General features: G+C 70.2%; 203 protein-coding genes, 1 tRNA gene, 3 pseudogenes and 2 riboswitches (2 of these 209 only partly in view). Of the genes and pseudogenes, 107 read left to right on the top strand and 100 right to left on the bottom strand.

The window, feature by feature from the left end:
- The 5 genes from KZC50_RS01545 to KZC50_RS01525 all read left to right on the top strand — a co-directional run.
- Positions 1-9: the 3' portion of a LysR family transcriptional regulator substrate-binding protein gene (locus KZC50_RS01545; protein ID WP_310890375.1), read on the top strand. It extends 609 nt beyond the left edge of the window; the window shows 9 of its 618 coding nt (coding positions 610-618); the start codon falls outside the window, past its left edge; the stop codon is at positions 7-9.
- A gap of 157 nt (positions 10-166) precedes the next feature.
- Positions 167-934 carry an SDR family NAD(P)-dependent oxidoreductase gene (locus KZC50_RS01540; RefSeq protein WP_310890374.1) on the top strand — a complete coding sequence of 256 codons (768 nt, stop codon included), beginning with the start codon at positions 167-169 and terminating at the stop codon, positions 932-934.
- Between the two features lie 345 nt (positions 935-1,279).
- Positions 1,280-2,569 (top strand): ABC transporter substrate-binding protein, encoded by a 1,290-nt coding sequence (locus KZC50_RS01535; protein ID WP_310890373.1) that lies wholly within the window; start codon positions 1,280-1,282, stop codon positions 2,567-2,569.
- A gap of 2 nt (positions 2,570-2,571) precedes the next feature.
- The gene (locus KZC50_RS01530; RefSeq protein ID WP_310890372.1) at positions 2,572-3,564 is read left to right on the top strand and encodes a carbohydrate ABC transporter permease; all 993 of its coding nucleotides are present in this window, start codon (positions 2,572-2,574) and stop codon (positions 3,562-3,564) included.
- On the top strand, positions 3,561-4,397 hold the full coding sequence (locus tag KZC50_RS01525) for a carbohydrate ABC transporter permease (RefSeq protein WP_310890371.1): 837 nt from the start codon (positions 3,561-3,563) through the stop codon (positions 4,395-4,397). The genes KZC50_RS01530 and KZC50_RS01525 overlap by 4 nt, the downstream gene beginning before the upstream one ends.
- Positions 4,398-4,406: 9 nt before the next feature.
- Here the strand turns inward: KZC50_RS01525 and KZC50_RS01520 are convergent, their stop codons facing one another.
- The 10 genes from KZC50_RS01520 to KZC50_RS01475 all read right to left on the bottom strand — a co-directional run bounded on the left by KZC50_RS01520 (position 4,407) and on the right by KZC50_RS01475 (position 14,266).
- Positions 4,407-4,607: a UTRA domain-containing protein gene (locus KZC50_RS01520; RefSeq protein ID WP_343823608.1), complete on the bottom strand. Its 201-nt coding sequence runs from the start codon at positions 4,605-4,607 to the stop codon at positions 4,407-4,409.
- 90 nt (positions 4,608-4,697) lie between these two features.
- Positions 4,698-6,065 (bottom strand): L-serine ammonia-lyase, encoded by a 1,368-nt coding sequence (locus tag KZC50_RS01515; RefSeq protein ID WP_310890370.1) that lies wholly within the window; start codon positions 6,063-6,065, stop codon positions 4,698-4,700.
- 105 nt (positions 6,066-6,170) lie between these two features.
- A complete protein-coding gene (locus tag KZC50_RS01510) occupies positions 6,171-6,971 on the bottom strand; it encodes a GntR family transcriptional regulator (RefSeq protein ID WP_310890369.1) in 801 nt (266 codons plus the stop codon).
- Between the two features lie 51 nt (positions 6,972-7,022).
- Positions 7,023-7,898: an IclR family transcriptional regulator gene (locus KZC50_RS01505; protein WP_310890368.1), complete on the bottom strand. Its 876-nt coding sequence runs from the start codon at positions 7,896-7,898 to the stop codon at positions 7,023-7,025.
- Between the two features lie 64 nt (positions 7,899-7,962).
- The gene (locus KZC50_RS01500) at positions 7,963-9,405 is read right to left on the bottom strand and encodes an aldehyde dehydrogenase family protein (protein ID WP_310890367.1); all 1,443 of its coding nucleotides are present in this window, start codon (positions 9,403-9,405) and stop codon (positions 7,963-7,965) included.
- Positions 9,402-10,292 (bottom strand): dihydrodipicolinate synthase family protein, encoded by an 891-nt coding sequence (locus tag KZC50_RS01495; protein ID WP_310890366.1) that lies wholly within the window; start codon positions 10,290-10,292, stop codon positions 9,402-9,404. The genes KZC50_RS01500 and KZC50_RS01495 overlap by 4 nt, the downstream gene beginning before the upstream one ends.
- Positions 10,289-11,182, bottom strand: a complete 894-nt coding sequence (locus KZC50_RS01490) for an NAD(P)-dependent oxidoreductase (RefSeq protein ID WP_310890365.1) — start codon at positions 11,180-11,182, stop codon at positions 10,289-10,291. The genes KZC50_RS01495 and KZC50_RS01490 overlap by 4 nt, the downstream gene beginning before the upstream one ends.
- Positions 11,179-11,688: a flavin reductase family protein gene (locus KZC50_RS01485; RefSeq protein WP_310890364.1), complete on the bottom strand. Its 510-nt coding sequence runs from the start codon at positions 11,686-11,688 to the stop codon at positions 11,179-11,181. Before KZC50_RS01485 ends, KZC50_RS01490 begins: the two co-directional genes overlap by 4 nt.
- Positions 11,689-11,708: 20 nt before the next feature.
- Positions 11,709-13,109 (bottom strand): amidase, encoded by a 1,401-nt coding sequence (locus tag KZC50_RS01480; RefSeq protein ID WP_310890363.1) that lies wholly within the window; start codon positions 13,107-13,109, stop codon positions 11,709-11,711.
- Between the two features lie 2 nt (positions 13,110-13,111).
- Positions 13,112-14,266, bottom strand: coding sequence for an LLM class flavin-dependent oxidoreductase (locus KZC50_RS01475; RefSeq protein ID WP_310890362.1), 1,155 nt, complete (start codon positions 14,264-14,266; stop codon positions 13,112-13,114).
- 272 nt (positions 14,267-14,538) lie between these two features.
- Between KZC50_RS01475 and KZC50_RS01470 the strand changes: the two genes are divergently transcribed.
- From KZC50_RS01470 to KZC50_RS01385, 18 genes are all read left to right on the top strand, one after another.
- On the top strand, positions 14,539-15,366 hold the full coding sequence (locus KZC50_RS01470) for a class I fructose-bisphosphate aldolase (protein WP_310890361.1): 828 nt from the start codon (positions 14,539-14,541) through the stop codon (positions 15,364-15,366).
- 169 nt (positions 15,367-15,535) lie between these two features.
- On the top strand, positions 15,536-16,957 hold the full coding sequence (locus KZC50_RS01465; RefSeq protein ID WP_310890360.1) for an extracellular solute-binding protein: 1,422 nt from the start codon (positions 15,536-15,538) through the stop codon (positions 16,955-16,957).
- Between the two features lie 13 nt (positions 16,958-16,970).
- A complete protein-coding gene (locus KZC50_RS01460) occupies positions 16,971-17,960 on the top strand; it encodes a carbohydrate ABC transporter permease (RefSeq protein ID WP_310890359.1) in 990 nt (329 codons plus the stop codon).
- The gene (locus KZC50_RS01455) at positions 17,957-18,802 is read left to right on the top strand and encodes a carbohydrate ABC transporter permease (protein WP_310890358.1); all 846 of its coding nucleotides are present in this window, start codon (positions 17,957-17,959) and stop codon (positions 18,800-18,802) included. Before KZC50_RS01460 ends, KZC50_RS01455 begins: the two co-directional genes overlap by 4 nt.
- 46 nt (positions 18,803-18,848) lie before the next feature.
- A complete protein-coding gene (locus KZC50_RS01450; RefSeq protein WP_310890357.1) occupies positions 18,849-19,874 on the top strand; it encodes an alcohol dehydrogenase catalytic domain-containing protein in 1,026 nt (341 codons plus the stop codon).
- A 1-nt stretch (position 19,875) separates the two neighbouring features.
- Entirely contained in the window at positions 19,876-21,345 is a 1,470-nt protein-coding gene (locus KZC50_RS01445; protein ID WP_310890356.1) for an FGGY-family carbohydrate kinase, read from the top strand.
- Positions 21,342-22,649, top strand: coding sequence for a M20/M25/M40 family metallo-hydrolase (locus tag KZC50_RS01440; RefSeq protein WP_310890355.1), 1,308 nt, complete (start codon positions 21,342-21,344; stop codon positions 22,647-22,649). The genes KZC50_RS01445 and KZC50_RS01440 overlap by 4 nt, the downstream gene beginning before the upstream one ends.
- Positions 22,650-22,674: 25 nt before the next feature.
- A complete protein-coding gene (gene tatA / locus KZC50_RS01435; protein ID WP_310890354.1) occupies positions 22,675-22,929 on the top strand; it encodes a twin-arginine translocase TatA/TatE family subunit in 255 nt (84 codons plus the stop codon).
- A gap of 56 nt (positions 22,930-22,985) precedes the next feature.
- On the top strand, positions 22,986-23,726 hold the full coding sequence (gene tatC, locus KZC50_RS01430; protein WP_310890353.1) for a twin-arginine translocase subunit TatC: 741 nt from the start codon (positions 22,986-22,988) through the stop codon (positions 23,724-23,726).
- 3 nt (positions 23,727-23,729) lie between these two features.
- On the top strand, positions 23,730-24,176 hold the full coding sequence (locus tag KZC50_RS01425) for a twin-arginine translocase TatA/TatE family subunit (protein WP_310890352.1): 447 nt from the start codon (positions 23,730-23,732) through the stop codon (positions 24,174-24,176).
- Between the two features lie 330 nt (positions 24,177-24,506).
- The gene (locus tag KZC50_RS01420; RefSeq protein WP_310890351.1) at positions 24,507-25,580 is read left to right on the top strand and encodes a LacI family DNA-binding transcriptional regulator; all 1,074 of its coding nucleotides are present in this window, start codon (positions 24,507-24,509) and stop codon (positions 25,578-25,580) included.
- The gene (gene fabG / locus KZC50_RS01415; protein WP_310890350.1) at positions 25,580-26,311 is read left to right on the top strand and encodes a 3-oxoacyl-ACP reductase FabG; all 732 of its coding nucleotides are present in this window, start codon (positions 25,580-25,582) and stop codon (positions 26,309-26,311) included. The genes KZC50_RS01420 and fabG overlap by 1 nt, the downstream gene beginning before the upstream one ends.
- Positions 26,308-27,789 carry a CoA-transferase gene (locus KZC50_RS01410; protein ID WP_310890349.1) on the top strand — a complete coding sequence of 494 codons (1,482 nt, stop codon included), beginning with the start codon at positions 26,308-26,310 and terminating at the stop codon, positions 27,787-27,789. The genes fabG and KZC50_RS01410 overlap by 4 nt, the downstream gene beginning before the upstream one ends.
- Positions 27,786-28,967, top strand: a complete 1,182-nt coding sequence (locus KZC50_RS01405) for a thiolase family protein (RefSeq protein WP_310890348.1) — start codon at positions 27,786-27,788, stop codon at positions 28,965-28,967. The genes KZC50_RS01410 and KZC50_RS01405 overlap by 4 nt, the downstream gene beginning before the upstream one ends.
- Positions 28,964-30,256 (top strand): enolase C-terminal domain-like protein, encoded by a 1,293-nt coding sequence (locus KZC50_RS01400; protein WP_310890347.1) that lies wholly within the window; start codon positions 28,964-28,966, stop codon positions 30,254-30,256. The genes KZC50_RS01405 and KZC50_RS01400 overlap by 4 nt, the downstream gene beginning before the upstream one ends.
- Positions 30,246-31,439 (top strand): fumarylacetoacetate hydrolase family protein, encoded by a 1,194-nt coding sequence (locus tag KZC50_RS01395; RefSeq protein ID WP_310890346.1) that lies wholly within the window; start codon positions 30,246-30,248, stop codon positions 31,437-31,439. The genes KZC50_RS01400 and KZC50_RS01395 overlap by 11 nt, the downstream gene beginning before the upstream one ends.
- A complete protein-coding gene (locus KZC50_RS01390) occupies positions 31,436-32,854 on the top strand; it encodes an aldehyde dehydrogenase (NADP(+)) (protein ID WP_310890345.1) in 1,419 nt (472 codons plus the stop codon). The genes KZC50_RS01395 and KZC50_RS01390 overlap by 4 nt, the downstream gene beginning before the upstream one ends.
- A 46-nt stretch (positions 32,855-32,900) precedes the next feature.
- Positions 32,901-33,896, top strand: coding sequence for a glycerate kinase (locus KZC50_RS01385; protein WP_310890344.1), 996 nt, complete (start codon positions 32,901-32,903; stop codon positions 33,894-33,896).
- Here KZC50_RS01385 and KZC50_RS01380 read toward each other — a convergent pair.
- Together KZC50_RS01380 and KZC50_RS01375 are read right to left on the bottom strand one after the other, a co-directional pair.
- Positions 33,893-35,119, bottom strand: coding sequence for an MFS transporter (locus KZC50_RS01380; protein ID WP_310890343.1), 1,227 nt, complete (start codon positions 35,117-35,119; stop codon positions 33,893-33,895). The two genes, KZC50_RS01385 and KZC50_RS01380, sit on opposite strands and share 4 nt — an antisense overlap.
- A gap of 450 nt (positions 35,120-35,569) precedes the next feature.
- Positions 35,570-36,605, bottom strand: a pseudogene (locus KZC50_RS01375) (IS1380 family transposase); the annotation flags it as partial.
- 40 nt (positions 36,606-36,645) lie between these two features.
- On the opposite strand from KZC50_RS01375, the pseudogene KZC50_RS01370 reads away from it, so the two are divergent.
- The 5 genes and pseudogenes from KZC50_RS01370 to KZC50_RS01350 form a co-directional block, all read left to right on the top strand.
- Positions 36,646-37,086 (top strand): annotated as a pseudogene (locus KZC50_RS01370) (universal stress protein); the annotation flags it as partial.
- 134 nt (positions 37,087-37,220) lie between these two features.
- Positions 37,221-37,457 (top strand): hypothetical protein, encoded by a 237-nt coding sequence (locus KZC50_RS01365; RefSeq protein ID WP_310890342.1) that lies wholly within the window; start codon positions 37,221-37,223, stop codon positions 37,455-37,457.
- Between the two features lie 60 nt (positions 37,458-37,517).
- Complete coding sequence (locus KZC50_RS01360; protein WP_310890341.1) at positions 37,518-37,661, top strand: hypothetical protein; 144 nt, start codon at positions 37,518-37,520, stop codon at positions 37,659-37,661.
- 35 nt (positions 37,662-37,696) lie between these two features.
- Entirely contained in the window at positions 37,697-39,067 is a 1,371-nt protein-coding gene (locus KZC50_RS01355) for an O-antigen ligase family protein (RefSeq protein ID WP_310890340.1), read from the top strand.
- 159 nt (positions 39,068-39,226) lie between these two features.
- The gene (locus KZC50_RS01350) at positions 39,227-40,255 is read left to right on the top strand and encodes a hypothetical protein (RefSeq protein ID WP_310890339.1); all 1,029 of its coding nucleotides are present in this window, start codon (positions 39,227-39,229) and stop codon (positions 40,253-40,255) included.
- Positions 40,256-41,257: 1,002 nt separating this feature from the next.
- Here KZC50_RS01350 and KZC50_RS01345 read toward each other — a convergent pair.
- The 18 genes and pseudogenes from KZC50_RS01345 to KZC50_RS01265 all read right to left on the bottom strand — a co-directional run bounded on the left by KZC50_RS01345 (position 41,258) and on the right by KZC50_RS01265 (position 61,152).
- Positions 41,258-42,504, bottom strand: a protein-coding gene (locus KZC50_RS01345) for an IS3 family transposase (RefSeq protein WP_310890338.1) whose coding sequence is annotated in 2 segments (ribosomal slippage) — positions 41,258-42,189 and positions 42,189-42,504 — 1,248 coding nt in all. Because the reading frame shifts where the segments join, the coding sequence is not laid out codon by codon here.
- A gap of 70 nt (positions 42,505-42,574) precedes the next feature.
- Complete coding sequence (locus tag KZC50_RS01340; protein ID WP_310890337.1) at positions 42,575-42,859, bottom strand: Dabb family protein; 285 nt, start codon at positions 42,857-42,859, stop codon at positions 42,575-42,577.
- Between the two features lie 24 nt (positions 42,860-42,883).
- On the bottom strand, positions 42,884-43,867 hold the full coding sequence (locus tag KZC50_RS01335; protein WP_310890336.1) for a GDP-L-fucose synthase family protein: 984 nt from the start codon (positions 43,865-43,867) through the stop codon (positions 42,884-42,886).
- Positions 43,864-44,910 (bottom strand): GDP-mannose 4,6-dehydratase, encoded by a 1,047-nt coding sequence (gene gmd / locus KZC50_RS01330; RefSeq protein WP_310890335.1) that lies wholly within the window; start codon positions 44,908-44,910, stop codon positions 43,864-43,866. The genes KZC50_RS01335 and gmd overlap by 4 nt, the downstream gene beginning before the upstream one ends.
- Complete coding sequence (locus KZC50_RS01325) at positions 44,903-45,391, bottom strand: LbetaH domain-containing protein (RefSeq protein ID WP_310890334.1); 489 nt, start codon at positions 45,389-45,391, stop codon at positions 44,903-44,905. The genes gmd and KZC50_RS01325 overlap by 8 nt, the downstream gene beginning before the upstream one ends.
- A 510-nt stretch (positions 45,392-45,901) precedes the next feature.
- Positions 45,902-46,330, bottom strand: a pseudogene (locus KZC50_RS15650) (glycosyltransferase family A protein); the annotation flags it as partial.
- Entirely contained in the window at positions 46,323-47,336 is a 1,014-nt protein-coding gene (locus KZC50_RS01320; RefSeq protein ID WP_310890333.1) for a glycosyltransferase family 4 protein, read from the bottom strand. The gene KZC50_RS01320 and the pseudogene KZC50_RS15650, both read right to left, overlap by 8 nt.
- A 73-nt stretch (positions 47,337-47,409) precedes the next feature.
- Positions 47,410-48,162 (bottom strand): WecB/TagA/CpsF family glycosyltransferase, encoded by a 753-nt coding sequence (locus tag KZC50_RS01315; RefSeq protein ID WP_310890332.1) that lies wholly within the window; start codon positions 48,160-48,162, stop codon positions 47,410-47,412.
- 8 nt (positions 48,163-48,170) lie between these two features.
- Entirely contained in the window at positions 48,171-49,292 is a 1,122-nt protein-coding gene (locus tag KZC50_RS01310; RefSeq protein WP_310890331.1) for a polysaccharide pyruvyl transferase family protein, read from the bottom strand.
- Complete coding sequence (locus tag KZC50_RS01305) at positions 49,289-50,326, bottom strand: nitroreductase family protein (RefSeq protein ID WP_310890330.1); 1,038 nt, start codon at positions 50,324-50,326, stop codon at positions 49,289-49,291. The genes KZC50_RS01310 and KZC50_RS01305 overlap by 4 nt, the downstream gene beginning before the upstream one ends.
- A 3-nt stretch (positions 50,327-50,329) precedes the next feature.
- Positions 50,330-51,622 carry a flippase gene (locus KZC50_RS01300; protein WP_310890329.1) on the bottom strand — a complete coding sequence of 431 codons (1,293 nt, stop codon included), beginning with the start codon at positions 51,620-51,622 and terminating at the stop codon, positions 50,330-50,332.
- 106 nt (positions 51,623-51,728) lie between these two features.
- The gene (locus KZC50_RS01295) at positions 51,729-53,423 is read right to left on the bottom strand and encodes a sugar transferase (protein ID WP_310890328.1); all 1,695 of its coding nucleotides are present in this window, start codon (positions 53,421-53,423) and stop codon (positions 51,729-51,731) included.
- Positions 53,420-54,316, bottom strand: coding sequence for a hypothetical protein (locus KZC50_RS01290; RefSeq protein ID WP_310890327.1), 897 nt, complete (start codon positions 54,314-54,316; stop codon positions 53,420-53,422). The genes KZC50_RS01295 and KZC50_RS01290 overlap by 4 nt, the downstream gene beginning before the upstream one ends.
- A gap of 9 nt (positions 54,317-54,325) precedes the next feature.
- The gene (locus KZC50_RS01285) at positions 54,326-55,876 is read right to left on the bottom strand and encodes a tyrosine-protein kinase domain-containing protein (RefSeq protein ID WP_310891510.1); all 1,551 of its coding nucleotides are present in this window, start codon (positions 55,874-55,876) and stop codon (positions 54,326-54,328) included.
- 110 nt (positions 55,877-55,986) lie between these two features.
- Positions 55,987-56,823: a DUF6671 family protein gene (locus KZC50_RS01280; RefSeq protein WP_310890326.1), complete on the bottom strand. Its 837-nt coding sequence runs from the start codon at positions 56,821-56,823 to the stop codon at positions 55,987-55,989.
- Positions 56,820-57,137, bottom strand: coding sequence for a P-II family nitrogen regulator (locus KZC50_RS01275; RefSeq protein ID WP_053548601.1), 318 nt, complete (start codon positions 57,135-57,137; stop codon positions 56,820-56,822). Before KZC50_RS01275 ends, KZC50_RS01280 begins: the two co-directional genes overlap by 4 nt.
- Entirely contained in the window at positions 57,137-59,632 is a 2,496-nt protein-coding gene (locus KZC50_RS01270) for a DUF2309 domain-containing protein (protein WP_310890325.1), read from the bottom strand. Before KZC50_RS01270 ends, KZC50_RS01275 begins: the two co-directional genes overlap by 1 nt.
- Positions 59,629-61,152, bottom strand: coding sequence for a proton-conducting transporter transmembrane domain-containing protein (locus tag KZC50_RS01265; protein WP_310890324.1), 1,524 nt, complete (start codon positions 61,150-61,152; stop codon positions 59,629-59,631). The genes KZC50_RS01270 and KZC50_RS01265 overlap by 4 nt, the downstream gene beginning before the upstream one ends.
- A 106-nt stretch (positions 61,153-61,258) precedes the next feature.
- Between KZC50_RS01265 and KZC50_RS01260 the strand changes: the two genes are divergently transcribed.
- On the top strand, positions 61,259-61,561 hold the full coding sequence (locus KZC50_RS01260) for a helix-turn-helix transcriptional regulator (RefSeq protein WP_310890323.1): 303 nt from the start codon (positions 61,259-61,261) through the stop codon (positions 61,559-61,561).
- A gap of 143 nt (positions 61,562-61,704) precedes the next feature.
- A complete protein-coding gene (locus KZC50_RS01255; protein ID WP_310890322.1) occupies positions 61,705-62,733 on the top strand; it encodes a TerC family protein in 1,029 nt (342 codons plus the stop codon).
- A 77-nt stretch (positions 62,734-62,810) separates the two neighbouring features.
- Here the strand turns inward: KZC50_RS01255 and KZC50_RS01250 are convergent, their stop codons facing one another.
- From KZC50_RS01250 to KZC50_RS01220, 7 genes are all read right to left on the bottom strand, one after another.
- The gene (locus tag KZC50_RS01250) at positions 62,811-63,914 is read right to left on the bottom strand and encodes a Fic family protein (protein WP_310890321.1); all 1,104 of its coding nucleotides are present in this window, start codon (positions 63,912-63,914) and stop codon (positions 62,811-62,813) included.
- A gap of 176 nt (positions 63,915-64,090) precedes the next feature.
- Positions 64,091-65,455 carry a sensor domain-containing protein gene (locus KZC50_RS01245; RefSeq protein WP_310890320.1) on the bottom strand — a complete coding sequence of 455 codons (1,365 nt, stop codon included), beginning with the start codon at positions 65,453-65,455 and terminating at the stop codon, positions 64,091-64,093.
- On the bottom strand, positions 65,452-66,288 hold the full coding sequence (locus KZC50_RS01240; protein WP_310890319.1) for an alpha/beta fold hydrolase: 837 nt from the start codon (positions 66,286-66,288) through the stop codon (positions 65,452-65,454). The genes KZC50_RS01245 and KZC50_RS01240 overlap by 4 nt, the downstream gene beginning before the upstream one ends.
- A 95-nt stretch (positions 66,289-66,383) precedes the next feature.
- Entirely contained in the window at positions 66,384-67,133 is a 750-nt protein-coding gene (locus KZC50_RS01235) for an EAL domain-containing protein (protein ID WP_310890318.1), read from the bottom strand.
- Between the two features lie 214 nt (positions 67,134-67,347).
- Positions 67,348-67,611 carry a GlsB/YeaQ/YmgE family stress response membrane protein gene (locus KZC50_RS01230; RefSeq protein ID WP_301134916.1) on the bottom strand — a complete coding sequence of 88 codons (264 nt, stop codon included), beginning with the start codon at positions 67,609-67,611 and terminating at the stop codon, positions 67,348-67,350.
- A 226-nt stretch (positions 67,612-67,837) separates the two neighbouring features.
- The gene (locus KZC50_RS01225) at positions 67,838-68,179 is read right to left on the bottom strand and encodes a hypothetical protein (protein WP_310890317.1); all 342 of its coding nucleotides are present in this window, start codon (positions 68,177-68,179) and stop codon (positions 67,838-67,840) included.
- Positions 68,180-68,319: 140 nt separating this feature from the next.
- Positions 68,320-68,919, bottom strand: a complete 600-nt coding sequence (locus KZC50_RS01220; RefSeq protein ID WP_310890316.1) for an arsenate reductase/protein-tyrosine-phosphatase family protein — start codon at positions 68,917-68,919, stop codon at positions 68,320-68,322.
- Positions 68,920-68,952: 33 nt separating this feature from the next.
- On the opposite strand from KZC50_RS01220, the gene KZC50_RS01215 reads away from it, so the two are divergent.
- The 3 genes from KZC50_RS01215 to KZC50_RS01205 all read left to right on the top strand — a co-directional run bounded on the left by KZC50_RS01215 (position 68,953) and on the right by KZC50_RS01205 (position 71,951).
- Positions 68,953-69,759, top strand: a complete 807-nt coding sequence (locus KZC50_RS01215; protein ID WP_310890315.1) for a CPBP family intramembrane glutamic endopeptidase — start codon at positions 68,953-68,955, stop codon at positions 69,757-69,759.
- A gap of 155 nt (positions 69,760-69,914) precedes the next feature.
- Positions 69,915-70,466 (top strand): hypothetical protein, encoded by a 552-nt coding sequence (locus KZC50_RS01210; protein WP_310890314.1) that lies wholly within the window; start codon positions 69,915-69,917, stop codon positions 70,464-70,466.
- A 174-nt stretch (positions 70,467-70,640) separates the two neighbouring features.
- Positions 70,641-71,951 carry a hypothetical protein gene (locus tag KZC50_RS01205; protein ID WP_310890313.1) on the top strand — a complete coding sequence of 437 codons (1,311 nt, stop codon included), beginning with the start codon at positions 70,641-70,643 and terminating at the stop codon, positions 71,949-71,951.
- Between the two features lie 34 nt (positions 71,952-71,985).
- On the opposite strand, the gene KZC50_RS01200 is transcribed toward KZC50_RS01205, so the two are convergent.
- Positions 71,986-73,254, bottom strand: a complete 1,269-nt coding sequence (locus tag KZC50_RS01200; protein WP_310890312.1) for a wax ester/triacylglycerol synthase domain-containing protein — start codon at positions 73,252-73,254, stop codon at positions 71,986-71,988.
- 176 nt (positions 73,255-73,430) lie between these two features.
- Between KZC50_RS01200 and KZC50_RS01195 the strand changes: the two genes are divergently transcribed.
- The 4 genes from KZC50_RS01195 to KZC50_RS01180 are packed head-to-tail and all read left to right on the top strand — an operon-like array spanning position 73,431 to position 78,552.
- A complete protein-coding gene (locus KZC50_RS01195) occupies positions 73,431-75,167 on the top strand; it encodes a fatty acyl-AMP ligase (RefSeq protein WP_310890311.1) in 1,737 nt (578 codons plus the stop codon).
- Positions 75,164-76,867 (top strand): acyl-CoA dehydrogenase family protein, encoded by a 1,704-nt coding sequence (locus KZC50_RS01190; RefSeq protein WP_310890310.1) that lies wholly within the window; start codon positions 75,164-75,166, stop codon positions 76,865-76,867. The genes KZC50_RS01195 and KZC50_RS01190 overlap by 4 nt, the downstream gene beginning before the upstream one ends.
- Positions 76,868-76,875: 8 nt before the next feature.
- Complete coding sequence (locus tag KZC50_RS01185) at positions 76,876-78,255, top strand: acyl-CoA dehydrogenase family protein (RefSeq protein ID WP_310890309.1); 1,380 nt, start codon at positions 76,876-76,878, stop codon at positions 78,253-78,255.
- 42 nt (positions 78,256-78,297) lie between these two features.
- Positions 78,298-78,552 carry an acyl carrier protein gene (locus tag KZC50_RS01180; RefSeq protein WP_310890308.1) on the top strand — a complete coding sequence of 85 codons (255 nt, stop codon included), beginning with the start codon at positions 78,298-78,300 and terminating at the stop codon, positions 78,550-78,552.
- Between the two features lie 90 nt (positions 78,553-78,642).
- Here the strand turns inward: KZC50_RS01180 and KZC50_RS01175 are convergent, their stop codons facing one another.
- The 9 genes from KZC50_RS01175 to KZC50_RS01135 all read right to left on the bottom strand — a co-directional run bounded on the left by KZC50_RS01175 (position 78,643) and on the right by KZC50_RS01135 (position 87,012).
- The gene (locus tag KZC50_RS01175) at positions 78,643-79,398 is read right to left on the bottom strand and encodes a hypothetical protein (RefSeq protein ID WP_310890307.1); all 756 of its coding nucleotides are present in this window, start codon (positions 79,396-79,398) and stop codon (positions 78,643-78,645) included.
- 160 nt (positions 79,399-79,558) lie between these two features.
- Entirely contained in the window at positions 79,559-80,551 is a 993-nt protein-coding gene (locus KZC50_RS01170) for a glycosyltransferase (protein ID WP_310890306.1), read from the bottom strand.
- The gene (locus KZC50_RS01165) at positions 80,548-81,870 is read right to left on the bottom strand and encodes a wax ester/triacylglycerol synthase domain-containing protein (protein WP_310890305.1); all 1,323 of its coding nucleotides are present in this window, start codon (positions 81,868-81,870) and stop codon (positions 80,548-80,550) included. The genes KZC50_RS01170 and KZC50_RS01165 overlap by 4 nt, the downstream gene beginning before the upstream one ends.
- Entirely contained in the window at positions 81,867-82,472 is a 606-nt protein-coding gene (locus KZC50_RS01160; RefSeq protein ID WP_310890304.1) for a 4'-phosphopantetheinyl transferase family protein, read from the bottom strand. The genes KZC50_RS01165 and KZC50_RS01160 overlap by 4 nt, the downstream gene beginning before the upstream one ends.
- Positions 82,469-82,747 carry an acyl carrier protein gene (locus tag KZC50_RS01155; protein WP_310890303.1) on the bottom strand — a complete coding sequence of 93 codons (279 nt, stop codon included), beginning with the start codon at positions 82,745-82,747 and terminating at the stop codon, positions 82,469-82,471. The genes KZC50_RS01160 and KZC50_RS01155 overlap by 4 nt, the downstream gene beginning before the upstream one ends.
- Before the next feature lie 23 nt (positions 82,748-82,770).
- Positions 82,771-84,504, bottom strand: coding sequence for a fatty acyl-AMP ligase (locus KZC50_RS01150; protein ID WP_310890302.1), 1,734 nt, complete (start codon positions 84,502-84,504; stop codon positions 82,771-82,773).
- On the bottom strand, positions 84,501-85,508 hold the full coding sequence (locus KZC50_RS01145) for a glycosyltransferase family 2 protein (RefSeq protein ID WP_310890301.1): 1,008 nt from the start codon (positions 85,506-85,508) through the stop codon (positions 84,501-84,503). The genes KZC50_RS01150 and KZC50_RS01145 overlap by 4 nt, the downstream gene beginning before the upstream one ends.
- A complete protein-coding gene (locus KZC50_RS01140; protein WP_310890300.1) occupies positions 85,505-86,056 on the bottom strand; it encodes an acyltransferase in 552 nt (183 codons plus the stop codon). Before KZC50_RS01140 ends, KZC50_RS01145 begins: the two co-directional genes overlap by 4 nt.
- Positions 86,053-87,012, bottom strand: coding sequence for a glycosyltransferase family 2 protein (locus KZC50_RS01135; protein WP_310890299.1), 960 nt, complete (start codon positions 87,010-87,012; stop codon positions 86,053-86,055). Before KZC50_RS01135 ends, KZC50_RS01140 begins: the two co-directional genes overlap by 4 nt.
- A 250-nt stretch (positions 87,013-87,262) precedes the next feature.
- On the opposite strand from KZC50_RS01135, the gene KZC50_RS01130 reads away from it, so the two are divergent.
- The 4 genes from KZC50_RS01130 to KZC50_RS01115 are packed head-to-tail and all read left to right on the top strand — an operon-like array spanning position 87,263 to position 92,306.
- Entirely contained in the window at positions 87,263-88,243 is a 981-nt protein-coding gene (locus KZC50_RS01130) for a hypothetical protein (protein WP_310890298.1), read from the top strand.
- Between the two features lie 6 nt (positions 88,244-88,249).
- Positions 88,250-89,788: an O-antigen ligase family protein gene (locus tag KZC50_RS01125; RefSeq protein WP_310890297.1), complete on the top strand. Its 1,539-nt coding sequence runs from the start codon at positions 88,250-88,252 to the stop codon at positions 89,786-89,788.
- Positions 89,785-90,639: a glycosyltransferase gene (locus KZC50_RS01120; RefSeq protein ID WP_310890296.1), complete on the top strand. Its 855-nt coding sequence runs from the start codon at positions 89,785-89,787 to the stop codon at positions 90,637-90,639. Before KZC50_RS01125 ends, KZC50_RS01120 begins: the two co-directional genes overlap by 4 nt.
- Positions 90,636-92,306 carry a lipopolysaccharide biosynthesis protein gene (locus KZC50_RS01115; protein WP_310890295.1) on the top strand — a complete coding sequence of 557 codons (1,671 nt, stop codon included), beginning with the start codon at positions 90,636-90,638 and terminating at the stop codon, positions 92,304-92,306. Before KZC50_RS01120 ends, KZC50_RS01115 begins: the two co-directional genes overlap by 4 nt.
- A 13-nt stretch (positions 92,307-92,319) precedes the next feature.
- On the opposite strand, the gene KZC50_RS01110 is transcribed toward KZC50_RS01115, so the two are convergent.
- The 7 genes from KZC50_RS01110 to KZC50_RS01080 all read right to left on the bottom strand — a co-directional run bounded on the left by KZC50_RS01110 (position 92,320) and on the right by KZC50_RS01080 (position 100,119).
- Entirely contained in the window at positions 92,320-93,567 is a 1,248-nt protein-coding gene (locus KZC50_RS01110; RefSeq protein WP_310890294.1) for a hypothetical protein, read from the bottom strand.
- Positions 93,537-94,427 carry a glycosyltransferase gene (locus tag KZC50_RS01105; RefSeq protein ID WP_310890293.1) on the bottom strand — a complete coding sequence of 297 codons (891 nt, stop codon included), beginning with the start codon at positions 94,425-94,427 and terminating at the stop codon, positions 93,537-93,539. Before KZC50_RS01105 ends, KZC50_RS01110 begins: the two co-directional genes overlap by 31 nt.
- Positions 94,428-94,590: 163 nt before the next feature.
- A complete protein-coding gene (locus KZC50_RS01100) occupies positions 94,591-95,778 on the bottom strand; it encodes a glycosyltransferase (protein WP_310890292.1) in 1,188 nt (395 codons plus the stop codon).
- Complete coding sequence (locus KZC50_RS01095; RefSeq protein ID WP_310890291.1) at positions 95,775-96,332, bottom strand: acyltransferase; 558 nt, start codon at positions 96,330-96,332, stop codon at positions 95,775-95,777. Before KZC50_RS01095 ends, KZC50_RS01100 begins: the two co-directional genes overlap by 4 nt.
- A complete protein-coding gene (locus KZC50_RS01090; protein WP_310890290.1) occupies positions 96,329-97,477 on the bottom strand; it encodes a glycosyltransferase in 1,149 nt (382 codons plus the stop codon). The genes KZC50_RS01095 and KZC50_RS01090 overlap by 4 nt, the downstream gene beginning before the upstream one ends.
- A 134-nt stretch (positions 97,478-97,611) precedes the next feature.
- Complete coding sequence (locus KZC50_RS01085) at positions 97,612-98,631, bottom strand: alpha/beta hydrolase family protein (protein WP_310890289.1); 1,020 nt, start codon at positions 98,629-98,631, stop codon at positions 97,612-97,614.
- Positions 98,632-98,712: 81 nt separating this feature from the next.
- Positions 98,713-100,119, bottom strand: a complete 1,407-nt coding sequence (locus KZC50_RS01080; RefSeq protein ID WP_310890288.1) for a tyrosine-protein kinase domain-containing protein — start codon at positions 100,117-100,119, stop codon at positions 98,713-98,715.
- Between the two features lie 43 nt (positions 100,120-100,162).
- Here KZC50_RS01080 and KZC50_RS01075 point away from each other — a divergent pair, with 43 nt between their 5' ends.
- Positions 100,163-101,560 (top strand): nucleoside/nucleotide kinase family protein, encoded by a 1,398-nt coding sequence (locus KZC50_RS01075; RefSeq protein WP_310890287.1) that lies wholly within the window; start codon positions 100,163-100,165, stop codon positions 101,558-101,560.
- On the opposite strand, the gene KZC50_RS01070 is transcribed toward KZC50_RS01075, so the two are convergent.
- Complete coding sequence (locus KZC50_RS01070; RefSeq protein ID WP_310890286.1) at positions 101,557-102,477, bottom strand: nucleotidyltransferase family protein; 921 nt, start codon at positions 102,475-102,477, stop codon at positions 101,557-101,559. The two genes, KZC50_RS01075 and KZC50_RS01070, sit on opposite strands and share 4 nt — an antisense overlap.
- A 182-nt stretch (positions 102,478-102,659) precedes the next feature.
- On the opposite strand from KZC50_RS01070, the gene KZC50_RS01065 reads away from it, so the two are divergent.
- Both KZC50_RS01065 and KZC50_RS01060 read left to right on the top strand, forming a co-directional pair.
- The gene (locus KZC50_RS01065) at positions 102,660-104,273 is read left to right on the top strand and encodes a hypothetical protein (RefSeq protein WP_310890285.1); all 1,614 of its coding nucleotides are present in this window, start codon (positions 102,660-102,662) and stop codon (positions 104,271-104,273) included.
- A 288-nt stretch (positions 104,274-104,561) separates the two neighbouring features.
- Positions 104,562-105,074 (top strand): DUF6328 family protein, encoded by a 513-nt coding sequence (locus tag KZC50_RS01060; RefSeq protein WP_310890284.1) that lies wholly within the window; start codon positions 104,562-104,564, stop codon positions 105,072-105,074.
- Positions 105,075-105,186: 112 nt separating this feature from the next.
- Here the strand turns inward: KZC50_RS01060 and KZC50_RS01055 are convergent, their stop codons facing one another.
- Complete coding sequence (locus tag KZC50_RS01055; protein WP_310890283.1) at positions 105,187-105,366, bottom strand: hypothetical protein; 180 nt, start codon at positions 105,364-105,366, stop codon at positions 105,187-105,189.
- Between the two features lie 443 nt (positions 105,367-105,809).
- A riboswitch (TPP riboswitch) is annotated at positions 105,810-105,901 on the top strand.
- Between KZC50_RS01055 and thiM the strand changes: the two genes are divergently transcribed.
- The 7 genes from thiM (at position 105,893) to KZC50_RS01020 (ending at position 114,486) form a co-directional block, all read left to right on the top strand.
- Positions 105,893-106,747 (top strand): hydroxyethylthiazole kinase, encoded by an 855-nt coding sequence (thiM, locus tag KZC50_RS01050; RefSeq protein ID WP_310890282.1) that lies wholly within the window; start codon positions 105,893-105,895, stop codon positions 106,745-106,747. It overlaps the preceding riboswitch by 9 nt.
- Entirely contained in the window at positions 106,744-107,415 is a 672-nt protein-coding gene (thiE, locus tag KZC50_RS01045) for a thiamine phosphate synthase (RefSeq protein WP_310890281.1), read from the top strand. The genes thiM and thiE overlap by 4 nt, the downstream gene beginning before the upstream one ends.
- On the top strand, positions 107,412-108,986 hold the full coding sequence (locus tag KZC50_RS01040) for a bifunctional hydroxymethylpyrimidine kinase/phosphomethylpyrimidine kinase (RefSeq protein WP_310890280.1): 1,575 nt from the start codon (positions 107,412-107,414) through the stop codon (positions 108,984-108,986). The genes thiE and KZC50_RS01040 overlap by 4 nt, the downstream gene beginning before the upstream one ends.
- 199 nt (positions 108,987-109,185) lie before the next feature.
- Positions 109,186-109,743 (top strand): hypothetical protein, encoded by a 558-nt coding sequence (locus KZC50_RS01035; protein ID WP_310890279.1) that lies wholly within the window; start codon positions 109,186-109,188, stop codon positions 109,741-109,743.
- Between the two features lie 52 nt (positions 109,744-109,795).
- Positions 109,796-110,500 (top strand): CPBP family glutamic-type intramembrane protease, encoded by a 705-nt coding sequence (locus tag KZC50_RS01030; protein WP_310890278.1) that lies wholly within the window; start codon positions 109,796-109,798, stop codon positions 110,498-110,500.
- A gap of 1,008 nt (positions 110,501-111,508) precedes the next feature.
- Positions 111,509-112,900, top strand: a complete 1,392-nt coding sequence (locus KZC50_RS01025) for a DUF2254 domain-containing protein (RefSeq protein WP_310890277.1) — start codon at positions 111,509-111,511, stop codon at positions 112,898-112,900.
- A 359-nt stretch (positions 112,901-113,259) separates the two neighbouring features.
- Positions 113,260-114,486, top strand: a complete 1,227-nt coding sequence (locus KZC50_RS01020) for a hypothetical protein (protein ID WP_310890276.1) — start codon at positions 113,260-113,262, stop codon at positions 114,484-114,486.
- On the opposite strand, the gene KZC50_RS01015 is transcribed toward KZC50_RS01020, so the two are convergent.
- A complete protein-coding gene (locus KZC50_RS01015; protein WP_310890275.1) occupies positions 114,465-115,484 on the bottom strand; it encodes a serine hydrolase domain-containing protein in 1,020 nt (339 codons plus the stop codon). The genes KZC50_RS01020 and KZC50_RS01015 overlap by 22 nt on opposite strands.
- Before the next feature lie 386 nt (positions 115,485-115,870).
- Between KZC50_RS01015 and rplM the strand changes: the two genes are divergently transcribed.
- From rplM to glmM, 3 genes are read left to right on the top strand one after another with little or no spacing between them, the layout of a single operon-like run.
- Positions 115,871-116,317 carry a 50S ribosomal protein L13 gene (gene rplM, locus KZC50_RS01010; protein WP_053548557.1) on the top strand — a complete coding sequence of 149 codons (447 nt, stop codon included), beginning with the start codon at positions 115,871-115,873 and terminating at the stop codon, positions 116,315-116,317.
- 25 nt (positions 116,318-116,342) lie between these two features.
- Positions 116,343-116,816: a 30S ribosomal protein S9 gene (gene rpsI / locus KZC50_RS01005; protein ID WP_064319293.1), complete on the top strand. Its 474-nt coding sequence runs from the start codon at positions 116,343-116,345 to the stop codon at positions 116,814-116,816.
- A 14-nt stretch (positions 116,817-116,830) separates the two neighbouring features.
- The gene (gene glmM / locus KZC50_RS01000) at positions 116,831-118,192 is read left to right on the top strand and encodes a phosphoglucosamine mutase (RefSeq protein ID WP_310890274.1); all 1,362 of its coding nucleotides are present in this window, start codon (positions 116,831-116,833) and stop codon (positions 118,190-118,192) included.
- Between the two features lie 103 nt (positions 118,193-118,295).
- Here the strand turns inward: glmM and KZC50_RS00995 are convergent, their stop codons facing one another.
- The 4 genes from KZC50_RS00995 to KZC50_RS00980 all read right to left on the bottom strand — a co-directional run bounded on the left by KZC50_RS00995 (position 118,296) and on the right by KZC50_RS00980 (position 122,244).
- Complete coding sequence (locus KZC50_RS00995) at positions 118,296-119,174, bottom strand: TetR/AcrR family transcriptional regulator (RefSeq protein ID WP_310890273.1); 879 nt, start codon at positions 119,172-119,174, stop codon at positions 118,296-118,298.
- A 309-nt stretch (positions 119,175-119,483) separates the two neighbouring features.
- On the bottom strand, positions 119,484-120,005 hold the full coding sequence (locus tag KZC50_RS00990; RefSeq protein WP_301134881.1) for a hypothetical protein: 522 nt from the start codon (positions 120,003-120,005) through the stop codon (positions 119,484-119,486).
- Positions 120,006-120,332: 327 nt separating this feature from the next.
- On the bottom strand, positions 120,333-121,106 hold the full coding sequence (locus tag KZC50_RS00985) for a hypothetical protein (protein WP_310890272.1): 774 nt from the start codon (positions 121,104-121,106) through the stop codon (positions 120,333-120,335).
- Positions 121,107-121,302: 196 nt separating this feature from the next.
- Positions 121,303-122,244 carry a Ppx/GppA phosphatase family protein gene (locus tag KZC50_RS00980; protein ID WP_310890271.1) on the bottom strand — a complete coding sequence of 314 codons (942 nt, stop codon included), beginning with the start codon at positions 122,242-122,244 and terminating at the stop codon, positions 121,303-121,305.
- Between the two features lie 111 nt (positions 122,245-122,355).
- On the opposite strand from KZC50_RS00980, the gene coaA reads away from it, so the two are divergent.
- From coaA to KZC50_RS00930, 10 genes are all read left to right on the top strand, one after another.
- Complete coding sequence (coaA, locus tag KZC50_RS00975) at positions 122,356-123,318, top strand: type I pantothenate kinase (RefSeq protein ID WP_375294558.1); 963 nt, start codon at positions 122,356-122,358, stop codon at positions 123,316-123,318.
- A 165-nt stretch (positions 123,319-123,483) separates the two neighbouring features.
- Positions 123,484-125,337: a glutamine--fructose-6-phosphate transaminase (isomerizing) gene (gene glmS, locus KZC50_RS00970; protein ID WP_310890269.1), complete on the top strand. Its 1,854-nt coding sequence runs from the start codon at positions 123,484-123,486 to the stop codon at positions 125,335-125,337.
- A 337-nt stretch (positions 125,338-125,674) separates the two neighbouring features.
- Complete coding sequence (locus KZC50_RS00965) at positions 125,675-130,966, top strand: metallophosphoesterase (RefSeq protein ID WP_310890268.1); 5,292 nt, start codon at positions 125,675-125,677, stop codon at positions 130,964-130,966.
- A gap of 216 nt (positions 130,967-131,182) precedes the next feature.
- Entirely contained in the window at positions 131,183-131,569 is a 387-nt protein-coding gene (locus KZC50_RS00960) for a holo-ACP synthase (protein WP_310890267.1), read from the top strand.
- Entirely contained in the window at positions 131,566-132,690 is a 1,125-nt protein-coding gene (alr, locus tag KZC50_RS00955; protein ID WP_310890266.1) for an alanine racemase, read from the top strand. Before KZC50_RS00960 ends, alr begins: the two co-directional genes overlap by 4 nt.
- Before the next feature lie 41 nt (positions 132,691-132,731).
- Positions 132,732-133,232, top strand: coding sequence for a tRNA (adenosine(37)-N6)-threonylcarbamoyltransferase complex ATPase subunit type 1 TsaE (gene tsaE / locus KZC50_RS00950; protein WP_301134870.1), 501 nt, complete (start codon positions 132,732-132,734; stop codon positions 133,230-133,232).
- A gap of 50 nt (positions 133,233-133,282) precedes the next feature.
- A complete protein-coding gene (gene tsaB, locus KZC50_RS00945; protein ID WP_310890265.1) occupies positions 133,283-133,954 on the top strand; it encodes a tRNA (adenosine(37)-N6)-threonylcarbamoyltransferase complex dimerization subunit type 1 TsaB in 672 nt (223 codons plus the stop codon).
- Positions 133,951-134,460 carry a ribosomal protein S18-alanine N-acetyltransferase gene (gene rimI, locus KZC50_RS00940; RefSeq protein WP_310890264.1) on the top strand — a complete coding sequence of 170 codons (510 nt, stop codon included), beginning with the start codon at positions 133,951-133,953 and terminating at the stop codon, positions 134,458-134,460. The genes tsaB and rimI overlap by 4 nt, the downstream gene beginning before the upstream one ends.
- Positions 134,457-135,587 carry a tRNA (adenosine(37)-N6)-threonylcarbamoyltransferase complex transferase subunit TsaD gene (gene tsaD / locus KZC50_RS00935; protein ID WP_310890263.1) on the top strand — a complete coding sequence of 377 codons (1,131 nt, stop codon included), beginning with the start codon at positions 134,457-134,459 and terminating at the stop codon, positions 135,585-135,587. The genes rimI and tsaD overlap by 4 nt, the downstream gene beginning before the upstream one ends.
- Entirely contained in the window at positions 135,584-136,264 is a 681-nt protein-coding gene (locus KZC50_RS00930; protein ID WP_310890262.1) for a hypothetical protein, read from the top strand. The genes tsaD and KZC50_RS00930 overlap by 4 nt, the downstream gene beginning before the upstream one ends.
- A gap of 138 nt (positions 136,265-136,402) precedes the next feature.
- Here the strand turns inward: KZC50_RS00930 and KZC50_RS00925 are convergent, their stop codons facing one another.
- Entirely contained in the window at positions 136,403-137,608 is a 1,206-nt protein-coding gene (locus tag KZC50_RS00925; protein WP_310890261.1) for a THUMP-like domain-containing protein, read from the bottom strand.
- Between the two features lie 198 nt (positions 137,609-137,806).
- Here KZC50_RS00925 and KZC50_RS00920 point away from each other — a divergent pair, with 198 nt between their 5' ends.
- The 4 genes from KZC50_RS00920 to KZC50_RS00905 all read left to right on the top strand — a co-directional run bounded on the left by KZC50_RS00920 (position 137,807) and on the right by KZC50_RS00905 (position 142,604).
- The gene (locus KZC50_RS00920; protein ID WP_310890260.1) at positions 137,807-138,817 is read left to right on the top strand and encodes a hypothetical protein; all 1,011 of its coding nucleotides are present in this window, start codon (positions 137,807-137,809) and stop codon (positions 138,815-138,817) included.
- A gap of 117 nt (positions 138,818-138,934) precedes the next feature.
- The gene (locus KZC50_RS00915) at positions 138,935-139,171 is read left to right on the top strand and encodes a hypothetical protein (protein ID WP_301134856.1); all 237 of its coding nucleotides are present in this window, start codon (positions 138,935-138,937) and stop codon (positions 139,169-139,171) included.
- Entirely contained in the window at positions 139,168-141,087 is a 1,920-nt protein-coding gene (locus tag KZC50_RS00910) for a dynamin family protein (protein WP_310890259.1), read from the top strand. The genes KZC50_RS00915 and KZC50_RS00910 overlap by 4 nt, the downstream gene beginning before the upstream one ends.
- On the top strand, positions 141,084-142,604 hold the full coding sequence (locus tag KZC50_RS00905; protein ID WP_301134852.1) for a dynamin family protein: 1,521 nt from the start codon (positions 141,084-141,086) through the stop codon (positions 142,602-142,604). Before KZC50_RS00910 ends, KZC50_RS00905 begins: the two co-directional genes overlap by 4 nt.
- On the opposite strand, the gene KZC50_RS00900 is transcribed toward KZC50_RS00905, so the two are convergent.
- From KZC50_RS00900 to KZC50_RS00885, 4 genes are all read right to left on the bottom strand, one after another.
- Positions 142,536-143,057, bottom strand: a complete 522-nt coding sequence (locus tag KZC50_RS00900; RefSeq protein WP_310890258.1) for a hypothetical protein — start codon at positions 143,055-143,057, stop codon at positions 142,536-142,538. The two genes, KZC50_RS00905 and KZC50_RS00900, sit on opposite strands and share 69 nt — an antisense overlap.
- 190 nt (positions 143,058-143,247) lie before the next feature.
- Complete coding sequence (locus tag KZC50_RS00895) at positions 143,248-144,054, bottom strand: IniB N-terminal domain-containing protein (protein WP_310890257.1); 807 nt, start codon at positions 144,052-144,054, stop codon at positions 143,248-143,250.
- A gap of 27 nt (positions 144,055-144,081) precedes the next feature.
- Positions 144,082-146,700, bottom strand: a complete 2,619-nt coding sequence (locus KZC50_RS00890; protein ID WP_310890256.1) for a LuxR C-terminal-related transcriptional regulator — start codon at positions 146,698-146,700, stop codon at positions 144,082-144,084.
- A gap of 10 nt (positions 146,701-146,710) precedes the next feature.
- Positions 146,711-148,489, bottom strand: a complete 1,779-nt coding sequence (locus KZC50_RS00885; RefSeq protein ID WP_310890255.1) for an Hsp70 family protein — start codon at positions 148,487-148,489, stop codon at positions 146,711-146,713.
- 480 nt (positions 148,490-148,969) lie between these two features.
- Between KZC50_RS00885 and groES the strand changes: the two genes are divergently transcribed.
- Positions 148,970-149,266, top strand: a complete 297-nt coding sequence (gene groES / locus KZC50_RS00880) for a co-chaperone GroES (protein ID WP_053548534.1) — start codon at positions 148,970-148,972, stop codon at positions 149,264-149,266.
- A gap of 153 nt (positions 149,267-149,419) precedes the next feature.
- Here the strand turns inward: groES and KZC50_RS00875 are convergent, their stop codons facing one another.
- The 4 genes from KZC50_RS00875 to speB are packed head-to-tail and all read right to left on the bottom strand — an operon-like array spanning position 149,420 to position 152,892.
- A complete protein-coding gene (locus KZC50_RS00875; RefSeq protein ID WP_310890254.1) occupies positions 149,420-150,055 on the bottom strand; it encodes a cyclase family protein in 636 nt (211 codons plus the stop codon).
- On the bottom strand, positions 150,048-151,472 hold the full coding sequence (locus tag KZC50_RS00870; protein WP_310890253.1) for a purine-cytosine permease family protein: 1,425 nt from the start codon (positions 151,470-151,472) through the stop codon (positions 150,048-150,050). Before KZC50_RS00870 ends, KZC50_RS00875 begins: the two co-directional genes overlap by 8 nt.
- 41 nt (positions 151,473-151,513) lie before the next feature.
- Complete coding sequence (locus tag KZC50_RS00865) at positions 151,514-151,921, bottom strand: YybH family protein (protein WP_310890252.1); 408 nt, start codon at positions 151,919-151,921, stop codon at positions 151,514-151,516.
- Positions 151,918-152,892 carry an agmatinase gene (speB, locus tag KZC50_RS00860; protein WP_053548530.1) on the bottom strand — a complete coding sequence of 325 codons (975 nt, stop codon included), beginning with the start codon at positions 152,890-152,892 and terminating at the stop codon, positions 151,918-151,920. The genes KZC50_RS00865 and speB overlap by 4 nt, the downstream gene beginning before the upstream one ends.
- Positions 152,893-152,979: 87 nt before the next feature.
- On the opposite strand from speB, the gene KZC50_RS00855 reads away from it, so the two are divergent.
- Complete coding sequence (locus tag KZC50_RS00855) at positions 152,980-153,564, top strand: helix-turn-helix domain-containing protein (RefSeq protein WP_053548529.1); 585 nt, start codon at positions 152,980-152,982, stop codon at positions 153,562-153,564.
- 25 nt (positions 153,565-153,589) lie between these two features.
- The gene (gene rarD / locus KZC50_RS00850) at positions 153,590-154,555 is read left to right on the top strand and encodes an EamA family transporter RarD (RefSeq protein ID WP_310890251.1); all 966 of its coding nucleotides are present in this window, start codon (positions 153,590-153,592) and stop codon (positions 154,553-154,555) included.
- A 40-nt stretch (positions 154,556-154,595) separates the two neighbouring features.
- Here the strand turns inward: rarD and KZC50_RS00845 are convergent, their stop codons facing one another.
- From KZC50_RS00845 to KZC50_RS00835, 3 genes are all read right to left on the bottom strand, one after another.
- Entirely contained in the window at positions 154,596-154,910 is a 315-nt protein-coding gene (locus KZC50_RS00845; protein ID WP_053548527.1) for a metal-sensitive transcriptional regulator, read from the bottom strand.
- The gene (locus KZC50_RS00840; protein ID WP_310891509.1) at positions 154,907-157,204 is read right to left on the bottom strand and encodes a heavy metal translocating P-type ATPase; all 2,298 of its coding nucleotides are present in this window, start codon (positions 157,202-157,204) and stop codon (positions 154,907-154,909) included. The genes KZC50_RS00845 and KZC50_RS00840 overlap by 4 nt, the downstream gene beginning before the upstream one ends.
- A gap of 62 nt (positions 157,205-157,266) precedes the next feature.
- Positions 157,267-157,482 (bottom strand): heavy-metal-associated domain-containing protein, encoded by a 216-nt coding sequence (locus KZC50_RS00835; RefSeq protein WP_310890250.1) that lies wholly within the window; start codon positions 157,480-157,482, stop codon positions 157,267-157,269.
- 237 nt (positions 157,483-157,719) lie between these two features.
- Here KZC50_RS00835 and KZC50_RS00830 point away from each other — a divergent pair, with 237 nt between their 5' ends.
- A complete protein-coding gene (locus KZC50_RS00830; RefSeq protein ID WP_301135593.1) occupies positions 157,720-159,003 on the top strand; it encodes an ABC transporter substrate-binding protein in 1,284 nt (427 codons plus the stop codon).
- Between the two features lie 77 nt (positions 159,004-159,080).
- Here KZC50_RS00830 and KZC50_RS00825 read toward each other — a convergent pair whose 3' ends face one another.
- From KZC50_RS00825 to KZC50_RS00810, 4 genes are all read right to left on the bottom strand, one after another.
- Positions 159,081-159,863 (bottom strand): ABC transporter ATP-binding protein, encoded by a 783-nt coding sequence (locus KZC50_RS00825; RefSeq protein WP_310890249.1) that lies wholly within the window; start codon positions 159,861-159,863, stop codon positions 159,081-159,083.
- Positions 159,860-160,735, bottom strand: a complete 876-nt coding sequence (locus KZC50_RS00820; RefSeq protein ID WP_310891508.1) for an ABC transporter ATP-binding protein — start codon at positions 160,733-160,735, stop codon at positions 159,860-159,862. Before KZC50_RS00820 ends, KZC50_RS00825 begins: the two co-directional genes overlap by 4 nt.
- Before the next feature lie 97 nt (positions 160,736-160,832).
- Positions 160,833-161,810 (bottom strand): branched-chain amino acid ABC transporter permease, encoded by a 978-nt coding sequence (locus KZC50_RS00815; protein WP_053548522.1) that lies wholly within the window; start codon positions 161,808-161,810, stop codon positions 160,833-160,835.
- 9 nt (positions 161,811-161,819) lie between these two features.
- Entirely contained in the window at positions 161,820-163,181 is a 1,362-nt protein-coding gene (locus tag KZC50_RS00810) for an ABC transporter permease subunit (RefSeq protein WP_375294557.1), read from the bottom strand.
- Positions 163,182-163,516: 335 nt separating this feature from the next.
- Between KZC50_RS00810 and guaB the strand changes: the two genes are divergently transcribed.
- The 11 genes from guaB to KZC50_RS00755 all read left to right on the top strand — a co-directional run bounded on the left by guaB (position 163,517) and on the right by KZC50_RS00755 (position 180,251).
- The gene (gene guaB / locus KZC50_RS00805; RefSeq protein ID WP_301135589.1) at positions 163,517-165,019 is read left to right on the top strand and encodes an IMP dehydrogenase; all 1,503 of its coding nucleotides are present in this window, start codon (positions 163,517-163,519) and stop codon (positions 165,017-165,019) included.
- A 37-nt stretch (positions 165,020-165,056) separates the two neighbouring features.
- Positions 165,057-165,707: a TMEM175 family protein gene (locus tag KZC50_RS00800; protein WP_310890248.1), complete on the top strand. Its 651-nt coding sequence runs from the start codon at positions 165,057-165,059 to the stop codon at positions 165,705-165,707.
- Between the two features lie 16 nt (positions 165,708-165,723).
- Entirely contained in the window at positions 165,724-166,842 is a 1,119-nt protein-coding gene (locus KZC50_RS00795; RefSeq protein ID WP_310891507.1) for a GuaB3 family IMP dehydrogenase-related protein, read from the top strand.
- Positions 166,839-167,768 carry an SURF1 family protein gene (locus KZC50_RS00790; RefSeq protein WP_310890247.1) on the top strand — a complete coding sequence of 310 codons (930 nt, stop codon included), beginning with the start codon at positions 166,839-166,841 and terminating at the stop codon, positions 167,766-167,768. The genes KZC50_RS00795 and KZC50_RS00790 overlap by 4 nt, the downstream gene beginning before the upstream one ends.
- Positions 167,769-168,133: 365 nt before the next feature.
- Positions 168,134-169,879, top strand: a complete 1,746-nt coding sequence (locus tag KZC50_RS00785; protein ID WP_310890246.1) for a purple acid phosphatase family protein — start codon at positions 168,134-168,136, stop codon at positions 169,877-169,879.
- 3 nt (positions 169,880-169,882) lie between these two features.
- On the top strand, positions 169,883-173,191 hold the full coding sequence (locus KZC50_RS00780) for a metallophosphoesterase (RefSeq protein WP_310890245.1): 3,309 nt from the start codon (positions 169,883-169,885) through the stop codon (positions 173,189-173,191).
- A gap of 406 nt (positions 173,192-173,597) precedes the next feature.
- On the top strand, positions 173,598-174,128 hold the full coding sequence (locus KZC50_RS00775) for a DUF3817 domain-containing protein (RefSeq protein ID WP_301133663.1): 531 nt from the start codon (positions 173,598-173,600) through the stop codon (positions 174,126-174,128).
- Positions 174,125-175,705: a glutamine-hydrolyzing GMP synthase gene (gene guaA / locus KZC50_RS00770; RefSeq protein ID WP_301133665.1), complete on the top strand. Its 1,581-nt coding sequence runs from the start codon at positions 174,125-174,127 to the stop codon at positions 175,703-175,705. Before KZC50_RS00775 ends, guaA begins: the two co-directional genes overlap by 4 nt.
- Positions 175,702-177,162: a glycosyltransferase gene (locus KZC50_RS00765; RefSeq protein WP_310890244.1), complete on the top strand. Its 1,461-nt coding sequence runs from the start codon at positions 175,702-175,704 to the stop codon at positions 177,160-177,162. Before guaA ends, KZC50_RS00765 begins: the two co-directional genes overlap by 4 nt.
- 87 nt (positions 177,163-177,249) lie before the next feature.
- Positions 177,250-178,809, top strand: a complete 1,560-nt coding sequence (gene crtI / locus KZC50_RS00760) for a phytoene desaturase family protein (RefSeq protein WP_310890243.1) — start codon at positions 177,250-177,252, stop codon at positions 178,807-178,809.
- Entirely contained in the window at positions 178,806-180,251 is a 1,446-nt protein-coding gene (locus tag KZC50_RS00755) for a carotenoid oxygenase family protein (protein WP_310890242.1), read from the top strand. Before crtI ends, KZC50_RS00755 begins: the two co-directional genes overlap by 4 nt.
- Before the next feature lie 22 nt (positions 180,252-180,273).
- Here the strand turns inward: KZC50_RS00755 and KZC50_RS00750 are convergent, their stop codons facing one another.
- Together KZC50_RS00750 and KZC50_RS00745 are read right to left on the bottom strand one after the other, a co-directional pair.
- Positions 180,274-182,253 (bottom strand): alpha/beta hydrolase, encoded by a 1,980-nt coding sequence (locus tag KZC50_RS00750; protein ID WP_310890241.1) that lies wholly within the window; start codon positions 182,251-182,253, stop codon positions 180,274-180,276.
- A gap of 110 nt (positions 182,254-182,363) precedes the next feature.
- Positions 182,364-183,290 (bottom strand): Bax inhibitor-1/YccA family protein, encoded by a 927-nt coding sequence (locus KZC50_RS00745; RefSeq protein ID WP_053548509.1) that lies wholly within the window; start codon positions 183,288-183,290, stop codon positions 182,364-182,366.
- Positions 183,291-183,425: 135 nt separating this feature from the next.
- On the opposite strand from KZC50_RS00745, the gene KZC50_RS00740 reads away from it, so the two are divergent.
- From KZC50_RS00740 to KZC50_RS00720, 5 genes are read left to right on the top strand one after another with little or no spacing between them, the layout of a single operon-like run.
- Positions 183,426-184,472 (top strand): glycerophosphodiester phosphodiesterase family protein, encoded by a 1,047-nt coding sequence (locus tag KZC50_RS00740; protein WP_310890240.1) that lies wholly within the window; start codon positions 183,426-183,428, stop codon positions 184,470-184,472.
- A 4-nt stretch (positions 184,473-184,476) separates the two neighbouring features.
- Entirely contained in the window at positions 184,477-185,508 is a 1,032-nt protein-coding gene (locus KZC50_RS00735; RefSeq protein ID WP_310890239.1) for an ABC transporter ATP-binding protein, read from the top strand.
- A complete protein-coding gene (locus KZC50_RS00730; RefSeq protein WP_310890238.1) occupies positions 185,505-186,608 on the top strand; it encodes an ABC transporter permease in 1,104 nt (367 codons plus the stop codon). Before KZC50_RS00735 ends, KZC50_RS00730 begins: the two co-directional genes overlap by 4 nt.
- Positions 186,609-186,624: 16 nt before the next feature.
- Positions 186,625-187,140 (top strand): metallophosphoesterase family protein, encoded by a 516-nt coding sequence (locus KZC50_RS00725; protein ID WP_310890237.1) that lies wholly within the window; start codon positions 186,625-186,627, stop codon positions 187,138-187,140.
- A complete protein-coding gene (locus KZC50_RS00720) occupies positions 187,137-187,433 on the top strand; it encodes a biopolymer transporter Tol (RefSeq protein WP_310890236.1) in 297 nt (98 codons plus the stop codon). Before KZC50_RS00725 ends, KZC50_RS00720 begins: the two co-directional genes overlap by 4 nt.
- Positions 187,434-187,440: 7 nt before the next feature.
- Here KZC50_RS00720 and KZC50_RS00715 read toward each other — a convergent pair whose 3' ends face one another.
- The 3 genes from KZC50_RS00715 to KZC50_RS00705 all read right to left on the bottom strand — a co-directional run bounded on the left by KZC50_RS00715 (position 187,441) and on the right by KZC50_RS00705 (position 188,534).
- The gene (locus tag KZC50_RS00715; protein WP_310890235.1) at positions 187,441-187,830 is read right to left on the bottom strand and encodes an SdpI family protein; all 390 of its coding nucleotides are present in this window, start codon (positions 187,828-187,830) and stop codon (positions 187,441-187,443) included.
- A gap of 45 nt (positions 187,831-187,875) precedes the next feature.
- Positions 187,876-187,948 (bottom strand) — tRNA-Met (locus KZC50_RS00710).
- Between the two features lie 109 nt (positions 187,949-188,057).
- The gene (locus KZC50_RS00705; RefSeq protein ID WP_310890234.1) at positions 188,058-188,534 is read right to left on the bottom strand and encodes a heme-degrading domain-containing protein; all 477 of its coding nucleotides are present in this window, start codon (positions 188,532-188,534) and stop codon (positions 188,058-188,060) included.
- Positions 188,535-188,622: 88 nt separating this feature from the next.
- Between KZC50_RS00705 and KZC50_RS00700 the strand changes: the two genes are divergently transcribed.
- Complete coding sequence (locus KZC50_RS00700; protein WP_310890233.1) at positions 188,623-189,582, top strand: hypothetical protein; 960 nt, start codon at positions 188,623-188,625, stop codon at positions 189,580-189,582.
- Positions 189,583-189,609: 27 nt separating this feature from the next.
- On the opposite strand, the gene KZC50_RS00695 is transcribed toward KZC50_RS00700, so the two are convergent.
- From KZC50_RS00695 to KZC50_RS00680, 4 genes are read right to left on the bottom strand one after another with little or no spacing between them, the layout of a single operon-like run.
- Positions 189,610-190,017 carry a YccF domain-containing protein gene (locus KZC50_RS00695; RefSeq protein WP_053548498.1) on the bottom strand — a complete coding sequence of 136 codons (408 nt, stop codon included), beginning with the start codon at positions 190,015-190,017 and terminating at the stop codon, positions 189,610-189,612.
- 51 nt (positions 190,018-190,068) lie between these two features.
- Positions 190,069-190,554, bottom strand: a complete 486-nt coding sequence (locus KZC50_RS00690; protein ID WP_310890232.1) for a hypothetical protein — start codon at positions 190,552-190,554, stop codon at positions 190,069-190,071.
- Positions 190,555-190,558: 4 nt separating this feature from the next.
- On the bottom strand, positions 190,559-192,286 hold the full coding sequence (locus tag KZC50_RS00685) for a hypothetical protein (RefSeq protein WP_310890231.1): 1,728 nt from the start codon (positions 192,284-192,286) through the stop codon (positions 190,559-190,561).
- On the bottom strand, positions 192,283-192,522 hold the full coding sequence (locus KZC50_RS00680) for a hypothetical protein (RefSeq protein ID WP_310890230.1): 240 nt from the start codon (positions 192,520-192,522) through the stop codon (positions 192,283-192,285). The genes KZC50_RS00685 and KZC50_RS00680 overlap by 4 nt, the downstream gene beginning before the upstream one ends.
- 118 nt (positions 192,523-192,640) lie before the next feature.
- On the opposite strand from KZC50_RS00680, the gene KZC50_RS00675 reads away from it, so the two are divergent.
- From KZC50_RS00675 to ligD, 3 genes are all read left to right on the top strand, one after another.
- The gene (locus tag KZC50_RS00675) at positions 192,641-195,148 is read left to right on the top strand and encodes an ATP-dependent helicase (protein WP_310890229.1); all 2,508 of its coding nucleotides are present in this window, start codon (positions 192,641-192,643) and stop codon (positions 195,146-195,148) included.
- 77 nt (positions 195,149-195,225) lie between these two features.
- On the top strand, positions 195,226-196,341 hold the full coding sequence (locus KZC50_RS00670; RefSeq protein WP_310890228.1) for an SseB family protein: 1,116 nt from the start codon (positions 195,226-195,228) through the stop codon (positions 196,339-196,341).
- Between the two features lie 78 nt (positions 196,342-196,419).
- Positions 196,420-197,448 carry a non-homologous end-joining DNA ligase gene (gene ligD, locus KZC50_RS00665; protein ID WP_310890227.1) on the top strand — a complete coding sequence of 343 codons (1,029 nt, stop codon included), beginning with the start codon at positions 196,420-196,422 and terminating at the stop codon, positions 197,446-197,448.
- Positions 197,449-197,477: 29 nt separating this feature from the next.
- On the opposite strand, the gene KZC50_RS00660 is transcribed toward ligD, so the two are convergent.
- The 5 genes from KZC50_RS00660 to KZC50_RS00640 form a co-directional block, all read right to left on the bottom strand.
- Positions 197,478-198,521: an ATP-dependent DNA ligase gene (locus tag KZC50_RS00660; protein ID WP_310890226.1), complete on the bottom strand. Its 1,044-nt coding sequence runs from the start codon at positions 198,519-198,521 to the stop codon at positions 197,478-197,480.
- Positions 198,522-198,577: 56 nt separating this feature from the next.
- Positions 198,578-199,729 (bottom strand): AI-2E family transporter, encoded by a 1,152-nt coding sequence (locus KZC50_RS00655; RefSeq protein WP_310890225.1) that lies wholly within the window; start codon positions 199,727-199,729, stop codon positions 198,578-198,580.
- Positions 199,730-199,819: 90 nt separating this feature from the next.
- Complete coding sequence (locus KZC50_RS00650; protein WP_310890224.1) at positions 199,820-200,122, bottom strand: GNAT family N-acetyltransferase; 303 nt, start codon at positions 200,120-200,122, stop codon at positions 199,820-199,822.
- A 34-nt stretch (positions 200,123-200,156) separates the two neighbouring features.
- Positions 200,157-201,392, bottom strand: a complete 1,236-nt coding sequence (locus tag KZC50_RS00645) for an acyl-CoA dehydrogenase family protein (RefSeq protein WP_310890223.1) — start codon at positions 201,390-201,392, stop codon at positions 200,157-200,159.
- A 258-nt stretch (positions 201,393-201,650) separates the two neighbouring features.
- Positions 201,651-202,322 carry a TetR family transcriptional regulator gene (locus KZC50_RS00640; RefSeq protein WP_375294556.1) on the bottom strand — a complete coding sequence of 224 codons (672 nt, stop codon included), beginning with the start codon at positions 202,320-202,322 and terminating at the stop codon, positions 201,651-201,653.
- Positions 202,323-202,475: 153 nt separating this feature from the next.
- Here KZC50_RS00640 and sucC point away from each other — a divergent pair, with 153 nt between their 5' ends.
- The 12 genes from sucC to KZC50_RS00580 all read left to right on the top strand — a co-directional run bounded on the left by sucC (position 202,476) and on the right by KZC50_RS00580 (position 217,057).
- Complete coding sequence (gene sucC, locus KZC50_RS00635) at positions 202,476-203,642, top strand: ADP-forming succinate--CoA ligase subunit beta (protein WP_310890222.1); 1,167 nt, start codon at positions 202,476-202,478, stop codon at positions 203,640-203,642.
- A gap of 25 nt (positions 203,643-203,667) precedes the next feature.
- Complete coding sequence (gene sucD / locus KZC50_RS00630) at positions 203,668-204,570, top strand: succinate--CoA ligase subunit alpha (protein WP_236968147.1); 903 nt, start codon at positions 203,668-203,670, stop codon at positions 204,568-204,570.
- Between the two features lie 99 nt (positions 204,571-204,669).
- The gene (locus KZC50_RS00625) at positions 204,670-205,110 is read left to right on the top strand and encodes a nitroreductase family deazaflavin-dependent oxidoreductase (RefSeq protein WP_310890221.1); all 441 of its coding nucleotides are present in this window, start codon (positions 204,670-204,672) and stop codon (positions 205,108-205,110) included.
- Between the two features lie 56 nt (positions 205,111-205,166).
- Positions 205,167-205,775, top strand: a complete 609-nt coding sequence (locus KZC50_RS00620; protein ID WP_310890220.1) for a hypothetical protein — start codon at positions 205,167-205,169, stop codon at positions 205,773-205,775.
- Entirely contained in the window at positions 205,772-207,349 is a 1,578-nt protein-coding gene (locus KZC50_RS00615) for a polysaccharide deacetylase family protein (protein ID WP_310890219.1), read from the top strand. The genes KZC50_RS00620 and KZC50_RS00615 overlap by 4 nt, the downstream gene beginning before the upstream one ends.
- Before the next feature lie 31 nt (positions 207,350-207,380).
- Positions 207,381-208,742, top strand: coding sequence for a cell division protein PerM (locus KZC50_RS00610; protein ID WP_310890218.1), 1,362 nt, complete (start codon positions 207,381-207,383; stop codon positions 208,740-208,742).
- 9 nt (positions 208,743-208,751) lie between these two features.
- Positions 208,752-209,354 (top strand): phosphoribosylglycinamide formyltransferase, encoded by a 603-nt coding sequence (gene purN / locus KZC50_RS00605; RefSeq protein ID WP_301133714.1) that lies wholly within the window; start codon positions 208,752-208,754, stop codon positions 209,352-209,354.
- A gap of 30 nt (positions 209,355-209,384) precedes the next feature.
- The gene (gene purH, locus KZC50_RS00600) at positions 209,385-210,989 is read left to right on the top strand and encodes a bifunctional phosphoribosylaminoimidazolecarboxamide formyltransferase/IMP cyclohydrolase (protein ID WP_310890217.1); all 1,605 of its coding nucleotides are present in this window, start codon (positions 209,385-209,387) and stop codon (positions 210,987-210,989) included.
- An 85-nt stretch (positions 210,990-211,074) separates the two neighbouring features.
- Positions 211,075-212,646, top strand: a complete 1,572-nt coding sequence (locus KZC50_RS00595; RefSeq protein ID WP_310891505.1) for a DNA-3-methyladenine glycosylase 2 family protein — start codon at positions 211,075-211,077, stop codon at positions 212,644-212,646.
- Positions 212,643-213,170 (top strand): methylated-DNA--[protein]-cysteine S-methyltransferase, encoded by a 528-nt coding sequence (locus KZC50_RS00590; RefSeq protein ID WP_053548480.1) that lies wholly within the window; start codon positions 212,643-212,645, stop codon positions 213,168-213,170. Before KZC50_RS00595 ends, KZC50_RS00590 begins: the two co-directional genes overlap by 4 nt.
- 276 nt (positions 213,171-213,446) lie before the next feature.
- Positions 213,447-215,243 (top strand): ABC transporter ATP-binding protein, encoded by a 1,797-nt coding sequence (locus tag KZC50_RS00585; protein ID WP_292705933.1) that lies wholly within the window; start codon positions 213,447-213,449, stop codon positions 215,241-215,243.
- On the top strand, positions 215,240-217,057 hold the full coding sequence (locus KZC50_RS00580; protein ID WP_236968154.1) for an ABC transporter ATP-binding protein: 1,818 nt from the start codon (positions 215,240-215,242) through the stop codon (positions 217,055-217,057). Before KZC50_RS00585 ends, KZC50_RS00580 begins: the two co-directional genes overlap by 4 nt.
- A gap of 239 nt (positions 217,058-217,296) precedes the next feature.
- Here KZC50_RS00580 and KZC50_RS00575 read toward each other — a convergent pair whose 3' ends face one another.
- Positions 217,297-217,749, bottom strand: coding sequence for a GNAT family N-acetyltransferase (locus KZC50_RS00575; protein ID WP_053548477.1), 453 nt, complete (start codon positions 217,747-217,749; stop codon positions 217,297-217,299).
- A 153-nt stretch (positions 217,750-217,902) separates the two neighbouring features.
- On the opposite strand from KZC50_RS00575, the gene KZC50_RS00570 reads away from it, so the two are divergent.
- The gene (locus tag KZC50_RS00570) at positions 217,903-220,122 is read left to right on the top strand and encodes an NADP-dependent isocitrate dehydrogenase (protein WP_310890216.1); all 2,220 of its coding nucleotides are present in this window, start codon (positions 217,903-217,905) and stop codon (positions 220,120-220,122) included.
- A gap of 84 nt (positions 220,123-220,206) precedes the next feature.
- Here the strand turns inward: KZC50_RS00570 and KZC50_RS00565 are convergent, their stop codons facing one another.
- The 5 genes from KZC50_RS00565 to KZC50_RS00545 all read right to left on the bottom strand — a co-directional run bounded on the left by KZC50_RS00565 (position 220,207) and on the right by KZC50_RS00545 (position 225,835).
- On the bottom strand, positions 220,207-221,175 hold the full coding sequence (locus KZC50_RS00565) for an acetylxylan esterase (RefSeq protein ID WP_310890215.1): 969 nt from the start codon (positions 221,173-221,175) through the stop codon (positions 220,207-220,209).
- A 16-nt stretch (positions 221,176-221,191) separates the two neighbouring features.
- Positions 221,192-222,691, bottom strand: coding sequence for a L,D-transpeptidase family protein (locus tag KZC50_RS00560; RefSeq protein WP_310890214.1), 1,500 nt, complete (start codon positions 222,689-222,691; stop codon positions 221,192-221,194).
- Between the two features lie 66 nt (positions 222,692-222,757).
- Positions 222,758-224,179, bottom strand: coding sequence for an FAD-binding oxidoreductase (locus tag KZC50_RS00555; protein WP_310890213.1), 1,422 nt, complete (start codon positions 224,177-224,179; stop codon positions 222,758-222,760).
- Entirely contained in the window at positions 224,176-224,652 is a 477-nt protein-coding gene (locus tag KZC50_RS00550) for a YrdB family protein (RefSeq protein WP_310890212.1), read from the bottom strand. Before KZC50_RS00550 ends, KZC50_RS00555 begins: the two co-directional genes overlap by 4 nt.
- Positions 224,653-224,662: 10 nt before the next feature.
- Positions 224,663-225,835: an N-acetylglucosamine-6-phosphate deacetylase gene (locus KZC50_RS00545; protein ID WP_375294579.1), complete on the bottom strand. Its 1,173-nt coding sequence runs from the start codon at positions 225,833-225,835 to the stop codon at positions 224,663-224,665.
- Between the two features lie 73 nt (positions 225,836-225,908).
- Positions 225,909-225,991, top strand: a riboswitch (ZMP/ZTP riboswitch).
- Between the two features lie 59 nt (positions 225,992-226,050).
- Between KZC50_RS00545 and glyA the strand changes: the two genes are divergently transcribed.
- The gene (gene glyA, locus KZC50_RS00540) at positions 226,051-227,325 is read left to right on the top strand and encodes a serine hydroxymethyltransferase (RefSeq protein ID WP_236968160.1); all 1,275 of its coding nucleotides are present in this window, start codon (positions 226,051-226,053) and stop codon (positions 227,323-227,325) included.
- Positions 227,322-228,215, top strand: coding sequence for a bifunctional methylenetetrahydrofolate dehydrogenase/methenyltetrahydrofolate cyclohydrolase (locus KZC50_RS00535; protein ID WP_053548473.1), 894 nt, complete (start codon positions 227,322-227,324; stop codon positions 228,213-228,215). Before glyA ends, KZC50_RS00535 begins: the two co-directional genes overlap by 4 nt.
- A gap of 59 nt (positions 228,216-228,274) precedes the next feature.
- Here the strand turns inward: KZC50_RS00535 and KZC50_RS00530 are convergent, their stop codons facing one another.
- The 3 genes in view from KZC50_RS00530 to KZC50_RS00520 are tightly spaced (each overlapping or abutting the next) and all read right to left on the bottom strand, a layout consistent with a single transcriptional unit that may run on beyond the window.
- On the bottom strand, positions 228,275-229,009 hold the full coding sequence (locus tag KZC50_RS00530; protein ID WP_310890210.1) for an amino acid ABC transporter ATP-binding protein: 735 nt from the start codon (positions 229,007-229,009) through the stop codon (positions 228,275-228,277).
- On the bottom strand, positions 229,006-229,848 hold the full coding sequence (locus KZC50_RS00525; RefSeq protein ID WP_310890209.1) for an amino acid ABC transporter permease: 843 nt from the start codon (positions 229,846-229,848) through the stop codon (positions 229,006-229,008). The genes KZC50_RS00530 and KZC50_RS00525 overlap by 4 nt, the downstream gene beginning before the upstream one ends.
- Positions 229,845-230,686 carry the 3' portion of an ABC transporter substrate-binding protein gene (locus tag KZC50_RS00520; protein WP_310890208.1) on the bottom strand. The gene runs 13 nt beyond the window's last position, so 842 of the gene's 855 nt are visible here — the last part of the coding sequence; the start codon falls outside the window, past its right edge; it ends in the stop codon at positions 229,845-229,847. The genes KZC50_RS00525 and KZC50_RS00520 overlap by 4 nt, the downstream gene beginning before the upstream one ends.

The raw sequence follows: 230,686 nt of genomic DNA, 5'->3' as shown, positions 1-230,686 counted from the left end.
GGACGGTGACGACGGCGCGAATCATACACCGATCTTCCCTGCACCGAGCCGCGTCTGCGGCCGCCGGCGCCTCCCCGGTTGCCGATGCGGCAACCGCCGTGCGGACGCGCGCGCCCATGCCACAGCCTGATCGGATGAATACCGCCATCGACGAGGTGAGCAGAGGATGAGCGACAGCGAGAACGGCATCGGCGGTGCCGGGCTGACGGGACGCACCGCGTTCGTCGCGGGCGGGGCCAGCGGTATCGGCCTGGCCGTGGCCCACGCGTTGGCGGCCCGCGGAGCGACCGTCACGATCGGAGGCCGCAACGTCGCGGCGGGCGAGGCGGCTGCGGCGGCCTTCGGCGGGCGCTTCACCCCGCTGGATGTGCTGCGGCCGGAGTCGGTGCAGCGCGCCGTCGCCGCGGCGGCGACGGGAGGCCGCCTCGACATCGCCGTCAACTGCGCCGGCGTCGTCGAGACGGGCGCGGCCGAATCGATGAGCGACGAGTCCTGGAGCCGGGTGATGGAGACGAACGTCACGGGTGTCTTCAACGCCTGTCGCGCCGAAGCGGTGCTCATGCTGGAGGTTGGCGCGGGAGCGATCGTGAACGTCGCCTCCATGTCGGCACGGATCGTCAACCGCCCGCAGAACATCTCCGCCTACAACGCCTCGAAGGCCGCAGTCGTCCAGTTGACGCGGTCGATGGCCGCGGAGTGGGGACCCCGCGGTCTGCGGGTCAACTCCGTCTCGCCGGGGTACACCGCCACCCCGATGACGGCGAAGGGCCGTGGGCAGACCGAGCAGGCCGGGGCGTGGCTCGCCCACATCCCGCTCGGCCGGTTCGCAGAGCCGCATGAGATCGCCGGTCCCGTCGCCTTCCTGGTCTCGGACGACGCCTCCTATGTCGTCGGGCACGACCTCGTGATCGATGGCGGCTACACGACGATCTGACCTCGGCCGCATCCCGATCGCTGCGACGGGGCGGCCGCAGAACCCAATGCCGGACCGTGCGCGCGACCTCGCGCGCACGGTCCGGCGTTCGTCGTCCGAGGGCCCCGAATCCCCCCGGTGTGCCGCCCGCGAGGGCGGAGTCTACACACGCGCCACGTCCGTCACGACCGGAACGCGGGTCATCAGACCGAGAGTTGCTGATACTTCAACGCCGCTCCAGACCTGTCCTCCCGTGAAACAAGCGGCTGCTATAAACGCCCACATCGACATGGACGTCGCCCCGGATCTCACCCTGATCCGAGATGAAGCAACACCACCGTGCTACACACCGATCAGGAGATGCTCATGCGTAGAATCCCCCAGACCCTCGCTCTCGCGGCCATCGCCGCCTCCGTCGTGGGGCTGTCCGCCTGCAGCGGAGGAAGCGCCGGCGGCTCGGCGCAGTCCATCAACGTGTACCTCGCTCAGATCCCCTGGAGCGACGAGCTCGAGTCGCTCGTGCCCGAGTTCGAGGCCGAGACCGGCATCGACGTGAACCTCACCGTGCTCGGCGACACCCAGCTGGCCCAGCAGTACCAGGTGATGTTCAACTCCGGCTCCGCGGAGGCCGATGTGTCGATGGTCATGTCGTCGGTGGAGTTCCCCCGCTACGTCGACAGCGGCTGGCTCGCCGACATCTCCGACGACGTCACCGGCGCCGCCGACTGGGACTGGGAGGACTTCAGCGAGCCCGCCCGGCGCTCGGTGACAGACGGCGAGGGTGCCGTGCGTGCCGTGCCGCTGGTGTCGGAGCACTTCATCCTGATGTACCGCAAGGACCTGCTCGAGCAGGCCGGGATCGCGGTGCCGACCACCTTCGCCGAGCTGGAGGAGGCCGCCGCGAAGCTCAACGACCCCGCTGCCGGGGTCTACGGCTATGCGACCCGCGCCAACGGCTCGGCGGGTGTCCCCGGCGCCGCGAGCTTCGTGTTCGGTTCGGGCGGCGACTGGACGGACTCCTCGGGCGAGGCGTCGCTGGACAGCGACGCCACCGTGGACGGCATCTCGGTGTACGGGCGACTGCTGCACGACTCGGGGGCTCCGGGGGCGCTGAACATGGGCTGGTCCGAGGCGGTCGCCCTGTTCAACCAGGGCAAGGTCGCCTTCCTCGGCGAGGCCGACACGCTCTTCCCGAACGTGCTGGACCCCGAGGCGTCGCGGGTCGCCGACAACGTCGGTTTTGCGGCGTTCCCGGCCGGGCCCGCCGGACACCGGGTCGCCAGCTACACGCCCTGGTCGCTCAGCATCCCGCAGTCCTCGAAGAAGGCGGACCTCGGCTGGCAGTTCATCGAATGGGCCACGTCGGCCGAGATGGGCAAGACGATGCTCGCCGCAGGGCAGCCCGTGACGCGTGAGTCGGCGTGGGCCGACCCCGAGGCCTCCGCGGCCTTCCCGGCCGACGTCGCCGCACTCGTGCGCGGCGATTCCGGCATCGACTACGTCGGCTACGCCTCGCCGCAGGTCGTGAACATCTCCAAGTCGCGCGACATCGTCGGCACGGTGCTGGCCACCGCGATCTCGGGAGGGGATGTCGAGTCCGCGGCACGGTCGGCGGATGAGGAGCTCGCCGCGCTCATCGAGTCCGAGAAGGAGTGACCGTGGCCGCGCCCTCGACGCTCGAGCGCGAGCCGACCATCCCGCGCGCGCAGGCCCCGGCGCCCCCGCCGCCGGTCCGCCGCAGCCGCGTACTCTCGGCGCGCCGACTGCCCTTCGTGTTCGCAACCCCCGCCGTCCTGCTCGTCGCCGTCATGCTGGTGGTGCCGCTGGTGTACACGATCGTGCTGAGCACCACCAGCGCGGAGGGGTCGCTGAATCGTCCGATGGACTTCATCGGGCTGCAGAACTACTGGACCGCGCTGACGGACTCGGGCCGCTTCTGGCCCGCCGTCATGCGCACCGCGGTCTTCACGATCGCCGCGGTCGTGATCGAGCTCGTGCTGGGGCTGGGCATCGCCCTGCTCCTGCAGAAGCCGTTCCGGGGTCGTGGCGCCGTGCGGCTGCTCATCCTCCTGCCGCTGGTGGCCACGCCCGTGGCGGTCAGCATGATGTGGCTGCTGATCTTCGAGCCCTCGATCGGCTTCGCCAATCAGCTGCTCGGGTGGCTCGGCATCCCCGCTCAGGGCTTCCTGTCCGATCCCGCCCAGAGCATGCCCGTGCTGATCTTCATCGACGCCTGGCAGTGGACGCCGATGATCGCGCTGATCCTCATGGCGGGGCTGACCACGGTGCCGGAGGAGCCGGTCGAGGCCGCGATGATGGACGGCGCAAACGCCTGGCAGCGGTTCTTCCACGTGGTGCTCCCGATCATCTGGCCCACCGTGCTAGTGGCTGTGCTGCTGCGATCAATCGATGCGCTCAAGACGTTCGACCTGATCTACGCGCTGAAGGGGCCGGGCGGCGGCCCCTTCCACGAGGCCGAGACACTGAACATCCTCGTGTACACGCTCACCTTCGCGTTCGGCGAGTTCGGCTACGCCTCGGCGGTGCTGATGCTGTTCTTCATCCTCGTCGTCGCGTTCTGCGCGGTGCTGGTGTTGAGTCGACGCCGCGGCGATCTTCCGCGTGCGTCGAAGGGAAAGCGAATCCGATGACCATCGTCGCCGGCCACGGTGCACGTAACCGCACCCGCACCACGCTCCGCGGGATCGCCATCACGGTGGTGATCGTCGCCCTGGCGTTCCCCGTCATCTGGATGGTGCTGGCATCGCTGAAGAACGCGCTGTCGATCGGGGATCCGAGCCAGACCTTCGTATTCACCCCGACGCTGGACAACTACATCACCCTCATCGAGCAGAACGACTTCCTTCTCTACATCCTCAACAGCGCGATCGTGGCGATCGCCGCGACCGCGCTGGCGCTGCTGGTGGGGCTGCCGGCCGCGTACGCGATAGCGCGGCATTCGATGGGCCGGACGAACATGCTTATCCTCGCCGCGCGCATCATCCCGTGGATCTCGCTGCTCGTGCCGTGGTACTTCCTGTTCGCGCAGGTGGGGTTCGTCGGGACGTACTGGGCGCTGATCATCGCGCACCTGTTCGTGACCCTGCCGCTGGTGGTCTGGATCATGACCGGGTTCTTCGAGACCCTGCCCTCGGAGTTGGAGGAGGCGGCCCAGGTGGACGGCCTCTCGCCCGCGGGCGCCTTCTGGCGCATCGCGGTCCCGCTGGCACGGCCCGGCATCGCCACCGCCGCCCTGCTGGGCTTCATCTTCTCCTGGAACAACTTCCTGTTCTCGCTGGTGCTGGGCGGCAACGACACGCGCACCCTGCCCGTGGCGCTGTTCAACTTCATCGCCTACGCCAGCGTCGACTGGGGCGGGCTGATGGCCGCATCGGTCGTGACGATGATCCCGGTCGCGGTGCTCGCGGTGCTCGCGCAGCGGCACATCGTGGCCGGACTCACCGCAGGGGCCACGAAGGGCTGACGGGCCGGGTCAGCGCGAGATCGCGAACCGATAGTCGTAACGGTCGCCGCGGTAGACGCTGACGGCGAACTCGACCAGGCGCCCCTTCCGATCGCTCCCCTGCCGGCGCACCACGAGGGCGGGGGAGCGACGGGGGACGCCGAGGAGGTCTGCGTCGTCGTCGGACACGGGTTCACTGGAGACGAGCTGCTGGGCCTTCTCGATCACCACCCGATAGTGCGCGGCCGCCGCACCTACGCGCTCAAGCCGGCCTGGCAGCGGCGGGACTGACTGCCGCGGTGGCGCGCGCGGGTCAGCTCCTCAGCACTCGACGACGTTGACCGCGAGACCGCCCAGGGACGTCTCCTTGTACTTGACCATCATGTCGGCGCCGGTGTCCTTCATCGTCTTGATGGCCTGATCAAGCGAGACCCGGTGGACGCCGTTGCCGCGCAGAGCCATGCGCGCGGCGTTGATCGCCTTGACGCTGGCGACGGCGTTGCGTTCGATGCACGGGACCTGCACCAGGCCGCCGACGGGGTCGCACGTGAGTCCGAGGTTGTGCTCGATCGCGATCTCGGCGGCGTTCTCCACCTGCGCGGGCGTCCCGCCGAGCACCTCGGCCAGTCCCGCCGCCGCCATCGAACAGGCCGAACCGACCTCCCCCTGGCAGCCGACCTCGGCACCGGCGATCGACGCGTTGGCCTTGAAGAGGGTGCCGACGGCGGCCGCAGCGAGGAGGAAGCGCACCACGCCCGCGGCATCCGCTCCGGGGATGAACATCATGTAGTAGCCGAGCACGGCCGGGATGATGCCGGCCGCGCCGTTGGTGGGGGCGGTCACGACACGCCCGCCGGCGGCGTTCTCCTCGTTCACGGCCATCGCGAAGAGATTCACCCACTCCATCGCGTGCAGCTCGTCCTTGTTGGGCGTCTCGGTGAGCGAGCGGTGCAGCCCGGGGGCACGGCGCCACACGCCCAGGCCTCCCGGCAGCTGCGAGCCGTCGGGGGCGGCGATCCCGCGGTCGATGCACTCGCGCATGGCCTGCCAGATCGCGCCGATCCGCTCGTCGATCTCCGGGCCGTGCGGGCGGGCGAGCTCGTTGCGCCGCATCAGCTCGCTCATCGAGATGCCCTCCCGGGCGCAGATCTCCAGCACGTCCGCGGCCGACCGGAACGGATGCGGCACTGCGGTGTCGTCCGCGGCGGTCGCCGGATCCTCGCCCTCCTCGGTGATGAACCCTCCGCCGATCGAGAAGTACGTCCGCTCGCGCACCAGCGCGCCCGCGCCGTCGAAGGCGCGCAGCACCATCGCGTTGGGGTGGGACTCGTGGGTGGTCCGCAGGTGCAGCGTGAGGTCACCGGTGAGGGAGAAGGGGATCTCGTGGGTCCCGGCCAGGCTCAGTATCCCCGTGTCGGCCACCGTGTCGTAGAGGCCGGCTTGCGCGTCGGGGCGGATGCTCTCGGGCCGCTCGCCGAGCAGGCCGAACACGACGGCGCGGTCGCTGCCGTGGCCCTTGCCGGTGGCGCCCAGCGATCCCAGCAGGTCGGCGGTGACGCGCGTGACCCGGGGCAGGTCGCCGGCGCTGTCGAGATCGTAGACGAATCGGCGCGCGGCACGCATCGGGCCCACCGTGTGAGAGGAGGAGGGTCCGATGCCGATAGAGAAGAGGTCGAGTGCGCTGATCATGTTTCACGTCGCAAGGGGACGACTCGAATCTAAGCGACCCATGAGAGCGGCCATCGCGCGGTGACTGTATGCGCAACGACGGAGCGGGCGATGGGCGGCGGGGGATCAGCCTCGGGAATCGCGCACCGTCACGGCGTACTTGTGCTGATCGGTGCGCACCCAGGAGCGCGAGTACTCGATGCAGTCGTGCTCGTGGGTGTAGCTGAACTCCTCGTGGCACAGCACCGGTGTGCCTGGGGCGACGCCCAACAACTGGGCCACTTCGGCGGGCGCCAGTTCGGCGCTGAAAAAGCGCTCCGCCCAGGTGAACTCGACGCCGAAGCTGTAGCGCAGGGTGGCGTGCAGCGAACCCGCGGCCAGCGAGTCGTCCGTGAGCTGAGCCGCCTCGGGGACGAGGTCGAGGTTGATCAGTGTGTCGGTGACCGACGCGGGCCCGTCGAACAGGGTGCGCAGACGCCGGATGTGCATGACGCGATGGGCGGAGAAGGCCTCGAGTGAGCGGTGCTCGTCCACCAGACGCCGCTCCAGCAGCGTGTTCTGGAACTCGATACCCCGCTCGATGAGACGCTCACCGGTGGACAGGAGGCGCGCGGTGCTGCTGTCGTCCTGAGGGAGCCTCGCGCGCACGGACACGAAGGTGCCGATGCCCTGGGCGCGCTCGATCAGCCCCTCGGCCAGGAGCGTGGCCATCGCCGTCCGCACCGTTCCGCGCGCCACCTCGAACTGGCGCGCGAGGTCGCCCTCGGGCGGTATCCGATAGCCGTTGGGCAGCATGCCGGCGAGGATCAGCTGACGGAAGTGGGTGGCGATCTGCGCGTGCAGCGGCAGCGCGCTGTTGCGCGAGACGATGTCCTGCGCGTCGACGACGGCGTCATGATCGCGCGCGAGGCCGGCGGTTGTGCTCACGTGAACCCTCCCCGTGCCATCATGCACGTCAGACTATCGCGCCCGGGACCCTCAATCACCGAGGAACTCGGGGAAAGTCTCGCCGTCGAGGCTGCGCGAGGAGAGCGGGAACATGTCGGTGGGCATCTCCGGCCATCCGCTGAAGGGCAGCGGAGCCATCGTCGTCGAGTGGGTCTCGGTCGCGTGGATGCGACGCGCCAGATTGGATGCCGCGGCCATCAGCAGTTGCGCGGTCGCCTCCGCCACGTCGCGGCTGCTCAGGCCCTCCGAGGCCACGCCCAGCGCGCCGATCACCGCCTCGTTGCGGGTGTCCCACACGGGCACGGCGACGCCGCTCTCGTCGGCGCGACGCCACGAGTAGCCCACGCGCCGGTCGAGCTCGATCTGACCTGCGAGCTGATCGGCGTGGCCGACGCCGATCCGGCGCATCTCCGCGGCCACCTGCTTGATCTCGGTGGGCGGGGATCCGTACAGCAGCGCCCGCCCGGCCTCGCTGACGCCCAGGGGGAACGTGGTCCCGATGCTGTGCACGCGCGGGCGGGCGCGCACGGGCTGATCCGACCACAGCGTCATCGCGTCCATGTCGCTGCGCACGGACAGATACGAGCGGGCCTGCGTCATCCGCACGATCTCGCGCACGACGGTCGCGGCCGCGCGGAGGACATCCTGATTGACCGACCGCGCTCCGAGGGGGTAGACCTTCGAGCCCGGCGCGAACGTGCGGCCGTCGGCGCTGCGCTCGACGAACCCCAGATCCACCAGCACCCGCAGCGTGCGGGAGACGACGGACTTGTCCAGCGAGAGCGTGTCGGCGATCTCCTTGTTGGTCCACATCGACGCCGAGGGGTTCGAGCTGCGCAGCAGCTCGAGGATCTGCAGCCCGCGGCGCAGGGTGGTCAGATCGGTGGCCGGTGCGGTCTCCTCCACGAGAACCTCCTCCCTGGAATCGGCGGGGCTCGGGCGCCCGATCGCCCGAGCCCCGGGTCCGCGGTCAGAACGAGGCGTCGAACGGCTTGTCCTGCTCGGTGTACCAGCGCACCTGCGTGTACTCCTCGACGTTGGACAGACCGCCCACGGCGCCGCCGTTGCCCGACGAGCCGTGGCCGCCCATGGGCGTGACGGCGGTGTCGGTGATCGTAATGGAGTTGATGTGCACCATACCGGCGCGCAGCTGTAGCGCCAGACGACGTGCGCGCGCGAGGTCGCTGCCGAACACGGCGGCCGACAGCCCGTACTCACCGGAGTTGGCGCGGGTCACGGCCTCCTCGTCGGATGAGAACGTGCTCACCACGGCCACCGGACCGAAGATCTCCTCGGAGAAGGCGGGCATGTCTGGCGTCACACCGGTCAGCACGGTCGGCGGGTAGTACTGGCCCTGCGCCGTGCCCCCGGTCAGCACGGTCGCCCCCATCGCGACTGAGCGGTCGACGATATCGGCGACGCGGTCGATCTGCGCCTGGTTGATTATCGGGCCCATCGTGGTCTCGGGGTCGGAGGTGGCCCCGAGTCGCAGAGTCGCCGCCTGAGAAACGAGCGCGGTGGCGTAGGCGTCGGCCACGGACTCGTGCACGATGTGGCGGCCCGTGCTCATACAGATTTGGCCCTGATGGGTGAACGACCCCGCGGCACCGGCCTCGGCGGCGCTGTCGATGTCGACCGAGTCCAGCACGATCATCGGATTGTTGCCGCCGAGCTCGAGACTGACGCGCTTGAGGAGAGAGCCGGCCAGGGCTCCGACCTTGCGTCCGGCAGCCGTGGAGCCGGTGAAGGAGATCATGTCCACGTCGGGGTTGGAGACCAGCGCCTCGCCGACGACGGGCCCGCCGGGCACCGACTGCAGCAGTCCGGCCGGCAGCCCCGCCTTGAGGAACAGCGAGACGAGCATGTCTCCGCCGGAGATCGGCGTCTGAGTGTCCGGCTTGAGCACGACCGCGTTGCCCAGCACCAGTGCCGGAGCGATGACGCGCATCGCGAGGGCCACCGGGAAATTCCACGGGGTGATGAGGCCGACCACTCCGACCGGGATGCGGCGGCTGTAACTGAGCGAGCCGAGCGGGCTGGGGTACACCTCGCCGTCGGGGATGGAGGCCAGGGCACGGCCGGCACGCAACTCGTTTACGCTGCCGTCGATCTCGACGCGGGCTTTGCCGAAGACGCTGCCCGTCTCGCGGGCGATGCCCACCTGCAGCTCGTCGGCGTGCTCGAGCAGAAGCGCCTCCGCACGCGCGAGCACCTCGGCGCGCTCGGCGATCGGGGTTGAGGCCCATCCGCGCTGCTCCTTGCGTGCGGTGCGGGCGGCGGTGCGGACGTCGTTGACGCTGGCGAGCGTGACCTCGGCCAGAACGGTGCCTTCACCGGCGACGCGCAGCGTGACGGCGTCGCCCGTTCGGGAGGGGGAGCCAAGCCCGAAGGTCATCGTGTCGACGAAGCTCATGCGAGGGCTCCCGCCAGCTGTGCGGTGCGCAGGCGGCTCTTCGCGAGGATCTCGGCGATCGCCGCTCGGGTGCCCTCGTCGGCGACGGGAAGCAGCGGCAGGCGCACGGCATCAGACCATCCGGCGTGCTGGCGCATCGCCTCGGTGAGGAAGGACGGAACGCCTTCCGGGCTCGCGATCATGGACGCCTCCCACGCGATGACCAGTTCTTCGGCGAGCGGGTCGCTCGCCTCGCCTGCCAGTCTCGCAGAGATGTAGGCGACCGCGGCCGAGGGGTCGACGTTGGCCAGCGAGGTCGTCACGGTCGAGGCACCGACCTCGGCGAAATCGCAGCCCACCTGCTCGCCGACGCCCCACCACAGCAGGCGGTCGCCCCAACGGGTGATCCGCTCCGCTGTCTCGGGGATCCCGTAGAACTCCTCCTTGACGCCGGCGAAGCCCTCGATGTCGGTCATCGTGCCGATGAGCTCGTCGGTGGCCGGATAGCTGGGTGCGCTGTAGATGATCACCGGCAGGCCCGACTCGCCCGCGATCGCGCGGATGTGCTCGGCGTAGCCGCGGTAGGACGGGTTGGCGTAGTAGATCGGATTGGCGACGATGAGGCCCACGCCGCTGGCGGCGGCCGCACGGCCGAGGGCCGCGGCGGTGCGGGTGTCGTGGCCAATGCCGGCGACGACCGGAGCGCGTCCGGCCGCTCCTTCGACCGCCGCCTCCATGCACGCGGTCGCCTCGGCGAGGTCGAGCGCGTAGAACTCGCCCATCCCGCCGAGCACGGCGGGATGCACGCCGTGCTCGGCGAGCGAAGAGGAGAGGTCGCGCAGCTGCGCGCGGTCGATTGTGTCGTCGGAGGCGAAAGGGGCGGGCATGAAGCCGACGATGTCAGTCATGGCAGGTCCTTGCGGGTCGAGGTCGGGTGTGCGGTGTCAATGAGATGGCGGGCGAGCGCCTGGGTGCCGGACTGGGTGCCGAGCGCCTCGCCGGTGGCGCGGAACTGATCGGCGATCCCGGCCACGACGGTAGCCGACAGTCCCGCGGAGGTCAGCAGGGGCGCCAGCAGCGAGATGTCCTTCACCATGTGCGAAATGGCGAACCCGGTGCTCAGATCGTTGGCCTGCAGCAGCGGCCATTCCAGCCGCAGGAGTCGGCCGTCCGCCGCGCCGCCGGTCAGGGCGGAGAACATCAGCTCGGTGTCGATCCCGGAGCGCTCGGTGAGGGCGTAGGCCAGGCACAGCCCGTAGGTGTTGGCGGTGACCACGACCTGATTCACCAGCTTCGCCTGCTGGCCGGCGCCCGGCGCACCGCACGCGATGATGGTCCCGAGCGTCTCCAGCGCCGGGGCGGCGGCGGCGACCGCGTCGGGATCTCCGCCGGTGAAGATCGTCAAAGCGCCGTTCGCGGCGCCGTTGACACCGCCCGAGACGGGGCAGTCCAGCACGGGCACGCCGTGGTCGGCGCCAGCCGCATGCAGTTCGAGGGCGGTGTCGGCGCCAACGGTGGACATGTCCACCGCAACCGCGCCCGTCTTCATGTGCGCCAGCAGCCCCTCGGCGCCGGTCCACACGTCTCGCACCTCCTGCGGGCCGGGCACCATCGATACGACCAGGTCGGACTCGTGGACGGAGCGCTGCAGGTCGTCGGTCAACGAGATCCCGGCGTCTTTCAGCGTGGCCTTCTTCTGCGGCGAGGATGCACGGCCGAAGACGATGTGGCCGGCCGCGGCGAGTCTGCTCGCCATCGGCAGTCCCATGGCGCCGAAGCCGACCCATGTGATGATCACGGAGCGTCCACCGTGGGCGTGAAGCCGGTCAGGGCGCTGCGGTGGAACAGCAGCGCGGAGTGCTCGTCGCGCACCTGCACCGAACGGATGCGCAGCAGCGCCAGAAAGTGGTCGCCGGCAGGCGTCTCGCTCTCGATGTCGACTTCGAGCACGAGGGGCGTCTCGTCGATGAAGAGGGCGTCGCCGTGTCCGAGGCTGGTGGTCACGCCGTCGAAGCGCGACACGGCAGGCCCGGCGAGCTTGCGTGCGGCCAGGGAGTGGGTGGAGCTAAGGATGCTGACGCCCAGGGTGCGCGCCTCCCGCAGCTTCGGCCAGGTCGACGAGCTGTTGGCGATGAACACGCCGCCCAGCGGGGGCTCGAGCGAAACCGGGGCGAAGGTGCTCGCCGCCATGCCCACGGCGACGCCGTCGATCTCGGCGGCGATGGCTACCACTCCGCTAGGGAACTGGGCGAAGGCGTCGCGCAGGGCACGGCCGCTGAGTTCGACGCTGTGGGTTTCGACCATGATTGTCATCTTCCTTGTCCTCATCTCTTCGTCGCGGCCTGAGCGGGGAGCGCAGGGCGGGTGAACTGCAGGATCTCTTCGAAACGTGCGGCGGCATCGATGCACGCGAAGTCGTGGAGGGGGGCGGCGGTGATGTGCAGGCCGACGGGGAGGCCCTTGCTCCAACCGCACGGCACCGAGATCGCCGGCCACCCGGTGAGGTTTCCCAGGAGCACGTCCATCCAGCGGCCGCCGGGGCCGCGCTCGGTGGGCACGCCGTTGATGGCAGGGTGCTCGTCGTCCCAGCGCCAGGCCGTCAGCGGCATGGTGGGCATCAGCAGCAGCTCGTAGTCCTCGAACAGCGCCGCCGCGGCGCCGTACAGCTTCGTGCGCGACTCCTGCGCGCGCATCAGGTCGTCGGCGGTCACCGCCGCGCCCGCGCGGATCTGCTCGAGGTGCGACGCGTCGAACAGCTCGGGTTCGCGCTCGGCACGCGCGCCGAGCAGTCGCCACTCCCGAGCCACCATCGGGATGTTCCCGTCGGCGATCGGGTCGTCCCACTCGATCCGGCCTCGGCGTATGTCAACGCCCGCCTCGACGAGGGCGTCGATCGCCTCGTCCATCACCCGGCGGACGTCGACGTCGACATCCTGGCCGAACATGGTCTCGACGTAGAGCGCCCGAGGTGCCTTCGCGGCAGGCAGAGCGCGCCACGAGCCGGCGGGGGAGAGCGGGTCGCGCAGATCCTGCCCCGACAGCGCGTCCATCAAGAATGCGATGTCTGCGACGTCGTTGGCGAGGAAGCCGTGGTGTCCCCGCGCAGCCCACAGGTCGGGGGCGGGAATGCGGGGGAGGCGGCCGAAGGAGGGCTTGAAACCCACGACGCCCACCATGCTGGCCGGGAACCGCACCGAGCCGCCGGCATCCGTGCCGTGCGCCACCGGAGCAACGCCCGCGGCCACGAGGGCCGCTGATCCGCCGCTGGATCCGCCCGGCGTGCGGGTGGTGTCCCACGGGTTCGTGGTCGCGCCGACGATGAGATTCTCGGTGACGTCCTTGTGCCCAAACGCCGATGTGTTGGTCTTGGCGTAAAGAATCGCACCGGCGGCTCGCGCTCGTGCTGCGAACGAGCCGTCCGTGCGGGGGGCGTCGGGAGCGAGGGGGAAGGAGAGGCCGAACGTGGTGGGCAGGTCGGCCGTGCGCTCCAGGTCCTTCAGCGGAAGCGGAAGCCCGTGGAGCGCTCCGCGCTCCTCCGGCGGCCGCTCCTGGAGGGAGCGCGCGGTATCCCGGGCGGTGTCCAGGTCGATCGCGAGGAACGGATTGAGCTCGGTGGCCACCCCCGACACCCTGCGGGCGAGGTCGTCGATGACCTCTACGGGCGAGAGTTCGCCCGTAGAGGTCGCGGCGACGAGCGCCCGCGCGGAGAGGTCGAGGGCGGACATGATCAGCTGACCGAGGCGACCGTGCTGGTGGCGAGGGTGCGTGCCGGACGCGGGTTGCGCGCGGTCTCCTTCTCCACGACCGGGAGGACCTCCTCGCCGAGTAGGCGGATGCACTCGAGGAGCTCGTCGTGCTTCGCGTAGTCGAGGTGGAAGATGATCTCGTCGATGTCGTACTCCTCGTGCACGCGCAGCAGCTTGTCGATCGCGAGCTGCGGGCTTCCGACGATCATCGACGTCAGGTCGAGGAGGCCGTCGAAGTTGTCGTAGAACTCGCCGGTCGTGTCCATGCCGGAGTCCGTGCCGTAGGTCAGCTGGTGGTTGAGGATGTCTTGCTTCATCGCGCGGTTGGCGTACTCGACGATGCCGAACTCAACCTGCTCGCGGGCGAGCTTGTCGGTCTTCGCCACGTGCGTGGGCACCTGCAGCGAGATGTGGTGCAGCGGCTGCGCGTACTCGAACGGCGTGCCGGTTTCCCACGCCTCGTTGTAGGCGTTGACGCGGTCGTGCACCTGCGCCCAGCGCAGCCAATGCATGCCGCCCAGGTAGCCGAGCTGGTGCTTTCCGGCCAGGGCCGCAGATCCTGGGCTCACCGCGGCGAGCGAGACGCGCGGGTGCGGACGCTGCGCCGGGATCGGGTGCACCCGGATGTCCTCGAACTCCCAGAAGTCGCCCTTGTAGGAGAACTCCTCGCCCGACCAGGCGCGGAAGATGATGTCTAGGGACTCCATCGTGCGGGCGTTGGTCTCGGCGTGGGGGATCTGGAACGCGGAGGCGGTCTTCGGGGTGTTGCCGCGACCGACGGCGAAATCCAGGCGTCCCTCGGACAGCACGTCTATCGTCGCCCAACGCTCCGCGATCGCGAGCGGGTGGTGCAGCGACAGGATGGCCGCCGACGGCAGCATCCGCAGGTCCGTGGTCGCCGCCACCCACGGGAGGATGACATCGAGTGCGCCGGTGGAGTTGGTGGGGAACTTGAAGTGCTGCTCCGACACAGCGAACGAGGTGAAGCCGTACTTGTCTGCCTGCTGAGCCTCGGTCACGAGCTGGCGCACGCGCTCGAACGGGTCGGCGTCCCTTCGGACGTAGCCCTGCTCGATGATCCCGTACTTCATCTGGTCCTCCCTCGGGTGGTCGCCGACCGGTGCCGTGCGATGCAAGAAAGATCCCTTCGTGTCGGTGACGAGACAAGCAGAGTTTCCATATTTGCAACTTAATCGAAGTGCGTTATGCGGGCGCCACGAAGGGCGGCTCGTGCGGATGAGCGGCGTGTTTCCGGGCAATTTACAGTCCGTTTCGACCATGTAACAGATTTCGCGAGTGTCTATTTAAGGGTCTTCACACGATCGGTTGGCCGATTCGGCTGGACAGAAAGGGCTAAAAATGTCCATAGTTGTTCAGTTCCCGGACGGGAAGCACGCCAAGGAGGACAATGAGCGGCATCGCAGTTCGTATCAACCAGTTACGCAATTCCGAGTACGGGACGTCCGCGGTGGTTGCGTTCGATCATGGGTTCAACGGAATGGTCCCCGGGGGCGAAGACGCGCGCGGCATCATCGAGGCGCTCGCTGTCTCCGACATCGACGGGATCCTCATCGGACCCGGTCTCCTGCGCCAGCTCTCCCCGCTGCTGGCCCACCCCGGTGCGCCGCGTGTCATCGCCACCCTCGACGGCGGCACCTTCGGAGCCCTCCCCGGCGTCGACCACCCCCTCACCCACGCCCGTCGCGCAGTCTCCCCCGAGTGGGTTCTACGTCACGGAGCGGTCGCGGCGAAAATGATCCTGCCGCTCGGCCTCGGCGACACCGAGGCGCTCGCCGAGGCGACATCGCTGCTTGGTCGCACGGCGGCGGAGTGCGAGGAGCTCGGTCTGCCCTTCATGATCGAGCCCGCTTTCTGGGGCGCGCACCTCGAGAAGGTTGACGACGAGATGATCCGTCATGCGGCTCGTCAGGCTACCGAGTTGGGCGCCACGATCCTCAAGCTGCCCGCCCCGTCCCGCCCCGAGATCCTCAGCGAGATCATCAGCCACACGGGTCTACCCGTCTGGGTGCTCGGAGGCGCCCCGCAGTCCGGAGGCGGAATCGGCTCGGCGATCGTCGAGTGGATGGACGCGGGAGCACTGGGCGTGGCCATCGGCCGCAACATTTGGAGCCGGCCGAACATGGTTGCAGCCGTGGAGGGTCTCAAGGCCGCGGTGCATCATCGTGATGCGGCCCGCGCCGAGGAGCTATTCCACTCCGCAGACCTCCCGGGCTGACACACAGCCCGCGGATCCGCGTCGTTACGGCGACGCACACCGATCTATACCCGACGCGACGCGAAACCGAACGAACGACCCGAAACCGAAGAAACCGAACGAACGACCCGAAACCGAAGAAACCGCACCTCATCTCCCAATCACTCCACCAACTCCGAAGGAGTCAAAGATGTCTCAACAGAATCGCCCGTTGGTCCAGCTGTCATCCGTCGTCACCAGTCGTCGCGCCGTGCTTCAGAGCGCGCTCGTCGTCGGCGGCGCGGCCGCCATCGCGCCCACCCTTGCCGCCTGCGCGCCGTCGGGTTCCGGCGGTGGAGGCAAGACGACGATCACCATCGCGAACGTCGCCAACCCGCTGACGACCACTCTCGAGCAGTACACCAAGAGCGTGTTCGAGAAGGCGAACCCCGACGTCTCGATCAACTTCCTGACGCTGCCCGAGACGGAGCTGCGCCAGCGCGTCACGCGCGACGTGTCCACCAACGCCGGCGAGTTCGACGCCGTCGTCATCGGCCCGTACGAGGTCGCGGTGTGGTCGAAGAACGGCTGGCTCGAGCCGCTCGAGGAGATGGCCTCCGCCGACTCCTCGTACGACCTCGACGATCTCGTGCCGATGACGCGGTCGTACCTGTCGGCCGACGACAAGCTCTACGGTGCGCCGATCTACGGCGAGTCCGCGTGCCTGATGTACCGCAAGGATCTCACCGACTCGATGGGCATCGTCGTGCCGGACGCACCGACGTGGACCGAGGTGCTCGCCCTCGCCCGCCAGCTCAACGGCCAGTCGATCGACGGCAAGACGCTGACCGGCACCACGATGCGCGGCATCGCCGGAGAGATTCTCACCCCGCTCCTGCCGATGGTGTCAACCTACGGGGGTCGCATCCTCGCGCCGGACTGGGCTCCGACGCTCCTGGAGGAGCCGACGCTCACTGCCATCGTCGACTACGTGACCCTGCTGCAGGAGACCGGCCAGCCCGGTGTCGCCACGGCAGGGTACACGGAGGCGCTCGCGTCGATGAGCCAGGGCCAGTCGGCCATGTGGATCGACTCGACGGTGGCCGGTGCCACCCTCGAGGACCCGTCGCAAAGCTCGGTCGCAGGCAAGCTCGGCTACGCGCTGGCTCCGCACGCGGAAACGAACTTCGGCGGCAACTTCTGGTCGTGGGCGCTGTCGATCCTGTCCTCGTCGAAGCAAAAGGAGGCCACGTGGCGCTACATCTCGTGGGCGACGTCGCTGGACTACCTCAAACTCGTCGCCGACGACACCGGCTGGAACACCGTTCCTCCCGGAACCCGCAAGTCGCTGTACGAGATCCCGGAGTACGTCGCCGCGACCCCGAACGCTGACATCACGCTGAAGTCGTTCGACCTCGGCAGCGCGCCCGAGTCCGAAATCATCCTGAAGCCCACTGCGCCGGGTCGCCCGGTCTCGTACTTCGACCACCCGAACTGGTGGGACTTCAACCTGCAGATGACCGCGCCCCTGACCGCGGCCGTTGCCGACGGCTCGTCGGCGCAAGCTGCAGCCGAAGCCGCTCAAGCAGCGGCAGAAAGCGCCATGAAGCAGAGCGGTCTGTGGAACGGCTGAGCACCCATCTCGCATGACTCTCTCGACAACCACTGTTATCCAACAGAAGTCCCGTCGCGCCGGAGGGGCGGCGAGCAAAGCTCGTCGCTCCTCCCGGCGGCAGCCGGACATCCAGCCCGATGAGGTGCCACTGCGCAAGCATCCGCTACGGGTCTTCATCATCGTCGCCATCTCATTCATGGTGATCATCACGCAGGTGCCGTTCCTGATCACGATCTGGTACAGCCTGCAGCGATGGAACCTCACGCAGCCGGGCAACCGCGCCTTCGTCGGTTTCGAGAACTACGCGACGGTGTTCACCATCGGCTCCTTCGGGCCTGCCATCGTCAACTCCGTCGTGATCACGCTGGTCGCGCTGGCCATCGTGCTCATCGGCGGTCTCGCCCTGGCCGCTATGGTCAACGGCAAATTCCCCTCGCGCGGCGCCGCGCGGACGCTGCTGTTCATCCCCTTCCTCGTCCCGGCCGCGGCCTCGGCGCTGATGTGGAAGAACTCGATGCTGCACCCGACGTTCGGCCTCATCAACGGCATCCTGGGCTTCTTCGGGGTGGCGCCGATCGACTGGACCAGTCAGCAGCCGCTCCTGTCTGTCATCGTCGTCTCGGCGTGGCAGTGGGTCCCCTTCGCGATGGTCATCCTCCTGGCGGGCCTGCAGAGCCAGGACGAGTCCGTGCTCGAGGCGGCGCGCCTGGACGGTGCCAACCGCGGTCAGGTCTTCCGCTACATCACGCTTCCGCACTTGCGCCCCTACATCGAGATCGCCGGCCTGCTCAGCGCGATCTTCATCTCGCAGCTGATCGACCCGATCGTGCTGATGACTCAGGGCGGACCCGGCAACGCGACGACCACGATCCCCTATCTCCTGTACAACACCGCGTTCCGTGGATTCGACGTGGGGCTGTCGTCGGCGATGGGTGTGCTCATCGTGATCGTGACGATCCCGATCGCCCTCGTCGTCCTTCGATTGTTCACACGATCCTTCCAGTCCGGAGGTGGCCGATGACCGCTCTGACATCCGCCCGCCGCAGCGGCAGGCACCCGCTGCGAACGACCCTGCACGTCGTGGCCGTCTGGGTCGTCGTGCTCGTGGTAACGGCCCCGTTCCTGTGGACCGTGCTCAACAGCTTCAAGACCGAGCAGGACGCGGTGCAGTCCCCGCCCGCGCTGTTCTTCGTGCCGACGCTGCAGAACTACGCCGACGTGATTCAGGATGACTTCGCGGGGTACCTCACGAACTCGGTGGTGATCACGCTGATCACCACCATCGCGACGATCGCGATTTCGTTCCCGCTGGCGTTCGCCCTCGCCGTCAAGCCCATCCGCGGATGGCGCGACGTGCTGTTCTTCCTTCTCTCGACGCGGCTCATGCCCATCGGCGGCATCGTGGTGCCGCTGTACATCGTGGCGCTCACGCTCGGGCTGCTGGACACGCACGTGCTGCTGATCGTGCTGTACACCGGGATGAACGTGCCGATCGCGGTGTGGCTGCTGCGGGCGTATCTGCTGGAGATCTCGCCGTCGGTCCTCGAGGCTGCGCGCATCGACGGAGCCGGAACGGGCACCGAGATGTTCCGCATCGCGCTGCCGATGGTCGCCCCGAGCCTGGCGGCCACCGCCGCGCTGGTGGCGATCTTCGCGTGGAACGAATTCTTCCTCGCCGTCAGCCTCACCTCGGTGGACGCGGGAACCCTCCCCGTCTACCTCTCCGGCTTCCAGTCCAACCGCGGTCTCTTCCTGGCGAAGCTGTCCGCGATCAGCGTCCTGGCATCCGTCCCCACGATCATCATCGGCTGGATGGCTCAGCGGCGACTCATCCACGGATTCGAACTCGGCACCGATCGCTGATCAGGCGACGGCAGCAAACCCAAGAGAGGCAAGAATGCTCCAGACCGTGCTCCCCCAACCCCTCGAGCTCGAACTGAAGGAGGTTGGCGTGCCGTCCCCCGCGTCCGGCGAGCTCGTCGTCCGCGTGCGCGCCGTGACCCTGTGCGGGTCGGATGTGCGCGTCTGGAAGGGCGAGAAGACCGGAGGCGTGGCCTGGCCCGCTACCATCGGCCACGAACTCGCCGGCGAGATCGCCGCCGTCGGCGACGGCGTGACCGGCTACGCCGCGGGCGACCGCGTGTCGCTGGCTCCGTGGTTCACCTGCGGTGTGTGCGAGTACTGCCTGACCGGTGAGACCAACCTGTGCGACAACATGGAGGTCTTCGGTTACGGCATCTCCGGCGCGCTCGCCGAGTACACGGTGATTCCCGCCCTGGGCGTGGCCAACGGACAGGTCGTGAAGACCACCGACGCCCTGGCCCCCGAGATCAGCGCGCTCGCCGAGCCTCTGGCCTGCGTCTACCACGGCCACTCACGCTCGCGCATCCAAGACGGCTCGACCGTGCTCATCGTCGGCGGCGGCCCGATCGGCCTGCTGCACCTGGAGCTGGCGGTGCTGGCCGGAGCGGGCACGATCATCGTCTCCGAGCCGAGCGCCTCGCGCCGCGAGTTCGCCCGTCGCCATGGCGCGCACGTGACGGTCGACCCGATCAACGAGTCGCTGGCCGAGGCGGTGGCCGCGGCCACCGGCGGCATCGGCGTGGACTCGACGATCATCTGCATCGGTCACGGCGGCCTCGTCGCCGAGGCGATCGAGGTTACGCGCAAGGGCGGTCTGGTCAACCTGTTCGCCGGCTTCGGGGGCGATGGCACCGGCACCATCCCGCTGAACACGATTCACTACCGCCAGCAGGACGTGATCGGCAACTCCGGCGCGACCCTGGAGGACTACCGATACGCCGTGGAGCTCATCGAGTCGGGCCGGATCGACCTCAGCGATTACATCACCGACCGCTTCCCGCTCAACGAGCTGGACGCGGCGCTCGATCGCGCGATCTCCGGAGACGCCATCAAGGTCGCGGTGATCTGCTGACATGGCCGCCAACGCTCAGGCGCCGCTGATCCTCGGGATCGATATCGGCACGTCCGGCACCAGGGTCGCCCTCGCGACCGCGAACGGTCGGCCGCTGCGCGACGCCTCGGCGACCCACGGCACCGCCCACCCCGCTCCGGGGCAGTCTGAACACGACGCGGACACGACCTGGTGGGAGCCGATCACGCGGCTTGTGCGCGAGGTCGTGGGCGATGCGGCGGACCGGGTGGTGTCGGTGAGCGTGAGCGGCCTCGGGCCGTGCGTCCTCGTCGTCGACGAGGACGCACGGCCGCTGCGGCCGGCAATCCTATACGGAGTCGACACGCGCAGCACTCGGCAGATCGAGACGATGCGCGCCGAGCTCGCACACGACGCGGTGCGCCGCGACCGCCTCACGACACAGTCGGTGGGCCCCAAGCTGCTGTGGATCCAGGAGCACGAGCCCGAGATCTGGGAGCGGGTGCGCCGGGTGTTCACCGCGCACAACTACATCGCCCACCGACTCGGCGGCGGCTACGTCCTGGACCGCGTGTCGGCGAGCTGGTGGGATCCGCTGGCCGAACCGGACGGATCGGCCTGGCGCACCAAGGACGTGCGGCGATGGATGCCCGACCTCGAGCTTCCGGCGATCGTCGAGCCCGACGCGCTGATCGGCCGGATCAGCGCGGCAGCCGCCGAGGCCACCGGCCTGCGCATCGGCACGGCCATCCACGCCGGGACCACCGACTACGCCGCGCACGTGATCGGCAGCGGCGTCAGCCGGCCGGGGGAGTGCCTGGTCGTCTTCGGGACCACCCTGTCGGTCAACCTCATCACCGACGCCGCGGTGATCGGGGCCGGCATCGGCAGCGCGCCCGGGGTGGTGGCCGGCACCTGGTACACCGGCGGGGTCACCGCCGCCGCGGGCGCACTCCTGACCTGGGTGACCGCGCTGACCGGCTCCTCCCACGCCGAGCTGACCGCCCTAGCCGATCGCGTCGGGCCCGGGAGCGATGGCGTCATCGTGCTCCCCTACTTCTCCGGCGAGCGCTCGCCCGTTGAGGACCCGCACCTGCGCGGTGCGGTCCTGGGCCTGGATCTCGCCCACTCCGCAGGCCATGTTTACCGCGCTGCGCTGGAGGCGGTGGCCTTCAGTCTCCGCCACATCCTCGACACGGTCGGACGGCGACCCGAGCGCATCGTCGCCGCCGGGGGCGGCTCGGCCAACCCGATCCTGATGCAGACCGTTGCAGACGTTACCGGCATCCCCGTCGTGATCGCCGACGACGGCAGTGCCGCGTACGGCTCCTGCGTGCTCGCGGGCGCCGCGGTGCGCGCGCCGTCCGGCGAGGGGGCCGTGCGCCGGCCCGACGATCGCGCCGCCGCGGTGCTGGCGGAGTGCTACCGCACTTATCTCGACGCCGCAGGCGCCATGGCCCCGATCTCGCATCACATCACCGCGCTGAGCGCCCACCGGGCGGGGCGCGCATGAGCGCCGCACCGGGGCCCGCGGCCGAGGCGGTCCAGATCGCCGCCGACCTCATCCGATTCGACACCAGCAACTACGGTGACGGGCGCGGCCCCGGCGAGCGCGCCGCCGCGGGGCACGTGGCCGCGCTGCTGCGCGAGGTGGGTATCGAGCCCGTGCTCTTCGAGTCGGCGCCCGGGCGCACCAGCGTCGTCGCGCACTGGGGTGACCGCACCTCGAACCGGGGCGGTCTGCTTCTGCACGGCCACCTCGACGTCGTCCCGGCCGAAGCCGCCGACTGGCGGTTCGATCCGTTCGGCGGGGTGATCGACGACGGCTTCCTGTACGGTCGCGGCGCCGTCGACATGAAGGACTTCCTCGGGATGATGCTGTCCGTCGTGCGCGACCGCGCACGCACGGGACGGATCCCCGACCGGCCGATCACCCTCGCCTTCACCGCCGACGAGGAGGCCGGCGGGAAGTTCGGCGCGCACTGGCTCGTCGACGAGCATTCCTCACTGTTCGACGGCTGCACGGAGGCCGTCGGCGAGATCGGCGGGTTCTCCACGTTCGTCGCGGACCGCCGGCTCTACCTGATCGAGTCGGGGGAGAAGGGCATCGCCTGGGTGCACTTCGAGAGCGAGGGAACCGCCGGTCACGGGTCGATGCGGCAGCCCGACAACGCCGTCGAGCACCTGGTCAAGGCGCTCGGTCGCGTCGCGGCCACCCGCTGGCCTGCCGATCCGGGGCCCACCATGCAGGCGCTGCTGCACACCGTCCGTGAGCTCAGCGGCGTCGACAATGACGACCCCGATGTGATCCTCGCGGAGACCGGTCCCACGGCCCGCATGCTCTCGGCCGCTATCCGCAACAACACGAACGTCACGATGCTCGACGCCGGGTACAAGCACAACGTTGTGCCCGGGTCGGCGGCGGCTGCGGTGGACGGGCGGTTCCTCCCCGGTCAGCAGGAGCAGTTCCTCGAGGAGCTGGATCGGCTGGCCGGAGAAGAGGCCACGGTTACGGTGCGCCGTACCTTCATTGATCGAGCGGTCGAGTATCCCTTCGAGGGACGGGCTGTGGACGCGATGCGCGAGGCGCTGCGCATCCACGACCCCGAAGCCGCCGTCGCCCCCTACCTGGTCTCCGGCGGCTCCGACGCGAAAGCCTGGGACCGCCTGGGAATCCGCTGCTACGGCTTCGTGCCGCTCCCGTCCCCGCCCTCCGAGGACTTCACGGCGTTGTTCCACGGGGTCGACGAACGGGTGTCGGTCGCCGCTCTCGAAGCCGGGAGTCTCATCTTCGACACCTTCCTCGATCTGTGCTGATCGACCCAACGAAAGGAAAGAGAACATGTTCGCAAACATGACCGGATGGCACCTGCTCATCGTTCTGGCCGTGATCCTCCTGCTGTTCGGTGCGTCCCGTCTGCCCGCCCTGGCGAAGTCCATGGGGCAGTCCGCGAAGCTTTTCAAGCGCGAGATCCGGAGCGATGAGGACGTCGTCATCGTCGACAGTGCGGCCGGCGATGAGTCCGCGACTAAGCGGGCCGCAGAGCCGTCCGTGGGCGAGTCCGTCATCCGACCCGCCGGACACCTCGGCGACTAATACTCACCACCTCGGAAAGAACGGATATGGCAACGTCGCCGCGCGCGCGGGCAAAGATGCCTCTCTCGCACCACGTACGCGAGCTCCGCCGCCGCGGTACCGTCGCGGCGGCATCGGTCCTCGTGGCCGCCGTGGTGGCGTTCGTCTTCTCGGACGCGATCATCGGCGTGCTCTCGGCACCCCTGAACGACCTGGCCGAACGTCAGGAGGCGATCGTCTCGCTCAACTTCGACAGCGTCACAGCGGCCTTCGACATGCGCATGCGCATCGCCCTGGCTGTGGGACTGATCGCGTCGATGCCCGTCTGGGTCTCGCAGCTGTTTCTGTTCGTCTGGCCCGGTCTGCGTGGCCGCGAACGCCGGTACGGACTGTGGTTCACCGCGGTGTCGATCCCGTTGTTCGTGGCAGGGATGGCCGTGGGGCTGTCGATCGCGCCGCACGCCGTCGAGCTAATGGCAGGCTTCGTGCCCGGCGGATCTGCCCAGCTGCTCACCGCCGCGACCTACTTCGACTTCTACCTCAAGCTGCTACTGGCGGTGGGAGTGGCGTTCCTGCTGCCGGTGCTACTGGTGCTACTGAACGTCCTGGGGGTGGTGACCGGCCGCAGCATCCTGCGCGGGTGGCGCGTTGCGATCGTGGTGATCACCGTGTTCGCGGCGCTCGCCACGCCGGCCGCGGACATCGTGTCGATGCTGATGCTGGGCGGCATCCTCGTGCTGTTGTTCCTGGGGGCGGCCGGTCTCTCGATCCTGTTCGACCGGCGGGCGTCGCGACGCGCCGTCCTCTTAGAGGGGTGAGCCATGTTCTTCGGTCTGACCATCGAGAAAGTCATTTTGATCGCCGTCGTGGGTGGTCTGCTGATCGGTCCGGAGCGGCTTCCGGGCCTGGCCGCACAGCTGGCGGCCCTGGTCAAACGCGTTCGCGAGTTCGGCCAGAGCGCCCAGGGGCGCTTGAAGGAGCAGATGGGGGAGGAGTTCGACGAGGTCGACTGGAAGCGCCTCGACCCTCGCCAGTATGATCCCCGCCGCATCATCCGCGACGCACTAATCGAACCCGTCCTCACTCCCGGCGGCAAGACACCGTCGGAGGCTGCGCTGGCCGCGGCACGGCGCCCCGCAGCCCCCGCCGCTGCCGTCTCGCCGGCTGGGGCGTACGACACCGAGAACGGGCGACCGTCCTCGGTGGATGCTCCGGCCGCCCCTGGTTCGGCGACCGCGCCCCTTCCGCGTCCGGACCAGAGCTCGTGACCGCGCCCGTCCGCGCTCCCGCAGCGGGGAGCCTCCTAGACACAGAAGCCGGCGGCCTGATCGTACTCGAGCGGACCCGCCGCTCCGCTCGAAGGGAAGAGTTCGTGACAACTGGGGGTTCCGCGCTGAGGATACCCGTGTCGCTGTCGTCGGCCGTCGTGGACAGATTCTCCGTCGAAGCCGCGGTTCATGCCCTGCAGGTGGCGAACGTAGCGTGATGATGCAGAGCGGGACCTGGAACCGCGGACGAGGATCGCGCGGGTGGCGTATCCGCAATGGCGCAGTGCTTAACGTTGCTGAACTCCGACTCGCGTTTCTAGCGTTCCCAACATGACCTCCGCCACAACGCCGGACACCGACACGGGGAGCCCCGTCGCGGGTCGTCGTGTCGTCGTGTCGGCAAGGGAAGTGGCGCGCGAGGCTGGGGTGAGCACGGCCACCGTGTCGTATGTCTTCAACGCCCGCGGGGGAGTCTCTCAAGCCACCCGCGATCACGTACGCGCGGTGGCCGAGCGACTTGGCTACGACCGACCGGTGCCCGCACGCGAGCGGCGCAGCCTCGACGTGCTCGGGCTCGCCCTCTCCAACGTCGCCAACCCGTTCTACCCAGAGCTGTCGGTCGCCTTCTGCGCAGCCGCCGCCAGGCGCGGATTCGGCGTCTTCCTCGCGCACACCGGGGACGACGACGACTCCGCCTCGAGGACCATCCGCTCGATGATCGAGCGGGGCGTCGACGGTATCGCAATCGCGGTGGCACGTTCCGACAGTGCGAAGGCCGTGCGCGACATGCGGCGCGCGCGGCTACCGTTCGTGCAGATCTCGCGCGCCTACACCGGCATCAGCTCGGACTTCGTCGGCATCGACGATCTCGCCGCCGCCCGTCAGATCGCCGCGCATGCTCTCGGTCATCGTCGTGGGCCGATCGCGACAGTAGTGGGTCCGCACACCTCCAGTGCGTCTGCTGATCGAGAGAGCGGCTTTGTAGCCGAGGCTCGTGCGGCAGGCACGGATCTGCCGGCGGAATACCGCGTCAGCGTCCCGCTGACGCTCGAAGGCGGACGCGCCGCTGCGGCGCACTTGCTCGCCCTGCCAGTCCCGCCGAAGTTCGTCCTCTGCGGCAGCGACGTGCTGGCGCTCGGAGTGATGACGCATGCGCAGTCGCGAGGGCTTGATGTGCCGAGAGACATCGCGGTCACCGGATTCGACGGCATCGAAGTGTGCGCCACCGAAATGATCCGACTTACCGGCGTCGTTCAGCCGCACGTCGATATGGCGCGTAGCGCCGTCGACCTCCTGATCGACAGGATCTCGGGTCGTCGCAGCGCGTTGAGCTGTGTGCGCATCCCCCATGCGCTGAGCATCGGACGGACATGTGGATGTCCCAGAGAGGAACGAGAGCACTGATGACTGACGTGGAGCAAAAGACAGCGCTGGTGACAGGCGCCGGACGTGGGATCGGGCGTGGGATCTGCGAGACGCTCGCGAAGAAGGGCTACCGGATTCTGGCGGCCGATGTAGACCTGGATGCGGCGACCACCACGGCCGCTGTCCTTGGTGAAGGACACCGGGCGCTAGAGCTGAACGTCTCAGACAGCGCGTCAGTGGACCGCGCCTTCGAGGAAGCCGTCGCACGCTTCGGTCACATCGACGTCGTGGTCAACAACGCCGGCATCAACCGGGACGCGATGGCCCACAAGATGACCGACGAGCAATGGCAGATCGTGCTGGACGTGGACCTGAGCGGCGTGTTCTACGTCAGCCGCGCCGCCGCGCGTCACATGCGCGAGCGCAAGAGCGGTCGCCTGGTGAACATCTCCTCCGCCTCGTGGGAGGGCAACGTCGGCCAAGCTAACTACGCCGCCGCCAAGGCCGGCGTGCTGGGCCTGACCTTCACCCTCGCTCGGGAGCTGGCCCGCGCCGGCGTGACCGTCAACGCCATCTGCCCCGGCTTCATCGACACCGAGATGACCCGCGGCATCCCGGCCGACATCCACCAGGCGCAGCTGGACAAGATCCCGATGGGTCGCACCGGCGCACCCAGTGACGTTGGCGCCGCCGTGGCGTTCTTCGCCAGCGACGACGCCAGCTATATCACCGGTCAGGTGCTCGAGGTGGGCGGCGGGTACCGCATATGACCCCCCGCGAGGTCACCGCCCGCGACGCCGCCGGCCTCATCGCTGACGGCGCCACGGTGGGCCTGGACGGCTTCACCATGATGGGCGTCGCCGACGAGATCTACGCCGCCATCGCCGACTCCTACGTCGAGACCGGATCGCCGCGGGCGCTCACCGTCGTCCACCCGGCCGGACAGTCCAACCGTGAGCACGGCCTGGAGCGCTTCGCAGTCCCCGGTCTGCTCGCCCGCATCGTCGGACCGCACTGGGGACTCGCGCCCGGTCTCGGCGCCTTGATTAACGACGACGGCGTCGAGGGGGTGTGCCTGCCGCAGGGGCAGCTCTCTGGGTTGCTGCGCGCCATCGCCGCCGGACGCCCTGGGAACCTCAGCAAGGTGGGTCTGGGCACGTTCGTGGATCCGCGCATCGAGGGAGGTCGCGTCAACGCCTCCGCTCGCGCGAGTATCGACGCGAGCCAATACGTGCAGCTGCTGGAGATCAATGGGGCTCCGACGCTGCTGTACTGCTCGTTCCCCCTCGACGTCGCGGTGCTGCGGGGATCGCGGATGGACGCATCGGGCAACCTTGCGCAGGAGGATGAGGCCGCCGGCCTGGACGCTCTCTCGCTCGCGCAGGCCGCGCGCAACTCGGGAGGCATCGTCATCGCCCAGGTGCGTGATCGGGTCGCCGACGGACAGATCGCCCCACGTGACGTCACGGTGCCCGCCAACCTCATCGACTACGTCGTCCAGGTCTCCGACGCGGACCGCTACCAGCGGCCGACCGACTCGCCGGACCTGAAGGCCGAGCTGGTCGGCGGAGTCATCTCGGACGAGGCGCTCACCGCGGTGTTCGCCACCCGGGCCGTCGCCGAGGACCGCATGAAGATCGGTCGCCGGGGCGCCGCGCTGGTGCGGCCGGGCGACGTGGTCAACGTCGGCACCGGGATCCCCGGCGACACCATCGGCGTCGCACTGGCCGAGACGTCGATGCTGACGCAAGTGACCATGTCCATCGAGTCCGGTGTCTACGGCGGCGTACCGCTGGGCGGCACCGATTTCGGGGCGGCGTTGCATCCCCAGGCCATCGTCGGGCACGCCGCACAGTTCGATTTCTACACTGGCGGCGGCGTAGATATCGCCTTCATGGGCGCCGGCCAGGTGAGCATGAGCGGCGACGTGAACGTCTCCAAGCTTGGCGGCCGGTTGATCGGATGCGGCGGGTTCATCGACATCCTCAGCGGAGCGCGCCGGATCTGCTTCCTGATGTCGTCGCGCGGACGTCACCGCAAGTTCGTCGACGCCGTGGATCACCTCACCTTCAACGGCCAGGCCGCCCTCGCCGACGGCAAAGAGGTGTTCCTTGCCACCGAGGACTATCTGCTGGGCCTCACTTCGGACGGATGGCGGGTAATCGCCGCCGAGAGCGACGAGGACACTGCCGCCGCCCTCCGTTCCATCGGACTCGACAACCGCACACCAGAGGGAGCAGCATCATGACCGACGCGATCGTCCTCGTTGACGGGGCACGCACCCCGGTCGGCAGCTTCGGAGGCGCCTTCGCCTCCGTGCCCGCCCACACCCTCGGAGCGCTCGCGGTGAGCGCGGCTGTCGGGCGAGCCGGCGTCGACATCTCCGAGGTCGACGAGTTCGTCCTTGGCTGCGTTGGCCAGGTCGGCCCCGACGCCTTCATTGCCCGGCGGGTCGCCCTCGCGGCGGGTGCGGCCGAATCCTCGACCGCGTTCGCCGTCAACCGGCTCTGCGGCTCCGGCCTGCAGGCGATCGCCACCGCGGCGGACGAGCTGAACCGCGGCGACTCCGACATCGTGGTGGCCGGCGGAGTGGAGAACATGACCCGCCAGCCGTTCCTGGACTACGCGGCGCGCGACGGCTACCGACTCGGCCACCGCCAGCAGATCGACGGGACCCTGTCGCTGGTCACCGATCCGTGGGGGGACTACCCCATGGGGCGCACGGCCGAGAACGTCGCCGAACGGTACGGCATCTCGCGGGCGGAGCAGGATGCCTTTGCCGCGGAGAGTCAGCGCAAGGCCCGCGCCGCGATGGAGTCGGGCGCCGTCGCCGGAGAGATCGTGCCGGTCGAGGTCGCCCAGCGGCGCCAGACGGCGACCGTCGACACCGACGAGCACCCGCGCGAGACCAACCTGGAGGCGCTCTCGCGGCTGCGGGCCGCGTTCTCCGAGCAGGGTACCGTCACGGCCGGCAACTCGTCGGGCATCAACGACGGTGCCGCCGCGATCGTGATGATGCGCGCCTCCACGGCTGCGGAGCGCGGCCTGTCCGTGCTCGGCGAGCTCGTCGCCTTCTCGAAGGTGGGCCTGGCGCCCGAGGTCATGGGGTACGCGCCGGTCGCGGCGATCGCCCGCGTCCTGGAACGTGCCGGACTGGGGGTCTCCGACATCGACTGGGTCGAGCTGAACGAGGCGTTCGCGGCCCAGGCCGTCGCGGTGCAGCGCGACGCCGGCCTGATCGCCGATCGCGTGAACCCGCTCGGCGGCGCAATCGCGTGGGGCCACCCCGTCGGCGCGACCGGCTCGATCCTCGCTCTGCGGGCGCTGCACGGTCTGCGCCGCACCGGCGGCGAGCATGCGATGGTGTCGATGTGCATCGGCGGCGGTCAGGGCGTCGCGGCCGTGTTCCGCCGGAGCCAGGCATGACCCGGGTCGTCGGATTCGACACCGTCGACATCCGCTTCCCCACCTCGGAAGCCCTCGACGGCTCCGACGCGATGAACCCCGACCCGGATTACTCCGCGGCCTATCTCGTGCTGCGCGCGGATGCCGCCGACGGCATCGAGGGACACGCGTTCGTGTTCACGATCGGCCGGGGCAACGACCTGCAGACCGCGGCGGTGGACCTGGTCGCCCAGCAGCTCGTCGGGCGCGAGTTGGAGCCGCTCCTGGAGCGGATGGGCGACACGTGGCGTGAACTCGTCGGCGACTCGCAGCTGCGCTGGCTGGGGCCGGAGAAGGGTGTCATCCACATGGCCATCGGCGCGGTCGTCAACGCGCTGTGGGACATCAAGGCCAAGCGGGCCGGGATGCCGCTGTGGCAGCTCCTGTCGCGGATGACGCCGCAGGAGCTGGTCGAGCTGGTGGACTTCCGCTACCTGGGTGACGCGCTCACCCCCGATGATGCATTCGAGATCCTCGAGCGCGCCGCGCCCGGGCGGGCCGAGCGCGAAGCGAGCCTGCTGGACGAGGGCTTTCCCGCGTACACGACCTCTCCGGGCTGGCTCGGCTACAGCGATGAGAAGCTCGAGCGTCTGTGCCGCGAGGCGCTGGACGAGGGATTCGAGCTGATCAAGCTCAAGGTCGGCGCCAGCCTGGCGGACGACCGGCGCCGGCTGGGCATCGCCCGTGCGGTGTGCGGGCCGGACTTCCCGATCGCGATCGACGCGAATCAGCGCTGGGAAGCGCAGGAGGCGATCGACTGGGTCGGTGCGCTGGCCGAATTCGATCCGTACTGGATCGAGGAGCCGACGTTCCCCGACGACGTGGTCGCCCACGCGCGGATCGCCCGCGGCATCGCTCCGATCCGGGTGGCGACGGGCGAGCATTCCCCGAACCGCATGAATTTCAAACAGCTGCTCCAGCTGGATGCTATCTCGGTGATGCAGATCGACTCCACGCGCGTCGCCGGTGTCAACGAGAACGTGGCGAACCTGCTTCTGGCTGCGAAGTTCGGTGTTCCGGTGTGCCCACACGCCGGCGGTGTGGGGCTGTGCGAGGCCGTGCAGCACCTGTCGATGTTTGACTTCGTCGCCGTCGCGGCCACGCGCGAGGACCGCCGGATCGAGTTCGTCGACCATCTGCACGAGCACTTCGCCGACCCGGTGCGCATCCGCGACGGCCGCTATCTGGCCCCGACGCTGCCCGGCGCGGGGATGCAGATGCGCGCGGCTTCCCGTGACGCCTACCGCTGGCGCTCCGACGATGCGCGCTGACGGCACCGATGCGGGGGTGCTGCCCCGGGATGCCGGTGCGGCCCGCCTCGTCGGACGCATATGGGATCCGCAGATCGCCGGCCCTCGCGTGGTCGCCGTGTGCGGCGACGGCGTCGTGGACCTGTCGGCCGAGACGCGCACCGCGTCGGAGCTGATGGAGCGCGAGGACGCGATCGCGGTGATCGATGCCGTCGCTGCGCACCCGCCGCGGTGGTCGCTGGCCGAGCTTGCCGGCGCCGCGCATCGTGAGGACGTGGCGCACCTGCTCGCCCCGATCGACCTCCAAGTGGTCAAGGCGTGCGGTGTGACGTTCGTGGACAGCATGATCGAGCGCGTCATCGAGGAGCGCGTCGGCGGTGATCCGGAGCGGGCGGGGGCGGTGCGCACGCGGGTGCTCGATGCCCTCGGCGGCACGCTGGCCAGCGTGCGCCCCGGTTCGCCGGAGGCGGCCCGCGCGAAGGACGTGCTGCGGGAGCAGGGACTGTGGTCGCAGTACCTCGAGGTGGGCATCGGGCCCGACCCGGAGGTGTTCACCAAGGCCCCTGTGCTTTCGTCCGTGGGCTATGGCGCCCATGTCGGCGTGCCGCGGGCCTCCTCGTGGAACAACCCCGAGCCCGAGCTGGTGCTCGTGGTCGCCTCGACCGGGCGGATCGTCGGTGCGACCCTCGGCAACGACGTCAACCTCCGCGACGTGGAGGGGCGCTCGGCTTTGCTGCTGGGGAAGGCCAAGGACAACAACGCCTCCAGTGCCATCGGGCCGTTCGTGCGGATGCTCGACGACGGGTTCGCGCTGGACGCGCTGCGGGATGCGGAGATCACTCTGCGCATCGACGGCGAGGACGGCTTCGCGCTGCAGGCCGCCAGCCCCTTGAGCCGCATCAGCCGGACGTTCGAGGAGCTCGTGGCGGCCACTGTCGGAGCGCACCACCAGTACCCCGACGGCTTCGCGCTGTACACCGGCACGATGTTCGCCCCCACCACCGACCGCGACGAGCCCGGTGCCGGATTCACCCACCACCCGGGCGACGTAGTCGAGATCTCCAGCCCCCGCCTCGGCACCCTGCGCACCACCGTGGGCATCGCCGAGGAGCTTCCCCCGTGGACATTCGGACTGACCCGGATGCTGCGCCACCTGGACGCGCAGCGCACGCCCCTCCTCACCCCCTTAGGAGCAGACGCATGACCGTCCTCACCCCCACCTCGGACGCCGAGGTAATCGACGTGGTCAGCCGAGCCGCCGAGGCGTTCCCGGTCTGGTCCCGCCTGGAGCGCGAGCAGCGGGCGGTCGTGCTGGAGGACATCGCCGCCGAGCTGGAGGGCGCCCGCGACGAGCTCGTGCGCATCGCCGGCGAGGAGACCCACCTGGCGGAGGGCAGACTCAACGGCGAGCTGACGCGCACGACGTTCCAGCTGCGGCTGTTCGGCGAGGTGCTGCGCGATGGCGGATATCTTGGCGTGCGGCTCGACCCGGCCGATCCCGAGTGGCCCATGGGTGCGCCGCGGCCCGACCTGCGTCGTACGGCGCGACCGCTCGGACCGGTCGTCGTCTACGCGGCGAGCAACTTCCCCTTCGCCTTCAGCGTGGCCGGCGGCGACACCGCCTCGGCGCTCGCGGCCGGGTGCACCGTCGTCGTCAAGGCCCACACCGGGCATCCGGCCCTCTCCGCGCTGACCGGCGACCTGGTCCGTCGCGTGATCGCGAGCCACGGGCTCCCGGGCGGGGTGTTCTCGGTGGTGTTCGGCACGCAGGCCGGCGTGGCGGTGCTGCAGGACGCCCGCATCAAGGCGGGAGCCTTCACCGGGTCGATCGCCGGCGGTCGGGCCCTGTTCGACATCGCCGTCTCGAGACCCGAGCCCATCCCGTTCTACGGGGAGCTGGGCAGCGTGAACCCGGTGTTCGTCACCGCCGCCGCTGCCGAAGCCCGCGCCGAGTCGATCGCCGCCGGCTTCATCGGCTCGATGACCGGTTCGGCGGGTCAGCTGTGCACCAAACCCGGCGTGCTGGTCGTGCCGGAGGACTCCGCGATCCGCGGGATGCTCGCCGCGGCTGACCTCGGGCCGGCGCAGCCGCTGCTGAACCCGCGGATCCAGAGTGGCTACGTGGCGGCGGTCCAGACGCTGCGGGCCCATCCCGGCGTCGAGGTGCTCGCTGGCTCCGCCGACGCCCTCGCCGACCCGCCGGCGCCCTCGCTGCACGGCACCGACATCGACTCCGTGCTGGCGGACTCGGAGCGGCTGATGGCCGAGTCGTTCGGTCCGAGCGCGCTCGTGGTGACCTATCGCGACCGCGCGCAGCTGCTGGAGCTCGCACGCGTCATGGACGGCCAGCTGACGGCGACGATCATCGGCGAGGCGGATGAGGAGGACCTCGAGCCCCTCGTGGAGTCCCTGGCGTCCCGCGCGGGGCGGGTGCTGTGGAATCAGTGGCCCACGGGCGTGTCGGTGACCTTCGCACAGCAGCACGGCGGACCGTACCCCGCGACCACTGCGGCGGGCACGACCTCGGTGGGCACCTCGGCCATCGAGCGGTTCGTGCGCCCCGTGGCCTATCAGGGCTTCCCGGCGCACCTCCTGCCGGCGGAGCTGCGCGATGCGTGAGGGGATGGCGCCGGCAGCCGCAGCAGGCGAAGGGCGCCCTCGTCGCGTGGTGATCGCCCCGGACTCGTTCAAGGGCACCATCGACGCGGGCCCCGCGGCCGAGGCGCTCCGGGACGGCTGGCTGAACGAGCGTACCGGCGACGAGGTGATCGTGTGCCCGCAGGCCGACGGCGGCGAGGGCACCCTCACGGCGATCGGGCGCTGCGTGCCCGGAGCGATCGTGCACGTCGTCGAGGGCGTCACCGGCCCCGACGGGACGCCGCGCCGCGGCGAGTGGCTGGAGCTGCCGGGCGGGGTGGGCGTGGTGGAGATGGCGCAGATGAGCGGCCTGCCGCTGATGGGCGAACTCGATCCGATGGGGGCCACCTCTCGCGGTCTCGGCGAGGTGATGGCGGCGGCGCTGGATAGCGGCATCCGTCGACTGATCGTCGGGATCGGCGGTTCCGCGTCCACCGACGCCGGACTTCCCGTGCGCGACGCGCTCGGATCGCGCCGCCCGCCGGTCGACGGCGCAGTCGTGCTGACCGACGTGACGGCACCGCTGCTGGGACCGCACGGCGCCGCCGCGGTGTTCGCGCCGCAGAAGGGCGCCGATGCGGCACAGGTCGCCCTGCTGGAGGAGCGCCTCGCCGACGCCGCGGCCCTGCTCGGCGGCGACCCGGGCGAACCGGGTACCGGCGCGGCCGGCGGGGTGGGGTTCGCCCTGCACCGCTGGGGTGCCGTCCTGACCGGCGGTGCCGCGCATGTCGCTGCGCTCACGGGGCTGACCGACCTCGTCGTGGAGGCCGATCTCGTGATCACCGGCGAGGGGCGGTACGACAGCCAGTCGCTGGGCGGCAAGGTGGTCGGCCATGTGATCGAGCTGGGTCGGGCGTCGGGCACGCCCGTCGCCGTGGTGGCCGGTGCCGCGGGCGCCGAGCCGGCGGGGTGGTACGCCACCCTCACGGATCTCGCCGGATCGGGCGAGGCCGCGATGGCTGACCCCGCCCGCTGGCTGGGCGTGGCCGGCCGGGGTGCGGCACGCGCGCTCGCCGCGGACTAGTCTCCGCGGACCGGGCGACGGTCGCCGCGGTCTTCGACGGTGGTGGGGCGTCCGAGCACGATCCCGGCGGGGATTACGGCGACGAGGATGACGGCGAGGAAGAGCAGCGGCACCACCCACCCGTCGGACAGCTCGTGCAGCGCGCCGAAGCCGAAGGTCATTGCCGCAGCGGTCGCATAGCCGCATCCCTGCACGAAGATGCTCAGCCCCTCCGCCCCGGCCGCGGTGCGCGCCCTCATGCTCATCAACGTCAGCGCCAGCGGGAACATCACCCCGGCGAGGGCCCACAGCAGCACCCACAGGACGGGCGAGAACGCCGGCGCCAGGAGGATGCCCGCCAGACCTGCGCCGCCGGTCATGGCCGCCAGGAGGCACATCAGCCGGACCGCCGCGGGCCGCCGGGCCAGGGCGGGTGCGAGCAGCGAGAGCGGCAGCCCGATCGCTGCGTACAGGGCCAGGAGTCCCGCCGCGGCATCGGCATCCACTCCGGCCGTCTCGGCCAGCACCGTCGGCAGCCAGGTGAAGGCGGTGTAGGCGAAGATCGCCGCCACGGTGAAGATCGTCAGCAGCGCCCACGCCACCGGGTGACGCCACATCCGCAGCGCGGCGGCGGTGACCCCGCGGGTGGATCGTGCGCCGCCGCGCGTGCGGCTCTGCACGGCCAGCACCGCCCACGGCACGATCGCCAACGCGGCGAAGACGGCCCAGATCGCCAGCGAGAACCGCCATCCCAGCTGCGCGGCGAGCGGTCCGCCCACCAGCGGCGGTGCCAGGGTCGCGCACGCCATCACTGTCGTGTACGTGGCCGTCGCCGCGGCGATGCGGTTCGGGAAGTACTCCTTGACTAGGGGCGGCAGAGCGATGTTGCTGATCCCGACCGCCACGAACAGTCCGATCGTCGCCACCAGCAGGCCGACGCTGTCGGTGACGAAGCCGCGCGCCACCAGGCTCGCCGTCGCGAGGACCATCGCGCCGACCACGAGCCGCTCCGGACGCACGTGGTTGCTCATCACCGTCGAGAACAGCCCGGCCAGCGCGAAGCACGCCGGCGGGATGGCCGCGAGCACCGCGAGGAACGTGTTGGAGAGGGCGAAGTCCTCGCGGATGAGCTCGACCAGGGGCGAGACGGCGGCCACGCCGCTGCGCATCGTCACGGCCAGGAGCACGACGCCGGAGATCGCCAGTGCCCGTCGGTCGAAGAGGGCAACGAGGCGATGGGGCACGGGCCGATGCTAGGTGCGCGCGACGGCGCGCTTGAATCGAGTTGTCGGGGTGGTCACCGGGGATGCGCCGGCGCGTACGTACGAGTTCCAGACGCCGTCGACATTCGTGTCCAATCACCGTGCGCCAGGTCTCCTCCGTCGTCTTCAGTGGCTCCGCGCCGATCGAGACGCCGGGTGTTGTTGAGCAGCCCGGTGACCGGCCCCAGCTCGGCGGGCCGTTGCGGCGCACGCCCGCCCCACGTGCGCCGCCGATCGCGCGGTCACGGTGACCGCGGCCGTCGGTGGTGGCCGACTCGGTTACCGGTGGGGTGGGGTTGTCGCGCGTCAGACTTGGGTGGGCCGGGTCGGTGTGATCGGCGTGTGGTGAAGTGTCGAGGGCAGGGCTGAGCTCCGGGCGTCGCGTCCCGGTCGTCCACTGGCTCCTCGGTCGTGCCGCGGTAGCGGCGGTGGTCAGGGGGTCGCGGCGGGTGGGGGCGCGTGCGTGATCGTGAACAGTCGGTGGAAGGCGTTCTGTCAGGGCCAGGCCTCGGGCAGGTGCAGCGTGATCCGGCGTGCGGAGCGCGTCAGCCGTGCCGGGACGTGGATGAGGGTGCGGCGGATCGTCGCGGTCGTCGCTCTGGCAAGGCGTCCCGCGTGGTCGGCGATCACGCCGACGGTGCGGGTGAGGTTGAACGCGATGACGGCGAGGACGAGCCAGGCGCTGTTCGCGGCGAATGCCCCTGACGGCAGGTGCGCGAGCGGGCCGTTCTTGAGATCGGCGTGGACTTGCTCGATGATCGCGTGACCGCGGTGGGTCTTGTCCGCGGCGACGGTGTCCATGTCGTCCTTGTCGGTAGTGGCGAAGAACGCGTGGTGCCGAAAGGTGTCGAACAGCGTCGGCGCGTCGATGTTCTTCGGGTTGAGGTCGGGGATGCGCCGGACGATCAACCTGCCGGCGATCTGCTCGGACTTCTTCCTGGACCGGAACGCGGTGAACGGGATCTCTGCGACTTCCGCTTTGGAGATCCATTGCCCGGTGGTCTCGTCGCGGATCGCGTCGGTGTATTCGATTGTGGTCCACGCATCCTCGGTGATCGTGGTGATCGCGGCCTTCACGGCGGGGTCCATCCGGACGGTGACCGACACGTCTGCGCCCGGAGTCCGCGCGCAGCAACGGGCGCTCCCCGGCGCGGGCGCGGCGCAGGGTCGCGAGGGCATCGCCGACGATCCTCGCCGCGCCCTTCGGGGAGCCAGTCCTCCCCTGCCGCAGCCGCTGGCTGAGGATCACCGGAGCGGACGCGCTCGTGGAGGCCGTGGCGAGGAGGGCATTCAGTCCGCGGACTCCGGAGTATCCGAACCCGGCGCCCCGCTTCTGATACCCGTGGACCTCGATGATGGTGTCGTCCAGATCGACCATCACCCGCTCACCAACGCGGGTCTGCAGGAGCGGAGCCTGAGAGGTCAGGCCCTGCAGGACCCGGGAGGCGACGGCGTCGAGCTGGCGGACCGACCTCGCCCGGGAGGGACGCTCCGGTGTCGTCGTCGGAGTCGACGGCTCCGACGTCTCCCACCGCGCCCTCGCGTTCGCCGCCGACGAGGCCACGCGCCTAGGTGAACCGCTGACGGTGGTGTCGACCTGGTTGCCGGTTCCTGCCTCCCTTGACGTCAACCTGGCCTACGACCCGATGCCCTATGACCTCCAGGCTCCGACCGAGGCCCTCGCGCAGACGCTCATCGACGAGGCGCGTACGCGCTATCCGAACCTCGAGGTGCGTCTCCACGTCGTCGAGGGAGACGCCGCCACCGAGATCACCGCCGCTTCGACCTCCGCGCTGCTGACGGTGGTCGGCACGCACGGCCGCAGCGGCCTCGCCCGCCTCTTCCTCGGCTCGACCAGCACCGCAGTCCTCGAGAACGCGACAGCAGTCACCGTCGCGGTCCGCTGGCATCGCCCTCTCCGGCGATCGAAACCATCTCGAGCAGTTTAAGGTCATGGCTACGGTCTCGCCCGGCCGTCGTCGTCTCCGTACGCGCGCGCGGCGGAGGGACGCTCCGGTGTCGTCGTCGGAGTCGACGGCTCCGACGTCTTCCACCGCGCCCTCCCATTCGCCGCCGCGAGGCGATGCGTCTTGGTGAACCGCTGACGGCCGTGTCGACGTGGGTGCCGGCGCCGACCTCCATGGACGTGAATCTCGCGTACGTCCCGATGCCCTACGGCCTGCAGGCTCCGACCAAGGCCCACGCGCAGACCACCGTCGATGAGGTCCACGCGCGCCACCCTGACCCCGACGTACGCACGCTGGTCAACCAAGGAGACGCCGCCGGGCGTGAGGAACGAACTGGTGACAGGTCAACTTGACACTGATTCGTTCCTCACGCCCCTGGTCAGCGCCTAGGGTTCCGCGTTGGAGGATCGAACGTGTCGTTCTTCGTCGACGGTGAGCTGCGCGTTTCCGATGTCGACGAAAAGGCGTCCTTCACGGCCGGCGAATATGTCGGACTCGGCTCGGCAGGCTCCTGCCTGGACGCGGTGATCGACAACGTCGTCATCCGTCCCGTGTGATCGATCCGAAACAGGCGGCTGGTAGCCTCCCGTACATGGCAGATGCGCGTGTGCGGGAGGCCACCGCGCCCCGTCTGATCGTCGGAACAATCGTCGTCGCGTTCGTTCTCGCGTTCTCCCGGTGGGGCACGAACATCGGGATCAGTCCGCTGTTCATCAGCGACGCGCTTATCGCCCTGTCGGTAGTGCACCTATGGGTCAGCCGCGGTTTTAGGGGCCCGCTCAGCACGGACTCGCGAGCGCGCGGTGTGACGCCGCTGTTCGTTGTGTTCTTCGCCTTCATCGGCACCCGCGTCCTGCTTTCCCTCGGACAGGCCAATATGTTGGACTGGCTCAGAGACTCCATCCCATTCCTGTACGCGATCCTCGCGTTTCTCGCCGCATATGGGCTGCGAACTTCGACATCGGTCACACGCGCCGCGACTGCAAGGGTCCTTCGCTGGGCGCTCACCATCCACCTTCTCTGGGTCGCTTGCGTTGCGCTCACAGACAACAGCGGCGGATTCGACGTACTCGGCCCGCTTTCCGCAGCCCCGGTCCTCCAAGTGCGTCCCGACATCGACGTCGCGATCATCGGCGTCGCGGCGGGAGCATGCTTCCGGCAGGTGCTTCTCGGTCGCCGCCGGTTCTGGAACCTTGCAGGAATGACGCTCGCCCTGCTAGTGGTCTTCACCACGACCGGAACCCGCGCTGGGCAGATCTCGCTCGTGATCTGCCTCGCCGCGGCATTCGCCTTCACCTACGCCGCTTCCCGCCAAGCTCAGGGCCGCCGCCTGGCAATGGCGTTCTTGGTGCCAGCGCTACTGGCGGCGACGCTCATCGTTCTCCCAACCACCTCCGCCGGTGAGCGCCTAATTGCGACTGTCGCTCCCCAGCTAAGTGCAAACACCGACGGCCAGCTCAACGCGCAAGGAACGCAGCGTGCTCGCGAGATGACGTGGGACATGGTCATCACGTGGACTAACGAGCAGCCGGCCCGGGCACTCTTCGGTTCCGGGTTTGGCAATGACTTCCTGCAGGAGTCTGGCACGAAAGCGTTCCTCGAGGGCACGACGTACACGAATGTGAGAAGCCCCCACAACTGGTTTGTCGGGATCTACGCCCGACTAGGGATCATCGGACTCGCTCTCGCGGTGCTTTGGGTCGGCCAGCTCATGCTTATCATGTGGCAGACGCGACAGAAGGTGGGAGCAGACGACCTCCTCGCCGTGGCCTCGCTCACCGTACTCGCCATCATCCCTGTCGCGACGCTAGGCGTGGTCCTCGAAGCCCCGTTCGGAGCCATCCCGTTCTTCTGGGCGGCGGGTCTAATCATGGCGTCCCGAGCCAGGCTGGACTCGCTCAGTTCGAAATTGCCAGTCACGCGGTCTCGTCTTACGAGGCGCGCGGCCGCCCGAATCACCTAGCCTGTAAGCCGTCACAGGGCCCAACCACCTCTCTAAGTGTGGGTAGTCTTTCGGATCGTGACTGATTCTGGGGGTCGCGGTCCGGCGGTGCGCCGACGCGCTGAGTATGTCGATCGCGCGCGAGGCGCCGTGATTGCGATAGTGCTCTTCTCGCACGCGATGAACGCGTTCGACGGGTGGGAGACCGAGGCGCCGGATGGGTTTTGGGGGATTCTTGCCCTGATCATCCGTGTTGGCACTCCAACGTTCTTCGTCATATTCGGAGTCGCCATCGAGCTCGTGCACGTGCAGCGCTGGCAGGCGGGGGGCGGAAAGCAGGTTCGCCGGGCGCTTACCAAGCGCGCAGCCCAGTGCTACCTCGCTTTCGCGCTCGTCGCGGTAGCCGCGGTCATCGGCGGGGAACTGCCGATCGCCGAACTTGTTCCGGGGCTGCTCCTATTGCGTGAGGTACCCAACGGGACCGTACTGTCCTTCTACGCGTTTGCCTGCCTCGCGTGCCTTGTGCTCGTGCCGCTTCGACTGAAGATCGGTGCCGTGGGCGTGCTCATCGTCTGCATAGCCTGGTGGCCGATTGAGGCGATGATTGACGCGACCGTTGATTCAAGCGGGTCCTATTTTCTTCCCAGGGTCCTCGGTATCGGCGAGGGCGCCGGCCCATCCATGTTCCACGGCTTGGCACTGGTCGCAGGTGGAATGGTTATCGGTCAGGTCGTCCGGGCGATGCTCAACAGCAGGTTGAGCATTCGCCAGCTCGCGCCTGCCGCTGCGGTTGTTGGAGTCGCTGTAGTCGGCGCGGCCATCGTCCTGGTGCAGTTTGGCCTCGCCGAGACTGTGCGACGTTGGCTCGACATCTCGGAGTTCCGACAGACGAACCACTGGGCATACTTCGTCCTGGGATTTGTGGCCGCGGTTCTTGTCCTAGCGATCACCTACCTCGTTGTCGAGCGGTTCGGAATCACGCGAAATCGCCCTCCTGGGCCTTTCGGTAGCTCGTCGCTGCTCGCGTTCGGCGGCGGGAACGTGGCGCTGAATCTCATCATCGGGCTTGGATTTGTCGCGCCGAACGCGCCGATCGCGCTAGCGGTCTCGTGCGCGTTCGTTGGAGCGGTCTGGGTGACCGTTAAGGTCGGCCGCATCGTCAAGGCGCGGCGTCGTGAGAGACAGCTTGTGGGGTCCCAGACGGTTTAGAAGGTTCTCAGCCGACGGGCCAAGCCCGCACTGCCCGGCCTTCAGCTGTCGGGGCGATCCAGATGTTGACGCCTCCGATCGCCATCGAAACAACGCCGATCCAAGCCGCGGAACGAACCCTGTCCTTGACGCTACGCCCCCCTGCGAAAAGCATCGAGCATCCCTCGAACGGCGTATCTTTCGGTGCCATGCGACTAGAAGAGCGCGTCCTCTGTCGAGGCAACATGATGCTCGATGGAGCAGAAGCGGGGTGCCCCATCGCCTTGCTGACCCACGGGTCGACGATCTCGGGGCAGCGGACACCGGCAACAATGGTCGTGTTGCCGTACGCGCACAGCTGTGGGCGATCTCGCCGCTCACGGATCCAATGCGCCATCCGGTCGATGAAGGTCTCCGCTATGCGCATGATCGTAGCTGACCGCCGCTGTAGGTGGGAGCGGTTGAGCAAGACAGGACGATGCCCACCTTCGTGCTCGGATCGCAGATTCGTCTCCGCTTCGACGTGGACTCCACCACACGTACATACTCGGCGTACACGGCGGTCGACGGGACCGACCTCACCGACGCTGCGGCGAGGACGCTGGCGGAGACCGAGACGGTCGGTTCAGGAACGACGGGGTGCCTTCTCGCATCTACCCGGTCGCGCTCCTGCGCCCGGGTGGCTACCTGCGGTCGTTGGTCCTGCTCGATGGCGCGGGCGCGACTCTGGCCCCTGCGGATTTCACCGCGGAGGATGGCGGCGCTGGCTGGACCCTGCTCGGCGGCGCAACGGTGACCAGCCCAATGCCAAGCTCGCGTTGGACCATGCGGTGACCTGTCCGACCACTCTGTGTGTGATGTGGTCGGGCCCCGCCTGGTTCACGTGCGTTCGGAGCCTGACCGGAGCATGCCCCCTGAGAATCGATCCTGCAATGAGCAGGTTACGGGGCGGTCACAGTGCACGAAGCGCCCGCGATAGTTGCAGGGCCTTGACCCGCGATCGTGGACACGGTGTCGTTTCGGTTATGCCGCTTCCGCGAGGGTAGCGGACGTGGTCGCGGTGTAGGCGGTCTCGTAGCTGTTCGGGGTGATCTGGCCGAGCGCGGAGTGGCGTCGGCGGGTGTTGTAGCGGTTCGCCCACCGGAACACGGCCCGGTAGGCGGTGGCCTGGTCGGGGAACGCTGGCCGGCCCTCGAGGAGCTCCCGCTTGAGCGTCGCGTTCACGCTCTCCGCCAGTGAGTTGTCGGCGCTCGATCCCACCGCACCCATGGACTGGGTCACCTTGAGCTGCTCGCAGAGGGCGGCGTAGGCCTTCGAGGCGTAGACCGAGCCTTGGTCGCTGTGGAACACGGTGCCGGCCAGCGATCCGCGGTTCCGGGCCGCCGCACGCAGGGCGTCCTCGACGAGCTCCGTGCGCATATGGTCGGCGACCTGCCAACCCGCGAGCTTCCGCGACCCGAGGTCGATGCAGGTCGCGAGGTAGAGGTTGCTGCCGTCCGCGATCGGGAGGTAGGTGATGTCTCCGACATACCGGCGGTTCGGCTCCCCGATGGAGAAGTCCCGCCCGATCAGGTCGGGGTACTTGCGTCCGGTCTGGTCCGGGATCGTGGTCTTCACCCGTCGCCGCAACCGGATCCCCGCAAGCGCGTGTTCCCGCATCACCCGCGCGACCCGCTTGTGATTCACCCGTCCGGCGACGGGGACGCCATCGTTGAGGTCAGCCGTGATCCGCGGTGCCCCGTAGGCGCGGTCACCACCCTGCGCCGGGTCCTGCAGCACCCGGATCCGCGCCGCCAGCACCGCATCCTCCGCCGCCCTCGCCGCCCTCCCCGGGGCCGCCGCGAGCCAGGCGTAGAACGACGACCTCGCGATCTCGACGACCTCGCACAACCGCTTCACGCCATAGGCGTCCTTGTGGTCCTCGACGAACTGGAAGCGGTTCACCAGTTCGTCTCCCCGGCGAAATACTTCGCCGCCTGACGGAGGATGTCCCGCTCTGTCTCCAGCTTCAGCTTCTCCGCCTGCGATTCGGCCAGCTCCGCCTCCAGGCGCGCGATCCGCGACGCCTGAGACTCGGCCCGCCCCGCCGCCGGCATCGGCCCCGTCCCGGCGGTCGTGGTCCCGGAGCCGAACTTCTCGACCCACTCCCGCAGCGCACCCCGGGTGATCCCCAGATCCGCCGCGATGCCCTTCAACGTCGCGCCCGGCGTGGACTCATACAAGTCCACCGCCCGCTGCCGGAACTCGTCCGTGTAGTTCTTCCTTGCCATCCCTTGGATTCTCGCTTCCCCAGCGCTGTGCTGGAATCAGCGTGTCCAAGATCAGGGGTCAAGCGCCGCATCACGCACAATAATCCCCGACCCACCAGTCCGAGATACGGGCCATCTCCGACGCAATCTCCGTGTGCCGCGCATCCGCCCGAAAGGCATCAAACGCAAGCGCATCGACGAACGTCGCGTCTTCGATGATGACTCGCCCCTTGCGTGCATCGAGGGACTGCTCGACTCGCCAGGACAGGATGCCGGGCAGAACGTCGAGTGACCGAAGCCGGCTGATGGCTTCGGTCACTCGGGCGTCGTCGACGTCGTCGTGAACTCGGAAGAGCACGATATGCCGATAGGTCACGCGTGTCTGCTTAGAACCGTGCGACTACTGCCGCAGCGCGTCCGCGTGGTCGCGGTACCAGGAGACGGTTCGCTCCAACCCCTCCTGGAGGGAGATCTGAGCGGTCCACCCCGCCTCGGCGAGCTGGGACACGTCGAGGAGCTTCTGCGGTGTCCCGTCGGGTTTGGTGGTGTCCCATTCGGTGGCACCCTCGAACCCGACGACGGATGCGATGGTGTCGGCGATTTCGCGGATGGTGACGTCGGACCCGGTGCCGACGTTGACCTGTGCGGGGCCGTCGTAGTGCTCCATCAAGTGGAGGCATGCGTCTGCCATATCGTCGGCGTGGAGGAATTCTCGACGCGGTGTGCCCGTGCCCCAGTTCGTCACCGACGCTGCCCCCGAGGAGGCCGCCTCGTCGTACCGGCGAATCAGCGCAGGCAGGACGTGTGAGCCCTTGGGGGAGAAGTTGTCGTTCGGCCCGTAGAGGTTCGTCGGCATGGCCGAGATCCACGGCAGGCCGTATTGCCGGCGCACCGCTTGCGTGTGCAGGATGCCGGCGATCTTGGCGATCGCGTACGCGTCGTTCGTCGGCTCGAGGTGCCCGGTCAACAATGAGTCTTCGCGGATGGGTTGTTCGGCGAACTTCGGGTAGATGCAGGACGACCCGAGGAACAGCACCCGCTCCACATCGTTCGCGACCGCGGCGTCCAGCACGTTCGTCTGGATGCGCATGTTGTCGCTCAAGAAGTCGACGGGGTAGGTGGAGTTCGCGAGGATCCCGCCGACTTTCGCTGCGGCCAGCACCACGTACTTGGGTTTGATCTCGCCCATGTACGCGAACACCGCGTCCCGGTTCTTCAGGTCCAGCTCCGCGGAGGGTTTCCCCACGACCCGCTCGAACCCGGCAGACTCCAGCCGGCGGACGATCGCGGACCCCACGAGTCCCCGGTGGCCGGCGACGTAGAACGTCGCGTCCCGGTCGAGTTCCCCCGGGGTGTAGTCCACACCGTCGGTGGCGGTGGTCATCGCGCCGCCACCGTGTCCGCGGTACCCCAGGAAGCGAGCTTGACGGTGTCGATCCACTCCGGGCCCTTCTCCAGGGCTTCGATGTCGGCATCGACCATCAGCTTGGCGAGTTCCTTCCCATCGATCGTGGGAACCCACCCGAGCTTGTCGGCGGCCTTGGCCGGGTCGCCGATGAGCGCGTCGACCTCGGTGGGACGCAGGTAGCGTTCGTCGAACTTGACGTACTCCTGCCATTCCAACCCGACCTGCCCGAACGAGGTTTCCAGGAAGTCGCGGATCGTGTAGCCGACACCGGTGGCGAGGACGAAGTCTTCGGGTTCGTCGACCTGCAGCATCCGCCACATGCCCTCGACGTACTCCGCGGCGTACCCCCAGTCACGGATCGAGTCGAGGTTTCCGAGGTAGATGTCCTTCTGCACACCCGCCTTGATGCGTGCCACTGCACGGGTGATCTTGCGGGTCACGAACGTCTCCCCGCGACGGGGGGATTCGTGGTTGAACAGGATCCCGTTGACGGCGAACATGTCGTACGCCTCGCGGTAGTTCTTCGTGATCCAGTACGAGTACAGCTTTGCGACCCCGTACGGGGAGCGGGGGTAGAACGGGGTCTCCTCATTCTGCGGTGGAGGGGTCGCCCCGTACAGCTCAGAGGTGGAAGCCTGGTAGAACCGCGTCTTGATCCCGGACAGCCGCACCGCCTCAAGGAGACGGATCGTGCCGGTACCCGTGGTATCTGCGGTGTGCTCGGGCTCATCGAACGACACCCGCACGTGCGACTGCGCGGCCAGGTTGTACACCTCATCCGGGTTGATCTCACTCATCAACGTCACCATGCGGGCGCCATCGGAGAGGTCCCCATAGTGCAAGAAGAGCTTGGCGTCCGGCTCGTGCGGGTCGACGTAGAGGTGGTCGATGCGGTGAGTGTTGAACGTAGACGCCCGGCGGATCAGTCCGTGGACCTCGTACCCCTTTTTGAGGAGGAGTTCGGCGAGGTAGGAACCGTCCTGACCCGTGATTCCGGTAATGAGTGCGCGTTTAGTCATTATTTGCTCCGTTCTGGTCGCGTGAGACATTTCGTCCCGCGCCGTGGTTGTTGAGCGCGCGTAGGGATCGCGCGGGGTTCCCGGCTACTACATCGCCAGCTGGCACGGACTTGACGACAACGGCGCCCGCGCCGATTGTGGCACCTGCGCCGATCTCGATGTCTCCCAAGAGAATCGCACCGGCGCCGATGGAAACTCTGTCTCCAATGATCGGACAGCGGCCGCCCGGCACTTGATGTCCGATCGTCACTCCGTTGCGAATCTGCACGTCCCTGCCAATTTTCGCCTGATCATTGACGACAATTCCGAAGCCATGAAAGATCGAAAGCCCCGGGCCCACTTTCGTCCGTGGGCGCAGTTCGAGCCCGAGGAGACCTTCGGTGGTCACCCGATAGAGAACCTCGAGCGGGGCTGCCACAATGCGGCGCACCGGTGAGTTGCCCATGGCCGCCTGGCTCAGCCTAAAGAACAACAGAATCATTCGTGCCTTCGGGTCTCGAGGATTAGCAGTCCAATCCCTCGCGATTGTGCTCAGTAAAGGCACAGACCTCGGAGCGAGGGATGTGCGCCGGCCTGCGCGATCGAGGACCTTCTTGACGAAGAATTGGGGTTCGGACCAGACGGCGCGTGCGGTTAGTGAAGCCCAATGGGTAAAGTGTCGACGCGGGGCGAATTCTGACGACTGCCGCATATAGACCATTCTTTTTATGGCTTGCGGAGATCTGGGCTCGACCTGCACACTGGCGAAGCGCGCGTAATGCAGCCTGATGGCGTCGGCGTCCCGGATACTTGACTCCGGACTCCTGCTCGACTTTCCCCCTACCCACTCATAGCGACACGAATCGGCGTCGTGCATAACGATGTTCCCGAGAAGAGATGCGCGAATCAGGAACTCGTAGTCCTCCGCGAATCGCGGCCACAATCCTGCAGGGCTGTCATCCAACACAGCGCGCAGAGTCGATCTCCGCCAGACAAAGGCCCCGGGAGGGCCAGGCGCGTGACCGCGTCGCAACAGCGAGTCAGTCGTCACCCGCTCGGGCCACAACGAAAGACGCCGCTCCAAGCCGCCACGGCCGACGCCAACTGTGCGCCCGCCAGCGAGCACACAGTCGTTGTGCTCAACCAGCACATCTACCGAAGCTTTAACCCCCTCAGGAAGGAGTCGGTCGTCCGCATCCAAGAGCGCGACGTATTCGAACCGCGCAGACTGTGCCCCTGCTCTCCGAGCCGCTGCCGCGCCCTGATTTGTCTGGCTGATGACATATGCACCCTCGCTGGTCGCGATTTCGCTGGTCTTGTCGGAGGACCCATCGTCTACCACAATTACCTGCCTGGCTCCGGCGCGGACGGCGCTCCTGACGGCTCCTGCAATCGTTGACTGCGCATTAAACGCAGGGATGATAACTGTCAGATCAAGCACACGACATCCTCAATTCCTTCTCCCAAGCGTTTCGGTACGCGTCTCGACTGAATCTCTCCTGGTACAACCGTCGAGCGCTTTCTGACATGGCTGCAAGGCGTTTCGAGTCGTGCAGGAGTCCCTGAACGGCGTCCTGAAGTCGGCTCACATCCCCCGCGGGCACGAGCAGGCCGTTCTCTCCATGCCGTATAAGGTCGGCGATCCCTCCGACGTCATATGCAACGACGGGAACCCCTCCTGACAGAGCTTCAAGTATGGTGAGCGGCTGGGCTTCAAATCGATACGTACTTGGAAACACGAGCATCGACGCTGACGCGAACAGGTCAACTTTCTCCGCGCCGTAAACCCCGCCAATCACTTCTGCGTTAGGTGGTGCCTTCGACGTCAGATCTGAAAGTTGCACTTGTGACACCGGCCTCCCGGCCGCAACAAACCGAGTATCGGACTCCTTCTCGAATCTGCGGGCCAGCTCCAAGAAGTCTTCAATCCCCTTTTCTGGAATCAGGTTTGAAAAGTAGACAACGCGATTGTCTCGATGCATGGAAGCGGGGTCGAGTGCCTCGGGCGCGGTGTTCGGTATAGAAACTAGGCGAGTCTTCTCGGGGAGGAACCGGAGTACATCTTGATGCAACGAATCGCCGAGGCAGACAACTGCGGTATTGTCGTGAAAGAGATTCTTGACGGCGCGAAACCAAAAGCGGGATCGCGAGGCGAGCATCGTGTATCCGTTGGTATGAATGTATGAAACCACTGCAATTCTCCGACGCCGCAGTACAACGCCCAATAGACAATCGACAAGAAAAGAACCTGTGCGATTGGTTACAAAGAAGATGCAGGCATCGGCGCTTCGAGCCAGGCCGTGTACGCGCTTGGCCAGTCCGAACGCCGAGAGAATCTTCTTCACCGACATCCGACCAATCTCGCCGACCTCGGTGCTAAAGCGTCGGTCAGCGAGGAGAACAGTCGCGCCACTTTCTTCGAGGACCCCGATGAGGGTCTGGGTCATTAGCGTTGATCCATGGACCGGAGGTGGCAGCTGGCTGATGACGAGCACGCGCAGCCCTCTCAGCCCCTGTGAGTCAGTCCTCACGACGTCCCCAACGGATCGCGGCCAGCAGGAAGCGGGAGTTGCCGAAGAGATACCTACGCCACAAGCGCCTCGGTTCGAGATAGAGCCGATGGGCCCATTCCAAACCGACCGATCGAACCCATTGTGGTGAGGGCTTGAGAGTCCCCGCTGCGAAGTCGAAGGCCGCCCCTACTGCAACCGCTGCGACGGGAAGCTCTGCCGCAAGTTCGCGCGCAACCACATCCTGCTTAGGGGTGCCAAGGCCTACCCACACAATGTTCGCGCCCGAGGCCCGGATTCTTTCAATCTGGTCGGCTCTCTCGCGCTCGCTAAGGGCACGGAACGGTGGGCTCTCGATGCCGACTATCTTTGCGTGCGGGTATGCGGCTCTAACGTTTCGTTCGAGAGCGGTCAGCACCTCGCTCGTCGAGCCCAAGAAGTAGCTTCTAGCGCCAGATTTCTGGGTAGCGGCCAGGGTGTCGAGCATAAGTTGCGGGCCACGTACTTGGTGCAAGCGGGGGCGATCGCGGCGGAGCGCAGATACGGCGCCGACGGGTTTACCATCTGGAAAATTCACAGCGCCTGCGGTCAGCGTTTCGCGGTACTCAGCGCTCTTGTCGGCGAGGGCCACCGTGTAGGCGTTCGCCAGGTGAATGTGGATGCCCGACTTGAGCTTGAGGGAGGTTTCGGCGACCCACTGGGCTGCCTGTTGAGGGGTAGCTACTGAGAAAGGTACTCCGCCGACGGGCTGTGTGTGGTTCAAGTGAAGTGTCATTGCATTCCTGACGTCGCGTGGTCAACTTCTTCCCACATGCGCTCGATTCGATTGACCAATAGGGGCTTGTTGGCGCGAAGCGAGGCGTTGTATGAGTCACTCTCAATCAGTCCCGCGAGCAAATCGACCGAATCAGTGGGCGCATAGGGATCTGCTAGGCCGTCGGAAACCCCGAAATCTTCCAAAAGTTCGCCATACTTGTGCGACCAGGAATGTGCCACAGCGGGCACCCCCTGCGCGAGGGCGCTGACAATCGCATGGTAGCGACCCGCAATAACGCCGTGGCACGTCCCGATGAACTGCTTCGCGGCGAGACCGTTCTCGGGCTTCCTCTCCCGTACCTGTGGCACGAGTTTACGTATCTCATTCACGAGGATGGGATCACCGTGTGCTGAATGGGCGAGAAGCACCGGCTCAAGCCCGATCCCCGAAATCCCTCTCGCTATGGACGCCAGCGATTGAACGTAGCGCTCGCGCGCGCTCGGGTCCTTGGCTCGTGCCGGGATGTTGACATTAGGTACGATCGCCACATGATCCGTCTTTGACGTCGCGGCATTCGTTTCGAGCGCGATAGTTATGTCGGGTGCAAGCCGCACTCTTGAATCGTCATCGAGGAGTTCCTTGATGTACTCGAGAGAGACCCGATCCCGCGCGTAGATGAGTTCCGCACGGTCGAGGATGAGTCGGGAGCTGGTTGCCACCTCCGTTTTCTCGAAAGGGCCGAATGCCTGCGGCAGCATCACTATTGGGCGTTGCCTCTTCGCGAGGTACTCGAACCCCTGTCCATCCCGAGAGATCGAGCTGGAGCTCCACTGGTCCCCTAGGAAGAATCCGGAAGCGTCGAAAAGCGCATCAACGTGTCGCTCCGAATAATTGTTCATTGCACGCGCGAGCGAGCGGGGCGCAGCATTCCATCCGAGTGATCGGAGCGCCCCGAACCGGGGTACCTCCAAGAAGTTCCCGATCTGCCATTCGTGCCTGACGGTGTGAGACACCTTGCGCCGGTCGGCTATTACCGTCCAGTGGTCGCTCAGATGGCCAGAGGCAGCGCGAAGTAGAAGTTCCGCGCCTCCGTTGTGGGAACCTACTCCGCGGACCAGTGCGATGTTTGCCTTCATTCTCCGAGCCTTTCAAAGGTGCGTGCGCGCGGAAGGGGAAACTTTGGTGAAATTGGCGCCAGCCCGGTCGGGTCGCCATAGCCGTAGGCAATCAACATGACGACGCGTTCGTGACGGCGCAGTCCGATCAGGTCCGTGAGCTTCTTCTCGGGGGCGGTGATGTCCGGCCAGTTGATGCAGCAGGTCGCCACGCCTTGGCTTTGCATGGCGAGCAAGAAGGACATTGCCGCAAGGCTGCTGTCGATGTAAATAAGGTGGCGGTCACGCTCCTCGACGTAGGCAGCGAGATCGCCCACCACGACCACGATCGACTGCAAATTGTGCACATACCCGGCGGTCCCGCCCGCGATCGTGGCGATAGTGCGAGCATCATCGGGCGAGTCAAAGACCCGGAATCGGTAAGGGACGCGATTGCAGGCTGTCGGCGCCTCCATCGCGACTTCGATCGCGCGATCGACGATCTCGCGATCGACACTTGCATCGGTGTACCAGCGAACTGAGCGCCGGCTTGCGGCAAGTTGTGCGAGGTCCCTGTACGCAACGCTTCGTGTCGGTTCCCCTAAGGGAGCGGGTCCTCCGTATGGCGCTTCTGACGAGACATCGAGCTGCGCGTAGCGGCGTTGTGCGTCAGCAATGGCGCGGCTGGAGCTAGTCGACGTCGCGACGAAGTACGCGTCGAGTACGTCTCGCGCCCAAGCAATGGTGACGTTGTCTAGGGCTCCGGCGTCGATAGCTCGAGACAATCGATCTATCGTCATCCCGATGTAAGCGACGGCGAACGTGTCTCTTCGCGGTCGCATCGTCAGGCCCTTTTCAATCATGTGGATGCGGCGGCGCAACTCGAAGATTTCCGAACCGACTCTGGTGCGTTTCCGATGTTCCTTGATGCCAGCAAACACAGCCGCTGTCTCGCGGTCGAAGGACCGACTCATGAATCGATAGTGAAGCCGGCCACTCCCGGCCGAATAGGTCGCCTCCCGGAGGCTGTCTCGCATCACTTTCAGGTTTTGACGTAGCTTTCCTCGGATGAGCATGGATTAGCTCTTGCCTCTCAGTCGGGAAGTGAAATGGAGTAGCGGCACCAGAGGTGCGCGGGTCATCGTGAGGGCGATCCCGAAGGTGGGCCGCGAGAAAAAGCAGAAAAGGTACGATGCCGCACTGTAGGACGCGACCGTCGCCCACGCGGCACCGTCGATTCCGTACGTTGGGATCAGGGCAAGGTTTAACGTGACTGCGAGCGTTGCGCCGATAGCGTGACGAAGGAATGAGATCCAGAGAAGGCCCTCGGCTACGATCCATTTGCTCAAAACTGCGGCCATGAACACAAAGGGACACGCTAAAACGTGTATTTGAAGGACTCGGGCGGACTGGGCGTAATCGGGGCCAAACAGCAGCGATACGATCCAGTCTGCGCTGAACCATATTGCTACTGCAACGCTGACGCCAAGGTAAAAGGCTCCGGAGAATCCTACCTCGAGCGCTCTGCGGTACTCAGCTGTCTTGTTGTGGTTCTTCAGGTCGAGCAGGCTGGGAAATGTCGCGGACATGTAGGCAGTAGGGATCACATACAAGAGCTCGCTCAGTCGCGCGGCGGCGGAGTAGAGCGCAACGCTGATGGACCCTGAGAGGGTTTGCAATATCACCACGTCTGCACGCAGGTTGACTTGGTTTGCAATCCCAGAGAGTGACAGCGGCGCAGAGTGCTTAGCCATAGTTCGGGTGTAGTCCACCTCCGGCCAGCTGAATGGATTCGGGCCGTAAGCACGTGAGTAGGCCAGCAGAATCGTAAGTCCCGCGATCAGCTGTTCAAGCACGAACAGGCCGATGAAGAGCTCGAGCGAGGGCCATGTGAAGATGGCGATCATTCTGATTGCAAAGAAACCGATGCCGACGAGGCTGCGAATCAGAGCCGGCGTTTTGGTTCTCAGATCAGCTTGAAAGACCAACTCTGGTGCATCGACCACGCGTGCGAGCACTGCGAGGCAAGCAAACGCCGCGGGGAGTGCTACTCCGCCTCCCACGAACGCGGAGGAATAAATCACAAAAAGGGCGTAGACGACGAGAGCTATCGCTTCACGAATAAAGAAGACTGCGCCGAGCACGATCCTGCGGTCGTGCTTTTGGCCTCGGAGTTCGCGAACCGCGAGCGCCTGCATACCGCCGGTCATAATTGACACGCCTAGTGCTGCGAGTGTTGTGGCGTAGGAGAAGATGCCAAACTCTGACACCGGGAGAACCCTGATCAAGGCAATGCTGAAAATGCCAGACAGGCCGACGGTGATGAGCTGTTGCGAAACGGCCCACAAGCCGTTGGATCGTGCGCTAGTCATTCGTCCGTCTTCTCGAATGCGGGTCGAACGCGATGCCCGCAGACTGCCTGTGACATATCTGTTTTCCTGCCCCGTTCACTGCGAAGTCTTCGGGTGAGTTGGGCTTCTAATGTGCAGACTCACCTGGGGCGAGGGCGGCTTTCGCTGTCTTGGCCAGGATGGTCAGGTCCCCGACCATCGTCCAGTTCTCTACGTACGAAAGATCCAGTCGGACTGTGTCCTCCCACGACAGAGTCGACCGGCCGCTGACCTGCCAGAGGCCTGTGATGCCTGGCTTGACCAGGAAACGCCGGTGCACGTGTGATGCGTACTGCTCCACTTCTTTCGGAAGCGGAGGTCGGGGGCCGACAAGTGACATCGATCCTCCGAGGACGTTGAATAGCTGGGGCAACTCATCCAGGCTGTAGCGACGCATGATTCGGCCGATAGGCGTGACGCGCGGGTCGTTCTTCATCTTGAACATGACCTCGTTGCCCGAGTCGATACCCTGCTTTTCGCGCTCGCGCTGGAGTTTCTCAAGTAGCTCTTCGGCGTTCGTCACCATGGAGCGGAACTTCAGCATGGTGAATTCTTTGCCGCCGCGGCCGATGCGCGTCTGCCGGAACAGCACGGGGCCCTCGGACGAGAGTCGAATGCTGATCGCGAGGAAGGCGAGGAGGGGGCTCAGGAGAATCACACCGACCACCGTCGCGCAGCAGTCCAGCATCCGCTTCAGGAAGAGCTGGCCCTTGCTGAAACGAGGCGTCTCGACGTGAATGAGAGGGAGGCCGGCGACCGGTCGCGTGTGAAGACGCGGGCCCGCAATGTCGATGATGCTGGGCGCGAGGACGAGGTGCTGGCGCCCCGCCTGTAGGCCCCACGAGATCTGCTTGACCTTGTCCGGAGGCAGCTCGTCGGTGCTGGTCACGGCGACAGTGTCGGCGCCAGTCAGTTCCATTGCGCGATCGACCGCGTTGACGCTCCCCATCATGGGAATAGACGTCCCGGGGACGACGTCGCCCACAGTCCCGCTCGGCGTGCAGGCGCCTACGACGGTGTAGCCGGCGCGCGGAGCGCGCTGGAGTTCGCGCGCGACCTGGGTTACCGAATCGACGGATCCGACCAGGATCATTCTCGCGGAGTAGTTCCCGCGCATGCGCTGCGCGATGAGCCACTGGCGCCAGAGCCACCGGGTGAGCAGCAGCGCGACGATGCCGAGGGGAAGCGCGATCAGGAGGTAGCCCCGCGCCACGTCTACGCGGGCGAGGAACGCGATGATCGCGATCGCGCCGAAGAGCCGCAAGCTCGAATCGACAACGCGGACGTATTCCGCGTTGCCGGTTCCCACGGTGCGATGGCTTCGTGAATCGACGAGTGCCAGAACCCACATCCAGGCAAGAACTAGGCCACCCGAGAACAACCAGTAAGAGAACTCGGTGATGCGAGAGTCGGCGCGGATCGCCACTTCGACGTTGCCGAAGCCGAACCACAGCAGCTGCGACCCGTATACGGCCCACACGAGGACGAACAGGTCGCTGAACCAGAGGATACGGCTGTAGGTGCGGCGCCAACCGGCGGCGTCGCCGCGCGCGCTGAGAGGCGGTGCGGCGATGGCCGGTGCAGGAATCGAATCTTCGCTCGTGGTGCTCGAAGCGGACGTTGCTTCGGCGACGCGTGTGTCAGACGTCACCCGCACCTGCCTTTCTGGCTCCCAGCCTTCTTGCAGGTTACTACGCGCGCTGTTACCGCTCTGTTGCGTGACGACGTCGGTTACGCGACGTTCCCGACTGTTCACTTCCCCGATGCCCCCCGGCTCGCTCATGGCGCTGCAACCTCGCTCACGGTTTCGCCCGACCACGCTCGTACTGCCCCGCCGTCACGCGTGAGCGCCAGCGGCGCGGACGGATCGGCCTCGGGCAGGCAACCCACCAGCGCCGTGGTGTCGGCGACCTCGGTGATGGCGACGCCGGGGCACGCGGCATCCGTGTGCGCGACCAGGAGCGACGGGGGAGTGGCAGCGAGCGCGGTCGCCCCCGCGACCTCGACCGGCTGCCAGGCTCCGTCAGTCCAGCGGTGGGCGGTGCCGTCGCAGATCAGGGCGACGACGTCGCCGCTCGCGCGAAGGCCCGTGGGGTTCGCGCACGGGGCGTCGGTGGTCTGGCCGCCTCCGATGTGGACGACGGCGGGGTCGACCGGGTCGATGTAGCGGATCGCGGGGAGGACGTCGGGGTACGAGTCCCAGTAAGTGCCCTGCGTGTACGTGCGAAGCGCCTGCGTCTCGCACGCCTCACCCATCGCGCTGACCATCTCGGCCTCGGTGCCGGCGAGCGAGTCGAGGCTCGCGATCTGGCCGATGGCACGGTAGCGGGGGGTGACGTCGGTCCAGGTGGCACCGGCATCCGTCGAGCGTTCGATGAGCGGCTCGGTGGTGCCGCACGATCCGGCGGTCGCGCGCCACCACGCTCCGTCACCGATCGCGAAGAAGCGCTCCTCAGAGCGCGCGATCGCCTCGGCGGTCTGCGTCACCTCGGGTGTCGGCTCGGTCGTCTCGACGCCGAGGTCGAACGTCGGAGCAGGCTCCGCCGAGAGATCGGAGAGGTCGGGATTCGCATGCTGGTAGGCCGCGACCGCGAGTACGCCGACACCGACCGCGAGGACGCCGGTCAGCGCGATGGCAAGCCATCGCGCTGACGAGGGAGTAGCTGGGGAGCGCACGCCGTCGGGTCAGGAGCGTTCGGAACGCAGCGCCGGTGTCGGCGGTGCGGCATCCGTCATCTGCGGGGGAGTGTCGCCGAAGCCGAGCTGTGCGGCCATGGCGGGGTCGTTCTGCACCGGCGCGGCGGCGCGCTGGCCGCGGCGGGCCTGCTTCGGGCCCTTCGCGGGCTTCGGTGCCTTGGCCTTCTTCGCGGGCTCCTGCATGTAGCCATAGCCGTAGCCATACCCGTAGCCGTAGGCGTACGAGTCGGGACCGCGGGTGGGGACCATCGACATGACGATGCCGGCGACCTTCGCATCGACCGTCTCGAGGGCGTCGATCGCGCCGCCGAGCTGGTGGCGGGTCGGGCGGCCGGACGACACGACGAGGATCGCGCCGCTGGTCGCCTTAGCGAGGATCGCGGCATCCGTCACGGGAAGAAGCGGGGGAGCATCGCAGATGACGACGTCGAAGTCGCGCTCGAGAACCTCGAGCAGCGTGTGCATCTGGGGTGACCCGAGCAGCTCGCTCGGGTTCGGCGGGATTTTGCCGGCGGGGAGGACGAAGAGGCTCCGCTGACCCCACGGGAGCATGACGTCGCCCACGCGGGTGCGACCGATCAGCACGTCGGTGAGGCCCGCGCCGCCCTCGATGCCGAGGTACTCGGCGACCTTGGGCTTGCGGAGGTCGGTGTCGAGCAAGGCCACGCGCTTGCCGGCATCGGCCAGGGCGATGGCGAGGTTGATCGCGGTCGTCGACTTGCCTTCGCTCGGGAGGCTCGAGGTGACCACGAACGACGCGCGGCCGCCCATGTCGAGGAACTGCAGGTTCGTGCGCAGCGCGCGGAACGACTCGGCCCGTGGGCTGAGCGGGTCGGCGTGCACGATGAGCGGGCGTTCCTTGGCCTTCGGGTCGTACGCGATCGCGCCGATCATCGGCCGGTCGGTGACCAGCTCGACGTCGCGGGGCGAACGGACCTTGGTGTCGAGCACCGCGCGGAGCACGGCGACGCCGACGCCGAGGGCGAGGCCCACAAGGGCGCCGAGGGCGATGTTCAGGGGAACGTTCGGGCTCGAGGGGCTGAGCGGCGGGATCGCGTCTTTCACCCGCGTGAGGCGGACCGGGCTGGTGTCGGTGCCGTTCGGGGTCTCGATCGCCTCGACCGCGGAGGTGAGGCTCGCCGCCATCGCGTTGGCGATGTTCGCCGCGAGGATCGGGTCGGCGTTCTCGACCGTGATCGTAATCAGAGTGGTGTTCAGGGGGCTGGAAGCCGACACCATTCCGGCGAGGCCGCCAGCAGTGGTGCCGAGGCCGAGCTCGGCAATGACGGGGTTCATCACGAGCGGGGTCGACACCAGATTGGTATAGGTGGCGACGCGACCCTGCGTGAAGTTCGAACCTTGCTGCAACTCGCCAATTGAGGTGCCGGCCTGCGACGACACGAAGACGGTGCTCTGCGCCTCGTACATCGGGGTGCGGGTGAGCGAATAACCGGCTGCTGCGCCGACGCCGAGAACGGTCGCCAGGACGATGATCAGCCAGTTCTTGCGCAGGATGCGTATGTAATCCGTGAGCTCCATGCCCACCTCTCGTGTTGCGTCTGTGGTCACAGCCCCAGTCCGCACATCCTCTCACAGCTCATGTTTCGCTCAGGAGTCGCGCATATGGCGCCGGAGGAAACGCGCGAGCGTCAGGGGTTGCAGCCGTCGCACCACCGGGGCTCGGCGAGCGGTGGGGTGCGGGGCACGAGGTGGGTCGCGTCGCAGGAGGCGCAGCCGTGGACGTCGGCGATCGGGAGTTCTGTGGGCTCGCCGCAGCCCTGGCACGGGAGCCCGCGGCGCACGTCGGTGCGGCCGTACCCGGGCGCCGCGCACGCGGGGCAGGGGGTCGCGAGGCGCTCGGCCATCCGGACGCAGAGGCGGCGGATCACGTCGGAGCGTGCGGGGGAGCGGTGCGCGCGGTAGTCGGGAGTGATCGTGAGCGACGCGCCCTCGCGCGCGAGGCGGTCGACATGCTCGGCGAGCGCGGTGGGCGTCCGCAGGTCCTTCGCCACCTCCGTCCCCTGCGCGCGGTCGGCGTGCACCATGACGCCCTGCCGCGGGAAGCCCATCGTCTCCGCGAACGCGACGGCACGCTCGCCGGTCGTGACGTCGCGAGCGGGCGGGAGGTCGACCGGCCCGGTGAACACCTCGACGAGCTCGATCCGCCGCACGTCGTCGACGAACACCAGGAGCTCCTGGTGTCGGGTCAGCCATCCGAAGTCGGAACGGAAGCTCCCCTCGCTCGCGAGTGCGGCGCTCGCGTTGCTCCTGGCGAGCGCGAGCCGTGCCTTCGCGCGGGCGGTGTCGAGCGGGCTCCGCGTGCGCGGAACCTCGCCGGAGAAGCTGCCGAAGGCGTCGGTGTCGAGCCCGGCGGGCGCGAGGACCCGCGCGCCGAGCACGTCGTGGAACGCCTCGCGGGCCAGGCGCTCCTTGCCGTGCATGGTCGCGAAGGCGACGACCTCACCGAGGTACGGCGACGCCGTCACTGGAAGTACTCGGGCCTGCTCACGAAGGTCTCGGTGACGAACATCACCCCGCTCCGGGTGGTGAGAAGCTCCTTCGCCGCGCCGATGAGGTCGTCCGCGCGCTCGGGCGGGAGGACGGTGATCAACATCGTCAGGGTGTCGTAGTCGTTGAACAGCAGCGCCCCGGAGTGCGGGCCGTGGTGGCCGAGACCCGACACTCCGGACACCGCCGTGTACCCCGTCGCACCCGACGCGGTGATCAGCGAGCGGATGGGGGCGGCATCCTTTCCGGGCACGACGATCTCGACTTTGATCATCTTGGTGAGTCCGTGCATCACGGGGTCTCCGTTCTCGTGAGGGTGGGGGGCGCGGCGGGCGTCGGGGTGGGGGTCGTGGTGGGCGTCGGAGCCCAGCCGAGGGCGGTGTAGGTCCACCAGGGGTCGGCGGACGAGGAGCGCGCGGTGAGGCTGATCCACTCGTTGTCGAACAGGTCGCGGAGCACCTGGTTACCCGACACGATCGCCGATATCCGGTCGATCGGGGCCTGGACGATGACGCTCAGACGGAGGGGCTCGTGCAGCAGCTCGTCGCCCACGGCGACGGACTGGCGGGGGAGCCCGCGCTGCAGGTCGCCGCTGTGCCCGGCGAGCACACCGATGCCGCCGATGGCGTTGTGGATCGTCTTCGTGCCGGCACCCAGGATGTCGGGGTTCAGAGTCGAGAAGTAGTACTGGTGGTTGATCCACTGGGCCACCACGACCGGCGCGGTGAGGATTGTCTCGAGTCCCGCACCCTCCGGGTCGAGGGCGGCCTCGTACGAGTGCAGGAACACCCGCCGGCGCAGGTTCGCGCCGCGGGACATCTCGCGCGGGCCGATGATCATCGCCGCGTTCCCAGCGAGACCGAGCTCGGGATACACCTCCGCCCAGTCGTGGGCGCGCGCCCGGAGCTTCGCGAGCGAGTCCATCGGGTCGGCGCCGGGGAGATCGACGGCGCGCTCGCGGACGAGGCCGTCGGCCGCGGCATCCGCCCGGGCGGTGAATTGGGCGACGAGTGGCGCGTGCGAGTCGGGGATGAGGTGCGGGTCGAGGATCGTGACCCGATCGGCGACGGTGTCGTGGAGCGCCGCGACGAAGCGGGTGCCCGCGGGGATCTCGAGGCCCCGCGCGGCGAGGATCGCGCGCACGTCGGGGTCGTTGAAGATCTCGGCCGCCGCCCGGGCGTTCACCGCCCCGGGGTTGCCGCCGCATGCGCCGCAGTCGAGAGCCGCCTGGTACAGGTTGTTCGTGCTCACCGAGCCGTGTCCGGCGAGGACGACCAGCGGCGCGAACCGGCCGAGTCCCATCATCCGCAGCCCCGCCTCGGCGAGCGTCGCGCGCTCTTCGACGGAGAACGCCGACGCGATCGTGACGCGGGAGTCGACCGGTGGGGCGATGCGGTCCCGCCACCGGCGCGTGAGCGTGTGGTGCAGCGACGGAGCGAGGGTGCGGACGACCGACGACACCCCGAACAGGAACCCCGTCGCCTCCGCGAGCGCGAACGGTGTGGCCGTGGCGTTCTCGGTCACGTGCAGCGAGTGGGATGCGGCATCCAGCGCCCGGAGTCCGCGCGTGCGGGCGCGCGCCCGGTCGGGGTCCGCGGGAGCCTCGGTGACGGCGTGCTTCGGCTGGAGCAGCGCCGGGAGCGAGTCGATCGAGCCGCGGCCCTCGTAGGTCGCGAAGCGGATGGGGACGCCGAAGAACCCGGCGAACCCGAACGTCTCGACGCCGGCATCCGTCTCGAGGTGCCGCCGGAGTCCCTCCGACCGCGGGTCGATGCACAGCACCACCTGCGTGTGCGGGGCGGCGGGCGCGAGGGGGTGCGGGGTCAGCGACGCGAGGAGGTCGCGCCGGTAGTGCCCCTCGTACGCCGCCTGCCATGTGAACGGGTGGTCGTCGAGCGGATGCAGCGCGAGGAGCCGCGCGAGCGTCGCGACGTCGGCGGGTGTCGCCCCGGGGGCGAGCGTGTCGGCGAGGCGCACGGCGCGGGCGAGAACCTCGGCGCCGGGAGTCGGCGTGGGCTCGGTGGTGGCGGCGTCGGGGTCGGGCCGTTCGGTGGCCGGCGGGAGGTCGAGGAGGAGGCGGACGGTGAGCCGCACCGCGAGGTACTCGGTGAGGTCGATGTCGCCGTCGTGCTCGCCGCGCCACTTGAGGTATCCCGTCCACCCGGGGAGGGCGGCGAGCTCCGCCGTCAGCAGCGCGACGCGGTCGGCGTCGCGCGTGCCCCACGCGGTGAAGCATGCGGCGATCGCCGCCGAGGCCTGCTCGGGGGCATCCCGCAGCCGACGACGCGCGGGCCGCGACATCCGCGGGTCGTGGGTCGCGAGCGCGCGCCACGCGGCGTAGAAGCCCCGGTCGCGCTCGGGGAGCTGCCACTGCGGGTCGGGGTCGAGGAAGGCGGCAAGCCACGGGACGACGAGGTCGGCGACCGGGTCGGTCGGGGTCGCGGGCGCCGGCGTGGTAGGGACGTCGGCGTGGAGCATGTCCTCGATCAGGACGTCGTCGGGCGAAAGATGGGCGAGGGCGCCGGTGAACGGGGGCACCTCCCGCAGCTCTGCCCCGCGTGCCCGGAGGGCCAGGACGAGGCCGTCCCGCGTGATGCGTCCGGAGGCGAACGCGGCGCGGTACGACTCCGTGGGGAGGGTGAGGTGCGTGCCGGGCGCCGCGGCGTGATCGAACCGCGTCGCCTCGTAGGGCGCGAGCGGGTTCGTGGCGATGAACGAGGCGATGGGCCAACCGGCGACGGTGTCGCGGGCGGCCTGGGCCACCTGCGCGTGGATGAGCAGGGTCATCGTGCGACCTCCTTCGTGAGTGGCGGGGTGCGCGGGCGGGTCGCGCCGCCCGGGTCGGGGGTGGGGACGGTGGATGCGGCGAGGGCGCGGGCGTACACCGCGGAGGAGAGGGCCGGGGCGAACCGCGGTGAGCGACTCATCAGCTCGATGGCGATGAGGAGCACCGCGGGGATGACGAGCAGCCACGGCGACGGCGCCTGCGTCCCGGACGGGGTGGGGATCAGCTGCTCGAACCATCCGACGGCGGCGATGTACGACAGACCGAGGGCCGCCACGACCACGGCCGCCGCGGCGACGGTGCGCAGCGACATCCGTCGCCGGAGTCCCGCGGCGACCGCGACGATCGCGGTGCACGCGAGGAAGGCGAGCAGGGCGAGGCTCACCGGGGTCGTCGCGGGAGCGATCAGCGCCTTACCCGCCACCAGCACGCCGATCGTCAGCGCGGAGCCGATGAGGACGGCCGCGGTGGTGGTCTTCGCGGATGCGGGGGACGGGGCCGGCCACGCGCGCTTCTCGGCACCCGCGGCCACACCGGTGCCGGCGGAGAGGAACAGGGTCGACTTGTACAGACCGTGCGCGACGAGGTGGAACACCGCCGCGGCGAACGCGCCGAGCCCGACGGCCATCATCATGAAGCCCATCTGCCCCGCGGTGGAGTGGACCAGCCGCCCCTTCACGTCGGTCTTCACCAGCCGCACCACCGTGGCGTAGACGAGCGTCGCCGCGCCGGCGACGAAGACCACCGCCATCGCCACCGCCGCCGGGGCGACCAGAGGTGAGAAGCGGATGAGGAGGGTCGCGCCGGCGTTCACCACCCCGGCGTGCAGGAGAGCGGAGACGGGCGTCGGCGCCGACAGCGTCGCCGGCAGCCACCGGTGGAAGGGCATCTGCGCCGACCGACCGAGAGCGGCGACGACCACGAGGAGCGCGAGGATCACCGCGGTGGCGTCCGGAAGGGCGGCCGCGACGGTGGCGAGGTCGTCGAGGCGGGCGTCGCCTCCCGCGGCGATCACGAGCACGACGGCCGCGATCACGAGCGGGGCATCGGCGATCGCGAAGCTCCACGCCGCGCGCCGCACGCCCTGGCGCGCTTGCGGGAGTGAGCGGTAGGTGGCGAGCAGCAGCACGAGGGTGATACCCGCGGCGACCCAGGCGAGGGTGAAGACCACGACCGTCTGCGCCGTGACGAGCACCGCGGTGCTGCCGGTCAGCGCCCCGGCCCACACGGCGAACCACCGCTGCCGCAGGTCGCCCCGGAGGAAGCGCAGGGCATACGCCTGGATGAGGGCGCTCAGGCCCAGCACAAGGATCAGCATCACGTGGGCGAGCGCATCGGCCGGCCCCGCGGGGGAGGTGAGGCCGAGGGCGGCGGCGAGCCCGGCCGCGACGGCGGCGAGCGTTCCGACGCCGGCGGCCCACGCGGCGGCACGTGCCCCGAGGTCGGCCGGGCGAAGGGCGGCGGCCAGGATCGCGCCCACCCAGGGGGTGGCCAGCGCGACGACGATCAGCACCAGTTCCATCAGACGCCTTTCATGACCGGATACTCAAAACACGAAAAACATAGCAGGTTTCATTAGTCATGTTTTCACCATCCGGTCTCGGAGGGCGCGCGGGTAGTCTGAGCGGATGGCGCAGTGGACCTTCCTGACCAACCACGCGCACGTGCTGCTGTGCGTGGCGGCGAATCCGGAGATCCTCCTGAAAGACGTCGCCGCCCTCGTCGGGATCACCGAGCGGGCCGCGCTCCGCATCGTCGGCGAACTCGAGGCCGAGGGTTACCTCGCACGCGAGCGCATCGGCCGCCGCAACGTCTACCGCCTCAACCCGGACCGACCGCTCCGGCATCCGCTCGATAAGGGGCACCACATCGGCGAGCTCCTCGAGGCATTCGCCGGCAACCCCGCCGAGGATTCCGAGCATCCGGCTTGACACACGACACCGATGTCGTGTTATCTATCCCGCAGAAGGGGAGTAATCCTCGCTCCGCATCGTCATTACGGTCCCTCGGTGGGACCCGGTGCGCAGGGCCGAACGGCCGATGAGACCTTCGCAATCATGCGGAGGTCTTTGTCATGTCTGTTCCGTTGTGGGCGTGGTTCGCCGTCCTCGGAGTCATCCTCGCCATGCTGGTCGTCGACCTCGTCGCGCACCGCAAAGCCCACGTCATCGGCGTGCGGGAAGCGGCGATCTGGTCGGTCGTGTGGGTCACCCTCGGCGTCGCCTTCGGCGTGGTGATCTGGTCGATCTGGGGTGCCGAGTTCGGCCAGCAGTACTTCGCCGGCTACCTCATCGAGAAGTCGCTCGCAGTCGACAACGTCTTCGTCTGGGCGATCATCTTCGCCGCCTTCGCCGTGCCCCGTGAGTTCCAGCACCGGGTGCTCTTCCTCGGCGTCCTCGGCGCCCTCGTCTTCCGCGGCATCTTCATCGCCGCCGGCGCCGCGCTCATCGAGAACTTCTCCTGGGTGCTCTACGTCTTCGCCGCCTTCCTCATCTACACGGGGTGGCGGATGTTCCGCTCGCGGAACGAGCACGTCCACCCCGAGAAGTCGCGGGTGCTGAAGCTCTTCCGTCGGTTCTTGCCGATGACGGATGCCTACCACGGGCAGAAGTTCCTCATCCGCAAGGCTGGCGTGGTCGTGGCGACCCCGCTGCTGGCGGTCCTCGTGCTCGTCGAGATCACCGACATCGTCTTCGCGGTCGACTCCATCCCGGCGATCTTCGCCGTGACCTCCGAGCCGTTCCTCGTCTTCACCGCGAACGCGTTCGCGATCCTCGGACTCCGCGCGATGTACTTCCTCCTCGCCGACCTCATCCACCGGTTCGTGTACCTGAAGGTCGGTCTGTCGTTCGTGCTGATCTGGGTGGGCATCAAGATGCTGCTCCTGGACGTGCTCTACATCCCCACCACCGTCAGCCTCGCCGTCGTCGCGACGATCATCACGGTCTCGATCGTGGTGAGCCTCCGCGCCACCCGCGGACAGGGGCGACGCGCCATCGAGACGGAGGCGGCCGGTGCCTTCCGCATCGCCACCCCGGAGGAGGAGGCCGAGGCCGAGCCGGTGTTCCGCCGCCGCCCGGTCCGCGGGTCTACGCGGCGCTGACGGTGACGCGGTCCTTGCCGGCGCGCGTGCGGGAAGGACGGTGGTGGCTGCTCGAGGGAGCAGTCACCGCCGGCCTGTCACCGGGGCTGCATCGCGGCGGCGATGCGCGCGTCGAGATCGTCGAGCTCGGCCATGAGATCGACGGCCGCCCAAACGCGGTCCCGCTTGCGTCCGGTGATCTCCTGGACAACCCCCACTCCTTCCAGGCGATCGAGGGCGGAGTAGAGCCGAGGCGATACCGGGCCCGCGATGCGTTCGATCTCGGCGACGCCCATCACCGGGTTGTCGAAGAAAGCGGGAATCAGCCGGGCCGCCATCGATCCCCGCCGGGCATCGGCCTGCACCTCCCACCGCCCGGGGAGGCGTGCGATCCTCTGCATCGACACGCGCCCCTCCTCTGCCGCGACGACCGTCGAGCGGAGCATCAGCTCGATCAGTGGCCGCACGCTCCCGCGTCGGTAGCTCCCGAGCGCGTCGAAGTACTCGTCGCGTCGGGCGAGCAGGCCGCTGGCCACGGGCACCACCGTCCGCGCGGTGATGCCCCGTCGCCGGAGTATCGCACCGATCAGGGCGCGACCCGTTCGACCGTTGCCGTCCCCGAAGGGATGGATCGACTCGAACTGCGCGTGCGCGATCGTCGCCTGCGCGAGCGTCGGCAGATCGTCCCTGTTCGCGAACGCGAGCAGGTCGTCGAGCAGCGCGGGCACGCGCGCGTGATCGGGGGGGACGTAGAGCGCGGTGAGAGGGCTGTGGTCGCTGCCACCGATCCAGTTCTGGCTGTCTCGCAGCTTTCCCGCGTAGGGCCCTTCGCTCGGGTCATCCCGCATCAGCGCCTCGTGGGCGCGGAGGATGTCGTCGCGAGTGATTGCGCCGTGGGTGCCCGCTGCCGCGATCATCGACGAGAGGGCGGAGCTGGCGGCGACCATGCTGACCGCCGACGAATTCGACTTCTGGCCGGCCAGGGCGCGCGCGAAGTCCTCGACAGTCGCCGAGACGCGCTCGATCCGGGAGGAGGCGACCGACTCGCTGCGGATCATGAATCGCGCCATGGCTGCCGGCTGACTCGCGGCCTCGCCGTCCATGGCGCCGAGAGCCACGAGGGCGCGCTCGCTCAGTCGTGTGAGGTCGGCGGGGACGGTGTAGTCGAGCTCGGCGATGAACGGCGGAACGGAGGTTGTCACCTCGGTGAGGGTGCGGTCCTCGCGACTTCCTCCACGGCGCTCCTGGCGCCAGGGAACGACGTCATGACCGTGCGAGGGCCAATCATTCGTTTCGGCGCCGTAGCCCGTCATGTCGGCTCCATTGTTTCCCTTTACAGGATACAAGTGGAAATAGCGCGACAGATAGTTCTGGTTTGCTACGCGGCGCTGACGGTCACGCGGTCCTTGCCGGCCCGCTTCGCGTCGTACATCGCGGCATCCGCGCGGACGAGCAGTTGCGCTCCGGTCTCGGGCGCGTCGATGTCGGGGTCGAAGAGTGACAGGCCCACGCTGACGGATGCCGAGATGACACCGTTCGGCACCTCGATGGGCTTCCGGCAGACGGCGAGGATCCGCTCGGCGATCGCTTCGGCCGCGATCGCGTCGGTGCCCGGGCAGAGCGCGACGAACTCGTCGCCGCCGATGCGGCCCACCACGTCGCCGGCGCGGACACCCTCGCGCAGACGCGTGGCGAGCTCGATCAGGACCATGTCGCCGGTGGCGTGCCCGAACGAGTCGTTGATGCTCTTGAAATCGTCGATGTCGAGGAACAGCACCGCGAGCGGAACGCCCGCCGTCGTCGCAGTGACCAGGGCCTCGTCGAGCGTGAGCTGCAGCAGCTGGCGGTTCGCGACGCCGGTGAGCTGGTCGTGGAGGGCCAGCACCGCGAGGCGACGCTGCAGGCGCACGCGCTGCAGCGTCTGCGAAGCCTGACGCCCCAGCGCCTGCTGCAAGTCGAAGAAGTGCGCGTCGAAATCGGAGCGGGTGGCGAAGAAGCACACGAGCACGCCCAGGCGCTCGCCCTCCGCCGACAGCGGCATGACGCTGAGGCTCGACAGGTCCTCCTCGCGCAGCGCGCGGGCGACGTCGGGAAACAGCGCGTCATCGTCGTGGACGACGGTAACGAGGGTGGTCTCGCGGAGCTCCCGGACGGGCGCGACCTTGCCCTCGAGGGGGTTGGCGCCGGCGACCAGCGCCAGCTCGCCGGCGTCGTCGAGGAGGAACACCCCGGTCTCGCGGGCCGCGAACGCCTCGCGCGCGACGGCCGCGAAGGTCAGCGCGACGTCCTCGTCGGTGGCGCTCACCCCGAACGCCGTCGACACCTCCTGCAGGATCCGCACGCGCTGCGCGGACTCCTCGGCGATCCGGCGGGCGGTGACGAGCTCGCGCTCGTACTGCACGCGCCCGGTCGCGTTGAGGATCGCGAAACGGATCAGCGCGGCATCCTCGTCCCGGGCGGCGTTCACGAGCACGGGGAGGTCCGCGCCGGCCGTCGTGCGGATGGTCAGCGACACCTCATCCACCGCACCCTGGAGGTGCAGGAGCTGGCGGTGCCGGGTCTCGAAGAACATCTGCCCGCCGCGGTCGAGCAACAGGGTGAACGGCTGGCCGATCAGCTGGGTGCGCTCGTGCCCGGTCCACCGGAGCAGGGTCTCGTTGACGTCGACGATGGTTCCGTCGAGGTGGGTCGAGAGCAGGCCGCAGGGTGCCTGGTCGTACCACGCGGCATCCGTCGTGCTCATGTCATGAACTCCCGGATGCTGCGGACCACCTGGTCGGGGGCGGAGAGGACCGGCACGTGACCGGTCGTGTCCAGTTCAACGTACCGGCTCGCGGGGATCGATTCGTGGACATAGCGGCCGACGGCTGGCGGCGCGATGGCGTCTTGCCGAGTCTGCAGCACGAGGGTCGGGACCGACACACGATCGAGGTCATCGCGGTTGTCGGAGGTGAAGGTCACGCGCGCGAAGTGGGCGGCGATCTTCGGGTCGACGCGGCAGAAGCTGTCGGTGAGCCGGTCGCCGAGCGCCGGGCGGTCGGGCGTGCCCATGATCATCGGCGCGGTCTGCCGCGACCAGTCGAGGTGGTTCGCCTCGAGCGATTCCAGGAGCGCGGTGATGTCGTGCGGTTCGAACCCGCCCTGGTAGGAGTCGTCGTTGAGATAGCACGGTGAGGGGCTCACGAGGACGAGTCGGCGAAACCGCTCGGGCGCGCGGTTGGCGGCGAGAACGCCGATGATCGACCCGACGGAGTGGCCGACGAAGGTGACGTCGGTCACATCGAGGGCCTCGAGGATCTCGACGACGTCGGCGGCGTAGCCCTCGAGGGAGTTGTACTTCACCCGGTCGTACGCGTTCCAGTCGGAGCTGCCGGCGCCGACGTGGTCGAAGACGACGACCCGGTGGTCGGCCTCGAACTGCGGGGCGACGAGATTCCACGTCTCCTGGCTGCAGCCGAACCCGTGCGCGAACACGATGGTCGGGCCGGTCATGTCGCCGCTGACGGTGACATTGTTGCGGAGAAGGGGATCGCCGCTGGGCGCTGCGGAGGTGAAGTCGACTTCGGTGATGGTCATGACGATCGTCTCTCTACCCAACTCGGAGAGACGCACGCTGCGTCCGACGGGTCACGTGGGATTCACTGTACGCGGTGCCACCTGACCGTCGCGTGTCAGGACGCGGCGATCATCCGGGCCATCTCGTCGTGCGGGACGGGCCGGCTCCACAGATACCCCTGTCCGCGGTCGCAGCCGAGCTGCCGCACGCGGTGCAGCTGCGCGGTCGTCTCGACACCCTCGGCGACGGTGCGGAGCTCGGCGTCGCGGGCGAAGGCGACGGCCTTCGCGATCTGCGCCGTGGTCTCGGGGGAGTCGTCGCCGGTCAGGTGGCGATCGATCTTCAGCTCGGTCGCGTGCAGGCGGCGAGCCTGGGCGAGCGAGGCGTGACCGGCACCGAAGTCGTCGATGGCGATGCCGACACCGTGGCTCCGCAGGCGATCGAGGCGGGCGACCAGCGGCGGGACGTTGCCGAGGTCGCGGCCCTCGGTGATCTCCACCGTCAGTCGCTTCGCGGGGTGCCGGGCGCGGGACAGGGCGGCTTCGAGCCAGGAGGTGAACTCGGCATCCTGCAGCTGTACCGGAGAGACGTTCACCGAGATGTCGATGCGCCACTCGCCGATCGCGGTGAGGGCGTGCTCGGTCATGCACTGCCCGATCTCGTCGATGATGCCCGTCTCTTCGGCGAGCGGGATGAAGTCATTCGGTCGGATGAGGCCCCACTCCGGGTGATCCCAGCGGCACAGCACCTCCGCGCCCACCAGACGGTACGTGCGGAGGTCGTACTGCGGCTGGAACCACGGCACCATCTCGCCACGGTCGACCGCGCCCTGGAGGGCGTCGGACATCTCGGCGGTTCGCGTCATGGTGAGTTCAACCTCAAGCTCGGCCTCGGCCGCGCAGGGGTGCGGGTGCGGAAGCTTCGGAGAACAGAATCGCAGTCTGCGCGGGTCGGTGTTGCGTCTTGACGCGGGGGCATCCAGGAGGTAGGTGGACGGTACCGGGGACGCGAAAACCGCGCGCGGGCGGCATCCGTTCGGATATCGCCCCCGCGCGGCGCGGCATGACTGCGGGTGTGTGTCAGGCCTTCTTGCGGCCGAAGATGAGGCCGTAGATCAGCAGGACGATGATCGATCCACCGATCGCGAGCGCCCAGGTGGAGAGCGAGAAGAACTCGTTCAGGTTGACCCCGAAGATGAGCCCGCCGAGCCATCCGCCGAGGAGGGCTCCGACGACGCCGAGGATCAGCGTGATGAACCAGCCGCCGCCCTGCTTGCCCGGGAGGATGAGCTTGGCGATCGCGCCGGCGAGAAGTCCGAGGATGAGGAATCCGATGAATCCCATGGTGGTGCCGATCTGATGCCCGCCGGGACGTCGGTGGGAAGACCCACGACACCCGTGAACGCGGCCGCCGGGCCGAGGAGCAGCGCGGGCTGACCGAGGACGCTCAGGACGATCTCGGTGCCGACGTAGACGAGCGCGAGGATCACCACGATCACCGCGACGATCATCGCGACCGTACGGGGCGAGTGGGTCTCGCGGCGCACGACCCGTCGGAGGACGGGACTGCTCATCGGACTCTCCTTCTGATGGGGGTGACGGCGCCGGTGATGGTGACGTCGACCCGGACGACGTTGCGGCCGAGGATCTCGGCGAGGCGATGCGCGACATCCGTCTGCACGTCCGCCGCCCGGTCGAGGACCGGGCCGGCGGCGGCGATCGCAGCGGTGTCGTCGAGCGGCGGGACCGGGAACGGGGACCGCAGCTGCACCCCGAGGGCTCCGCGGGAGCCGCTCACGGTGGCGCTGACCTGATCCCGGTCCACGCCGATGATCGATGCGGCAACCGCCTCGGTGACCTTCTGAGTCACCCGGTCACGGACGACGATCCGGCCCGGGGCGGCCCCGCTCATGACGACCGGCGTCCGGTCAGGGCATCGGTCAGTCCGCGGACATCGACCTTGCCGGAGGCGAAGCGTCCGACCAGCGCGCCGACTCCCATGAACAGGGCCTCGATGTTTTTCGGGAGCAGATTTTTCCCCGCCGGGGCGGGTCAGGCGGGGGCGACGGCCAGGCGGACGGCGCGGACGACCTCGGCGACCGCGGGCGTCAGCTGCTGGGCGGACAGCTGGTAGGTCTGCCACGACCGGCGGTACGGGTCGACGACGTCGTCGTCGGCGGGGTCGGCGAGCGGCTCGGCCACCCCGCGGTACGACGCGACGGCCGCGGCCATCGCGCGCACCCGCGCCCGGGGATCCGGCCCGGCCTCGTCGGCGGCGGCGCGGATGTCGTCGTCGTTCGCCGCGGCGGCCAGGCGCGCGAACTCGCGCACGGTGAACGAGTGACGGAGCCGTCCGGGTGCGTACTCGGCGAGGGTGCGGCGGTGCTCGCGCGTCATCGCGAGGAGCAGATCGGGCTCGCCCGCCATCGGCTCGGTCAGGTAGCGGGCCCGGTGGGCGGTCGCGGAATCGAGGGGGATTCCGGCATCCGTCGCCAGCTGCACGGCCTCGGGGGTCATGGTCGCGCCGGCGGCTCCGCGGGTGCCGGCGCTCGAGACGCGCCCGCCGAGCGGGGCGAGCTGCGCGTCGAGCAGGAGCTGCGCGAGGGGCGAGCGGCAGATGTTGCCGGTGCACACCGTGAGGATCTCGAACATGGCGGGGTCTCCGGGGCAGGGTAGCGTGGGCGCGTGCCGGACCAGACTAGCGAGGCGACCGAGACCGACACCGCCGTGGATGCGGGCATCGACGCGGAGACGGATGCCGGGGCCTCGCGCTCGCGGCGACGTCGTGTGCGTCGCAACGACTGGCGGCAGGGCGGATCGAGCGTCGCGCGCTGGCGCGAAAGCCTTCTCGCGATCGCGCTCTTCTCGCTCGGCGCGGGCCTGCTCGGCTCGGCCGCGATCGGGGTCGTCCTTCCCGGCGCCGCCGTGCTCGCTGCGGTCGTGCTGTGGATCGCGCTCGCCGTCCCGATCGTGTGGGGCTTCGCGCGGTCGCGTCCGGCGGGGCTGCTGCGCTTCCGCGCCGTCGACCTCCTGTTCGGCGTCGTCCTCGGCGTGCTGATCCGGTTCATCCAGGGCGGCGTCGCCGCGAGCGGGGGAGACACCGCATTCCCCTCCTATGCCGTGTTCGACGGGCAGCTGCCCTCGACCTGGCTGATCGTCGACGGCTTCGGCGCGGTGCTCATCGCCCCGGTGCTCGAGGAGTTCTTCTTCCACGGCGTGCTGCTCGTCGCCCTCTACACCGTGCTCCGACGCCCGGTCGGGAAGCTCGCCGCCGGCATCGGCGCGCTGCTCGTCACGACGGGGGCGTTCGTGCTCGTCCACGGTCTTGCCGGAACCCTCGGCGTCGACGCGATCGTCGGCCTCGTGCTCGTCGCCGGCGTCGGCGGCGCCCTCGTGCTCCTCACCGGCCGCATCTGGGCTGCGGTGCTCCTGCACATCACCTACAACGCCGTCTTCGTCGCGCTGGCGCTGGTCGGCACGCTCTTCGGCTGAGAGTTCCCCGGCATCGGGTGTTGTTTACCGACATGTAACACAGGCGGCATACAGCTTTCGCTAAGGTTGGGCGTGGGCCGCCGTTGTCCCGACCGTACTGATTATCGAAGTACACCTCCCCAGCAATCAGCACTCTCGAGACTCAGAGGAGTCCCATGCTCAAGAAGACAGCCGCCGCTCTTGCGGTCGCCGGCGTCATCGCGCTCGGCTCCGCAACCCCGGCATTCGCCTACCCCGTCGCCCCGGCCCCCGGGTGCACGGTCTCGCCCGCCGCGTTCACCGCGGGCGTCCCCTCCACCATCGCCTGCGTCGGCCTTCCCACCGGCCCCACCGTCTTCTCGGTCACCGGCCCCGGGGTCGTCCCCGGCGTTCTGGCCTCCGTCGCCTCGGCGTCGGCATCCGGTTCCACGTCGGTCACCAAGACCGCCGGCGAAGACGGTGCCGTGTCGGCCGCCTTCACCCCGCCGCAGACCGCCGCGTACACGATCACGGTCGTCGACGCCGAGGGCGCGACCGTTGCTTCCGAGACCCTTCCGGCCGCGTCCGGCACGGGCACCGGTGGCTCGGCCTCGGGTGGCGGCCTGGCCGTCACCGGTGGCGTCTTCTCGGCCGAGATGGCGTGGCTGGGCATCGGCATCATCGGCGTCGGCGGGATCGCGGTCACCGCGGCTGTGGCCCGACGCCGCGCAGGATCCGTCCAGAGCTGACGTCGTATTTCACTGAAGGACGCCCCGGGATCATCCCGGGGCGTCCTTTGTTTCGCCGCATTTCCGTCCAAAGAAAATGTCCGTCACATCTGTCACGCAGATATACGTGTGCCCTACCATGCACACAAGCAACACCATCCGTATTGGGTTCCTCCCCCGACGCAAGGCGGCATGATGCACTCCTCCCCCCACCCCTCGTCTCCCTCCCCGACACCGTCCCGCGGTATCGACCGGCGATCGATCCTCCGCCTCGGCGCGTGGTCGGTCCCCGCCATGCTGCTCGCCAGCGCGGCTCCGACGGCCGCCGTGGCGGCTCCTCTGCGCGGTCCCGCTCAAGCCTCCGCGATCGCGCCGTTCGGCCAGGCATGGAGCTCCGCCGGCCCCGACGGAACCCACTGGCCCCTGAACACCCCGCGGCCGACGGACGCGTTCGACCGCGTCTACCGCGTCGCGGCGAACTGGGACGCCATCGGCGCCGCGATGTACCAGGCCGCCCGACTGCCCGTCACCAGCAAGGTGAAGATCGAGGTCGCCCCCGGTGTCCTCGGCGATGGATGGGGCGCCGGCTCCAGCGCCGGCGGTCCCATGGTCGAAGTGCCCGCGGGCCGTACCTCCAACATCCTCATCGTCCCCGCCCAGGGGTGGGGGAGTGTCACCGCCGCCGGTGACGCGCGCACCAGCAGCGGCTACTCCATCGTCGGCCTACGGAAGACGACGTTCGCCGGCTTCGACTTCTCCAACAAGATCGTCCTCCTGCGCAACTGCCAGGACGTCGCCTTCGCGTGGTCGACGTTCAGCTCGCTGAACATCACCGCCAACACCGCCGGCGCCGCCGGGAGCATCCGCGAGGTGCGCAACGTCGAGTTGGTGGAGTGCGTCATCCCCGACGCGCTGAACTTCTCCTCCAGCGACACCGAAGACCGCATGGCCTTCCGGGTCGGTGACAACCGCCCGATCTCGGGTGTCCGGATGATCGGCTGCTACGTCGCCCCGTCCTACAAGGCAGCGGGGAGCTCGGCGCACGCCGACTCGCTGCAGACCAGCGGCAGTGGAACGATCTCGAACCTCGTCTTCGAGGACTCGGTCTTCTTCCAGTCCAGCTCGCAGATCCTGCAGTTCGCCAACACCAGCGGGGTCACGCTCGATCACTCGCTGTTCGTCGGCGGCCTGCGCGGCACCGGGCGCTACCCGCTCGCGCCGGACCGCCACGTCATGGTGGGGCAGAACACTCTGTGGGGGAGCGCGAGCAACGTCGTCGCCACCGACACCCTCGTGCTCGGCTCTGCGAGCTCGTCATGGCGCTTCACGGCGGTCGAGGACACCCTGATCGCCAACCGCACCTCGCCCCCGGGGGCCTTCACCCTTGATACGACGTCCTACGGCACGCAGGCCACCGTGCTCCCCGACGACGTGCTCGACGCGCTCGCACCGTACCCGACCCCCGGCCGGCTACACGCTGTCTGGTCGTCGCTGGCGGTGGCCTGACCGGTCACGCTTGGGGGGTCCAGGAGCCGGCGGCTCAGCCCGCCAGCTCCTGGACGAGCCGGTCGACGGTTCGCTCGACGTCGGAGCTCCGCGGCGCGGTCGCGGTGACGGTGATCTTGTCCGCATACAGGATCGCGAACATCGACAGTTCGTCGTCGGGGAGGGCCGCGGGCAGCACGATGAGGTCCTCGACCCGTGCTCCGTTGAGATACCGGGGCCGTGACAGCCACGGCACGAGGGTGGCGTACCCGATCTCGCGCGCGGGTGAGTCCTCGGCGGGACGCACGGCTCCGCCATCCTCCTTGGCCGCCTCCAGCTGACCGCGCACATCGACGGCGACGTCCGCGATCGGATGCGTGGGAACAGATCGGATGAGCACGTCGCTGATGCGGTTCCGGCTCTCCTCGGTACGGCGGCGCAGCACGGGCACGCGCACCTGCACGAGGTCGCTCCCCGCGGCGACGCGCAGCACGGACGCGACGATCATCTCGTTCATGGACGCGTTCGCCGCCCGCGCGTGGTCCTGCACGACGCCCGCAGCGATCGTCCGGAAGGCGGAATGCGTGGCCGGCGGCCGGTGGCCACGACTCCGGTTCCGCACGGGGCGGAGGATGCGCGCGGCGGTGCGCCGCACACGCCGGAGCAGAGGCCGGCGGGCCCACGCCCGCAGCGCGCTGCCGAGGTCGTCGTGCTCCGCCCGCCACTGTGCCAGGGCCTGGAGGGCGAGCCCCCCGCCGACGCGCGGCGCGCGCGCCTCCGCGAACGGATCGGCCGCAGGCTTGGGTGCGGCATTGGGCTTGCTCACGGTGAGAGCGGAGAGGAAGGTCAGGGTGCGCAGGGCATCGCCGCCGGAATGGTGCATCAACAGCCCCATCGCCACCCGGCCGTCCGCGAGCGTCGTGAACGTCACGCGCCACAACGGACGGGCGAGCGTCAGCGGACCGGCATCCCATCCGATGAGCCGGGGGAGCGTGGTCGTAGAGAGAGGGATGTCACCCTCGTCGAAGCGGACATGGTGCGTCACGTCGAACGACGCATCCGGCACCCAGGCGGGCGGCGTCAGTCCGAGCGGGCTGCGCATCAGGCGCAGCCGCGCGTAAGGGATGCCGCGCGTCGCATCCTCGATCCAGCGCACGATGCGTGCGCGGTCCAGGCTCCCTTCTGCATCGCGCAGAGGAGCGCCGTCGAGGATCGCAACGCCCTGCATGTGCATCGCGTCGAACGTCGCCGTGGTCGCGACGTACCCCTCTTCCCAGATCCGCATGAACTCGGCATGGGCGCGGGCGCGCGTGTGTGCGGTCATTGGTCCCCCTCTGACTGTCCCCGACCCTTCCACGATCGTATTGCGGCTGTGTAAACATTCGACATCGGCCTTCGTGGTGCATGGGCCCGCCCCGTAGAATCGGGTCGCAGTCGCCACCGTCGCTCGGCTGATCCCGGCGGCCACCGGCTGCCACGCTCGCTTCCTGGGGGGAAACGATGGTGAGTACGACGTATCTCGACGCCATGCGGGCCACCGCGCGTCGCGCGGGCAACGAGCGGGGAATCCGCTTCTACTCCGACGAGACGACATCCGTGCGCTGGGGGTATGCCGAGCTTGATGAGCGTGCGCGCGCCCGCGCCGCCGCTCTGACCGATCTCGGCTACGGCCCCGGCGACGTCGCGGTGCTCGCCTTCGACCCGGGCATGGGCTTCATCGAATCCGTCTGGGCGGCGATCTACGCGGGCATGACCATCGCGCCGGTCCCGGTGACCGCCGGCCGGAACATCGAAGCGGTGGCCGCCCGTCTCGCCGCGATCACCGCGGACGCCGGAAGCCGACTCGTGCTCACGGAGTCGTCCGTGCGCGCGGTGGTCGATGCCGCCGAGATGCCGGGGGTCGAGATTCGGCTGCTCGAGGGGCCGGACCTGTCTCTCGTCGACGCGTGGGTGCCGCCGCGGATCGACGGGGATTCCGTCGTCCTCCTGCAGTACACCTCCGGTTCCACCGGTGCGCCCAAGGGTGTCACCGTCACGCACGCCAACCTCGTCGCCAACGAGGAGGCGATCGCCGCTGCGGTCGTCGACGACGAGAACTCGGTCTGGGTGGGATGGCTTCCGCACTACCACGACATGGGGCTGATCGGCCTGCTGCTCCGCCCGATCTACGGCGGCGCCGACGCGGTCCTCACCTCGCCGTCGAGGTTCCTGCGCCGTCCGCTGTTCTGGCTTCGGCTCATCACGCGTCACCGGGGCACATTCACCGTGGCACCCGACTTCGCCTACCGGCTGTGCACCCAGGTCGTCACCGACGAGCAACTCGCCGAGCTCGACCTGTCGTCGCTGACGCACGTCGTCACCGGGGCCGAGCCGATCAAGGTCGACACCACCCGCGACTTCTCGGCGCGGTTCGCCGCGGCGGGATTCGACAGCCGGGCCTTCATCCCCGCCTACGGCATGGCCGAGACCACCCTCATCATCTCCGCCGCGGCGGGAGACGGCATCCACTCGATCTCGGCAGACGCCGGAGCGCTCGAGAGCGGCGATCTGCTCCCTGCCGTCGATGCCCGCTCGGTCGACCTGGTGCTCTGCGGTCCGCCTGTCCCCGGATCGACAGTGGCCGTCGTCGACCCCGTGTCGCACGAATGGCAGCCCGACGGGCGTGTCGGCGAGATCTGGGTGCATGGTCCGAGTGTCGCCCGGGGGTACTGGAACAGGCCCCTCGAGACAGCCGAGACGTTCGGCGTCCGGATCGTCGGTGACGACCTGCCCTACCTCCGTACCGGCGACCTCGGGGCCATCGTCGACGGGCAGATCGTCATCACGGGCCGGCAGAAGGACCTCATCATCTCCCACGGACGCAACATCTACCCGCAGGACGTCGAGGCCACCGCATCCCGCGAGGTCGGCACCGACCCCGGGTGTCTGAGCGCCGCGTTCGCCCTCGAGGGGCAGGCGTCGGAGGTCGGGATCGCCGTGGAAGTGGATCCGCGTACCCTGTCCTCCGCCGACCTGCCGGCGATGAGCACCGACGTGCGACGCGCCATCGCCCGGGACTTCGGGCTCCCGAGCATCGGGATCGCGCTCGTGCGGAAGGGACTGCTTCCCCGCACGACGAGCGGGAAGATCCAGCGCGGGCGCGTGCGAGCCGCCCTCCTCACGGGTGAGATCACCGTGGCACACACCGACGGGCTGACGATCGACCGGCGCGATGACGTCGACGCGCCGGTCGGATGAACACGCCGACCTCCTTCGCTTGGCAGACCGCCGAGCAGCTCGACCGCTTCCTCGGCGACCCGCACGATGCCGGTGCGCGGATGCCGGACGCGCAGACGCTCGCCGACGACGATGCCCGGCGCTTTCCTGACGCCGCTGCGGCGGCATTGAACGACTGGGGCCTGCACCGCTTCTACATCCCCACCGCCGTCGGCGGCGACTTCGATGATGCGCTGCGTACGCTCCTGCTGATGCGGCAGGTCTCCCGACGCGATGTGACCGCCGCCGTGGGCCACGGGAAGACGCTCCTCGGAGCGGTCTGCGCGTGGACGGCGGCCGATCGCTCCGCCGAGCGGATGGCGGCGATCGTCTCGGCCGGCGATCCGGTGTCATGGGGCTTGACCGAGGAAGGGCGCGGCAGCGACATCGGCCGCTCCGCCACCACCGCGCGAATCGGCTCTGACTCCATCGCCGTGGACGGGCACAAGTGGCCGATCGGGAACGCGACCCGTGGCCGGGCGATCACCGTTCTGGCGCGTACGGCCGAGCGCTCCGGGCCGCGGTCTCTCTCGCTGGTCCTCGTCGACAAACAGGAGGTCGACGGCGCGACGCTGTCGTACCGCCCGCGTCGGCCGTTGCACGGCATCCGTGGGGCCGACATCAGCGGCATCGACTTCCACGGCACGCGGGTCGACCCCGATGGCCTGGTGGGTCCTGAGGGGCACGGCCTCGAGCTGGTCCTCAAGAGCCTTCAGCTGACCCGGACCCTGTGCGCCGCGCTCTCCCTCGGCGCGGGGGATCACGCGCTTCGCCTCGTCTTGGAGGGCTCGCATGGAGGCGGCGGCATCGCGCGACGAGACCCGGAGGCGGTGGCGACGGCCGTCGCCGATCAGCTCCTGGCCGAGGTCGTCGGATTCGTCGGTGCACGCACGATCCAGACGGCACCCGAAGAGATGGGGCTCGTCAGCGCCTTCGTGAAATACCTCGTTCCGGATGCCGTCGACTCCTCGGTCCGCGAGATCGGGGGCGCGCTCGGAGCGGAGGCCCACCTCACCACGGGGCGGACGGCGCACTTCCAGAAGATCGCCCGCGACGCCCGGGTCGTGGCGATCTTCGACGGCAACTCCGTGGTCAACCTCAACGTCATCGCGGGCGAATTCTCGAGCATCGTGCGGGCCGCCGACGACCCTGCACCCGATCCGGGTGACGTCAGCGCCGCGCTCGCCTTCGATGTTCGACCCACCGGACTCGATCTGACGCGTCTACGCCTCGTCACGCGTCGAGGCTCGACGCTTCTCGCCGCGCTCCCGGGGCTCGCCTCGGAGCTCGACCACGACCTGACGCCCCCCGACATCCGCGCTGCGGTCAACGCCCTGGCTGCGGCCTTCGACGACATGATCGCCGAGGCTCGCGGAGCCGAGCGTGCGTCCCGCCCTCCCGTGGAGCAGTTCGCGCTGGCGGAGAGGTTCGCCTTCGCCTTCGCGGGGGCGGCTGCGCTCGCCGTACATCGCGCCGCACGCGCGCGGATGGACACACCTCTGTGGGACGACGACCTCTGGCTTCGCGCGGTGCTCCATCGCGTGTGCCGTCGGTTGGGTGTGTCCCCACCCGAGCAGCGGTCGTATGCGAGACAGCTCGCGGCGACCAGCGAGGCGCTCATCCAATCAGGGCAGACGGTCTCCCTCCTGCCGCGGTGGTGGAACGATCGGGGAACGACATGAACCCCGGCGTGTCGACAGCCACCGTCCTCGAGAGCCTCCTCGGGGACCCGTTCGACGACGGCCTGCTGCCCTTCGCCCAGACGGTGTCCGACGAAGAGCGCTCCCGCCTCCGCGGGGAGGCCGGAGACGCCCTCCGTGCGACCGGCCTGGTCGCCTCCCTCCTCCTGCCGCGTTCTGTCGGGGGGAGCTGCGAGACGATGCGCGCCGCGGTGGCGGAGGGTCGTGCGCTCTTCCGACGTGACCCGGCATCCGGACTCGAGCTCGTCACCGCACCCCTCGCGCTCCACGCGACCGCCGTCGACGCCTCCGATCCCGTCGCCGCGGAGGCCTTCGGTGTGCTCCTGTCGGGCGGTGGCGCCGCCGCGACGCTCGCCGAAAGTCGGCAGCCTCCACGCGTGCGCGGCGGGCTCCTCCGGGGGCGGACGCCGCTGCTCGTCGCGCCGGAGACGGCGGCGAGCTGGTACATCCCGTCGGTCGGCCATGACGGCGCTGAGTTGCTGGCGATCTGCCCCGCCCAGGAGTCGCTCGTGCTCGATCCGCCGACAGGTACCGTCGGTCTCCGAGGCACCCGGTTCGCCACCGCCACCGCCCTGGATGCTCCGGTCCTCGCCCTTCCCCACGGCCCGCAGGGCCGGGAGCGAGCGCGCGCGGTGCTGGCGGCGATGGCCATCGCGACCCTCGACACGTCCTTGCGTCTCGCTGTTCGCTACGCCGCTGGACGGGAACTCTACGGCGGCACGGTCCTCGACATCCCCCATGCGCGGGGCCTCATCGCCGAGGTGCACACCGACCTCCTCATCGCCGACGCGTTGGCGGATTCGGCGCTGGAGGCGATGGATGCCGGAGAACCGGATGCCGCGAAGGAATCGGCGGTGGTCGCACTCGTCCCGCGCCTTCTGACGGATGCGATGCGCTCTCTGTCCGTGCTGTTCGGGTCGACCTTCTATGCGCGGGTCGCACCGTACGCGGTCTTCGAGACGCTGCTCCGCGATGTCGATGCGCTGGCACTCGCGGGGCTGGGCAGGCATCCCTCGGACACCTCCGTGGCAACGCTCGCTGCCGTGGAGGTGCACTCGGATGACGGGGCACTCGGCCCAGCGCGGGAGGCGCTCGGGATGGAAGGCCGCACGGGCGGAGGCGAGGTCGCGTCGGCGCTCGAGGCTGCCACGATCCTGGCGTGGGACGCGTGCGACCGACGACACGCCTCCGGCGAAGCCGCCGCATCCTCGACGTGGCTGGAGGCGGCCTCGATCCGGCTCCGCCGACGTCTCCGCGGCCACGGGGCCGTGCTGTCCGACGCGATGATCGAGGGTGCCATCACCGACGTCGTCGCGAGTGCGGATCAACAGCGCTCGATGACCTTCGACCGTGTGCCGGTGTTCGGCTGACCGACGGCACACAGACCAGACCGACCGAATGAGGAGAAGAAGATGACGATCATCTCGACAGAAGACGATGTGCAGGCGTGGGTCGCCTCCCGGATCGTCGCGTACGGGAAGCGACCGGATCTCGCGTTCACGGTCGACACCGAGTTCACCGAGATCGGGATCGACTCCGTCTACGCGCTCACCCTGTGCGGCGACATCGAGGATCAGTACGGACTCGAGCTCGACCCCGAGATCATGTGGGACTACCCCACGATCCGTGACCTCTCGACGCATCTGCGCGAACTCGGCGCCCACTGAGGGCCGATCCGGTGCCGTAGCCACCTGCGATAACGACGACGATGCCCGTCGCCCCCGGAGGGGCGACGGGCATCGTCGTTGTATCAGGCGTTACTGCGATGCCGAGTGGCGGCCGGCGCGCTGGCGGATGACCAGGGTCGCTCCGGCGGCGATGGCGGCGAGGGCCACGAGGCCGCCGATGCCCCAGGCGAACTCGCCACCGGTGACGGCGAGTCCCCCGTTGGCGGGCGCGGGCACGGGCGTGTCGGTCGGCGCCGGTGTAACCGTGTCGGTCGGCACCGGGGTCGGCGTCACGGTGTCGGTCGGGGTCGGCGTGGGCGTCGGCTCGGGAGTCGGCGTCACGGTCGGCGTCGGCGTCGGAGTCGGCGTGGGCGTCACGGTCGGCGTCGGAGTCGGCGTCGGGGTGACGTCGCAGCCGATGACGGTGACGCGCGGGTCCGGAACGGTGATCGTGCCGGACGACCAGTGCGGCGTGTCGATGGACTCGCCGAACCCGACGATGACCGAGGACGCGGGCAGGTTGGCGCAGCTGCATCCGTGCATGCGGTCGTACCAGGTGTGGGTCTCACCCGGAGCGAACTCGCGCGGCCCGAAGATCTCGTAGCTGCCGTCCGGGTGCGTGAGCTTGGCGCCGCCCCAGGCGGTGATGCCCGAGGTGTTCGTCGCCGTGATCGCGACGTCGGCGTGTCCGCCGGACGAGAGATCCACGGTGATGGATACGGAGCCGCTGTAGGGCGACGAGGCGGCGACGGCGGCGGTGACGCCCCCGGCGGCGCTGACGGCCACGACTGCGGCTACGAGGGCGAGGGCCCATCGTCGGAAAATGGGCGTGCGCGAGCGCTTCATAAAGTCCCCCCAGACTTCATCGGTTTACGAAAGTGAGGTTGTTGCAAAGGGAGTAACGGGTCGGCGGTCGAGACCTGTCCCGGAGATTCTGATCAGCCTACCCGGGATGAGGCTTTCCTGCGTAAACGTTGTGTTTCGCGTCTGAAGTGACTAGAAGTGACTAGACGTTCGTGGGGAACGCGGTGGCTGTCAGTCGGTACCCCCGCATGATCAGCGCTCGGCGGAGCACCCGCGCCACGCCGTCCTGGACTCTCCACGCGTGCATCCGGCCGGCGACCCGGTATAGCGCGACGAGCGCCGCTTCGACGACACCGCGATCGTCGCGGGCGGCGATCGCACGCTGAACGCGGGCGAGGGCGCGGTTATACGTCGGAGAGATCTCCACGAGTGGCGTCAGCTGCGGAGGGCGGCGACCCCATCGGTGCTCGAGAGTCGAGACCGCTCCGCCGCGCGCCAGGCACTCCGCGAGAAAGGCGTCGACGCCGCGATCGTGGTGGTGGCGCGCCGCAGCTCGTCGATCGAACGTCGCCTGGGCGCCCAGCATCTGCAGGCGGATACCGAGATCGAGGTCCTCGTTGTACTCCAGACGCACAGAGGGTCTCAGTTCCTCCGCACGCTGATACAGCCCCCGCGGGAGGCTGACGTTGCCACCCCACAGCGACGCCAGGATCAGGTCGGAGTCGCCGGCATCCCACACCCGTGCCTGGGCTTCGTAATCGCGGGCGTACAGGAAAGTCGGCGCGTCGTCGGCGCCCCGCCGAGCGGGCAACGCGACCGGCATATAGCCCTGGAGTACCCGATCGCCCAGCGGGGCGTGGAACCGGCGGTGGGCGTCGAGGAGCCCCGTCTCAGGCTCCACGTCGTCGTCCACGGCCATGACGATGTCCGCGTGCGCGCGGTTCAGACCCTCGATGCGCGCTCGAGCGAGCCCCACGTTCGCCGGAAGCTCCGCGACCGTGACCCTCTCCGAGGCGAGGATCCCCGACAGCGATCCTTCCCAGCCGGGATGCGGTCCGTCCAGGATCACGATGACCTGATCGGCCCCCTGGCGGAGATACTCCTCGACGAGGGGCGAGACGCGGTCGATCCGACGATACGAGGGGAGGACGACGGACACCGAGCGGGGAACCGCATCTTCCTGCGGGACGGTCACGACTTCCCCGGGTCGGCTGTGCCCGTGAGCAGCTCGAACATCCGCCCGACGGTCTTCTCGACGTCGCGAGACGTGGACATGTTCGCTCCGATGAAGAGGGAACCGTTGTACATGATGCCGGCCGCGGCGAGATGATCCCGGCCGAGGGAGGCCGGGAAGGGGACCATGGCGAGCACCTCCGCGCCGCAGAAGTAGCGCGGGCGTGAGACCCAGGGCAGGAGCGTGCTGTATCCGATCGGGAATCCCGGGACGGTGTCGTGGTCGAATGCGGACTCCCGGTCGGCGACCTGCGCGTGGATCGACGCCACCGTCGCCGCGAGGTCGGCATCGGCATTCCCCGTCACCGCCATGTCGCGGACGTGATTGCGGATGTGCGGCTCTTTGTCGTTGTGGAAGGACACGGGGAACCGCAACCGCACGACGCGCTCCGGCCCGTCCCACGCACCGACGATCGCCGAGGCGAGCAGGTCGCTGAGCGTCCCGCCCATCTCTCGCGCGCGCCGGCCCGCCGCCGCGGCATCCAGCTGGCGCCACGCGGAATGCCGGGGCGGGAGCGCGGCCTCTCGAGCGGCGGCACCGCCGGCATGGAATCGCACGGGCATCAGAGTGCGAGCCGCGACTCGGCGCAGGCGGCGTGCGAAGGGCTTCGTCCGGTAGGCGCGCCACGCGGCCGGCAGCGTGCGCTCGGGAAGACGGTTCCACCACTGCCGCAACGCGAGGAGCGGCAGCTCTGCCCGTCGGGCGGCTCGGACGCCGGCGAAGGGGTCGACCGGCACAGGCAGCGACTCCTCGCGCTTCCGACCGATGACCGACATGATCTTCATGCCCGACATGCCGTCGACCATCGCGTGGTGCATCATCGTCCCGACGGCCACTCGGCCATCCGTCAGATCGGTGATCCGCAAGCGCCACAGCGGGTGGTCGATGGGCATCAGGCCGTCATCGGCGCCGGCGAGTCGTCGCACGTCCGCGGTCGCGGCATCCGCCGGCTCGTCGGCGAACACGATGTGACGCGACAGGTCGAATCGCTCGTCGGGAACCCACGCGGGGGGAGTCAGCCCCAACAGCGGGCGTTGCAGGCGCAACCGGAAGTGCGCGGTGCTGGCCATGGTGGCCGCCACGAAAGCGACGATGCGCTCGCGGTCGAGTGATCCGTCCGCGCGACGCAACGTCTCGCCGTCGACGACGAACATCCCGGGCGTGTGCATGTTCTCGTACGAGATGTGGTTGGAAACGTACCCCTCCTCCCAGATCTGCATGAACTCGGCATGCGGTCCGCGGGTCTTCGCCGGCGCGGCGATGCGTTCGGTGGTGGTCATGACGTCTCCAGAGTGAGGTGTCGGGTTGTGGGGTGCGGGTGGTCGTCGATGACAGCCAGGCAGGCTTCGACAGGACGCCCGCGCCACGTCGGCGGCGCGGGGACCGCCAGCGTCCGGAAGTCGGACGCGAGCCCCTCGCCGGTCGCTTTCGCCACCGCTTCCTTCGCGGTCCACAGGCGGGCGAGGTGTGTACGCGCGTCCTCGGGCCTCAGCCGGGGAAGCTCCTCCGCTTCTGCCGGTGTCAGCATGCGGCGGCGAAGTGCGATCGAATCGAAGGCCGTGAACGGCGCCGCCTCGACATCCGCTCCCACCCGGACACCGCGCGCCACCGCCACGAGCACGGCATCGCCGCTGTGCGAGATCGAGAAGTCGACGCTCTCGGAGCCGACGAGTCGTGGTTTGGCGGCCACGCTTTCGCGGTGCAGCCCCCGCCAGGGGAGACCCTCCCGCGAGCGGACGAGGTGCTCCACCCACGCGTACGCCACGCGCCTCGGCTCACCGTCGACGCGACCGAAGCGCCACCATACGTCCGTGCCGAGGACGGACCACCGTCCCTCGGTCACCGAAGCGACCGAGGGACGGTGGCCGGAGACGAAGGTCACGTCGCGGTCACGCGCGTGTGCAGAGCCTCGGCGACGCCTCGCAGGTCGGAGTGGTCGGCGAAGAACGCCGGGTCGATCTCCACCCCGTAGGTGTCCTCGATGTCACCGCACAGGGTCATGACGTAGATCGAGTCCAATCCGAGCTCTTTCAACGGTGCATCGAGGGTCACCGACTCGGCATCGACCTGGTCGTAGAAGCGGACTCGGTCAACGAGCCAGTCGCCGAGGTCGGACGGGCTGGGGGCGGAGGCGGCAATGGTTTCGGGCGTTGACATGACAGATCTTTCGGGTCAGACGATCAGTGGGTGTGGGTGGCGAGGACGGGGCGGAAGCCACTGCTGTGCAGGACGTCCAGCGACCCCTCCTCGATGAGCACGCGGGTCGGCCGGCGACGAACCTTTCCGGTGGCTGTGCGGGGGAGCTTCCCGGTGTCGACGAATGCGACCGCGACGGACGGGAGGGAGTACGCCGTGCCGAGCTCGTCTCGGACGGCGTTCGCGAGATCGGCGAGGTCCGTCGCGGGCGGCGCCGTCTCGGGGTCGAGCTCGAGGACGATCCCCACCGCCGAGGGGTGGCCTTCGAGCTCGAAGGACGACCCGATGCCGACGGCGGCGTGCAGCCGCTGGGCGCGCGCCTCGAGGTCCTGCGGGTAGATGTTGCGCCCGCGGATGATGATCATCTCCTTGAGGCGGCCGGTGACGTACAGCTCGCCGTCGAGGATCGCCGCGAGGTCCCCGGTTCGCATGTGGGCACCGTCGTGGCCGGCGAGCTCGTGACCGAAGGTCTCGGCGGTGGCATCGGGACGGCGGAAGTATCCCGGGGAGACCATGTCGGAGGCCACCCAGATCTCGCCGATCGTGCCGTCGGGGACGGGCTCGAACGTGTCGGGATCGACGATGACGACGCTGGTCCGGCTGCTCGGACGGCCGCACGAGACCATCTCGACACTGCCCTCGCCGTCCGCGGGGACGAGTTCGCCGTCCTCGAGGCGGGCGGAGTCGAAGCGTCGAAGCACCAGCTCGTCGCCGGGGAACTTGGCGCTGATGAGCATCGCTTCCGTCATCCCCATCACCGGGGCGATCGAGGCGGGGTTCAGGCCCGTCGTCGCGAATCGCGAGAGGAAGGCATTGACGGTCTCCGAGCGCACCGGCTCGCTTCCGGAGAAGAGCACCTCGAGGCTCGACAGATCCAGCTCTTCGATCTGATCCGCGGTGGCCAGCTGCGTGACCAGCGCGAAGGCGAAGTTGCCCGCGACGCTGACGGTGCCGCGGTGCTTGCTGATCAGCTGCAGCCAGAAGACGGGGCGACGCTGGAACTGGGCGGTCGCGGTGATCACCGCCTGAGCGCCGAGCGTCGCGGGATTCAGGACCTGGAGCATCAGGCCCATGATGTGGTGCAGCGGGGACCAACCGACGAGCACCGAATCCTCGTCCATTCCGAACAGCTCGCCGCATGCCCAGATTGTCGCGAGGAACGTGCCGTGCGTTCCGATCACGCCCTTCGGATCTCCGGTCGAGCCGGAGGTGAAGAGCAGGAACGCCAGCGAGTCGGCCGTCAGCTCCGGCTCGATCCATCCGTCGGCGTTCCCCTCGGAGACGAGATCCTCGAACAGGTAGGCGGCGACCTCGACACCGGGCAGGTCGCCGCCGATCGCCTCGGCGACAGACGCCTCGGTGATCATCACGGTCGCCTCGGCGGAGCGGGCGATCCCGGCGATCCGCTCGCCCATCGTTCCGGTCGCGCCGTAGCCGGCGACCGGGGCGGGCACCAGCGCCAGTCCGGCATAGAGGACGCCGTACGCGGCATCCGCCCAGTTCAAACCGGGCTGCAGCGCGACCACGGCGGTCTCCCCGGGGCGGTGGCCGGCGCGCTGGAGGCGTTCGGCGATCGCGCGGGCGCGGCGGTCGAGCTCGGCGTATCCCCGGTAGGTGGACAGCTCGGGGGTGTCGTAGAAGCGGAGGCCGTGGTCGTCGCCGATGCGCTCAGCTGTTTGACGCAACGCTGCGACCAGGTTCGGGATGTCGGTGGTCATGATTTTCCCCCCAGTGGGATGTCGGTTGTTCGGGTCGTGGGTTCTGCCGGCGCGTCGCCGAAGAGAGCGGGTCGAGAAGCGGGATATCCCGTACGCCAGGCGCGGCGGTGCCCCCACACCACCTGCCAGGTGGTGCCCCGGCGTCCGCGGGCGCCCGCCGGGAGCGCCCGCACGGCGGTGCCCACCTGGAGGAGGGCGATGCCGATCGCGGCGGCAGCGGGATGCCAGCGTCGCCGCAGGACGGTCGCCTTGCCGGCCATCACCATGCTCATCTTCCGACCGCTCGAGGCAGTGGATCCCCCGACGGCGTGAATGATCGTGGCCGAAGGAACGATGACGGGTCGCATCCCGTGTTCCCAGGCCCGGGCCGAGAAGTCGGCGTCCTCGCCGTAGAGGAAATACGTCTCATCCATCCCGCCGAGCAGGGTCCAGTCCTCGCGGCTGATCAGCAGCAGGCATCCCGTGATGATCGGCACCTCGCGGACGGAGTCCCGCTGCCACGACCCGAGCGATTCCGGGTCGAAGATCCGGGACCGCTTGAAGGCGGTCGACAGGCCCGTGGCGAAGCACGCGAGCGACCAGAGGGACATCGCACCCCAGCACGAGCTCGGGTCCGTCGACCCGTCGGGACGCACCGTCCGCCCCCCGTAGACGCGGTGCTCGGGGTGAGCCCGGGCGTAGGCCAGCAGCGCGTCGATCGCCCCGTCGAGGACGACGGTGTCGGGGTTGAGCAGCAGCACCCAGGGCGCCGTCGTGTGAGCGACGCCCCGGTTCACTCCGGCCGCGAAGCCGAGGTTCTCGCCCGCGTCCACGACCGCGATCTCGGGAAACCGCGCCCTCAGGGTCTCGACGCTGCCGTCGCGGGAGCCGTTGTCGACGACGACGATCTCCGTCGGTGTCCGGGTCATCGCGAGCACACTGGCGATGCTCGCCGCGGTCTCGTCGGCGGTGTTGTAGTTCACGATCACGACGGCGATCTGCGGAACGATCTCATCGGCGGTCACGGAGTGCGCTCCGTCTCGGCGAGGAGAGGGTCGCGCCACGCGATCACCCGCGCGGGGATGCCGCCGACGATCGCCCCCGCGGGCACATCCTTGGTCACCACGGCGCCCGCGGCCACGATCGCTCCGTCGCCGATGGTGACGCCGGCGAGCACGACCGTGTTCGCTCCGAGCCACACATCGCTGCCGATCGTGATGTCCTCCTCGATCTTCCGCTGGTCCATGACGAACTCACCGGGTTCGGTGGCGTAGTTCGAGGCCGTGATCGTCACATGCGGGGCGAGGAGGCATTTCTCGCCGAACACGATCCGCCCGGTGCTGTTTCCCGCCCAGATGATGCTGTGCTCGCCGATGTGTGTTCCCGCGCCGATGGTGATGCGCTCCGCGTTGCGGAAGGACACGTTGGGCGCGAAGCTGACGTCGGCACCGCGCTGGAGACGCGAGACCTGCTGCACGTGCGAGTAGGCGGCGAAATGCAGAAGTCGGAATGCCTGCACGTAGGTTCGAGGATTCAGGAACGAGCGTGCGGCGCCCGAGAGTCGACCGCTCATCCGATGATCCCTTCCGATTCGGCCGAAACGGGCGCCGGCGGGCGCTCGTCGCGGAAATTCTGGCCATCCAGAGGTATGCGGCGCGCTTCAGAGAAGCCCCGGGCGAGTCCGCGCAGGAACGCCAGTTGACCGGTGCGGGTGCGGGTGTCGCGTGACCGCCGCACCAGACGGGAGATCCCTCGACGGGCGACGCGGAACGTGAGCGAGCGACCGGCCGCGGGGTCCATGCGCCGCCACTTCGCGCACATCGCGCCCAACCCCAGGCCGTAATTCGTGTTCAGCCGGACGTAGTCGTCGTCCTCTCGCGTGAACACGTGGGTCACGATCGATCGCGGGACGCGAGCCACCGTCCCCCCGGAGCGGAGCAGCCGGCAGAGCATGTCCATGTCCTCCGCTCCACCGAAGCGGCGGCCGGCACCCAGGATCGGGTCGAACCCTCCCGCCGTCACGGCCGGGCCGCGCCGCACGGCCATCAAGGCGCCGTGCCCGGCATCCAGGCCGTCGAGGATGCGAGTCAACGTCGTCGCCTCCTCCGTCACGGGAGTCGACGGCGCCGAGTGCGCGTCGCGCAGACGTCCGGTCGCCGCGTGGACCTGCGGGTCGGCGAAAGGGACGACGAGCTCGGCAAGGAAGTCGGGAGCGACCTCGCAGTCGTCATCGGTGTACGCCACCACGTCGCATTCGGTCGCCCGGAGCCCGATGTTCCGGGCGATGGAGAGGCCGGGGATGTCGGAGCGGAGGTAGCGCACCCCCGCGCGTTCGGCGACGGCGCGTGTCCGGTCATCGCGGGATGCCGAATCGACCACGATGATCTCCGTGTCGTCGGGAACGCCGCGCTGCACTGCCGCGAGGGCCCGCTCCAGCATCTCGGGCCGGTCGCGTGAGCAGATCACGACGGCCGCGGTCGCGGGGCGCCCGCCCCGCGGGGTCGCGTCGCCATCGGTGCGCAGCGGCATGCTCGAGCCTCCCCCAGGTACGTGAGCAGGATGTCATGCGTCCCCCGACGCATCTCCCCGCCACTAGAGTTGCGGTACCCGCTCGTTCGTGCAACTCGGGAATCGTCCTGAGGACTCGTCTTTCGACTTTGTTTACACGAACGCAACAATGCGGTGAAACAGTAATCAGTGCGGCTCAACATGGCGTCGCGCCGGTATGAGCCTGGGGGATGGCTCATGCGCGTATACATCTTCGGGGGGAGAAGTACCCATGGAACAGCCCACTTACGTCCGACGACTTCTGAATCAGAAGGTCCTTTTGATCATCGGGGCCGTCGTCTCCATCGCCTGCGGCCTGCTCGCGGGCTTCACCGTGGTGGACGGTCAGATCCAGTCACGCGTGGTGAAGACCTTCACCGCAGCGTCCACCGTGCTGCTCACCACGACTGATCCGGACATCCTCCAGACGGAGATCCCCGGCGTGACCGAGACGATCCCTACGGACGGCAGCGGCCAGCCGCAGGAGATCGTGGTCCGGGAGCCCACGCCTCTCAACCTCAGCGAGAGCGCGATCATCCTGGCCTATCTCGCTTCTTCGGACGAGGTGATGGACGTCGTCTCCGCCAGCATCGGCGGGTTCGAAGACGGTGACGCCGTGACCGCCGTCCGACGCACCACCCAGCCCGCCGGAGACGAGCGGTTCGGTGGGCGGCTGACGCTGCCGATCATCGACATCACCGGCGTCTCGACCTCTGCCGACCGCGCTGAACTGATCGCCGCGGAGGCGACGATCGCGTTCAACGACCTCGTCGTGGCCCGGCAGGACGAGTGGGAAGTCCCCGAGAACATCCGCCTCACCCTCGACGAACTCAATGCGCCCACGGCGGACGAGGGCGAAGGAAGCAACCCGGCGATCCCGGTGATCGTGGTCACCGCCGGTGTGTTCCTGCTGTTCATCGCCCTGGCGCTGTTGATCGAGGCCGTCCGTGACCGCCGCCGCAGGGCGGCAGACGACGAGGACGACGACGACGCGACCGAGGGAGCACGTCGTACGCCCGCTCCGGATGCCGGCGCCGATGACGACACCGACGAGGCGCCCGCGCGACGTCGGGACGCCGTCCCCGTCGGAACGGAACGATCCGGGGCGCGTCAGACGCGGAGACGCGGACGGGCACCGGGAGCTTCCGATGACGGCGCCGACGACATCGCCGCCCTCATCGGGGGCGACGCCTCCGCGAACGACCGCGCGTAGGCCCTCATGAGCGTGCCCACGCGCACGACGGCTCCACCTTCCGGCGGCGCCCGCAGATCGTCGACCGTCATCGACGTCCTGCTGGGGCTTCTGGTGGGGGCCATCGCCATCGCGGCGGTCGTCTTCGGAGAGCCGGTCGTCATCGGCGGAGTTCTGCTGGTCGTCTGCGGTCTTGCGGTGTTCCGACGCCAGTTCTTCAACTGGACGACCATGCTGTTCCTGCTGGCCGGGGTCATCCTGTTCATCCCGATCCGGCGGTACGCCCTGCCCATCGAGGTCGGGTTCGCCCTGGAGCCGTACCGCGTCCTGATCTCCGGTCTGATCGTGGCGATGGGAGTCGCGCTGCTCGCGCGGCGAGGAAAGGGATTCGCCCCGAATCTGTGGGGCTGGCCGGTGGCGATCTTCCTGTGGACGATGTTCGCCTCGCTGATGATCAACTCGGTGGTGCTCACCGAAAGCGGCGCGATCCTGGGTGGGTTCGCGAACATCTTCCAGCTCGGCTTCCTGCTCTCGGTGATCTTCCTCACCCGTCAGATGCTCTCCACCGAGACCGTCACGATGGTGCTCTTGAACGTGATCGTCTTCGGCGGGGCCGTCATCGGATTCTTCGCCTTCGTCGAGCGGGTGACCCGGCAGAACATCTTCCTGATGCTCGGCAACTTCCTCCCGCTGACGATCCTGCGCGATGATGCCGAGTCGCTGCGGGCCGGTGGGAACCGTGCCTACGCCTCTTCCCAGCATCCGATCGCGCTCGCCGTGCTGTTCTGCATGATCATCCCGATCGCGATCTACCTGATCAAGTACAGCCCCTGGCCGCGATTCTCCTTCACCAGGAAGCTCGTCTACATCGGCGCAATGGGTGTGACCATGGTGGGCATGCTCTCCGCGGTGTCGCGGACCGGTGTGGTCACCCTGGGGGCGATGTTCCTCTTCGTCCTGATCTTCTGGCCGAAGCTCGCCGGGCTGCTCGCGGCCATCGGCGTGCCGATTGCGATCCTGGTCGGCCTGCTGCTGCCGCAGCTGTTCGAATCGATGGTGCTGTCCCTCTTCGACATCGAGGGCGTCATCGCCTCCCAGCTCACCAGCCCCGGCATGGCCGGGCAGGGCCGGCTTGCGGACCTGCCAGAGGCGTTCCAGGAGTTCGGGGAGAGTCCGATCGGAGGATCCGGGGTCGGCAGCCGGGTGGTCGTCGGAGACGACGCCAACGCACAGATCCTCGACAACCAGTGGCTCGGCACCCTGCTCGAGGCAGGGGTGCTGGGCGTGATCGGGCTTGTGGTGCTGCTGATCTACCCGGTCATCCGGATGGTGCACTTCGCGTTCCGCTCGGATGCCCCGATCCGCCGGAAGCACCTCGCGTTCGCCGTGGCCACGTCCACCGTCGGCTACGCCACCGCGATGTTCTTCTACGACTCCTTCGCGTTCATGCAGACGCTCCTCCTCCTGTCGATGCTGCTCGGGGTCGCCGCCTGGGCCATGACCGCACCGGCGTCCGACTGGACGGGCCCGACGCCCTCGCGCAGCCGCACAAAGGTGGCGGCATGACGGCGGTGACGGTGGTGATCCCGGCGCACAACGAGGAAGCGCTGATCGAGGGGACGGTTCATCGTCTGCTCTCCTCGCCGTCGTCGGATCTCGCAGTGCTGGTGGTGGCGAACGGCTGCAGCGACCGGACGGTTGCGCGGGCGAGGGCCGCCGACTCGCGCGTGCGGGTGGTGGAGGTCGACCGCGCATCGAAGATCGCCGCGCTCAACGCGGCATCCGACCACATGGAGAGGTATCCCGTGGCGTATGTGGATGCCGATGTCATCGTGGACGGCGCGACGCTGCTCGAGCTCGCCCGAAGAATGGAGAACACCCCTTCGGCGCTCGTCGGCGCGCCCCGGATGCGCGTTGCTCCCTCGCGCTCATGGTGGGTGCGTCAGTACTACCGCGTCTGGGAGCTGACGGACTACCGGAGCGCCGGCCACGTCGGATCGGGTATCTACATGCTCTCGAAGGCCGGACGTGGGCGCTTCGGCGAATTCCCCGACCTCATCGCCGACGATCGTTTCGTGCAACAGCTCTTCGGCCCCGAGGAGCGGCTGACTCCCGAGGACCTGACCTTCACTGTTCGGGCGCCTGCCACCCTGAGCGCCCTGGCCGGACGGAACGCTCGGATCGCCGCGGGCAACATGCAGCTCACCCGTGAGCGGCCCGACCTTGCGGGAGCGCAGCCTGGCGTCGGCGCTCGCGCGCTCGTCCGGCGCGTATGGCGCCGTCCCGGGCTGTGGGTGGGCTTCGTCGTGTACTCGACCGTCTACCTCCGCGCACAGCGGCGGGCGTCCCGCCTTCTGCGCGAACGGGCCCCGGTGTCATGGAGCCGCGATGAGACGACACGGACGGTGAGCGGATGAGCGCGACGAACAACCTCGCGCACAAGGCGTCCCGGGGAATCATGCTCACCATGGGCGGGCTGTGGGGGCGGGCACTTCTGCAGATGGCGTCGACCATCGTGCTCGCCCGCCTGCTCACCCCCGCGGACTTCGGTCTCATCGCCATGGTCGGCGCCGTGATGGGTATCGCCGAGCTCGTGCGCGATTTCGGCATGACAGGCGCGATCATCCAGGCGCAGCATCTGAGCGAGCGGGTGTGGCGGAGTCTGCTCTGGCTCTCGGCTGGGATCGGGGCGCTCCTGGCCGGCGTGGTCGCCCTCTGCGCTCCGCTGATCGCCGCGCTCTACAACGAGCCGCGGCTCGTGGAGATCACCCTGCTGATGGCGCCGGGCGTGTTCCTCAGCGGTCTGGTCATGCCCCTGCAGGCACGGGCGACGAAGGAGCTGAAGTTCGGAACGCTGGCGTCCCTGGACGTGGCGACCATGGCGTTCGGCGTCGTCGTGGGCATCACCACCGCCCTTATCGGGTGGGGATTCTGGGCGCTCGTGGCGATGGCCGGAGCGCAGTTCATTGTGCGGCTGGTCGTCCTCTGGGCGATCGTGCGGCCGAAGTTCGGGCCACCCCGCATCGTCAAGGAGACCTGGGCGCTGGTCGGCACCGGCGGGAGCATCTTCGGTGCGGAACTGCTCGGATACGCCGAGAAGAACATCGACAACGTCATCATCGGCGCGCAGCTGGGCCCGACCGCGCTCGGCCAGTACTCCCGTGCCTACGCGCTCTTCCTGCTGCCGCTGCAGCAGATGAACGGTCCTCTCGGCCGGGTCGCCCTCCCCGTGCTGAGCACCCTGCGCGACCAGGGGGATCGCTACCGTCGGTACATCCGCAGCGCCGCCCTGGTCATCGGCTACCTGACCCTGCCGACCTACGCCATCGCCGCGGCGGTGGCGCAGCCGCTCGTGTCTCTCCTCCTGGGGCCGAACTGGGCCACCGCGGCGACGATCTTCGCACTGCTGGGCATCGCAGGCTTCGGGCAGGCCATCGGTCGACTGCGCACCTGGATCTACATCTCGCTCGGGCACTCGCATCGACAGTTCGTCTACGACCTCGTCGCGCGGCCCCTGATCATCGCCGGCTACTTCTTCGGCATCTGGTGGGGTGGGCTCTACGGTCTCGTCATCACATACGGTGTGATGACGCTCATCCTCCTCGTCCCCGGATTCGCGTTCGCCATCCGCGGCACGTTCGTCCAGGGCCGAGACATCTACGGACCGATCCTCCGGCCGGCGTTCATGGCGATGGTCGCGTTCGGTGCGGCGTTCGGCATGACGCGACTGCTCCCGAACGAGATCGCGATCCTCGAGATCCTCGTCGGAATCGCCGCCGCCGCGATCTGCGTCGGGCCGCTCTTCCTCCTCCGTCCCTACCGGGGCGACATCGCGCAGCTGATGGAATTCGTCAAGCGCATGCGCAAGCCCCCGAAGACGACGGCCGCGCAGGAGAGCGCGGCGGCCGCCCTCGTGGCCCCGGTCGAGCCGGAGACCTTCTCCGAGGTCGCGCAAGACGAGCCCGTCGTGCGCGAGGAAGAAGGGGTGCTCGAACCTCGCAGCGCCGTGGCGGCCGACGGCTCCAACGAGCCCGAGGGCGGGTCGCTGACGCGCCGTCAGTACCGGCGCCGCGACGACCGCTGATCCGGTTCGGCCGTTACCAGCCCCACACACCCCGCAGGGTCGAGATCTCGTAGTCCGCGACGGACTGCAGGTCCATGATCTGCGCGCGGGACCATTGCGCCATGCCGGGATCGACATCCCACGTCCCCGCGTCGCGGGGCTGCTGGGATGATACCGGTGCGTAGCTCAGGGTCGTGTTCTCGACGCGGGTGAAGCCCACCCGGCCGATCGCTCCGCTGACCCATGAATCCGTCAGCTGCACATCCTGGCATCCACCGGAGAAGGCGTTGGGCTCGCCGCGGTAGTCGCCCGGCCGGAGCGGATAGACCTCCCACGGGAGGAATCCCGCGAGGATCAGGCAGTGTTCGTAGGTCGCCTGCGAGAGCTGACCGCTGACCAGTTCCGCGGCATTCGATGAGCCGTAGTCGACGCAGTCGACGCTGGCGAGGGGGCCGAACGCCCCGGAACCCGTGCCCTCGAGTTGAATCGTGTCGCAGTGTGCGTCGGACCCCTCCGGCTTCACCGACGGGCCGAAGACGCAACCGAACCGCGAGATGTTCGTCATCTCGAAGTCCTCGGTCGGACGGATGCCGACGGTGTCCTCCGGATCTTGGCGGAAGCCGAGGATCAGCTCGTAGAACGCGAGATCGCTTCCTCCACGAGTGACACTCAAGGCCGAGAATCGACTCCATCCGATCTGCATCGCCGTGCACTCGGTGAGGGTGAAGCCGCCCGTTCCGACGAAGCCGAACAGCGAGAGTCGCGCGCATCCGTCCATACGCGTCCCCTCGCCGGCGATGCTCACCGACCCGAAGCCGTCTCGGGGGACGATGAGGAGGTTCCGCTCCCACGAGGGGTCGCCGAGTGCCGACAGCACCGGAGTCGAGGAAGAGCCGGAGCCGTTTCCGCCGAGCGTGCCGGGGAGCACGCGAACGACGACACCGCGCGCCACGTCGGCGGCGCTCAGGGACTCCACGCTTTCGGCGATCTCCTCCCAGTCGCAGTCGACGACGAGCTCCGTCGGCGCCTGTTCCCCGGGCCACGGGAGGTCGGCGGGGAAATGGGTGCCGTTCGGCCCGTATGACCGTACCGTCGCCGGGCGCGCCGAGGTCGGTGCGGGCGGGGCGGCTCCGTTGCCCGTGGGTGTCGGTGAGGGCGAGGGCGTCGCGGAGGGCGACGACGTCGGCTCGGGCGCGGCAGGTGAGCAGGCGGCGATGACGGAGCCCGTCATCGCCGCCAGGCTCCCGGAGATCAGCGTCCGGCGGGTGACGGCTCGGCCCATGCAGGCGGCTGCTTTCGTGTGAGAGTGAAGGGCGGCGGCGATGTGCGGTGAACCGAGCGGTTCGCCGCGTCGACGAGATCCGACCAGGACAGCGCGTGAGGTTCGCGCATGGTCGCCAGCTGACGTCGGGTCAGTTCCCGGGCGACCTGGATCTGGTGTCCGTCGATGTGTTCGTGCCGCTCCGCCGTGCGGGGGATGAGGAGGGGGTGCTTCCCCGCCTCGAGGGCGCTCAAGGCGGCGCCGACTCCGGAATGCGAGATGACGACGTCCGCGTTCCGCATGGCGTCCAGCAGCTCGGCATGGGGGACGCTCTCGCGGCCCTCGATTCCGAGGTCCGACACGTCCGCATCGCCGGTCTGGTAGAGCACCTCGTCCATGTCGGCGAGGAGCGGCACCACCGCCTCCAGCATCGACGTGAACGGATACCCCTCCTGTGTTCCCACGGACACGACGGCCCGTCGAGGGGTCCGCGTTTGCTCTTCGACGGGACCGGCCTCGAACTCGTCGAAGATGGATCCCCGGTATGCCCACTTCTCGTCTGCCCATTCGGGGTACTGCGTGTACGTCTGGATCCCGGGAACGCGGGAGATGATCCGGCCCGTCATGGAGGGGCCGTCCGCGCGCGCGGCGCTCTCGATGTAGTGGGTCGGGATGCCGCGCAGGCGGGCCTGAGGGAGGAAAGCGACGGCAGGGCTCGAACCGGTGCTCACCGCCTCGACGATCCGGAAGCGTCGGAACACGCCCGTGGACATCGCCGCCATGCGCGCGAAGTTCTTGAGGTCGCGCGGCGCAGTGAAGGGCGCGTAGACGACGGTTCGCCCCTCCAACAGCGACTCGCTGAGCGCGTTCTTGAACGTCACCCACACTTGCCGTTCGGGCGGATAGCCGATCCTCTCGGCGAAGCCCGCGAGCTGTCGCAGGTGACCTCCCCCGGAACACACCAGCAAAATTCGATCTGCAGTCCCCACTGCGTCTCCCCAGTTTTCTTCAGCGTCCCGCACACGGTTGCGCGCGGGTTGTTGCTCATCCGTCGATCAGCCCCAGAATCTCCTGATGACGGGTCGTCCACGCGTTGGCGCTGACGAAGTCAGCGCGCGCGCTTTCGCTTTGAATCCCTTGTGCAAGTGCTCCGTCCACAAGGTCGATGAAATCGGTGACCGTCGGAGCGAGGTGCACCGACGTGCCCAGACCTCGTACGGGTCGGAGGTCTGTGGCGAGCACCGGTCGGCCCGCGGCAAGGTACTCATACACCTTGAGGGGACTCATCGCCTCGGTCAAGGGGGTTGTGCGGTGCGCGAGCAGTGTGATCTCGGTATTCCGCAGCACCGCCACCACTTCAGCGCGACCGACCTCACCGCGGACGTGGATGTTCGTCTCCTCGCGGAGCGGGGCGATGAATTTCGCGCTCGGGGCGGGGCCGATCAGGACCAGATGCAACTCCGGGCGGGCGCGGGCGAGGCGGACGAGCCCGTCGATATCCAGACGGGAGTCCAGCGTGCCGACGTAGACGGCGCGAGGCCCCGGAATCTTCTCGAACCAGCGGGGGGCGGTGGGCTGGGCGCTCAGCCACTCCACCGGTTCGATGCCGTTCGGCACGACCGCGTGCGGCCCGCGCGGTTCGATGCGATCGATGATCTCCTGGGACACCGCGGCGACCGCGCGACCGCTCGCGGCGATGCGGCGATACGCCTCCCGGTACGCCGGCCAATACTGCCGCCGTGCCGGTGAGCTCAGCCAATCGTCGCGCGCGTAGTAGAGCGCAGGTCCCGCCCACGCGAGTTCGGTGAACCCGGCGACGAGCGGGCTCGCTGTGATGAACTTGGGGGTGGACAGATCGGCCCCGCGGGCAGCGCGGAACAGCGCTCTTTCGTAGCTGCCGTACACCGCTTCGATCTCGGAGACGTCCACCGGGTCGGCGCGGCTGAAGCGGCGCGGACTGACATGACGGACCTTGTCGCTGACACGGGGGCGATGGGCGTGGTCGATGATGCCGCGCGCCCAGCTCGTCACCCACGACCGGAAGGGATCAGCCACGAGCAGCCGGCGCACGTCCGGGCTCGCGATCAGCGTCGATACGAGCCGATCGGGCGGCCGCATCATGCCGCGCTTCTGGGCGTCGGCGAAGGACTCGTAAGAGAAGGTGAAGACGAAGTCGCGGGAGGGGCCGTCCGTCCACGAGGGCAGCGGCGAGTTCGGGTCGGTGAGGATCACGGCAGCTCCCGGATGACGCGCGCGGGGGTCCCCGCGGCGACCACGCGGTCGGGGATGTCGGAACGCACGACGCTGTTCGCGCCGATGACGCTTCCGCGTCCGATGGTGACGCCGGGCAGCACGACGACGTTCTGCCCGAGCCACGCCCCGCTCTTGATGAGCACCGGGGCCACCCGGTCGAGAGGCTGATCGCGCACGGGCACATCGCTCTGCGCGAAGCCGTGGGAATGATCGGAGATGTAGCAGCCTCGCGCGATTCCGACGCCGGACTCGATCTCCACACGGGATACCGCGGAGATCGAGGTCGTGTTCATCCTCACGCGGTCGCCGAGGATGATGTTCGGTCCCGGTGACCGCTGCTCCGGCACGAGGAGCCAGGATCCCGCGCCGATGAGAGTGCCCGCGCCCACGCTGATGTGACGTGCGCCCCCCACCCGGAACGGCAGGAGGATTCGCGACCGCGACCCGAAGGCGGCGAAACCGGGGGCCGCGAGCCTGGTGAACACGAGGTCGCGCAGGCGCTGTGCGCGCAGCAAGAGGTCGAGGGTGCTCATCGCGACACCTGCCCGACAGGGGAGCCCGCCCGCGAGGCCGGCGGCTCGAAGCGCTCGACGTCGGGCGGGATCTGTTCGTTCGCGAGCAGGGCGTGCGTGATCAGGGCGAGGCGCGCGACATAGTCCGCCCCGCTCAGTCCGCGACGCGACGCGACGGAGTGATCGGGTCGCGCAGTCGCTCGGCTCGCCGAGGCGAGGGCCGAAACGAACGCGTCCTCGTCCCCGACGGGCACCAGCGCGGCGCCGGAGCCCTCGAGGTACTCGTCGATCCCCCCGGTGTCGGTGGCGACGACGGGAAGGCCCGCCGAGATGGCCTCGATCGCCACGGTGCATCCCGACGCGTGAAGGTTCGGGCGCAGGGGGAGGGCCACGACCGTCGCCTCGGTGTACGCGTGCTCGAGGATCTCCCGCTGCGGAATGGAGCGGACGGCGACGTTCGTCGGCCAGTGCGCCCCGCGCGCCTCCTCAGAGAGCGAGATGATGTCGAAGTCCATGTCCGGCAGACGGCGGGCCACTCGGGCCATCAGCGGCCAGTCCCGGTGGCGATCGTTCCCGATCACCAACACACGCGCCGGGGTCTGCCCGGACGGACGGTCATCGCCGGGGTCCGGCTGAGAGGCGAAATGCGTTCCGAATGGCACGCGCACGACCCGCCGCCCCGGAAGCGCCGTGCTCGAGGTATCGCGGTTGACGCGGCTCAGAACGACCTCGACATCCTGGGCACGGAGAAGTCGTGCGAACAGGGCGCGCCGCGGAGCGGACATCTGCGCCCACATGTCCCACAGCCAGACAGACTGTGCCACCGTGAGCGCGCGGTAGCGCCGGGGGAACAGGGCCTTCAACGCACCCACCGCCAAGTGTTCCCGCTCGGTGTGGGTCCACACCACATCGCTGCGCGCGATGATGGCGCGGTTGCGCCAGACATGGACGAAGTCGAACCCGAGGACGCGGCGGACGAACATGCGCCAGGAATGCGCCAGGCGTCCCTCCGGCCGGTCCACCGACCACTCGAGGGTGAGGTCGGGCTCGGCGAGGTGGTAGGCGTACGGTGTCTCGTCCGCCACTTCCCCTCGCTCATGCCGTGCACGCCACGCGGTCGCATTCAGGCCGTAGCGCACGATGACCGCCACACGTGGTGATCCCATGTGTGAAACCAATCCCCCCGGATTTCGTCGTCGGGTCGACGTCGATGGTTCCACGCTATCGGGTCTGGACCCGTGGTCCCGACCACGTAACAGGATCGTCTCGATCCGGGCATCCGCCATTTACACGGCGGAGATCAATCCGGCCCCAGGACGGTGCCGAACGCCTCGACGACGATCTGCCCGACCTCGCCACGCCGCGGCGCGAAGTGGTGGTCGGCGCCCTCGAGGATGATGGCCTCGGCGGGATTGCCGGCCGCTGTCCACGCATCGGCCGTCTCCTGGGACCACTGCGCGAACGTGGTGTCGTCCGCGCCTCCGTGGATCAGGAGGAGCGGCTCCGAGGCGCGGTCGAAGAAGGTCCGCGGCGAGACATCGGCCCAGTACGCCTCGTCGAACTCGGCGGCGGCATCCTCCTCCACGAAGACGTCCGCACCGGACTCTGCGTACTCGTCGAGCATGCCGACGAGGTCCGAGGAAGGGGCTGACAGGGCGACGACGAGATCGGAGGACCCCGGAGCGAGGACTGCCGCGTCGAGGGCGAGGAGCCCGCCCAGCGAGTGACCGAGCAGGCCGATGCGTTCCGGGTCGACACCCGCGACGTCGCCGCCGCGGAGCGCGGAGAGCGCCGTCACGACGTCCAAGACCATGCCCCAGTCCAGGGTCGTCGTCCACCCGAAGCCCGGATCGACGGCGGGGCTGTCGACGTCGGCCGCATCCGATTCCGCGTATCCGCGCATGTCGATCGCGAACACGACATAGCCGGCATCCAGCAGAGCGCGCTGCTCGGGAACGAGGTCGCCGCCGGGCTCGTACGTATCCGGATCGACCGAACCGTGCACGACGACCACCGCGGGCCGGTCGCCGGAGGTTCCGGAGGGGGTGCGCAGTACTCCGGTGACGGTCACGTCACCGCTGAGGTAGCTCACCGCCTCGGCGTCTTCGCCGGCGATCGCCTCGGCCGGCCCCTCGGGGGTGAGAACAGGAGGTGGGCTGTCGGCCGGGTCCCAGGTGTCGATCATCGTCCGGAGGCTCGTGGTGTCCACGGGCGCCTGGGGAGTGGCCGTCACGGAGGGTGGAGGCGTCGACGCCGGATCCACAGGTGCGGTGCACGCGGCGAGCACGAGCACCGCACCGGTGACGATCGCTGCGGTCACCGGGCGAGTGCGCGCCGAACGCGCGCGTGATTTCCCCATGGCGTGAGCGTACCCGCCGCGGATGACAGGAGGGTTTCCGGCTCATCGCTGAACGAATGCGGGCCTGTCATCCGCGGCGGACGCCTGCGATCCGTAGGCGTAGCCGTAATCGGGCCGCCCGCGGCGCGTCGCCTTGTTGAGGACCACTCCGAGAAGACGTCCGTTGACCTTCGCGATGTTCTCGAGCGATCGCTGCAGCATCTCCTGCGTGGTGCGACCCGCGGAGGTCACCAGGAGTGCGCCATCGGTCACCCTGGACAGGACCGCGGCGTCGGCGACGAGGAGCGTCGGCGGGGAGTCCACGATGACGAGCGCGTGTTCGGTCAGAGACGCCACGAGGTCGTGCATGCGGCGCGACCCCAGCACCTCGCTCGGGTTCGGTGGGACCCTCCCCGACGCCAGGATGTAGAGGTTCTGCGAACCCTGCACGGGTTGCACCACGTCACCCGTGGTCGCCCGGCCGGCGAGGATGTCGGTGAGCCCCGCCCCCTCCGGAAGATCGAAGAGTGATGCGACGACCGGCTGGCGCAGGTCACCGTCGATGAGGACGACGCGCTGGCCCGCTGCCGCAAGGCTCATCGCCAGGTTCGCCGCGGTCGTCGACTTGCCGTCCCCGGGGAGGGGGCTCGTGACGACGATCGAGCGTGGCGGGTCGTCGACGTCCATGAACTGCAGGTTCGTGCGTAGCTCGCGGATCGCCTCGGTGAGCGCTCCGCGGACGACGTTGCCCGACGCACCCGTGAACGACAGGACCTCGCGGCGGTTGTCGAGATCGTGGTCGAGGGGGAGCACGCCGACGACAGACGCGCCGGTGTTGCGCTCGACGTCCTGCGGTTCGCGTATCCGGCTGTCCAGAACACTGCGCATCACCGCGTAGGCGATGCCGAGCGCGAGACCGACGAGGCCTCCCAGCGCGAGATTGAGCGTGGTGTTGGGGGAGGAGGGTGCGGTGGGCAGCCGCGCGGAATCGCCGGGGATCAGCGTCACCGGCGCGGATCCGGCCACGCCCGTCCCCTCGATATCGTCGATGGCCGCGGTCATCCCGCGGATCCACGCCTCCGCGAGGTCGCGTGCAGACTCGGGCGTCGCTGCTGTCGCCGCGACGTGGATGACGACGGTGTCCAAAGGGTTGGAGACCGTCACGTTCCCGACGAGGGACTCGGGGCTCGCGCTCAGCCCGAGGTCCTCGATGGCGTGCTCCGCGACGGCTCGCCACGACCCGATGTCGAGGTACGAGGTGACTTTGCTCCGCGCGAGCTGATCCCCCACCAGCGGTGAACCGGTCTCCGCCGCGAGCGATGCGCCGGAGACGTAACCGCTCGCAGACGCCGTGTACACCCGCGGCTGAAGGAGATTCCACCCCAGCGCGGCGGTCAACCCGAGCGCGGTGAGCAGAAGGACTCCAAGCCAATGCGCGCGCAGGATACGAAGGTAATCTTGGAGTTCCACGGGCCCCCAGAGTGTCTCGCGGTCTGGACGTACACTAGCGGGTGTGAAGGCCGACGCCGTGATCCACGCGCTGGGGGCGAGGATCGGACTCGATCTGGGCGCGCTCGATCCTTCGCAACGCGCGGTGGTCCTCAAGACCTGGTGCGCCGCCGTGGGCCGAGGGCAGGCGGCCGACGTGGTCGTGACGGTGCCCGCGCAGCCCGACACCGTGCGGCTCCTCGCCCGTCTGTCGCAGAGCGTGACGCGGGAAGCGATCGAGTGTCGCCGGGGTGAGGGCTGGATGCTGCACGCCGCCGCCGTCGCCGACGACACGGGTGCCGTCGTCGTCCTGGTGGGGTTGTCCGGTGCCGGCAAGACGACGGCCGCTCGCGTTCTCGGACGCGAGTTCGCCTATCTCACCGACGAAACCGTGTTCCTCGCACGGGACGGCGCGGTGCTTCCCTATCGGAAGCCGCTTTCGGTGATCGAGTCGCGGCGCGGTCCGAAAAGCGAGCGCGCGCCGGAGACGCTCGGACTCGATCGTCCCGTCCCCGAGCGGCTCCACGTCGCTGCCATCGTGCTTCTGGATCGGCGGGCGGACGCCGAGGATGAGGCATCCGTCTCCGTCGTCGATCTCGGCGACGCGCTTCCCGAGCTCGTCATGCAGTCGAACTATCTCGGTGAGATGCGCGCGCCGCTCCGGACGATCGGGCACCATGCGCAGGCGGTCGGCGGGGTGCGCCGTGTCCGTTACCGTGAGGCGTCTCAGCTCGTCCCGATCGTGCGAGGGTTGCTCGATCGTCCGCGAACATCGCGACCGGCGCCGCGAGACGTCGGTGAAGACGACGCTCGCCACGCGTCGCGTTCGAGGTGGACCTCGGCGCCTCGGTACGCACGCCGTCCTGTCGACGACGTCCTCCCCTTGACAGATCCCGACCGGCTGGCCGTCCTCGCCCACGGCTCGGTCCGCGTGCTCTCCGGCATCGGCCCGGCGATCTGGCGCAACGCGGAGGGGGCTCCCCTGTCAGCGCTCGTGCAGAGTGTCGTCGCCGGCGTCGGATCCCCACCCGGAGCGTCGGCGGAGGAGATCGAGGACAGCGTCCGCGCCGCGGTGGATGCCCTTGTGAGCGAGGGGCTCCTCTCCGAGACGGCTCCGCGATGGAGGATCCGCGCCGACGTCGCGTGGACGGACGACGGGGAGACGATCACGGCCCTCCCGCTCGGTGAGTGGCGCCGAGCCGCACCCTTCGGCATCGAGGGATCCGGCGCGGTCATCTGGCGAGAGCTCGCTTCGGCGGTTGCCGCATCCGCGGACGCCGCGTCGCCGCGCGAGCTGGCCGAGGCCGTCGCGCTGCGGCTCCAGGTGGACCAGCGTGTCGCGGGCGAATGGGTGACGGCCTTCCTGGACGAGCTGGGGGCGGCCGGTCTGGTCGAAGCGGAAACAGCCCCCGTGGCGTCCTAACGCACGGTGAGCGCGCGCACGGCGGCGGGCACCGACTTCAGCCCGCGGCCATAACGGCGTACCCGAGCACCCAGTTTCGGCGAGAGGGCATCCGGGACCTCGGGGTGGTTGAGCAACAGATCGCGATCAGATGGCCACAGTGCTCGTGCCACGATGGCGAAGCGCTCGGAGGCGCGCGCTCGTCGAAATGCCGCGAGCCAGAAGTAGGCGCCGCCACCTGCGACGACCCGACGCTCCCACTCCCGAAGAGCTGTGGCCCGGTCAGGGTCGGAACCCGCAGCGGCGCGGAGGGCGTCGGGAGCGATGCCCATCCGCGCCAGAACCGTCCGTAGAGTCTGCTCGCACCCGGTGCGCGAGGCGAGCGCGGCGAGCTCGCGCCCTTCCGACGGGGACAGGTCGGAAGCCCTCACCAGGAAATCCAACTCCGCTGCGTAGCGGCGGTCCGTGCTCCCTCCGCGGAGGCAGTGGAGAGCCAGGATCAGCGCCGATCCCAGGCGATCGGGGGCATCGCAGCTCTGGTGGGCGAGATCGATCCGCACGCGACGAGCCCACAACGCCTCGAAGACCACATCCGGATCGGCGAGAAATCCCGGAAAGCACGAGTGAACGTCGATGTCACACGGCCATGTGTCTCGGATCAAGGAGCGGGAGTGCAGGGTGAATCGGGCGCTCGCGAATGTCGCAGGACGCTCTCGCCAGCCGGCATCCTGGAGCGCCGTCACGAAGAGCTCGAACCCCGCCGGCTCCACCAGGACGTCGACATCCCCGGAGACCCGACGAGGACGCAGGCCGTGAAGCGCCGGTACGGGGCCCTTGATCACCAGGATGCGAACTCCGATCTCGTCGGCCGCCCTCTGCGCCCACGCATGGCCGAGAGGCACGGCCGCCCGCAGAGTGAGGTCTACGTGGGGGCGCACATGCTCACGGTAGGGGGGCGCGGGGGTCGTTCCGTGCGACGCGGCCGAAGGGATCCGAAGATGACAGACGTGTTTCGTTGGCGCGTGCCGCCCTCGCCGCGAAGGATCCATGCCCTAGCATGCTTCGCAATCGGACCCGACCGAGACGTCGGTCGGGCCAGACCCTGGGGGAGACGATCGCAATGACAGACCCGATGTGGCTGCCGGTGAGTCGCCGCACCCTCATCCGTGCCGGTGCATGGGCGGCGCCCGTGATCGCCTCCGCCGTGGCGGTGCCGGCGCGCACGACGTCGCCGCCTGTGGAGGTGGCCGCTGTAGCCGTCGCCACCACGATCGACGGGTACCCGGCTCTCGCCGTCGAGTCCACCGAAGCGGGAGTCCCGTTGCCCTCCGGACAGTACTTCTTCACCGCCACCGGTGGAGTCGCTCCCACCGCCGGGGTGTTCGTGGTCTCTCCGGATCTCGGCGCATACACCTCGCCCGCGCCGCCCGGTGCAACCACCGCCATGGTGATCCTGCCCGAAGACCACCCGGTCACGAGCTTCACGGCGTACATCATCACCTCCGCGCTTCCGGACGGCATCGACCCCGATGCCTCGCTGACCGTGTCGCTCCCGCTCGGAATCGGCGCGACCGTTGCGTTGCTGCCCGACGGCGTCGGCGGCCCCGAGGCCGCCACGTACGGTCCGACGGGCATGCACTGGCCGGCCCGCACCCCGCGCGTCGACGACACCTTCGACGCCGTCGTCGAAGTGCCACCGACGTGGGAGGCCATAGACGCGGCGATCCGTCAGCTCCACGCGTCGCATCCCGACGGCAAAGCCAAGATCGTCGTGCAACCCGGGCAGCTGCCTCTCGGTGCTGGCGCGCGGTCCTCCGCGAACGGCGTCCTCCAGGGCATCGGGGGAGCCGGCCGAGCATGGCGGATCCTGGTCGTCCCGCGCGACGGGTGGGGGACCGTGACCGGTTCCGGCTCCGTGTTCGCCTACGAATCCGAGGGGTACTCGTTCCGCGGTGTCAACGGTGTCGCTCTTGTCGGGTTCGACTTCACGCAGCAGGGGGTGGTCGTGCGCAGCTGTGACGACTTCGCTCTGGCCTGGTCGACCTTCGGTGTCCTCAACGTGACCGCGAACGAGTATCCGACTTCCGGCGTCGAACTGATCGAGTGCGTCCTTCCCGACCAGCTCGATCTCGACGGCGATCGCATGGCCTTCCGTGTCGCCAACGGCTACTCCATCGAGGGCATCGAGATGCGTGGCTGCTACGTCGCGCCGTCGTACCGTGCGGCATCCTCGTCCGTCCACACCGACACCCTCCAAACCAGCGCGACCGGCGGCGGTTTCATCCGCAACCTCACCTTCGCCGACAGCGTCTTCTTCCACTCCAGCTCGCAGACTCTGCAGTTCGAGTACGCAGAGAATGTCAGCTTCACGGGCACGGCTCTCATCGGAGGCTTGCGCGGTGCGGGCCGCTACCCGTTCGGAGGCGACCGCTTCGTCCCCACGGCGGAGAACACCCTGTGGGGAGGTCGCGCGGAGCAGCCGCACGCCGCGAACAACGTCCTGCTCGATCGCACGATCGTGATGGGCGCGATCAGCGAGTACTGGCAGATCGTGCAGGCGACCGCCGTGACGCTGTCTCGCCCCACAGGAGCGATGCCCGCCGAGGCGGACGTGCGGGTGGACGAGCAGTTCGCGACCCGGGATCAGGCCCTGGACCCCGAGTGGCTCGAGCAGCACTGCCCTCTGCCGACCCCCTCGCGACTCTCGGCGGTCTGGTCAGCTCTCGTGGCGTGACAACCTGCGCTCCGACGCAACGCCGGCGGTCGCCCAGTCATCCATTTCGGCCTGCCGGTGTGCGTCCGCCTCGCCACGAAGCGACACGCGCCTCGCGGCGAGAACTGCGATCGCTCCAGCGACGACGATGGCGACGAGCGTGCGAAGCAGGAGATGCATGGGGGAGGACCTTCCGGCGCGAACATCCGCTCCCAGGCTAGTCGCTCGTCGCTCGTGGAGGCCGCAATCGGACACATCCGACCCGCTGCCGACTGACAACCCTCGCCGCACGTGGCTAGGATCGCGGCCATGAGCGAGCGGAGCGACGACGTCTCGCCCGACGGACGCGACGAATCGGCGAACGAGCGGGCCGACCGCAACTGGAACGAGATCCTGCAAGAACTGCGGGTGACGCAGACCGGAACCCAGCTGATCAGCGGTTTCCTCCTCGCCGTGGCGTTCCAGTCCCGGTTCGAAGACCTCGACTCGTACCAGCTCGGGCTGTACCTGACGCTGGTGGCGCTGGCGGCGGCCGCGACCTTCCTGGGGCTCGTGCCGGTGGTGCTGCACCGGTCTCGGTTCCGGCGGCATCAGAAGGGCGACGTCGTTCAGATCGCCCACGGGTACCTCATCGCCAACACGGTGGTGGTGAGTCTGCTGGTGGCCGGGGTCTCCAGCCTGATCTTCGACTTCACTCTGTCGCGGGTCGCCGGCTTCGTCGCGTTGGGCCTCGGCGTCGGCGCCGGAGTCGCCCTATGGGCCGTGACCCGGCCGGGTCCGCGGGCGTCGGGGCCGCGGTCGTCGGCGTCGGCGTCGGCGTGACCGCCGTGGCGTGAAAAGCCGGGGAGAAACCGGCCTCTTCGGCGCCGAAACCCGCGTGCGGTGACCGAATCGCCCCGCGCTTTCACCGCGGGCCGCGTCCCCTCGCCGGCTTTCAGCCTCCGAATCCACCGGTGTTGCCGTGGCGGCGCTGGTCGGTGGCGGGGTCGTGCTGCGGCGGCGGCGTGCCGGGCTCGGCGCCGCCGGACCGACGCGTGTCGTAGGTCTCGGTCGCCGGCCAAAAGAACTGCCGGACCCGGGCGAACACCGACGGGCGGCGCGGATCAGAGGACATGCGGCGAGAGTAGCCCGGGGCGGAGCGGAGGGCCAGGGTGGGTTCGTCCGGATGGCGTCGCGGGCGGACGGCGTCGCGACCGGACGCGGCCGCAGGCGGGACGGCGTCGCGACCCACTGGTCGAAAACGCGGCGTGGACGGGCTTATCGCGGCGTGGGACGGACCGCGGGGCCGGGTTCGCCACGCGTTCGTGACCGGATCCGCCGGGACCGACCCCGACGCCGCCCGGCGTGGGCGCGGCCGGCGTCGCCGTCGGATTCGGCGGGCGCGGCTGGTCGTCGCCGATGGTTTCCGCCGATCGGCGTCAAACGCCGGGGATAAACCGGCCCTCTCGGGTGCGAAACCCCGCCCGAACGACCGAATCTCCCGCGTTCTTCACCGCGCGCGCCGATGACCCGACCGGCCGACCCCCGGCATCCGGAGGATCGGTAGGGTGGAGCGCAACACGTGACACGGGGTGCCCCATGGGGCTGAGATGACACCCGTCGAACCTGATCTAGTTCGTACTAGCGAAGGGATGTCGCGCATGACGCGCACGCCACAGCACCTGCTCGAGTTCTCCGTCGATGCGTTGCAGGAGGTGCGGAGATCCGCGCCCCTCGTGCACTGCATCACCAACAGCGTGGTGGTGAACTTCACCGCGAATGCACTGCTCGCCCTCGGGGCGTCGGCCGCGATGGTCGACATCCCCGACGAGGCGGGGCCCTTCGCGGCCATCGCCTCCGGGCTGCTCGTGAACCTCGGGACCCCCACCGCCGAGCAGCGAACCGCGATGCGCGAGTCGGTGGCGTCGGCGACGGATGCCGGGACCCCGTGGGTCCTGGATCCGGTCGCTGTCGGCGCACTTCCGGTCCGGACCCCGCTCGGGTTCGAGCTGCGGGATGCCGGGCCGACGATCATCCGGGGGAATGCGTCCGAGATCATCGCTGTCGGCGGTGCCGGTGCGGGCGGACGCGGTGTCGACGCCGCCGACGACCTCGCCGCCGCCGAGCCGCACGCTCGGGCTCTCGCCCTCCGGACCGGCGGCATCGTCGCGGTCTCGGGGCCGGTCGACCTCGTGACCGACGGGCGGGAGAGCGTCCGGATCTCCAACGGGACCCCGCTCCTGACCCAGGTCACCGGCGGCGGCTGCGCGCTCGGCGCGGTCATGGCGGCTTTCGCTGCCGTGGACGACGACCGCCTCGCCACCACCGTCGCCGCGATCACGGTGTACACGGTCGCCGCGCAGCGCGCCGCGGCCCGGGCGAGCGGTCCCGGTAGCTTCGCGGTGGGATTCCTCGACGCGCTCGCCGAGATCGACGGCGACGCGCTGCGGCGCACGGCGGTCCTTGCGACGGACGCGGCGACGGACGCGACGGACGCGACGGACGCGGCGTCATGACCCGCCTCGACCTCTCGCTCTACCTTGTGACCGACACGCGGCAGGCGACGGATGCCGGGCACGACCTCGTCGACCTCGCCGTCGCCGCCGCGCGAGGCGGTGTCACCGCGGTCCAGGTGCGGGAGAAGGATGCCGCGGCGGCGGGGTTCCTCGACACCGTCGTCCGTCTCGCCGAGGCATTGCCCGACGAGGTCGCGCTGCTCGTCAACGACCGCGTCGACGTGTATCTCGCCGCGCGCCGGGCGTTCCCGCGCGGGTTCGCCGACCGCGCCCACGGCGTGCACGTCGGACAGTCCGATCTCCCCGCGCCGGTCGTCCGCGAGCTCATCGGCGCCGACGCCGTGCTCGGACTCAGCGCCGCGACTCCGGCACAGCTCGCCGAGGCTGCCTCCAGCCCGGCGCGCATCGACTACGTCGGGATCGGCGCGCTCCACGTCACGCAGACGAAGAAGGATGCGCCCGCACCGCTCGGGCATGCGCGGTTCGCCGAACTCGCGGCATCCGTCGCGGTGCCGTCCGTCGCGATCGGGGGCGTGACCGTCGCCGACCTGCCGCGGCTGCGAGCCGCCGGGGCAGCCGGTGCCGCGGTGGTGTCGGCGGTGTGCGCGGCGGCGGATCCGGCATCCGCTGCCCGAGACCTGCGACGCGCGTGGGAGGTCGGCGAGTGAGCGCGTCGCCGCGGGTCGCGCCGCGGGCCGTGCCGCGGGCCGTGCCGCGGGTGCTGAGCATCGCGGGGACGGACCCGACCGGGGGCGCGGGCGTCCACGCCGACCTGAAGAGCATCGCCGCGAACGGCGGCTACGGGATGGCGGTGGTCACCGCCCTCGTCGCGCAGAACACACGCGGGGTGCGCTCGGTGCATATGCCGCCCGTGGAATTCCTCACGCAGCAGCTGGATGCAGTCTCAGACGACGTCGCGATCGACGCGGTGAAGATCGGGATGCTCGGCACGGTCGAGGTGATCCGCGCGGTCGAGGAATGGCTGGGGCGCGTGACGCCGCCGGTGGTCGTGCTCGACCCGGTCATGATCGCGACGAGCGGTGATCGCCTGCTCGACCGGGCGGCGGAGGAGGCGCTGCGGACGCTCGTGGCGCGGGTGGACCTGGTGACGCCGAACATTCCGGAGCTGGCGATCCTCGCCGGGGAGCCGGTGGCGACGGGCTGGGACGACGTGATCGCGCAGGCCGCGCGGGTCGCCGAGCGGCACGGGGTGCGGGTGCTCGCGAAGGGCGGCCACCTCGCGGGCGCCGGGGCGGGCGCGCGCGCCCGGGCGGGGGAGCGGATGCCGGATGCGCTCGTGCATCCGAACGGTGACGTGGTCGAGGTCGCGGGCGTCCGCATCGAGACGACGAACACCCACGGCACCGGATGCTCGCTGTCCGCCGCGCTCGCGACCCGTGTGGCGCAGACCGGCGACTGGGTGGCGGCGACCACGGAGAGCAAGCGATGGCTCGCGGAGAGCATCCGGCACGGCGCGGCGCTCGAGGTCGGCGGCGGGAACGGTCCGGTCAGTCACTTCGCGGGGCTGTGGGCCCGGGGCGGGCTGTCGACGCGGCCGACGCCCGAGGCCGTGCGGACGGCGTGGTGGGAGGAGATCGCGTCGGAGCGGGCGGCGATCGATACGCTGCCGTTCGTCCGTGGTCTCGGTGACGGCACGCTCGCGCGAGAGGAATTCACGACCTACCTCGCGCAGGATGCGCTGTACCTCCGCGACTACGCGCGGGTGCTCGCCGAGGCCAGCCGACTCGCGCCTGACCAGGACGCGCAGGCGTTCTGGGCTCTCGGTGCGCACGGTGCGCTCGCCGCCGAGATGCAGCTCCACGAGAGCTGGCTGGCGGAGCCGGGCGGTGGCCGACGACCGGGTGCGGAGCGCGCGGATGCCGTCGCCCCGGCGCCCGTCACAGTCGCGTATCTCGACCATCTCCTCGCCGTCGCCGCGCGGGGAGACTACGCGGTACTGATCGCGGCGCTGCTGCCCTGCTTCTGGCTGTATCAGGATGTCGGAACCCGCCTGCATGCTCTGTCCCATGCCGAACACCCCTATCGCTCCTGGCTCGACACGTACGGTGACGCGGCGTTCGCGGCATCCACCGCCCGGGCGATCGAGATCGTGACGACGGCCGCGGCGACGGCGGACGAAGGAACGCGCGCGGCGATGCTCGAGGCGTTCCGGAGGTCGTCGCGCCACGAAGTCGCGTTCTTCGCCGACGCCGGGCAGGCTCCGGGCGCGGCCGGGTGAGTTCGCGGCGCGGCCGGCGAGCGGCATCCGTTGTGTCCTAGCGGATGTTAGCGGGAACGCTATGGGAACGGCGCGCTATCGTTACCAGCTTGTAACTGCGCTGATTCTGCGTTTTTCCTGACAATCGCTATGGTTGCTCGAACATAGACCTGCCCGAGGGTCGCTACACAACCACTCCCCAAGAGATACGGAACTCCCCATGAAGAAATCCCTCGCGGCTGTCGCAGTTGCCGGTGCCATCGTCTTGACCGGCGCCTCTGCGGCCCACGCCTACCCCGTCGACATCGAGTGCGTCGCCAACCCCACCACGGTTGCCCTCGGCGGCTCGACCACCATCTCCTGCACCGGTCTGAACGACGACTTCGACGCCACGTTCAGCGTCACCGGCCCCGGAGTGCAGCAGGGCGTGACCCTCACCTCCGTCGCCGCTTCCGCCGCGACCGGAACGGCATCCGTCACCAAGCCCGTCGTCGGCGGCGCGACCTCCGCGACCTTCACCCCGCCGACCGCGGCCGACTACGCGATCACGGTCGCCCAGGGTGACGAGTCGTTCGGCACCTTCACCGACACGGTCACGGTCACCGTCGTCGAGGGCTCCGCGTCCGGCGGCACCGGCGGCACCGGCTCCACCGGCGGCCTGCCCGCCACCGGTGGCGACGTCCCCGGTGCAGCCCTGTGGCTCGGCGTCGGCGCGCTCGGCGTCGGCGGCATCGCGGTTGCGGCCGCGGCGGCGCGTCGCCGCGCATCGCGCGCCTGACCTCGCTGAATCCGCGCACCCCGCGGTGACAACGCTCACGAAAGACGGCCGGGTGGCCTACACCCGGCCGTCTTTCGCGCTTGCCGTGGCGGCGGGGGCGTGGCTCGTCACCGCGGGGCTCTTGCTGTGGACCGACGACGGTGCGGGCGCGGACCGAACGGGCCCCGGCTGGTTCTGGATGCTCGGCGAGCTCGAACGCCAGCTTCTCGCGCTCGCCTTCGTCGCGCTCCCGCTCACCGCGGGTGCCGTGGTCGCCGCGCGATGGGCGGGGCGCGGTGCGATCGGGCGGGTGCTCGGCATCCGTCCGTGGCGGTGGAGTGACGCCCTCGTGGGCGTGGCGATCGCGCTCGTGGTGCGCGCCGCCGTCGAGGTGATCGAGCCGACGACCGGGACCCTGGGTGGACCGTTCGGTGCCCCGCCCGTCGTCGTTGCGGTCAGCGTGCTGGGGGCGGTGGTGGTGGCGCCCGTCGTGGAGGAGGTGTTCTTCCGCGGGGTGATGCTGCGGGCCCTCATCGATGCGCTCGGCCGACGGGGGCGCGCGCTCGCCGCCGTCATCGCGGTGGCTGTGTCGACCGCGGCGTTCGTGGTGCTACACCTGGTCACGCTCGGGCCGTTCGCGCCGGCGGGCCTTCTGGTCGGGACCATCGGGATCGGAGTCGGATGCGGGGTGCTCGCGGTGGTCACCGGACGCATCGGTGGCGCCCTCGTCGCGCACGTCGTCTTCAACGCCCTCGGCATCCTTCTCATCGTTCTCTAACCGTTTTCGTGTGTTTTGTCCCCCGAAAGGCCTACAGACGTCGGCTGTGACGCCTGCGTAGGCTGGAGCTCGAGAGTACGGACCCCAGCCTGCTCTTCATGTCCGTCCCAGATCGTCGCTTCGGGTGCGACTCGTATCATCCGGACGGACAGCGGCCCGCGGCCCCCCACCGCGGGCCGCTTCATTTTTGCCCGAGGGCGGCGCCCGCCGGCTGATCCGGCCCCGTGCCGCGCCGGCGCCGGGCGTCCGATCCGGCGCCCTGCCGTGCCGAACTCCTCAATCCCGGGGTGTCGGGGGCGCTTCCGAGGGGTTTGGGCGGGCTCAGCCGACGTTTCTGAGGAGTTCGGCCCGGCTGATCACGGGTCCCGGCTCATCCGATCCGGCTGCGCCGTTCCCGAGCTCGACGGTTGTGGTGCGCGGTCCCGGGCGGCGTCACCCCGCTGGCCCGTGCCGAACTCCTCCATCCCGGCGTGTTGGGGGCACTTCCCAGGGCTCTCGAGCGCGCCACCGCCGCATTTCGAGGAGTTCGGCCCGCGCTGCCCGCGCTGCCGGCCACGCGGAGCCCCGCGGGCAGCGCGCACGTCACCGGTCTCGGCGACGGATCATGCCGCCTATCAGGATGCCGACGATGACCGCCGCCGCGATCCAGAGCGCGATCGCGGCGGCGATGACGATGACTGTGGAGACGACGTCGTCCATCACAGATCCCCCTCCCCAGGGGTATCCAGCGGGAGGATCGGGCATCCTCCGTGCGAGAACTGTACGCCCGGACGGCCGGCCCGCGGTGCGGGAATCGATCCGATATCGCCCTCCGCGCGTACCGAACTCCTCCTATTCGGAGCGAAACGGGACGCGTAGGCGCGCTGCGGCGCCGGGATGCCCGGATCTGAGGAGTTCGGCCCGGGCTGATGCCGGTACCTCACCTCGCCCCGCCCCGCCCCGCTACCCCTCGTGTCCGCCGACCGCAAGGGTGCGGCATCCGTCGATGGCGCGGGAGAGGATCGACGCATGAGCTCTTCCACCCGCGCCACTTCCGGAACCGACGCGCGGCGGAGGGGATGGTGGGCGCGGGTGACCGAGTCGATCGAGTCGCGGCTGTGGCCGGTGCCGTTCACCATCGTCGTGCTGGCGGTCCTGCTCGGCATCGTGATGCCGCAGCTCGACATCGCCGTCGACGAGTCGTTGCCCGACACCGTCGATTCGCTCGTCTTCAACGGCGGAGCCGAGACCGCCCGCACCGTCCTGTCGTCGATCGCGGGATCGCTCATCACCGTCACCTCGCTGACGTTCTCCCTCACCGTCGTGGCGCTGCAGCTGGCGAGCAGCCAGGCGTCCCCCCGCGTGCTGCGCTTGTTCGCCCGCGACCGGCAGGTGCACTGGACGCTCGCCGCCTTCCTCGGCACCTTCGCGTACTCGCTCACCGTCCTGCGCTCGGTGCGATCCGATACCGAGCAGATCCCCGAGTTCGTCCCGCGGATCGCGGTCACCCTCGCCTTCGTGTTGACGCTCGTGAGCGTCTGCACCCTCGTGTTCTTCCTCGCGCATCTGGCGGCGCAGCTGCGGGTGGAGACGATGCTCAAGGACATCCACGCCGAGACCGACCGCACGATCGATCGCGTGTCGGCACGCAACCGTGCGGCGTCGGCGGCGCGTGAGCCCGGCATCCGTCCCGATGAGATGCACGTCACCAAATCGACGTCGAGCGGCTTCATCACCAGTCATGACCACGCGCGTCTGGTCGAGATCGCGAGCGAGCACGGGCTCGTCATCGAGGAACGCGCCCGCGTGGGGGCGAACATCGTGGCGGGGATGCCGCTTTCGGCATGGTGGGATGTCGAGCCGCAGCCGAATCGAGGTTCTGAGCGCCGGGCGGGGGAGCGTCAGGCCGAGATCGACGAGGCGATCCGCGCGGCGTACGGAGTCGGATACGAGCGGACAGCCGCCGAGGACATCGACTACGGGGTCCAGCAGATCCTCGACATCGGACTGAGGGCACTATCGCCGGGGGTGAACGACCCGACGACGGCCGTGCACGCGCTCGGCCACCTCAGCGCCATCACGACCCGCATCGTCGACATGCCGGCGTTCCCGCGCGTGCTCGCGGGGGATGACGGTTCGCCGCGCGTGGTGACGATCGCGCCCGGTGCGGCCGAGCAGGTCGACGCCGCGCTCAGCCCGATGCGGCACTACGGGGCTGAGCATCCGGCCGTGGCTGCGCGGTTCGTGCAGGCGGTCGACGAGATCGCCACGCTCAGCACGGATGCCGCGGTGCGCGCCGCGCTCACCCGCCAACTCGATGCCCTCGCTGCGCAGATCGGGCCCGGATCGGGCTCGGATCCCGCATCGACGGAGCGCGGGCTGTCCGCGATCGCCGCGGTCCGGGCGCGGCACGGGCTGTGACCTGCGGCAGGGCGCGCGTGAGCCGGTCAGTCACGGATCCGAGGCGAGCCGAACTCCTCCTTCTCGACAGTGAGGGGGCCGGAGAACCGGTTTTCGGCAGTTTTCGGTCCGGATCGGAGGATTTCGGTACACGCCACTCGGCGCACCCGGGGTCGTCGCGGCGGACGGCGTCGCCTCCGTCTCCCCGCATTCGCCGGCCGGCCACGGCGTCGAGGCGAGCCGAACTCCTCCTCTTCGGCGGTCAGCGGGCCAGAAGACCGGGTTTTCGGGTTTTTGCGTTCGGATCAGAGGAGTTCGGCACGGCGTGCGGAGGACACCGGCGCCGCGTACAAGGCTGACGACCGGAAGGGAGGAAGGGGATGAGACCGCAGATTCCCCGGGGGATGGCCGCCTTCGCGGTGCCCGCGGTGCAGGCGGTGCCCGCGGTGCCCGCGGTGCCCGCGGTGCAACCGGTGCAGGCGCTGGCCGGAGCGTCGGCCGAGTCGATCGAGGACCTCGCCGCCTCCTCGCGTGCCGCGCAGTACCTCCTCATGGCGGCGTCGTCGCTGAGCGGGACGGCGCCGGAGGGTGACGCGCTCAATGCGCCCGCCGTCGCCCCGGCCGCTGCGCGCGTGACGCGACCCCCGACGGACCCGATCGACCTCGCGGCTGCCGCGGCGCTGTACGCGGAGGTCACCACCACCGGCGACCCGACCACCCTCGCCCGTCTGCTCGCCGGACGCCTCCGCGCCGCCACCCCCGTCGAAGCCGCGGCGGCGTCCGTGGCGCTGCACGCGATGATGCCCGATCACCCCGGGGCGGCGGCCGCGCTGGCACGGCTCGTCCGTTCCGCGGATCCGCTCGCCCGAGCGATCGCCCAGACCGCCGCCCCCGCGGCACCACCCGCCCCCGGGACACCCGCCCCCACGGCCGCACCCGCGCCACCGGCGCCACCGGCTCCCACCCGCTCGCGCGCCGCGGTCAGCACCACGGTCCACGGCACGTTCGCGATGCTCGGCGACACCGGCTCCCGCTGGTACATCCCGGGCGCACCGCTCCACGACCACCTCGAGGCCCGCGTCGGCCGCAACCTCTACGACGGCCCGGGCTTCTTCACCTGGTCAGGGCAGTATTCCGATTCCGCGCGCCGCGCCGCCGGCGACGCGCTCGTCGCGTGGACGTCCGCCGCAACGGATGCCGGCACCCTCGACGTCGTCTACGCCCATAGCCACGGCGGCACGGTCGCGCTGAACGCGGCATCCGTCGGTCAACGCATCCGGGTGCTGGTCTTGATGCACGTGCCGGCGGTCGAACGGATGCCGGGGGAGTGGGCGACGATCCGTCGCGCCGTCGATCGGGTCATCGTCCTGCGCACCCGTTTCGACCTCGTCGTCCTCGCCGACACGCTCGCGAGCCGCCTCCGCCCGCCCCGGTCGCGGACGACCTTCGCGCAGACCGACCTGCCATACGAGCTCGTCGATCCGACGCAGTCCGAGGTCGCGGCGCCGATCGACCTCTTCTCGCACGACTACTTCCTGCGCGTTCCGACCTGGGAGCGCGAGCGCCTCGCGAACCTCGTCCGACGTCAGCCGAGTAGCTCGGCGTAGCGTCCGATCGCGGGCCACGCGCCCTCGGACGTGTTGGCCAGGATCGACACCGTCACGCGCGTCTCGGGGTCGAACCGGGACCGGCCCGAGACTCCGGCGTCGTATCCCTCGAGCAGGATGCCGGGCCCGTCGAGGTCGAGCCAGAACCCCGCGCCGTACCGCAGGTCTTCGTCGTCGACGGTCTCGCGCGGACGGACGAGGTCGTGAACGGCATCCGTCGGCAGCAGCGTGCCGTCCGTGAGCGCCCGCCAGAACCGGCTCAGGTCGGCGGCGGTCGTGTAGACGCCGCCGTCGCCGCTGCCGCGGACGGGCAGGTGCAGCACGTTGGTGCGGTCGTCTTCGTCATCGAACAGGTAGCCCCGCGCGGCGTCGCCGGGGAGGGTGTCCATGCGGAGGTAGCCGGTGCGCGTCATCCCGGCGGGGGCGAACACGCGCTCGGCGACCAGATCATGGAACGGGACGCCGCTCGCCCGCTCGGCGATGAGGGCGAGCACGACGTATCCGCTGTTGTTGTACGCGAACGTCGTCCCGGGAGAGGAGACCTGCGGACGCCCGTCGAGCACCGCGAGGAACGCCTCGGTGGTGTCGAGGCGGTGCGTCGGCACGTCCAGGACGTAGTCGGTGATCTCACCGTCGCCGGACTCGTCGAGGTAGTCGCCGATCCCCGACGTGTGGGTGAGCAGCTGCTCGACGGTGACGGCGTCGTCGATGAGGGGCAGATCGTCGCGGAGGATGCCGCGCACCGTGGTGTCGGCGGCGAGCACGCCGTCGCGGATCAGGGCGCGCACCGCGACGGCGGTGAACCCCTTGGCGATGCTGGCGACGCCGAACCGCGTGTCGACGGTGTTGACGACGCCGTAGGCGCGATCGGCGAATCCGTAGGCGCGTGCGCCGACGAGGTCTCCGTCGACGTCGATCGAGACGACGCCGCCGAAGTCGGAGCTGCGCGCGACGTCGTCGAGGGTGGCGAACAGGGCGGGGAAGTCTGTGATGGCCATCGTCCGACCCTATCGAGCAAGGGCTTTCCGATGTCGGGTGCGCCGGGCGGGCCGTACCGAACTCCTCCGATCCGGGCCGGGAGGCGCCGCAAGGCGCCCGCCCGGCCCGGATCGCCGCCTTCTTGAGGAGTTAGGTACGCCGCCCGACCCGCACACGGTCGCCGGGCCGCGCCCGCCGGGCCGCGCCCGCCCGCCCGCCTCGCCCGCCCGCCCGCCTCGACGCGGTTTGGCCCGCACCCCGGGATGCCGTAAGGTTGACCTTTGGTGTGCGGCTCAGCTGACCCGGCACCACGAACGTGAGCCCTCCACTGGTTTTCTTCCCGACGGGAAGGACCCCGGAGTGGGATTCACGAACCTCTCCGTTCGATCAAGAAAGCAGCACTATTGTGACGCGCACCTACACCCCGAAGACTGGTGAAATCCAGCGCGAGTGGCTGGTCATCGACGCGAACGACGTCGTCCTCGGACGTCTCGCCTCGCAGGCGGCCGCCCTCCTCCGCGGGAAGCACAAGCCGACCTTCGCTCCCCACGTCGACACCGGCGACTTCGTCGTCATCATCAACGCCGACAAGGTGGCCCTGACCGGCCAGAAGCTCGAGCAGAAGAAGGCCTACCGCCACTCGGGCTACCCGGGCGGCCTGAAGTCGGTCACCTACTCCGAGCTCCTCGAGAAGAACCCCGTCCGCGCCGTGGAGAAGGCCGTGCGCGGCATGCTCCCCAAGAACAGCCTGGGGCGCCAGCAGCTGTCGAAGCTCAAGGTCTACGTCGGTGCCGAGCACCCGCACGCGGCTCAGCAGCCCAAGACGTACACCCTCGACCAGGTCGCCCAGTAAGCGCCGCACAGACAAGGACATACTCGTGGCGAACATCGAAGAATCCACCAACTTCTCGACCGAGACCCCGGCCGACGAGACCGCGGTCGCGACCGAGCGCCCCGTGCTCTCGGTTCCCGGTGCGGCCGTCGGCCGCCGTAAGCAGGCCATCGCGCGCGTGCGCCTGGTCCCCGGCACCGGCACCATCACCATCAACGGCCGCTCGTTCGAGGACTACTTCCCGAACAAGCTCCACCAGCAGCTGGTCACCGACCCGTTCACGGTCCTGAACCTCACGGGCGCGTACGACGTGATCGCGCGCATCCACGGCGGCGGCCCCTCCGGCCAGGCCGGCGCGCTGCGTCTCGGCATCGCCCGCTCGCTGAACGGGATCGACGAAGAGAACAACCGCCCGACGCTGAAGAAGGCCGGCTTCCTGTCGCGCGACGCGCGCGTCAAGGAGCGCAAGAAGGCCGGACTCAAGAAGGCCCGTAAGGCGCCTCAGTACTCGAAGCGCTGATCACGCGGGTTCCGATGCCTCTTTTCGGCACGGACGGTGTGCGCGGCCTCGCCAACGGCGAGGTCCTCACCGCCGAACTCGCACTCACCCTGGCCCAGGCGACCGCTGTCGTCCTGGGCCAGGGCCGCACGGCCGAGGCGCGTCGGGCAGCCGGCAAGCGCCTCACGGCCGTGGTCGCCCGCGATCCGCGCATCTCGGGACACTTCCTGAGCGCCGCCGTGGAAGCGGGCCTCGCCTCGTCCGGTGTGGACGTGCTCGACGCCGGGACTCTCCCGACGCCGGCCGCGGCGTTCCTCGTCGGTGACGTCGACGCCGATTTCGGCGTGATGATCTCCGCCTCCCACAATCCCGCCGCCGACAACGGCATCAAGATCTTCGCGAGCGGGGGAGTGAAGCTCCCGGATGTCGTGGAGAAGCGCATCGAAGAGGCGCTGACGCAGCCGAAGCTCCAGCCGACCGGCGCCGCCGTCGGCCGCATCCGTCGTTTCGCGGATGCCGAAGACCGCTACGTCGTGCACCTGCTCGGCTCGCTCCCGAACACCCTCGACGGTCTACACGTCGTGCTCGACTGCGCGCACGGTGCGGCATCCGGGGTGTCGCCGGAGACGTTCCGCGACGCCGGCGCCGAGGTCACCGTCATCGGCGCCGACCCCGACGGCCTCAACATCAACGACGGCGTCGGGTCGACCCACCTCGACCAGATCGCCCGCGCGGTCGTCGAGTCCGGGGCCGATCTCGGCATCGCCCACGACGGCGACGCCGACCGCTGCCTCGCGGTGGACGCCCAGGGGCGCATCGTCGACGGCGACCAGATCATGGCGATCCTGGCGGTGGCTCTGAAGGATCGCGGCCGCCTCGTCGCCGACACCCTCGTGACCACCGTCATGAGCAATCTGGGTCTTCATCGCGCGATGGCCGAGCGCGGCATCCGTGTCGAGACGACGGCCGTCGGCGACAGGTACGTCCTCGAGCGCATGAACGAGGGCGGCTTCTCGCTCGGCGGCGAGCAGTCGGGTCACGTCATCATGAGCGACTTCGCCACGACCGGCGACGGGCTCCTCACGGGTCTGCACCTGGCGGCCGAGATGGTGCGGCAGGGGAAGACCCTCGCCGAGCTCGCCTCCGTCATGACGGTGTACCCGCAGGTGCTCATCAACGTCTCCGGCGTCGATCGGACGCGCGTCGCGGATGACCCGGGAGTGACGGATGCCGTCGCCGCCGCCACCGCCGAGCTCGGCGATGCCGGGCGCGTGCTGCTGCGTCCGTCCGGCACCGAACCGCTCGTGCGCGTGATGGTCGAGGCGGCGTCCGAGGACGACGCGACACGGCACGCGGAGACCCTCGCCGCGGTCGTGCGCGAGCGCCTCGCCCTCTGACGGACCGAGTCCCATCCGTTCACTCGTCGCCTCTTGCGGGTGTCGCGCTCCGCGACCCGCAAGAGGCGACAAGCGAACTGTGCTCCGCGGCGCCTTCGCGGGGTCAGCGGCTCAGCACGCCATCGTGCTCGGGGGCGCCGGTGCCGGGGGCGGGGATCTCCTCGCTCAGGCCCTCCACGAGCGCCCAGAACGCCGTCGCGACCAGTGACCAGGGCACGTCCTCGCCGTCGAGGCCGGGGCCGCGCCGGTCGTCCGAGAACGACTCCGAGCCGATCAGGGCGCGGCTGACGAGCCCCTCGACGACGGATGCCCCGGCGGTGACCAGCTGGCGATAGGTCACGCCCGGGCGCGGACGGCGGTGGACCACGGCGAAGATCTGCTCGTAGAACCGCGCCATGCGCTCGAGGAAGACGGTGTCGGTCTGCTGCAGCGTCTCGCGGACCACCTGACGCCGCTCCTCGGGGAGGCTGTTCACCGAGACCGACAGGGCCATGTAGCTCTTCCACTCGGGCGAGGCCATGGTGTCGTGGAAGTTCCGCACGAGGGCCACGCGCACCGCCTCACGGAGCACGACGGTGCCGCCGGCGGGGTCGGGTCGGCCCGCGGCATCCGTCAATCGATGGGCGTTCTCGATGAGGATCCGCCGCACCTCCTCCACGGATCCGTCCGAGACGATCGACAGCGCGCCGCCGTCGACGAGGCGGGGGCGCAGAGTGTCGACCATGAGGTCGGCCATCAGCTGCTCCTTGCCGCCGAACGCGGCGAACGCGGAACTGCGCGGCACCCCCACGCGGCGGATGAGCTCCTCCATGTTGAGGTGGTGCAGGCCGACGGTGAGACCGTCGTCGCCGAGCATGTCGTGAGCGGCGGCGAGGACGCGGGTGCGCAGTTCCTCGCGGCTCATACGTGGTGGGCGTTCGGCGCGGGCGGGCCGGTCGGTGGTGGACGTGCGGGGTGCGCGGGGGGACGCGGAAGAGACCATTCGGTGGATTCGATTCGGGTGCGTGGAACGTCGGGCGAGGGCGTTCCGCGGGGGTTTCGGGTCGCCCGCGGTACGAGAACCGTAACCCGACGTCATGTAAGTATGGACTGTGAATCCAAAGTCTTGAATCGGGGCGGTTCTTCGTCTAGTCTCGTCTCTGCCGGTGTTTGCTGTCTACGCGGTCGAATTCGACGCGTAGGCCTGGGGGTGAGTATTCGGCCGCGTTGCTGACCCGGCGTGATGACCGGGGGGCCATCGCGCCGGGTCAGCTGTCTCTGTGCGAACGCGGCCGGCCTACCGGCCGGCGGGTCAGCCGGCGACCGGCGAAACCAGGTAGGTCAGGCTCGGCGACGTGCTGGTGTCGCCCTCCTCCGGCAGGATCGCGGACAGCGACACCCGCCACTCGGGCCCCGCGAGGATCCAGATCTTCATCTGCCCCATGTCGGTCTCGCCCTCCATGACATAGCCGTCGGCGACGAGCTGATCCTTGATCCGCTCGCCCTCCGCGGCATCGGCCACCTCGAAGGTCGCCTGGTAGCCGCCCTCGGCGGCCATGGAGAACATCGGGCTGCCGTCCGGAACCGGGATCTCGGCGGGCCACCCCTCGGGGAGCGACGCGCCTCCGCCGGTGTTGACTTCGATGTCGGACCCGGTCTGCTCCTCGATGATGCGCTCCACACCGTCCTGGACCCCGCCCTGCACGAGCTGGTCGATGGGGTTGGTGCATCCGGCGAGGACGAGAACGGATGCCGCCACCGCCGTCGCGGCGACGAGAAGACGCGCGGGGCGGGGGCGGGCGACGGAACGGGCGAGCGGGTCGGGTGATCGCATGAGGGCTCCTGATTCGGCGGGGTGCGGCGAGGTTCGGCGCCGTGGCAGCCTCGCCGTTGAGGAGCATTGTGGCACCCGGGTGATACCTCGCGGGAGGCCTTCGTCCCGCCGGACCTGAGTGCCGGCACAAGATTTCCCCCAGGTCGGCGCCGCACCATTGCCCCGAGGTGCCCGGGTCACCTACTCTCAACGAGCCGTGAGTCGCGCCCGACCCCCGATGTGGAGTCCCGGGCACGCTGGGGAGTAAGACTCATGAGCGGCTGGTCCGGTGTTCTCTGGGGAGTGGATGCCGGGCCAGCCCCCGTCGCGGCATCCGTCTGCGCGGAATCAGACCGCCTCGGTCATGCCGTCCACGAGCGCCATCAGGGCGACCGCGGACAGGTGCCACTGCACCTCGGCGCCGCCGATGCCGGGGAGGGCCACCCACTCCGCGGCGAGCGGCTGCCCGAAGGCCGGACCCGTCGCCACACCCTCGAGCGTCGAGGAGGCCGCGGTGACGAAGTGCGTGATCGACAGGCCGGGCCGCATCCGCACGCCGAAGCGCTCGAACGTCGCCTCGTAGGCGCGCGACATCGTGTCGAGATAGATGGCCTGGATCGTCCCGAGGCGTGCGCGGAGCTCGTCCCGCTCGGCCTCCGGGAAGCTGTCCAGCGACATCGACAGCGCGCGGAACGTCCGCCACCGCGGAGCGCGCACGAGGGTCTCGTGCATCGGCGGGAGCGCGCGTCGCACACTCTCCCGCAGCAGGGCGCGCCGGCCCGCGGCATCCGTCATCAGCGTCTCGTGCTCGGCGACGACGGCGTCGGCACTCTCGGTCAAAAGGGCCGCGAACCGCATGGCCAGGGGGCTCGAGGGGGAGAGGAGGCGCAGGGCGAGCTGGAAGAAAAGGTTCTCCTTGCTGCCGAACGCATGGAACGCGGAGCTGCGCGGAACCCCCACCTGGCGGATGAGGTCCTCCATGTTCAGCGGGTAGGCGTTGACGCCGAGGCCTCGGCCGTCGAGCATCCGCTCGGCTTCGGCGAGGAGCCGCTCGCGCAGCTCCTCCTGCGGGATGCGCGCGGCGCGGGGACGGCCGGCGGCGGCCGGCGCCGACTCAGCCATCGATACGGCGGGACGAAGAAGAAATGTGCATGCGGTCCTCTGCTGGATTGTGTCTCGATGGAACCGTGGGCGGAGTCGTCACGCGGATGACCCATCCTAAGACCATCCGCCCGCGCGCATCAGGGGGTGGTGACGGCGACCGTCGTGTGGTGCGGGAGACGCCGAGGCCCCTGCGTTCAGGTGTTGAGGTCGCGGATCAGGATGCCGGGTGCCACGACAGCGACTCGATGTACCGCAGCAGCACCCCTTCGCGCAGCGCCCAGGGTGAGGTCTCGAGCTCGTCGATGTCGAGTGCCTTCATGGCCTGATGCAGCACCACCGCGCCGGCAACGATCTGGAAGGTGCGATCGGCCGTGATTCCGGGGAGTTCCTGCCGCGCCTCGGCGGGGATGCGCGCGAGGCGCGGAATCCATGCCTTCAGTTCTTTACGCGGCAGCACCATGCGCTCGATGCCCGACCAGCCGGGCATCGGGAATCCCGCGAGCTTCGCGAGCGAGCGGATCGCCTTCGACGATCCCACGACGTGATCCGGTCGCGGGTGGTCACGGAGCATGTCGACCACCGGCGCGAGGGTGGTCGCCGCGTGCTCGCGCAGGCGCTGGATGTCGTCCAAATCGGGCGGGTCGGACGGCAGGAACTCTACGGTCATGCGCCCCGCGCCGAGCGGGACCGACATCGCGGCATCCGGGAGTTCATCCGCCCCCGCGGCGATCTCGAGCGACCCGCCGCCGATGTCGAACAGGAGAATCTGCCCCGCCGACCATCCGAACCAGCGACGGACGGCGAGGAACGTGTAGCGGGCCTCGGTCTCGCCGCCGAGCACCTGCAGGGGCTGGCCGAGTGCGGCCTCGATGCGCGCGATGACCTCGACGCCGTTGGCGGCTTCCCGCACGGCGCTGGTGGCGGTGGCGAGGAGCTCGTCCACCCCCTCTTTCGTCGCGGTGGCGCGGGCCTCGGCGACCGCGCGCTCGAGGGCGGCGACCCCCTCCTCGACGATCTCGCCGTCCGGACCGAGGTACCGCATCAGGCGCAGGACCGTCCGCTGACTGGTCGTGGCGAGCGGCCGTCCACCGGGCCGGACGTCGGCGACGAGCAGATGGACGGTGTTCGAGCCGATGTCGAGGACTCCCAGGCGCACGCGCTTCAGCGTAGTGGGCGCGGCATCCGTCGCCGGTCCGGTGCCGGGGGGGCCGGGGGCCGGGGGCCGTCGTGATCCGGCATCCGTAGCCGCGCGACTACGATGGGCGCGATGTCGACAGAAGACGCGCTCGCGAGCGCCCCCGCGCCCACGGCGCTGTCGCTGTACCGCGAGATCGCCCGGGACGACTGGGCGCGGCTGGCCGCGGGGATGGCGCAGCCGCTCTCCGAGACCGAGCTCCTCCAGATCCGCGGGCTCGGCGACCGCCTCGATCTCGACGAGGTCAAGCACGTCTACCTGCCGCTGAGTCGCCTGCTATCGCTCTACGCAGAGACGACGAAGCGACTCGGGGCCGACACGTCCGAGTTCCTCCGCGAGCCCGACACCACCACGCCGTTCGTCGTCGGCGTCGCCGGATCGGTGGCGGTCGGGAAGTCCACGATCGCGCGCCTGCTGCGCGAGCTCATGAGCCGGTGGCCGGGAACCCCGCGGGTCGCCCTCGTCACCACAGACGGGTTCCTCTACCCGAACGAAGAGCTCGAACGGCGCGGGCTGATGTCGCGCAAGGGCTTCCCGGAGTCGTACGACCGGCGCGCGCTGGTCTCCTTCCTCACCGACGTCAAGAGCGGGGCGGACGAGGTGCGCGCGCCGTTCTACTCGCACATGCAGTACGACATCGTGCCGAATGCCTCGATCACGGTGCGTCGTCCGGACGTCGTCATCGTCGAGGGGCTCAACGTGCTCCAGCCGCCGCCCGCCCCGAACGACGTCGCCGTCAGCGAGCTGTTCGACTTCTCGGTGTACGTCGACGCCGATCCCGCCCACATCGCCCAGTGGTACGTGGAGCGCTTCATGAAGCTGCGCAGCGGCGCGTTCGCGAACCCCAACTCGTACTTCAACGTCTACGCCGAGCTCGATGACGCTGAGGCCGAGTCCACGGCCCTGGGGTTCTGGAACTCGATCAACCTGCCGAACCTCGTCGAGAACGTCCTGCCGACCCGGCACCGTGCGTCGCTGGTGCTGCAGAAGGCCGCCGACCACACCGTCGAGCGGGTGCTGCTCCGCAAGCTCTGACCCCGCCGGGGCGTGCGTAACTCCTTCGATCCGCGCGCGATGCGCCGGTATCGGCCGGTTTCGGGGCTGCGCGCGCCGGATCGGGGGAGTTACGCACGGGGTACCCGGGCCACGCGCGCGGGCATGGGGCAAGCTCCCAACCTGGTCAGATCTAGGATTGAGCCCATGTGCGGAATCGTCGGTTATGTGGGCCCGCGGCCCAGCCAGCCCATCCTCCTCGCGGGTCTGTCGCGCCTGGAGTACCGGGGCTACGACTCCGCCGGCATCGCCGTGATCGATGACGGCGGCGACCTCGGTATGCGCAAGAAGGCCGGCAAGCTCGCCGTCCTCCGCGACGACCTCGAGTCCCATCCGCTGCCCGCCGGCACCACCGGCATCGGCCACACCCGCTGGGCCACCCACGGCGGACCCACCGACGCCAACGCCCACCCCCACCTCGCCGACGACGACAAGCTCGCCGTCATCCACAACGGCATCGTGGAGAACTACGCCCCGCTGAAGGAGGAGCTCCTCGAAGAGGGGCACACCTTCCTCAGCGAGACCGACACCGAGGTGGCCGCCGCGCTCCTCGCCCGTGAGTACCGCGCCCATGACGGCGACCTCGAGGCCGCCTTCCGCGCGACCGTCGGGCGTCTCGAAGGAGCCTTCACCCTCCTCGCCGTCCACACCGACCACCCCGGCCTCGTCGTCGGTGCGCGCCGCAACTCCCCGCTCGTGATCGGCCTCGGCGAGGGCGAGAACTTCCTCGGATCGGATGTCGCGGCCTTCGTCGAGCACACCCGCAACGCCCTCGCGATCGGCCAGGACCAGATCGTCGCGATCACTCCCGAGGGCGTGACCGTGACCGACTTCGCGGGCGACGCCGTCGAGGTCGAGCCGTTCGAGGTGACGTGGGACGCCTCTGCCGCCGAGAAGGGCGGCTGGTCGAGCTTCATGGCCAAGGAGGTCTCCGAGGAGCCCGAGGCCGTCGCGAACACGCTGCGCGGCCGCATCCGTGACGGCGCCGTGGCGATCACCGAGCTCGACGGGCTCGACGACCTCTTCCGCGGGATCTCACGCATCGTCATCATCGCCGCCGGAACCGCCGCCTATGCCGGCATGGTCGGCAAGTACGCCCTCGAAGAGTGGGCGCGCGTGCCGGTCGACGTCGACCTCGCGCACGAGTTCCACTACCGCAACCCCGTCATCGGCCCCGACACGCTGGTCATCTCCATCAGCCAGTCCGGCGAGACGATGGACACCCTCATGGCGGTCAAGTACGCCCGGGAGCGCGGCGCGAAGACGCTGTCGATCTGCAACACGCAGGGCGCGACGATCCCGCGCGAGTCCGACGCGATCGTCTACACGCACGCCGGACCCGAGGTCGCCGTCGCCTCGACGAAAGCCTTCGTCGCGCAGATCACCGCGCTGAACCTCCTCGCCCTCCACATCGCCACGGTGCGCGGCGAGCTCTCCGCCGATCAGGTCGCGGAGCAGGTCGCCGAGCTCGAGCAGATCCCCGCGAAGATCCAGCACATCCTCGACGACGAGCAGCCGCACATCGAGCAGTTCGCGCACTGGATGGCCGACACCCGCTCGGTGCTCTTCCTCGGTCGCCACGTCGGGTACCCGATCGCCCTCGAGGGTGCGCTGAAGCTCAAGGAGATCTCGTACATCCACGCCGAGGGCTTCGCCGCGGGCGAGCTCAAGCACGGACCGATCGCGCTCATCGAGCCCGGCCAGCCCGTCTTCGTCGTCGTGCCGTCGCCGCGCGAGTCGCCGGTGCTGCACTCGAAGGTCGTGTCGAACATCCGCGAGATCCACGCCCGTGGCGCCCGTGTCATCGCGGTGGCGGAGGAAGGGGATGCCGCGGTCCTGCCGATCTCGGACGAGGTCCTGCGCATCCCGCTGACCGGCGCCATCACGCAGTCGCTGCTCGCCGTCGTGCCGCTCCACATCTTCGCGATGGGACTCGCCACGGCCAAGGGCCTGGACGTCGACCAGCCGCGCAACCTCGCCAAGTCCGTCACCGTCGAGTAACGCGCGCTCCCCGTCAAACGCCGGGGTGAAATCGACCTCTCCGGGCCTCGTCGCCGCTGGAAACGTCGATTTCACCCCGGCGTTTCACCGTGTGTCGCGACGAACCGGCACCGCGGTCACGCGTCGAAAACGCGGGATGACACGCGGCCGTCGGCCCCGGCGGCCGGCCCAGAGGCTCGGATCTCCCGCGTTTTCGACACGCGAGCCGGCGGACGCGACGTTGTCGAGGCCGCGCACGTGACGTTGGCGGGGCGTTCACCGGCGGTTCACCGCGCCGACCGCTCTCGGTGGACGGGATCCCTAGCGTGACGGGGAACCCCCCACACGAAAGCGATTCATGTCACGCCTGCGTTCCCGCTCCGCCCGCTCGATCCTGTCCGTCACTCTCGCCCCGGCCCTCGTCCTCGGCCTCGTCGGGCTCTCCGTCCCGGCAGGCGCGGCCGCGGCCGAACCGGCCGCCCTTCCCGACCTCCTCGTCACCGAGATCGTCGGCGACAACGTCGGCTACGACGACTACGAGTTCTTCGAGGTGCACAACTCCTCCGCGCGGACGATCGACCTGGATGCCGAAGGCGTGGGCTTCTCGTACATCTTCGGCGACGCCGACGACCGCGGTTCCGACGTCCGCCTCACCGTCCCGTCGGGCACGACGATCGACGCGGGCGAGACCGTGGTGTTCTGGCTCAGCTACTCCACGACCACCGTCGACAGCTTCGCGCGCTCGGTCGATGATTTCCGCGCGCACTTCGCCGCCACCCAGCCGGATGCCGCGTACGACGTCGTGCGCGTCGAGGGCCAGGCGGGTATCGCCAACGGCGGCAATCGCGGCATCCGCATCGCCTCGACGGATGCCGAGATCAGCCGCTCCTTCGTCCCCTCCGGCGGGTTCGCGACCGACATGGGCACGACCTTCCGCGCCCCCGCGTCTGGCACGAGCGCCGCAGTCCTGCAGACCCTCGCGGCGCCGACCCCCGGCATCCTGAACGACGGCACGCTCACCCCGCCCGCCCCCGAAGAGCCCGAGGAGCCCGTCGCCGAGCCGCTCGTCGCCCGCGACCTCCTCGTCACCGAGTTCGCGCCGAACAACGTCGGCACCGACGCCTACGAGTACGTCGAGATCGTCAACACCACCGCGCGCGACATCGACCTGACGGATGCCGGGGTCCGCGTCGTCTACGACTACCTCACCGCCGAGAAGGACCTCGCCTACCCCGCCGGCGCCGTGGTCCCCGCGGGGGGAGTGGCGGTCCTGTGGCTGCAGTACTCCCCGAACACCGACGGTCTCACCGACGAGGACTTCCGCGCCTTCTACTCCTCGGAGGTCTCCTACACCGTCATCCCGGTCACGGGCCAGGCCGGCTTCGCCAACAGCGTCGAGCGCGGCATCCGTCTCCAGGCCGGCGACACCGTCCTGAGCGAGGCGCGCTACCTCGCGGCCCAGGTCGGCAACGGCCTCGGCGTCGACTACCGTCTGCCCTCCGACGGCGCGTCCACCGCCATGGCGACCCTCCGCGAGCTCGCCCCGGCGTCCGCGGGCATCGTCGACCCCGAGGCGCTGGTCCCGGCCCCGATCGTCCGCGACCCCGATCCGGACCTCGTCACGGCGCCGCTGCAGATCACCGAGGTCGCGCCCGACACCGCGAACATGGCCGGCGCCGACGCGTTCGAGTTCATCGAGGTCTACAACGCCACGACCGAGGCGATCGACTTCCGCGACTACAGCCTGAAGTACCTGTATCCGCTCGAGGACCTCACGAACTCCAACGCGGTGCTCTGGCCCGCGACGAACCGGAACGCCGTCATCCCCTCCGGCGGCACGATCGTCTTCTGGATCAAGAACGGCGCGAACGACGCCCTGACCGCCGCCGACTTCAACACCCACTTCGGCAGCACCCTCATCGCCGACGAGTCGCTCTTCGAGATCGCCTCCGGCGGCATGGCCAACGGCTCTCCCCGGGGCCTCGAGATCGTCACCAACACCGGCTTCAGCGTCAACCGCGCCTACTACAACCTCGGCGGCGTCGACGACACGACCGCCGACCAGCCCGTGCAGTACGCCGCGGGACGCGACGACCTCACGATGCAGACGAAGCTCGGCACCGCCGCCGCAACGCCCGGCGCCGTCTACGCCGAACAGGTCGAGCCCGGCCTCATGGTCGCCCCCGCCGACTCCACGGCGCCGACCGTCACCGACACCACGGCCGCCGAGATCGCGCCCGGTGCGGACTTCCCGATCGTCCACACCATCACCGACGACACGCAGGTGCGGACGGTCACGCTCGAGGTGAAGAGCAACCTCGACGAGGCCCCGATCCGCTTCGACCTCCTCGCCGAACGCGACGGCCAGACGTACCGCTACGTCATCCCCGCGGTCGACCTGACCGGCAAGGCGTGGTTCGAGTACCGCGTCATGGCGCGGGACGGCCGCAACCAGACCGAGGGCGAGACCACCCGCGTGGCCGTCGCCGGCGTCGACACCTCCCCGGTGCGCCTGCAGCTCGAGGACGGCCAGTGGCTCGCCGGACAGGTGGACGTCGCCGCCGGCGGCACCACCTACCCGACCGACCTCCGCCTCTCGATCGACGGCACCGAGGTCGCGGCCGATCCGCGCATCGAGCGCCCCGCCGTGTTCGCGTTCGAGGCGAGCGGCACCGACAACCTCTTCCGCAACGGCGTGCTCATCGGCGACGACATCCTGCACGTCTTCGAGCGCGGCACCTACGCGAACTGGGAGACGATCTCGGTCGAGGTCCCGGTCTCGTACCTGGAAGGCGACGAGGTCACGATCGGGGTGTGGGCGGGCACGAAGGCCAAGCCCGGCATCGACCTGAACGAGAACAACGACGACTTCTCGATCCGCGGCGTCCGCCTGATCCTGCCCGACGGTCGCACCCTCACCCCGGCCGGCTACGACGACCCCACCCGCATCCTGCCGATGGGCGACAGCACGGGGCGCCTCGACAACTTCGACGGCACGTTCACGATCCCCGCGGACGCGCGCACCGCGGTCGGCTACACGTGGGACACCACGACCGTCGCCGACGGCCCGCACCGCGTGGCTGCGGCATCCGGAGAGAACACGGTCGAGGTCGGCGTGAACGTCGACAACACCGCGCCCGAGATCACCACCGATCTCGAGGAGGGCCGCCTCTACCAGGGCGAGTTCGTCATCGACGGTCAGGCGACGGATGCCGGCGCCGGCGTCACCGCGCTCTCCGCCACCCTCGACGGGCGCGCGATCGAGCTGCCGTACCGGACCGGGTCCCTCTCACTCGGCGACGGCGACCACACGGTGCTGTTCCGGGCGACGGATGCCGCGGGCAACGTCGCCGAACGCACCGTCGTGTTCGCGACCCCGGTCGAGGAGCCCGGCAACGAGCTCCTCTCGCCGGAGGACGGGGCCGTCTTCACCGAGGACGAGGAGATCGACCTCACCGCCCGCGCGACCGACCCGACCGGCGACGTGTTGGACGTGGCGTTCCGCGAGGCGTATCGTCCCGCGATCGGCGAGGGCATCCAGGCCTTCACCGGCGAGACCGGCACGGCGCTGTCGACCGACCGCACGGCCGCACGCGCGCTGACCACCGAGGAGGCCGCGCAGATCGGCCGCTGGGACGAGGATGCCGCGACCCAGACGTCGGACACCGCGTTCCCGTACCAGCTGTTCGAGGTGGAGGTCCCGGCCGAGTCCGGCGATGACGCCCGCGTGCGCGTGCGCTGGGACGGCTCGGCCAACGCCGACGCGAAGGTGCTCCTGTACGTCCTCGGCACCGACGGGGCGTGGCACGAGTTCGACCGCGCGCTGACCACCGGCGGTGCGCCCACCGCGTTCACGCTCGAGGCGATGGTGCCGGTCGCCGGCCACGTCGCCGACGGGGTCGTGACCGTGCTCGTGCAGCACTCGGAGGGCTTCGCCGGGGAGAACCTCTCCGCGCGCGACAGCGCGATCGAGCCGAACCACCCGGAGGACACCCCGCGCGCGGAGTACGACTTCACCTTCGCGTGGGAGTCCGACACGCAGTACTACAACGAGACCTTCTACCACCACCAGCTCGCCATGCACGAGTACCTGCTGGCGGAACGGGCCGACCTGAACCTGCAGTACCTCTTCCACACCGGCGACGTCGTCAACGTCGCCGAAGACCTGGCGCAGTGGGAGCGGGCCGACCCCGCCTACGCCATGCTCGACGAGGCGGGACTGCCCTACGGCGTCCTCGCCGGCAACCACGACGTGGGCGCATTCGACGCGAACTACGACAACTACAGCCGGTACTTCGGGGCGGCGCGGTTCCAGGACAACCCCTGGTGGGGCGGCGACTACCTCGACAACCGCGGACACTACGACCTCATCACCGCCGGCGGCATCGACTTCCTCATGCTCTACATGGGCTGGGGTCCGGCGGATGCCGAGATCGAGTGGCTGAACGAGATCATCGCCCAGTACCCCGAGCGCACGGTCATGCTGAACCTGCACGAGTACATGCTGACCACCGGTGGACTCGGGCCCATGCCGCAGCGGATCCTCGAGGAGGTCGTCGCGCCGAATCCCAACGTCCGGACGGTGTTCTCCGGCCACTACCACGACGCCTTCACGCGCATCGACACGTTCGACGACGACGGTGACGGCATCGAGGAGCGCGAGGTCTACCAGATCCTCTTCGACTACCAGGGGCTCGCCGAGGGAGGCATGGGCTACCTCCGTCTGATGCACTTCGACAACGCCGGGCAGCAGGTCATCTCGCGCACCTACAGCCCGTCACTCGCCGACTACAACGCCGACGACCCGACCCTGGAGCTCGAGCACCAGGAGTTCTCGATGCCGTATGCCGGGCTCGGCATCCAGCCGATGCAGAAGGTGCTGGCCACCGACGCGTTCCGGGCCGACATCCTGACCTCGACGCCGATCGCGGAGCTCGCCGACGTCGAGAGCGGTGCGGATGCCACCGCCGCGTGGCAGCCGGGTCTCGGCACGCACGGCTGGTACCTGACCTCGGTGGACCCTTACGGGGCGACGGCCGATTCCGAGGTGCGGACGCTGATCGTCGAGGCGGCCGAAGGGCCGGGCGACGGTGAGGGCCCGGGCGACGGTGAGGGGCCCGGTGACGGCGAGGGACCCGGCGACGGGCGTCCGCAGACCCCGTCGGTTCCGGTCGCGCTCGACGACATCGACCCCGCGCTCGAGGGCGCCGTCACGGTGCCGGATGCCGTCCGCATCGGCGACCCGTTCACCGTCCGCATGGATGCTGCGCTCGCCGGGACCTGGGTCCAGCTGTGGCTGCACTCCGACCCGGTCGCGCTCGGGACGTGGACCCAGGTCGGCGCCGACGGCACCGTCTGGGCCGTGATCCCGGCCGCTACCGCCACCGGTGAGCACACCCTCGTGGTGCAGACCGCGGACGGCGTCCTCGGCTGGGCGGGCCTGGAGGTCCTCCCCGCCGCCGGCGAGGCCCCGATCGACCCGGTCGACCCGCCCGTGACCGGCGCGCCCGCCGACTCCGGGAACGCCGCCGGGCCGGGGACGCTCCCCGCCACCGGCACAGACGGGCTCGTGCTCGGGCTCGCCGCGGGCGGGGCGCTGCTCCTCCTCGCCCTGGGGGCGCTGCTGGTCATCCGCCGTCGCGCCGCCTGAGGCGGACACCCCGGAGGCCGGCACCGCGGTCTCGCGTCGAAAACGCGGGACGACACGCGGTCGCCGGCCCCGGCGGTCGGCCCCGAGGCCCCGATCTCCCGCGTTTTCGACGCGCGAGCCGGTCGCCCGCGCTTTCACCGACTCCGCGCCGAAGGCTCGGGGCACGGCGCGCGATAAAGTGGCGGATGCCGCGCCGCGGCGCGGAGGGAGGCCCCGGTGATCGTCGGGATCGGCATCGACCTGGTCGACATCGACCGTTTCGAGCGCACCCTCGCGCGGACCCCGCGCCTCGCCGAGCGCCTGTTCTCGGCATCCGAGCGCGAGCGCAAGCCCCGCTCGCTCGCCGCCCGCTACGCCGCCAAGGAAGCGCTCATCAAGGCTCTCGGCGGTTCGGACGGCGTCCACTGGACCGAGATCGAGATCACCCCCGAAGCGTCGGGGCGTCCGTGGTTCACCCTCACCGGGTCGACCGCCGAGGTCGTCGCCGCCCGCGGGATCACGACGCTGCACCTGTCGATGTCGCACGACGCGAACCTCGCCACCGCCTACGTCGTCGCCGAAGCCGGGCACGCTCCGCCGACCGTTCCGGGGGAGCCCGCATGAGCCTCCCGGTCACGCCGCGCTTCCGCGAAGCACTCGTCGACGTCTCGGCGATCGAGCACAACGTCCGGCACCTCCGCGCCCTCACCGGGTCGGAGGTCATCGCCGTGGTGAAGGCCGACGGGTACGGGCACGGCGCCGTGCGCTCCGCCGCCGCCGCGCTCGCGGGCGGTGCCGCCCGGCTCGGCGTCGCCGACATCGGCGAGGCCCTCGCGCTCCGCCGCGGCGGCATCGACGCCCCGATCCTCGCGTGGCTGCACGCACCCGGCGAGGACTTCCGCGAGGCCGCCGCCCACGGCATCGAGCTCGGCATCTCGCGCTACGAGCAGCTGCAGCAGGCCGCGGCCGCGGCATCCGCCGATCATCCCGTCGCCGTGCACCTGAAGCTCGAGACGGGCCTCTCGCGCAACGGGGTCGCCCCGGCCGACTGGCGGGTCCTCTTCGCCGAAGCCGCACGGCTCGAGCGCATCGGACACCTGCGCGTCCGCGGGATCTTCTCGCACCTCTCCAACACCTCCGTCGACGACGACCGGGCAGCCCTCCGCCGGTTCGAAGAGGGCCTCGGCGCCGCGGCGGTCGCCGGTCTCGCCCCGCCCCTCCGGCACCTCGCGGCCTCGCACGCGGCCATCGCGCTCCCCGAGGCGCGGTTCGGCTGCGTGCGCCTCGGGGTGTCGATCTACGGGCTGTCCCCGTTCGACGACAAGACGTCCGCCGACCTGGGCCTCCGCCCCGCGATGACCCTCCGCGCGCCGGTCGCGGCGGTCCGGCGCGTGCCGGCCGGCACCGGCGTCTCGTACGGCTACACCCACCGCACGGATGCCGAGACCACCCTCGCGCTCGTGCCCCTCGGCTACGCCGACGGCGTCCCGCGGCAGGCGTCGAACGCCGGACCGGTGGTCATCGGCGGACACCGCTTCGCCGTGAGCGGCCGGATCGCCATGGACCAGTTCGTCGTCGACGTCGGCGACCACCCCGTCGCGGTCGGCGACGAGGCGGTGCTCTTCGGCGATCCCACGCTCGGGATGCCGTCCGCCGACGAGTGGGCGCGCGCCGCCGACACCATCAACTACGAGATCGTCACGCGCGTCGGACCGCGCGTCGTCCGCACGCCGGTGACGTCGTGACCGGCGACAGCGTGACGCCGGGCCCGGGGAAGGAGCGCACCATGACCGGACTCGACGCGCTGATCGGAGAACGCGAGATCGCGTCTCCGGAAGCGATGGAAGACCTCGGGCGCGAGATCGGCGCCCTCCTCGGACCCGGCGACCTCGTCGTCCTCACCGGCCCCCTCGGCGCGGGGAAGACGACCCTCACCCGCGGCATCGCGGAGGCCCTCGGCGTCCGCGGTCCGATCCAGAGCCCCACGTTCGTCATCGCGCGGACGCACCCGTCCCTCGTCGGACGGATGCCGCTCATCCACGTCGACGCCTACCGGCTCGGCTCGCCCGCCGAGCTGGACGACCTCGACCTCGACCTCGACGGTTCGGTCACGATCGTCGAGTGGGGACGCGGGATGGTCGAGGGCCTCCGCGACACGTGGTGGGACGTGGAGATCGGTCGCGAGTGGCACGGACACGGTGTCGACAACGCGTGCGGCACGATCGGGCGCGAGGACGAACTCGACGCGGCCGCCCCGCGGCTCGTGACGGTGACCCGGCGGCCCTGACCAGCGGTCCTGAGCGCACCGCCGCGGGCACCCCGACTACCCTGGGAACCGTGATCCTCGGCATCGACACCTCCCTCGGCACCGCCGTCGCGGTGATCGACGACGACGGGCACGTCCGCGCCGAGGTCGAGAGCGTCGATCCGCGCGGTCACGCCGAGGTCATCGGCTCGCTCCTCGAGCGGGTCCTCGCCGAGGCCGGCGCGGTCTCCGCCGACATCACCCGCGTCGCCGCGGGCATGGGTCCCGGGCCCTTCACCGGCCTCCGGGTCGGCATCGCCGCCGCGCGCGCCTTCGCCCTCGGCGGTGACCGCGGGCGCGGCATCCGTGTGGTCCCGGTCGTGAGCCACGACGCCGTCGCCCTCGAACTCCTCCTTCACAGTGCGCTCACCGGCGGACTCGACGACGCTGACGACGAGGCGTTCGCCGTCGTCACCGACGCCCGCCGCCGCGAGGTCGCGTACACGGTCTACCGCGGCCTCGACGAAGACGGCCTCCCGCGCCGACTCGCCGAACCGGCGCTCGCCCTCCGCACCGAGATCGACGGGCTGCTCGCCGCCGGCGGCATCCTGCGACGGGATGCCGAACGGATCCCCGCCTCCCTCCTCGCTGTCGCCGCCGCCCGCGCCGTGGCCGCCGGGCGCGTGATCGGACCGGACGACGCGCTGTACCTCCGCTCGCCCGATGTGACCCTGCCCGCACCCCGCAAGAAGGTGATCGCGTGAGCATCCGCACCGCCGAGGCATCCGATCTCGACGCGATCATGGCGCTCGAGCGGGCGTCCTTCCCTTCCGACGCGTGGAGCGCCGAGATGATGCGCGCCGAGCTGGTCTCGCCGCACGGACGCTACATCGTCGACGAAGAAGCCGGCCGGGTGGTCGGGTACGCGGGCCTGCGCGCGGTCTCCGGAGCGGCGGATGCCGACATCCAGACCATCACCGTCGACGGGACGGCGCGCCGACGAGGGCGCGGCCGGACGATGCTGCGCGAACTCCTCCGCACCGCCGACGAACGCGGGGCGCGGACGGTGTTCCTCGAGGTGCGCGCCGACAACCCGATCGCCCAGGAGCTCTACCGCAGCGAGGGGTTCGTCGAGATGGGACGCCGCCCCCGGTACTACCAGCCCGACGACGTGGACGCGATCATCATGCGACTCGACCTCGCCGGCTGGACGGTGCAGGGGGCGGGTGCGGGCGCCGGTGCCGGCGCGACCCAGGGGGCGTGCTCATGAGCGGGGACGCCGGCGCGGGCGTGGCGCGCGAGCCCCTCGTCCTCGGTATCGAGACGAGCTGCGACGAGACCGGGATCGGCATCGTCCGCGGGCGGACGCTGCTGTCGAACACCATCGCGAGCTCGATGGACGAGCACGCCCGCTACGGCGGCGTCGTGCCCGAGGTCGCCGCCCGCGCGCACCTCGAAGCCCTGCAGTCGGCGATCGACGCCGCGCTCGCCGAGGCCGGAGTCTCGCTCGCCGACCTCGACGCCATCGCCGTCACCAGCGGACCGGGCCTCGCCGGGGCGCTCATGGTCGGCGTCGGCGCCGCGAAAGCCCTTGCCGTCGCGCTCGACAAACCCCTCTACGCCGTCAACCACCTCGTCGGACACATCGCCGCCGACATCCTGCGTCCGATCGGCGACAGTGCTCCGGAGACGGATGCCGCGCCGGTGGAGTACCCGACCGTCGCCCTGCTGGTCTCCGGCGGGCACACCTCGCTCCTCCTCGTGCGCGACCTCACCTCCGACGTCGAGATGCTCGGCGAGACGATGGACGACGCGGCGGGCGAGGCATTCGACAAGATCGCCCGGATCCTCGGCCTCGCCTACCCCGGCGGACCCGAGATCGATCGCGCGGCGGCGTCGGGCGACCCCCGTGCGATTCCGTTCCCGCGCGGGCTGTCGCGTGCGTCGGACATGGCTGCGCACCGCTACGACTTCTCCTTCTCGGGCCTCAAGACCGCCGTCGCCCGGTGGGTCGAGCAGCGCGAGGCGGCAGGCGAGGAGGTGCCGGTGGCCGATGTCGCGGCATCCTTCCGGGAGGCGGTCGTCGACGTCCTGGTGACGAAAGCGCTCGCCGCGTGCCGTGACCACGGCGTTCCGCGCCTGCTGCTCGGCGGGGGAGTCATCGCCAACCGGCGTCTCCGCGAGGTCGCGCTCGAGCGCGCCGCCGAGGCGGGCGTCGCCGTGCGGATCCCGCCGCTGTCGCTCTGCACCGACAACGGCGCGATGATCGCGGCGCTCGCCGCCGAGCTCATCCGCTCGGGGCGACCGGCATCCACTCTCGATTTCGGGGCGGACTCCACGCTCCCCGTGACCGAGATCCAGGTCGCTGCGCGCGAAGCCGCCGAGGCGCACCCGTGACGGATGCCGGCGACCCGCCCCTCCGCCGCCGCTCCCGCGGCGCGCAGCCGACGCCCGTGCCCTCGCTTCCCCCGCTCGTGACCGGCCCGATCCCGCCGCTGCCGACCGGTCCGATTCCGGCGGCCGCGCCCGGTGCGCCGGGCGCGCCGATGGTGCCCGCCGCACCCGCCGCGCCGATCCCCGCGCGCCCGCCGGTCCCGCCGCTGCCGCCCGGCATCCCTCCCGCTGTCTCCGCCGTGGTCGAGCCGCCGTCGCCCGACGTCGCGCTCGCCGATGAAGCATCGCCTCTCCCCGGCGCGCACCGGGGCGGATTCCACCGACTCCCGACCGCGCCGGTCGGCATCACCGAGCAGATCGCGCCCCGAGAGCCGGGCACCGAGTCCGGGCCCACCCCGACCGTGACCGCGCAGTGGCTCATGGCCTCGCCCGCACCGCCTCGTCGTGGCCTCGCGGCCTGGGCGCTGGTCTTCGCCCTCCTGGGACTCGTCGTGTCGCTCTTCGTCGGTTTCGGTTTCCCGCTCGGGCTTGTCGCGATCGTTGCGGGACTCCTGGCCCTCCGTCGCGCGCTCGAGAGCACGGCGCTGGCCTGGTGGGCGATCGGCCTCGCCGCCCTGTCGCTGGTCTACAGCGGCGGTTGGCTGTACTTCGCCGCCACCCAGACCAACCTCTTCGACTGACGTTGCGGCAGGCGGCCGCCCCGGGCCCCGCCCGGTCGAGAACGCGGGAGATTTCGGCGCGCCGGACCCGGGCGGGGCCCCGGCGTCGCGTGTCGTCCCGCGTTTTCGACGCGGAACCCGTGTGAGCCCGGCTGACGATCAGACGCGGTCGGCGAGGATGGCGCAACGCTTGGTGCCGACCCGGGTCAGCAGGAGGGTCGCGGACTCGTCGCCGTGGAGCTTCAGTTTCGTCCGGAGGGCGGCGGGATCGACGTCGACGCCGCGCTTCTTGATCTCCAGCGTCCCGATCCCGCGCTCGCGGAGCGCCCGCGCGAGCGCCTTCGCATCCGTCGGCAGCTCCTCCCGCACCCGGAACGACTGCACGAACGGACTCGTCAGCGCCGCGTCCGACGTGAGGTACGCGATCTGCGGGTCGAGCATCCCGGCTTCGAGCGACCGCGCGACATCGCCGATCAGCCGCGCGCGGATCACCGCGCCGTCCGGTTCGTGCAGAAACGCGCCGAGCTCCCGCGCGGGCTCGTCCGGGGAGTCCTCCGCGGCCCGGATCTCGTTCACCGTCTTCCCGCGGAACACCAGCGCTGCGCGACGCACACCGTCCCGGGCGAGCGCGCCCGACCAGAGGATCAGTTCCACGGTCGACCCGTCGACGCTCACCCACTGCGCCTCGACGTCGTCGGGGATCAGCGCTCGGTCCAGGCCCGGACCGAGCTTGATCCCGGCGGGCACCCGCGCGGCGAGGTCGAACGCCCACTCCAGCGACGGTGACCAGTCTTCGGGCCGGGTGCGCGACGTCTCGGAGTGCCCGGCCGTCCGTCGTGCCGGGTCCAGCCACACCGCCGTCGCGGCCGGCACGTCCGGCCCCCACTCGGCGACCTCGTCCTCGGCGCGCGCGTGCCGCACCCGGACGTCCGCACCGAACGGGGCGAGGTTGTACGCCGCGATCGCCGTCGTGACCTCGTCCGCGTCGACGGCGTCGACCGTCATCCCGAGCGCGGCGAGCCCGAGCGCGTCACCGCCGATCCCGCACCCGAGATCGAACACGTGACGGATGCCGGCATCCTGGAAGCGTCCGGCGTGCGCGGCCGCGATCGACAGACGCGTGGCCTGCTCGAGCCCCGCGCGGGTGAAGAGCATGCGTGAGGCGAAGTCACCGAACTTCGTCTTCGCCCGCGCGCGGAGCCGCGCCTGCCCGACGACCGCCGAGACCAGGTCGGGGGAGTGGCCGGCGGCCCGCAGCCGAGACACGGTCCGCGCCACATCGTCGGCCGATCCGACGGCCGGGATCTCGTCGAGGAGGCGCAGACCTTCGGGGGTCAGCAGGGCGGTGAGTTCGGCCATGTCCACCCGTCCCACCCTAGGCTCCGCGGTTCGTCGGGGGATTTCCGATCCCCCTCCCACCCCGCACCCCGTACCCCGAAACCCCGGGGGTGCCCCGGGGGATCCCCGTAGGCATCCCCGATGTGGGGGGTGAGGGGCCGGACGTACCTTGTAGCTACCAACCACACATCGGGGCCGTGAACCCCGGGAACAAAGGACACTCTCATGGCCAACGACATTGGTTTCGTCAACGAGTCCCTCGTTGCTCAGGACAACTCCGACAACTCCGTCAACACCGCCGTCGGCATCGCCGACTCGGGCAACGTCGCCTCGGGCAACTCCGCAACCGACTCGTTCAACTCCGACAGCTCGACCAACACCGCTGTCGGCATCGACGTCGACGCGACCGACAACTCGGACAACTCCACCAACGTCGCGGACTCGGGCAATGACAACTCGACGAACGACAGCTCCACCAACGTCGACCTCGACGCCACGGACAACTCCGACAACTCCACCAACGTCGCCGACTCGGGCAACGACAACTCGGACAACTCGACGAACACGATCGTGGACATCGACGCGACGGACAACTCGAACAACGCCGAGGACTCGTTCAACGACTACTCCGACAACCTCGACATCACGGACTCGTTCAACGACAACTCGTGGACCGACAACTCGGACAACTCGGTGAACGACGACTCGATCAACGCGGGTGTCCGTCAGTACAACACCGGTGTGAACTTCGACGGCGGCGCCGCTGCCGCCGCGACCGGCGCCGCGCACGTCACGTCGAACTCGACGATCGTCGACCAGTCGGTCAACAGCAACATCGTCGCGGGCGACGACGTGGCTGTCGGCTCGGCGTCCTCGGCCGTCGTCGCGTCGGCCGAAGGTGCTGTCGCTGCCGGCGGTGACGTCGACGCGTCGGTGAACCTGGACCAGTCGACCAACATCGGAAACTTCTCCGACGGTGACGTCAACGTGGGCAACGAGACCTACACCCAGAACATCGTCGGCTCGTTCAACGACTTCTCGGACAACTCGGTGAACACGCTCAACTCGATCGACGTCGACATCGACGACTCGTTCAACACCTGGGAAGCCAACCTCGACGTCGCCGACTCGTTCAACACCGCTGACCTCACCTTCACGGAGCTGAACACCGACATCGATGTGACGGACATCGTCAACAACATCAACGTTGCCGGAGACGACATCATCGACTTCTGATTCGAGCCCTCCCCGGCACGAAGAGGCCCGCTCAGCGAACCCCATTCGCTGAGCGGGCCCCTCCCGTCTCCCGCCCTCTCGGCGTAGACTCCCCCCGACCCGAAAGTGACCGACGCCATGGATATCGACGACCCGCGCGACCCGCTCGCTGACGGCTCGTTCGACGATGTTCCGGCCGCTGACGCCGTCTTCTCCGACGTCTTCACGTCGGACCTCTTCACCACCGACCCTTTCGCGGAAGAACTCGCCGGCATCGACGCCGGCGACTGGACCGTCGACGCCGACCTCATCTGGGGCGCAGACGACACCGGGCCTTCCTCCGCCGACACTGATCAGGACCTGCCGCTGCCGTGACGTCTTCCCCACGATCGAACCCCGGACCCCTCGCCGTTCCGACCGGCGGCGCTACCGATCCCTCCGCGTTGGTCACGATCGTCGAGCGTACGAAGCTCGTCTCGGAGCAGATCGGGCGCGGCGACCTCGCCCAGCGCCTCGATCACACGAAGGCGCGTCTGCTCGACCCCGACATCCGCGTCATCGTGGTGGGCCAGTTCAAGCAGGGCAAGAGCAAGCTCGTCAACGCCCTCATCAACGCCCCCATCTGCGCCGTCGACGATGACGTCGCCACCAGCGTCCCGACCGCCGTCGGCTACGGCGAAGAACCCGAAGCGTTCGTGGTGGTCAAGACGGAGTCCGGTGAGGATGTCGTCGTCGACCGCGTCCCCGTGCCGATTGACGACCTGCAGCGCTTCCTCGCCGAGCACCAGGAGCCGAAGGACGGCCAGCACGTCGTCGGCGCCGAGGTGTCGCTCCCGCGCGAGATCCTCAAGGGGGGCCTCCGGGTCGTCGACTCCCCGGGCGTCGGCGGACTCGAGTCCACCCGATCCCTCAGCACCCTCGCGGCGCTCTCCGGAGCGCACGCGGTGCTCCTCGTCTCGGATGCCTCGCAGGAGTACACCGAGCCCGAGGTGCAGTTCCTCAAGCACGCGATGCGGATCTCCCCGAACGTCGCGGCGGTGCTGTCCAAGACCGACGTGTACCCGCAGTGGCGGGAGATCGAGCAGATCGACCGGAGCCACCTCGGCGAGGTCGGCAAGATCCCCCTCTTCTCCATCTCGAGCGATCTCCGCCTCCTCGCCGCGGGTCACCAGGATCGCGAGCTCAACGAGGAGTCCGGATTCCCCGCGCTCGTGGCGCACCTGCGGCGCGACGTCGTCGGCCGTGCCGAGGTCATCCAGCAGCGCGCGGCCTCCCACGACCTCCTCTCGGTCGTCGACCAGCTCACACTCTCGCTGTCCACCGAGCTCAACGCCCTCCTCCACCCGGAGGAGACGCCGCACCTCATCGCCCAGCTCGAGTACGCCAAGGAGCGCGCGGACGAGTTCCGCGGTCGCTCCTCCCGCTGGCAGGTGACCCTGAGCGACGGCATCGCCGACCTCATCTCCGACACCGAGCACGACCTTCGCGATCGCCTCCGCAAGGTGCAGCGCGAGGCGGAGACTTCCATCGACGAGGGTGACCCCGGTCCGATCTGGGAGCAGATCGCCGAGTGGCTCGATCAGCGGGTCGCCGCGGCCGTCTCCGAGACGTTCGTGTGGACCGACGAGCGATCCACGTGGCTCGCCGAGCAGGTCGCGCAGGAGTTCGCCGCCGGCGAGCTCGAGATCCCCGCCATCGAGGTCTCCGCGATGGACGGGGTCCTCGATCCCGTCGAAGACATCCGTGGGCTCGACGAGGGACGCCTGTCGGCCGCCGAGAAGATCTACATCGGCGTCCGCGGCTCCTACGGCGGCGTACTGATGGTCGGCCTCGCGACGAGCGTCGTGGGCCTGACCCTTCTGAACCCCCTCTCGCTCCTCGCCGGTGTCCTCGTCGGGCGCCGCGCTTACAAGGAGGACATGTCCTCGCGGCTCGCGCGCCGCCAGATGGAGGCGAAGAACATCGTCCGCCGGCACATCGAAGACGTCGTCTTCCAGGTCGGCAAGCAGCTGAAGGACCGCCTGCGGTTCGTGCAGCGCGCCTCGCGCGATCACTTCGGCGCGCTCGCCGAAGAGTTGCACCGCTCGCTCTCTGACTCGGTGCTCGCGGCCAAACGCGCGGCGGCGATGTACGAGAACGACCGCGACGCCCGCGTCCGCCAGCTGCGCGCGCAGATCGAGCGCATTCAGGCCATCCGCGCAGACGTCCCCGGCTCGCGTGACGTCCCCGCCGCGGAACTGCGCGCCACGCCGACCGCGAAGGCGGTCGAGGCGGGTCAGGACCGGCGATGAGCCGGAGCGACATCGCCGATGTGGCGGGGCTCGTCGATCGGGCCCGCGAGCTCTACGCCGACGACCCGGAGGCGATGGACATCCTCGATGCCTACGACCAGCGCATGCGCGAACCCCTGCGGCTCGCCCTCGCCGGCATCGTCAAGGCGGGGAAGTCCACGCTCCTCAACGCGCTCATCGGCGAGCAGATCGCACCCACCGACGCGGGCGAGTGCACGCGCACCATCACCTGGTACCGGTACGGACGCACGCCGAAGATCACGGTGCACCTGCACGAAGGAGAGCCCGTGCGGATGCCGGTGCGCCGCGTGGACGGGCGCCTCAGCCTCGATCTCGGGAAGCGGACGGCGGACGAGGTCGCCTGGATCGACATCGAATGGCCCTCCGAGCACCTTCGGCAGACGGTGCTGATCGACACCCCCGGCATCGCGTCCCTGTCGACGCAGACCTCGCAGCGCTCGACCGACTTCTTCCTCCCGCAGGACGCTCCGAGCGTCGCCGACGCCATCGTGTACCTGCTGCGACACGTGCACGCCGAAGACCTCGGGTTCCTCGAGGCGTTCCGTGACACCGCTGCCGGGCCGTCGCAGACCGTCAACGCGCTCGCCGTCCTCTCGCGGGCTGATGAGATCGGCTCCGCCCGCATCGACTCGCTCCTTTCAGCGTCCCGGATCGCCGACCGCTACCGCCGCGACGGCGAGCTGCAGTCCCTCGCCCTGGACGTCATCCCGGTGGCGGGTCTCCTCGCCGAGGGAGCGCGGACGCTGCGTGAGAGCGAATTCGCCGCCCTGCGCCAGATCGCGGACCTGGACCGCGACGTCCGCGAGCGACTCCTGATCTCGGTCGATCGATTCTGTCGACGCTCCGACGAGGTGGGCGTCAGCGTGCCCGACCGGCGGCGCCTCCTGCAGCGCTTCGGGCTGTTCGGGGTGCGCCTGTCGGCGGCCCTCATCCGCGCCGGTGCAACGACGTCCACCGATCTCGCCGAGCGCCTGGTGCAGCAGAGCGGTCTCCTCGAGGTGCAGCGCTTCATCACCGCGCAGTTCCGCGCCCGCGCCGCCGCCCTGAAGAGCCGTGGAGTCCTGACAGGGCTCGATGCGCTCATCCGTGCCCGCCGCCGAGACGGCGACGCCGAGCTCCTCGCGGGCATCGAACGGCAGATCGCCGCCACGCACGAGCTGCGCGAGCTGACACTGCTCGCCGGGCTCCGCACGAGCAGCGGAGTGCTGCCGGCATCCGACATCCCCGAGGCGGAGCGGATCGTGGGCGGCTCCGGCACCGACGCGCTCACGCGGCTGGGGCTCCCCGAGACCGCCGACGGTCCCGACATGGCCGCGCGCGTGGAGGAGCTCCTCGCGCGGTGGCGCACCCTGGGGGAGTCGCCGCTGGCCACCCGCGCCACCGCCGAGGCGTGTCGGACGGTCGTCCGCAGCATCGAGGGGGTGGCGTCAGAACTCGCCGCCCGAGGAAAGCTCCGATCCGCGCCGGACGTCGTGCTTGCGGGCGGTCCAGCGTAGAGCACCCGGCAGGATGCTCAGCAGGATGCCGAGCACCAGCAGTGCGAGCTGGATGAGCAGGATCCGTTCGAGCGGGACACCGCGCTCGGTGACCATGATGATCTCGCGGGAGAGCACGAACACGATGCCGAGCAGGATGGTGCTGCCGAAGATCCACCACCGCATGCGCGGCCGACGGTTCGAGAACGCCACCAGGAGCGTGATCTGGATGAGCAGGACGGTCACCAGGACGGCGAACACAGTCCAAAAGACGATGTCCGCTGCGAGCTCGTAGGTCTCGTCCGCCCGGTCGGGTTCGACCTCGCGGAAGACGTCGGCGATCTCGGGGAGCTGCGGGATGCGGATGATGAACAGATACCCGGCGCCTGCGGCCCCGGCGACGAGGCTCAGGATCCAGCAGACCATCGCCAGCCGCACCGAGGCGGGCGGCGGCATCTTGACGAGGACCGGCATGCCCTCCTTGTTGTAAAGGGCCGGGCGGAGGGGTGCATCGCGTGTGGGCGCCGCAAACGGGGGACGCGCCGGCGTCACCTTCACCACGGGCGCCGGCGCGGGCGAACCCGCCGAGGGCACGATGTCCGTGCTCTCGGCGGGTTCGGTGGCGCCTGACGCTTTCGCGGGGCTGTCGCGGGGTCCCGTGACGTCAGAACTCGTCATCCGCGACGTACTCCTGGGTCATGGCGCTGTCGTCGGTCTCGAAGACGGCGGCGTCGCTCTCCGCGGAGACCGCGACCTCGCTGGAGTTGTCGACCACGACGGTCGTTTCGGCCGAGTTCACCGTGGTGTCGACGACCGCGGTGTCGTTGTACGACCCCTCGGTGTTCGTCGTCTCGGTGCTCTCGTTGAACGAGTCCTCCACGTCGATGTCGGCGTTGTTCTCGGTGTTGGTCGAGTTGTCGGACTCGTCGTTGAAAGAGTCGTCGATGACCACGACGTCGGTCTCGTTGCCGACGTTCACGTCGCCTTCCGCACCGTTGCCGATGTTGGTCGAGGCGTCGAGGTTCGTCGAGGCGTCGACGTCGTCGCCGGCGGCGATCGACTCGTCACCCGAGGCCACGATGGCCTCGTTGTCGAAGACCTGTGTCACGTCGCCGCCCGCCCAGATGTTCTGGTTGACGGACTGGTCGACGATCGTGTCGCGGTCGTCGATCCACGTGAGGTTGTTCTTGATGTTGATGATCTCGTGGACGGCCGGCGGCTCCGGGGGTCCGGGAGGCTTCGGCGGTCCGGGCATCGGGTGGTCGGGCGCCGGCTTGGGCGCGACCTGCGGGCGGTCGGCGATGATGGGCGCCACGGCGCACACATCCTCGGCCGTCACGCCACTCAGACCATTGCTGGCCAGCGTCGCCTCGGGATCTTCATCGAACTCATCCGACAGCGCGGGGTCGCGCAGCAGGCTGAGGATGAACTCGATCAGGGCGTCTGCCACCGTCGCGAGCGTCATACTCATGGTTGGCTCCTTCGATATTGGTCTGATTTAGACAGTAAGACGGGTACGGCTCTCACCGCGTCGGTGGATGTCCCCTCGTCCGTCCTCCCCCACTAGGGGGTGCGGGGAGGGGGATCCGGGGATCGACGGGGTTCGGTCCGAACGGGTGTCGGATTCGTCGTCCGCGGGGTAGAGTGCGCTGCTCGCGTCCTCCCCGGCGAGGGCCGCCCGGAGCTTGGCCAGCAGGTCCGAGCGGGAGGTTGCCCCGAGCCGCCGGCGGATGCGCGCGATGTGGTGCTCCGCCGTCCGGGGGGAGATGAAGATCGTCGCCCCGATCTCGGTGTACGTCTTGCCCTGGAGCACGAGTTCGGCGACTTCACGTTCGCGCGGCGACAGCGGTCCGTTCGGCTCGACGGCGGTGCTCGCCGCCGGTGCCTGGGTCGAACCCGTCTCGACCGGGCCGTGCTCCTCGCGCGGGTGCAGCTGACGGGCGCAGGCGAGCAGACGGGCGGCGATCCGCTTGTCGTCGGTCCGGCGCGCACCGTGGCCGGCCATCCGTGCCCCGTCCCACGCCAGTCCCACGGACGCCAACCCCATCGCCGCCGACTCCACGGCATCGGCATCCACCTGGCCGGCGAGGACGGCGATCCACACCCGTCCGGCGTGCGCCATCATCGCCGCGATGCGGTTGCGTGCCGCAGCGGCGACGAGGACCCGCGCGTGCGGCGGCAGATCGTCGGGCTTGCTCGAGAGGATGCCGCGCTGGATGCCCGCCCAGTGCAGGTGCACGCCCCAGCCGATCGGCGCTCCGAGCCCGTCGATGAGAGCCTCGGCGTCGGTGAAGAAGCCCGCGACGCGAGCCGGGTCCTTCACACGCGCGGAGGCGACGACGAACTCCGTCAGCGGCAGCAGGCTGAACAGGTCGAAAGAGGTGCGCAGGAGGTCGTCGCGCGCGGCGTTCCATGCGATCGTGAGGTCGGTCGCGTCGCCGTACCGACGCGCGGTCGCCAGACGCAGCGCGTCGGCCAGGAGACGGTCGCGCGGGTCGAGCGGGCGGGTCGACCCGACGGCGTCGGCGAGGAACGCCTCGGCGTCGTGCGGCCGCTCGCGCTGGAGCGCCACCCACGCCGACCACAGGCGCAGACGGTCACGCCCGGCGATGCCGCCCTGCCCGCCGCGGAGCGCGTCCGCGAGGACCGAGCGCGCGACGTCGAGCTCGCCGACGTTGATCGCGCACTGTGCGGCGATGACGGCCGGGAGCTCCGGCAGGAACCGTCCGCATCCGGCTGCCGTGCAGAGGTCCGAGGCGCGGGCGAGGTCTCCGAGCGCCGCGGCGGGAGTATCGCCGAGCGTCGCGGCGAGGCCTCGCAGCAAGAACTGCGCCGCGGTGTCGGCGGTCGAGAGCGATGCGGGCGCCTGCTCGGCGGTCAGCGCGTCCAGCGCCGAGCGGTCGCCGAGGGCGAGAGCCGCCAGAGCGGCCTGGACGCGGCCGCCGAACGACTGCGGCGGACGTGTCCGATACGTCGCGTCGGCCTGTGCCGCCATGCCCCGCGCCATCCAGTGCGCGGCGGCGAGGTCGGTCACCGTCTCGTCGGGATCGCCGAGCGCGGCATCCAGGCCTGCGCTCACCGCGTCGAGGTCGCCGAGCAGGTGGTGGGCGACGAGGATGCCGCGGCTCGTCGCCGCGAGCGGGGCGTGCGCGGCCTGCGCGTCACGGAAGAGCCCGATGGCGCGCTGCGGATCGGTCGGCAGCATGGACTGGGCCCGGTCGAGGAGGAACGCGGCCACGCGCTCGTCGCCGACGCCGGCGAGAGCTTCGCCCATCTCTCCGTCGGCGGTGTCGCCGTGCCACCCCGCCAGCACGCGCTCGGCGGGGGCGCTCGCGCACACGGCGGCCTTGACCGTCGGCGGCGGCGTACCGTTCCGACGGAGGAGCCCCGCGGCGTGCCCGCGCTCGATGAGCTCGTCGCCGCCGAGGGGCGCGTCGGCGAAGCATGCCGCCTCGAGGAACGCCCGGACGTCGTCGTCGAGGGATGCCGCGCGGTGCGCGATGGCGTCGGCGAGGGCCTCGTCGATCCCGTGGTGACCCGCGGGGCCCGCGCAGTCGTCGTCGTGGAGGGCGAGGGAGGTCGACACGAGCCAGGCGAGTCCGCCGGCCCGATCGACCATCGCCTGGACGCACGCGCGGGGGAAGTGCGCGGACGCGGGGTCTGCCAGCACGTCCTCGACGCGGATCGTGCCGAGGACGAGCGGCGGGTGCGACCGCTCGAGCTCCTGCGTCAGGGCCGCGAGCTCGGACCGCGTGGGGTCCGGCCGCACCGCGACCACGAGCGCGGCATCCGTTCGCGCCGCCCGTCCGCGCACGGCCCGCAGAGTCGCGTCGTCGAGGAGGTGCGCATCATCGACGACCACGACCGTGTCGGCGGGCACGTCGTCGAGAGGTCCCGCCGCGCCCAGGTCGACGACACGGATGCCGTCCTCCCGGAGTGCGGCCGACACCGAGCGCACGAGCGAGGACCGACCGGATCCGGCGGGCCCGAGGATGAGGGCCCGCACGGGCGTCTGGTCGGCGTCGGCGAGGAGGTCGTCGACCTGGCGGCGCACGAGGCGCGGGAGCGGAGTGACGGTCGCGGGCGCGACGGAGCGCGAGTGGAGAGTGATGCTCATCGCCCGTCCCTTACTCGGCGCCGGGCGTGGCGTCGGGCGTGCCCGATGGTTCGGAGGTGGGCTCCGACGTCGGCTGAGGCTCGGGCTCCGGCTCGGGCTCGGGCTCGGGCTCGGGAGCCGGCGGCTCGGGGTCGGGCTCCGGTGCGGGCGGCGGCGGGTCGCTCGGAGCCGGGGGCTCGGGGTTCGTCGTCGGTTCCGGATCGGTCGTGGGCTCCGGATCGGTGGTGGGATCCGGGTTCGTCGTCGGCGCAGGCGTGCTCGGCGCGGGGGCCGGGGTGCTCGGCTTCGGAGAGGACGACGTGCTCGGCTTCGGCGACGCGGATGCCGACGGCTTCTTCGTCGGCTGGGACGACGGGCTCTTCGACGGCGATGACGACGAGCCGCCGCGCGGAGCGGCGCTCGGAGTCACTCCGCGGCCCTGGAAGGGCGTCGCGCGCGGGTTGGCGCGCTCCCGAGGCGGGTCGACCCGACGGAACGGCGACTCGACGACCGGTGCGAGCGGCGCCGGAACCTCGACCTTCTCGACGGGCTTCGCCGCCTCGGCCTTCTTCTCGGCATCCGTCGTGTCGCCCGTGAAGAGCGCACCGTCGATGCGGAGGGGAGCGGCGAGGGCGTCGCTCGTGGGGAGCGGCGCGCCGATGCTGTACCCGCCGCGGTCGAGGCCGTTCTCGCTCGCGAGCTGCGCGTTGCCGCCGAAGACCTCCGGGGCGTAGACCGCCGCGGCGCCGCTGACGGCGACCACGGCCGCGAGGGCGACCGCTCCGCCCGAGACGTAGGCGGCCGCGGGCACGCGGCGGAGCCACGGGCGGCGCGGGCGAGCCGGCGGTGCCTCGTCCTCCGCGGCGGCGGCGGCCGCTGCCTCGGAGGCTTCGGTCTCGGCCGCGGCATCCGCTGCGGAGACGATCGCCGCGTCGGCGGCCTCCAGGGCGGCGCCGAGGGCGATGACCGCCTTCGGGTCGGTGTCGACGGCGATCGGCCGGTCGAACCGCTCCGAGAGCAGCTGCGCCACGCGGGGGATCCGGGAGGACCCGCCGGTGAGGAGGATCGCGTCGAGATCGGATGCCTCCACCGCGGCGGCTTCCATCGCATCGCCGAGCACCTCGATGGTGCGCTCGATGTCGTTCTCGATCATCGCCTCGAACTCGTCGCGCGTCAGGCGGACGGCGGTCGAAGTGCCGCCGAGGAGCACGGGGACCGTGGCCTCGGAGTCGAAGGAGAGCGCTTCCTTGGCCTCGACGCATTCGCGCCGGAGCCCCGCGAGGGCGACCCGTGCGTCGGCGTCGCCGAGGAGGGTTGTGACGTCCAGCCGCGCGGCGGACAGGACGTGGCGGAGGACCGCATCGTCGAAGTCGGCGCCGCCGAGGTCTTCGATGCCGGTCGGCGAGCCGATGATCGTCAACGAACCGGATGCGGTCTTGCGGAGCAGGACGGCGTCGAAGGTGCCGCCGCCGAAGTCGTAGACGGCGAGCGTCGACCCGGGCGCCAGCGGATTGGTCGCCTCATAGTGGCGCGCTGCCGCGACCGGCTCGGCGATGATCTCGACCTGGCCGATGCCGGCGCGCACGAGGGCGGCGCGGATGAGGTCGGTGCGGTATGTGCCCCAGGCGACCGGGACGGTCACGACGACCGACGACGGCAGGCGCCCGAAGCGCTCCGTCGCCACCGTCGAGACCCAGTCGACGAGGAGGGCGAGCAGGTCTTCGGGCGCGAAGGTGCGCCCGCCGACGTTGACCGGAACCTCGTCGCCCACGCGGCGCTTGACCTCGCGGACGAGACGTTCCGGCTGCACGAGTCCTCTGCGTTCTGCGGCATCGCCGAAGAGCACGTCCCCGGCGGAGACGTAGATCGAACTCGGTGCCGCATCAGCATGCCTCCCCAGAGGCAGGATGTGTACCTGCGGTTTCCCCTCATCTTCTGTTGTGTGCGATATTGCGGCTGCGGTGCGGCTTGTGCCCGCGTCGACAGCCAATATGTAGGGCCTCGGCATTTCGTCCCCCATGACGATTCGGCGTCGGCCTCCCCCGGGAACTGTCTACCACGCCTGCCCCGTCCGCGCGAGGCCCGATCGGATTCTTTCGTCACCGATCGACATGGGAGAGGGAGGCCTCTCGCAAAGGGAGGAGGCTCGGTGGCCGCGCCTGATACCCGGCGTCATGAAGTTGGCACTCACGTTGCATGAGTGCCAGCGGTTTGCCTACACTTGCGTTAGCACTCTCACCGTGAGGTTGCTAACGAGTCTTGAGTCTCACAGGAAAGCAGAGGTAGACCCGTGTCGGTTTCCATCAAGCCGCTCGAGGACCGCATCGTCATCAAGCAGGTCGAGGCCGAGCAGACCACGTCCAGCGGTCTGGTCATTCCCGACACCGCGAAGGAGAAGCCCCAGGAGGGCGAGGTCGTCGCGGTGGGCCCCGGTCGCATCGACGACAACGGCAACCGCGTCCCGCTCGACGTCGCCGTCGGCGACCGCGTGATCTACAGCAAGTACGGCGGCACCGAGGTCAAGTTCGGTGCGGACGAGTTCCTCGTCCTGTCGGCGCGCGACGTCCTGGCGGTCGTCGTCCGCTGAACCGCGTTCTTCGCGTTTCTCGCAGAGAGGGTCGGATGCTTCGGCATCCGGCCCTCTCTCGTTCGTCTACCCCCCCGGTTCACTTGTCGCCTCTTGCGGGTGTTCGCGCCAGCGACCCGCAAGAGGCGACAAGTGAACCGAAGAAGAATCGCGTCAGGGGAGGAAGGCGACCGCGCGGACGGGCGCGCCGTCGCCGTCGATCCGCAGGGGGAAGAATCCGACGCGCAGGCGTGCGGGCAGCCCCTCCAGGCCGCAGACGTTCTCCACGATCAGCCCGTCCGCGCCCAGCACGACCTCGTGCACCGGGAACGTCTCCGTCGCCGGCTCCGTCGGGTCGGGGCTCAGGGTGTCGACGGCGAGCACGCGCATGCCGCGCGCACGCAGCTCCCGCGCGGCATCCGGATCCAGGAACGGATGCCGCACCGCGGCGTCCTCGGCGAAGTGGGCTGCCCAGCCGGTGTCGATGATCACGATCGGCGGGACGTCGGCGGGCAGCGGCCCCGCGGCCTCCAGCTCCGCCAGCCCGTAGCGCTGCCCCGCACGGAGTCCGGGCGCCCGCAGGACGACCGCGTCGCCGACGAGTTCGTCCAGCGCCACCTCCGCCATCGTGCGGCCACCGGCGACGGTGTGCGCGGGCGCGTCCACGTGCGTCCCCGCGTGCGACCCCAGGTGCCACGACGTCACCGCGACCCCGTCGCGCGACAGCGTCAGTGCCTCCTCCGACGACACCGCGGGGTCGCCCGGGTAGACCGTCATCCCCGCACGGACCGGGTGCGACAGGTCACGCACGCTTCGCCGCCCGTCGCGGGCCCGGCTCCGGCTCCGATTCCGACGCCGCCTCGACGGCATCCGCGAGATGGACGGCCGGCCCGAACGGCTCAGCCGACCGGCGGGGGAGGGAGACGAGCAGATAGACGACGAAGGTGAGGATGAACGCGGGCACGGTCGCGCCGAAGGGCAGCGGCCACACGTACGCCCAGACGTAGGCCGAGGTCGCGCCGACGACCCACGACAGCACGGCCCAGACGTTCACGCCGCCGGTGTACCAGAACGACCCGCCGCGGGCGGAGAGGATGTCGGCGCCGTAGCGGCCGCGCCGGATCACGTAGTAGTCGACGATCATGATCGCGAACACCGGCGCGAACAGCGCGCTGATCGTCACGAGGAAGGTCGTGAACTGGTCGAGGAGCCCGAAGAAGGTCGCCCCGATCACCGAGATCACGCCGAGCACGAGCGCGGTCGGAAGGAAGCGGACCCGCTTCCCCGGCAGGGCGTTGACGACGCTCGTGACCATCCCGTAGACGACCATCGTGTTCGTGGCCATCACCGACAGGAAGATCGCGACCGCCAGCGGTGCGCCGAAGGGCTCGATGATCGTGACCGGGTCGAAGGGGATGACCTCCAGCCCCTGCAGGGCGACGTAGCCGATCGCCGTGGCCCCGAGGGTCATGGCGATGACGGTGGACAGGGTATAGCCGATTCCCGAGCCGATGACCCCGCGTCGCGGCGAGCGGGCGAAGCGGTTGAAGTCGGCCGAGAGCACCGTCCACGAGATCGCGGTCGCGAGCACCACGTCGAACGCGAGACCCGGCGTGTAGAACGGCTCCGTCGGGGCGGCGAGGGAGGCGAAGTCCGCCGGGGCGTACGTGGTGAACGCGACGACGAAGATGTAGGCGGCGAGGGCGAGGATCGCCGCGGCGAACCACGGCTCGACGCGGGCGACGCCGGCGTGGCCGAAGATCGCGAGGATCACCACGATCGTCTGGCACAGCACCGCGAAGAGGACGGGGCTCGAGAAACCTGTGAGGGTCGCCACGAGGAAGTTGAGGGCGATGCCGGCGAGCATCGCCTGCACCCAGCTCCACCCCATGAGGATGACGACGTTCGCCGCGACGGCGAGGAGGCTCCCGCGGATGCCGAAAGGCCCGCGCGTCAGGGCCATGGTCGGAAGGCCCGTGCGGGTGCCGATCGCGCCGATCGTCACCAGGACACCGGCGCCGAGCACCGTACCGGCGACGATGAGCCCGATGACGAGCGGGTACGACACGTCGGGGACGAACAGGGTGCCGGTCAGGAGCGTCGTCACCACGAGGTTCGCGGCGAGCCAGATCATCAGGATCCGGCCGGTGGAGGAGGTCCCCCGCACCGGGCCGGCATCATCGGCGTTGCTCTGGAGGCGGGTCTCCAGTCGGGAGTAGAGCGACATCTTCGGGGCTCCTCAGGGAATCGGGTCGGGTCGGCGAGAGGTCAGGGCTGGGGGGAGAGGTGTTCGTGGACGGCGACGAGTCGCCCGGCATCCGTCGTCCGGAAGACGATGGTCTCCCGCTCGATCGAGGACTCCGGCCCCTCGGCGGTGTCGACGGTGGTGTGGACCGTGTGGGTGAAGACCGCACCGCCGGGGAAGGTCTGCACGCGGGCGTCGCTCGAGCGGCAGGACGCGACCCGCCAGCCCTCTGCGATCCAGGCGCGCCAGAGATCCTCGTACGCCGAGCGGATGTCGAGGCGCGCGGGTTCGGTGTGGAAGACGAAGGTGGCGTCCTCGCTGAACAGCGAGAAGTAGGTGTCGCCGTCGTTCGCGGCGAACGCGCGGACGATGGCCTCGGCGGCCGCGCGCACGTCGTCCTCGGTCGGGGCCGGAAGCCCCGCCGCGGTCATCGCGCACCGCCGCGGGGAGCCATGGCGCTCAGCAGCTCGTAGACGACGTGGCTCGCTGACACCGCCGTCAGCTGCGCGTGGTCGTACGCGGGCGCGACCTCCACGACGTCGGCGCCGACGATCCGCCGGTCGCTGAGGGCGCGGATCATCCGCAGCAGCTCGCGGCTGGTGAGCCCGCCGGCTTCGGGGGTGCCGGTGCCGGGGGCGTGCGCGGGGTCGAGGACGTCGATGTCGATCGAGATGTAGAGCGGCGCGTCTCCGATGCGCGCGCGGATGCGCTCGATCGCAGCATCGAGCCCGCGCTCCTCGACGTCCTCGCAGGTGACGACGGCGAACCCGAGCCGCGCGTCGTCCTCCAGGTCGCCCTTCGAGTACAGCGGGCCGCGGATGCCGACGTGCATGCTCGCCGTCATGTCGATGAGGCCCTCCTCTGACGCGCGGCGGAAGGGGGTGCCGTGGGTCGTCGGGGCGCCGAAGTACGTGTCCCACGTGTCCAGGTGCGCGTCGAAGTGGAGGACGGCGACGGGGCCGTGCTCGGCGTGGACGGCTCGCAGGAGCGGTAGGGCGATCGTGTGGTCGCCGCCGATGGTCACGAGGCGGTCGGCGCGGGTGCGGAGCGCGCGGGCACCGGCCTCGACGGCGGCGACGGCCTCGGTGATGTCGAACGGGTTCGCGGCGATGTCTCCGGCATCCGCGACCTGCTGGCTGCCGAAGGGGAAGACGTCCTGCGCCGGGTTGTAGGGACGGAGGAGGCGCGAGGCCTCACGGACGTGCGCCGGACCGAAGCGGGCACCCGGGCGGTAGCTGACGCCGCTGTCGAAGGGGACGCCGACGACGGCGATGTCGGCGTGCGCGACATCCTCGATCCGGGGCAGGCGCGCGAAGGTGGCGATCCCGGCGAACCGGGGCACGACGCTGGCGTCCACCGGGCCGATCGGTGTGGACGCGTCCGACGAGGAGGGGTGTTGCATATTTGGCAACCTTCGATACTCTATGGTCAACTATCGCGTTCACCGTACGCGCGGTGCGCCACCGCCGTCAACCCGTTCAGGAGTTCCGTGCGCGCCATCCACCCCGCCGCCGACGCGGCGCAGACCCCCATCGGCGCCAAGCTCCGCGCGGCGCGGACCGCGCAGGGGATGTCGCTCGCGCAGGTCGCGCAGACCACCGGGCTCAGCAAGGGGTTCCTCAGCCGGGTCGAGCGCGACGAGACCTCGCCGAGCGTCGCGACCCTCGTCCAGCTCTGCCAGGTGCTCTCCCTGCCCGTCGGCGCCCTCTTCGCCGCGCCCGACGTCCAGCACGTCACGCTCGCGGATGCGCCGCGGATCAATCTCGGCGGGGTGAACGCCGACGAGCGTCTGCTCTCGCCGCGCGGGGAGCAGCGGGTGCAGCTGCTGCGCTCCGACCTCGCGCCCGACGCCCACGGCGGCGCGGACCTCTACACGATCACCTGCGAGGTCGAGACCCTGCACGTCGTGTCGGGCACCGTCAGCGTCCGCTTCACCGATCGCACGATCACGATGACCGCCGGCGACGCCCTCACCTTCCCGGGGCGCGAGCCGCACACGTGGCGTGTCGAGGGCGGGGAGCCGGCGGTCGCCCTGTGGGTCATCGTCCCCGCGCCCTGGAGCGGCTCGGCGTGAGCAGCACAGCGCCTAGGCTGATCCGGTGAACGCGGAATCGGCTCGGCCCGGCGCGCGGGACGCCGCCCCGAGCGACACCCCGCGCGAACGCACCGTCGGCGGGATCTACGCCTTCAGCGCGTACCTGCTGTGGGGGTTCCTGCCGCTCTACTTCGTCCTGCTCGTCCCCACCGGGCCGTGGGAGCTCGTCGCCTGGCGGATCGTGTTCTCGCTCGTCTTCTGCGCGCTGCTGCTGTCGGTGACGCGGTCGTGGGGGCGACTCGCACGGATCGTCCGACAGCCGCGGCTCCTCGGGCTCACGGCGCTCGCGGGCGGGCTCATCTACGTCAACTGGCAGGTCTTCATCATCGGCGCCCTCACCGGGCACGTGATCGAGACGAGCCTCGGCTACTTCATCAACCCGATCGCGACCGTGCTCCTCGGCGTCCTCGTCTTGCACGAGCGGCTGCGGATCACGCAGTGGATCGCGATCGGCCTCGCCGCCGTCGCGGTGGTCGTGATCATCGTCGGGTACGGGAGCTTCCCCTGGATCGCGCTGACCCTCGCGGCGAGCTTCAGCCTCTACGGGCTGGTCAAGAAGCGGGTCGGACCGACGGTGGATGCCGTCAGCGGTCTCACGCTCGAATCGGCGTGGCTGATGCCGGTGGCCGCGGTGCTCCTCACCGTTGTCGGTACGACGACCGGCCTCACCCTCGGCACCGCCGGGACCCTGCACACCGTGCTCCTGGTCGGCGTCGGTGCCGTCACCGCGGTGCCGCTGCTCTTCTTCGCCGCCGGCGCGCGACGCGTCCCGCTCACCGTCATCGGCCTGCTGCAGTTCGTCGCGCCGATCCTGCAGTTCCTCATCGGCGTCTGGGTCCTCCAGGAGCCGATGCCGGTGGAGCGGTGGGTCGGATTCGCCCTGGTCTGGGTCGCGCTCGCCGTCCTCACCGTCGATTCGCTCGTCAACGCGCGTCGACGGGGAGTCTCGGATGTCGCCGAGCTGACCTGATCGGCGGGCGAACTAGGGTTCGTCAGCGGACGAGGCGCGCTCAGCGGACCAGTCGCGCGATCGCCTGTGTCGCCTCGGTGATCTTCTCGTCGGCCTCGGGGCCACCCAGTCGCGCGGCGTCGACGACGCAGTGGCGCAGGTGATCCTCGAGGAGCCCGACGGCGACCGCCTCGAGCGCGCTCGTGAGCGCACTGATCTGCGTCAGGATGTCGATGCAGTACTTCTCCTCGTCCACCATGCGGTGGACCCCTCGCGCCTGCCCCTCGATGCGCTTGAGGCGCGCGAGGTACTTCTCCTTGTCGGTGATGTACCCGTGATGGGCGTGGTCGGGCGCGGGGTCGTGGGCGTCGGTCACGAGGACTCCTTCATCGGAGCGGGCGAGGGGGAGGGAGCGTTCGAGACGGTGGGTGACGGGACGGCGGGCAGCGCCCGGAACGAGCGGAGCCGTGCACTGTTCGCGACGACGAACGTCGAGGACAGCGCCATGGCGGCCCCGGCGATCATCGGGTTCAACAATCCCAGAGCCGCCAACGGCAGCGCGGCGACGTTGTACGCGAAGGCCCAGAAGAGGTTGGTCTTGATGGTGCGGAGCGTGGCGCGCGAGAGGCGGATGGCGTCGGCGGCGCTGCGCAGGTCACCGCGGACGAGCGTCAGGTCCGACGCCTCGATCGCGGCATCCGTTCCCGTTCCTATCGCGATGCCGAGGTCGGCCTGCGCCAGGGCGGCGGCGTCGTTCACGCCATCGCCGACCATCGCCACCACGCGACCGGACTCTTGGAGCTTCCGGACCACGTCGACCTTGTCGGCGGGGAGGACGTCGGAGACGACCTCGTCGATCCCGACCTCGCGGGCCACCGCCTGAGCCGCCCCGGCGTTGTCGCCGGTGAGGAGGATCGGAGTGAGCCCGAGGGCGCGGAGGTCGGCGACGGCCTGACGCGCGTCGGGCTTCGGCGTGTCGGCGACGACGATCAGTCCCGCCGCGACCCCGTCGAGGGCGACCAGCACGGCCGTTCGTCCGGCGGCCTCGGCCGCCGTCTGCGCTTCCAGGAGCTCGTCCGGTACGGCGACGGCCCACTCCCGCAGCAGGGCGGCGCGTCCGACGAGCACCGCCCGGCCCTCGACCTGTCCCGAGACGCCGAGCCCCGGGATGTTCTGGAACGCCTCGACCGCAGGCAGCGGAGTCTCCCCGGAGGCGGCCGCGGCGATCGCACGCGCGATCGGATGCTCCGAGGAGTCCTCGAGCGCCGCGGCGGCACGGAGAAGGTCGGCCTCGGTGGCGGGGGAGAAAGCGCGGACCTCGGTGACCGACATCCGCCCGGTCGTCACCGTCCCGGTCTTGTCGAGCACCACGGTGTCCACGCGTCGCGTGGACTCGAGCACCTCCGGACCCTTGATCAGGATGCCGAGCCGCGCGCCGCGGCCCGTGCCGACGAGGAGCGCGATGGGGGTCGCGAGACCCAGCGCGCACGGGCACGCGATGATCAGCACCGTCACCGCGGCGGTGAAGGCGAACGACGCGGGGGCGCCGAGCACGAGCCAGGTGGTCAGGGTCAGGGCGGAGAGCACCAGCACGATCGGGACGAAGACGCCCGAGATCCGGTCGGCGAGGCGCTGGATGCGGGCCTTGCCGGACTGGGCCTCGTCGACGAGCCGCGCCATCTGGGCGAGCTGGGTGTCGGCGCCCACCCGGGTGGCGCGCACCACGAGGCGGCCGGCGGTGTTCACCGTCGCGCCGACGACGGCGTCGCCCGGCGCGACGTCGCGGGGGACCGACTCGCCCGTGACCATGGAGACGTCGACCGCGGAGGTGCCCGCCTCCACGACTCCGTCGGTGGCGACCTTCTCGCCCGGGCGCACGATGAAGCGGTCGCCGACGGCGAGGGTCGCGATCGGCACGCGGGACTCGACCAGGACGCCCTCGGCATCCGGTCGGAGGACCGCGGCGTCCTTCGCACCGAGATCAAGGAGCGCGCGGAGTGCGGCCCCGGCGCGACGCTTCGCGCGCATCTCGATGTAGCGGCCGGCGAGGACGAACGTGGTGACCCCCGCGGCGACCTCGAGGTAGATGTCGCCGGCGCCGTCGCTCGGCTGGACGGTCCACTCGAAGGAATGCGTCATGCCCGGCATCCCCGCGTGTCCGAGGAAGAGGGCGTACAGCGACCACAGGAACGCCGCCGTCACACCCATCGAGATGAGGGTGTCCATGGTCGCTGCGCCGTGGCGCAGATTGATCGCCGCCGCCCGGTGGAACGGCCACGCGCCCCACACCACCACGGGGGCCGCGAGGGCGAGGCTCGCCCACTGCCAGTACGTGAACTGCAGCGCGGGCACCATCGCGAGCACGATCACCGGCACCGACAGGACGACGGCGCCGATGAGGCGCTGCCGGAGCGCGCGGAGCTCGGCGCCCTCGCGCGGAGCCGTGTCGCCGGCATCCGCCCCGGGCGCCGCCGCCGCGGAGTCGCCGGAGGGGGCGGGGAGCGTGGCGGAGTATCCGGTCCGGCCGACCTCAGCGACGAGGTCGGCCGGGTCGAGATCGACCGGGGCCGTGACGACGGCGCGCTCGGTGGCGAAGTTGACGGACGCCGAGACCCCCGGCATCCGGTTCAGGCGCTTCTCGATCCGCGCGGCGCACGAGGCGCACGTCATCCCGCCGATGTCGAGCCCGATCCGGGCGCGCGGCTCGGTGAGGCTGTCGGGCGGGACGACGCTCACGAGGAGCGGACCGCCTCGTAGCCGGCCTCGTCCACGGCGGCGAGGACGTTGTCGTCGGTCAGGGGCGCGTCGCTGGTGATCGCGAGGACACCGGTGCCGGCGTCGACGGCCACGTCGCGCACGCCGTCGATCTTCGTCACTTCGGTGCGTACGGCCGCTTCGCAGTGGCCGCAGGTCATACCGGTCACCTGGTACGTGGAGGTCTGGGTCATCGGTGGACTCCTTCGTGAGGAATACGGGAGGGGGTACAACGCACCATCGTATACCCCTCCTGGGTATCGGGTGCGGGAATCGAGCGATCTGCACAATCTCGGCCCGCGAAGTAACGATTCGGGTGCGTTACACATCGTTAACGAATGGCAACATTCCCGACGCGGGGCCCGCACTAGGTTTAGGGCACTGGGTCGGCGCCCGAGCCGTTCCCGCGATCACAACCCACAAGGAGCAAGATGAGCGTCTTCACCCGCTCGCGCAAAGCAGCCTTCGGCGGCATCGCGCTCGCCGGCGCCAGCGCCCTCGTCCTCGCCGGCTGCGCCGGTGGCGACTCGGGCGGCGGAGCCACCAGCGAGCCCGTCGACACGCGCGACCTCACCCTCAAGATCGGCACGATCCTCCCGCAGACCGGTGCGCTGGCCTTCCTCGGCCCGCCCGAGGAGGCGGGTGTCGGCCTCGCCGCCGCCGACGTCAACGCGTACTCCGAGACGACCGGCCTCACCATCGACGACATCGTCTGGGGCGACTCGGGCGACGCGGCGAACAACGCCTGGCAGACCACGAGCCCGCGCCTCATCTCCGAGGGCGTGACCGCGGCCATCGGTGCGGCATCCTCCGGTGTGACCAAGCTGTTCCTCGACGACCACGTCGCCGCGGGCGTCATCACCTTCTCGCCGGCGAACACCTCGGCCGAGTTCACCACGTGGGACGACAACGGCCTGTACTGGCGCACCGCTCCCTCGGACGTGCTCCAGGGTGAGGTGCTCGGCAACCTGGTCGCCGAAGACGGCCGCCAGAACGTCGCCACGATCTACCTCAACGACTCGTACGGAACCGGCCTCAACCAGTTCTTCACCGACGCGTTCACCGCCGCCGGCGGCACCGTCGTGGCGTCCGAGTCGTTCAACGCCGGTGACACCACGTTCGACGCGCAGATCTCGGCCGTCCTCGCCGAGGACCCCGACGCGATCGTCCTGATCACCTTCGACGAGGTCTACACGATCGCCCCGGCGCTGATCAACGCCGGCTTCCCCGGTTCGGACCTGTACTTCGTCGACGGCAACCTCGCCCAGTTCGGCGAGTCGGCGGACTGGCCCGAGGGCGCGAGCCTCGAGGGCGCCAAGGGCACCACGCCCGCCGGCCCGAACACGCCGGAGGACTTCCAGGAGCGCCTGAACGAGTGGTGGGTCGGCGAGGGCAACTCGGATCTCGCCGAGTTCGCGTACGCCAACGAGTCCTACGACGCCGTCGTGCTGCTCGCCCTCGCGGCCCTCGCCGCGAACTCCACGGATGCCGCCGACATCGCCGGCAAGCTCCAGGAGGTCTCCGGTGGCACCGGTGACGGCGAGACCTGCACCACGTACGAGGAGTGCGCCGACATCATCCTCGGTGGCGGCGTGGCCGACTACGACGGCTACTCCGGACCGATCTCGTTCGACGAGAACGGCGACCCGACGGGTGCCACGATCGGCATCTTCGAGTTCGACGCGGACAACATGTTCAACCGCATCGACCTCTGAGTCTCACTCACGCAGGAAGAGAGGAGCCCCCGGGAATCATCCCGGGGGCTCCTCTCTTGTGTCGTGTGCGTGTGCGCTCAGTCCTCTTCGGACCCGAGCGTGCCGAGGTAGAGGCCGATGACCTTCGGATCGTTCAGCAGCTCGCGGCCGGTGCCCTCGTAGGCGTCACGACCCTGGTCGAGGACGTACCCGCGATCGCAGATCTGCAGGCACCGGCGGGCGTTCTGCTCGACCATGATCGTGGTGACGCCGGCCTTGTTGATGTCGGAGACGCGGATGAAGGCGTCGTCCTGGCGCACGGGGGACAGACCCGCGGACGGCTCGTCGAGAAGCAGCACCGAGGGGTCCATCATGAGGGCGCGCGACATCGCCACCATCTGGCGCTCGCCGCCTGAGAGCGACCCGGCACGCTGCTTGAGGCGCTTGCCGAGCTCCGCGAAGATGCCCGTGACGAACTCCAGGCGCTCGGCGTAGGCTTTCGGATTCTGGTAGAGCCCCATCTGCAGGTTCTCTTCGATCGAGAGCGACGGGAACACGTTGTTGTTCTGCGGCACGAAGCCGATGCCCCGGGCGACGAGCTTGTCGGACTTCAGCCCCACGACGCTCTTGCCGTCGACGGTGATCTCGCCCTCGCGCACCTTGACCATGCCGAAGATCGCCTTGAGCAGCGTGGACTTGCCGGCGCCGTTCGGGCCGATGATCCCGATCAGCTCGCCCTTACGGGCGGTGAGGTTCGCACCGTTGATGATGTTGATGCCCGGAAGGTACCCCGCATAGAGGTCCTTGACGTTGACGACCAGGTCCTCCGTCGCCGTCGATGCGGCGGGTGGAGTGGGGGAGGCGGTGGGATCGGCGGTCATTTCTGCTCCTCTTCGGCCTCGTGCACGGCGGCCTCCTCGGCCTCCTTGATCTCTTCCATCAGCTGGATCGCCTCGGTGTTCATCTCGCCGGCGACACGACCGGTCACCACGCCGAGGTCGACATCCTGATGGCTGCCGAGATAGGCGTCGATGACGGCCTTGTCGTTCATGACCGTGTCCGGCGGGCCCTCGGCGACGACGCGGCCTTCGGCCATGACGACGACCCAGTCGGCGATGTGGCGGACCATGTGCATGTCGTGCTCGACGAACAGCACGGTCATGCCGAGGTCCTTGAGGTCGAGGATGTGGTCGAGCAGCGACTGCGTGAGCGCCGGGTTCACGCCCGCCATCGGCTCGTCCAGCATGACCAGCTGCGGGTCGCTCATGAGCGCGCGCGCCATCTCGAGGAGCTTGCGCTGCCCGCCCGAGAGGGAAGCCGCGTAGTCATCCGACTTGGCGTCGAGCTTGAAGCGGGCGAGGAGCTCGCGCGCCTTCGCCTCGATGTCGGTCTCCTGCTTCCGCCAGATCGCGGGGATGATGCTCGCCCAGAGGCTCTCGCCCTTCTGATGCGCGGCACCGAGCTTCATGTTCTCGAGCACCGTCAGCAGCGACAGCGCCTTCGTCAGCTGGAAGGTGCGCACCTGACCCATGCGGGCCACCTTGAACGACGGGATGCCGGAGAGCTGCTTCCCGTCGTACGACCAGGTGCCCGAGTTCGGCTTGTCGAAGCCGCACAGCAGGTTGAACAGCGTCGTCTTTCCGGCGCCGTTCGGCCCGATGAGGGCCGTGATCGCATGGCGTGGGATCTCGAGGTGCTCCACGTCGACGGCGGTGAGGCCGCCGAAGCGTCGCGTGACGTGGTCGATGACCATGATCGGATCGGTCTTGGCGACGCCGGGGACCGCCTCGCCGGTGGCGAGGCCCGTGGTCTTCGGGCGACGCGCGCCCGGCGCCGGGCTGGATGACGGGTTACTTGACAAAGGTCAGCTCCCTCTTGTTTCCGAAGATGCCCTGGGGGCGGAAGATCACGATGAGCATGAGCGCCACACCGACCAGGATGAATCGCAGAGTCGCCGCCTGGATCGAGGTGATCGGCAGGACGCCGACCGCGGCGAGGGCGGGGAGGAAGGCGTCGAGGAACGCCATCAGCACCCAGAAGATGACTGCGCCGACGACCGGACCGAACACGGTCGCGGCGCCGCCGAGGAGCAGGATCGTCCAGATGAAGAAGGTCAGCGACGTCTGGTAGACCGCGGGGACCACCGCCGACGGGAGGGCGAAGACCACACCGCCGAGGGCACCGAAGACGCCACCGATCATGAGGGCCTGCATCTTGTAGGCGAAGATGTTCTTCCCGAGCGAGCGGACGGCGTCCTCGTCTTCGCGGATGCCCTTGAGGACGCGACCCCAGGGGCTGCGCATGAGCGCCCAGACGAGATAGACCGCGATGCCGAGGAGGACGAGGCCGAACACGCGCACCCACAGCTGGTCGGCCGAGTAGGTGAACGGGCCGAAGCCGTACGTTCCCGGCGGGAAGGGGTTCGCGCCGCGGAAGCCTGCGTGGTAGCCGCCCAGACCGTCGGCGGAGTTGGTGTACTCGTCGAAGACCTGCGTCGTGAAGAGGAGGCGCACGATCTCGGCCGCGGCGATCGTCACGATGGCGAGGTAGTCCGCCCGCAGTCTCAGCGTCGGGATGCCGAGGATGAACGCGAAGATCATCGCGCCCACGCAGCCGATGAGGATGCCCACCCACCAGGGGAGGCCGAAGCTGAGGATCGAGATGGCGTACCCGTAGGCGCCGATGGCCATGAAGCCGGCCATGCCGAAGTTGAGCAGGCCCGCGTAGCCGAAGTGCACCGCCAGGCCCACCGCCGCCAGCGCGTACGCGATGGTGACCGGGCTGAAGATGTAGCCGAGGCTGAGGTTGATGATCTGTCCGAAGTCCACGGTCGGCCCCTACCCGAGTCTCTCTTTGCGACCCAGGATTCCCTGAGGTCTCACCAGCAGGATGAGGATCAGTACCACGAGGGCCCCCACGTACTTGAGGTCCGACGGGATCCAGAGGGTGGACACTTCCACCAGGATGCCGACGATCAGCGAACCGATCAGGGCGCCGAACGCCGTCCCGAGACCGCCGAGGGTCACCGCGGCGAAGATGAGCAGCAGCACCTGCATGCCCATGTCCCACTTCACGCCCGGGCGGAAGTAGGCCCACAGCACGCCGGCGATCGCTGCGAGCGATGCGGAGAGCATCCACACGACCCGGATGACCCGGTCGACGTTGATGCCGGATGCCGCGGCCAGTCCCGGGTTGTCCGAGATGGCCCGCGTCGCCTTGCCGATGCGGGTGCGCAGCAGCCAGTACGCCACCCCGGCCAGCGCGAGGACGCTGATGCCCATCGACCACATGTCGATGACGGAGAGGCTGATCGGGCCGATCAGGTCGATCTTCGGCGAGCCGGCGCCGGGCAACTGGTAGGTGCCGCCGCCGATGAAGAACTGGAAGACGTAGCGGCCGGCCAGCGACAGACCGATGCTGACGATCATCAGCTGCACGAGCCCGATGCCGCGCCGTCGCAGCGGTTTCCAGAGCCCGGCATCCAATCCCCATCCCAGGGCGACGCCGGCGACGAGGACCAGGGGGATCACGATCCACATGGGTAAGCCGAACCCTGCGAAGAGCAGAGCCATCACCGCGCCGAAGGTCAGCATCTCGGCGTGCGCGAAGTTCGTCAGGCCCGTCGTTCCGAAGATGAGCGAGACGCCGACGGCGGCGAGGGCGAGGAGCAGGCCGAAGTTGATGCCGTTGACGATCCGTTCGGTGAACTGGTCGACGAACGACGTGGTGACGCGGGTTCCCTCGCCGAGGAAGAGGTTCAATACGCGAGAGTTGGTGAGTCCGAACTCCACCTCGAACGACGCCGAGGTGCCCTGCACCGGCGCGATGCCCTCGGGCAGGAGGGTCGGGTCGACGATGACGCCCTCCGGGAGCGTGTCCTCGTCGACGATGAAGGTGTAGGTGTCCTTTTCCGGCACGTACAGGCGCCAGCGGCCGTCGGCGTCGGTCACGGTCGTGGCGTCGAATCCGCCGCCCTCGATCGAGACCTCGACACCGGGGACGGGGTCGTCCTCGAAGTTGATGAGTCCCGAGAAGTAGAACTGCGTCTGCTCCTGGTCGCCGCCCGGTTCATCGGGAGCGACGAGTGCCGTCTCGGTGTCGGCGGACGCGACGGCGTCGGCGGATGCGGGAGGAGCAGCATTCGCTCCGGTGGGGGTGGCCAGCAGCATCATGGCCGCCGCCATCAGTGCACCGGCCATGATCACCACCCGATGCAGTGGTCGACCGCGCGACAGCTGCTTTGCGGTCACAGTCGTAGGACCCACGAAACCTCCAGTTCAGCACCACGCGCACGCCGAAGTCCGGGTCGCATCGGCCGTGATGAACGACGGTATGAGGTTACTGTTTCGTCGGTGTTTCGCCTACTTTCCGATCGATGCGGATACCGAGATGTGATCTGGGAGCGGTGCCGCACGGGCAGAGTGCATGGCCGCGACTCGCCGGGAGTAGCGGCGGGGTGCCGACGTTAGAATCGTCAGCACGACCCGCGCACGCGCGCGATCGTGCCCGCGATACCCCCGAGCGCAGGAGAACCATGGATCAGCACGACCCCTTCGGCTTCGTCGGTCTCACCTACGACGACGTGCTGCTCCTCCCCGGGCACACCGACGTGATCCCGAGTGAAGCCGACACCTCGTCGCGGGTCACGCGCCGCATCACCGTGGCCACCCCGCTGATCTCCAGCGCCATGGACACCGTGACCGAGGCGCGCATGGCGATCGCGATCGCCCGCGAGGGCGGCCTCGGCATCATCCACCGCAACCTCGCGATCGCCGAGCAGGCGTCCATGGTCGACCGCGTCAAGCGCAGCGAGTCGGGCATGATCACCGACCCGATCACCACCACGCCCGACGCGACCATCGAAGAGGTCGACGCGCTGTGCGCGACGTACCGCATCTCGGGGCTTCCGGTCGTGGACGAGGACGGCATCCTCCTCGGCATCATCACGAACCGCGACATGCGCTTCGTCTCCGGGTTCGAGCGCCAGACGACGAAGGTCCGCGACGTCATGACCCGCGAGGGTCTCATCACCGGACGCGTGGGCATCGGCGCCAACGAGGTGATCGCCCTGTTCGCGCGGCACCGCGTGGAGAAGCTGCCGCTCATCGACGACGACGGCAAGCTCGCCGGACTCATCACCATCAAGGACTTCGACAAGAGCGAGAAGTACCCGCTCGCCACCAAGGACGAGCACGGACGACTCCGCGTCGGGGCCGCCATCGGCTTCTTCGGCGACGCGTGGGAGCGTGCCGAGGCGCTCCGCGACGCCGGTGTCGACGTCCTCGTGGTCGACACCGCGAACGGGCAGTCCGCCGGCGTCATCGACATGGTCCGTCGCATCAAGGCCGACGCGTCGTTCGAACACATCGACGTCATCGGCGGCAACGTCGCCACCCGCGAGGGTGCGCAGGCGCTCATCGATGCGGGCGTGGATGCCGTCAAGGTGGGCGTCGGGCCCGGCTCGATCTGCACGACCCGCATCGTCGCCGGTGTCGGCGTGCCCCAGGTCACCGCGATCTGGGAGGCGTTCCAGGCCGCCCGCGAGGCCGGCATCCCAGTCATCGCCGACGGTGGACTGCAGTACTCGGGCGACATCGCCAAGGCGCTGGTGGCCGGAGCCGACACCGTGATGCTCGGCTCGCTCCTCGCCGGCACCGACGAGTCGCCGGGGGAGATCGTCTTCCAGGGTGGCAAGCAGTTCAAGCTGTACCGCGGGATGGGCTCGCTCGGGGCGCTGCAGACCCGCGGCAAGAAGACCTCCTACTCCAAGGACCGGTACTTCCAGGCCGACGTGCCCAGCGACGACAAGCTCATCCCCGAGGGCATCGAGGGGCAGGTCGCGTACCGCGGCCCCGTCTCGGCGGTCGCCTACCAGCTCGTCGGGGGACTGCGGCAGTCGATGTTCTACGTCGGCGCGCGCACGATCGACGAGCTGAAGGCGAAGGGCAAGTTCGTGCGGATCACCCCCGCGGGCCTGAAGGAGTCGCACCCCCACGATGTACAGATCGTCGTGGAGGCGCCGAACTACAAGCGGTAGCCCTCGACGCCCGCGGGTCGGACGCTACCCTGGTCGCGTGATCAGGTCGCGGCGGCATCCGGAGTCCACGCAACGCACCACGCGCCTGGAGGCCTTCACCGACGGGGTGTTCGCGATCGCCGCGACCCTGCTGGTGCTCGACCTCACCTCATACTCCCTCGGGGCCGTCACCTCCGACGCCGGAATGTGGTCCGCGCTGTCCGGGATGACCGCGCAGGTGTTCAACTTCGTGCTCAGCTTCGTCCTGCTGTGCCTGCTGTGGATGGTGCACGTCTCGCAGTTCGAATACATCGCGCGGGTAGACGCGGTCATGCTGTGGCTCAACAACGGCCGCCTGCTGTTCGTCGTCCTCGTCCCGTTCGCCACCAATGTCACCACCGAGTACTCGGAGTGGTTCGCGGGGCGCCTGGCGATGCCGGTGGTGTTCTTCGGCGCGGTGCTGTTCAGCCGGCTGCAGTTCGTGTGGGCGCGGCGGCGGCGCGAGGAGCTGATGCCGGATGTCACCGGCCGCGAGGCCGCCGTCATGGGGGCCGATTCGGCCAGCGCGCTCACCCTGAGCGCCGTCGTGCTCGTCGCCGCGCCGTGGATCGGCTCCATCGCCTTCCTCCTCTTCGCCCTGGATCCGGCGCTCTCGCGCGTGTTCGCGCGTCGGACCGAACGCCGGTTCCCCGTCGCAGGCGCCGGGTAGGCTGGAGGGCGTGACCATGGAGATCGAGATCGGCCGCGCCAAGCGCGCCCGTCGCGCGTACACGTTCGACGACATCGCCGTGGTGCCCTCCCGGCGCACGCGCAACCCGGAGGACGTCTCGACGGCATGGTCGATCGACGCCTTCCAGTTCGACATCCCGGTGCTCGGCGCCCCCATGGACTCGGTCGTCAGTCCGCGCACCGCCATCATGCTGGGGCAGCTCGGCGGTCTCGGCGTCCTCGACCTCGAAGGGCTGTGGACCCGGTACGACGACCCGGAGCCGCTGCTGGCCGAGATCGCCGGCATGGAGAAGTCCGCCGCGACCCGCCGCATGCAGGAGCTGTACGCCCAGCCCGTGCGTCCGGAGCTGGTCCGCGACCGTCTCGCCGAGATCCGCGCCGCCGGCGTCACCGTCGCCGGATCCCTCACGCCCCAGCGCACGCAGGAGCTGTACGAGACCGTCGTCGCCGCCGGGGTCGACCTTTTCGTCATCCGCGGCACCACGGTGTCCGCCGAACACGTCTCGAGCGTCGACGAGCCGCTGAACCTCAAGAAGTTCATCTACGACCTCGACGTCCCGGTCATCGTCGGCGGCGCCGCCACCTACACCGCCGCCCTCCACCTCATGCGGACGGGCGCCGCGGGCGTCCTCGTCGGCTTCGGCGGCGGAGCAGCATCCACCACCCGAGCGACTCTCGGCCTCCACGCGCCGATGGCGACCGCCGTCGCCGACGTCGCCGGGGCCCGCCGTGACTACCTCGACGAGTCCGGCGGACGCTACGTGCACGTCATCGCCGACGGCGGCGTCGGCACGTCCGGCGACATCGTCAAGGCCCTCGCCATGGGGGCGGATGCCGTCATGCTCGGCGTCGCGCTCGCCCGGGCGACCGACGCCCCCGGCCAGGGCTACCACTGGGGCCCCGAGGCCCATCACCCCAAGCTCCCGCGCGGCCGCCGTGTGAAGGTCGACCAGGTCGCGCCGCTGGAGGAGATCCTCTACGGCCCCGCCCCCGTCGCCGACGGCACCGCGAACCTGATCGGTGCGCTGAAGAAGTCGATGGCCACGACCGGCTACTCCGACCTGAAGGAATTCCAGCGCGTCGAGGTCGTCGTCGCCCCCTACGGAACCGGATGAGCACGACCCGCACCCCGGACGCCCCGCCCGCGGAGCCGGACGACGCGGAGGTGTTCCCCCCGACCCTGCGCGAGGTGATGCTGCGTCCGCAATGGATCGCGCTCCTCGCGCTGTGCCTCGTGATCGCGGGGATCTTCGCGTGGCTCGGACAGTGGCAGCTCTCGCGTGCGATCGACACCGACCCGCCGCCGCCCGGTGCGACCGAGCAGGTCCAGCCGCTCGAGGAGATCACCCAGCCGGGCGAGTACCTCCCCGAGCCGTTCGTCGGTCAGCGCGTCGAGACGCGCGGGTCGTGGGTGCCCGGCGACTTCCTCATCGTCTCCTCCCGCTTCAACGGCGGCGTCGAGGGGTACTGGGTGACCGGGCAGCTCCGGCTCGCCGACGCGGCCGTCCCCACCTCGATCGCGGTGGCGGTCGGCTGGGCGGCGGACGCCGTCGTCGCGCAAGACGCGGTGGACGACCTGAACGCCGCCGCCGCGGCATCCGAGGGGGAGGTCGTCGACATCACGGGACGCCTCATCTCCGACGAGGGCCCGGCCCTTCCCGACAGCGGTGATGACCCACAGACCATCACCCGGATGTCGCCGCCCGCGCTCCTCGCGCAGTGGAGCGACACCGACGGACTCGAGGTCTTCCGCTCGTTCATCGTCGACGACGCCGCCGCGCCCGGGCTCGTCGAGATCGACTCGCCCGCGCCCGAGGCGTCCTCGCCCGTCAACTGGCTGAACATCTTCTACGCGCTGGAGTGGGCGATCTTCGCCGGCTTCGCGTTCTACCTCTGGTACCGCCTCGCCCGCGACCAGTGGGAGAAGGAGCTCGAAGACCTCGAGGACGACCCCGACGCTCCCGCGGACCCCGAGGATGACGCTTCGGTGGCGCCGTCCGGTGGGCCCGAGCCCGTTGCACCCGCACCAAGGCGCGACTGAACGGGATAGGCGCGGGTCGCCTGTCGTCTCTGGCGGGTCGGAGGCCCCCGCACCGGCACCAAGGCGCGAGTGAACGGGGCTGGGCTGCGCGAAGTGAAGTCCAGACGCGGATGACGCGGGGGTGAACGGGCGGCGACACCATGTGCACGTCAAGCCGACGGCGCAGAGAAGACTGGGTGCGGACCGGGCGCGAACGGATGTCGCACGCGGGACATCGGTGAACAGACGGCGAAGTTCGCGCTAACCCACCGATTTCGGCGAAAGCGGGCCGCCAGACTGACCGCGGGCCCCGCCACGGGGCTCGCGCCCCCAGCGCTCCCCTCGCCCGGCCTCCCGAAGCCGGCTCTCTGGAAAGGCCCTTTCGCGTGCCCAAAATCGGACACTCCACGCTGATCACGGCGGGAATCGTCGCCGCCTGCGTCGGTCTGAGCAGCATGGCCGGCGGCGTCGCCGTCGCCGCCGGTGGGGGCCTCGCCCCGCCGCCTGCCGACCCCGCCACCATCCACCGCCCGCTCGCCGCGCCCGACCGCATCATGCTCACCCCGTCGGCCGACCCGGCCACGACGCAGTCGGTGACCTGGCGGACCTCGGATGCCGTCACCACCCCGCGGGTCGAGTGGGCCGTCCCCACCGCCGGTCCTGCGACCGCCGCAGGTTCGGTCGACGCGGAGACCACCGCGCACACGGCGGACCTCGGCTACGAGGTGCGGTTCCACACGGCGACGCTCACCGGGCTCGAGCCCGATACGGCCTACCTGTACCGCGTCGGCGACGGCGAGACCTGGAGCGAGTGGCTGGAGTTCCGCACCGCCGCAACCGACGACGGCGGGTTCAGCTTCCTCATCCAGGGCGACGCGCAGAACGACAACCGCGCGTACACGTCCCGGGCCTTCCGGGCGGCGTTCGAGGCGCGCCCCTACGCCAAGCTCGCCCTCCACGTCGGCGACCTCATCGACACCGACACGAGCGACGCCGAGTGGGGCGAGTGGAACGAGGCGGGTGCGCTGGCGAACCAGCACATGAACCTCATCGCCACCCCCGGCAACCACGAGTACTACCCTGGGCCCGACCTGGCGCCGTACTGGCGCACCCAGTTCGCGTTCCCGCTCAACGGTCCCGAGGCCGACATCCTCGACGAAACGGTCTACCGCGTCGACTACCAGGGCGTGCGCTTCCTCAGCCTGAACTCGATGCGGGCATCGGGCGCCCTGCTGGAGCAGCAGACCGCGTGGCTTGAGGAGCAGCTGCGCGACAACGACAACGCCTGGACCGTCGTGACCTTCCACCACCCGCTCTTCTCGGTCACGAGCGGGCGCGACAACGCCACCATCCGCGAGGCGTGGCTGCCGCTCCTCGAGGAGTACGACGTCGACCTCGTCGTCTCGGGACATGACCACGCCTACGGCCGCGGCAATCTCGTCGCGAACGAGGCGGACCTTCCCGAGGGAACGGATGCCGCCGACAGCCACACCGGGCCGGTGTACCTCGTCACGGTCGCCGGGCCGAAGATGTACGTGCCGGACCCGCCGACGAACAACAACTGGACGGTCAACGGCGCGAACCTGCGCGCGATGGCCCGTGACCTGCAGTTCTTCCAGACGGTCGACGTCACCGACGACGGGCGTATGCACGTCGAAGCGCGGACGGTCGACGGTGCGCTCTTCGACGCGTTCACGATCACGAAGGATGCCGACGGCAAGGTCGTCTCGACCGACGAGGCGTGGCTCGGTGGCCCGGGGTCGACCCGCGAGGGCGTGGCCGCTCCGGCCCTCCCGACGGACCCGACCGATCCCACGGACCCCACCGACCCGACGGACCCGACCGACCCCACGGACCCCACCGACCCGACGGACCCGACCGACCCGACCGATCCGACCGACCCTGACGACGGCGGCGCCACCCCGACTCCGTCGCCGACCTCGTCCGCGCCGGTCGACGTGCCCGTCTCTCCGTCGCCGACCCCGACGCCCTCCGCGGCTCCGGCATCCGGCGACCTCGCGGTCACGGGCGCTGCGGCTCCCGTCGGCTTCATCGCCCTCGGCGCACTCCTGACCGCCGGCGGCGCCACGGTCCTCCTCCGCTCGTTCTCCCGCAACCGAAAGGCCTCCTGAGCCATGGCTCCCTCCCGCGCTCGACGCGCACGACAGCGCCTGATCGCCACCGCGGTCACCCTCGGCATCGCCGCAACCGGCGGCATCGTCCTGGCCCCCGCCGCTTCCGCCGCGACCGATTCCGCGGCGGAGCGGTACGCGCCGCTTCGCCAACCCGACCGGATCACCCTCACCCCGGGGGCGGATCCGACCACCGAGCAGACCATCACGTGGCGCTCGTCCACCCAGGTGACCGAGGGCGTGGTGCAGTACCGCGCGGTCACTCCCGAGCCGTACCCGGGCGGCATCCTGACCGCGACGGCTGCCCGGCGCATCGAGCAGACCACCGGTCTCGGATACACCCAGGCCGTGCACTCGGCGACCCTGACCGGCCTCGAGCCGGGTGTGGCGTACATGTACCGCGTGGGCGACGGCACGACCTTCAGTGAATGGCAGGACTTCGAGACCTCCTCGGCGACCTCCGACCGGTTCTCGTTCGTCTACCTCGGCGACATCCAGAACGGCATCCTGAGCGACGGCTCCCGCGTGGTGCGGAACGCCTTCCGCGACCGGCCGAACGCCGACCTCGTCGTGCAGATCGGCGATCTGGTCAACGACGCCGAGGCGGACGACCAGTGGGGCGAGCTTTACGACGCGTTCTCGTACACCCTGGGCACCCAGAACATGCTCACCACTCCGGGCAACCACGAGTACGAGGGCGGGCTGTCGGCGCAGTTCAGCAGCCAGTTCCCCTACGCCGACAACGGTCCCGAGGGCGAGGGTGAGATCTACGACCGCCTCGACGGCACGGTGTACTACACCGACCACGAGGGGGTGCGCTTCGTCGCGCTCAACAGCAACGTGGTCGACACCGAGGGACTCGAGGTGCAGGCCGCCTGGCTCGACGAGGTGCTGACCGAGAACCCGAACCCGTGGAGTGTGGTGTTCTTCCACCACCCCGTGTACTCGCTCGACGAGGGCCGGAACAACCTCGGCATCCGTCAGTCGTGGGGCCCGATCCTCGAGGAGCACGACGTCGACCTCGTCCTGAGCGGCCACGACCACGCCTACGGGCGCGGCAACCTCCGTGCGAACGAGACCGACCTTCCGGCGGGAGCGGATGCCGAGCTCAGCCAGACCGGACCGGTCTACGTCAGCGCGAGCGTCGGCACGAAGTTCTACGAGGCGGGTCCGCGGCACTGGAACGAGAACGACGCGCACCTGCGCCGCCTCGTGACAGGTGTGCAGACTTACCAGGTCATCGACGTCTCGGGCGGCACGATGCGCTTCGAGGCGCGGACGGCCGACGGGGCCGTCCTCGACGGCTTCACGATCACCAAGTCCGAGGGGCAGAAGCTCGTCGTCGACGGCGTCGAGCCGCAGATCATCGACCCGGGAACCCCGGCCCCGTGCCTGGGTTGCGAGCCGAATCCTGATCCCGGACCGACCGATCCCACGGATCCGACCGACCCCGGCGACCCGAGCGAGTCGTACGTCTACGAGCGCACGAAGGACCTGCTCTCGGTCAACCGCTCCAACGCGGCGCTCCCCGCGGGTGTGGCGTACCACCAGGAGCGCGATCTGCTCTACCTCGGCGACCAGAACGGCCGCACGATCTTCGAGATCGATCCCGAGACGGATGCGGTGCTCCGCTCGATGACCCTGCCGGAGAACATCCGCGACCTGGGTGTCGATGAGGAGCGCCAGCTCCTGTACGTGGGGCAGCAGAACCGCAACTGGGTCGTCGTCTCAATCGCCGACGAGGACTTCGGCCAGGTGCTGCGCGGGTCGTACCCGATCATCGAGTCCAACCGCTCGCTGGATGTTGACCCGGTCAACGACTTCGTCTACGTCGCCGTCCCGGCGCGCGGCGTCGAGGTGTTCCGCGCGTCGACGGGGGAATCGCTCGGCGTCGTCAACGGCACCGCCGACGCGTACTACGTCGCGGCGGACCCCGAGACGGGCATCATCGTCACGACGAAGTTCTACTCGGTCGCCGGGGCGATCGGCATCCAGGCGTTCGACTCCACGCGTGGGTTCGCGCGCATCTGGGAGCGGGAGGCCCGTGCCGGTGCCCGACAGGTCGACATCGACAGCACGAACGGTCTGCTGTACATCGGGTACACGGGCACCTCGGCCTCCGCGGGCGGGTTCTCCGTGCACGACCTCCAGACCGGTCAGGAGCTGGTCGACATGGTGGGTCCCGACTACGGCAAGGACGGGTACGGCATCACCGTCGACGAGGAGCGCCAGCGCGTGTTCGTCGCCAACCGCGACTTCCGTCTGAACCCTCCGGGCGAGGAGATGACGGCCGCCGCGGTGACGGTCAGCACGCGTGTCCTCGACGCCGAACCGGTCGATCCCACGGACCCGACCGATCCCACGGACCCGACCGATCCCACGGACCCGACCGATCCCACGGACCCGACGGACCCGACGGACCCCGTGGACCCGGCTCCGGCCGAGCCGTGGGTCGCGACGGCGCTCGCCGCGATCCCCACCGAGACCCCCGAGGGTGCGGCGGAGGTCCGCGCGGTCGGGTCGGTCGTCGATCCCGCGACGGGCTTCGTCTACGTGGCCGATGAGATGCGTCCGGCGCGCGTGCACGTCATCGATCCCGCCGAGGATCGCGTCGTGCGCGTGATGACGGTGCCGAGCATCGATCCGGTCCAGGACGGCATGCGCGACATCGCCCTGGACCCCGAGGGCGGCCGGTTGTTCGTCGCCTTCGGCAGCAACTGGGTCGAGATGGACGCCGCCACGGGAGCGAAGCTCGCGGGTCCGTTCGCGTTCTCCGGCGGCATCCGCGGAATGGATGTCGACGTCGCGGGCGGCCGCGTGTTCGGCGCCACGCGCGGCGACGGCTTCGAGGTCCGCGACATGGTGACGGGTGACCTCATCCAGCAGGTGAGTGGACCCGCCGACGGGGGCGCGTGGCGCACGCACGGCGTGGCGTACGACGCGGCATCCGACCGCATCTACGTCTCGACGAGTGACGCCACGGGCTCCACCGACGGGATCCGCGTCTACGCGGGGACGGACTACACGCTCGTGCAGCGGATGCCGTTCGCCGACGCGGACTTCCGCTCCATCGCCGTCGACGCTCCGGGTGGGCTCGTGGTCGTCGGACGCCAGACCGATCTGTTCGAGCAGTCCGGCGTGAGCGTCTACCGCGCGGAGGATCTCACGGAGGTCGTCCGCCTGTCGGCGCACGAGTACGGCAACAAGGTCTACGGCGTCTCGGTGGATGCCGAGCGCCGGACGCTGTTCGTCTCGGCGCGGGACCGCTATCCCGTGGGGCTCGTGAGCATCACCCTCCCCGCCGCGGAGTGAGCCGGCGCGTATCGCCCCGTCCCCCGCGGGGGCGGGGCGATACGCGCGCGCGATGAGACCGGAGGGCACGCCCCGCGCCCCCCAAACGCGCCTCTTCCCCATCCGGTTCACTTGTCGCCTCCGGCGGGTCTGAGGCCTCCGCACCCGCATGTCGGGACGACTGAACACGCGCAGGGCCTGACTCCCGGCAACGCCGACGCTTTCGCGATTGTCGACGGGGGAATCGTCGCCGCGCGCATCGGACCGACGCGCATCGCCCCATCCCCGCGGGGGCGCGACGGTGGCCGCGGTTTCAGTGGCGCCTTCCGGCGGGTCCGAGCCCGCCGCACCCGCACCTCGGCGCCACTGAACGGGAGGAGCCCCCGCGGGGGCGGGGCGATACGCGCGCGCGATTACACTGGGGGGCATGCCCCGCGCCCCCAAACTCGCGTCTTTCCCTGCCATCCGCGGTGCGCTGAAGTTCTATCAGATCGCCTCGATCATCACCGGTGTCGGTCTGCTCCTCCTCGTGGCGGAGATGATCCTGAAGTACACCCCGATGCACATCGAGCTCTTCCTCGGGGGAACGGGCGGGTTCCTGTGGTTCGCCCCGGTCATCGCCGGCGCCGACTGCGAGTGGTGGTCGCTGTTCCTCCCGAGCACGAACTCCTGCGAGATGATCTCCACCGGCGACGGATTCAACATCTCGCTGTTCATCCTCGTCGCGCACGGCTGGTTCTACGTCGTGTACCTGTTCGCGTGCTTCCGCATCTGGAGCCTCATGCGCTGGCCGTTCCTGCGCTTCATCACCCTGGCCCTCGGCGGCGTCGTGCCGCTGCTGTCGTTCTTCATGGAGGCGCGGGTGGCCCGTGAGGTCCGCCGCTACCTCGCCGACCGCGAGGCCGCAGCCGCGGCATCCGCATCGTCCACCGTCCCCGCTTCGGAAGGCACCCGGTGACCGAACAGACCGAGACGTCCCAACGTCCCGTCCTCGTCGTCGACTTCGGCGCGCAGTACGCGCAGCTGATCGCACGTCGCGTCCGCGAGGCGGGGGTGTACAGCGAGATCGTCCCGCACACCGTCTCGGCCGAGGAGATCTCGGCGCGGAACCCCGTCGGCATCGTCCTCTCCGGGGGGCCGTCGTCGGTGTACGAAGAGGGGGCGCCGCGCCTCGACCCCGGCGTTTTCGAGCTCGGGGTCCCCACGCTCGGCATCTGCTACGGCTTCCAGGTCATGGCCCGAACCCTCGGGGGAGAGGTCGCCAACACCGGTCTCCGCGAGTACGGCGCGACCGACGCCACGATCATCACCGACAGCGTGCTGCTGGAGGGCCAGCCGGTCGAGCAGAACGTGTGGATGAGTCACGGCGACCAGGTCTCCGAGGCCCCCGCGGGATTCACGGTCCTCGCGCGCACGGCTGCGACCGCGGTGGCGGCCTTCGCGAACGACGAGCGCCGGCTCTACGGCGTGCAGTGGCACCCCGAGGTCAAGCACTCCGACCACGGTCAGCAGGTGCTGGAGAACTTCCTCCATAAGGCCGCGGGTCTTCCCGCCGACTGGAACAGCGGCAACGTCATCGCCGAGCAGGTCGAGAAGATCCGCGCGCAGGTGGGGTCCGGCCGCGTGCTGTCGGCGCTGTCCGGCGGCGTCGATTCCGCCGTCTCCACCGCGCTCGTGCACGAAGCCGTCGGCGACCAGCTCACCGCGGTCTTCATCGACCACGGACTGCTGCGCAAGGGCGAGCGCGAGCAGGTCGAGAACGACTACGTCGCCTCCACCGGCGTGCGCCTCATCACCGTCGACGCGCGCGAGACGTTCCTGAACGCCCTCGCCGGCGTCAGCGACCCCGAGGAGAAGCGCAAGATCATCGGGCGCGAGTTCATCCGCGCATTCGAGAAGGTGCAGGCCGACCTCATCGCCGACGCCGCGGCCGAGGGCGACCCGATCCGCTTCCTCGTGCAGGGGACCCTGTACCCCGACGTCGTCGAGTCCGGCGGCGGGAGCGGGACGGCGAACATCAAGAGCCACCACAACGTCGGCGGACTCCCCGAAGACCTCCAGTTCGAGCTCGTCGAGCCGTTGCGGACCCTCTTCAAGGACGAGGTCCGTGCGATCGGTCGCCAGCTGGGCCTTCCCGAGGCGATCGTGGGTCGCCAGCCGTTTCCGGGGCCCGGCCTCGGCATCCGGATCGTGGGTGAGGTCACCGCTGACCGTCTCGAGATCCTGCGTGAGGCCGACGCCATCGCCCGCGCGGAGCTGACGGCGGCGGGCCTGGACAACGAGATCTGGCAGTGCCCGGTCGTGCTCCTCGCGGACGTCCGCTCGGTGGGCGTCCAGGGCGACGGCCGCACGTACGGCCACCCGATCGTGCTGCGCCCGGTCTCGAGCGAAGACGCCATGACGGCCGACTGGACGCGTCTGCCCTACGACGTGCTGTCGAAGATCTCCAACCGCATCACCAACGAGGTCCGCGACGTCAACCGCGTCGTGCTGGATGTGACCTCCAAGCCCCCGGGCACCATCGAGTGGGAGTGATCCCCCCGCAGGATCCGGCCCCGCACGCGACATTCCCGGATGCCGCGTACCTGGTGCTGTCAAGCCGGCTCATCCCCGATCTCGACGGGGGGTTCACCCTGGCGACCCTCGCACGGGCACGGCAGATGGCGGATGCCGGTGTCGCCGGCGGCGCCGGTCCGCTCCTGCTGACGGTGGATCCGGGGACGCCGGCCGATCACGCGCGGCACCGAGCGATCTTCGCCGAGCGCGGTCTCGTGCGGCATCCGGAGCGGATGCGGAACCTCTTCGACGAGGCCGCCGACCCGGACGGGGGCGCGGCCGCATGGCTTCGGGAGGCGGCGGTCGCCCGCGAGACCGACGCGGATGCCGCGGCTCCCGTCGACGCGCCGGACTACCGCACGCTCACCGGCGTCGACGGGGCTCCGGTGATCGGGCTGCCGGTCATCGCCGGTGACCCCGACTGGCACACCTCGACCGCCGCCGTGCGGGTGCACGGGCGGAACGGCTCCGTCGTCGGCACGCTCGCCGGTTTCGGCGCCCTGTACCGGGCGTGGCTCGACCACGTCGTGGCGGGAGAACGCGCGATCGCACCCCTTGGCCCGCGGCCGGTCGTCGTCGTGTGCGAGTCGCGTCAGCTCGGCGAGCTCCTCGTGCCGTGGTCCGATCCCGGGGCGCGCATCGTCCACGCGATCCACACCATCCACCTCGAGCCGCCCTACACCCCGGACGCCCCGATCAACGCGCTGTGGAGCCGGTGGTTCGCCGTCGCCGACCGGTTCGACGCGATCCTGTGGCCGACCGAGGCACAGCGCTCGGACGTCGCGCGCCGGTTCGGAGACGCCCCCGGGTCGGTCGTCGCGCCGCACGGAGTTGAGATCCCCGCGACCGCGATCCCCGCGCCCGGATCGACCGGACACGCGGGCCGCGTCGTGATGCTGAACCGTCTCGCCCCCGGCAAACGCGTCGACCACGCGATCCGGGCGTTCGCGGACGTGCGGGCGGCGGTGCCGCACGCCACCCTCGACGTCTACGGCGAGGGGGCCGAGCACGCGGCACTGGAGCACCTCATCGACGAGCTCGGTCTCGCGGAGGCCGTGCGCCTCCGGGGGCGCACCGACGACCCCGTCGGCATCCTCGCCGAGGCCGCCGTATTCCTGTCGACCTCCGCGTATGAAGGGCAGGGCCTCGCCCTCGCCGAGGCGCTGGCGACCGGATGCCCGGTGGTCTCCTACGACGCCCCGTACGGCCCGCGCGAACTCCTCGCGCGGGGAGGCGGCGTGCTCGTGCCCGACGGCGATGAGCACGCGCTCGCCGAGACGCTCATCGGCGTGCTTCGGGATGCCGCGCTCCGCGATCGGCTGTCGGCGGAGGCGGTGCCGTCGGCGCGCGCAGTCGACCCCGCCCACGCCGCCGCCGCCCTCGCCGCGGCGTGCGCCCTGGCGCTCGCGCACCCCGCACGGAGGCTCCGGGGCTGATCCCCTATGCCCGGAGGATCGCGTCGGTTCCCCTGGGGTTTTCCTGCGGCCGCCCCGGGGTGCGGATTCCGCCACTAGCATTCCCTCATGCGGGCGGTCGTCGTCGGGTCCGGATTCGGTGGTCTTGCCGCCGCCATCCGGCTGTCCGCCGCGGGTCACGACGTGACGATCCTCGAGAAGCGCGACCGCATCGGCGGAAGGGCGTACCAGTACGAGCTCGAAGGCTTCCGGTTCGACGCCGGACCGACGGTGCTCACCGCGCCGTTCATGTTCGAGGAGCTGTTCGCGCTCGCGGGGGAGACCCTCGCCGACCACGTGACCCTCGTGCCGCTCGATCCCTTCTACCGGGCTTTCGACGGTGACGGTGCGCCGTTCGACTTCCACGCCGACGACGACGCGCTCCAGGCCGAGGTGGCTCGCCGCAGCCCGCGCGATGCCGCCGGATTCCGGAGGCTCCAGGAGCACATCCGCCGGATCTTCGACGTGTTCTACCCGTACACGGAGCGGCCGCTGATGCAGCTGCGCGCCATGGTCCGGATGCTGCCGTACCTCCTCCGCCACGGCGCCGCGCTCGGGGTGCGGCGCGTGGTCGACCGCTGCATCCGCGACCCGTTCCTCCGCCGCACGCTCTCCTTCCACCCGCTCCTGATCGGCGGCGACCCGGCATCCACTCCGGCGCTGTACGAACTCATCGCCGAGTTCGAACGCCGCTGGGGCGTGCACTACGCCGTCGGGGGGACCGGCGCGCTCGTCGACGCCCTCGGAGACCTCTTCACCCGCCTCGGCGGCACGATCGTCTGCGACGTCGACGTCGAGCGTATCCTCGTCGACGACGGTGCGGTGCGGGGTGTCCGCGCGCGGGACGGGCGGGAATGGGAGGCGGATGTCGTCGTCTCCAACGCCGACCCGGGTTACACCTATGGTGAGCTGCTGCAGAAGGCGCCGGCCTCGGCCGCGCGTCGCCCGTCGTCGCGTCGCCCCGTCGAGCCGAGCATGTCGCTGCACGTCCTCTACTTCGGCGCCGATCGCACGTGGCCCGCGTCGCCGCTCCACCACCACAACCTGCTCTTCCGCGGCGATCCCGACCGGGCACTCCGGCGGGTGTTCGGTCGCTCGGGCAGCGGCCGCCGCGCGGCCCCCGACGCCACCGACGACCTTTTCCTCTACGTCCACGTCCCGACGCGCACCGACGCGAGCATCGCCCCGCCCGGGTGCGAGGCGCTCTACGTGCTCGTCGCGTCGCCGCCGCTCCCGTCCCGACCCGAGGGTCCGGATGTCGCCGCCGCCGTCGACGCCCGGGTCCGCGACCGCGTGCTCGACGTGCTCGAGGCCGGCTACCTCCCGGGCTTGCGTGACCATCTCGTCGTCGAACACGCCATCGGCCCCGAGCACTTCCGCGACGTCTTGAACACCCCGCGCGGGGCGGCGTTCTCCCTGCGGCCGACGCTGTTCCAGTCCGGATGGTTCCGACCGCACAACCGCTCGCCGAAGGTGGACGGTCTGTATCTCGTCGGCGCGGGCACCCACCCGGGCGCCGGCGTCCCCGCGGTCCTCGCCTCCGGCAAGATCGCCGCGACCCTCATCGCCGAGCGCACGGGCGCGGGCACCTCCGCCCGTTCGGCCCGATCCGCTCGGAGCGCCTCGTGACCACCCCGGATTTCCTCACCCACGGTTTCGGCGACAGCCCCGAGGTCGAGCTCGACGACGTGCCCGTGCGCGGCATCCTGCCGGACTGGCTCGAGGGCACGCTGCTGCGCAACGGACCCGGAACGTTCCAGGTGGGGGAGCGCCGCTACCGGCACTGGTTCGACGGACTCGCGATGCTGCACCGCTTCACCCTCCAGGGCGGCCGCGTGTCGTACGCGAACCGGTTCCTCGAGACGAAGGCCTACTCCGCCGCCCGCGACGACGGACGCATCGCGTACCCCGAGTTCGCCACCGACCCGTGCCGGTCGCTCTTCGCCCGCGCGATGGCGGTGTTCGACCCGCAGGTCACCGACAGCGCCAAGGTCAACATCACCCGCCTCGCCGAGCGCTACCTGGCGCTGGCGGAGACGCCGGTGCAGGTGGAGTTCGACCCGCAGACCCTGAAGACCGTCGGTGTCGACAGCTGGGACACCTCCACCTTCGGGCGGATGACGACGGTGCACCCCCACGTCGATGGCGACCGCGGCGAAGCCGTGAACCTCGTGGTCCGCTACGGCGCCTCCAGCCAATACGTCTTCCGTCAGGTGGACCTCGCCGAGGGCGGGGCGCTGGAGGGCACCGATCTCGCCACCCGGCGGGTCGCCAAGCCGTCGTACATCCACTCGTTCGGGATGTCGGGGCGCTACCTGGTGCTGGCGGAATTCCCGCTCGTGGTCAACCCGATCTCGCTCCTGCTGTGGCTCCGTCCCTACATCGAGAACTTCCGGTGGGAGCCCCGCCGCGGCGCCCGCTTCCACCTGTTCGACCGCGAGACGGGCGCGCACGTGCGGACCCTGCGTGCCCCGGCGTTCTTCGCGTTCCACCACGTCAACGCGTACGACGACGGCGACGACGTGGTCGTCGACCTCGTGGGCTACGACGATGCCGACATCATCGGCGCGTTCTACCTCCACCGCCTGGAGGAGCCGGATGCGCGGATCCCGCCGGGGACGCTCCGTCGGTTCCGCCTTCCCGTGCGAGGGGGCGACGGCACCGTGACCGGCGAGGAGCTCTCGCCCACGGGGATCGAGCTGCCGAGCCTCGACTACGACCGGATGAACACCCGCCCCGACCAGCGCTACGTCTACGGCGTGGGCCTGAGCGGGGAGCGCGGGTTCTACGACCGGCTCGTCAAGATCGACACCGGTGCCGCCGACGGGAGTGGCCGGTCGACGAAGATCTGGTCAGAGCCCGGATGCTACCCGGGGGAGGGCGTGTTCGCGGGCCGCCCCGGACGCGAGCGCGAAGACGACGGCGTCGTGCTCTCGGTCGTCCTGGACTCCGAGCGCGGCACCTCCTTCCTCCTGGTGCTCGACGCCGAGGGTTTCACCGAGATCGCCCGCGCGGAGCTGCCGCACCCGGTGCTCCTCGGGTACCACGGGCGCTACGACACGAGCGCCTGAGTGCCGGCGCGACGCACGCGCCTCAGAGCATCAGCAGCCCGCGGGCCAGCAGCCACAGTGTGAATCCCAGCGAGGCGACCGCCGACGCGGTGACCGCGATCCGGTGCGCTCGGGTGCCCTCCTCGAGGATCCACGCGCGCACGACGAGCACCGCCAAGAGGATGCCCGCGCCCGCGGCGACGAAGGGGATGAGCAGGACCGGCCAGACCGCCGGAGGGAGGCCGAAGGCGAGGGCGAGCGGGTCCGCGTTCGCGGCGATCAGGGCGAGGATGCCGGCGTACAGGAGGTTCCCGCCGGCCGCCGCGCTCGCGGCGAGGATGGTCCCCGGAGGGGCGTCGCCCGACCGGCGTGCGGCGCCGCGGAGGACGTACAGGGCGGCGTAGACCAGCGTCCCGACGCTCGCGAGGAGGGCGGCGCCGAGGATCGCCAGCGGCAGCGGCGCGCGCTGCTGCACGAGGTCGCGATCGGCCCGGAACAGCGCCGTCGTCGGATCGATCTGCGCGGTGGTGAGGAAGGCGGGCGGCCGCAGCGACACGGTGCACTCCGCATCCGGCACCTCGGCGGGGTCCCGGAGGAAATCCGCGGCCACGCGGGCGGCGCAGCTGCGGGCCAGGGAGTCCGCGCGCGTTCCGGATCCGGTGAGGATGCCGTGCCCGGCGTGGGGGACGCGCACGACCGTTCCGCGCTCGAGGCCCTCCGCCGCGGCATCCGACCAGGCGGGTGCCGCGACGGAGTCGTACGTGCCGGTCAGAAGGAGCGTCGGGATGCCGCTCGTCACCCGCTCCGCTTCGCTGCCGTCCCGTGCGGGGACACCCCAGGCCTCGCACTCGGCCGTGAGGGCAAGCCCCTCGGCGGCGGTGAACGGCACCTGCTCGGCGCAGACACGCGTGAGGCCGAGCCCGGCGCCGGTGACCGTCAGGGCGTCCAGCCGACGCTGCAGGAGCGGGACGATCGCCTCGGCGTTGCCGGAGGCGAGCTGGTCGATGACGAACGGCACCGCCCGGACCGTCGCCGCGTCGGCGGTGGCCCATGCGAGCGTCCGTGCGACCTCGGCCTCATCGAGGACGACGTCCAGGCGTCCGCCGTCCCCGGGGGAGACGGCGGTGACGGTGGCGGGGTCGGATGCGGCGCTCGAGAGCACCGAGGTCAGCGCCGCCTCCAGACCGGGAGCGCGTTCGCGGCACTCCGGTTCGGCGCCGCAGGCCTCGATGACGCTGCTCGCGGCGGCGCGGAAGGCCGTGGATTCTTCGGCCAGGGCGTCGACCCCGGGCGGCACGGTGCCGTCGAGGACGACGGAGCGGAGTCCGTCCGGGGCGAAACGCATCGTCGACAGCGCCAGACGCGTCGCCCGGTCGGACGCGAAGAGGTTCCAGCGGTCGTAGCCGAGGGTCGCCCGCAGCTCCGCGAGATCGTCCACCATCGCGCGCGTCGAGTACGCCGCGATGTCGATCCCCTCCTCCGTCAGGCGCTCACGGCACGCGGTGATCTCCGCGATCCGCTGCGGCGTCGCCTCGGCTCCGGTGAGCAGACGGCCGTCCTCGACCACCAGGCCGCGCCCGATCTCGGGGCAGTCCAGGGTCGGACGTGACAGCTCGGTGCCGCGGTGCCCCACGAGGATGACGTCGCGGTCGCCGGTCCACCCCGCGCCGGTGAAGGTCCGGAGCGCCTGGGCGAAGGCATCGGCATCGCCGAGGACGGGCACGACCAGCGGGTCGTCCGACGGCGACTCGCTCACGCTGTCGATGACAATGATCGGCAGCGCGACGGTGTTCTCCGGGTCGCCGGCACCCCGTTCGGGCACGGTCAGGACGCCGCACGTGAGGCGTGCGCCCTGCCCGTTCGGGACGGGCACCGGGCAGCGGACCTCGTCGAGCTCCTCCGTGACGGCGGTGGGTGCGGCGACCGTCTCGGCGGCCGGTGTCGCCGCGGCCGCGGATGCCGCGGGCGCGCCACCGAGGACCAGAAGGGTCAGAGCGACGGTGGTGCGCAGCAACGCGGCCATTCTGACACTCTAACCAGCGCCGGCCGCACCGAAGGACGCGGGCGGACGACGAGGGGGCCGCCCGGATGGACGACCCCCTCGTTCTCGCGACCCGAGGATCGCGAGGGATGTCAGTTGCTGCCGCGGATGATCGCGATCATGCGGAGGATCTCGACGTACAGCCAGACGACGGTGACCATGATGCCGAAGGCGCCGAGCCATGCGTACTGGCGCGGGGCGCGGTTGCGGACACCGCGCTGGATCATGTCGAAGTCGAGCACCAGCGAGTACGCGGCGAGGATCACGACGAAGACACCGATGATGAGGCCCAGCGGGATGCCCATGATCGAGGCGCTGTAGAGGCCGAAGGCCTGATCGGCGGGCAGGACGCCGGTCCACATGAGGACCAGGTTCAGCAGTGCGAAGACCATGTAGCCGATCATCGCGATCATGAAGATCTTCGTGGCCTTCTTCGACGCGCGGACCTTGCCGCTGGCGAAGAGGGCGAGGGTGACGCCGACCACCGCGAAGGTCGCGAGGGTCGCCTGCATGACGATGCCGGGGTAGAGGACCTCGAAGAACGCCGAGATGCCACCGATGAAGAGGCCCTCGAACGCGGCATACGCCCAGATGAGCGCGGGACGCACCTTCTTGCGCGAGGTGAAGATGACGACCATCGACAGGATGAAGCCGCCGGCGAGGCCGATGAGCCACGGGGCCATCGAGATCTGCTGCGCGGTGTCACCGGTGATCGTGAGGCCGCCGAGGGTCCAGACCCAGCCGACGGCGGCGGTGACGAGGAGGATCGCGAAGAGGCCGACCGTCTTCATGACGGTGTCCTCGACGGTCATCCGGTCGGTCTCGGTCGCACCGGCGGTGGGGGCGGCGTACATGCCCTCGAGGCGGGCGTTGGCCGCGGCATCCGTTCCCGCGCGCTGCGCGGTGGCGAACTGCGTGGGACCACCCAGGTTCGCCGCCTGCGCACCACCGGGATAGGTCTGCACGGCCTTCGGATCCTGGAACGCGGGGTTGTTGAACGCGGGGTTGTTGAGGGCCACTGCTCTCACACTCCAAAGTCGGGATTTTCTCACAGCGCTGTGCTGTGGATCCACGATATCCGAACGTCGCTCGGAACGCCTTTGTTCCCGCTGGGAGTGCGCTCGACGCGGCCCGCTCGCGGGTACTGTGTGACCGTGTCGCGACGATCCCGCCCGCTCGTCATCGGCCATCGGGGTGCCCCGGGGTACCGCCCCGAGCACTCGCGGTCCTCGTACGACCTCGCCCTCGCGATGGGGGTGGATGCCGTCGAGCCCGACGTCGTGGTCACGCGCGACGGGGCGCTGGTGGTCCGGCACGAGAACGAGATCTCCGGGACCACCGATGTCGCCGACCGGCCCGAGTTCGCCGACCGTCGCACGCGCAAGCGCGTGGACGGGGAGGAGCTCGAGGGGTGGTTCACCGAGGACTTCACCGCCGCCGAGCTGCAGAGCCTTCGGTGCCGTGAGCGGATCCCCGGCATCCGTTCCACCAGCGCGACCTTCGACGACACCCAGCCGGTGCTGCTCCTGCGCGACGTCCTCGACCTGGTGCGGCGCGGGTCGCTCGAGGCGGGGCGCGAGATCGGCGTGGTGCTCGAGATCAAGCACCCCACGTACTTCGCCGCCCTCGGATGGGACGTCGCGCGTCTCGTGGCCGACGAGCTGCACGCGGCGGGATGGGGAGCGGGGCAGCTGCCGCTCACGATCGAGTCGTTCGAATCGACCGTGCTCGCCGACCTCCGCGCCCGCGCGGTGTCGGCCACCTACATCTACCTCCTCGAGGCGTCGGGGAGTCCGTTCGATCTCGTCGCCGCGCAGGGGAAGGCGGCGCCCACCTACGCGCAGACAGCGGCGCCCTCCGGTCTCGACGCCCTCGTCGGCACCGTCGACGGCATCAGCGTCGACAAGCGCATGATCCTCGCGCCCGACCGGCTCGGTCGCGCGACGGGACCGTCGCCGATCGTCGCCGACGCCCACGTACGGGGCCTCCGCGTCTTCACGTGGACGGCGCGGTGCGAGAACGCCTTCCTGATCCCGCAGTTCCGCACGCGCGGCGGCAAGGCCGCGTTCGGCGACTGGGAGGGGGAGTGGGCGCTGCTGGCGGCATCCGGCATCGACGGGGTCTTCGTCGACCACGCCGATCTCGGAGTGCGATTCTTCGGCGCGGACGCCGACGACGGCGAGGACCGCCGCCTAGGGTGAGCGCATGACCAGCGCCGGAATCGTCGAGAGTCCCGTCGCCGAGGGGATCGTCGTGACGGGGGTGCGCCGGTCCTTCGGATCGGTGCACGCCGTTCAGGACGTCACCCTGCACGCCCGACCGGGAGCCGTGACCGGCCTCGTCGGCCCGAACGGCTCGGGGAAGACGACGCTCCTGCTGATGCTCGCCTCGCTCCTGGCCCCCGACGCGGGCGAGATCCGGCTCGATGGCGTCGATCCGATCGCCGACCCGCACGCCGCGCGCGCTCGCACCGGGTGGATGCCGGACGCACTCGGTGCGTGGGGGACCCTCACCGCCCGCGAGACGCTGGTGATGACCGGGCGCCTCTACGGACTCACGAAGACGGATGCCGCGACCCGCGCCGAGGTGCTCCTGCGCGAGGTGGGGCTCGTCCCGCTCGCCGACGCCCCCGCGCGCGTGTTCTCCCGCGGGCAGAAGCAGCGCCTGGGCCTCGCTCGCGCGCTCGTGCACGACCCGCGGATCCTCCTCCTCGACGAACCGGCCTCGGGCCTGGACCCCCAGGCGCGGGTGGAGCTGCGCGTGCTCCTGCGCCGCATGGCCGCCGAGGGGCGGACGATCCTGGTCTCCAGCCACATCCTGTCCGAGCTCGAGGAAGTCGTCGACGACGCCGTGTTCCTCGTTGAGGGGCGGAGCGTCGACGCCGACCGCGTCGCGGCCGCATCCGCCCGCACACGGCCCTGGCGTCTCCGGATCGCCGGGGATGCCGCCGGTGCCGAGGCCGCCGCGGCGAACAGTGTCGCCTGGATCGCCGACGTCCTCGGACGCGACCCGGAGACGATCACGGTCGACCGGCGGGATCTCCTCGTCCCCTTCGCGTCGGAGTCCGAGGCCGCCGCGGCCCTTCGCACCCTCGTCTCCGCCGACGTCCCCGTCGTGGAGTTCGCCGCCGCGCAGGGAAGCCTCGAGCGCACCTTCCTCGACCTCGGGACCACGAGCGACGAGGCGCAGCGGACCAAACCGGTCGGGGACTCCGGCACGGACGGAGAGACGGCATGAACGCGCAGCGACTCGGCACGATCGTCCGCCTCGAGCTGATGCAGCGGACGCGGAGCGTCGCCTGGTACGTACTGCTCGGCGTCTTCGCCCTCGTGCTCGTGCTCGTGACGGCGCTGTCGTTCCTCGCGTGGGGCGTCGTGCCGCGGGACGCCGGGTCCGGGGTCTTCTCGACCATCGTCTACATCACGCTGCTGCTGGTGGTGCTCGTCTCACCGACCCTCAGCGGCAATGCGATCAACGGCGACCGGGAGGCCGCGACGCTCGCGCCGGTGCAGGTGACCCTCGCCACGACCGGCGAGATCCTGATGGGGAAGTTCCTCACCGCCTGGATCACGGGACTCGCGTTCGTGGCGGTCTCGATCCCGTTCCTCCTCATCGCCACCCTGGCCGGCGGCACGTCGGCGGCGACGATGCTGGTGGCGCTCGCCGTCCTCATCGTCGAGATCGGCGTCGTCGCGGCGATCGGGGTGGCCGTGAGCGGCATCCTGGCGCGTCCGCTCTTCTCGGTGGCGACGACCTATCTCGTCGTCGCTGCCCTGGTGATCGGCACGCTCGTCGCCTTCCTCCTCGTCGGCGCCTCCGTCCGGACCGAGGTGACGAACTCTTACCGCTCCTTCGAGTACACCTCGGTGGATCCGGACGGCATCCCGCCGTGCTTCCCCGGGGAGAGCTCGTCGCCGGGCTACCCGTGCGACGAGGAGGCGGAGATCACCTGCGGACCCTGGCAGACGAGCACGTACGAGGCCCCGCGCTTCGACACGGTGTGGTGGATGCTGTCGGCGAACCCCTTCGTGATCCTCGCCGACGCCACCCCCACGACGTTCGACGCGTCGGGGTACCCGGTCGACCTGTTCGGGCAGATCAAGCTCGGCATCCGCTCCGCTCAGCAGACGCCCGAGACCGAGACGGGCTGGGACGACTGTGCGCCGCCGGCTCCGACCGACCAGCAGACGCCGGAGCAGATCATCGCCGGGTCGACCCCGAGCTGGTTCGTCGGCCTCGCGCTGCAGATCGCGCTCGCGGCTTTGCTGCTGTGGTGGGTGTGGCGCCGCACCGACACACCCGCGCGCCGTCTGCCGCCCGGCACGCGCATCGCCTGACGCGAGCGGTGCGCGCGTGGCCACTCGTCTTCTCCTCATCGCCGACACCCACATCCCGGCGCGGGCGCGCTCCCTCCCGGATGCGGTGCGGAGGGCCGCGGATGCCGCCGACCTCATCGTCCACGCCGGCGACTGGGTCAGAGAGTCCGTGCTCGACGACCTCGCGCAGCACGGCGAGGTCCTCGGGGTCTGGGGCAACAACGACGGTCCGGATCTCCGTGCCCGGCTCCCCGAGATCGCCCGTCGCGACATCGAGGGTGTGCGGATCGCGGTCGTGCACGAGACCGGCGCAGCGTCGGGGCGGGAGGCGCGGATGGACGCCGCCTTCCCCGACGCCGACGTCCTGGTGTTCGGTCATTCGCACATCCCGTGGGACTCGCGAACGCCCGCCGGCCTCCGGCTGCTGAACCCCGGTTCGCCCACCGATCGCCGCAGGCAGCCGGAGTGCACGATCATGACCGCGGTGGCGGATGCCGGCGTCCTGCGCGACGTGACGCTCATCCCCGTCTCCCGTGAGGCGACGGGGGGATGAGCGTCGACGACGAACGCTGGCTCGTCGTGAACGGCCGCCGTTGGCGCCGCACCGACCCCGAGCTCGCCGAGGAGACCGTGCGTGCGCTCACCTCCCACCTCGGTCGCGGGCGGTCCGGAGTGCGCGCGGCGAAGTCCGCCGGCGACGACGATGCCGTCGCTCTCGCCCGCCGACGGGTGGGGCTCGCGAAGCACGGTCTGGGCGAGCGCGGCGACCCATGGTGGGAGATGACGCTCGCGGACCGCCGCCGGCGCGCCGAGGATGCGCTCGCCGAGCTCGACGCCGCGGACTGACCCGCGCTCAGCGGTGCGCGTGCGCGGCGCGCTGACCACGAGCAGCGCCGATCAGGACCCAGACCAGCATCCACGCCGCCGTCCCGAGCACGACCACGACGGTCGTCGGCAACGCCACCCCGGACGGGAGCGGCGCGGCGACGATGGCGACGAGTACGGCGGCGCCGATGAGTGTGCCCCATCCTGCGATCTCATTCGCCGAAGCGGATGCCCTCTGCGCGGCGTACCACGCGGCATCCGACGACAGCGTCAGCGCCGTCCGGATGCCGGCGATCTGATTGCGCGGCAGGCGACCGTCGCGGCTCCGGCGCGCCAGGATGACGAGCGCCACACCTGCGGCTCCGAGACCCACGACGGTGACGAGCATCGCCCAGAGGGGAGTCGTCGGATCTGTCACGGCTCCAGCCTAAGAGCATGTGCGCATGGTGACGAGCCTGTGTCGACGCGACGGCGGGAGTCGAACCCGCAACACCGCCGGGTATGAGCCGGGGTCCGGGACCACCCGGATCGCCGCGATGTCCTCCACGCTAACCCGGGTCGCCGACGGTGGCCAGGGGGTCGCGGTCGGCGCGTCATCCGTCGTCACGATCGGTCACGGGACGTCACGCGGACGACGTCGGCCGCTCAGCGTCGCGAGGCGAGGTGCGCGCGCAGGTGCTCCACGACGAGGGCGTGGTCGTCGGCCTGGGGGAGGCCGGAGACGCCGACGGTGCCGACCATGCCGACGCCGGCGATGAGGATCGGGAAGACCCCGCCCGCCGCGGCGAAGACGCTCGGGTCCAGTCGCGAGTGCGTGTCGAAGTCCTGATCCCGGCTGCGGAAGAGCATGCCCACGCCGTACGACGACCGCCCGTACCTCCGGGCGACCCGGGCTTTCCGCTCGAGCCATTCGTCGTTGTCGGACGACGAGCCGGGGAGTGCGGTGTGGAACACCCGCGCCTCGCCGAGGGAGATCCCGATCACGACGGGAAGTCCGCGTTCCCGGGCGCTCTCCCGGAGGGCGGAACCGAGGATCCAGGCATCCTCCAGATCGAAGCGGGGGAAGACGAGCTCGCGCTCCTCCTCGTCGATGAGGGACAGGATCGTGGCGGCCTCGAACATACGCCGAATCTAGCGCTGTTGCCGAACCGTTGCGGTCCGGATCGTCTCCCCGGTCAACGCACAGGTTCGATCGGAGTAGCTTTGACCCATGGCGCGGGCGACACAGCGGATCATCCTCGCTGTCGCCACTGCCGGTTTCCTCCTCGGCGTGGGCCTGTTCCTCGGTGTCCTCGCGGCGGGCGCGTTCGCGCCGACCGTGTCTGAGCCCGTGGGTCTGCGCGACCCCGAGCGCAACACGCTCATGGCCTGGTTCGCCCGCGGCGTGCTCGTGCTCGCCCTCGCCTGGGTCGTCATCGGCATGCTCGCCGCCCGCACGCGGCTCGTCGCGCGCCCCGGTGCGGCGGCCGCCCGAGCCTCGTGGCTCGCAGCGACCCGACCGTGGCGGGCGCGGGAGTCGACGCTCGGCATGCTCGAGCTCGACCGCTGGCTGATGTTCGCCGTGCCGCTGGCGCTCCTCATCGGCACGCGGCTCATCGAAGCGTCCTTCGTGCTCTGGATGCCGCTCGTCCTCACCGCCGCGGCCCTGATCCCCTTCGCCGTGGTGCTGCGACTGTTCATCTGGCGGCGCTCCCCGTGGCCGGCCATCGCGGCGGCGGGCGGCGTGGTCGTCCTCCAGTGCGTGGTCGAGCTCGCCGTGATCGCCGTCGCCGGACCGGAGGTCGCGTGGACGGTCGTGTGGGCCGCGCCCGCGACCTCGACCCTGGTCGTCGCCGTGGGCGTTGCGCTGTTCGGGTGGCTGTTCATCGCCACCGGGTGGGCGATCGAGGTGCAGATCGGCGCGCGCCGCGCGGCCGGCGCCGTCCTCGCGGCGTTCGGCGCGGGCCTCGCCGTGCCGGCCGTGATCCTCGGATTCGTCGGCATCCGCTTCGCCGCCGCCACCGCGGCCGACGTCGAGCTCCTCCCCGCCGGGCTTGCCCGCGTCCTCGACGCGATCGCCCTGCTCCCCGGCGGTGCGCCCTGGATTGCGGCGGGTGCCGCCGTCGTGACGGCCGCGGTCGGCGTGCTGCTCGCACGGATGCCGGAGCCGGAGCGCCTCCCCGTCCCGTGAGGTCCGGACCGCCGGCGCTCGCCGACGTCAGCGCGCGGTGAGGGTGCGGTCGAACGCGCCGCGGCGGGTCGAGACGATGTCTTTGCCGAGCGGCATGAGGGACACCGGGACGAGTTTGAAGTCGGCGATCCCGAGCGGGATGCCGATGATCGTGATGCACAGGGCGATCCCCGAGATGATGTGGCCGAGCGCGAGCCACCATCCGGCCAGGATGACCCAGACGACGTTGCCCAGGAAGGACCCGACGCCCGCGGTCGGCTTGGAGACGACCTCGCGGCCGAACGGCCACAGTGCGTACAGGCCGACCCGGAACGAGGCGATGCCCCAAGGGATGGTGACGATGAGGATGCACAGGAGCACCCCCGCGACCATGTAGCCGACGAAGAGCCAGAAACCGGCGAAGATCAGCCAGATGATGTTCAGGAGGGTGCGCACGCGCTCATTGTGCCAGGCGCTCCCGACACCCGGCTGGGTGCCCGTGGGGCGTCAGTACTTCTCGAGCGGGTCGTACTCGTCCAGGGCGAAGCAGGCGCTGAAGCCCGAGATCTGCAGGACCGTGTTGCCCTCGAGGGCGGCGATGCCGATCGAGAGTCCGTCCTCGTGGGCGAGATCGAGCGTGGGTGCCCCGCCGGACGTCGCACCCCGCTCGGGGGTCCAGCCCCCCTTCGCGGCCCACTCGTCGGCGATCCCGTCGAGCACGGCATCCGTGTCGGTGTCCGGGGCGATCGACACCGTCATCGCGCCGGGCCAGATGAACCGCTCCGGATCGGTGTCGCACGGCAGCAGGGTGGCCGTCTCGACGGTCCCGAGATCCTCGAGCGCGACATCCGCGGGAATCGACGACCGCAGGTCCGCCTGCGCCGCCAGGTACTCGGACTTCGCTTCATCGAGGGTCATGGATGTGCCTTCCGTGGGCTGCTGACAGGCGGTCAGCGTCGCGATCAGCACGGCCGCCGCCGCGACGAGGGTCACCCGCCTATTCATGGATCTCCCTGTAGAGGTCGCGGAGGACCTCGCTGTTGCGCCGCGGCCCCTCGTCCACCCGCACGTGGTTGTCGAGCTCGTTCTGGATGCCGAGGAAGGTCGACGGAGCGTACTCGTGCTGTACGAACGCGGACGATTCCTGCGGGGTGTCGTAGAACGGGTTCAGGTAGTTGATGGCGTCGAATCCGTACTGGTGATGAGCGTAATCCGTGCCCTCGCGTGCGCTCCACCCGTCCTGGAGCCAGGACCCGGCGAGGGATTTCACCTGGTCGTACTCGGCTCCCGCGACTTCCGCGCTCGACAGGACGCTCATCCCGGCGCTGTGGGCGATGCCGACGCGGGTCGCCGAGGCGAGCTGCGCGTCGCTGCGCAGCCCGTCTTCGAACCGCGCGAGTTGAGCGCCCTCGTCCCTCGCGAAATCGCGGTTGGCGTTGCTGGTCTCCTGGAAGGGCAGGCCCCACGACGCCCACGGCCCGTCCGTGTACACGAAGGCGACGGAGCGACCGGTGGTGTCCTGCTCGACCAGGTACTGCGCGACGGACTGCACGCCGCCGGAGTAGTAGCTCGCCATGTCGGTGCCCGTTCCCGGGACGTACGTGATCGAGTAGGCCGCGCGTGACGGGTCTCCGATCATCTCGATGATCCGCTCCCGCCGCGGGTCGTAGAGGTAGAGCGACCGCTCGCCGGCGGCGACCCGTTCGAGATAGGCGATCTCGGCCTCCAGCGCCGCCCGCTCTGACGCGTTCGAACGCAGGGTGCGTCCCTGGTGGATGTAGGCGGGGGTGTCCTCGAGCTCGGCACGGGCCGCGGCGAGCCGCCGTGCGGCCGTCTCGCGATTGGCGGCCACCCGCGCGGGGGCGGGGATTCCGTTCAGGCCGCCCACCGCGAGGGATGCGCCGGTGATGAGCGCCGCGGCGAGCGCCGAGCCGGGGACGACGTCAGACTCCCACCACGCGGCCACCGCGGCCGGATCGGCGGTGCCGGCGGCGAGGACGTCGAGGTAGTCGGGGTGCGCGGCGAGGAGAGCGGCGACCGCGTCGGCGTCGGCATCCGTTCCGGCGGCGCGTACGAGCGCGTCGAGGATCGCCGCCGTCACCCGGTCGTCGAGAGTCGCGATGCCGGTCGGTCCGAGCGTCGACAGCGGCGCGGGAACGGATGCGGGCGGGAGGGAGGTGGTCGGGCCTGACACGGCGCCGAGGTCGCTTCGGCAGGTCTCAGCGGCGATGTCGAGCATCGCCGCAACGTGCTGGCAGCGCGCGCGGAGGTCATCGTTGTAGACCAGGTGCGACGGGTCGAACAGCAGGTGGCTCGGCAGATCCTCGCCGTCGGGCGCGAACTGTTCGCGCTGGGAGCGCTGGAAGGAGCGGAGCCCCGCGAGGAAGCCGGGGATCTCGCGGTGCAGCTGGTCGATCTCCCGTTTCTGCTGCTCCAGGATCTCGGCGTAGTCCTCGAGCGCGCGGGCGATCGCGGTGGCCGCGGTGGCCCATTCGGCGGCGGCGTCGTCGACCGGCGAGAGGCGCGCGACGGCGGTGGCGGTCTCCGGTGTCTCGTGCACCTCGACCAAGCCTCCCCAGCGGCGGACCGCGTCGCGACCGGCGTCCGCGACGCCGTCGACGGAGGCGCGGACGGCCGTCGCGGCGGCCGCGACGCTCGCGGGATCTGCCGGGAGGTCGGGGATCATGCTCACGCCGACCAGCGCGATCGTCGCGCCCGCGCTCATCGCAGCGACCTCTGCGGACCGGTGGACCCGAGTGGGCCGAAGCCGCGGCCGGGGAGCGGGGGCGCGGGGAGGGCGGCGGAGGCGGATGCCGTGTCCGCGGATCCGGTCGATGACGCCATCGTCTCGTCGGCGTCGATGTAGGTCACGAGGTTCGCGCCCACCGCGGACACACCCGCGTGCACGAGCGATGCGATCCGCGCGCCGTGCCCGTCCCACTCCTCCGCGAGGCCGGACATCGCGGACCCGGCGCCGTCGACGCCGGTCAGGGCGGAGGCGGCGTCCCGCAGTGCCTGCTCACAACCCTTCCGTGATCCCCAGGGTGGTGTCGGAGCCCGCGCCTACACTGGGACCGACATGACCGACGCCTCTGCGCCCGCGCCTCGCGCGGCATCCGCCCCTGTTCTCGTGGTCGGCGACGACCGTTCCCCGCGCACGGGGGGCGCCGCTCCCGGGAGCGGACCGCGACCCGACGACGACCTGCTCGAGGGGCTGAACCCGCAGCAGCGCGAGGCGGTCACCTACCGCGGACCCGCCCTGCTCATCGTCGCGGGTGCCGGGTCGGGCAAGACGAGCGTGCTGACGCGGCGTGTGGCGTCGCTCCTGCGCACCCGCGAGGCGTGGCCGAGCCAGATCCTCGCCATCACGTTCACGAACAAGGCCGCCGGCGAGATGCGCGAGCGCGTCGGGCAGCTGATCGGTGAGAGCGCGCGCGGCATGTGGATCTCGACGTTCCACTCGGCGTGCGTGCGGATCCTTCGTCGGGAAGCTGCCCAGTTCGGGTTCACCACGTCGTTCACCATCTACGACTCGGGCGACTCCCGCGCCCTCATCAAGCGGCTCGTGAAAGAGCACGAGGCCGACGCCTACGGGCTCACGCCGGCGGCGACGCAGGGGCGGATCTCCAAGCTCAAGAACGAACTGGCGGATGCCGAGTCCTACGCCCGGTCGGCGAACATGAGCGACCCCGCCGAGCGCGTGTTCGTCGAGGTCTTCAGCGCCTACCAGCGCGAACTGCAGCGCGCCAACGCCTTCGACTTCGACGACCTCATCGGGCAGACCGTGTTCCTGTTCCGTGCGTTCCCGCACGTCGCCGACGTCTACCGGCGGCGGTTCCGGCACATCATGGTGGACGAGTACCAGGACACCAACCACGCGCAGTACGCGCTCATCCACGAGCTGACGCGACCGGTGTCGAGCGGCGGCGGCGACGAGTATGCCGACAGCGGAATGATGATCTTCGACGCGCCGGCCGCCGATGCTCCCGAGCCCGCGTCGCTCACCGTGGTGGGTGACTCCGACCAGTCGATCTACGCCTTCCGCGGCGCCGACATCCGCAACATCGCCGAGTTCGAGAAGGACTACCCGGGCGCGAAGGTGGTGCTGCTCGAGCAGAACTACCGGTCGACGCAGAACATCCTCTCCGCCGCGAATGCCGTCATCAGCCACAACTTCGATCGGAAGGACAAGAAGCTCTGGACCGATGTGGGGGCGGGCGAGCCGATCGTCGGCTTCACCGGCTACTCGCAGCACGACGAGGCCCAGTTCATCGCCGACGAGATCGAGACGCTGCATCGCGCCGGGGTCGACTACAACCAGATCGCGGTGTTCTACCGGACGAACTCGCAGTCCCGCGCTCTGGAGGAGATCTTCATCCGCGCCGCGGTGCCCTACAAGATCATGGGCGGCACGAAGTTCTACGAGCGCGCCGAGATCAAGGACGCGCTGGCCTATCTCGTCGCGATCGCCAACCCCGCCGACGAGATGGCGCTGCGCCGCATCATCAACCGGCCGCGGCGCGGCATCGGCGACGTCACGATCGAGACCATCGCGCGCTACGCCCAGAGCGAGCAGATCACGTTCCGCGACGCACTCGCGAACGCCTCGGCGATCGGGGTCGGGCCCAAGATCCAGCAGGCGATCTCCCGACTGGATGCCGTGCTCGCCGAAGCGGCGGAGATCATGCTCCCGGCATCCGGTGAGCTGGCCCCGCCGACCGCCGTCGCGGAAGGACTGCAGCTGCTGCTGAACAAGAGCGGCTACTACGACGCCCTCCGCGCCAGCAAGGACCCGCAGGATGAGGCGCGCGTGGAGAACCTCGACGAGCTCGTCGCGGTGACGCGGGAGTTCGCGCGCAACAACCCCGAGGGGACGCTGCTGGACTTCCTCACCGAGGTCGCACTCGTCTCGGATGCCGACGACCTCGAGGACGCCTCGGGCTCGGTCTCGCTCATGACCCTGCACACCGCCAAGGGGCTGGAGTACGACGCGGTGTTCCTCACCGGCGTCGAGGAAGACCTCATCCCGCACCGGATCTCGGCGGGGGAGCCGGGTGGTCCCCAGGAGGAGCGACGCCTCTTCTACGTCGGCATCACGCGCGCCCGGAAGCGCCTGTACCTCTCGCTCGCGATGACCCGCGCGCAGTTCGGCGAGGTCACCGTGGCGATGCCGAGTCGGTTCCTCCAGGAGATCCCGTCGGATCTGCTGGAGTGGCGTCAGTCGCCCGGAGACGTCAACAGTCGGGGAGGAACGCAGTCGCGCGCACTCAATGCGCGCCGACCCGGCGGGGGCTCGGGCTTCGGGACCGGCCAACGCTACGGCGACGACCTGGTCCCGCTCGCGAAGCGCTCACCGTCGGGCTCGGGCGGATCGATCGACAAGTTCGCCAACCGGATCCCGGCCAAGGTGCGCGACAACGGCGACCTCGAGCTGGCGCAGGGCGACCGCATCCGTCACGACGACTTCGGCGAGGGCCGCGTGGACGCCGTCACCGGCGAGGGGGCCAAGCGCGTCGCGCACGTCCGGTTCGACGGCGCGGGCATGAAGAAGCTCCTCATCAAGATCGCCCCGATCACCAAGCTCTGACCCCGCCCCGGGCGCGGACAGGTGAACGGAGGGGGAACGGAACCGCGGGGACAGGACGGGACCGTTAGGCTCGAGCGATGGCTCTCTTCTCGCGCCGACCCAAAGACCCCACTCCCGACGACGACGCCGCCGTCCCGGCCGACGATGCCGTGACTGCGGACAGCGACGCGACCGGCGCGACGCCGTCCGGCGACGCCTCGGCGGAGGCACTCACGGCCGAGCCCGCGCCGTCGGTGTCGATCTCGATGACGTCGTTCGGGGGACTCGGCTCCGGCCCCGCGACTCCGCCGCCGGCAGCCCCTCCGGCCGCCCCCGAGGGAGCGACCAAGCGTGTGCTCGGGCCCGAGACGGCGCCCACCGAGGGCGTCGAATCCGTTCCCGGGCTGCGCGATAACATCCTCGTGCGCACGGCGCTGACCGACCTCAGCACGCCGCCCGCCGCCACCGAGCTGCTGCAGGTCGCGCGTCAGCTCATGCAGGGGCACCTCTTCCTGCGCGTGAAGGGCGACGCGCGCGCCATCCTGTCCGAGGGGCGCGAGATCCCGCTCGCCGTCGCGACCGTCGGAGAGCGCCGATTCGTCATGGCCTATTCGTCGGGCGCCGCGCTGCAGGCCAGCATCCAGGCCGACGGCGACGCCGAGACATCGGCTCTCGCGCAGCCCTCGCTCAGCATCCTCCGGCATGTGCTCGCGCAGGGCTACGACGGCCTCATCGTCGACAACTACTCCGCCCCCGCCCGCGCCGTGATCCCCGTCGAGCTCCTCACCAAGGCCCTCGAGACTCACGACGCGGATGCCGCGGTCAAGACGCTGCTGGCCGGTGCGCGCACCGACCAGACGCCGTCCGCCGTCGCCGACGCGCTCACCCGCGCGCCGCTGTGGGTTGCGGTCGGCCAGACCCCGGACGGACGCCCCGGCCTCGCGGAGGCGCGATCGGGCGAGGGCGAGCGGTTCCTCGAGCTCTTCTCGCACCCGCTCGAGCTCGCCGTGCTGCAGCGCAAGGACCGTGCGGCCCCCGTCACGGGCGCGCAGCTCGCCGCGGCCCTCCGCCGCGACACCCAGCTCGCCGGCGTCGTGATCGACCCGGCCGGCCCGTGGATCCGACTGCGACGCGACGACCTCGCCCCGGTGCTCGCGCTTCCGGACGAGACGCCCGCTCCCGGCTCGGCTGCGCCCGCCCCCGACGCCGGCTGAGGTGACGGCTCGGGCGCACCGCGTGGTCGATTCCGCGACGGGGCTGTGCCCGGCATCCGCACGTCCTAGGGTCGGACCATGGCGTCCGAGCGCATCACCCTGACCGTTGCGGGACCCCACGGCGACCGTGAGGTGGGACTCTCGAGCCCGAACCGCGTGCTGTGGCCCGCGCTCGCGATCACCAAACGCGAGCTGGCGGAGTACATCATCGCGGTGCAGGAGCCGTTCCTCGCCGCCAACGGCGACCGCCCGGTGTCGCTCGAGCGCTTCCCGGAGGGGATCGAGGGGGAGCGCTTCTACTCGAAGAACCCGCCGAAGGGCGCGCCGTCGTTCGTCGAGACGGTGACCGTGACCTACAACAGCGGGCGCCGGCACCCGCAGCTGGTCCTCACCGAGGCGGCCGCGGCGGTCTGGGCGGTGCAGATGAACACCGTCGTCTTCCACCCCTGGGCGTCCCGAGCCGCCGACACCGATGACCCGGTCGAGCTGCGCATCGACCTCGACCCGCAGCCGGGCACGAACTTCGCGGATGCCGCGCTGGTGGCGCCGGTGCTGCGCGACGTCCTCGCGGAGGCGGGGCTGACCGCGTTCGTGAAGACGAGCGGCAACCGGGGACTCCACGTGTTCTGTCCGATCGAGCCCACCCACGAGTTCCTCGACGTCCGTCACGCGGTGATCGCCGCCGGACGCGAGGTCGAGCGCCGGATGCCGGACCGCGTGACCACCGCGTGGTGGAAGGAGGAGCGGGGGGAGCGCGTCTTCATCGATTTCAACCAGGCCAACCGCGACCGCACGATGGCGGGTGCCTACAGTCCGCGGGCGCTGCCGGATGCGCGCGTGTCCACGCCGCTGGAGTGGGACGAGCTCGCCGACGTCGACCCCGCCGACTTCACCGTCCGCACGGTGCCGGGTCGCCTCGCCGAGCGCGGCGACCCGTGGGCGACGATGTTCGCGGCCCCCGGACGCATCGACACGCTCCTGGAGTGGTGGGAGCGCGACCTCGCCGACGGCCTCGGGGAACTGCCGTTCCCGCCCGAGTTCCCGAAGATGCCGGGGGAGCCGCCGCGGGTCCAGCCCTCGCGCGCCCGCACCCCGGATGCGGAGTGAGCTGACGGGCGCTCGGTGCCGTATCGGTCTCAGACCAGGACGTCGGCGAGGTCGTAGGCGGCCACGCTCTCGAGCTGGTCGTAGGTGCACGAGCGGGGGTCGCGATCGGGTCGCCACCGGTCGAACTGCACCGTGTGCCGGAACCGCCGCCCCTCGAGCTGGTCGTACCGCACCTCGAGCACCCGCTCCGGGCGCAGGCGCACGAACGACACGTCCTTCGAGCCACTGAAGCGGGAGCGGTCGGACTCGGCGGTCACCGCCGCGCCGTCGGCGTCTCGCTCGACCCACGGTTCGAGTTCGGTCACGAGCTCGCGTCGGCGCCGGTCGGTGAACGCGGACGCGCCGCCGACCGAGACCAGTTCGCCCGCGGCGTCGTACAGCCCGAGGAGGAGCGAGCCGACGCCGGAGCCCGAGCGATGGATGCGGTAGCCGAGGAGCACGACATCGGCGGTGCGGGCGTGCTTGACCTTGAACATCGCGCGCTTTCCGGGCGCGTAGGCGGAGGCCAGGGGCTTCGCGATGACACCGTCGAGGCCGGCGCCCTCGAACTCCCTCAGCCATCGTTCGGCGACGGACGGATCGTCGGTGGTCCGGGTGACGTGCACCGGGTGCGGGACATCCGAGAGCAGATCGACCAGCGCGGCGCGACGCTCGGCGAACGGATGCCTCGTGAGGTCGGCATCCTCCCGGGCGAGCAGGTCGAAGCCGATGAACATCGCCGGGGTCTCGGCGGCGAGCGTCGCGACCCGCGATGCGGCGGGGTGGATGCGCTGGCTGAGCGCCTCCCAGTCCAGACGCTGGGCTCCCGCCGGGCCCGTCGGCACCACGATCTCCCCGTCGATGAGGCACGGCGCCGGGAGGAGGTCTCGGAACGCCGCGACGAGCTCCGGAAAGTACCGTGTCAACGGCTTCGCGCCGCGGGATCCGATCTCGACGTCCGTGCCGTCCCACGACACGAGGGCGCGGAAGCCGTCCCACTTCGGTTCGAAGCTCAGCCCGCCCGCGGTCTTCGCCGGGTCCGGGACCGCCGGAACGGCCTTGGCGAGCATCGGCGGCGGGATGTCGTACGGCATCCCCTCATCCTGCCCGCGGTGTCGCGCGCCCGGTAGGGGGTCGGTGACCGGGTCGGTCAGGCGTCGACGGTCTTCTTCGGCCGCGCCCAGCGTGCGGGGCGGTTCGGGCCGTCCCACACCTGGATGACGCCCCACACCGCGGCGGTGATGGGCACCGCGAGGATCGCGCCGACGATGCCGCCGAGGACCGTGCCGACGGTCAGAGCGATCAGGACGACGAACGCGTGCAGCTTCATCGCCCGGCTCATCAGCACCGGCTGCAGGAAGTTGCCCTCCAGCTGGTTCACCAGCACGACCACACCCACCACAAGGAGGGCGTTGACCCAGCCGTTGGCGACGAGGGCCACGAGCGCGGCGAGGGTCCCCGCCAGCGTCGCGCCGACGATCGGGATGAACGCCAGGAGGAACACCAGCACCGCCAGGGGCACGGCGAGCGGCACATCGAGGATCAGCAGGCCGATCAGGATGCCGATCGAGTCGACGAGGGCGACCGTCGCCGTGCCGCGGACGTACGAGCCGAGGACCGTGACCGTCTTGTCGCCGATGCGACGACCGCGGGCGTAGTGCTCGCCGCGGAACGGGCGGAGGAGGAACTCCCACAGCTGGGGGCCGTCCTTGAGGAAGAAGAAGAGGGTCACCACCATGAGGACCAGACCCGTGACGAAGCTCGCCACGGCGCTGACGCCGGCGAGGGCGCCCGAGCCGAACTGCGCGCTGGTGACGAAGTCCGTGAGCGTCGCCAGCCACTCGTCGAGCTGGTCCTGCGTGGGCGCGATCGGCAGCTGCTGAGCCCAGTCGACGACGGACTGCAAGCCGTCTTCGGCCTGCGCGTACAGGTCATCCCACTGATTCAGCACCGCCCACACGATGAGCCAGCCGACGCCCGTGAGGAGGAGGACGATCGCCAGGAGAGCCAGGATCGTCGCGAGGAGCGAGGGGACTCCGCGCATCCGCATCCATCGCATCACCGGGGCGAACGCGCTCGCGAGGATCAGGGCGATCACCAGAGGGATCGTCACCAGGGTGAGCTGTTGGATCGCGAAGATGATCCCCGCCGCGACGGCGACGACGAGGATGACCTGCAGCGCGCGGGTCGCGAGGATGCCGAAGCCGTCGGCCCACTGGCGCAACGGCGGCTGCGACGCCTTCAGCTCGACGCCCTCGCTCTCGATGCGGACGGTCTTCGGCTCACCACGGAACAGGCCCATGGGTGCGAGATTAGCGGCCGCGCCGGATCCGCCTCGACGGCTTGCCGCACCCGGTGCCCGGTGATAGGTCGCCGGGGCCCGCGACCGGGTTCACCGGTCGCGTCGGAGCCTGGCCCAGGTGTCGGGCTGGTCGGCCAGCGCTCGCACGGCGACGTCCCCCTGCAGGGTGCCTCCGGCGTCGTGGATCGCGATCTGCACCCACCGTCCCGACCCGGCCTCGATCCCGGCGGGCTGATCCGCGAGGAGGGCGTCGGCGTCGTCGTCGCTGTACGTCGTGCTCCACGACTGCCACCGCGCGACATCCGGATCCCGGCGATACCGGACGAACGCCGCGCGATCGGCCGCCGTCAGCACCGACAACGTCAGGCGCTCGGTGCGCAACGGCAGGACCATGCCCGAATCGTACCGACGCCGTCGCGCCACAGCCTCAGGCGAAGGCGCTCATCCCGGTGATGTCCCGACCGATGAGGAGGGCCTGGATCGACTCGGTGCCCTCGTAGGTGTGGATCGCCTCGATGTCGGCCATGTGGGTCATCACGCCGTACTCGATGAGGATGCCGTTGCCGCCGAGCAGGTCGCGGGCGGTCTGCGCGATCCGCCGCGCGGCGCGGGTGTTGTGGTACTTCGCCAGCGACGCCTGGGTCGGGCGGAGTCCGCCCGACCGCTCGAGGTCGGCGAGGTGGCGGCAGTACAGCTGCATCGCGGTGAGCTCCTCGAGCATCTGCGCGAGCCGCTCCTGCACCATCTGGAACCGGGCGAGGGGCTTGCCGAACTGCGTGCGCTGCTGCGCGTACGACAGCGCCGCCTCGTAGCAGGCCGTCGCGTGACCGAGCGCCGACCACGCCACCCCCGAGCGGGTGGCGTACAGCACGCGCGAGGCGTCCTTGAAGCTCCGCGCGCCCGGGAGGACGGCGTCCGCGGGCAGGCGCACGCCGTCGAGGGTGATGAGGGCCTGATGGATGCCGCGCAGCGACGCCTTGCCGCCGATGACGGTGCCGGTGTACCCGGGCACCGACTGCTCGACGAGGAAGCAGCGGACGGCGTCGTGCTCGGGGGCATCGGGGTCGTCGACGCGCGCCCAGACGAAGGTGACGCCGCCGGACGCGCCGTTGCCGATCCACTTCTTCGCGCCGTCGAGCACCCACTCGTCGCCCTCGCGCCGCGCGGTGGTGGCAAGGCCCACCGAGTCGGAGCCGTGGTCCGGTTCGGTGAGGGCGAAGGCGCCGGGCACCTCGCCGCGGGCGAGGGGGGAGAGCCAGCGCGCCTGCTGCTCGGCGCTGCCATAGGCCGCGAGGGTGCGGAGGGCGAGGCCGCCCTGGACGGCGACGACGGTTCCGAGCGAGCCGTCTCCGCGGGAGATCTCCATGTTCACCAGACCCGCGGCCAGCGGGGAGAAGAAGGTGAGGTCGGGGTGCTCGATGCCGTCGTTGAAGAGATCGTGCGCGCCGAGGCTCATGGCGAGATCCAGCGGGTACTCCGCGGCATCCCAGGCGCGCTGCATCCGGTCGCCGAGGCCGTCGACGAAGGCCTTCGCGCGGTTCCACACCTCGCGGTCGGCCGCGGGGATGTCGGTGAACACGGCGTAGTAGTCGGTGTCCAGACGTTCGGCGAGGTCGTAACCGGGAACGCTCTGTCCGGGGCGGGGCTGGAATTCGTCGCTCATGCGGGGGACTCCTGGGGTCGGCGGGCGCTGACCAGTCTAGTGGTACCGAGTCTCAGTGAGTTGTGGACTGAGTGCCGCGCTTTCGCGCGCACCGAGGTGGGCGCATCCGGGTGCGGTGAGACGCCGGGGCGATATCGACGTTTCCGGCCCCGACACGCCGCGCGGGCGTCGGTTTCTCCCGCGTTCTTCACACGGAGGGCGGGTGCCCTGCGTCGCGCGCGGGCAGGCGGCCACGCCGAGGGAGCGGCGGGAAGGGAGTCAGCCGTCGAGGCGGGCGGCGAGGCGGCGCGCGATCTCGGCGCGCGGCATCGTGCGGGGGAACGCGGCGACGACCAGGTCGTCGGGGGCGGCCTCGGCGTCCGGGTGCACGCCGAACCGGCGGCGGGCGTCGTCGAGGGCACCGCGGAGGACGGATGCCGGCACACGCTTGGATCCGCGCAGCAGCTGCCGCAGCACGTGGTTGTGCACGGCGGTGACGACGGCGGAGAAGCCGACGGCATCCAGCGGGTCGAGCCCGGGGATCGCCGCGCGCAGGTACTCGTCGAACAGGCGCTCGTAGCGGAAGACCGTCACGATTTCGCGATCGCGGAGCGCCGGCACCCCGCGCACGACGGTGTACCGCCGACGCGCGAGCTCGGGGTCGCCGGCGAAGTGGGAGTAGACCAGGAGCGAGGCCTCGCACACCGCGTCCCACGGATCGTCGTGCGGTCCGGCGAGGAAATCGCGCACCTGCGCGAGCAGGAGCTCGTGGTCGGCGAAGACCACGTCGTCCTTACCGCCGAACTGGCGAAAGAAGGTCGATCGCGAGACACCGGCGGCCTGGGCGATCTGCTCCACGGAGGTCTGGTCGAAGCCCTGGCGTGCGAAGAGGTCCAGCGCGGCAGCCACGACATCGTGACTCGCGCCACCCGCCGGTGGCATCTCGATCATGCAGTGAGCATAGCGCCGGGGCCGCCGTCCGCCCGATCCCGGCGGGACGGACCCGTCTGCGCGCGGTAGTAGGCTGGGAGACCTGTCGATCTCTCGACATCGAGATTCTTTCGGCGTCACCCACCCACATTCGCCCCACCGAAGGACTGCACTGTGGATCTGTACGAGTACCAGGCACGAGACCTCTTCGAGAAGTACGGGGTGCCGGTTCTTGCCGGCATCGTCGCGGACACCCCCGAGGAGGTGAAAGCGGCCGCCGAGAAGCTCGGTGGCGTCGTCGTCGTCAAGGCCCAGGTCAAGACCGGCGGTCGCGGCAAGGCCGGCGGCGTCAAGGTCGCCAAGACCCCCGACGAGGCGTACGAGGCCGCGAAGGCGATCCTCGGCCTCGACATCAAGGGCCACATCGTCAAGCGCGTGATGGTCGCCGCGGGCGCCCGCATCGAGGAGGAGTACTACTTCTCGGTTCTGCTCGACCGCGCCAACCGCTCCTACCTCGCGCTCGCGAGCGTCGAGGGCGGCATGGAGATCGAGCAGCTCGCGGTCGAGAAGCCCGAGGCGCTCGCGCGCGTCGAGGTCGACCCGCTCACCGGCATCGACGAGGCAAAGGCCCTCGAGATCGCCCGCGCCGCGCGCTTCAGTGACGAGCTGGCTCCGAAGGTCGCCGACGTCTTCGTCAAGCTCTACGAGGTCTACACCGGCGAGGGCGCGACCCTCGTCGAGGTGAACCCGCTCATCCTCGACGGCGACGGCAACATCGTCGCCCTCGACGGCAAGGTCACCCTCGACGAGAACGCCTCGGAGGTCCGTCACCCCGAGCACGAAGAGCTCGAAGACAAGGATGCCGCCGACCCGCTCGAGGCGAAGGCGAAGGCCTCCGGTCTCAACTACGTCAAGCTCGACGGCGAGGTCGGCATCATCGGCAACGGTGCGGGCCTGGTCATGTCCACGCTCGACGTCGTCGCCTACGCCGGCGAGAACCACAACGGCGTCAAGCCGGCGAACTTCCTCGACATCGGCGGCGGCGCCTCGGCGACGGTCATGGCCGCGGGCCTGGACGTCATCCTCGGCGACCCGCAGGTCAAGAGCGTCTTCGTCAACGTCTTCGGTGGCATCACCTCCTGCGTCGCGGTCGCCGAAGGCATCGTGAAGGCCCTCGAGATCCTCGGCGACACCGCCACCAAGCCGATCGTCGTCCGCCTCGACGGCAACCAGGTCGAGGAGGGCCGCGAGATCCTCGCCGGCGCCAACCACCCCCTGGTCACCCTCGCCGCCGGTATGGACGAGGGCGCCGACAAGGCCGCCGAGCTGGCCGCCGCCTGAGCGTCACCACGAAAAGGACCAGAACATGTCGATCTACCTCACCAAGGACTCCAAGGTCATCGTTCAGGGCATCACCGGCGGTGAAGGCACCAAGCACACCGCGCTGATGCTCAAGGCCGGCACGAACGTCGTCGGCGGTGTCAACGCCCGCAAGGCCGGCACCACCGTCTCGCACGTCGACGCCGCCGGGAACACCGTCGAGCTCCCCGTCTTCGCCTCCGTCGCCGAGGCGATGGAGAAGACCGGAGCCGACGTCTCGATCGCGTTCGTGCCCCCGGCCTTCACGAAAGACGCGATGATCGAGGCCATCGACGCCGAGATCCCGCTCCTCGTGGTCATCACCGAGGGCGTGCCCGTCGGTGACACCGCCGAGGCCTGGGCGTACACGAAGAGCAAGGGCGAGAAGACCCGCATCATCGGGCCCAACTGCCCGGGCATCATCACGCCCGGCGAGGCGCTCGTGGGCATCACCCCCGCCAACATCACCGGCAAGGGCCCGATCGGCCTGGTGTCGAAGTCGGGCACCCTGACCTACCAGATGATGTTCGAGCTGCGCGATCTCGGTTTCTCCACCGCGATCGGCATCGGCGGCGACCCGATCATCGGCACCACGCACATCGACGCGCTCGCGGCGTTCGAGGCCGACCCCGAGACCAAGGCCATCGTCATGATCGGTGAGATCGGCGGCGACGCCGAGGAGCGCGCGGCCGAGTTCATCAAGGCCAACGTCACCAAGCCGGTCGTCGGCTACGTCGCGGGCTTCACCGCCCCCGAGGGCAAGACCATGGGCCACGCCGGCGCCATCGTGTCGGGCTCGGCGGGCACCGCCCAGGCGAAGAAGGAGGCCCTCGAGGCCGCCGGCGTCAAGGTCGGGAAGACCCCGTCCGAGACCGCGTCGCTCATGCGGGAGATCATCGAATCCCTCTGATCCGCGAACCTGCGGACACCGCGCGAACGCCCCGTTCGGCTCCGGCCGGCGGGGCGTTCGCCGTTCCGCCGCGGCATCCGCGCGGGTAACGTGGGGGCCATGCCGCTGACCGGAGAGTACAAGCCGTCCACGTCCGAATGGGCCCGCACACAGGCCGAGCGCTACGAGGCGTCGGGCGGCACCGAGGACAATCTCCTGCGGGGCGTCCCCATCATCGTGCTGACGACGGTCGGGGCGAAGACCGGCGGCCTGCGCAAGACGGCGCTCATGCGTGTCGAGCACGAGGGGCGCTACCTCGTCGTGGCCTCCAAGGGCGGCGCACCCGAACACCCCGCGTGGTACCACAACGTTGTGAAGAACCCGCACGTCGAGCTGCAGGACGGGGCCGACAAACGCGACTACCTCGCCCGCGAGCTCGACGGTGCCGAGCGCGACGAGTGGTGGCAGCGCGCGACCGCCGTATGGCCGGACTACGACGCCTACCAGGCGCGCACCGAGCGCCGCATCCCGATCTTCCTCCTGGAGCCCTTCACGGACTGATCACGGTCCGCCCGGTATCCGTCCGGGCGTCCGCACCAGCCCCTACACTTCCCCCCATGGGCGGAGGCGCGAAGGCATCGATGACGGATGCCGCGCCCGCCGCCACCGGCCCGGCGAGGCCCCTCCGTCCGTCGCCCGGGTGGGCGATGGGCGTAGCGATCGTCGGCGCTCTGCTGGTGGCCGCAGTCGTCGCCGTGGGGGCTCTCATCGCCGTGCCGCCCTCCGTGGCCAACCTCGCCAGCTCCACCTCGGACGGGGTGGCCGCCGAGCCGCTGGGCGCGGACGCCGGGGCCGCGGTCGTCGTTCCGGCCGGCTGGATCGTCGTGCGCGAGAGCGAGGAGGAGATCCTCGTCCGCACGCCCGACGCCGCCCTCGAGGCGCGCGTGCGTCCCGCATCCGTCCCGGCGGAGGAGGCGCTCGCCGCCGCGGTGCCCGGCATCGCCGACGAGATCGGGGCGGCGCCGGGCGCGGAGCGACGCGAAATCCTCGCCTCGGGGACGTTCGCGGTCCACGTCGACGTCGACCCGTCCGTCACCGTCGCGGCCGTCGCGGCGTCCGCCGAGGCGCGCGAAAGCGTCGTGGTCGAGACGCGCATCCGCGACGATGTCGATCCTGCGCGCTACCGCGCCGCGCTCGCCCAGCTCCTCGACGGGGTGCGCCCGTGACGCGCCCCGCCGGACGTGGAGTGCTCGCCCTCACGATCGCGGCGCTTCTCCTCGCGGGGTGCGCCCCCGTCGGCGACCCCCGATGGGCGCCCCCGGACTGGAGCGCGGCGACGGTCCGGGTCGTCGCCGAGCCCGACGTCGTCGACATCGACACGACCGCGGTGGCGGCATCCCTCACGGCGCAGCGCATCCGCAACGACGCCGTCGGCATCCAGGCGCGCTGGTCGCAGCTCCCCGGCCGGAGCGCCGTCGTCGACCGCTTCAACGATGCCGTCGAGGCGATCGTCCGCGACGCGGTGGCCGCGCAGAGCGCGACGGCCGGAGTCGCCTACCGGCCCGCCGCGCACCCCGAAGGGGCCGGGCTGGAAGACCGCACGTGCGTCGCCGGATCCACCACGCGCACCGGGGCCGAGATCCTCGCCGACCCCGCGCTCGGCCCGGACGGCGGATCGGGGACGGCCGTCGTCTGCGACGTCGTCGTGGCGGCGGGGTCGATCTTCGCCCAGCGGATGCGGGTCGTCTCGGGTACCGCGGATGCGGTCGCCGCCGACCGCATCGAACTCCTCTACGTCGACACCGCGACGGGAGAGGTGTCGCCCGCGTCCGGACTCTGGCAGGACGACGCGCTCGATGCGCTCGGTGCCGACATCGTCGACGCGCTGCGGCGCGATGCCGGGGCGCTGAGCCTCGCGGCGGCGACGTTCGAGGGCGATGAGCAGCGAGAGGTGCTGCGCACGGCCCTCGCGACGACGGTGCCGGGGCCGGACGGCGGGCTCGCGTTCACGATCCCCGCGGGCTTCCGCGCTCCCGAACTCGCCTCGCTCGGCGCGGCGGAGACCTCCGAGCCGCTCACCGTCGCCGTTCCCGCCGACCGCGCCGCCGCGCTCGTGACCCCGCTCGGGTCCGCCGTGCTCGCCGCGGTCGGTCAGCCGTACGCCGGCCCTCCCGCCGTTCCCGCCGGGTTCGACCGCCTCGACTGCGCCCTCGTCCCGTGCGTCGCCCTCACCTACGACGACGGGCCGACCGTGCACACGCCGCGACTGCTCGACGAGCTCGCCGAGCTCCGCGCGAGCGCGACGCTCTACGTCCTCGGTCAGTACGCGGCGGGTGCCCCGGACACGGTGCGCCGCGCCGCCGCCGAAGGCCACGAGATCGGCAACCACACCTGGAACCACCCGTCGCTGCCCTCGCTCACGGCGGAACAGGTCCGCGACCAGCTGGGGCGGACGACGACGCTCCTCCGCTCGCTCTCGGGTCAGCCGGTGGCGACCTTCCGTCCGCCCTACGGCGAGTTCACCGCGGAGGTGCTCGCGGCCGCGGGGGAGCCGGCGATGATCTGGACCGTCGACACGCGCGACTGGGCGGGGCCGGCGGAGTCCGAGATCATCGCGCGGTCGGTGGAGGGGGCGACGGTCGGCGGGATCATCCTCCTGCACGACACCCAGGAGCGGTCCGTGTCGGCGACGCCCGCCATCGTCTCCGGCCTCCGCGACCGCGGCTTCTCCACCGCGACGATCACCCAGCTCTTCGACGGCGACCTCCCGGCATCCGGAGCGTGGCGCGCCGCACCGTGAGCGGCACGCCCGTGGGTAGGGTCGATCGGGCATGTATCGCCTCACCATCGTCCTCCTCGCCGCCTTCGACGCCGTCATCGCCGCCGTCGTGGGCCTTGCCGCATCCCTCGCGCCGTTGACCCTTCTGTGGGTGTTCGGCTTCGACGGCCTTCCCGACCTCGGGACGCTGTGGCCCGCCGCGGGGACGGTGTGGCAGCTGGGGCACCTCGTTCCGCTGGCGATCACCCTGCCGCCGGAGTACGTCGCGGCGATCGGCGTCGACCCCGCCGCGGCATCCTTCCCGCTCTCGCTCGCCCCGCTCGCCTTCGCGGGGTTCACCGCGGTATTCGCGGCACGATCCGGGCGCCGGGCCGCCGACGCCGGCTCGGGGCTGGTCGGTGCGAGCGCCGGCAGCGTCGTGTTCGCCGCCATCGCGACCCTCGTGGCCCTGAGCGCCCGCACCGACGTCGCGGTGGCCGACCCCGCGCTCGCGATCGTCCTGCCCGCGCTCGTCTTCGCCGTTCCCGCCGTCGTCGCGGCGATCGTGGCGCAGTGGGACGACGCGGATGCCGGACCCGTCGCCGTCGTCCGCGACCGCCTCGAGCGTGCTCGCGCGGAAGAGGCGGTGCGCGCGACCGCCGCCGGTCTCGCCGTCATCGCGGCCGGTGTCGTCGGGCTCGGCGGCCTCGTGGTCGTCGCCGCCGTCATCGCCGGGATGGGGGAGGTCATCTCGCTCACCCAGGCCGCCGGCGTCGATCTGGTCGGATCGCTGGTGCTCGCCCTCGGGTCCTTCCTCTACCTCCCCACGCTCTGGGGCTGGGGGGTCGCCTTCGCCGCGGGCCCGGGCTTCACGCTGGGGGAGGGGACGGCGATCGCACCGGGCGGAACGGATGCCGGAATCGTGCCGGGCATCCCGATCCTCGGGCTGCTCCCCTCGGGCACGTCGCCGTGGCTGCTCCTCCTCGGTCTCCTCCCCGTGGGGGTCGGCGCCCTCGCGGGGCTCATCGTGCGCCGCCGTCTGCGCGACGGCGCGGTGGAGGACGCCCCCGTCGCCACCCGCGTGATCGTCACCGGGGTGCTCGGTCTCCTCGCCGCCGGCATCGGCGCTCTCCTCGCCGTCGTCACCTCCGGCGGCATCGGCCCGGGCCGTTTCGAGCGGGTGGGACCGGAACCGGGACCCCTCGCCCTCGTCCTCGGACTCGAAGTGGTCGTCGGCGCGGCGATCCTCCTGCTCTCCCCGCGCGGGCTCGACGGCGACGAGACGGTCGAGGCGTACCGTGACGAGGATCGCGGCGCGTTCGACCGTGCGCCCGCCCCGGTGGAGTTCGCCGACCCCGCGCCCGATCCCGCGGACGACGTCACGGAGGATCTCTCCGATCTCCGCGGATCGGGCGGCGAGGACCCTCCCCGCTAGACTTGCCCGGTGCTCACCGTCGCCGTCCTCATCTCGGGCGCCGGGTCGAATCTGCGGGCTCTGCTGGAAGCGGCGGCCGAACCGGATTTCCCCGCGCGCGTGATCGTCGTCGGCGCCGACCGCGAGGCCGACGGCTTCGGGCACGCCGAGTACTTCGGCATCCCGACCTTCCTCGTCCCGTTCGAGCAGTTCGACTCCCGCGAGGCGTGGGGCGCCGAGCTCGGCGCGCAGCTCGCGGTCTGGCAGCCGGATCTCGTCGTGCTCAGCGGGCTGATGCGGCTCCTCCCCGCTGATCTCGTCGCCGCGTGGAGTCCGCGGATCATCAACACCCACCCGGCCTATCTGCCGGAGTTCCCCGGCGCCCACGGCGTGCGCGACGCCCTGGCCGCGGGCGTCGATCAGACCGGCGCGAGCGTCATCCTCGTCGACGCCGGTGTCGACTCCGGGCCGATCCTCGCGCAGGAGCGCGTCCCGGTACTCCCGGGCGACGACGAGCACGCCCTCCACGACCGCATCAAGCCCGTCGAACGCCGCCTTCTGATCGACGTGGTCCGCCGCGTCGCGACGGGCGACCTCGACCTCGCCGCCGCCGCCCGGGCGTCGGCATCCTGACCTCCCGTCCGATCCTCCGAGGAGACCGCCATGGCAGGCCCCACGCACGACCCCGCCCTCTACACCCCCCGCGACGTGGTCCCCATCCGTCGCGCGCTGCTGTCGGTGAGTGACAAGACCGATCTGCTCGTGCTCGCCGCGGCCCTCGCCGAAGCCGGCGTCGAGATCGTCTCGACCGGCTCGACGGCGGCGACGATCCGGGATGCCGGGCACGACGTCACCGACGTCTCGGCCGTCACGGGCTTCCCCGAGTCGCTCGACGGCCGCGTGAAGACCCTGCACCCCGGCGTCCACGCGGGCCTCCTCGCCGATCTCCGTCTGGACAACCACCGCGCACAGCTCGGCGAGCTCGGCATCCAGCCCTTCGAACTCGTCGTGGTGAACCTCTACCCGTTCGTCGAGACGGTGCGCTCGGGCGCCGAGGGCGACGCGGTCGTCGAGCAGATCGACATCGGGGGCCCCGCGATGGTGCGTGCGTCGGCGAAGAACTACGCCAACGTCGCGATCGCCGTCTCGCCCGAGAGCTACCCCGCGATCATCGACGCCGTCCGCGCGGGCGGTACGAACCTCGATCAGCGTCGCGACCTCGCCGCGCGCGCCTTCGCCCACACGAGCGAGTACGACCGCGCCGTGGCGACCTGGTTCGCGGAGGAGACGCTCGCCGGCGAAGGCCTGCCGAACCACCTGACGATCACCGCCGAGCGGTTGGAGACCCTGCGCTACGGCGAGAACTCGCACCAGCGCGCCGCGATCTACACCCGCGTCGGCGGGCACGGCATCGCGCAGGCGACGCAGCTCCAGGGCAAGGCGATGTCGTACAACAACTACGTCGACGCCGACGCCGCCCTCCGCGCGGCGTTCGACATGGTCAAGCCGGCCGTGGCGATCATCAAGCACGCGAACCCGTGCGGCATCGCCGTGACCGCGCCGAACGCTCTCGACCCGATCGCCTCCGCGCATCTGCGCGCGCACGAGTGCGACCCGGTCTCGGCCTTCGGCGGGGTGATCGCGGCCAACCGCACCGTGACGCTGAAGATGGCCGAGAACCTCCGCGACATCTTCACCGAGGTCATCGTCGCACCCGCCTTCGAGCCGGAGGCCCTGGAGGTCTTCCGCCTCAAGCAGAACCTGCGCGTCCTGCAGCTGCCGGCGGACTGGCAGCAGGAGCGCATGGACGTCCGGCTCGTCTCGGGCGGCCTCCTGCTGCAGGACGCCGACCGCTTCCCCGACGACATCGAGTCGGTCGCGGAGAACTGGGAGCTGGTCTCCGGCGAGCGCCCCGACGCCGAGGAGATGACGAACCTCATCTTCGCCTGGAAGGCCTGCCGCGCGGTGAAGTCCAACGCGATCGTCCTGGCGAAGAACTCCGCCACCGTGGGCATCGGCATGGGCCAGGTGAACCGGGTGGACTCGTGCCGCCTCGCCGTCGAGCGCGCCGGTGATCGTGTGCGGGGAGCGGTCGCGGCATCCGATGCCTTCTTCCCATTCGCCGACGGACCGCAGGTGCTGCTGGATGCCGGGGTGTCGGCGATCGTGCAGCCCGGCGGATCGGTGCGCGACGCCGAGGTCATCGAGGCGGCTCGCCAGGCCGGCGTGACGATGTTCTTCACCGGGGAGCGCCACTTCTTCCACTGACCCCCGGGGCGGCGGCCACCGTCGTGTCCGATTTCCGCCAGCCGGTGTCGGCGGGGCGTGTCAGGCTGGGGGAGTGCACCCCGGAATGACCTTCGACGAGCGGTACCGCGCGATCCACGCGCGCGACCGCCGCTTCGACGGGCAGTTCGTCACCGCGGTGCGCACGACCGGCATCTACTGTCGGCCGAGCTGCCCCGCCCGCACGCCCCGCGCCGACAACGTGACGTTCTATCCGACGTCGGCCGCCGCGCACGAGGCCGGGTACCGCGCCTGCAAGCGCTGCCTGCCCGAGGCGGCTCCCGGGTCTCCCGCGTGGGATCTCCGGTCGGATGCCGCGGCCCGCGCCATGCGACTGATCGCCGACGGGGTCGTCGACCGCGAGGGCGTGCCGGGTCTCGCGCGGCGCCTCGGGTACTCGCCGCGGCATCTGACCCGACTCCTCACGAGCGAGCTCGGCGCCGGTCCCCTCGCCCTGGCCCGCGCGCAGCGGGCGCACACCGCGCGCACGCTCCTCGTCGGCACCGAGCTCTCCGCCGCCGAGGTGGCCTTCTCGGCCGGATTCTCCAGCATCCGGCAGTTCACCGAGACCATCGGCGAGGTGTTCGGGATGCCGCCCACCGAGTTGCGCGCCCGGCGCCCGCGTGCAGCGACCGAGACTCCGGTCGCGGGCACGATCGACCTGACTCTGCCGCGGCGCGACCCCATCGACACCGCCGGGCTCTTCGGGTGGATGCGTGCGCACGCCGTCCCCGGGGTCGAGCACGGCGATACGACGAGCTTCTCGCGCACGGTGCGACTCGCGGGTGGGCCCGCCTGGTTCCAGGTGCACGAGACCGCCGACGGCCGACTCCGCCTTCGGGCGCGACCTGCGGTGCTCGCCGACCTCGCGCCGCTCCTGGCGCGGGTGCGGCGGCTGTTCGACCTGGACGCCGATCCGCTCGCCGTCGACGAGGCTCTTGCGCGGCATCCGGAGCTCGCACCCGCGGTGGCCGAGATCCCCGGTGTCCGCGTCCCCGGCGCGATCGACGCTCCCGAGATGCTCCTCCGGGCGATGATCGGCCAGCAGATCAGCGTCGCCTCCGCCCGCACCCTCCAGGGGCGGCTCGCGGCGGCGCTCGGCGATCGGATCGAGACGGGGGAGGAGGCGTCGATCCTCTTCCCCGACCCGGCGGTGATCGCCGATCGCGGCGCCGAGGTCCTGCGCGGCCCCGGTGCCCGCATCCGCGCGATCATCGACACCGCCGCGGCGCTCGCCGACGGCACCCTCGCGCTCGGTCCCGGCGACGACCCTGTCGAGCAGCGCGCGCGGCTCCTCGCCCTCCGCGGCGTCGGTCCATGGACCGCGGACTACGTCCGTATGCGGGTCCTCGGTGACCCCGACGTGCTGCTGCCCGGCGACGTCGCCGCCCGCACCGGCGCCGGGCACCTCGGGCTCCCCTCCGATCCGGCGGGGTTCACCGCGTGGGCCGGGCGCACCGCCCCCTGGCGCAGCTACGCGATGGCCCACTTCTGGTACGCCGCGCCCGTGACGCGCTCCTGGCGCGCGCCCGTCCCCGTCCCGCCCGCACCCGCCGCGGCCGCACCCGCCGCCGCACCCGCCGCCGCACCCGCCCGCGTCGCGACCGCCGATCCCGTCCCCCAAGGAGCACCCGCATGACCTCCGCCCTGTTCCAGGTCGTCGACACCGCCGACGGCCCGTTCGCCCTCCTCGCGGACGCCGTCGACGGGGCCGTCCTCGCCTCCGGGTGGACCGACGACCGCGAGGCCCTCGTCGCGCGCCTGTCGCCGGCTCACCGTCCGGTCGCGATCCACGACGGTGTGACGGATGCCGCGACCGCCGTCGCCGACTACTACGCCGGCGACCTCCGCGCGATCGACGGGGTGGCCGTCCGCGCGTGGGGGACGCCGCTCCAGCGGTCCGGGTGGGACGCCCTCCGCCGCATCGATCCCGGCGCTCCTCTGACCTACACCGGACTCGCGGCGGCCCTCGGCGCCCCGCGGGCGGTGCGGGCGGCGGCCTCCATCTGCGCGCGGAACGCCCCGGCGCTCTTCGTGCCGTGCCACCGGGTGCTCCGCGCCGACGGGTCCCTCGGCGGCTTCGCATGGGGCGTCGCGGTGAAGCAGAGCCTCCTCGCGCGTGAGAAAGCGCTTGCGCAGACTGTCGCCGCGGGCGTACGGTAGAAGGCTGTCGCGTCCGCTCCGGGCGCGCTCGGGCTCTGCCCGCTCACCTGAGGAGGACGCCATGATCCAGGCCGCCGACGTCGCGAAGACCGCCGCCCTCCTCCCCGCGGGTGCCCCCGCGTACGGACCGGGCTCCGGCCGCTAGGCCCTCCCCGGCTCTCCCGCCCGCGGGCATAACCCGCTCACTTCGGCGTTCTCCTCTGGGGGACTCCGCTCCCGCGCTCGCCCGCGCCCACCTCGCCCGATCCGGGCCCGCTCCACCTCCCCACAAGGATCATGACCGCTACCGCCAGCCCGAAACGGCCGACCGTCTCCACTCCGCGCGCGCTCGCGCGCCTCCTCCCCTTTGCACGCCCGGTGCTGCCGCGCCTCGCCCTCGGCGCCGCCAGCGCGTTGGTCGCGAGCCTGCTGGCCCTGGCGATCCCGCTCGTCCTCGAGCAGGTGGTCGCGGGTCCGCTCGCCTCCGGCGACATCGCCCTGATCGCGTGGGGCGCCGCGGCGATCCTCGGTCTCGGCCTGACCGAGGCGCTCATGGTGTGGCTGCGCCGATGGTTCGTCCTCGGCCCGTCGACGAAGGTCGAGTACGGGCTGCGCACGAGCTTCTACGCCCGCCTCCAGCGCCTCCCCGTCTCGTTCCACGACCGCTGGCAGTCCGGCCAGCTCCTCAGCCGCATGATGCAGGACATCAGCATGCTGCGGCGCTGGATGGCGTTCGGTGTCGTGCTCCTGGTCGTGAACACTCTGACGATTCTCGTCGGCACCGCCCTGCTCTTCCGCTGGCACTGGGCGCTCGGCACGCTCTTCCTCCTCGTCTCGGCACCGCTGTGGTACGCCGGCTACCGCTTCGAGAAGACCTACGGCACCCTCGCGCGGCAGAGCCAGGACCAGGCCGGCGACCTCGCCACGAGCGTCGAGGAGAGCGTCCACGGCATCCGTGTCCTGAAGGCGTTCGGGCGCGGCACGCACGCCCTCCGCAAGTTCGCTCGCCAGGCCGAGACCCTCCGCGAGACCGAGCTCGACAAGGCCCGGGCCGTCGGGTGGATCTGGTTCTGGCTGGTGCTCCTTCCCGACATCGCCTTCGCCCTGTGCCTCGGACTCGGCATCTTCCTCGTCCAGCTCGGTCAGCTGGAGACGGCCGAGCTCGTGGCGTTCTTCGCCATGGCCGTGGTCCTCCGCTGGCCGATGGAGTCGATCGGGTTCCTCTTCTCCTTCACCCTCGATGCGCGCACGGCCACCGACCGCATCTTCGAGGTCTTCGATGAGGAGAACACCATCACCGACCCCGCCGCGCCGGCCACCCTCGCCGCCCCGCGCGGAGAGCTCGCGTTCGAGGGCGTCCACTTCCGGTATCAGGATGCCGCGCCGCACGAGCGCGACCTCCTCGACGGCATCGACCTGCAGCTGCGGCCGGGGGAGACGATGGCTCTCGTCGGCCTCACCGGGTCGGGGAAGACGACGCTGACGACGCTGCCCACCCGCCTCTACGACGTCACCGGTGGGCGCGTGACGCTCGACGGCGTCGACATCCGCGACCTGTCGCTGCGCGAACTCCGCACCCACATCGGGATGGCGTTCGAGGACGCGACGCTGTTCTCGCAGACCGTGCGCGAGAACGTCCTCCTCGGCCGTGAGGACCTCGATCCGGCCTCGCCGGAGGGGGAGGCGATCATGCGGGAGGCGCTCGCCGTCGCGCAGGCGCACTTCGTCGACGACCTCCCCGACGGCGTCGACACCGTCATCGGTGAGGAGGGGCTCTCCCTCTCCGGAGGGCAGCGTCAGCGCCTCGCGCTCGCGCGTGCGGTCGCGGCGCGCCCCGCCGTCCTGGTCCTCGACGACCCGCTGTCCGCGCTCGACGTCGACACCGAGAAGCTGGTCGAGGACGCGCTCCGCGAGGTCCTCCACTCCACTACAGCACTCGTGGTCGCCCACCGCCCGTCGACGGTGACCCTCGCCGACCGGGTGGCGCTGCTCGAAGCCGGTCGCGTCACCGCCGTCGGCACCCACTCGGAGCTCCTCCGCGAGAGCGAGCACTACCGGCACGTCATCTCCAGCCTCGAGGAGGCGAACCCGTGACCCCCACCACCGTCTCCGGCACGAGCGGCGAGGACCGCTCGGACTACACCCGCGAGGAGAGCCGGGCGATCCGGCGGCGCTCGCTGCGGCTCCTCGGCTCGCTCATCTCGCCCGTGCGGGGCCAGCTGATCCTCGCCGGCATCGTGCTCGTCGTCTCCACGGCCCTCCGGGTGATCGGCCCCGCCCTCATCGCGTTCGGCATCGACAGCGCTCTCCCGGCGGTCCTCGACGAGATGGACTGGATGCCGACGATCGGCGTCGTCGGGCTCTACCTCCTCACCGCTGTCAGCGGCGCCGCCCTCATCGGGTGGTACGTCGTCGTCGCGGCCCGCCTCACGCAGGCGATCATGCTGGACCTCCGCAAGCGCATCTTCCTGCACACTCAACGGCTCAGTCTGGAGTTCCACGAGTCGTACACGTCGGGCCGGATCATCTCGCGGCAGACCAGCGACCTCGACACCATCCGCGAGCTCCTCGACGGGGGCCTCAACGAACTCGTCTCCGGGGTGATGTTCGGCCTGTTCACCCTCGTCGCCCTCCTGCTGCTCGACTGGCAGTCGGGCGTGATCCTTGCCGTCATGGGCATCCCGCTGTTCCTGTTGATGCGCTGGTTCTACTTGCGCTCGCAGCGGGTGTACCGCGAGTCGCGGGTGGTGAGCGCGTCGGTGATCGTCAAGTTCGTCGAGTCGATGACCGGCATCCGCGCCGTCAAGGCGTTCCGCAAGGAGCCCCGCAACGACGAGGAGTTCGGCGGTCTCGCCGAGCACTACCGCGACGTGAACATGCGCTCGATCCGCCTGTTCGGAACCTTCGAGCCCGGACTCATGGCGATCGCCACCGTTTCGCTCGCCCTCATCGTGCTGTGGGGCGGCATCCGTGTCGCCGACGGCGCGATCGCGGTCGGCGTCCTCACGGCGGCCGTCCTGTACGTCCGGAACTTCTTCTCACCGCTGCAGGAGGTCGCGTTCTTCCTGAACTCGTACCAGTCGGCCACGGCGGCGCTCGAGAAGGTCTCCGGCGTCCTCGACGAGGAACCGACCGTTCCGGACCCGGACGAGCCGGTCGACCTGTGGGCCGCGCGCGGGCACGTGGAGTTCCGCGACGTCACCTTCGGGTACGCCGACGGGCCGACGATCCTGCCGCACTTCTCGCTCGACATCCCCGCGGGGCAGACCATCGCCCTGGTCGGGACGACCGGGGCGGGCAAATCGACGCTGGCCAAGCTCGTCTCCCGCTTCTACGACCCGAGCGTGGGCGCGGTCACCCTCGACGGCGTCGACCTTCGCCGACTGCATCCGAAGGACCTCCGCCGGGCGATCGTCATGGTCACGCAGGAGGCGTACCTCTTCAGCGGCACGGTCGCCGACAACATCGCGCTCGGCAAGCCCGACGCGACCCTCGAGGAGATCAAGGATGCCGCCCGCGCCGTCGGCGCGCACGCGTTCATCGAGGCGCTCCCCGACGGGTACGCCACCGACGTGAACAAGCGCGGCGGTCGCGTGTCGGCCGGTCAGCGGCAGCTGATCTCATTCGCGCGCGCGTTCCTCGCCGACCCCGCGGTGTTGATCCTCGACGAGGCGACGGCGTCGCTCGACATCCCCTCCGAGCGGCAGATCCAGCAGGCCCTGCAGACGCTGCTCGCCGACCGCACGGCGATCATCATCGCGCACCGGCTGTCCACCGTCGCGATCGCCGACCGGGTGCTCGTGATGGAGCACGGGCGCATCATCGAGGACGACGAGCCCCGCGCGCTCATCGAGGGATCGGGCAAGTTCGCCCAGCTCCATGCGGCGTGGAGGGAGTCGCTCGTCTGACTCTGCGTGCGCATCCCGTGCGCACGATTGCGGAGATGTGCACGATGACGGATGCCTCGTGGGCACCCCGTCCGCGATCGTGCACATCTCCGCAATCCTGCTCGGGCCAGCGGGACCGAGCGTGACAGAAGCCGCCGTCTGATGACGGCGGCTTCTGTGGGGAGTGGGGGGGGGACGAAGACGGCGAGGCCCCGATGGGGGAGGGGTATCCGAGGCCCCGCCGCCGGTTTGCGCGGAGGTCAGAGACGGGTCTCGGCAATGACCTCGCCGTACTCCGTCTCGCCCACCGGCTCGAAGCCGACACGGTGGAAGAAGGCCTGGGGCCCACCCTCACCGGCTTCGTAGATGACGTTCACGTGCGACATGCCGCGCTCGCGGGCCTCGCCGAGCAGACCCTCGACGGCGAAGCGGCCCACGCCGCGCCCCTGGTCGTCGGCGTCGACGTTGATGCGCCACAGGACCGAGCGGAAGTGCTCCTGGGGGAAGTCGGGGTCGAAGTTGCCGCTGATGAAGCCGACGACGTCGTCGCCGTCGAGGACGACGCGCTGCCACGAGGTCTGCGGGTTCACCACGGTGGCGGCGATGCCGTAGCTGACGGGGGAGAGGAACTCCTCCTGCCCGGGCTTGAGGGACATGTTGTTGACGGCGACGATCGTCGAAGCGGACAGTTCCTCAAGTCGCAGTTCACCCATGGCCCCAGGCTAACGGCAATGCCCGTCGGGGTCACGCGCGGATGTGCAAAGCGCGTCACACGCGCGAGCCGGCGACACCCGAGATATCTCGACGTCGAGATACTTTGAGGTCGGTGCGATAAGGTGGCCGGGACTGAAAGAAGGACGACACAGGTGACTGACTCGACCATCATCTACACGTACACCGACGAGGCGCCGGCGCTGGCGACGGCATCGTTCCTCCCCATCATCCAGGCCGTGACCGGTCAGGCGGGCGTCGACGTGGAGATCCGCGACATCTCGCTCGGCGGCCGCATCCTCGCCGCGTTCCCCCAGAAGCTCACTCCGGAGCAGCAGGTCGGCGACGCCCTCGCCGAGCTCGGGGGCCTTGCCACCCTGCCCGAGGCGAACATCATCAAGCTGCCGAACATCTCGGCGTCCATCCCGCAGCTGAAGGCCGCCATCGCGGAGCTCCAGGCGCTCGGATACGACATCCCCGACTACCCGGACGACCCGCAGAGCGTCGAGGACAAGGACATCCGCGCCCGCTACGACCGCATCAAGGGCTCCGCCGTGAACCCGGTGCTCCGTGAGGGCAACAGCGACCGGCGGGCCCCGCTCGCGGTGAAGAACTACGCCAAGAAGCACCCGCACCGCAACAAGCCGTTCGCCGAGGGATCCAAGACCCGCGTCGCGACGATGGGCCACGATGACTTCAAGAGCAACGAGAAGTCCTGGGTCGCCGCGCACGACGACGTCCTGACCATCCGCCACATCGCCGAGGACGGCACCGAGACCGTGCTCAAGGAGGGCCTGAAGGTCCTGCCGCGCGAGATCATCGACGCGACGTTCCTGTCGGCGGCGGCGCTGGACGCCTTCCTCGCCGAGACGCTCGCCGCGGCATCCGCTGACGACGTCCTGTACTCGGTGCACCTCAAGGCCACGATGATGAAGGTCAGCGACCCGATCATCTTCGGGCACGTCGTCAAGGCCTACTTCGCCGACGTCTTCGACCGGTTCGGCGACCGCATCGCCGAGGCCGGCCTCACGCCCAACAACGGTCTGGGCGGCATCCTGTCGGGTCTCGCGACCGTCGAGGGCGGCGACGAGATCGTCGCAGCGATCGAGGCCGCCATGGCCGAGGGTCCGCGCCTGTCGTACGTGAACTCCGACAAGGGCATCACCAACCTCCACGTCCCGAGCGACGTGATCGTCGACGCCTCGATGCCCGCGCTCGTCCGCAACGGCGGCAAGCTCTGGGGTGCCGACGGCGGCGAGGACGACACCATCGCCGTCATCCCCGACTCCTCCTACGCCGGCGTCTACCAGGCCGTCATCGAGGACGTCATCGCGCACGGCCCGCTGGACCCCGCCACGATCGGCACCGTCCCCAACGTGGGCCTCATGGCGCAGAAGGCCGAGGAGTACGGCAGCCACGACAAGACCTTCGAGATCGCCGCACCCGGAACCGTCCAGGTCCTCGACTCGGAGGGCACCGTCCTCCTCGAGCACGTCGTCGGCGCCGGAGACATCTGGCGCGCCACGCAGACCAAGCACATCCCCGTCATGGACTGGGTGAAGCTCGCCGTCACGCGCGCCCGCGCGACCGGGGTGCCCGCGGTCTTCTGGCTCGACGTCAACCGCGCGCACGACGCCCAGCTCATCGCCAAGGTCCACCAGGGCCTCGCGCTGCTGGACACCGCCGGCGTGGAGATCGTGATCCTGCCCCCGGACGAGGCGACGAAGTACACCCTGGAGCGCATGCGCCGCGGCGAGGACACCATCTCCGTCACCGGGAACGTGCTCCGCGACTACCTCACCGACCTGTTCCCGATCCTCGAAGTGGGGACGAGCGCCAAGATGCTCTCGATCGTCCCGCTGCTCGCGGGCGGCGGCCTGTTCGAGACCGGTGCCGGCGGATCCGCGCCCAAGCACGTGCAGCAGCTCGTGGAGGAGAACTACCTCCGCTGGGATTCGCTGGGGGAGTTCTTCGCCCTGGCCGCGTCGCTCGAGCACCTCGCCACGACGACCGGCAACGCGCGCGCCCAGGTGCTCGCCGACACGCTGGATGCGGCGACGGGGACGTTCCTCGAGAACGACAAGTCGCCGGGCCGCAAGCTCGGGTCGATCGACAACCGCGGCAGCCACTTCTATCTGACGCTCTACTGGGCTCAGGAGCTGGCGCGGCAGACGGCGGATGCCGACCTCGCCGCGATCTTCGCGCCCGTCGCCGAGGAGCTGGCCGCGAACGAGGAGACGATCGTCGCCGAGCTGGCCGCCGTCCAGGGGCAGCCGGCCGACATCGGCGGCTACTACCGTCCCGACACCGCGCGCGTGGACATCGTGATGCGTCCGTCGCACACGTTCAACGGCATCATCGACGCGCTCGCCTGAGCATCGCGTCCACAGGACGTGGAAACGGTCGCTCGCATTTCGTGGGCGACCGTTTCCACGTCTTGGTCGATCGATCGGCGCCGGTCAGATCCTCGCCGCGAGGAATTCCGCCTGCTCCCACCACTGACGGCTCTGACCGCCCTCGTGGTCGTTGAAGGGGTACACGCGGATCTCCTTGTCGGATGCCCCGTACCGGTTGTACGCGGCGAACACCGTCGAGGGGGGACAGGTGAGGTCCATCAGCGCCGCGGAGAACAGCGCCGGCGCCGTGGCCCGGGCGGCGAACGCCGCGCCGTCGAAGTAGGACAGGGTGCGGAAGACGCGCTCCTCCGCGCCGCGATGCACGGCGAGATAGCGGACGATCTCCTGGTACGGGTCGTGATCGGTGAGCCCCACCGCGCGCGAGAAGTGACACAGGAACGGCACATCCGGCATGCAGGCGCGAAGGTCCGAGCTGAGGCCCGCGACCGCCAAGGCGATGCCGCCGCCCTGGCTTCCTCCCGTCACGGCGACGCGCGTTGCATCGATCTGCGGGAGCGCGCGGGCGGCGTCGACGGCCCGGACGCCGTCCGTGAAGACGCGGCGGTAGTAGTAGTCGGCGGGGTCATCGATCCCGCGGGTCATGAAGCCGGATCCGGAGGGGCCGGTGCCGTGCGGGTCGGGGGTGTCGCCCCCGGTGCCCCAGCCGCTTCCCTGACCGCGGGTGTCCATGAACAGGTGGGCGTACCCGGATGCCGACCAGGCGAGGCGCTCGACGGGAAGCCCGCGTCCTCCGCCGTAGCCGTTGAACTCCACGACAGCCGGCAATGGTTCCTCGGCACCCGCCGGAACGGTCAGCCACGCGCGGACGGGGTCGCCGGCGAATCCGGGGAAGGTGACGTCGAAGACCTCGAGCTGCGTCAGCGGCGTCACGTGGGGTGTGATCGTCGCGGGCCCGTCATGGCTGCGTGCGGCGGTCAGCGTGTCCGTCCAGAACGCGTCGAAATCCGACGGCTCGGGGATGTCGGGGCGGTAGGACTGGAGCTCGTCGAGCGGCAGGTCGAATCGGGGCACCCCGCCACTCTAGGGGTCAATAGTGCACCCAGACCTCGGTGCCGGTGGGGGTCCAGTCGAAGAGATACTTGGCGGTCGCGACCGGCAGGTTGACGCAGCCGTGGCTCATCTGCTGGCCGAAGTTGTTGTGCCAGTACGCGCCGTGGAAGGCGATGTCGGGGGAGAAGTACACGACCCACGGCACGTTCTCGGTGCAGTACTCGGCGCCCTCGAAGCAGCCCATGTCCTGCATGGACACGTGCGCGAAGACCTCGAAGCGACCGGTGGGGGTGGGGGTTCCCGGCAGACCCGACGAGATCGGGAACGATCGGACGACCTCGCCGTTCTCGAACATGTAGGTCATCTGCGAGCTGAGGTTGACCTCGATGGTGCGGGCGATCGCCGTCGTCGCGAACTCCGTCTCGGTGACCGGCAGGGCGAAGGCGCCCTCGCCCGCGGCGAGCTGCGCCGCGTAGTCCTCGGCGATCCCGGTGGTGTCGCCGAGCTCGCGTCCGGTGACGCCGACGATCTCTTCGCGCAGGACGTCGCCGCGCGAGTTGGTGATGACGCGGGCGTCGACGGCGGCGCGGTTGACGGCTTCCGGCAGGCCGCCGATCATGCCCTCGATCGCCGCCGCGTCGGCGGAGATCGCGAACGATCCGCTGTCGTCGGGGGTGACGGTGAGCCACGAGGCGGCGACGGCGCGGTCGACGGGGACGACGCGCTCCTCGCCGACGTAGAAGCCGGCGGTGTCGAGGATGCCGTTCAGGCGCGCGGCGACCTCGTCGGCCGCCGCGGTGGTGGTGATCGCGTCCACGGGGGCCGTGACGGCCTCGACATCGACGCTGGTCTCACCGGCCGCGAAGGCGTCCTGCAGGGCGACGCGGACCGTCTCGACGTCGATGCCGGCGCCTTCCGCGGAGGGGGTGGTGACGTAGGAGGTCGATCCGGCGTCGAAGGCGAGGGTCGCCTCGACCGGATCGGTGTACAGCTCGGGGACGGCCTCGCGAAGGGCCGCGGTCGCCGCGATCGGGTCGATCTCGACGGGAGCGTCGACGGATGCCGGGAACCAGGCGGTCGGGTTCCAGGCCGGGGAGGCGGAGTACGCGGCGTCGACGAGCGCCGCGGCGTCGACGGATGCCCCGAGATCGGCTCCGGTGACCTCGACGTCTCCGCCCGCTCCGGTGAGGACGACGGTGGTCTCGGCGAGGCGCTGGTTGACGGCGTCGACGGCCGCACCCGGGGTGTGCAGTCCCACGCCCACGCCGCCGACGGCGGCGCCGGGGGCGACGAGGAAGATCGAGGAGACGACGAGACCGACCGCAGCGACGGCGGCACCGACCCCGATCCACAGGCCGGTACGACGCTTGCGGGGCGCGGGTTCGGCGGGGGCCCACGCGTAGACCGGCGCATCGGCGTCGCCGCCGGAGCCGTCCGGGGGCGGGGTCGACGGACGGTCGTCGATCGGCTCGGTCTGGTCCGATGCGACGCGGTCGACGGAGTCGTCCGTGTCGGTCCTGGTCGTGAGATCTGTCACGTCATTCACCCCCCGGTTCTGCGCGCAGTGTCGTTCCATGGTAAGGGACGGCAGGTTACGGCGAGATCACGGTGCTGAAGGGGCGAAGACCTTCCCCGGATTGAGGATGCCGGCGGGATCGAAGACCGCGGTGATCTCCCGCTGCAGGCGCCACTGGTCCTCGCCGAGCTCGTCGGCCAGCCACCGGCGCTTGAGCACACCGACGCCGTGCTCGCCCGTGAGGGTGCCCCCGAGCCGCAACGCCGCCCGGAACAGCTCGTCCGCCGCCTCCCAGATGGCGGCCGGCACCTCCACGACCCCGTCCGGCCCGGGCGCGACGTCGAAGATGAAGTTGGGATGCAGGTTGCCGTCGCCCGCGTGGGCGACCGTGGGGATCCGCAGGTCCCGTTCGCGCTCGATTCGCGCGATCTCGTCGAACATCGCCGGCAGGGCGCTCCGCGGCACGCAGACGTCTTCGATCAGGGTCGTGCCGAGGCGCTCCATCGCCGGGTGCAGCGACCGGCGGATCGCGAGGAGGCGTTCGCCCTCCGCGGCGTCCACGGCGACGACGACGGTTCCGCCGCGCGTGCGCAGCACCTCCGCGATCGCCCGCGCCTCCTCATCCGCCGCCGGCCCGTCGGTCTGCACCGTGAGCTGCGCGGCGCCGTGTGTCGGTGCGGGGAGGGCGAGGAGATCGTGCACCGCGGCGAGGGCGGCGGCATCCATCAGCTCCATGACGGCGGGCTGGAGACCGGCGGCGGTGACCGCGGCGGAGGCGCGCGCGGCGTCTCCGACCCGCGTGAAGGTCGCCGCGAGGGTCCGCGTCTCGCCGGGAACGACGCGGCGCAGCTTCAGCGTCGCCCCCACGATGACGCCCAGCGTCCCCTCCGAGCCGATCATCAGCGCGGTGAGATCGAGGCCCGTGACCCCCTTGACGGTGCCGCGGCCGAGGCGGAGGAGGCGGCCGTCGGCGAGGACGACGTCGACGCCGAGGACCGCGTCGCGCACGACGCCGTACTTCGCGCAGAGGAGGCCGCCGGCGCCGGTGGCGATGTTGCCGCCGACGGTCGAGATCGCCCGACTCGCCGGATCCGGCGCCCACCAGAGCCCGTGGGGGAGGAGCGCGGCGTTCAGGTCGGCGTTGATGATGCCCGGCTCGACCACCGCGACGAGGTCGTCGGGACGGATGTCCAGGATGCGGTCCATGCGGCGCACCGAGAGGGCGATCTCGCCGGCACCCGCGTTCGCTCCACCCGCGAGGCCCGTCCCGGCCCCGCGCGTGACGACGGGCGTGGCGGTGGCGGAGGCGATGCGCAGGGTCTCCTGGACGTCGGCGACACTCTCAGCGTGGACGACCGCGAGCGGTGTGCCCGCGGCGGCGTGCCCGGATTTGTCCGCACGTACGGAGCGGAGGACGGCGGGGTCGGTGTCGACGCGCTCGCCGAGCGCGCTCTGCAGGAGGGCGACGACATCCGCGGGTCGGGGGGCCCGGGCGTCGGGGGTGCTCATGCCAGGCGGCGGCGTCCGGAGATCACGCCCACGGTGACCGCGATCACGGCGAAGATCACACCCACCCAGGGCTGGCCCATGCCCCACCACGCCACGGTGGCCGAGGCGTACACGAGGAGCTCGACGAAGCCGCGGACGAACGGGTGCACAGGGATGACCGCGCGCGGCGAGACGAAGAGCGCCCAGACGAGGATCGCGGCGACGGGTGCGCCGATCCCGACGACGATGTTCCACGGCAGCGGCCACATCGCGAAACCCCAGATGGCGAGGGTGACGAACGCGAACAGCTCGCACACGAAGGCGAGGAGATCCACCGCCGACAGGGGTGCGCGCGTACCGGCCGGGAGCTCCGGGGCCGCGGGCGGCTGCGGCTGCGGCTGCACGGGTCGCGCCGTCGCGGGGGCCGCGGGCGAGGCGGCCGCGGGAGCGGGTTCCGGCTGCGCGGGGACCGAGGGGCGAGCGGCATCCGACATGCCCACCAGTCTACGGCGCGGTGCCGTCGCCGATCCCGGAGTCGTCCGGTCGCTCCTCGACGCCCGCGATCCACACCCTCCGCACGCGCAGGTCGGAGTCGAGGAGGACCGCGTCGGCGGGCGATCCCGCGTCGAGGTGCCCGAGATCCGGGCGTCCGATCGCGCGCGCCGGTGTGGAGGTGAGCGCCGTGACGACGGCGGGCAGGGGGACTCCGGCCGCGACCGCCCGCCGGAGGGCGGCATCCTGCGTCAGCGTCGATCCCGCGATCGTGTCGGTGCCCCGCACACGCGCGACGCCCTCGCGCACCTCGATCGCGAGCGAGCCGAGGGCGGAGGGGCCGTCGCCCGTCCCGGCGGCGGCGGTGGCGTCCGTGACGAGTGCGATGCGTCCGGGCGCGGCGGTCACGAGGAGGGCGACGACGTCGGGATGCACGTGCACTCCGTCGGCGATGACCTCGAGCACGACGCGGTCGTCCCGGAGTGCGGCGACGACCGGACCCGGATGGCGGTGATGGATGCCGCGCATCGCGTTGAAGGCGTGGGTGAGGATCCGTGCGCCGGCGTCGAACGCGCGCGCGGCGGTGACCGCGTCGGCGTCGGTGTGCCCCACGGCGACGACGACGCCCGCGGCGCGGAACTGTGCGAGGGCGGCCTCCGCTCCGGGGAGTTCGGGGGCCAGGGTCACCTGGCGGATGGTGCCCCTGCCGGCGACGAGGAGCCTGTCGATGTCCGCCCGGCTCGGGAGGCGGAGGAGGGCGGGGTCGTGCGCGCCGTGGTGACCGGGGTCGAGGAACGGGCCCTCGAGGTGGCTTCCGAGGATCGTCTCGTCGCTCGCGGCGAGGTCGGCCACCGTCGCCACGCGTTCGACCAGGCGCGGGAGCGGCGCGGTGACGAGGGAGAGGACGGCGCGCGTCGTCCCGTGCCCGCGATGGAACGCACGGGCGCGCGCCGCGGCGGTGCGCCCGTCGTCGTAGGCGGCGCCTCCGCCGCCGTGGCCGTGGATGTCGATGAACCCCGGAGTGAGGACACCGCCGTCGCCGTCGACGACGCGCACCCCGGGACCGGGATCACGGGGGGTCCCGCGGCCCGTCGCGGTGACGCGTCCGTCGGCGAAGCGGACCCACGCGTCTTCGACGACCTCGTCGTGGTCGACCAGGCGCACGTCGCGGACGAGGACGTTCACGGGCACCCGGGCAGCTCGACGTGCATGGAGGAACCCTAGCGAGGAGCCCGGGGCCCGCGGCATCCGTTATGCTCGTGGGCGTCGCGACTGGCGTTGAGGTGGGTACCCACCGGGGAGCGACCGACACGGCATCGACCGCACGCCTGGGCCGGGCCTCGATCGCCGTCGCCCCGCGACGGCCCTCGACACACGCCCACCGTCGTCAGGAGTTCGCCATGACCGATCCGTCCTTCACCGCCCCCCTCTCCGAGGTCGATCCCGAGATCGCCGCCGTCCTCGACCGGGAGCTCGCCCGTCAGCAGGGCTTCCTCGAGATGATCGCCTCTGAGAACTTCGTGCCCGTCTCGGTGCTGCAGTCGCAGGGGTCCGTCCTCACCAACAAGTACGCCGAGGGCTACCCCGGCCGTCGGTACTACGGCGGCTGCGAAGAGGTCGACGTCGCCGAGGAGCTCGCGATCGAGCGGGCGAAGTCGCTCTTCGGCGCCGCGTTCGCCAACGTCCAGCCCCATTCGGGTGCCACGGCCAACGCCGCGGTGCTGCACGCCCTCGCCCGTCCGGGCGACACGCTGCTCGGGCTGTCGCTCGACCACGGCGGTCACCTCACGCACGGCATGAAGATCAACTTCTCCGGCCGCCTCTACGACATCGTCGCCTACGGGGTGGATGCCGAGACCTCGCTGATCGACATGGACGAGGTCCGTCGCCTGGCGCGCGAGCACCGTCCCAAGGTCATCGTGGCCGGTTGGTCGGCGTACCCCCGTCAGCTCGACTTCGCCGCCTTCCGCGCGATCGCCGACGAGGTCGGCGCGTACCTGTGGGTCGACATGGCGCACTTCGCCGGTCTCGTCGCCGCCGGTGTCCACCCCTCGCCGGTGCCGCACGCGCACGTCGTCTCCTCGACGGTGCACAAGACCATCGGCGGCCCCCGGTCGGGCATCATCCTCACCAACGACGCCGACCTCGCCAAGAAGCTCAACACCGCCGTCTTCCCCGGCCAGCAGGGCGGACCGCTCATGCACGTCATCGCGGCGAAGGCCACGGCGTTCAAGCTCGCCGCGACGCCGGAGTTCCGCGACCGCCAGGAGCGCACCCTCCGCGGCGCGAAGCTCCTCGCCGACCGCCTCACGCAGCCCGATGTCGCCGCCGCCGGGATCTCGGTCCGCTCGGGCGGCACCGACGTGCACCTCGTGCTCGTCGACCTCCGCGAGGCCGCGATCGACGGCAAGCAGGCCGAAGACCTCCTGCACGACATCCGGATCACCGTGAACCGCAACGCGGTGCCGAACGACCCGCGGCCGCCGATGGTGACCTCGGGCCTGCGCATCGGCACGCCCGCGCTCGCGACCCGCGGGTTCGGCGACGCCGAGTTCACCGAGGTGGCCGACATCATCGCCCAGGCCCTCCTCCCGGGCGCGGACGTCGAGGCGCTCCGCGCGCGCGTCGCGGTGCTCACCGAGGCCTTCCCGCTCTACCCGGGCCTGCAGCAGTGACCGCGACGGTCCTGGACGGGAAGGCCGCGGCCGCGGCCATCAAGTCCGAGCTGACCGAGCGGGTCGCCGCACTCCGCGCGCAGGGCGTGGTCCCCGGCATCGCCACGGTGCTCGTCGGGGCGGACCCGGCGTCGCAGCTGTACGTGGGGATGAAGCACCGCCAGTCCGAGGCGATCGGCATGAACTCGATCCAGCGCGAGCTGCCCGCCGACGCCACCCAGGCCGAGGTCGAGGCCGTCATCGACGAGCTCAACGCCGACCCGACCTGCCACGGGTACATCGTGCAGCTGCCGCTGCCGAAGCACCTCGACACCGATGCGATCCTCGAGCGCATCGACCCGGCGAAGGATGCCGACGGGCTGCACCCGACCAACCTCGGCCGACTGGTGCTGAACGTCAATGCGCCGATCACGACGCCCCTGCCGTGCACGCCGCGCGGTGTCATCGAGCTCCTCGTCCGCAACGGCTACGACCTCGACGGCGCGCACGTCGTCGTCGTCGGCCGCGGCGTGACGATCGGCCGCTCGATCGGCCTCCTCCTCACGCGCCGCGAGTACAACGCGACGGTCACCCTCGTCCACACCGGGACGAAGGATGCCGGGCAGTATCTCCGTCAGGCGGACGTCATCGTCGCCGCGGCGGGCGTGAAGCACCTCATCACCGCCGCGGACGTGAAGCCCGGAGCCGCCGTCCTCGACGTCGGCGTCACCCGGGAGGACGACCCCGAGACGGGGAAGGCCAAGGTCTTCGGCGATGTCGCACCGGATGTCGCCGACGTCGCCGGCTTCGTCTCGCCGAACCCCGGCGGGGTGGGGCCCATGACCGTGGCGCTCCTCATGACCAACGTCGTCGAGGCCGCCGAGCGCGCCGTCACCGCCGCCTCGGCCTGATCCGATCCTGCGGCGCGGGCCCCGGCATCCGTCGGCGGGTCCGCGTCGCCGGGCCGCGCTCAGGCGGTGAAGCGGGACAGGAATGCGCGCGTGCGCGCCTCTCGCGGCGCGCGGAAGACGTCCGCGGGCGGCCCCTCCTCGACGATCGTGCCGGCGTCGAGGAACACCACGCGGTGCGCGACGTCCCGCGCGAAGGCCATCTCGTGCGTCGCCATGAGGATCGTCGTGCCCTCGGCGGCGAGCTGGCGGACGAGCTCGAGTACTTCGCCGACGAGCTCGGGATCCAGTGCCGAGGTGATCTCGTCGAGGAGTAGCACCTCGGGATCCGTCGCGATGGCGCGGACGATCGCAGCGCGCTGCTGCTGCCCGCCGGAGAGCCGGTCGGGATGGTCGCGCGCCTTGTCGGCGAGGCCGACGCGCTCCAGCAGTGCCAGCGCGCGCTCCTCCGCCTGACGCTTGCCGGTGCGGTGGACGACGCGCGTGGCGAGGGTGACGTTGTCGAGCACCGACAGGTGCGGAAACAGGTTGTAGCTCTGGAACACCGCCCCGAGGCGCGCGCGGATGCGGTTGGCGTTCACCCGCGGGTCGGAGATGTCCTCGTCGCCGAGGAAGATCTGCCCGTCGTCGATCGGTTCGAGGAGGTTCAGGCACCGGAGGAGCGTCGACTTCCCCGAGCCGGACGCGCCGATGAGGGCGACCACCTCGTGCGCGGCAAGCTCCACGTCGACGCCGCGCAGCACCTCGCGCTCGCCGAAGGCCTTCCAGATGCCGGTGGCCCGCAGAACCGTGCTCATACGATCGCTCCGCTCTGCTCGCGGGCGCGCAGCTTCGCCGCGTACCAGTCGGTCAGGCGGATTGTGGGGATCGCCAGAAGGATGAACAGGATGCCGGCCACCACGTAGGGGGTGAAGTTGTACGTCTGCGACGACTCGATGCGCGCAGCGAGGACCGCGTCGGTGATGCCGAGGATCGAGATGAGCCCGACGTCCTTCTGCATCGCGACGAAGTCGTTCATGAGGGGCGGGGTGATCTTCCGGAGGGCCTGGGGGAGGACGACGCGGCGCAGGGTCTGGGTGTACCCGAGCCCCAGCGCGCGGGCGGCGAGCCGCTGCGACGGATGCACCGCCTCGATGCCCGCGCGGATCACCTCGGCGACGTACGCCGAGTAGGTCAGCGTCACGGCGAGCGTGCCGAGGAAGATCAGGTTGAGGCGCTCGTTCATGAGGGTGGGGATGCCGAACCCCACGAGGTAGAGCACGATGATGAACGGCAGCCCGCGGAAGATGTCCGTGTACCCCGCCGCGAGCACGCGCAACGGCAGGAAGACGGGCCCCGGGAGCGTCCGGATCACCGCGATCGTGACCGCGACGATGGACACCGTCACCAGCGACCAACCGAGCACCTGGAGGTTGAGCAGGAACCCCTCCCACACCTGCGGAAGGGACGCCAGGGCGATCTCGAGGTTGAAGAACGACTGCTGGACGGCGGCCCATCCGGGCGTGTTCACCACCGTCAGCCAGACGATCGCGGCGAACGCCAGTGACGACGCGATCGCCACCAGGACCGACCGTTGGGACTGCCGTGCCCGGAAGGCCCGCCGTTCGAGCTCGAGAGCGCTGGGGGTGTGCGTCACTGCAACAGTGTGACGCCCTGGCCCGCGCCGAGCCACTCGTCGGTGATCTCGGCGAGCGTGCCGTTGTCGCGCAGCGTGTCGATGGCCGCGGACACGCGGTCGGTCAGCGGCGAGTCCTTGCCGAGGACGACGCCCCACTCGTCGGCCACGCCGCCGGCGGGGAGCTCGCCGACGATGAACGAGTCGTCGATGTAGATCGCGGTCGCGAGGTACGCCGTCGGCAGATCGATCACGAACGCGTCGAACTGGCCGGCGTTAAAGGCGGCGACGGCGTCCTCGTTCGAACCGTAGAGGAGGGGGTCCACGTTCGGCTGGATGACGTCTTCGATCGTCTGCGCGCTCGTGGAACCCGCCATCGCGCCGAGGGTCAGGTCCTTGAGGCCATCGATCGAGTCGACGCCGTCGGCGGCGCCGCCGTTGATGCCGACGACGGCCTGGCTCGCGGAGTAGTAGGGCGAGGAGAAGTCCACGGCCTGCTTGCGCTCATCGGTGATCGTGTACTGCTGGATGTTGAAGTCGAAGTTCTTCGGCCCGGGGGCGATCGCCGCCTCGAAGCTCGTCCGCACCCACTCGACGTCCTCGGGCGCGAAGCCGAGCTCGTCAGCGATCGCGTAGGCGATGGCGGCCTCGAATCCCTCTCCCGAAGCCGGGTCGTCGTCGACCACGTACGGCTCGTAGGCGATCTCGCCCGTGGCGATGGTGAGCTTGCCCGGCGTGAGGTAGCCCTCGTCGGCGGCGGGGGTCTCGTCACCGCCTGCCCCGGCATCCGTTCCGCCGGCGCAGCCGGTCAGGGCGAGAGCGGTGAGCGCGACACCCGCCAGGGCGGCGGACAGGGAGC

This window comes from Microbacterium aurantiacum, assembly GCF_031625015.1.
GTDB lineage: Bacteria > Actinomycetota > Actinomycetes > Actinomycetales > Microbacteriaceae > Microbacterium > Microbacterium aurantiacum.
Note: the sequence above shows the minus strand (reverse complement) of the source record. Positions and strands in the feature narration are given on the sequence as shown.

Bases quoted from the DNA above. Each gene is read 5' to 3' on its own strand.
- KZC50_RS01295 (WP_310890328.1), bottom strand. From the start codon at position 53,423: ATGAGCGAGCCGGGGGGCATCGGGGAAGTGAACAGTCGGGAACGTCGC.
- KZC50_RS01015 (WP_310890275.1), bottom strand. From the start codon at position 115,484: ATGGCCATCACAGACTTCCCCGCCCTGTTCGCCACCCTCGACGACGTC.
- KZC50_RS00640 (WP_375294556.1), bottom strand. From the start codon at position 202,322: ATGATCGAGATGCCACCGGCGGGTGGCGCGAGTCACGATGTCGTGGCT.
- KZC50_RS01420 (WP_310890351.1), top strand. From the start codon at position 24,507: ATGACCTCCGCCACAACGCCGGACACCGACACGGGGAGCCCCGTCGCG.
- KZC50_RS01240 (WP_310890319.1), bottom strand. From the start codon at position 66,288: ATGACCATCACCGAAGTCGACTTCACCTCCGCAGCGCCCAGCGGCGAT.
- guaB (WP_301135589.1), top strand. From the start codon at position 163,517: ATGGATCAGCACGACCCCTTCGGCTTCGTCGGTCTCACCTACGACGAC.
- KZC50_RS00840 (WP_310891509.1), bottom strand. From the start codon at position 157,204: ATGACGTGCGCCTCGTGCGCCGCGCGGATCGAGAAGCGCCTGAACCGG.
- KZC50_RS00790 (WP_310890247.1), top strand. From the start codon at position 166,839: ATGAGCACGACCCGCACCCCGGACGCCCCGCCCGCGGAGCCGGACGAC.
- KZC50_RS00825 (WP_310890249.1), bottom strand. From the start codon at position 159,863: ATGACCGCCGATCCCACCGCCTCCCCCACTCCACCCGCCGCATCGACG.
- KZC50_RS01285 (WP_310891510.1), bottom strand. From the start codon at position 55,876: ATGGAGCTCACGGATTACATACGCATCCTGCGCAAGAACTGGCTGATC.
- KZC50_RS01355 (WP_310890340.1), top strand. From the start codon at position 37,697: ATGGCAGATGCGCGTGTGCGGGAGGCCACCGCGCCCCGTCTGATCGTC.
- KZC50_RS01325 (WP_310890334.1), bottom strand. From the start codon at position 45,391: ATGATTCTGTTGTTCTTTAGGCTGAGCCAGGCGGCCATGGGCAACTCA.
- KZC50_RS00700 (WP_310890233.1), top strand. From the start codon at position 188,623: ATGGCGCGGGCGACACAGCGGATCATCCTCGCTGTCGCCACTGCCGGT.
- KZC50_RS01390 (WP_310890345.1), top strand. From the start codon at position 31,436: ATGACCGTCCTCACCCCCACCTCGGACGCCGAGGTAATCGACGTGGTC.
- KZC50_RS00895 (WP_310890257.1), bottom strand. From the start codon at position 144,054: ATGAGTATGACGCTCGCGACGGTGGCAGACGCCCTGATCGAGTTCATC.
- KZC50_RS01180 (WP_310890308.1), top strand. From the start codon at position 78,298: ATGACGATCATCTCGACAGAAGACGATGTGCAGGCGTGGGTCGCCTCC.
- KZC50_RS00890 (WP_310890256.1), bottom strand. From the start codon at position 146,700: ATGAGCATCACTCTCCACTCGCGCTCCGTCGCGCCCGCGACCGTCACT.
- KZC50_RS00780 (WP_310890245.1), top strand. From the start codon at position 169,883: ATGGCTCCCTCCCGCGCTCGACGCGCACGACAGCGCCTGATCGCCACC.
- KZC50_RS01485 (WP_310890364.1), bottom strand. From the start codon at position 11,688: ATGGTCGAAACCCACAGCGTCGAACTCAGCGGCCGTGCCCTGCGCGAC.
- glmS (WP_310890269.1), top strand. From the start codon at position 123,484: ATGTGCGGAATCGTCGGTTATGTGGGCCCGCGGCCCAGCCAGCCCATC.
- KZC50_RS01255 (WP_310890322.1), top strand. From the start codon at position 61,705: ATGTCTGTTCCGTTGTGGGCGTGGTTCGCCGTCCTCGGAGTCATCCTC.
- KZC50_RS00995 (WP_310890273.1), bottom strand. From the start codon at position 119,174: ATGGTCTCTTCCGCGTCCCCCCGCGCACCCCGCACGTCCACCACCGAC.
- KZC50_RS01405 (WP_310890348.1), top strand. From the start codon at position 27,786: ATGACCGACGCGATCGTCCTCGTTGACGGGGCACGCACCCCGGTCGGC.
- sucD (WP_236968147.1), top strand. From the start codon at position 203,668: ATGTCGATCTACCTCACCAAGGACTCCAAGGTCATCGTTCAGGGCATC.
- KZC50_RS00920 (WP_310890260.1), top strand. From the start codon at position 137,807: ATGGCCAACGACATTGGTTTCGTCAACGAGTCCCTCGTTGCTCAGGAC.
- KZC50_RS00575 (WP_053548477.1), bottom strand. From the start codon at position 217,749: ATGGGTGAACTGCGACTTGAGGAACTGTCCGCTTCGACGATCGTCGCC.
- KZC50_RS01120 (WP_310890296.1), top strand. From the start codon at position 89,785: ATGACGGCGGTGACGGTGGTGATCCCGGCGCACAACGAGGAAGCGCTG.
- KZC50_RS00650 (WP_310890224.1), bottom strand. From the start codon at position 200,122: ATGGTCCTGCCGTTGCGCACCGAGCGCCTGACGTTGTCGGTGCTGACG.
- ligD (WP_310890227.1), top strand. From the start codon at position 196,420: ATGGCGTCCGAGCGCATCACCCTGACCGTTGCGGGACCCCACGGCGAC.
- KZC50_RS01495 (WP_310890366.1), bottom strand. From the start codon at position 10,292: ATGACTGACATCGTCGGCTTCATGCCCGCCCCTTTCGCCTCCGACGAC.
- KZC50_RS00990 (WP_301134881.1), bottom strand. From the start codon at position 120,005: ATGCGATCACCCGACCCGCTCGCCCGTTCCGTCGCCCGCCCCCGCCCC.
- KZC50_RS00835 (WP_310890250.1), bottom strand. From the start codon at position 157,482: ATGACCCAGACCTCCACGTACCAGGTGACCGGTATGACCTGCGGCCAC.
- KZC50_RS01305 (WP_310890330.1), bottom strand. From the start codon at position 50,326: ATGCTCATCCGAGGAAAGCTACGTCAAAACCTGAAAGTGATGCGAGAC.
- KZC50_RS01205 (WP_310890313.1), top strand. From the start codon at position 70,641: ATGCACTCCTCCCCCCACCCCTCGTCTCCCTCCCCGACACCGTCCCGC.
- fabG (WP_310890350.1), top strand. From the start codon at position 25,580: ATGACTGACGTGGAGCAAAAGACAGCGCTGGTGACAGGCGCCGGACGT.
- KZC50_RS01320 (WP_310890333.1), bottom strand. From the start codon at position 47,336: ATGACCCAGACCCTCATCGGGGTCCTCGAAGAAAGTGGCGCGACTGTT.
- KZC50_RS00905 (WP_301134852.1), top strand. From the start codon at position 141,084: ATGAGCCGGAGCGACATCGCCGATGTGGCGGGGCTCGTCGATCGGGCC.
- KZC50_RS01310 (WP_310890331.1), bottom strand. From the start codon at position 49,292: ATGAAGGCAAACATCGCACTGGTCCGCGGAGTAGGTTCCCACAACGGA.
- tsaD (WP_310890263.1), top strand. From the start codon at position 134,457: ATGAGCGGGGACGCCGGCGCGGGCGTGGCGCGCGAGCCCCTCGTCCTC.
- KZC50_RS01275 (WP_053548601.1), bottom strand. From the start codon at position 57,137: ATGCACGGACTCACCAAGATGATCAAAGTCGAGATCGTCGTGCCCGGA.
- KZC50_RS01300 (WP_310890329.1), bottom strand. From the start codon at position 51,622: ATGACTAGCGCACGATCCAACGGCTTGTGGGCCGTTTCGCAACAGCTC.
- KZC50_RS01035 (WP_310890279.1), top strand. From the start codon at position 109,186: ATGAAGAAATCCCTCGCGGCTGTCGCAGTTGCCGGTGCCATCGTCTTG.
- KZC50_RS00705 (WP_310890234.1), bottom strand. From the start codon at position 188,534: ATGTTCGAGGCCGCCACGATCCTGTCCCTCATCGACGAGGAGGAGCGC.
- KZC50_RS00655 (WP_310890225.1), bottom strand. From the start codon at position 199,729: ATGGGCCTGTTCCGTGGTGAGCCGAAGACCGTCCGCATCGAGAGCGAG.
- KZC50_RS01265 (WP_310890324.1), bottom strand. From the start codon at position 61,152: ATGGAACTGGTGCTGATCGTCGTCGCGCTGGCCACCCCCTGGGTGGGC.
- KZC50_RS00865 (WP_310890252.1), bottom strand. From the start codon at position 151,921: ATGACCGCGGCGGGGCTTCCGGCCCCGACCGAGGACGACGTGCGCGCG.
- KZC50_RS01210 (WP_310890314.1), top strand. From the start codon at position 69,915: ATGCTCAAGAAGACAGCCGCCGCTCTTGCGGTCGCCGGCGTCATCGCG.
- KZC50_RS01395 (WP_310890346.1), top strand. From the start codon at position 30,246: ATGCGCGCTGACGGCACCGATGCGGGGGTGCTGCCCCGGGATGCCGGT.
- KZC50_RS01245 (WP_310890320.1), bottom strand. From the start codon at position 65,455: ATGAGCACGACGGATGCCGCGTGGTACGACCAGGCACCCTGCGGCCTG.
- glyA (WP_236968160.1), top strand. From the start codon at position 226,051: ATGACCGATCCGTCCTTCACCGCCCCCCTCTCCGAGGTCGATCCCGAG.
- KZC50_RS00595 (WP_310891505.1), top strand. From the start codon at position 211,075: ATGACCTTCGACGAGCGGTACCGCGCGATCCACGCGCGCGACCGCCGC.
- KZC50_RS01115 (WP_310890295.1), top strand. From the start codon at position 90,636: ATGAGCGCGACGAACAACCTCGCGCACAAGGCGTCCCGGGGAATCATG.
- KZC50_RS01020 (WP_310890276.1), top strand. From the start codon at position 113,260: ATGAGACCGCAGATTCCCCGGGGGATGGCCGCCTTCGCGGTGCCCGCG.
- KZC50_RS01025 (WP_310890277.1), top strand. From the start codon at position 111,509: ATGAGCTCTTCCACCCGCGCCACTTCCGGAACCGACGCGCGGCGGAGG.
- KZC50_RS00735 (WP_310890239.1), top strand. From the start codon at position 184,477: ATGACCAGCGCCGGAATCGTCGAGAGTCCCGTCGCCGAGGGGATCGTC.
- KZC50_RS01150 (WP_310890302.1), bottom strand. From the start codon at position 84,504: ATGACCACCGACATCCCGAACCTGGTCGCAGCGTTGCGTCAAACAGCT.
- KZC50_RS00810 (WP_375294557.1), bottom strand. From the start codon at position 163,181: ATGGCCGGTGCACTGATGGCGGCGGCCATGATGCTGCTGGCCACCCCC.
- KZC50_RS00685 (WP_310890231.1), bottom strand. From the start codon at position 192,286: ATGAGCGCGGGCGCGACGATCGCGCTGGTCGGCGTGAGCATGATCCCC.
- KZC50_RS01165 (WP_310890305.1), bottom strand. From the start codon at position 81,870: ATGACCACCACCGAACGCATCGCCGCGCCGGCGAAGACCCGCGGACCG.
- KZC50_RS00795 (WP_310891507.1), top strand. From the start codon at position 165,724: ATGGAGATCGAGATCGGCCGCGCCAAGCGCGCCCGTCGCGCGTACACG.
- KZC50_RS01190 (WP_310890310.1), top strand. From the start codon at position 75,164: ATGAACACGCCGACCTCCTTCGCTTGGCAGACCGCCGAGCAGCTCGAC.
- KZC50_RS01525 (WP_310890371.1), top strand. From the start codon at position 3,561: ATGACCATCGTCGCCGGCCACGGTGCACGTAACCGCACCCGCACCACG.
- KZC50_RS00675 (WP_310890229.1), top strand. From the start codon at position 192,641: ATGACCGACGCCTCTGCGCCCGCGCCTCGCGCGGCATCCGCCCCTGTT.
- KZC50_RS01110 (WP_310890294.1), bottom strand. From the start codon at position 93,567: ATGGGCCGAGCCGTCACCCGCCGGACGCTGATCTCCGGGAGCCTGGCG.
- KZC50_RS01155 (WP_310890303.1), bottom strand. From the start codon at position 82,747: ATGTCAACGCCCGAAACCATTGCCGCCTCCGCCCCCAGCCCGTCCGAC.
- KZC50_RS00965 (WP_310890268.1), top strand. From the start codon at position 125,675: ATGTCACGCCTGCGTTCCCGCTCCGCCCGCTCGATCCTGTCCGTCACT.
- crtI (WP_310890243.1), top strand. From the start codon at position 177,250: ATGCGGGCGGTCGTCGTCGGGTCCGGATTCGGTGGTCTTGCCGCCGCC.
- KZC50_RS01125 (WP_310890297.1), top strand. From the start codon at position 88,250: ATGAGCGTGCCCACGCGCACGACGGCTCCACCTTCCGGCGGCGCCCGC.
- KZC50_RS01230 (WP_301134916.1), bottom strand. From the start codon at position 67,611: ATGGGATTCATCGGATTCCTCATCCTCGGACTTCTCGCCGGCGCGATC.
- KZC50_RS01470 (WP_310890361.1), top strand. From the start codon at position 14,539: ATGAGCGGCATCGCAGTTCGTATCAACCAGTTACGCAATTCCGAGTAC.
- KZC50_RS01365 (WP_310890342.1), top strand. From the start codon at position 37,221: ATGCGTCTTGGTGAACCGCTGACGGCCGTGTCGACGTGGGTGCCGGCG.
- thiM (WP_310890282.1), top strand. From the start codon at position 105,893: ATGACGCGCACGCCACAGCACCTGCTCGAGTTCTCCGTCGATGCGTTG.
- KZC50_RS01135 (WP_310890299.1), bottom strand. From the start codon at position 87,012: ATGCCGCTGCGCACCGATGGCGACGCGACCCCGCGGGGCGGGCGCCCC.
- KZC50_RS01130 (WP_310890298.1), top strand. From the start codon at position 87,263: ATGGAACAGCCCACTTACGTCCGACGACTTCTGAATCAGAAGGTCCTT.
- KZC50_RS00750 (WP_310890241.1), bottom strand. From the start codon at position 182,253: ATGGCCGCGTTGCTGCGCACCACCGTCGCTCTGACCCTTCTGGTCCTC.
- KZC50_RS00620 (WP_310890220.1), top strand. From the start codon at position 205,167: ATGGGCGGAGGCGCGAAGGCATCGATGACGGATGCCGCGCCCGCCGCC.
- KZC50_RS01060 (WP_310890284.1), top strand. From the start codon at position 104,562: ATGAGCGAGCGGAGCGACGACGTCTCGCCCGACGGACGCGACGAATCG.
- KZC50_RS01235 (WP_310890318.1), bottom strand. From the start codon at position 67,133: ATGACGCGAACCGCCGAGATGTCCGACGCCCTCCAGGGCGCGGTCGAC.
- KZC50_RS00730 (WP_310890238.1), top strand. From the start codon at position 185,505: ATGAACGCGCAGCGACTCGGCACGATCGTCCGCCTCGAGCTGATGCAG.
- KZC50_RS01460 (WP_310890359.1), top strand. From the start codon at position 16,971: ATGACTCTCTCGACAACCACTGTTATCCAACAGAAGTCCCGTCGCGCC.
- KZC50_RS01195 (WP_310890311.1), top strand. From the start codon at position 73,431: ATGGTGAGTACGACGTATCTCGACGCCATGCGGGCCACCGCGCGTCGC.
- KZC50_RS00645 (WP_310890223.1), bottom strand. From the start codon at position 201,392: ATGAGCGACGAATTCCAGCCCCGCCCCGGACAGAGCGTTCCCGGTTAC.
- tatC (WP_310890353.1), top strand. From the start codon at position 22,986: ATGCCTCTCTCGCACCACGTACGCGAGCTCCGCCGCCGCGGTACCGTC.
- KZC50_RS01410 (WP_310890349.1), top strand. From the start codon at position 26,308: ATGACCCCCCGCGAGGTCACCGCCCGCGACGCCGCCGGCCTCATCGCT.
- KZC50_RS01175 (WP_310890307.1), bottom strand. From the start codon at position 79,398: ATGAAGCGCTCGCGCACGCCCATTTTCCGACGATGGGCCCTCGCCCTC.
- KZC50_RS00720 (WP_310890236.1), top strand. From the start codon at position 187,137: ATGAGCGTCGACGACGAACGCTGGCTCGTCGTGAACGGCCGCCGTTGG.
- KZC50_RS01335 (WP_310890336.1), bottom strand. From the start codon at position 43,867: ATGACCACCGCCACCGACGGTGTGGACTACACCCCGGGGGAACTCGAC.
- KZC50_RS00915 (WP_301134856.1), top strand. From the start codon at position 138,935: ATGGATATCGACGACCCGCGCGACCCGCTCGCTGACGGCTCGTTCGAC.
- tsaE (WP_301134870.1), top strand. From the start codon at position 132,732: ATGACCGGACTCGACGCGCTGATCGGAGAACGCGAGATCGCGTCTCCG.
- KZC50_RS01400 (WP_310890347.1), top strand. From the start codon at position 28,964: ATGACCCGGGTCGTCGGATTCGACACCGTCGACATCCGCTTCCCCACC.
- KZC50_RS01055 (WP_310890283.1), bottom strand. From the start codon at position 105,366: ATGTCCTCTGATCCGCGCCGCCCGTCGGTGTTCGCCCGGGTCCGGCAG.
- KZC50_RS01220 (WP_310890316.1), bottom strand. From the start codon at position 68,919: ATGTTCGAGATCCTCACGGTGTGCACCGGCAACATCTGCCGCTCGCCC.
- KZC50_RS01270 (WP_310890325.1), bottom strand. From the start codon at position 59,632: ATGACCCTGCTCATCCACGCGCAGGTGGCCCAGGCCGCCCGCGACACC.
- KZC50_RS01350 (WP_310890339.1), top strand. From the start codon at position 39,227: ATGAACGCGTTCGACGGGTGGGAGACCGAGGCGCCGGATGGGTTTTGG.
- KZC50_RS00610 (WP_310890218.1), top strand. From the start codon at position 207,381: ATGTATCGCCTCACCATCGTCCTCCTCGCCGCCTTCGACGCCGTCATC.
- KZC50_RS01200 (WP_310890312.1), bottom strand. From the start codon at position 73,254: ATGACCGCACACACGCGCGCCCGCGCCCATGCCGAGTTCATGCGGATC.
- KZC50_RS01480 (WP_310890363.1), bottom strand. From the start codon at position 13,109: ATGTCCGCCCTCGACCTCTCCGCGCGGGCGCTCGTCGCCGCGACCTCT.
- KZC50_RS00985 (WP_310890272.1), bottom strand. From the start codon at position 121,106: ATGGCTGAGTCGGCGCCGGCCGCCGCCGGCCGTCCCCGCGCCGCGCGC.
- KZC50_RS00555 (WP_310890213.1), bottom strand. From the start codon at position 224,179: ATGAGCACCCCCGACGCCCGGGCCCCCCGACCCGCGGATGTCGTCGCC.
- KZC50_RS00775 (WP_301133663.1), top strand. From the start codon at position 173,598: ATGCCCCGCGCCCCCAAACTCGCGTCTTTCCCTGCCATCCGCGGTGCG.
- speB (WP_053548530.1), bottom strand. From the start codon at position 152,892: ATGCAACACCCCTCCTCGTCGGACGCGTCCACACCGATCGGCCCGGTG.
- KZC50_RS01095 (WP_310890291.1), bottom strand. From the start codon at position 96,332: ATGAGCACCCTCGACCTCTTGCTGCGCGCACAGCGCCTGCGCGACCTC.
- KZC50_RS00680 (WP_310890230.1), bottom strand. From the start codon at position 192,522: ATGTCCGGCCTCGCGGAGGAGTGGGACGGGCACGGCGCGCGGATCGCA.
- KZC50_RS00820 (WP_310891508.1), bottom strand. From the start codon at position 160,735: ATGGTCATCGACCACGTCACGCGACGCTTCGGCGGCCTCACCGCCGTC.
- KZC50_RS01260 (WP_310890323.1), top strand. From the start codon at position 61,259: ATGGCGCAGTGGACCTTCCTGACCAACCACGCGCACGTGCTGCTGTGC.
- KZC50_RS00900 (WP_310890258.1), bottom strand. From the start codon at position 143,057: ATGCCGGTCCTCGTCAAGATGCCGCCGCCCGCCTCGGTGCGGCTGGCG.
- KZC50_RS01225 (WP_310890317.1), bottom strand. From the start codon at position 68,179: ATGAGCGGGGCCGCCCCGGGCCGGATCGTCGTCCGTGACCGGGTGACT.
- glmM (WP_310890274.1), top strand. From the start codon at position 116,831: ATGCCTCTTTTCGGCACGGACGGTGTGCGCGGCCTCGCCAACGGCGAG.
- KZC50_RS00625 (WP_310890221.1), top strand. From the start codon at position 204,670: ATGCCGCTGACCGGAGAGTACAAGCCGTCCACGTCCGAATGGGCCCGC.
- purH (WP_310890217.1), top strand. From the start codon at position 209,385: ATGGCAGGCCCCACGCACGACCCCGCCCTCTACACCCCCCGCGACGTG.
- KZC50_RS00660 (WP_310890226.1), bottom strand. From the start codon at position 198,521: ATGCCGTACGACATCCCGCCGCCGATGCTCGCCAAGGCCGTTCCGGCG.
- tatA (WP_310890354.1), top strand. From the start codon at position 22,675: ATGTTCGCAAACATGACCGGATGGCACCTGCTCATCGTTCTGGCCGTG.
- KZC50_RS01515 (WP_310890370.1), bottom strand. From the start codon at position 6,065: ATGATCAGCGCACTCGACCTCTTCTCTATCGGCATCGGACCCTCCTCC.
- coaA (WP_375294558.1), top strand. From the start codon at position 122,356: ATGTCGACAGAAGACGCGCTCGCGAGCGCCCCCGCGCCCACGGCGCTG.
- KZC50_RS01440 (WP_310890355.1), top strand. From the start codon at position 21,342: ATGAGCGCCGCACCGGGGCCCGCGGCCGAGGCGGTCCAGATCGCCGCC.
- KZC50_RS01500 (WP_310890367.1), bottom strand. From the start codon at position 9,405: ATGAGCTTCGTCGACACGATGACCTTCGGGCTTGGCTCCCCCTCCCGA.
- KZC50_RS00830 (WP_301135593.1), top strand. From the start codon at position 157,720: ATGAGCGTCTTCACCCGCTCGCGCAAAGCAGCCTTCGGCGGCATCGCG.
- KZC50_RS01445 (WP_310890356.1), top strand. From the start codon at position 19,876: ATGGCCGCCAACGCTCAGGCGCCGCTGATCCTCGGGATCGATATCGGC.
- KZC50_RS01540 (WP_310890374.1), top strand. From the start codon at position 167: ATGAGCGACAGCGAGAACGGCATCGGCGGTGCCGGGCTGACGGGACGC.
- KZC50_RS01090 (WP_310890290.1), bottom strand. From the start codon at position 97,477: ATGGGATCACCACGTGTGGCGGTCATCGTGCGCTACGGCCTGAATGCG.
- KZC50_RS00670 (WP_310890228.1), top strand. From the start codon at position 195,226: ATGGCTCTCTTCTCGCGCCGACCCAAAGACCCCACTCCCGACGACGAC.
- alr (WP_310890266.1), top strand. From the start codon at position 131,566: ATGAGCCTCCCGGTCACGCCGCGCTTCCGCGAAGCACTCGTCGACGTC.
- KZC50_RS00530 (WP_310890210.1), bottom strand. From the start codon at position 229,009: ATGAGCACGGTTCTGCGGGCCACCGGCATCTGGAAGGCCTTCGGCGAG.
- KZC50_RS01535 (WP_310890373.1), top strand. From the start codon at position 1,280: ATGCGTAGAATCCCCCAGACCCTCGCTCTCGCGGCCATCGCCGCCTCC.
- KZC50_RS01425 (WP_310890352.1), top strand. From the start codon at position 23,730: ATGTTCTTCGGTCTGACCATCGAGAAAGTCATTTTGATCGCCGTCGTG.
- gmd (WP_310890335.1), bottom strand. From the start codon at position 44,910: ATGACTAAACGCGCACTCATTACCGGAATCACGGGTCAGGACGGTTCC.
- KZC50_RS01140 (WP_310890300.1), bottom strand. From the start codon at position 86,056: ATGAGCGGTCGACTCTCGGGCGCCGCACGCTCGTTCCTGAATCCTCGA.
- KZC50_RS00870 (WP_310890253.1), bottom strand. From the start codon at position 151,472: ATGTCGCTCTACTCCCGACTGGAGACCCGCCTCCAGAGCAACGCCGAT.
- KZC50_RS00550 (WP_310890212.1), bottom strand. From the start codon at position 224,652: ATGTCGGATGCCGCTCGCCCCTCGGTCCCCGCGCAGCCGGAACCCGCT.
- KZC50_RS01465 (WP_310890360.1), top strand. From the start codon at position 15,536: ATGTCTCAACAGAATCGCCCGTTGGTCCAGCTGTCATCCGTCGTCACC.
- KZC50_RS01065 (WP_310890285.1), top strand. From the start codon at position 102,660: ATGACAGACCCGATGTGGCTGCCGGTGAGTCGCCGCACCCTCATCCGT.
- KZC50_RS00590 (WP_053548480.1), top strand. From the start codon at position 212,643: ATGACCTCCGCCCTGTTCCAGGTCGTCGACACCGCCGACGGCCCGTTC.
- KZC50_RS01455 (WP_310890358.1), top strand. From the start codon at position 17,957: ATGACCGCTCTGACATCCGCCCGCCGCAGCGGCAGGCACCCGCTGCGA.
- KZC50_RS00585 (WP_292705933.1), top strand. From the start codon at position 213,447: ATGACCGCTACCGCCAGCCCGAAACGGCCGACCGTCTCCACTCCGCGC.
- thiE (WP_310890281.1), top strand. From the start codon at position 106,744: ATGACCCGCCTCGACCTCTCGCTCTACCTTGTGACCGACACGCGGCAG.